Source organism: Pseudorhodobacter sp. MZDSW-24AT, from assembly GCF_002794355.1.
GTDB lineage: Bacteria > Pseudomonadota > Alphaproteobacteria > Rhodobacterales > Rhodobacteraceae > Pseudotabrizicola.
Genome location: NZ_PGOI01000008.1, coordinates 1 through 226,145 on the forward strand (window position 1 = coordinate 1; position 226,145 = coordinate 226,145).

The following is a 226,145-nucleotide window of genomic DNA, read 5'->3' on the forward strand; positions in this document are numbered from 1 at the left end:
GCCGAGGCGGCGGCGATGGCCTCGGACGATTCCAATATGGGGGCTGGCGTCGACTCGGCGGCAGCGGCAGCGCGGCGGGCGCGGACGCCCCCTCCGCCACCTGGGCCTGCGGCAACGGGGCCGGGCTTTGCTCTGGCGCAGGCGCGGCCGGATCGGGCACCACAGGCGCAGGCACCGCCGCGCCGCCCTCCTGCGCATCGCTTACCCCGTCGGGCGCGGCTGTCTGTTCTTCCGGCTGATCCGCGCTTGCCGCCTGCGCAGGCTCACCCTCAACCGCGTCCGCCTCGGCCTCTGCCGGTGCCAGTGCATCTTGCGCTGCCACAGCATCTTGCGGTGCCGGAACCGCCTCGGGGGTCACCGCCGCGTCAGGCCGCACCGGGCCTGCCACCTGCGAGACCACCACCAGCCCGCCTGCGGCAACCAGACTTCCCACCACCAGACCCTGAACAAATCCGCGCACTGCCATGCCCCTTTTTTCTTGTCAGGCATTGTGCCCATCCCGGACAGGTGATCAAGCGGTCTTGACGCCCCTGCCCCGGTCTGACCATCTATAGCCCGACCCGCCGCGCGCTTCATCCCCTATCCGACAGGCCCTCGCAAGATGCTGCTTCTGATCGACAACTACGACAGCTTCACCTACAACCTCGTCCATTACTTTGGCGAATTGGGGGCAGATGTCGTTGTAAAACGCAATGATGCGCTCAATGTGCAGGATGTGCTCGCGCTCAAGCCAGAGGCGATCATCCTCTCGCCCGGGCCTTGCGATCCGGCGGCCGCCGGCATCTGCCTGCCGCTGACCACCGCCGCCTATGAGGCGAAGATCCCCCTGCTTGGCGTCTGCCTCGGCCATCAAACCATTGGCGAGGCTTTTGGCGGCCGCGTGATCCGCTGCCATGAAATCGTTCATGGCAAGATGGGCGCGATGCATCACGCTGGTGCGGGCGTCTTTCGCGGCCTGCCTTCGCCCTTCCTCGCCACCCGCTATCATTCGCTGATCGTGGAACGCGACACCCTGCCCGACTGTCTCGAGGTCACGTCTTGGCTCGAGGATGGCACCATCATGGGCCTGCGCCACAAGACGCACCTGATCGAAGGCGTGCAATTCCACCCGGAATCCATCGCCTCGGAACACGGCCATCAACTCTTGCGCAATTTCCTCGAAGAAGCCCGCGTCAAGGTGACCGCATGAGCGAGGTTCTCCGCCCGCTGATCGGCCTTGCCGCGACCCGCCCTCTGACGAGAGAGGAGGCAGAGGCCGCCTTCGGCGCGCTGTTCGAAGGCCAAGGCACCCCCGCGCAGATGGGTGGCTTTCTCATGGCGCTGCGCACGCGGGGCGAGACGGTGGATGAATATGCCGCCGCCGCAAGCGTGATGCGCGCCAAATGCCACAAGGTCACCGCCCCCGAAGGCGCAATGGACATTGTCGGCACCGGCGGCGATGGCAAGGGCACGCTCAACATCTCAACCGCGACTGCGTTCGTGGCGGCGGGCGCGGGCGTTGTGGTGGCCAAGCATGGCAACCGCAACCTTTCGTCCAAATCCGGCGCAGCGGATGCGCTTACGGAACTGGGTCTCAATGTCATGGTTGGCCCGTCATTGGTGGAAACCTGCCTGATCAAGGCCGGGATCGGCTTCATGATGGCCCCGATGCACCACCCGGCCATCCGCCATGTCATGCCTGTGCGGCAGGAACTAGGCACCCGCACCATTTTCAATATCCTCGGGCCGCTGACCAATCCGGCGGGCGTTCGCCGCCAACTGACGGGGGCCTTCTCGGCAGATCTGATCCGCCCGATGGCCGAAACCCTGCTCGCCCTTGGCAGCATCAAGGCTTGGCTTGTCCATGGGGGCGACGGCACCGATGAAATCTCCATCGCCGCGCCCACCCGCGTGGCGGCAGTGGAACAAGGACAGATCCGCGAATTCACCCTCCATCCCGAAGACGCGGGCCTGCCCTATCACCCGTTCGAGAAAATCATGGGCGGCACCCCGGCTGAAAACGCAGCCGCGCTGCGCGCACTTCTCGATGGTGCGCCGGGGGCTTACCGCGATGCCGTGCTTCTGAATGCGGCAGCGGCCCTCGTGGTCGCCGACAAGGCCACGTCACTCACCGAAGGGGTCGACATGGCCCGCCAATCGATCGATTCCGGCGCGGCCAAAGGCAAAGTTGCCGATCTCGCCCGCCTGACCAACGCCTGACGACGCTCCTGAAGGCCCCACCCTGAACGCCCACAGGGCAAGGAACCCCGCCATGTCCACCATTCTTGACCGCATCAAAACCTACAAGCTGGAAGAGATCGCCGCCCGCAAGGACGCGCGTCCGCTCGCCGATGTCGAAGATGCCGCCCGCGCCGCCCCGGCCCCGCGCGGCTTTGCCCGTGCGCTGTCCACCGCCGCCAGTTCCGGCTATGGCCTGATCGCCGAGATCAAGAAGGCCAGCCCGTCGAAAGGCCTGATCCGCCCCGATTTCGAACCGGCGGCCCTCGCGCGGGCCTATGAAGAAGGCGGCGCCACCTGTCTTTCGGTTCTCACCGACACACCCTCTTTCCAAGGCGCCGATGAATATCTGACCGAAGCCGCGCAAGCCACCGCGCTGCCCTGCCTGCGGAAGGATTTCATGTATGACCCCTATCAGATCGTCGAGGCCCGCGCCTTGCAAGCCGATTGTGTCTTGCTGATCATGGCCTCCCTCTCGGACGAACAGGCGACCGAACTGGAAGACACCGCGCTTGAATGGGGCATGGATGTGCTGGTCGAGGTGCATGACCGGGCCGAACTGGACCGCGCCGCGCGCCTGAAATCCCGGCTTCTGGGCATCAACAACCGCAGCCTGCACAGCTTTGACGTGACGCTCGACACCACCCGCGACCTTGCGCGCCGGGTGCCCGAAGACCGGCTGATCGTCTCGGAATCCGGGCTGCACACGCCCGCCGATCTGGCCGATCTTGCGCAATATGGTGCGCGCTGCTTCCTGATCGGTGAATCGCTGATGCGTCAGGCGGACGTGGCCGCCGCCACCCGCGCCATCCTTGCCCGCCCGCTCACCGCGCAGGGCGGGATATGACCTCGGGCCTGACCCATTTCGATGCCGAAGGCGCGGCCCATATGGTCGATGTCTCGGACAAGCCCGTCACCGCCCGGGTGGCGGTGGCGCGCGGCACGGTGGTGATGACGGCAGAGACGCTGGCGCTCATCACCAGCGGTCAGGCCAAGAAGGGCGATGTCTTGGGCGTCGCGCGGCTTGCGGGGATCATGGCGGCCAAGAAAACCGCCGATCTCATCCCGCTCTGCCATCCGCTCCCCCTCACCAAGGTCGCGCTGACGCTGACCCCCGACAGCGCGCGGCCCGGCATCGTGGTCGAGGCCACGGTGAAAACCGGCGGTCAGACCGGGGTAGAGATGGAGGCGCTGACGGCCGTCTCCGTCGCCTGTCTCACGATCTATGACATGGTGAAGGCGGTCGAAAAATCGATGCGGATCGAAGGGATACAGCTGATCCTGAAAGAAGGCGGCAAGTCGGGGCGCTACAGTCTCGGGGATCAGCCATGATCTCGGTCGACGAGGCACTCGCTCATTGCCTCGCCCTCGTGGCCCCCTTGCCGACCGAAGCCGTGCCGCTGGCGCAGGCCTGTGGCCGCTACATGCCGCAGCCCGCCACCGCCACCCGCGACCAGCCGCCCTTCGCCGCCTCGGCGATGGATGGCTACGCGGTCCAAGGTGACCCTGCCCCCGGGGATCGCTTCACGGTCGTGGGCGAGGCCGGGGCCGGCCATGCGTGGCACGGCACCCTTGGCCCGCTGCAAACCGCACGCATCTTCACCGGTGCGCCGCTGCCCGCCGGCGCCACCCGCGTGCTCCTTCAGGAAGACGTGACCCGGGACGGTGACATCATCACCCTGTCCTCCGGCGCCGATACCGCCACCCATATCCGCCCCGCCGGTCAGGATTTCCGCGCAGGCGACTCGCTGTCGCCCCGGCTCTTGCGCCCCAATGATCTGGCGCTTCTGGCGGCGATGAACATTCCGCGCGTCGCCGTCACCCGTCGCCCGGTCGTGGCGCTCATCGCCACGGGGGATGAGCTGGTGATGCCGGGCGAAGTGCCCGGCCCCGACCAGATCATCGCCTCCAACAGCTTCACCCTCAAGGCGCTGGCCGAAACCGCCGGGGCCGAGGTGCGGCTCCTGCCCATCGCGCGTGACACGGCCGAGTCGCTGCGCTTCGTGCTTGATCTCGCCGCCGATGCCGATGTCATCGTCACCACCGGGGGGGCCTCGGTGGGCGATCACGATCTGGTGGCGCAGGTGGCGCAAGCCATGGGCCTGCAACGCGCCTTCTGGAAAATCGCCATGCGCCCCGGCAAGCCCCTCATGGCGGGGCGCCTTGGCAGCGCCGCCCTGCTCGGCCTGCCCGGCAACCCGGTCTCCTCCATCGTCTGCGCGCATCTTTTCCTTGTGCCGATGATCCGCGCCTTGCTGGGCCAGCCCGCAGAGGCCCTCGCCCCCCGCCCGCGCACCGCCCTTCTGACCGAAGATCTTCCCGCCAACGGCCCCCGCGCGCATTACATGCGCGCTACGCTCACCCCCACCGAAGGCCTGCCCCAGATCACCCCCTTCGCGCGCCAAGACAGCTCGCTCCTGTCCATCCTGTCGCAAGCCGATTCCCTCTTGATCCGCCCGGTGCAAGACGGCCCTCGCGCACAAGGAAGCCTTGTTCCCTACCTGCCGCTTTGACGCGGCCCCCGCTTTCGGCTTGACACAAAACAGGAACACGGGCAGAACAGAACACTAACGAACACAGATCAGGGTGGGGCATGCTGACGCGTAAACAGTTGGAACTTCTCGATTTCATCAAGGCGCGGATGGATGTCGACGGCGTCCCCCCGTCTTTTGATGAGATGAAGGATGCGCTCGACCTGCGCTCCAAATCCGGCATCCATCGTCTGATCACGGCGCTGGAAGAACGCGGCTTCATCCGCCGTCTGGCGCACCGCGCCCGCGCGCTGGAAATCATCAAGCTGCCCGACGCGATGGAAAAGCCCGGCTTCACCCCGCGCGTGATTCAGGGCGACAAACCCGCCGCCCCGCCCCCGCGCGCCGCGCTGGCGATTGAAACCATCCATGCGCTCGAACTGCCCGTCATGGGTCGCATCGCCGCCGGTGTCCCGATTGAGGCGATTTCCGAAGTCTCGCACCATGTCGCGGTCCCCGGCTCCATGCTCGCAGGCAGCGGCACCCATTACGCGCTTGAGGTAAAGGGCGACTCGATGATCGAAGCCGGGATCAACGATGGCGACATCGTGGTGATCCGCGAACAGAACACGGCCGAGAATGGCGACATCGTGGTCGCCCTTGTCGATGATGCCGAAGCCACCCTGAAACGCTTCCGCCGCAAAGGCAGCATGATCGCGCTTGAAGCGGCCAACCCCGCCTATGAAACCCGGATGCTCCCCGACAACCGCGTCAAGGTGCAGGGCCGCCTCGTCGGCCTGATCCGCAGCTACTAGGGCCGCGCGCCCGGCCGGATCACCGCGTCCAGCCCTCCGGGCGGGCGCGGGGCCGACCATGCCCGCCGCGCGCCAAGGCCTGTCTCCACCCGCAACCCGCCGTCCACGGCCTGCAACGCCACAGCGCCCACCGCGTGCAGCCGCGCCGGGTCCAGCACCAGACAGCCGTCCGGCACCGCGTCCACCACCACCGACACCACCACCAGATCGGCCTGCGCACAGGCCTCGGCCACACGGGCGGCCGCGCCCCGGCCTTTCAGAGCCGCCCCGGTCACCCCGCCCGCCTCAAACAGCCGCAACCCCACCGCGCCGCGCATTCCCGGTCGCGCTGCGGCCACCTCTTGCGGCGCCAGATCGCCGTCATTGGCCAGCCAGTTCTCGGCCACGAACCCCGCCCCCGTCGGTGCCGAAAGCGCCCGCCCCTCTGGCCCCAGCACCCCCACCAGCGCGGCATCCGCCGAAATCAGCACCAAGGGCCGCGTCGCCCCCAGCCACAGGGCCCCCGCCAGCAGCGCAGGCCCCAGCCCCAAACCGCGCCAACGCCCCGGCAGCAGGATCACCAGCGCCCCTGCCAAGGTGATCAGCGGCAAGACAAGCGGCCCCGGCGCGGGCACCGCCGCCACCGCGCCCTCCCATCCGGCCACCCAATGCGCCACCCACAAGATCCACGCGGCCCCCCGCTCCATCAACCACAGCGCGGGCGCCGCCAGCCCCAGCGGCGCCAGCAAGGCCGCGACCGCCCCGGCGGGCATCACCACCGCACCCATCACAGGCACGGTCAACAGATTGGCAATCAGCCCATAGGCCGCATAGCGGTTGAAATGCGCCGCCGCATAGGGGGCGGTCGCAAAGCCGCCAATCACGCTCGACAGCACCAGCGGGAACAGCGGCACCACCCATGTCGGCAGGTGCCCGGCCACCACCCGCCGGTCCACCGCGCGGAACCCCGCAATCAGCGCCACCGTGGCCGCGAATGACATCTGGAATCCGGGGTCCAACAGGCTTTCCGGCTTCCACGCCAGCAAGATCACCCCCGCCAGCGCCACCGACCGCAAGGTCAGCGCCTGCCGGTCCAACAGCACGGCCCCCAACATCACCGACACCATGATGAAGGCGCGCTCTGTCGCCACATTCGACCCGGACAGCGCAAGATAAAAGGCGGCCACAGCAAAAGACGCCACCGCCGCCACCTTCTTCGTATTGATCCGCAAGGCGATCCACGGGATCAGCGCCAGACCATAGCGGATCAGCGCAAAGACAAAGGCGATCAGAAAGGCCAGATTCATCCCCGAAATCGCAAGCAGATGCGCAAGGCTGCTGTCGCGCAGCGCCTCTGCCGTCGCCGCCGAGATGCCCGACCGGTCCCCCGTCATGGCGCCTGCGGCAAAGGCGCCCGCCTGTCCCGGCATCTGCGCCTGCATCCCGGACGACAGATGGCTGCGCAAACGGTCCACCGGGCGCGCACCCGGCGCGGCGGCGGCCCAGAGCATCAAGGGCGTGGTGCTGAACCCGGTGGCGCCCAGACCTTCGAAATAGGCCATGCGCCGAAAGTCAAAGCTCCCCGGCTCCACCGGCCCTGCCGGCGGCGACAGCCGCGCCGTCAGCATCACCACCTCGCCCGGAAAGGGCGCGTGGCCGGGGCTCTTGCTGCGCAGCGCCACCCGCACCCGGCGCGGCACCCGTTCGGGCGGCACCCGGTCCAGCTGCACTTGGTCCAGCGTCACCCGCAGCGCGTCGCCCTGACTGCGGTCGATCCAGACCACACGGCCCGTCACCGCGCCGTAATAGTCAGACGTCAGCACCGGCGCGCGCACCATCTCCACCCGCAGCCCGCAGGCCAGCACGCCGCAGGCCAGCGCCGCCACTGCGGCGGCGGGCGGATGCAGCGCCTCTGGCCCCCACAGCCGCAAGGCGGCCACCGCCAGCACCACCGCCAGCGCCGCCGCATAGACCGCGCGCCCCGGCTCTTCGGGCAGCAGGAACCAGCCCCAGACCCCGGTTCCCATGACCAAGGGCACCCAAGGAAAGAGGCGCCCGCGCGCCTCGGCCAGCATCTCCAGCGGTCGGGTCAGCCAGCCAGTCAGGACCGCCACCTTGTTTCCCGCCCTTTCACCGCCTAGAACCGGGCCAAGCCTACCGCCAAGATGGTTTCCGAAAGGTTAATCCCACCATGTCCTCCGCCCCGATCGTCACCCGCTTTGCTCCCTCGCCCACCGGATACCTCCACATCGGCGGCGCCCGCACCGCGCTCTTCAACTGGCTGTTCGCGCGCGGGCGCGGCGGCAAGTTTCTCTTGCGCATCGAAGACACCGACCGCGAACGCTCCACGCCCGAAGCCACCGCCGCCATCCTGCAAGGCCTGACATGGCTGGGCCTCGACTGGGATGGCGAGGCCGTCAGCCAGTTCGAACAGCGCCACCGCCACGCCGAAGTCGCGCATGACATGCTGGCGCGCGGCACCGCCTACAAATGCTTTTCCACCCCTGAAGAGATCGCCGCCTTCCGCGCCGCGCGCGAGGCCGAAGGCGCAAGCTACGCCGTCTTCCAAAGCCCGTGGCGCGATGCCGACCCCGCCACCCACCCCGACGCGCCCTATGCCATCCGCATGAAGGCCCCCCGCAGCGGCGAGACAAAGATCCTCGATCAGGTTCAGGGCACCGTCACCGTGCGCAATGACCAGCTGGACGACATGATCGTCCTGCGCTCCGACGGCACCCCCACCTATATGCTGGCCGTTGTGGTCGATGACCATGACATGGGCGTCACCCATGTGATCCGCGGCGACGACCACCTCAACAACGCCGCCCGCCAGCAGATGGTCTATGACGCCATGGGGTGGCCGGTGCCGGTCTGGGCGCATATCCCCTTGATCCATGGCCCCGATGGCAAGAAACTGTCGAAACGCCATGGCGCCACCGCCGTGGGCGATTATCAGGCCTTGGGCTACCCCGCCGCCGGGATGCGCAATTACCTCACCCGTCTGGGCTGGGCGCAAGGCGATGCCGAGCTTTTCACCACCGAACAGGCGCTTGCGATGTTCGGGCTTGAGGGAATCGGACGCAGCCCGGCGCGGCTTGATTTCAAGAAGCTGGAATCAACCTGCGGCTGGCATCTGGCGCAAGCCGAGGATGCTGCATTGCTGCATGAGATCGAAGGCTACCTCGCCGCCGCCGACCGCCCCGCCTTGACGCAAGGGCAACGCGAACTGCTCTCCCGCGCGCTTTACTGCGTCAAGGACCGCGCCAAAACCTTCCCGGAACTGCTTGATAAGGCGCAGTTTGCCCTCACCTCCCGCCCGGTCGACATCGACGAGGCGGCGGGCAAGGCGCTTGACGCTGTATCCCGTGGTATACTGAAGGAATTGACGCTGCGCCTGCAAAATGTTAGCTGGACGAAGGATGCGCTTGAGTCCATTCTGACGGAAGTTGCCACGGCCCATGGCATCGGTTTCGGAAAACTGGCCGCTCCCCTGCGTGCCGCCCTTGCCGGGCGCAGTGCCACCCCAAGTGTCTATGACATGATGCTGGTCATCGGTCAGGACGAAACGATTGCGCGGTTGCAGGACGCCGCAGCCTGATCCGGCTGCCCCTGCGACCCCACCAGAATGCGCCACCAGCCGGGACGGTCCGGCGGGGCAAGAAACGAGGGATGTGAGAGATGGCCGAGACAAAAAAGAACGCGACCCTAACTTTGGACGGCAAGTCCTATGACCTGCCCGTGTTTTCGCCCACGCTTGGCCCCGATGTCCTCGACATCCGCAAGCTCTATGGCCAAGCCGATGTGTTCACCTTCGACCCGGGCTTCACCTCCACCGCCTCTTGCGAAAGCGCGATCACCTATATCGACGGCGACAAGGGCGAACTGCTGCACCGCGGCTACTCGATCGAGGAACTGGCCGAGCATTCGCATTACCTCGAAGTCTGCTATCTGCTGCTCTACGGCGAACTGCCGACCGCGGCTCAGCTCACCGATTTCGAACAGCGCGTGACCCGTCACACGATGGTGCACGAACAGATGCACAACTTCTTCCGTGGCTTCCGCCGCGATGCGCACCCCATGGCCACCATGGTGGGCGTGGTCGGCGCGATGTCGGCCTTCTACCACGACTCGACCGACATCAACGATCCTTGGCAGCGGGAAGTGGCCGCGATCCGCATGATCGCAAAGCTGCCCACCATTGCCGCCATGGCCTATAAATACTCGATCGGCCAGCCCTTCGTCTATCCGAAGAACAGCCTCGATTACGCGGGCAACTTCCTGCACATGTGCTTTGCCATCCCGGCCGAGGATTATGTGGTCAACCCGATCCTCGCCAAGGCGATGGACCGGATCATGATGCTGCACGCCGATCACGAACAGAACGCCTCCACCTCCACGGTGCGCCTGGCGGGCTCGTCGGGGGCCAACCCCTTTGCCTGCATCGCGGCGGGCATCGCCTGCCTCTGGGGCCCGGCCCATGGCGGCGCCAACCAAGCCTGCCTTGAAATGCTCAAGGAAATCGGCACCGTCGACCGCATCCCGGAATTCGTGGCCAAGGCCAAAGACAAGGACTCGGGCTTCCGCCTCATGGGCTTTGGCCACCGCGTCTACAAGAACTTCGATCCCCGCGCGACGGTGATGAAAGAGTCGGCGGATGAGGTGCTGGGCCTTCTGGGCGTGGAAAACAACCCGCTCCTTCAGGTCGCCAAGGAACTGGAACGCATCGCGCTGTCGGATGAATACTTCATCTCGAAAAAGCTCTATCCCAACGTCGATTTCTATTCGGGCATCATCCTCGAAGCCATGGGCTTCCCCACCTCGATGTTCACCCCGATCTTTGCAATCAGCCGCACCGTGGGCTGGATCTCGCAGTGGAAGGAAATGATCGGCGACAAGGGCCAAAAGATCGGGCGTCCGCGCCAGCTCTATATTGGCGAGCCGCACCGGGCCTATGTGGATGTGCGCAACCGCTGATCGCGCCCCCCTGTAAACCCAAAGGGCTGCCCTCGGGGCAGCCCTTTTTGCACTCAGCGCCAAACGCGCGCCGCCCCTCTCGGGGCAAAGCGCGCCGGGGCCTCTCCCCGCTCGGCGACGCTGGGGTGCAGTTTTTCGCTGCGATCCCGCCCCACCACCCGCCGACGACGCAACAGGAACAGCTTGCCCCAATTGCGCCATGTGCCCACCATCGGCGCACGCGGATCACAGGGGAAACCGTCACGCCACCCCGCAGGCAGCGCCAGCCCACAGGCCTCGGCCCGGCCCATCATCCAGACAAAGGGGATATTGGCCAAAGGCCGCGCCGCCGCCAGCGCCCCCACCTGCCCGCCCACATCGGCATGCGCGCCCGCGAACCAGACCTGCTCCACATTGCCGTCCCAGGCTTCGGGGCAGTCCCACAGCACGGGCTCAAACACGGCCCGCGTCTCATGCAAGGCCAAGGCCTGAAACCCGTGCCGGATCGAGGCCCCCAGGTGGTGGTTGTGAAAGGCGTGGCTGCGGTCGGTCAGCATCCACAGCAGCGGCAAACGCAGACCCAGCGCTTTCACCGTATCCCAGACCCCCACCATCTCGATGGCCGCGCTGGCATGGCAACTGTGCCGCGCAAAGGCCTGCGCCGCCGGACTGTCCGGCCCGGTCATATAGTGGCGATAGGCCAGCTGCACATTGCGCTCTGTCGCCTGATCATGGCGCAGCAGCCCCACCCGGTCGATCACCCCGGCCAAGGACCGCACGGCAAAGGCGCCGCGTGAATAGCCCAAAAGGAAGATACGATCACCGGGGCGGTATTGGCTGGCCAGCCAGCCATAGGCGCGGCGGATCTGTCGGTTGATCCCGCGCCCTTGTGCCACCGCCCCCAGATTGCGCCAGCCTTCCCATTGCAGACCGGGCTCGTAATACAAACGCCGCCGCTGCCCCGGCACCGGACGCCCCAAAAGCTGAAACGCGAGCCCGGCATTGGTTTCCTGTCCGGGGTGCAGGCTCGACATCGTGCCATCCAGCACCACCACATGGTCCACCGCCCCGCGCCCCGCCGACAAGGGCGGCGCGTTGCTCTCGGTCTCGACCCGAGGCGCCGGACGGAACCAGCGCGCGATGCGCTCAAGCATAAACGTGGTCAGCCTCCCCTTTTCGGCCCAGATCACAGCGCAAGGTCACCTGCAAACCCATCTTGCAGGATCAGCAGAGGCGACAGCCCCACCCCGTCCCCCCGGAAATAAAAAGTCTTCGCAAACACTCCCTCACACACCAATTCCCATTCCCGCCCTTCTCACGCGTCCTGCCGAGCCGCCCCGCCCCGCGTCGCATGCCGCGCACGCCCTGCTCGCCCTCCAGCCTGCCACAGAAGGCCCCCCACTGTCCGCGCCGTCTGGCCAATGGCCGCCTGTCGCCCTTGGCCGTCGCCACGGGAGGGGGGCACATCTGTGCTCTGTGCGATCAAGACGAAACGTGTTCGGCCTCCTGCAACCAGTGCCAGATCCGCGCCGGGGTAAAGGGCATGTCCACCCGCTGCACCCCGCGCACGGCCAGCGCATCCCGCACCGCATTGGAAATCGCCCCCAAGGCGCCCACCGTCCCCGCCTCGCCGCAGCCTTTCATGCCCAAGGGGTTCAACACCGAAGGCACGGGTTCGCTCACAAAGGCAAACATCGGCAGGTCGCTGGCGCGGGGCATCGCGTAATCCATGAAGCTGGCCGAGAGCAACTGTCCCTGCGCGTCATACACCGCCGCCTCGCACACCGCCTGCCCATAGCCTTGCGCGATGCCCCCATGCACCTGACCAATCGCCAGCTCCGGCGCGATCAGCGTGCCGAAATCATCCACCACCGTATACCGCTCCAGCCGCAGCGCGCCGGTCTCGGGGTCGATCTCCACTTCGGCGACATGGGCGCCATTGGGAAAGCTGCGCCCTTCCAGCCGGATGGTCTCACTGACATCCAGCAGATCCGCCCGGCCTTGCCCCCGCGCCAGTTCCGCCGCCTCGGCCAGCGTCAGCCGCAGATTGCGCCCCTCTGCCCCAAAGGTGCTGCCGTCAAACGCCACCGCAGGCACGTCCCACTGCGCGGCCAGAAAGGCGCTGAACGCCGCCACCATCCGCTGCACCACCGCCCGCAGCGCCGTGCCCTGCACCGTGACCGAACGCGAGCCCCCGGTGCCGCCGCCCTTGGCAATCGCATCGGAATCGCCCTGCACCACCCGCACGGCAGCGCCGGGCAGCCCCGTCCACTCCGCGATCATCCGGGCGTAAACCGTCTCATGCCCTTGCCCGTTCGACTGCGTGCCCACATAAAGCGCGGCCCCGCCCCCCGGCTCCAGCACCAGCCGCGCGCTTTCTTCGGGATCGCCCAAGATGCTTTCCACATAGCTTGCCAGCCCCAGCCCGCGCAGTTGCCCCCGCGCGGCACTCTCCTGCCGCCGCGCGGCAAAGCCCGCCGCATCCGCCTCGGCCCGGGCGCGCGCCAGCACGCGGGCGAAATCCCCCACATCAATCAGCGCCCCCGTGACGCTGCGATAGGGAAAGGCCCGGATGACATTGCGCAGCCGCAGATCAAACGGGTCCACCCCCAGCGCCCGCGCCGCCGCATCCATTGCGCGTTCGATGGTCAAAATCGCCTCGGGCCGCCCGGCCCCGCGATAAGCGTCAACCGGTGTGGTGTTGCTATACACCCCCACCGCCCGCAGATGCGCGGCCTTGATGTCATAGACGCCCGTCAGCACCTTGGAAAACAACTCCGACTGGATGGGTTGCCCATATTGCGAGTTATAGGCGCCAAGGTTGGACACAAGGTTAACCCGGTAGCCGGTCACCCGCAGCCCCGCGTCAAAGGCCAGCTCTGCCACCGCCACCAGATCGCGCCCCGCATTGTCGCTCAGCATCGATTCCCCGCGCGTCGCCACCCAGCGCACCGGGCGGCCCAAGGCCCGCGCCGCCGCCGCCACACAGACATATTCCGGATAGGTCATCGCCTTCATGCCAAAGCCGCCGCCCACATCCGGGTTGGTCACCCGCACCGCGTCCCGCGAAAGCCCCAGCATCCGCGCAAGCTCGTTGCGCTGGGTCCACACGCCCTGCCCGTTCACGCACAGATGCAGCCGCCCCGCCTCCCATGTGGCGAAACAACCGCGCGGCTCCAGCGCATTCACGATGATCCGGTTGTGCACCACCTCCAGCTGCACCCGATGCGCGGCCGCGTCAAACGCCGCCGTCACCGCCTCTGCGTCGCCAATCTCCCACAGATAGGCCCGGTTTGCCGGCGCCGCGTCATGCAGCAAGGCGCCGCCCTCCGCCACGTCCAGCTTCACCGGCAGCGCCGCCACCGCCAACCCCACCGCCTCGGCCGCCTCCTGCGCCTCGGCCTCACTCTCGGCCACGATCATCACCACCGCCTCGCCGACATGGCGCACCCGCCCGCGCGCCAGCACCGGGCGCTCTGGTCCCGCGCCAAGGCGCCCGTCCGGCTGGCGCAGCCGCGTGGCGCTCATCCCCAGCAACACGCCCAAGGCCTCCAGCCCCGCCGCATCCAGCACCAGCCGCACCCCGGGCAGCGCGCGCGCTGCGGAAAGATCCACCTCCGTGATCTGCCCATGGGCATGATCGGACCGCAGGAACAGCGCCCACAAGGCGCCCTCCGGCACCAGATCCTCGACATACCGGCCCAGCCCGGTCAGGAACCGCAGATCCTCATACCGCCCCGCGCCTTGCGCCTTGCCAAAACCGCCCATGCTCTGCCTCGCCGCCTGCTGCCAGAAACAGTTACGCCCTCGGCCGGGTTTGTCCAGCCAAGGGCGTTGGGATCGCTCGGCGCTCCCTCTGGGTGGCGGTTCGGGCCGGGCGCTCTGCGCGGCCCTTCCCGCAGGATGCGCCCGCGAAAAGAGCCGTCATGCCCGAGGAGCAACCCCCGATATCAGACCTTCAGCGACAGCACCGTGGCAATCCCCAGATCGCCAAAGCCGTTGAAGCGCGAATTGGTCACCGTGGAATAGGCGCCCATGCCATGCACAATCAGGAAATCACCCTCGGCAATATCGCCCGGCAGCGCGATGTCGCCCGGCAGACGGTCCACCGAATCGCAGGTCGGCCCAAAGATGATGCGCGGCACCTCTTCTCCCATCCGCTTTTCGCCTGTGGCCGACAGCACTTCCATGCGGTCGATCACCCCGATCAGCGGCAGCTCGGTCAGCGTGCCATAAACCCCGTCGTTCAAGAACACATGCGTGTCATCGCGCACCGCCTTGACGCGTGCCGCCAGCGTATAGGCATCGCCGCACAGCGCCCGTCCGGGTTCACAGATCAGCAGCGGGCGGTCGGTGCCAAAGGCCTCGGTCGCCACCCGGTCGATCAACGCAAAGGTCTCTTCCAACTGCGGTGCCACCCCGTGCAGACGGTGGTTCGGGAAGCCGCCGCCCACGTTCAGCCGGGCAATCGTCACGCCCGCCTTGCGCGCGATTTCCGCCGCTTCACGGATATAGGCTTCCCAAGCCGCCGGATCGGTGCATTGCGTCCCGGGGTGGAAGGTGATCGACGGGATGAACCCGGCCTCGGCCACCCGCGTCAGCAGTTCCACCGCCACTTCGGCGGTCGCGCCGAACTTGGCCCCGAAGTTATAGGCTGCACCTGCCACCGGCAGCTTGAACCGGACCGAGATTTCGCAGCCTTCCGCCGGCACCATCTCGATCAGCTTGTCCAGTTCCGAACGCGAATCAACGCTATAGCTCTTGACGCCACGCTCCACCGCAAAGGCGATCTCGTGGCGGGCGCGCACCGGGTTGTTGTAGTGAATGGCCGCATCGGGGGCCAGACGGCGGATCAGATCAATCTCAAAGCCGCTGGCGCAGTCATAGCCGCGCACACCCGCCGCCGACAGGTTCTCGATCATCTCGTCGCTGGGGTTGGACTTGACCGCATAGGTCACCATGCCCGGAAAGCCGTCGATAAACCGACGCGCCGCCGCCTGCACCATGGTTGGTGCGAAAAACAGAACCGGATCAACGGGTTGCTCTACCCGCAGAAATTCGGTCGGATTGGTCCAGATTGTTTTTGACAGTCCCATCGGCGGTTCCTTCCTTGCCAACAAGACGCAGAGCCCTTGACCGTTACAAAGAACGGGGCCGGGCACCAGCGTGGTTATCTAAAACCAGGCCAGGTGCGTATGAGCCGCCCTTTTCCTGCAACGTAGGATGCGCCATATGGGGCACAAACGCACCGAACAAAACTATATAAATGCAGCGCGAAGGCGTTAAAATGACGAAAACATCGGTCAAATCTCATGGATGAACTCGATCGCAACATCATCGCCCTCTTGCGTGCCGATGCACGGCTCTCTCTGGCCATGCTCGCGCGCCGGTTAAAGGTTGCCCGCTCGACGATTCAGGCGCGGCTGGAACGGCTCGAAGTGAATGGCACCATCGCGGGCTACACCCTGAAACTGGGTCAAGGGGCCGATCCCAACCGTCTGCGCGCCACCGTGCTCCTGACGATCGAGCCGCGCACCCAAGCCGCCCTGCTCACCCGCCTGAAATCGATCTCTGAAGTCGAGCGTGTCTACACCACCTCGGGCCGGGTCGATCTTCTGCTGCAAATCGCCTGCCCCAACACGCAGGTGCTCGATCAGGTGCTCGACCAGATCGGCGCGATGACAGGGGTGCATTCCTCCGAAAGCCTGATCCACCTCAGCACCAAGATCGACCGCGCGGTGTAAATCCCGGATGGGCGGGAGGCCTAGCCCCCCGGGCGCAGGGCGAACAGGTCCACAAAGGCCTGTCCTTGCGCCAGATCACCCTCAAACCCGATCAGCCCACGCGCTGTCTCGGCCAGCGGCATCGGCCCATAAAGCGCGGCCGCCAAGGCATTGGTGCTGCCCGCAAAGCGCAGCCCCGCCGCCTCTGCCGTGCCGCGCGCCACCCGGAACTGCCCCGGCGCGGTGTGGATCACGAACTCCTCGCCCGCCGCCGCGATGGCTACCACCTGCGCCACGGCCCGGTCGCGCGCGCACATCGCGCGCAGCGACAGCATGAGCGCCGTGGGGCTGATGAACAGGCGCGGGTCATGCCCGGGCTGCCCCGCCCCCCAGCGGCACAGCGCCCGGATCACAGGCCAAAGGTCAAAACCCGCCTCGGTCAGCCGATACATCTGCACCCGCGCCATCCCCGGCGCGGCCTCCCGCGCCAGAATGCCCGCCGCCTCCAGATCCTCCAGCCGCCGCGTCAGGATATTGGCGCTGATCCCCGGCAGCCCGTCGCGCAGCGCGCCAAAGCGGCGCGGCCCCAGCATCAACTCGCGCACCACCAACAGCGCCCAACGGTCCCCGATCAGGTCCAGCGCATGGGCCGCGATGCAGCCTTCCTCATAGCTTCGGCGAATTTCGGTCACGGGGCCCCAAGTTTTAGTTGCTTTTTGTAACTAGCCTTGCCACCCTGCCCCGGCAAGAGTGGAGGCATTGCCCAATGCATTATCTCGATATCTTCGTGATCCCCGTCGAAACCGCCCGCCGCGCCGATTACATCGCGCATGAGGCCAAGTGGTGGCCCGCCTTTCAAAAGCGCGGCGCCCTGTCCTTCGTGGTCGGCTGGGGCGATGACGTGCCCCCCGGCAAGCGCACCGATCTGCTGCGCGCGGTCGACCTGCACCCCGGCGAAACCGTGGTCGCCGCCTGGATGACCTGGCCCGACAAAGCCACCCGCGACGCCGCCTATGCCGCCATGGAAAGCGCGATGAGCCCCGAAGACATGGCGCAGATGCCCTTTGATGGCAAACGCATGATCTACGGCGGCTTTGTCCCCGTTCTGGTGGAAGGCCCCGCGACATGAGCGTGCAAGGCCTCCCCTTCTGGTATGAGCTGAACACCCGCGACACCGCCGCCGCCCAAGCCTTCTACGGCCCGGTCATGGGCTGGGCCTTCCGCGATTCTGGCATGCCCGGCTTCACCTACCTCATCGCCACCCACGGCGCCGATATGGTCGCCGGCCTCATGGCCCCCGAGACGCCGATGCCCGACAGCTGGACGCTCTACTTCGCCGTCGACAATTGCGATGACAGCGCCGCCCGCGTCACCGCCTTGGGCGGCAGCGTCCTCAGCGCGCCCGCCGACATCCCCGGCACCGGCCGCTTCGCCATCGCGGCCGATCCCCAAGGCGCAGTCTTTGGCCTGATGCAGCCCCATGACGGCCAACCCAGCGCCGCCTTCCACCCGATGCACGCAGGCCATGCCAACTGGCACGAACTCGCCACGCCCGACCCCGCCGCCGCCCTCGCCTTTTACACCGCCCTCCTGAACTGGCAGCCCGGCGCCGTGATGGAGATGGACGACACCGGCCCCTACCAATTCGTCACCGCCGCCCCGGGCGACATCGGCGGGATCATGGCGCTCCCCACCCCTGACACCCCGCCCCACTGGATGCCCGTCTTCGGCACCGACAGCGTCAGCGCCGCCCTCGCCCGCGCCACCGCCCAAGGCGCCACCCCCCTCGTCCTCCCGATGGAAGTCCCCGGCGGCGCCGTCGCCTGCACCCTGACCGATCCCCACGGCGCACCCTTCGGCCTCGTCGGCCCGCCCTGACCGCCACGCCTCCCCCCTTGGCCTTTCCCCCCCTTATGCGCTAAGTCCCCTGCAACCGCAGAGGATGACGCCCATGCCCATGGAAAAGACCTTCAACGCCGCCGAAGCCGAGGCCCGGATCTCCGCGCTTTGGCTGTCGGAAAACGCCTTCGCCGCCGGGGCCAATGCCAAACCCGGCCGCCCCGCCTTTTCCGTGATGATCCCGCCGCCCAACGTGACCGGCAGCCTGCACATGGGCCACGCCTTCAACAACACGCTGCAAGACATCCTGACCCGCTGGCACCGGATGATGGGCGATGACACGCTCTGGCAACCCGGCACCGACCATGCCGGCATCGCCACCCAGATGGTGACCGAACGCGAACTCGCCCGCACCGGCCAACCCTCGCGCCGTGACATGGGGCGCGACGCCTTTACGCTGAAAGTCTGGGAGCAAAAGAAGGCCTCCCGCGGCACCATCATCGGCCAGCTGCAGCGCCTCGGCGCCTCCTGCGACTGGTCGCGCGAAGCCTTCACCATGTCCGGCGCCCCCAACGCGCCCGCAGGCGAAGAGGGCAATTTCCACGATGCCGTGATCAAGGTCTTCGTGGATATGTACAACAAGGGCCTGATCTATCGCGGCAAACGCCTCGTGAACTGGGACCCGCATTTTGAAACCGCGATCTCCGATCTCGAAGTCGAGAATATCGAAGTCGCAGGCCATATGTGGCATTTCAAATACCGCCTCGCGGGCGGCGAGACCTACGAATACATTGAAAAAGACGCCGATGGGAACGTGACCTTGCGTGAGGTGCGCGACTACATCTCCATCGCCACCACCCGGCCCGAAACCATGCTGGGCGATGGCGCGGTGGCCGTGCACCCGTCAGACGAACGCTATGCCGCGATCGTGGGCAAGATGGTCCACCTGCCGCTGTGTGACCGCCTAATCCCGATCATCGCCGATGAATACCCCGACCCGACCTTTGGCTCAGGTGCCGTGAAAATCACCGGCGCGCATGACTTCAACGATTACGGCGTCGCCAAGCGCAACACCCTCCCCTGCTACCGCCTGATGGACACGCGCGGCGCCATGCGCGCCGACGGCGCGCCTTATGCGCAGGCCGTCGCCCGCGCCCGTGAAATCGCCGCAGGCTCGCCCACGACGGAAGTGGAAGTGGACAGCCTCAACCTCGTCCCCGAAAAATACCGCGGGCTCGACCGGTTCGAGGCGCGCAAAGCCGTGGTCGCCGACATCAACGCCATCGGCCTCGCCGTCACCACGCTGATCAAGGAAACCGACCCGGAAACCGGATCGGAACACCTGCGCCGCGAACCGGTGGTCGAGGCGAAAAAGATCATGCAGCCTTTTGGCGACCGCTCCAAGGTCGTGATCGAGCCGATGCTGACCGACCAATGGTTCGTCGACACCGCGAAAATCGTCGGCCCCGCGCTCGATGCGGTGCGCAACGGTGACACCAAGATCATGCCAGAGTCGGGCGAGAAAACCTATTTCCACTGGCTGGAGAATATCGAGCCTTGGTGTATCTCGCGCCAACTGTGGTGGGGCCACCAGATTCCGGTCTGGTATGACGAAGAGGGCGCCTATTACTGCGCCCCGACCGAAGCAGAGGCGCAAGCCCTGGCACCAGGCAAGGCGCTGACCCGCGATCCCGACGTGCTCGACACCTGGTTCTCCTCGGGCCTCTGGCCCATCGGCACCCTTGGCTGGCCCGAGCAAACCCCGGAACTCGCGAAATACTTCCCCACCTCCACCCTGATCACGGGTCAGGATATCATCTTCTTCTGGGTCGCCCGGATGATGATGATGCAACTGGCCGTGGTGGATCAGGTGCCGTTCAAGACGGTCTATCTGCATGGCCTCGTGCGCGACGCCAAGGGCAAGAAGATGTCGAAATCCTTGGGCAACGTCATTGATCCCTTGGAGATCATTGACGAATTCGGCGCCGATGCTTTGCGCTTTGCCAATGCGGCCATGGCAAGCCTCGGCGGCGTGCTGAAACTCGATACCGCGCGCATCGCAGGCTATCGCAACTTCGGCACCAAACTCTGGAACGCCTGCCGCTTTGCCGAAATGAATGGCGTGTGGGAAGGCCACAGCACCCAAAGCGCCCCCCCGCAGGCCAGCGCCACCGTGAACCGCTGGATCATCGGCGAAACCACCAAGGCCGCCGCCGAAGTGTCCGAAGCGCTGGAAAACTACCGCTTCGACCAAGCAGCCGATGCGCTCTACAAATTCGTCTGGGGCAAGGTCTGCGACTGGTATGTCGAATTCGCGAAACCCCTGTTCGATGGCGAGCAAGCGGCAGAGACGCGGGCCACCATGGCTTGGGTGCTGGATCAGTCGATGATCCTGCTGCACCCGTTCATGCCCTTCATCACCGAGGAACTCTGGTCCACCACCGGCACCCGCGCCAAGCGGCTGGTGCACAGTGACTGGCCGGAACTGCCTGGCACTCTGATCGACGCGCCCTCGATGGCGGAAATGACCTGGGTCACCACGCTCATCGACGACATCCGCTCGGCCCGCGCGCAGGTGCATGTGCCCGCCGGGCTGAAACTTGACATCGTCGCCACGGCCATGACGCCAGCCGCCGAGGCCGCCTGGGCGAATAACGAGACGCTGATCAAACGCCTCGCCCGGATCGAAAGCCTGACCCGCGCCGAGATCGCGCCCAAAGGTGCGATCACCGTCGCCGCCGAAGGCGCCACCTTCGCCATCCCGCTCGAAGGCGTCATCGACATTGCCGAGGAAAAGGCGCGGCTGCAAAAGACGCTCGACAAACTGGCCAAGGAAATCGGCGGCCTGAACGGGCGGCTGAACAACCCCGCCTTCATCGCCTCCGCCCCGGAAGAGGTGGTGGACGAGGCGCGCGGCAACCTCGAGGCCCGCGAAGACGAGGCCGCCAAACTGCGCGCCGCCATGGCCCGTCTGGCCGAAATCGGCTGACCGGCACGCCCCGGCCCCGCTGGGGAAGCCTCCGGCGGGGATATTTAAGAACAGATGACATCCTTGACGGGGTTCATCTGTTTCCAAATATCCTCAGGGGGTGAGGCGCGCCAGCGCCGAGGGGGGGCGAGCCCCCCCTTGCAACGCAGGCCCCCTGCGCCGCCCCCCCCGCGTGGGAGAAAATGTTAAGTTTTCCTGAATCCCAAAACGTAACCCCTTGATTTCACGCAAGACGTACGCGTGTAACACAGGGGGAAGCCCCCTTGCCCCGCCCCTCATTCCGGGCCACTCTGGCCCCATCATGACCCGCTTTCTCACCCCCCTCGCCGCCGCCCTCCCCGCAACCGTCCCCTTCACCGGCCCCGAGACGCTGGAACGCGCCCAAGGCCGCCCTTTCCGCGCCCGGCTGGGGGCCAATGAAAGCCTTTTCGGCCCCTCCCCCAAGGCCCGCGCCGCGATGGAGGCCGCGGTGGCCGAGGTCTGGATGTATGCCGACCCCGAAAGCCATGCGCTCAAGCAGGCCCTCGCCGCCCACCACGGCGTCCTGCCCGAGCACCTCGTGCTGGGCGGCGGCATCGACGGATTGCTGGGCCTTTTGTGCCGCCTGACGGTGGAGCCGGGCACGCCGGTGGTGACCTCGGCGGGCGCCTACCCTACCTTCGCCTTCCACGTGTCAGGCTACGGCGGCGCCTTGACCCGGGTGCCTTACCGGGGGGATCATGAGGACCCGCAAGCCCTGCTCGATGCCGCCCGCAAGACGGGGGCGCGGCTGATCTACCTTGCCAACCCCGACAACCCCATGGGCAGCCACCACCCTGCCGCTGTGATCGAGGACATGGTCGCCAACCTGCCCGCGCACAGCCTGCTGGTGCTGGATGAGGCCTATGCCGACCTCGCACCCGAAGGCACCATCCCCCGGATCTCCCCCGATCACCCGCAGGTGATCCGCTTGCGCACCTTCTCGAAGGGCTATGGGATGGCAGGCGCCCGGGTCGGCTATGCCATTGCCCCGCCCGATCTTGCGCAGGCCTTTGACAAGGTCCGCGACCATTTCGGGATGAGCCGGGTGGCACAGATCGGTGCTCTGGCCGCGCTGCAGGATCAGGACTGGCTGGTCAGCATTCAGAATCGCGTCATCGCGGCGCGTGCGCGCGTGGCCCAGATTGCCGCCGCCAATGGCCTGAAAGCCCTGCCATCCGCCACCAATTTTGTCACCATCGATTGTGGAGGAGACGGCGATCGCGCCCGCGCCCTTCTGCGCGAGACAGTGGCACGTGGCGTCTTCATCCGCATGCCCGGCGTGGCACCGCTCGACCGCTGCATCCGCGTCAGTCTGGGCGATGACGCGGCGCTCGACGTGTTCGAAGAGGTGCTGCCGAGTGCGCTCGCCGCCGCGGGCTGACCGCCCAGCCTATTCGGCCGCCACGCCCGACTTGGCCGGACCAATCGCCGGCGCCGTTCCCAGAGGGACCTGCGCACCCCCAAGTTTCTGTGGCGCGGCCTCTGCTTCGGGAAGCGCGCGCAAGGTGGCCGCGACGGACGAGGCTCCGCTCTCCGGCAAAAGGGTCGCGGTGGGGCTCTGTGCCAGCGGACGGCGGAAGACCAGCATGTTCTGATAGGTGGTTTTCGTGCCCGTCAACCCGGCCCGCTCGTCACAGGGCAAGGTGTCGGCGCGCACATAATCCCATCCCTCGGCGCCAAGACTGTTCATCAATTGGGTCAGGGTCTGCGCAAAGCGATCTTCGGTGGTCTTGACCCCGCGCAGTTTCTCACCCCGCTTGGGGGCTGGAATGACTTTGAATTCGTAGCGCTGCATGATGGCTCCCGCAGAAGTGTAGACCAAAGGATAGCGGGTTTCGCAGCCGCGAGCCAAGGTTTCAAAGCACATTTCCGGCATCCTTGGCCGCGCGGCAACAACCCTGCGACGTGATTTGCCAACTCCGCTTCGCGGCTCAGGGCTTCTGACGGGCAGCCAGCCCCGGGAAGAGATGGTACAGCTTGCCTTGGAGGACCTTCCCGGTCGCCAGTTCGTCCTTGTCTGGTCCGAAAGAAGAGGCCGCTGAGATGTGCTGAAGGGCGGTCTGCGCCATCGATTGTGGATCATTGCAATGCGGCGATTGGCACAAGGCAAGCGCGATCTCTGCCATGACCAGATGGCCCGATGCCGAAGGCATTACAAGCGCTTCGGTCTGCGCCTCAGAGGCGCGCAGCAATTGGCGATAGCAAAGCTCGGTGTCGGAGACATCATCGCGCAAAGGCAGCCAAGCCTGCGCGAGCGCGGCCCAGAGGGCACTTTTTTCCGCAACAGAAACGCGCGGCGATTCGATCACGGCCCGCAGCTTGGCCACGGACCGGGCCCGAAGGACGCGCGCGGATGCGCCGGGCTCGGCCTCTGCCTTGGCACGCAGCGCCCTCCCCAGCAAAAGCGCCACTTCGGGAGAGTTTGGCAACCGCTCCAGCGCCGCGATCGCACGGTTGAGCGGCGGCAGACAGGCGGGCGGATTGAGGCCCAGCCCCATGCGCACATCGCCCCGCGCCCGCGCCAGAAGCGTGGCTTCGTCACGGCCAAGGGCCGCGCGAAAGCGGCCCAGCAAGGTCACAGCCCGAGTTTCTGCGCCACCATCGCATTCACGACGGCAGGGTTTGCCTTGCCTCCGGTGGCCTTCAGCACCTGACCGGTGAACCAGCCTGCCAGCTTGGCATTGACCTTGGCCTTTTCCACCTGCTCGGGGTTGGCAGCGATCAGAGCATCCAGCGCGCGCTCGATCTCGCCCGTGTCGGTAACCGCCTTCATCCCATGCTTGGCAGCTTGCTCTGCCGGATCGCCGCCTTCCGTCCAAAGGATTTCGAACAGGTCCTTGGCCATCTTGCCGGTGATTTCGCCCTTGGCCAGCAAATCGAGCATGCCGCCCAGTTGTGCGGCCGACAGCGGGCTTTCCGAGATCACACGACCCTCTTTGTTGAGGCGGCCAAAGAGCTCGTTGATGACCCAGTTCGCAGCGATCTTGCCATCCCGGCCTTGCGCAACCGCCTCGAAGAAGGACGAAGACTCAAGGTCAGCGGTCAGAACATTCGCGTCATAGTCGGTCAGGCCAAAATCGCCCATGAACCGCGCCTTTTTCGCATCGGGCAATTCGGGCATGCGGGCGGCGATGTCATCCACCCAAGCCTGCTCGATTTCCAGCGGCAGAAGGTCCGGGCAAGGGAAGTAACGGTAATCAAACGCCTCTTCCTTGGACCGCATGCTGCGGGTTTCGTTCTTGTCCGGATCGTAAAGCCGGGTTTCCTGATCCACCTTGCCGCCGTCTTCCAGAATGGCGATCTGGCGGCGGGCTTCGTAATCGATGGCCAGTTGAATGAAGCGCATCGAGTTCATGTTCTTGATCTCGCAGCGCGTGCCAAGATGGCTAAAATCCTGTGTCGCTTGGTATTTCTCGTATTGGCCGGGACGGCAGACAGACACGTTCACATCGGCCCGCAGGTTTCCGTTCTGCATGTTGCCATCGCAGGTGCCCAGATAGCGCAGGATCTGGCGCAGCTTGCCGACATAGGCCGCAGCCTCCTCCGGGCCGCGAATGTCGGGGCGGCTGACGATTTCCATCAGCGCCACACCGGTGCGGTTCAGATCGACAAAAGACATCGCGGGGTCCATGTCATGGATGGATTTGCCCGCGTCCTGCTCCAGATGGATGCGCTCGATTCTCACAAGGCGCGCCACACCGGGTGCCATCTCGACCAGCACTTCGCCTTCGCCCACGATGGGGTGATACAGCTGCGAGATCTGATACCCCTGCGGCAGATCGGGGTAAAAATAGTTCTTGCGGTCAAAGGCCGAGAACAGATTGATCTGTGCCTTCAGGCCAAGGCCCGTGCGCACGGCCTGTTCCACGCAGAATTCATTAATGACCGGCAGCATGCCGGGCATCGCGGCATCGACGAAGGCCACATTGGAGTTTGGTTCAGCGCCAAAGCTGGTCGAGGCGCCCGAAAACAGCTTGGCATTGGAGGACACCTGCGCATGGATTTCCATCCCGATGACAAGTTCCCAATCGTGCTTTGCCCCGGCAATCACCTTGGGCGTTGGCGCGGTATAGGTCAGGTCCAGCATGGCGCACTCCTTCTTTTGTCCTTGTCTTTAGGCGGCGAAACGCCTTGGGGCAAGGGGTGCAACTGGCGGAATGACGCCGACGCCGGAACGCTGGGGTTGTCCGACTCGGGGCGCGCAGCCTATCGCCAGAGCGCCGCGCACAAAGGTGCGGTGCCACCGATGGTCTGATTGATGCGTTCGTCCCTTTCGCTTGTTGTCCTTTCTGCGTTCATTCTGGCCGGCTGCGTTGCCGGCGCCACGGGGAGAGACACGGGCGAGCCGCCTGCGATGCGGTGGGATCACAGACCCGAGGCAGCAACTTGGACACGCGCCTCGATGAACATGATCGCGGCACAGGATGCGGTGTTGGCGGCGAGAGTGCCGGGGGATATCCAGCGCTGGTGCCCGGGCTATGATGACGCTTCTTTGACAGAGCGCCGCGCTTTCTGGGCGGGTCTTTTGTCGGCGACGGCCAAGCATGAGAGCACATGGAATCCCAAGGCCTCGGGCGGCGGCGGGCGCTATATCGGTTTGATGCAGATCTCACCTCAGACTGCGCGGGCGTATCAATGCGAAGCAACGAGCCCCGAAGCCCTGAAGAACGGCGAAGCCAATCTTGCCTGCGCCATCAAGATCATGTCCGCGCAGGTGGGGCGTGATGGTGTGGTGGCCGGCGGCGGCAACAAAGGCATCGGCCGCGACTGGGGGCCGTTCCGCTCGGCCTCCAAGCGGTCTGACATCGCGGGCTGGACCAAATCGCAGGACTACTGCACCGGCTGAGCACCTTGCCGACCCGGCGAGAGCGGCCTATGTCTAGTTCATGTTTGAACGTCTCCTCTCTGGGCTTCTGGCCCCCTCGCCCGCGCGCCTGCCCGAGCCGGATGCGCGCCTTGCTCTTGCAGCGTTGATGGTGCGCGTGGCGCGGTCAGATGGCACCTATGCCGTCACCGAGATCGCCCAGATTGATCGGGTGCTGGGTTGTTTGCATGGGCTCTCCCCCTTTGCTGCCGCGGGCTTGCGCGCTCAGGCAGAGGTCTTGGAAACCGAAGCCCCCGACACGGTGCGCTTCACCCGGGCGATCAAATCAGCCGTCGCTCAGGAAGATCGTGCCGAATTGCTGCAAGCCTTGTGGTCGGTCGCCCTGTCGGATGGCAATCGCAACGCGGAAGAAGACCGCTTGTTGCGGTTGGTGGCCAATCTCTTGGGGCTTACCGATGTGGAATCGGCCTTGGCCCGGCAGAGGGCTGCCAAAGCGTGATTGCCGCATTCGGCATGTATGATCGGCCAGAAACTGCGGCGGCGCATGATGCGCTTTGGAATTTGATCCGCAACGGCCTGCGCAGTGGCGGATATGATGGCCCCGAGGCGCTGACACGGGGAGATGGCGCCTATTGGCCAGCTTGGGAGTCGCCCAACCTTCTGATCGCGCAAACCTGTGGCCTGCCTTACCGCGCACGGCTGCACGAAAAGGTCACACTGATCGGCACTCCCGATTATGGCGTCGAAGGTTGCGCCCCGGGATACTACCATTCTGTGCTTGTCGCGCGCCGCAGTGATCCGCGTCAGACGGAGGCTGCGTTCAGCAGCGCCGCGCTCGCCTATAACGAGCCGCTGTCGCAGTCGGGCTGGGCTGCCGTCTACCACCATTTTCAAAACCTTGGCCTTCCGCTGCATCCCGCTTTGGCAAGCGGCAGCCACAGGGCAAGTGCCATGGCTGTGGCTGAAGGTGCCGCTGACTTCGCAGCGATTGATGCCGTGACGTGGCGGCTGCTGGAGCGATATGACGGGCTCGGGGACCAGCTGAAGGTGTTTGCACGCACACGCCCGACACCGGGCCTTCCACTTATCACGGCGCGGGCTGCGCAGGCAGAGGCGCTTTTTGACGTCGTGTCACAGGCCATCGCTGCTTTGCACACGGATCACCGGCACAACCTTGGCCTGCACGGCTTGGTGCGCATCCCGCCACGCGCGTATCTGGCCCAGCCGATCCCCCCTGCCCCCGCCCAAAAAACCGGCGCACCTTGAACAAATCGGCGCCAACTGCCGCAGCGTTTGTCACAATGGGCGTTGCAAAGGTTTCGATCTTGCGTCCTATTTGATCAACTGTTCCAACGTCGCGAGGCAAAGTGACCGCTGCCCCTCTTTCCCAGATCTCTCGCCCCCCCCAAGGCGGCACAAGCACGCCAGTGATCGAGATCCACGGGCTTCACAAGGCCTATGGCCAGCTGGAAGTTTTGAAGGGAGTCGACCTCACTGCGCCGCGTGGCCACGTCATCAGCCTGATCGGCTCATCGGGATCTGGAAAATCAACGCTCCTGCGCTGCTGCAATTTGCTGGAAGACAGCCAGCAGGGTGAGATCCGTTTTGAAGGTGAGGCCGTGCGCTGGAAGGGGCAGGGTCAGGGGCGGCATCCCGCAGACCGGGCACAAGTCACCCGGATCCGCACCAACCTTTCGATGGTATTCCAGCAGTTCAACCTGTGGTCACACATGACAATCCTCCAGAACGTGATGGAAGCGCCGGTGACGGTTCTCAAGCGCGATCCAGCCGAGGTGGAGGCAAAGGCGCGCGAATACCTTGCCAAGGTGGGCATTGCCGACAAGGCCGACGCTTGGCCCGCCATGCTGTCCGGCGGCCAGCAACAGAGGGCAGCCATTGCCCGCGCGCTCTGCATGGAACCGCGCGCGCTTTTGTTTGACGAACCGACAAGCGCGCTCGACCCCGAGCTGGAGCAAGAGGTGATCCGCGTGATCAAGGCTTTGGCCGAAGAAGGCCGCACCATGATTCTCGTCACACATGACATGAAGCTTGCTGCCGATTGCTCCGACCACGTTATCTTCCTTCATCAAGGCGTGATTGAAGAAGAAGGGCCACCGGCAGCGGTTTTTGGCACGCCGCAAACCGCGCGACTGAGGGGCTTCCTGTCCGCGTCATCTTAAGTCTACACAAACCAAAACAACAGCTTATCCATGGGGAGACACATATGAAAAAGCTGATGCTGGCGACCGCGCTTATGGCGCTGACGGCTGGGGGCGCCTTTGCCCAACAGACCGTGCGCATGGGCACCGAGGGCGCCTACCCGCCCTACAACTTCATCAATGACAGTGGCGAAGTCGACGGGTTCGAGCGTGAACTGGGCGATGAGCTGTGCAAGCGCGCCGAGTTGACCTGTGAATGGGTGACCACCGATTGGGATTCGATCATCCCGAACCTGCAGTCCGGCAACTATGACACGATCATCGCCGGCATGAACATCAACGAAGAGCGTTCCAAGGTGATCTCTTTCACCCAGAACTACACGCCCCCGGCGCCTTCGGCCTATGTGGCCCTGTCGGAAGACGCTGACATCGAGGGCGGTGTGATTGCTGCGCAGGTCAACACCATCCAGTCGGGCTACATCGCCGCATCGGGTGCCACGCTGCTGGAATTTGCGACGCCGGATGAAACGGTGGCCGCTGTCCGCAACGGTGAGGCCGATGCCGTGTTCGCCGACAAGGATTATCTGGTGCCGATCGTCAACGAGTCGAATGGCGAGCTGGTCATCGTGTCTGACGACGTGACGCTGGGCGCCGGCGTGGGCATGGGTCTGCGCCAATCAGACACCGAGCTGCGCGGCAAGTTCGATGCCGCCATCACATCGATGAAAGAGGACGGTTCGCTGAACGCTCTCATCATCAAGTGGTTCGGCGAAGACGCCGACGTGTTCTGATGACAGCGCCCCCGCGCGCCATCCGCGCGGGGGCATATTCTCATGTTTGAAGTTTGCGCTGATCCGAAATCACTCGAAGGCCTGACATGGCTGTCGTGCTACCTGACCTCGGGCAAGCACCTGAACATGTATTGGGCCTTTGGTACCGTGCTCTTGCTGCTGGCGGTGACCGCCCCCATTGCCATGGCCTTTGGGTTTCTGGGTGCGCTGGCCGCGCGCAGCCAGCGTTTTGTGCTGCGCATGATCGGCAAGGGTTATACCGGCATGGTGCGCGGTGTGCCCGACATTGTGTTCTTCCTGTTCTTCGTGATCGCGCTGGATCAGGGCATCGAATACATCATGCACCTGATCCGTTGCCCGGATTGGACCGATCCGGTGCGCAACGGGCTTGAGTTCCGGGTCTGCCCGCAGGCCAAGGTGCCCTTGGGATCAGCACCTCAGACCGTGCACCAGTTTTACGGCTTTATGCTGGCCGTTCTGACGTTTGCGCTGGTGTTCGGGGCATTCGCGGCCAATGTGCTTTTCGGAGCGATGCAGGCGGTGCCGCGCGCGCAGCTTGAAACGGCTGAGGCCTATGGCCTGAACCCGGGCCAAGTGTTCCGCCGCGTGCTGGTGCCGCAGATGTGGGTCTATGCCCTGCCCGGCCTGTCAAACCTGTGGCTGATCCTGATCAAGGCCACCCCGCTTTTGTTTCTGCTGGGCGTGCAGGATATCGTTTACTGGGCGCGAGAATTGGGCGGCGCCAAGACGCAAGCCTTTGATTACCCGCATCCCGATTGGCGCTTGTATTACTTCTTGGCCCTCCTCGTGTTCTACCTTGCCTTCACCCGCGTGTCGGAAATCGTGCTGAACCGGATCGCCGCGCGGCTGTCCAAGGGGCAGGCAACGGCGGCGGGCGAAGCCATGCGAAAGGCGGGGATATGACCTGTTGGGAAACCATTGGGGCCTATGCCTTCCGCTCGCTCGGCTATGGCGAGCGTTTGTTGCCCCGCACCGATTTCACCTTGTGCCAGCAGTTCACGCTGATCGGCTCGGGATTGATCTGGAACGTCTATTTTGGCGTGGTGGCGCTGCTGTTCGGTTTTGTGCTGGCCAATGCCATCGCCTTTGCCAAAGCATCGCACAGCCCGATTTTTCGCAAACCCGCCGAATGGTTTATCTTCCTTTTCCGCGGCTCGCCGCTCTTCATCCAGTTTTTCCTCGCCTATGAGGCGTTGCAGATGCTGCCCCGTGCCGGGATCGACGTGTTCGGGATCACGGTGCAAACCGCATGGACGACCAAGGCTTGGGCGGGCGCGCTGTTTGTGCTGTTCCTGAACACCGCGGCCTATTCGGCCGAGATCTTTCACGGCGCCTTGCGGTCCATCCCGAAAGGCGACCTAGAGGCTGCGGAGGCCTACGGGCTTACCGGTTTCGCCAAGTTCCGCCGAATTCAGTGGCCGACGATGATGCGTCTTGCTTGGCCCGCCTATACGAACGAAGCGATTTTCCTGTTCCACTCCACCACGCTGGTCTTCTTTTCGGGCTTTCCGGCGTTTCAGCAACGGGGCGACGCGCTCTATTACGCAAGCTATTTCGCAGACAAGACCTTCAACCCTTTCATTCCCTACCCGATAGTCGCGGGGTATTTCATCATCCTCACCCTGCTGCTCATCTGGCTGATGGGAAGGATCAACGCGCGCTTGAACCGCCATCTGCCATCCAACATGAGCGGTAAAATTCGCTTGCGTCCTCAGCTGATCCGATAGTAGCCTCTATTTGATCAAATTATTCGGGCACCCGTCCGAACCCGTGCCCCGCACGGGATAAAAGATCGTAAATCAAGGATGGAACACGGGCGGCAGCGCCCCGACCAGCAATCATGATGAAGGACTATCTGCGTAAACACCCGCAAGTGCGCACCATTCGCGTGGCCGCCGCCGACCTGAACGGTCAGGCCCGCGGCAAGCGCATCCCCTCACGCTATGCCGACAAGGCCGTCAAGGACGGCACCCGCTTTCCGTTTTCGGTGCTCTCGCTCGACATCTGGGGCGAGGACATTGACGACAGCCCAATGGTTTTCGAACAAGGCGACCAAGATGGCGTCCTGAAACCCACCGAACGCGGTTTCATGCCGATGCCTTGGCTTGAAGCGCCAACGGCCCTCTTGCCGATCTGGATGTTCCGAGAAAACGGAGCGCCTTATGAAGGCGACCCACGCCATGCGCTGAATGCGGTGGTGAAGAAATACAAAAAGCGCGGCCTGACCCCTGTGGTCGCGATGGAACTGGAATTCTTCCTGATCGACGATTCCGGCAAGACCCTGCAGGTGCCGCCTTCGCCACGATCGGGCAAACGGCGCAAGGCCGCCGAGACGCTGTCGATCCGCGCGCTTGATGCGTTCGACACCTTCTTCACCGATCTTTACGACGCCTGCGAGGCGATGGATATTCCCGCCGATACAAGCACTTCGGAAACCGGCTTGGGCCAGTTTGAAGTTAACCTCATGCATTGCGACGACGCCCTGCGTGCCGCCGATGATGCTTGGTTGTTCAAGATGCTGGTCAAGGGGTTGGCGCGGCGTCACGGCTTTGCTGCAAGTTTTATGGCCAAACCTTACGCCGAATACTCGGGCTCCGGTCTGCATACGCATTTTTCGGTGCTGGACGAGACGGGCGACAACATTTTTGACTCAGGCGGACCGAAGGGAACCGCGGCGCTCAAGCATGCGGTTGCAGGCTGTTTGGCCGCCATGAACGATTCCACGCTGGTTTTTGCTCCTCATGAGAACAGCTATGAACGGCTGGTCCCCGACAAGCACGCGCCAACGGCCATTTGCTGGGGCTATGAGAACCGCACCGCCGCTGTGCGCATCCCAGCCGGAAGCCCCGCCGCCCGGCGGATCGAGCACCGTGTCGCCGGGGGGGACGTGAACCCGTATCTGATGCTGGCAACCATCCTTGGGGCCGCGCTGATCGGGATGGAGGACGAGATGGAGCCGCCCCCCCCGGTCACGGGAAATGCCTATGCAATGGACCTGCCGCAGATCCCTTCGACATGGGAGGCCGCGATCGAGGCCTTCGAGCACAGCGACATTCTGTCTCGTTTTCTGCCCAAGGAACTGATCCGCAACTTTGTGCAGACCAAGCGGCAAGAGATGCATTACATTGCGGATTTGACCCCGGAGGAACGGATCGAGTTGTATCTCGACACGGTCTGACACCGCATCCGCGCCCCTTGACCCGTCAGGGGGCGCAGGCCAAAGCTGTTTTACCAAGTTTCTCAATTCGGACAGGCCATGCTGATCGGCATTCTGCAAACCGGGCTTGCGCCCGAAGCCCTTGCGCCCACGATGGGCGACTATCCTGATATGTTCGCGCGCCTGCTCGATGGGCACGGCTTCACCTTTCGCACCTTTCAGGTGGTGAACGGTGTCTTCCCCGAGTCGGTCACCGCGTGTGACGGCTGGCTGATCACAGGTTCCAAACATGGGGCCTATGAAGATCATGCATGGATTCCCCCGCTCGAGGATTTTATCCGCAAGGCCTATGCCGCGCATGTGCCAATGGTCGGTATCTGCTTTGGCCACCAGATCATTGCGCAAGCCATGGGGGGCCGGGTCGAGAAATATGCCGGGGGCTGGTCCGTCGGACCAACGGCCTATGATTTCGACGGCGAAACCATCACTCTGAACGCTTGGCATCAGGATCAGGTGGTTGAACGCCCCGCTTCGGCGCAAGTGCTTGCCAGCAGCGGCTTTTGCGAGAATGCTGCCTTGCTTTACGATACACGCACCCTGACCATTCAGGCACATCCGGAATTCAAGACCGAGTTCGTCGATGGCCTGATGAAAACCCGCGCCATCGGGGTGGTGCCTGACCCGCTGTTGCAGGAAGCGGCGACAAAGCTCGAAACCCCCTTGAACGATGGCAAGATTGCCGCGCGCATCGCGGCCTTTTTCAAAGCGCCCCGGAGCTAAGCTCGGGGCCCAGATCACACGGATCAACCCATGTCCAAATGGACCGACAAACTGCCCGAAGCGGCGCGTGACTTCATCGGCGACCGCCGTGTGGACGAGGTGGAATGCATCATCGGCGACATCGCCGGTGTGGCGCGCGGCAAGGCCATGCCCGCCGCCAAATTCGCCACGCAGAAAAGCTACTTTCTGCCCAATTCCATCTTCCTCCAAACCATCACCGGGGAATGGGCGGACAACCCGTTTGACGCCTTCACCGAACCCGACATGATCCTTGAACCCGACTGGTCCACCGCCACCGCAGCGCCTTGGACGGCGGATGTGACCTTGCAGGTGATCCACGACGCCAAGGACCAAAATGGTGCATTGGTGCCTTTTGCCCCGCGCAACGTGTTGCGGCGTATTGTCGAGCTTTATGCCGAACAAGGTTGGAAGCCGGTGGTCGCGCCCGAAATGGAATTCTTCCTCACCGCGCGGAATATCGACCCCAACATGCCGGTGATGCCCCCCATGGGGCGCTCGGGCCGCCGCGCGGCGGGCAAGCAGGCCTATTCGATGTCAGCGGTCGACGAATACGGCAAGGTGATCGATGACATCTATGATTTCGCCGAGGCGCAGGGCCTTGAGATTGACGGCATTTTGCAAGAAGGCGGCGCAGGTCAGATCGAACTCAACCTTGCCCATGGCGATCCGGTCCGGCTGGCCGATGATGTCTTCTTCTTCAAGCGTCTGATCCGCGAGGCGGCGCTGCGTCATGATTGCTTTGCCACCTTCATGGCCAAACCCATCGCGGGCGAGCCGGGAAGTGCCATGCACATCCATACTTCGGTGGTGGACACGAAAACGGGCAAGAACATTTTTGCAGGTCCCAAAGGCGTGGAAACCGAAGCCTTCCTGCATTTCATTGGTGGATTGCAAAGTCATCTGGGCGCCGGGATCGCGTTGCTCGCGCCTTACGTCAACAGCTATCGCCGCTACGTTCCCGACTTTGCCGCCCCGATCAATCTCGAATGGGGCCGCGACAACCGCACCACCGGCCTGCGGGTGCCAATCTCGGGCGCGGCTGCGCGCAGGGTGGAAAATCGTCTGCCGGGGATGGATTGCAACCCCTATCTGGGCATCGCGGCCACCTTGGCCTGCGGATATCTTGGCCTGATGGAAAAGCGCCTGCCCCGCCCCGAATTCGTCGGATCGGCCTATATCGACAGTGATGAAATCCCGGTCAATATGGGCGATGCGCTGGATCTTCTGGATGAGGATACCGCACTCAAAGCCGTGTTGGGCGAAGAGTTCTGCAAAGTCTACGACTCGGTGAAACGTAACGAATACAAAGAGTTCCTTCAGGTCATCAGCCCTTGGGAACGCGAACATCTGCTTTTGAACGTATGAACCTGCTCCACGCCAATGACCGCGCGGGCGAATTTCCGCCATCCTATTACGCGGCAACCGCCACCCCACTGGCCCGCTTTGCCCCCTTGCAGGGCCAGCACAGCGCGCAGGTCTGCATCGTGGGCGGGGGGTATACGGGCCTATCGGCGGCGCTCCATCTTGCACAGGCGGGTCTTAACGTTGTGCTGCTCGAAGCGCATCGCGTGGGATTTGGTGCCTCGGGCCGCAACGGAGGACAGGTTGGCAGCGGCCAAAGGCAAGATCAAGACTGGCTGGAGGCGGCGGTCGGCCGCGAAGACGCCCGCAAACTTTGGGACATGGGGGAAGAGGCCAAGGCTCTGGTGCGCGGCCTGATCGACCGCCACGCCATCCCAGTCACCTTCTACCCCGGTATCGCCCATGCCTGCCGGTCGGCCGCCGAAGCCCGCCATGCGCAGACCTATGCCGAAAAGCTGCATCGCGACTACGGATACACGCAGATCCAGCCGCTGGACCGAAGCGAAATGCGGGCCATCATTGGTTCTGACGTTTACCACGGCGGCGATCTCGATATGGGTGCAGGGCACCTGCATCCTTTGAATTTCGCGCTTGGCATCGCGCGGGCTGCGGCAGAGGCGGGGGCGCATATCTTCGAGGGCTCCGAAGTGCTGGCGATCCAGCAGGGCGCAAAAGCGGTGGTGCAGACCGCCGCAGGGCAAGTTGTCTGTGACCACCTGATCCTTGCAGGAAATGGCTATCTGGGCGGGCTTGAGCCAAAGATTGCTGCCCGCGTCATGCCGATCAACAACTTCATTGTCGCCACAGAGCCTTTGGGCGAGCGTGCGGCGGACGTGCTGTCGCGCCCCATTGCCGTGGCGGATACCAAGTTCGTGGTCAACTACTGGCGCCTGTCCGAAGACAACCGCCTGTTGTTCGGCGGCGGCGAAAGCTACGGCTATCGCTTTCCCGATGTTGTAAAAACAGTGATGAAACCGATGCTGGAAGTCTATCCGCACTTGCGCGACGTGCGGATCGATTACGCTTGGGGTGGGACATTGGCGATCACCATGAACCGGATGCCCTGTTTCGCGCGGATTGGGCCGAACGTGCTGTCAGCCTCGGGCTATTCTGGTCACGGGGTCGCAATGGCCACCTTGGCAGGCAAAATGATGGCCGAGGTGGTTCAAGGCCATGCGAGCGGGTTCGACCTTTTGGAGCGTCTGCCCCAGCCGCGCTTCCCCGGCGGTGCCGCATTGCGTTGGCCACTCTTGGTGGCGGCGATGACGTGGTATTCCTTGCGCGACCGTTTGGGGGTCTAGTCACCCTTGCTTGGGCGAGGCATCGCTCATGCAGACCTCTGTCATGGATTTGTCACTGGCATTGCCAAGGCACACAGATTAAGCATCGCTTAAACTGAGTTTAAGGGAATACCATGGCACCTGACGGCCAAATCCTGCCTCCTGACGTCTACAGCGCCGAGCCCATCCCCGGCTCCGCCCGCGCTGAAATCGAGCGCCTGCTGACCTCGGGCGATCTCTTCCGCTACACGGCAGCCAAGGATGCGCCGGTCAGTCTTCTTGAGCAGGAATTTGCAGAGTTTCTGGGCGCACGTTACGCGCTTGCGGTGTCCAGCTGTTCGGCAGCACTGTTCCTCTCACTCAAAGCCCTTGATCTGCCACGCGGAGCCAAGGTGCTGATCCCCGCCTTTACCTTTGCGGCGGTTCCCTCGGCCGTGGTGCACGCTGATTGCGTGCCGGTTCTGGTGGAGGTGGGCGACAGCTACCGCATCGATATGCAAGATTTTGCTGCCAAATTGCCTTTGGCAGACGCTGTGCTGATCAGCCATATGCGTGGGCACACATCCGATATGGATGCGATCATGGCGCTGTGCGACGCCGCAAACATTCCAGTGATCGAGGATGCGGCACATTCGCTGGGCACGCTCTGGGGCGGACGCAATATTGGCACCATCGGCAAAGTGGGCTGCTTCAGCTTCCAATCCTACAAAATGGTGAATGCGGGCGAAGGCGGCATTCTGGTGACGGACGACCCGGAACTGGCAGCGCGCGCCGTAATCATGTCGGGGGCCTATGAAGAAAACTGGAAAAAGCACCCCGGCTTTCAGAACAGTTACTGCGAATGGCAAAACAAGCTGCCGTTGTATAACCTGCGGATGCAAAATCTCTCGGCGGCGGTGATCAGGCCACAACTGCCAGAAATTGCCCGCCGGGTTCAGGATGGGCGCCGCAATCACGACCATGTGGCCACAGCGTTGAACGCCAGCGGGCTCATGTCTGTTCCCCCTGCCCTGCCGCCCGAACTGCGTGCGCCGGATTCGATCCAGTTTACGTTGGCCGGGTCTTGGACCGATGCGCAAGCTCTGCGCTTTCAAGCAGAGGCCAAGACACGCGGCGTGGCGGTGCAGATCTTTGGCCTCTCGGAAGGCAATGCGCGCGCGTTCTGGAACTGGCAGTTTCTTGGTGAAGCGCCGGACCTGCCGCTGACACGCGCCATGCTGATGCGGGCCTGCGATGTGCGCCTGCCAGCCCGGTTGACAGTGGCAGAGCTGGACTTCATCGCCGAGGCTTTGTGCAGCGCTGCCCGCGTGGCTCAGGCGGCGTAACCGTCCGCCCTGCGGTCCGGCGCTTTCGTCAAGTCAGGCGCAGCGCGGGCGCGAGCCAAGGCCAAAGCTGCACGGCAGGTGCAACCACGCGGCTCCCGATCAGCGCGCGCAGGTCTTGCGCGATGCGCCCGGGCATATCCCCCATGACCCCAGCTCGCGCCGACAGCGAAATGCTGCGCATCAAGGGCGCCCCTCGCAAGGGCGCCACCTCGATCGCGGGAAGGAAGCGGGCCGCATGATGTAAGGCCAGCGGGGTCAGGATGGTCCATCCGGCGCCCTGCGCCACAAGGGCGAGAATGGCATGATAACTGTCAAGCTCGAACCGCACCTGCGGGCGTAGATTTTCACGCGCGAGGTGGCCGGCAATCTGGCGTCCCATCAGATGTCTTGCGGAATAAAGGATCAAGGGCACATCGCCCGCAGCTTTCGGACGGACGGCGACGAAGGGGTCTGTCAGGATCGGGTGCACTTCGCGCCAGCCTGCGTCATGGCCTTCCGATCCAAGTTCGGCCGCGACCGCCACATCCAGCGCCCGCGCTTCGAGCTTGTCGAGCAGACGATGACTGGCGCCGGTTTCCAAGAGGAACCGGCAATCGGCGCGGTCCTGTGCCAGCCCTGACAGCAGCGCGGGCGTGACCTCGGCGTCCAGATCCTCGATCATTCCCAGCCGCAAGGTGCTGAGCCGCGCCAGATCGGCCCGCGCAAGATCGGCGCGGGCTTCGGCTTCCGTGTTGAGGATCACTTGGGCGTGGCGGCGGAACAGAAGGCCGGCAGGGCTGAGCGTGAAGGGGCGGGCTGCGCGGTCGAACAGGATTGCGCCAAGGCTTGCCTCGACCGCGGCCAGCTGTTGGCTGACCGCAGGGGGAGACACGCCCAAGCGGCGCGCGGCAGCAGAGATCGTGCCTTCCTCCGCGACAGCCAGAAAGACCTCGATCCCCCACAGGGTGACGCGGGTCTGGGGGTCAGGCATGGCGGGCTACAGCTTGGAAAGCTTCTTTTGCAGCTCGGCCAGCTGTTTCTTGATCTGGGCCAAGTCCTCGGCGCTGGTGGGCTCGTCCGCTTCGGCTTCCGGACCAGAGCTGCCCCAGCCGGGCACGCCGGTCATCATCGTTTTCATGAAGGCCTCCTGCTGCTTGCGCATCAGATCGAAGCCGGGCATCGCGGCCATGGGATTGGGGAGCACGCCAAGGTTGCCCATCATCTTGGACTGGCCTTCGCGCAGCATCTCGAAGCTGGCGGCGAGGAATTGGGGGACGACGGATTGGACGTTGGTGGTGTAGCTGCGCACGAGATCCGTCAGGACGGCGATGGGCAGCACGTTCTCGCCCTTGGATTCATGCTCGGCCACGATCTGGAGGAGATACTGGCGGGTCAGGTCGTCGCCGGACTTGAGGTCGACGATCTGCACCTCGCGGCCGGCGCGGATCAGGGCGGCGATATCCTCGAGGGTCACGTAATCCGAGGTTTCGGTGTTATACAGGCGGCGGCTGGCGTAGCGTTTGATCAGCAGCGGCTTGTCGGTGTCGGCCATGGCCACGCTCCCCTCAGGTTATTTTGCGTCTGCAGAGAAGCTTACGCAGGCCGGGGGCAAAAGGGAAGCCTGACGGTGGGGTGTGGGCTCCCCCTGTGTTACACCGGGGAGAGTTGTTTTTAATCAAGGGCTTGACCCTGTGATCTTCAGGAAATCTTAACACTTTCGGCGCGGGTTGAGGCGGCGCAGGGGCAAGCCCCCGCCCCGCGGCGCGACTCCCCCCGGGAGATTTGGGGGCCAAAAATGCTGCACGGTGCCCCTCTTTGTCCGGAGACGGCGGCGGCGCAAAGGAAAAGGCGGGCCCTGCGGGGGCCCGCCTTGGGAGCCGCGCCGCCCCGAGGAGGAAGGGGGGGCAAGCGCAGCGGAGATTTGTGTCAGAGCCCGATCACTTGGCCGCGGTGGCGGCAGCTTTCTTGGCGGCGACGGTCACGTCATTGGTGGCTTTCTTGACAGCGGCGGTCGCGTCTTCGGACATGTCCTTGCCTGCGGCCAGCATCAGCTCGACGGTTTCCATCTGGACCTTCTTTGCGACTTCCGCAAAAGCCGCCAGATTTTCAGCCGCCATCTCTGCCGCCGCCGAGGCGAAATCCGTCACCGATTTGGTGTAATCGGTCGGCTCGGTCTTGGCCTTGGAGACATCGGCCATCTTGGCGATGGTGTCCTTGGTCCATTTCGCGGTGATCTCGGTCGACTTTTCAGCCGCTTCCAAAGCCACTTTCGACATTTTTTCCGCCAGAGCAGCCTGAGTCTTGAACGCGTTTTGCATCGCGGACGAGTCAACCGGGAAGGAAGCCATCATGTCCTGCATCACTTTGGTGAAATCCGGGGTCTTGGTCATTGGTCTTCTCCTGCTTGGCCGGAGTGCCCGACCTGTTTGCCATGACGCCAATATAAATGCTGCACTGCAGCATTTCAACCATTTTTCTGCGATGCAGCATTATTTCTGGTTGTGCCAGACTAAGCCCTTGGCGGTTCAGTCACTTCCCGCCACCACCTTGGCGGTGACATAGGTGCCGGGTGCCGCGCAGAGCACCGGATTGGTCGACTCACCGGGCACACGCGCCGCCACAAGCTTGCCCGAGCGGGCCTTGAGCCATGCGCCCCAGCGCGGCCACCAGCTGCCTTGGGTGAAGCTGGCTCCGGCCTTCCACGCCTCGGGCGCGCCCTGCACCGGGGCATCCGAGGTATAATGGCCGTATTTGTCCTTGCTGGGCGGATTGATGATGCCCGCGATATGGCCCGACTCTGACAGGATGAAGGTCTTGTCCTTGGACCCCATTTGCGCGATGCCGTTGAAGCTGCCGCGCCAATGCGCGATGTGATCGGTTTCGCAGGCGATGGCGCAGAGCGGCACCTTGACCCCGGCAAGGCTCACCGGTTCGCCAAACACCGGGAAGGTGCCCTTGGCAAATCCATCTTGCTGACACAGGCCGCGCAGATATTCCACCGCCATGCGGGCGGGCAGGTTGGTGCCATCGCCGTTCCAGTAAAGCAGGTCAAAGGCAGGCGGGGCCTCGCCCATCATGTAGCTTTTGATGGCGGGTTGATAGATCAGGTCATTCGAGCGCAGGAAGCTGAAGGTGCGGCCCATGAAGAACTTGGACAAGATCCCGTCGCGCGCCGACTGCCGTTCGATGCCGTCGACGAAATCATCCTCGAGAAACACCCCCACTTCGCCCGGATCGGAAAAATCGGTGAGCGTGGTAAAGAAGGTGGCGGATTTCACGGATGTATCGCCAGCCCGATCAAGATGCGCGAGCGCAAGGCCCAGCGTGGTGCCCGCGATGCAATACCCCACGGTGTTGATCTGTTTTTCGCCGGTGATGCGCCGCACCTCGGCCATGGCGCGCAAATAGCCATCGCGCAGGTAATCATCCATGCCGATGCTGGCATAGTTGGCATCGGGATTGACCCAAGAGACGACAAACAGCGTATAGCCCTGATCCACGATCCATTTGATCAGCGAATTCTGGGGTTTCAGGTCCATGATGTAGAACTTGTTGATCCACGGCGGGAAGATCAGCAAGGGGGTGGCATGCACCTTTTCGGTGCTGGGCGCGTATTGGATCAGCTCGAGCATCGCATTGCGATAGACCACGGACCCCGGCGTGGTGGCGATGTTCTGCCCGACATGGAAGGCCTGCGGATCGGCGAGCGTGACCAGCACATCGCCGCTGTTCGCCTCGATGTCGCGGACGAGGTTTTCCAGACCCTTGACCAGACTTTCCCCATCGGTGGCGATGGCCTTTTCCAGCGCATCCGGGTTGGTGCCGAGGAAGTTGGTGGGCGAAAACATATCGATGATCTGGCGGGTGAAGTATTCCACCCGGCGGCGGTCGGCGGGTTCCAGCATGTCGAGATCGCCGATGGCATTGGTCATTGCCTCGGCGTTCATCAGATATTGCTGCTTGATGTAATTAAAGGCCGGATGGGTTTGCCACAGCGGGTTGGAGAATCGCCGATCCTTCGGCGTGGGGTCGGCGGGGGCTTTGAGTTCGCCCGACATCAGCGCCTGCTGGGCGTCGACGTAATGCTTGAGGCTTTTGCCCCAGTAGCTGATCTGCTGTTCGAGAATTTTCGAGGGGTTCTGCATCATTTCGGCCACATAAGCGGCCGCAGCCTTCATATAGACCTCATTCGAGGGGCCGGACAGGGCGGCATCGGCCTGTTTGCGATGCGCAAGAGCCGTGAGGAGGCGCTGCGAGAGATCTTCGACCCGTGCCAGATTGGCCTGCAACCTTTCCAACTTTGGTCCAGCGTCCTTGTCGTCAGTTGTCATGTTAACGTTTCCCCCCTAACCTGCCCTTGTGCAAAGCATATCGTTGCTGGACTGGGGGGGAAAGCAACGAATTGCCGGGGCACCGGGCCCGGATTGGAGACGGCGATGAAATACATGACCACCTATGACATGATGGAAACGGCGCGCAACACCAACGCCTGGATGGGGGCGACGGCGCGGGCGATGGCGTCGTATCCGATTTTTGCGCTGTCGATGAACCCGATGCTGCCCTTGATGGCCGCTTGGGGCGAGGTGACAGAGCGCACGTTCGAGCGGATGGTGGCCAAGCCGGATTGGGGCATCCGGTCGATCGTGGGGGCGGATGGCACCGATCATCTGGTCGATGTGAAAACGATCGTCGATCGGCCCTTTGGCAATCTGATCCAGTTTTTCGTGCGCAGGCGGGCGCCGATGAAGCGGCGGGTGCTGCTGGTGGCACCGATGTCGGGGCATTATGCGACGCTTCTGCGGTCCACCGTGCTGTCGCTGCTGCCCGATTGTGATGTGTTCATCACCGATTGGCACAATGCGCGCGACATTCCGGTGAGCGCGGGCAAGTTCGACATCGAGGATTACACGCTGTATCTGGCGGATTTCATGCGCGAACTGGGGTCGGATCTGCATGTGATCGCGGTGTGTCAACCGGTGCCGCTGACGCTTGCCGCGACGGCCTATCTGGCGGCAGAGGACCCGAGCGCGCAGCCGCGCAGCCTGACGCTGATCGGCGGGCCGGTGGACCCGGATGCCGCCGCGACCGAGGTGACGGATTTTGGCCGCCGGGTGACGATGGGGCAGCTGGAGCAGTTCGCGATTCAGCGGGTGGGGTTCAAGTGCAAAGGCGCGGGGCGGCTGGTCTATCCGGGGCTGTTGCAGTTGCAGAGCTTTATTTCGATGAATGCCGAGCGTCACGCCAAGGCCTTCAGCGAGCAGATCCTGCGGGTGGCGCGCGGGGAAGCATCAGACCATGACGCGCACAACCGGTTTTACGATGAATATCTGGCCGTGATGGACATGACGGCGGAGTTTTACCTTTCCACCGTGGAGCGGATCTTCAAGAACCGTGAGATTGCGCGCAATGCTTTTGTCGTGGCGGGGCGCAAGGTGGATTTCGGCGCGATCACCGATGTGGCGGTGAAGATCGTGGAAGGCGCCAATGACGACATCTCGGCCCCCGGGCAATGTCTGGCGGCGCTGGAGTTGCTGACGAACCTGCCGGAGGCGAAGAAGGCGGCGCATCTGGAGCCGGGCGCCGGGCATTACGGGATTTTCGCGGGCAAATCGTGGCGGCTGAACATCCGGCCGCTGGTGCTGGCGTTTATCGACGCGAATGCCGATGCGCCGCGGACGGCGAAGAAACGGCAGAATGTGGTGACGCTGGCCTCAGCGTAGGATCATCGGACCGGCGAGAAAGCCCTCGATCGCTGCGGTGACGGCCTCGGGGGCTTCGAGCATGGGCAGGTGCCCGGCCTGCGGGATCGGCTTCAGCGCCGACGACGGCATCAGATCGCGCGCGAATTCGTGCCGGCGCAAGGGTAGCAAGGTGTCGGCCAGTCCCGCGAGGAAGAGGGCGGGCACGGTGGCGCGGCGCAGGGTGCGCTGCTGATCGGGGCGGCGCTGAAGGGCGCGGCACTGGCGCAGGTAGACGCCCTCGCCCAGACCCAGCGCCATATCCTGCATCAGGGCCAGCACCTCGGGGCGGTCGGGCGTGTCGGCCAAGGCGCTGGCGGGCACATCCTCGGCAATCGCCGCCTTGAGCCGCCCGGCCTGCGCGGCCACCATCCGCGCCTCGCGTTGGGCGGCCTGCTGCGCCGGTTCGGCCAGCGGATCGGTGGCCAGCAAGACGAGCCGCGACACCCGCTCGGGCGCGCGGCGCAGGATATCCAGCGCCACCTCTCCCCCCAGACCGTGACCGATCAGGGCAAAGCGTGGCGGGGCGTGGCGCAGGGCCTCTTCGCTCATCCGCTCGACCGAGTCCTGCACCGGCAGATAGACCTGTGCCGCATGATGGCGCCCCAAGGCCACGATTTGCGGCAGAAAGGCGCGGGCGTCTTGCATCAGACCGGGGATGAACAGCAGCGGCTCGCCCATCACCGACGTCCTGCCAGTTGCGAAGCCCAGATGTTCGAAAAGTGCAACTTTTCGCCACTAATGACACCCGACGCGACAAGAATAATTGCAAGATGACAGGTCATGCCGCCGCCCTGCGAAGCACGTCTTCGACGGACTGCGCGACGAGGGCCAAACAGTCGGGCGTGGAAAAGCGGTGGTCTGCCCCTTTCACCAAGGTCAGCCGCAGATCGGGACTGCTGGCATGATCCATCAGCCGCAGCGCAACCGACGGCGGGACATCCGTATCAGCCGTGCCTTGCAACAGCCTGACCGGGAACGGCAATTCCAGATCCTCCCGCAAGACCAGATGGCTGCGCCCGTCTTCGATCAGGCGGCGGGTGATGATATAGGGTTGCTCGGCATAGTCTGACGGCAGTTCCACCCGCCCTGTCTGCGCCAAGACGTTGCGCTGGTCTTGGGTAAAGCTGGCCCACATGCTGTCTTCGGTAAAATCGGGGGCAGCAGCGATACCGATCAACCCCGCCACCCGATCGGGCCGCGCGCGCGCCACCAGAAGCGCGATCCAGCCCCCCATGGACGAGCCCACCAGAACCTGCGGCCCCGTGGTCAAGGTGGTGATGACGTCCAGCGCATCTGCGAACCAGTCGCCAATGGCACCGTCGAGAAATTCGCCCGATGACTGGCCATGCCCCGAATAATCGAAGCGCAGGAAAGCGCGGCCCTGCTGTGCCGCCCAATCTTGCAAGAACAAGGCCTTGGTGCCGGTCATGTCGGATTTGAACCCGCCCAGAAACACCACGCCCGGCCCCTGCCCCGGCGTCTGGTGATAGGCGATGCGGCGGCCTTGCGCGGTGGTGAGAAGCTGGGGCTGTGTCATGGCATCCTCTGTCGCGGGGCGGTGTCGCCGCCCTTCTACGCGGGCCGTGTTGACTTTGCCAAGCACCCGGCGCAAAACCGCGTCCGATATAACCCGCAACCGGGCGTTTCGTGGGCGCCAAAACGACGAGGAGGCCGATATGGCACAGATCTCACTCACCTTTCCCGATGGCAATGTCCGCCATTATGACGCTGGCGTGACGCCCGCCGAAGTGGCCGCATCGATCGCGCCCAGCCTTGCCAAGGCGGCAATTTCGGCGCAGGTCGATGGCGCGCATTGGGATCTGGCGTGGCCCATCACGGCGGATGCGAAGCTTTCGATCAACACGATGAAGGACGATACCCCGGCGCTGGAGCTGATCCGGCACGATTGCGCGCATATCATGGCGCGCGCGGTGCAAGAGATCTGGCCCGATGTGAAGGTGACCATCGGCCCGGTGCGCGACCACGGCTGGTTCTATGATTTCGACCGCGCCGAGCCCTTTACCCCCGATGATCTGGGCCAGATCGAAGCGAAGATGAAGCAGATCATCAACGCCCGCGACCCTGTTAAAACCGAACTTTGGGATCGGGAACGGGCGCGCAAATACTATGAAGAACGCGGTGAACCTTTCAAAATCGAACTTCTGGACCGGATTCCGGCCGGCGAAGACATTCGCATGTACTGGCATGGCGACTGGCAGGATTTGTGCCGGGGGCCGCATTTGCAGCACACCGGCCAAGTGCCCGCCGATGGCTTCAAGCTGACCCATGTGGCCGGGGCCTATTGGCTTGGGGATTCCACGCGCCCGATGTTGCAGCGCATTTATGGCGTGGCCTTCAAGAACCGCGACGATCTGAAGGCGCATATGACCATGCTGGAGGAGGCCGCGAAGCGCGACCACCGCAAGCTGGGCCGCGAAATGGGCCTGTTCCACATGCAGGAAGAAGCCCCGGGCCAGATTTTCTGGCATCCCAACGGCTGGAGCATCTATGTGGCGCTGCAAGATTACATGCGCCGCCGTCAGCGCGCCGATGGCTATGTCGAGGTGAACACGCCGCAGGTGGTGAACCGCAAGCTGTGGGAAGCCAGCGGGCATTGGGAAAACTATCAGGAAAACATGTTCATCGTGGAGGTGGACGAAGACCACGCCCGCGAGAAAACGGTCAATGCGCTGAAGCCGATGAACTGCCCCTGCCATGTGCAGATTTTCAACGTGGGCCTGAAATCCTACCGCGATTTGCCGATCCGCATGGCGGAATTCGGGTCTTGTGCGCGGTATGAGCCGAGCGGCGCTTTGCATGGCATCATGCGGGTGCGCGGCTTTACGCAAGATGATGCGCATATCTTCTGCACGCTGGCGCAGGTGGAAGAAGAATCGAAGAAATTCATTCAGTTGCTGGCGCGGGTTTATTCGGATCTGGGCTTTGACAAATGGCGGGTGAAGCTTTCCACCCGGCCAGAGAAGCGGGTGGGCAGCGATGAGATCTGGGACAAGATGGAAGCCGCGCTCGCCAATGCCTGCCGCGCTGCGGGCTATGAGTTCGAGCTTTTCCCCGGCGAAGGCGCGTTCTATGCGCCCAAGCTGGAATTCGTGCTGACCGATGCGATTGGCCGTGACTGGCAATGCGGCACCTTGCAGCTGGACCCGAACCTGCCCGAGCGGCTGGATGCGGCCTATGTGGGCGAGGATGGCGCCAAGCACCGGCCCTTTATGCTGCACCGCGCGGTTCTGGGCAGTTTCGAGCGGTTCATCGGCATTCTGATCGAGAACTTTGCCGGCAAGCTGCCCTTGTGGCTGGCCCCGCGTCAGGTGGTGGTGGCGTCGATCGTGTCGGACGCCGACCCGTTCGTTGAAGAAGTGGTCACCGCGCTGACCTTGGCGGGCATCCGGGCAGAGGCCGACATGCGCAACGAAAAGATCAACTACAAGGTGCGTGAGCATTCGGTGGGCAAGGTGCCGGTGATCCTTGCGGTGGGGATGAAGGAAGTCGAAGAGCGCACCGTCTCTGTCCGTCGTCTGGGCGAGACGCAGACGCGCACCGCGAGCCTTGAGGCCATCGTGGCCGAGCTGGTGGCCGAAGCCACGCCGCCCGATCTGCGCTAGGCCCAAGGCGCGGAAGATGCGCAGAAATCAGCCGAAAGGCCGCTGTTTGGCGGCCTTTGCGGTCTGCCGTGCGCGCGCAGACCTGATTTTTCTTGATTTTGCACGAATCTGAGTCATCTTTGGCGCAAGTGATGACAGACTTTCTAACCGCCTCGCAGACCGAAGGCCGGGAAATCTGGCGGCACGGCTTGCGGCAATTCCGCTGCGGGGTGAGTTGAGAGGAGAGACAGGATGCCTACCGGCACTGTAAAATGGTTTAACGCAACCAAGGGTTTCGGCTTTATCGCGCCCGATGGCGGCGGCAAGGATATCTTCGTGCATATCTCGGCGGTGGAGCGTGCGGGCCTGCAAGGGCTGAACGACAATCAAAAGATTTCCTATGAACTGCAGTCGGGCCGTGATGGGCGCGAGTCGGCGGGCGATCTGCGCTTGCTGTAAGCGGATAGAATGGAAGGAAAGCGGCCCGCAATTGCGGGCCGTTTTCTTTTGGGCCTAGCGCAGAAGCGCGTCGGTGGTGGCTTGGTCCCACCCTAGATACCACGTGCCATCCGCGTGGATCACCGGGCGCTTCATCACCGTCGGTTGGCTGCGGATCTGGGCGTCGGCCTCGGAGGCTTTCAGAAAATCGCTGAAACCGCGATAAGTGGTCGAGGATTTGTTGATGATGCGGTCGCCGAATTCGGTGACGAGCGTGTCGATCTCGGCCTCGGTCAGCGGGTCTTTGCGGATGTCGCGGAAGGTGACGGACTGGCCTGCGGCCTCGAGCGCCTTGAGGGCTTTCTTGCAGGTGTCGCAGGTGGAGATGCCGTACAGGATCATGGAAGCCTCATGTGGAGTGGGTGATGGCGCGGGTGTAGCGCGAGGCGGGGCCGGAAGACAGCCCCACCCCTGCCCCGGATCAGCCATAGATCATCCGGGTGATGGTGACCCCGGCCCAAGCGGAGAGCGCGGTGAGCGTGGCGCCCCATGTGGTGTCGGTGACGACCATGGACCAGTGCCAGTCGCGCATGATGGCATAGCTGGTGAATTCATAGGTGCCATAGGCCATGGCGCCGATGAGCGCCGCCGGAAGGATCAGGGGCGCGCCTTCGCGCAAGGCCGGCAGGCTGACCAGATAGACCAGACCCGCGACATAGGCGGCGTAGAACAGGCCCGCGGGCGCATAGCGGATGGGTTCGGCCATCAGCGGGCCGATGTGGCGGGTGAACAGGGGTTTCATCACAAGGCTGAGCATGACCGCATCGACGATCAGGAACACCAGCGCCGTGGAAATATAGAGGGTGAAAATTTGCATCGAAAGCACTCCTTTCCTGTCATGGTAGAGCCCGGCGGCAAAAGGTCACGCGCGAATGCGGATCAGCTGAGCCCGTAGCGGCGCATCTTGTCGTTCAGAGTGCGGCGCGGCAGGCCCAGTTTCTCGGCCACGCGCAGGGTGTTGTCGCGGTGGCGATCCAGGGCGGCGGCGATTTCACGCGCCTCGAAGGCCGCGACGCGTTCGGCCAGCGTGCCTTCGGGCAGACCGGCATCTTCGGCCGGAGACAGCGCGAACAGGCCCAAGGCATGCGCCTCGGCGGCGGCCTTCAACTCGCGCATATTGCCGGGCCATGCGCGGCGTTTGAGGTGCTGGGTGAGCGCGAAGGGCAGCGCTGGATCGGGGCGGCCATAGCGGCGGGCCGCCCGTTGCGCGTAATGGGCGAAGATCAGCGGAATATCTTCCCCCGCTTCGCGCAAGGGCGGCGTGCGCAAGGTGGCCCCGGCAAGGCGATAGTAGAGATCGGCCCGAAAGCCGGGGGCATTGCGCAGGTCGGCCTTGCTGGTGGCGATCACACGCAGATCCACCGGGCGCAGACCGTTTTCGCCCAAGCGCTCGACGCTCCGGTCTTGCAGCGCCCGCAAAAGCTTGGCCTGAACCGGGGGCGGCATCGATTCCACCTCGTCCAGCATCAGCGTGCCGCCCTGCGCCGCTTCCAGCTTGCCCGCGCGCGCCTCGGCCGCCCCGGGAAAGGCCCCGGCGGCATGGCCAAAGAGGATCAGATCGGCCATGGCCTCGGGCAAGGCCGCGCAGTTGATGGCCACAAACGGCCCATGCGCCCTTGCGCCCCCCGCGTGGAGCGCGCGCGCGGCGAGTTCCTTGCCGGTGCCGGTTTCGCCGGTGATGACCACATCAACCTCCAAGGGCGCGAGTGCCGCGATGCGGTCGCGCAAGCCGGACAAGGCCCGGCTTTGGCCCAGAAGCGTTTCCTCGGCCCGTTCGGCCAGCACCTGTTGCAGCCGCCCCACCTCGGCCCGTGTGGCGCGCGCGGCCAATGCGCGGGCGACCACCGCGATCAGATGCGCGGCGTCATAGGGTTTTTCCAGAAAATCATCGGCCCCGGCGCGGATCGCCTGCACCGCATGACCGATGTCGCCGTGGCCGGTGAGCAGGATCACTGGCAGATCCAGCGGCAGCGCGCGGATGGCGCGCAAGAGGCCAAGCCCATCCATGCCGGGCATCCGCAGATCGCTGAGGATCAGGTCGGGGGGATCGGTCAAGGCGGCAAGGGCGGCGGCGGCGCTGGAAAATGCCGTGGCGTCATGCCCCGCCGCCTGCATCAGATCACACAGTGCGCCCGCATGATCGGCGTCATCTTCCACCACAAATAGCCGCGCGGTCATTCGGCAGCCTCGCGCGCGGTGGTGGCCCGGGGGAGCGTGACGGTGACGGTGGTGCCCGCCGCGGGGGTTGAGGCGATGGCCAGATCACCGCCGAATTCCGACAGGATCGCCTTGGAGATGGCGAGGCCGAGGCCAAGGCCTTCGCCACTGGTTTTGGTGGAAAAGAATGGCTCGGTCACGCGGGGCAGCACATCGGGCGCGATGCCGGGGCCCGTGTCCGCGACCGTCAGGATGGCATGGGGGCCGTGCGCGGCAAGGGTGACGGTGACAGCGGCGCCAGCTTGGCCTTCGACCGCATCGAGCGCGTTGAGGATCAGGTTCACCGCCACCTGCTCCATCCGCACCGCACCCGCCAGCACCGGAACCGATGCGGCGGTGAAGGCCGGGATCACCCCCACAGCGCGGGCGCGCGGGGTGACAAGTTCAAGCGCCGAAGCGACGACCGGGGCAAGATCAATCAGGGTGAGATCCCCGGTCTCTTTGCGGCCAAAGCTTTTCAAATGCTTGGTGGTGCGCTGCATCCGGCGGATCAGGCCGCGCGCAGTGGCAAGGCGGGGCGCGGTGCGGGCATCGGAAGGGGGCAGACCGATTTCAGCGGCGGCAAGGGTTGCCTCCATGGCGGCAAGGGGCTGGCTGATTTCATGCACGATGGCGGTGGACATGCGGCCAAGCGCGGCCATTTTCTCGGCATGGATGAGGTGTTCTTGCGCGGCACGCAGATCAGCTTCGGCTTGGGCGCGGGCCTCGACCTCACGCGCGAGGTCGGCGGTGCGGGTGGCCACCATGGTTTCGAGCCGCTCGGATTGCGACAGGCGCAGCGCGACAAGCTGGCGGCGCTGTTCCCAGCTTTTGAGCGCGCTGGCGGCGGCCAGTGCCAGAAGGGCGGCGATCAGCGCCCAGCCAGAGGCGAAGCCGGTGACATCGCCCGAGGGGCTGGCCGCGATCAGCCGCCAGCCGGTGCGGTCCACGCCGGTGAGCCGGGCGATCCAGCCGTCGCCGGTGGCATCCGCGCCCAGCGGCGCGCGCGGCAGCAGCGGGGCGGCGGCGGCGAGATCGACGCCGTCATAGGTGCGGGTGGCGGTCAGGCTTTGCAACGTTTCGGGGGCCAGCGGCGCCAGCGGGCGGTAGAGCCAATCTTCGCGCCCCGACAGGAAGATGACGCCATCGGCATCGGCCAGCGCCATCTGCGCGCCCGCGCTGCGCCATGTCGCCTGCAAGGGCCGCAGGTCGAGTTTCACCACCAAGACCCCGGTCTGATTGCCCGAGGTGACGCGGGTGGACAGGAAATAGCCCGGCACCCCGGTGGTGACGCCGATGGCATAGAATTGCCCGCGCCCGGTTTCCATGGCTTGGGTAAAATAAGGGCGGAAGTTGTAGTATTCCCCCACAAAGCTGCTGGGGCGGTTCCAGTTCGAGGCGGCGATGGCTTGGCCTTGGGCGTTGATGAGGAACAGATCCGCGGCGCCGCCATGGGCCGAGATGGTTTCCAGATAGCGGTTGGCGGCATCGAGTGCGCGCGGGTCGATCAGGGCGGCGCGGATGCGGGCATCTTCGCCCGCCACATCGGGAAGCGCGCGGAAGCGGTCAATCTCGGCCTCGACCGCGCGGGCGGTGAGCAGCAGCGAGCGGTCGAGGGTTTCGTGCAGGCTGGCATTGGCCCACCGCTCGGCCAAGAGCCAGGCAAGCGCGGCGGCGACCAGCGCGGCGAGGACGGGGGCCATCAGGCTGCGGTGCCGCCCGGCCCGTGCGCGCAGGCCCCGGCCCGGCGCCGGGGGCGCAGAAGGCAGAGCATGGGGAGCGCGAGGGGTCATCCGGCGGGCCTTGGGGTTGGGGTGGGAGGAGTGTGCCCCTCGGTGCGGGACAAGGAAAGCAGTTTTGGGGAAAGCAGTTTTGGGGAAAGCGGTTTTGGGGGAAGCGGTTTCAGGGGCTGTCGCAGGGCGCAAGGCGGATGGGGCGGCCCGGCGTGTCGCCAAGCGTGTGGCAGGTGGTGCCGTCGCACAGCCGCCAGCCTGCCCCGGTGCTGCCCGAGGCGGCGAGGGAGAGCTCGGGCACCTCAATGTCTGGCGACCAGACCCAGCCGCCGTTGTCCGCCACCGCGCCCTCGCCCGGCTCCATCCCGGCGCCGTTGCCCGTGATGCGGGCTTGGGCGAGGTACAGGCTGTGGGGGCGGATCTCCCACGTCTCCACCCATTCGGTTTTCTCGACCGAATGGGTCCAGTGCAAAGTGAAGCCGGGGGCCGCGAGCGCGAGCGCCACGGCCCCGGCCATCAGGCAGGTCATGCTGCGGCCCGGCGGCGGAGGATCAGGTGCTGGGCCACGAAGGCCAGCACCAGCGCAAAGCCGATGGCATCGGTCGCGGGCATTGCCACGACCAGCGCGCCTGCGGCGACCATTGCCAATGCGCGCTGCCACAGCGCCAGCGGCGCGCCCAGCCAGCCGATCACCGCGACACCCCAGAGCCCGATGGCCAAGGCAGTCTTGCCCACGATGTAGAGGACCGCCGGGATGAAGCCGATGGCTTCGGACAAGGGACCGCCGGTTTGCAGCATCAGGGCGGGGGTATAGACCGCCATGAAGGGGATCACGAAACCGGCGGCGGCGATTTTCACCGCGTTCAGGCTGATGGTGAGCCCGCGTTCCTTGGCGATGGGGGCGGCGGCAAAGCAGGCAAGCGCCACGGGCGGGGTAAGATCCGCCAGAATGCCGAAGTAGAACACGAACATATGGCTGACGATCAGCGGCACCCCGAGTTCCAGCAGCGCAGGCCCCGCGATGGAGGAGGTGATGATGTAGTTCGGAATGGTGGGAATGCCCATCCCCAGCACGATACAGGTGATCATGGTCAGCACAAGGCTGAGGAACAGGCTGTTTTCCCCCACGCCCACGATGAACTGGCCAAAGGTGTTGGCGGCGCCCGTCAGCGTCATGGTGCCGATGATGATGCCCACCAGCGCGCAGGCGATGCCGACGGGCAGCGCGGTTTTCGCGCCATCGGCCAGCGCGTCGCGGCAGATGATCAGCGTCTCGCGCCCGCCTTTGGAGAGGGCATTCACCGCGATCAGCGCGGCGACCACGCTTGCCACCACCCAGATCCCCCATTGCAGGAAGGCCCCGGCGGCAAGGCCCAGCCCGATCCAGAAGATCACCCGGATCGCGCCTTGCGGCAGGCCGAGCGCCACGCTGGCCCCGAGGATGAGCATGAGCGTGAGGCCAAGGCCCACGGTGCCCGCGAACAGCGGCGTGTAGCCCGAGAACAACAGCCAGACCAGCACCGCCAGCGGCAGGATCAGGTGCCAGCCTGCCTTGAGCGCGGCGAGGGGCGAGGGAAGCTCGGCCTTGGAAAGCCCGCGCAGGTTCATCCGGCCCGCTTCCAGATGCACCATCCAGAAGGCGGCGGCGAAGTAAAGGATGGCGGGGATGATGGCGGCGCGGACGACCTCGATATAGGCGACGCCCAGCGTTTCGGCCATGATGAAGGCCACGGCCCCCATCACGGGCGGCATGATCTGCCCGCCCATGCTCGCCGTGGCCTCGACCCCACCCGCGAAGGCGGGGCGGTAGCCAAAGCGTTTCATCAAGGGAATGGTGAACTGGCCGGTGGTGACGACATTGGCGACACCCGAGCCCGAGATGGTGCCCATCAGCCCCGAAGACAGGACCGACACCTTGGCCGCCCCGCCCATCTTGTGCCCGACAAGGCCAAGCGAGACATCGGTGAAAAGCTTGATCATCCCCGCCTTTTCCAGAAAGGCGCCAAAGAGGATGAAGAGGAAGATGAAGGTCGAGGAGACATAGGTCGGAATGCCGTAGATGCCTTCGGTGCCATAGGCCATATGCTCGACCACTTGCGCGAAATCATAGCCGCGATGGTTCAGCGGGCTGGGCAGATACTGACCCCAGAGGCAATAGGCAAGGAAGGTGCCCGCGATGATCGGCAGCGCCGCCCCCATCATGGCCCAAGCCGCGCCAAAGACAGTGGCCAGCGCAATGACGCCCACGACAATATCCAGCGGCAGCGGATCGCCCGCGCGCATCAGAAGCGGCACATATTCCGCCCATTGGTAATAGGCGACCGCGACCGACAGCGCCGCGAGCCCCCAAGCCAGCGCCCGCACCACGGGCCCTGCCCCGCGCATCAGCGCCAGCAGTGGAAAGCCCAGAAGCAGGAGGAAGCCCACATGGAAAGCGCGGGTGATCTGGCTTGCGAAATCCACCAGATGCGCCGCCGTCAGGATCTGGAACACCGAAAATGCGATGGCGATGTAGAACAGCGCGCGGCCTTCCCAGCCGGGCGGAAAGCCTGCGGCCAAGGGATCATGCGGATTGTGCGCCTCTACCACGGCGTCGGCCTTGTCTTTGGTCATCTTGCCCCTCCCTGAGCGATGCGGGCGGGCCTGAGGTGGCCCGCCCTTTCCCGTTCCTGTGCCCGTCTTGCGCGGGTTACTGGATCAGCCCAGCCTCGCGGTAATAGCGCTCGGCGCCCGGGTGCAGCGGCACCGGCATGCCATCCAGCGCGGTGTCGAGCGAGATGGCGGTGGCGGCCTGATGGGCGGCTGCCAGCGTGGGCAGGTTTTCAAACAGGAGTTTGGTCATCTGATAGGCGGTTTCGTCATCCACGCCTTCATGTGTCAGGAAAAAATTGCCCACGGCGAGGGTGGGAATGTCTTCGGTCTGGCCTTCATAGGTGCCGGCCGGAATGGTGGCGGCTAGGTAGGGCGCGCCGAGCGTTTCCGCCACTTCTGCCGGAACCGAGACGATGGTGGTGGGCACCGAGGTGGCCAGATCCTTGAGCGAGGAGACGCCAAGCCCCGCCGATTGCAGCGTGGCATCCAGCTGGCGATTCTTCATCAGCTCGACCGATTCCGCGAAAGGCAGGTATTCGGTCTTGCTCAGATCGGCATAGCTCATGTCCAGCGCTTCAAGAATAGCGCGGGCATTGAGTTCGGTGCCCGATTTCGCCGCCCCCACCGAGATCGACTTGCCGCGCAGGTCGGCCACCGTGGTGACCCCGCTGTCGGCGCTGGCGGCGATCTGGATGTAGTTCGGATAGGCGGCGGCAATGCCGCGCAGCTTGGTCAGCGGCGCGTTGAAGCCCGCTTCGGCATCGCCTTCCCAAGCCAGTTTCACGGAATCGCCCAAGGCGATGGCGAATTCGCCTTTGCCCTGTTGCAGCAGGTTCAGGTTTTCCACGCTGGCCTTGGTGGCCTGCACTTGGGTGCGCGCGCCTTCGATGCCATCGGCATAGATTTTCGACAGGCCGACGCCGATCGGGTAATACACCCCCGATGTGCCACCGGTCAGGATGTTGATGAATTGTTCGGCCTGTGCCGACATCGGCACCACGGTCAGCGCCGTGCAGGCGACAAGCGCGCGGAATCCGCGCGTCAGGTGAATGGTCATGTGATCCTCCTTAGATGCGATGGCAGACGGTGCCTGCCCCTCCTCACCCCGGCTCCTCAGCGGGATGCGGCAGTCTGACCTGTCAGAGGGCAGGCTGGAAAGGGGGGCAAAGGCCGGGCGGCGCAGGTTCGTGGCAAGGGATCGCCCGGTCGGAGGCGAAAATCCGCCACGCGCGCCGATGGGAACCCGGGCCGGGCTTGCAGGCTTTATCTGGGCAGGTGGCGGCATTTCCCTAAGGTGCTGGCGCGCGCCTGTGCCAAGGTGGCACGGCGGCCCCCAGATCAGGGCGCGCCTGCGACGCAAGAGGAATCGCCTGCGATGACCAAGACCAAATGAGCGACTTCGCTGTGGCAAGCTGGAACATTCGGGCCGGGCTGGGGCGGGATTTCCGTCGCCTGCCCGCGCGCACGGTGGCGGCGATCGTGGGCTTTGATGCGGATGTGGTGCTGTTGCAAGAGGCCGATTTTCGGCTGCATCCGCGCCCGGCCGCCCTGCCCCGCATCCAAGGCCGGATCGGACCGTTCGAGGTGGTGGACCTGACCGAAAACGCGGTGGGTCTGGGCTGGCACGGGATTGCCATGCTCAAGCGGCCGGGGGTTGAGGTCGAGGCGATTGCGCTGCACGACCTGCCCGCGCTGGAGCCGCGCGGGGTGGTGATCGTGGATCTGCGGGTGCGCGGGCTTGCCGTGCGGGTGGTGGGCGTGCATCTGGGGCTGCTGCGGCGCAACCGGCGCCAGCAGATCGGCTTTATCAGCGCAAGGCTGGCGGAGTTGGCGCCCAAGCCCACGGTGATTGCGGGCGATTACAACGAATGGCGTGAGCGCCAAGGGCTGGAGGCCTTGCCCAAGGGGATGTCGGTGCACAGCCCGGGGCCAACCTTTCCGGCGGGGCGGCCGTTTCTGAACCTTGACCGGCTGGCGTTCAGCCGTGATCTTGAACTGGTGGAGAGCCGGGTGATCGCGGGGCCAGAGGCGATCATGGCCTCGGATCATCGGCCGGTGCTGGGGCGGTTTCGCCCGGTCGCCGGAGCGGAGGGGCGGTGATGGCGATTGTGCAGGGCGTGGTGGCGGCACTGGCGCTGGTGGCGGCGCTGCTGCTGCTGGCGCGGCTGATCTTTCGGGTCAGGCTGCCCGAGGACCGTCGGCAGAGCACGGCGCTGCCCGCCGCGCAAGCCGGCGCGCTGGCGGTGGCCTTTGCCGCACCGGCGGGGACAGACCCGGCGCTGACAGGGGTGCGCCCGTTGCCAAGCGGGGTGGATGCCTTTGCGGCGCGGCTGGCGCTGGCCGATGCGGCGGTGTCTTCGCTCGATGTGCAGTATTACATCTGGTATGCTGATCTGACCGGGTATTTGCTGCTGGACGCGTTGCACAGGGCGGCGGACCGCGGCGTGCGGGTGCGGCTTTTGCTGGATGACAATGGCACCGCCGGGCTGGACCGCGAACTGGCGGCGCTGGATGCCCACCCCAATGCCGAGGTGCGGCTTTACAACCCTTTTCCGCTGCGCAAGGCCAAGCCGCTGTGCTATGCCTTTGATTTCTTTCGCCTGAACCGTCGGATGCACAACAAATCCTTCACGGTGGACGGGGTGGTAACGCTGATGGGCGGGCGCAATGTGGGCGACCGCTATTTCGAGACCTGCCCCGAAGCGCTGTTCATCGATATGGATGTGCTGGCCGCAGGCGCGCTGGTGCCGCAGGTCTCGGCGGATTTTGACCGCTACTGGGCCAGCCGCTCTGCCTTTCCGGTGGCATCGGTGGTGGCCAAGGCCGATGGCCGCGATCCGATCGGCACGGCACTGGCGCATCACAAAAGCCTGCCCACTTATGCGGAATTCTGCGCGGTGGTCGCGGCCTCTGCGGTGGCAGAAGAGATTGCAACGGCCACACTGTCGCTGGAATGGACGCAGGTGGTGCTGATAAGTGATGATCCGATCAAGGGGCTGCGCAAGGTCCCGCGTGAAGATCTGCTGGCAACACGGCTGCGCCGCGCGGTGGGGCAGATCGAAGAGCGGCTGGATCTGGTCTCGCCCTATCTGGTGCCCGGGCGCGCGGGTGTGCGCGCCTTTGCCCTGCTGATCGCCAAGGGCGTGCGGGTGCGGGCGCTGACCAATGCGATTGACGCCACCGATGTGGTGGCAGTGCATGCGGGCTATGCGAAGCGGCGGCGCGCGCTGTTGCGCGCCGGGATGCAACTGTTCGAGCTGCATCCCCGCGCCGATTCGCATCCGCAGCGCAAAAAGCGCGGGCGCTTCCGCCGGGCCAAGGCCAGCCTGCATGCCAAGACCTTTGCGGTGGATGGGGCGCGGGTCTTTGTGGGGTCGTTCAACTTTGATCCGCGCTCGACCTCGCTGAACACCGAAATGGGCGTGCTGATCGAAAGCCCGCGCATGGCCCATGCCTTGCACGCCACCTTTGACCATGGCTTGGGAGGGCTGGCTTGGACGGTGGCGTTGAAAGGCCGCCGCAAGATCTGGATCGACACCGGAAGCGGCCATGTTCGCACACGCGAACCGGGACTGACGACGCCACGGCGGATCCTGGTGGCGGTGGTGGGCTGGCTGCCGGTGGAATGGCTGATGTAACCGGCGCTTGAGCGGGAGGCCGGTGAGGGCGCAAGGTCTCGAGTAAGCGCGTCTTTGAACCGCATAGCGTCTCAGCCCGTTGCAGAATCCTCGGATCAGGCCCTTTTGGCTTGTTGCCGCCGGGAGTCTGCATGGCGCAGGCTTTGCAAAGCCGATGATGCGGCAGCGCACGCTCTGCTTGCGGACAGACCACAGGATGACGCGGCAGAAGCCGCCCGACCCACGGACCCCCGCCTCATCCCGAGGCAGTGATCTGAGGTGCAGCCATCCCCGACACCAAGCGCCGCGTCCAGAGCCGCCGCCCGAGGAAGACCACAGTCGGCCGCCGAAGGAACTGTCTGATCTACCGGAAACAATGGAGAAGGCAGTGGCGATCGCAGGCGAACAGCGCGAAACATATGAGAAACAAGCGTTTGCCAGACGGTCTTCCAACCTTCTGCCCTTAACGAAATCTGATGGGTGGGTGGTGGGTTCCAACTCGTTTCAGGCAGGAAGAGGTCGCTCCGAGGCACGGCGCGCGGAGGAATTGTGCCCGCAGGCGCATGGAACGCGGAGGGCGTGCTGGCCATGCATGCAGCACGGATACGGAACGCGCGGCGATGCTGGAAGCGATCAGACCCTCACCACCCTCATGATGGCGTGTTCGGCTGCCCCTCGAAAAATCGGGGGCAGCAACTTGATCAGCCGCGGCCGATGTCATTGAGGACGGTGTGGCCGCGATCTGCCATGCAGCGGTCGATGATCCGGCGAGGACCGCCTTGCGCCAGCTCGGTGTCGGTTGCGGCGGCCCCTGCGCCCGCGCCATAGGCGGCACCGGCAGCGGCCGTGCTGCTGTCACCAACGGCCGCGCCTGCGATCGCGCCGAGAAGGATGCCGGCCATCATTTTCTGCGCCATCTCTTTTTCTTGGCGTTGCTTGTAGGCTGCCTCGGCGCTCAGCCCAACATTCCGGCAGGCGGCAAGGTCACGCTCAAATTTCGCGGGGGACGACTTTGCGGGATCAACAACCGGGCGATATTCCGTCAGTGGCTCTTGAACACAGCCAGCGAGCGCCGAGATGAATACGAATGTGAAAAGGCGTTTCAAAAGGATCTCCTCATTTCCAGAAGATCACCCTTGTTTAACGGTTGTGTCATTCAAAAGGAAAAGTCAGGGCAGAAAGTGACTGACCTATAAGGGCAGAAATGTCTGCCAAACCGTGTCGCGACGATCCCGGCACGGCTGCACAGCCCGGCATCCTCCAGCTTTGCGCCATGCTCGCCACCTTCGCCACCCTGCCCGACGGCCAGAGCAAGCACCACAAGCGGCTGCGCGCGCAGATCAAAGCTTTGGCCGCACCCACCCCATCACCCGGCGCCAAGCCTTGACGCGGCCAGCCACAGCCAAGAGCAGATGGCGCTTCTGAAACTGAAACCGCGCGTCATATGGGGCGAAACGGGGCGCTTGGTGTGGCTCAGTTTCGACAGAACAAGCACGCCTCGATCACCGACAGCAGCGCTGGCCGTCGGATCGGCTTTGCAAGGTGACTGTCAAAACCGCAGTCCAGATAGCGCGCCACTTGGCTTGGAATGGCGTTGGCCGTGACGGCAATCGACGGCACCGGATTCAGACCCTGCGCCCGTTCCATTCGTTTGATTTCGGCCAAGGCTTCCAAGCCGTCCATCCGCGGCATGGTGATGTCGAGCAAAAGCATGTCAAAAGGCTTGCCATTCCGAAGGGACTGCTCGTAAGCCTCAACCGCTTGCTTGCCATCTGCGCAGAGTGTCAATTTCACATTCGTTTCTTTCAGCATCGCTGACAGGACAAGCCGGTTTGTCTCATTGTCATCCGCGATCAGAATGCGACGATCATTCAGGAAGAGCGTGTTGGGCGCAGCCTGAAGAACCGGCGCGGGCTCGATTTCATCCGATGTTTCCGGCATCGGGAGTGTGACCCTGACATGGGTTCCCTGACCGGGGTGGCTGTCGATCGAGATTTGCCCCCCCATCAGCAGCACAAGTTCGCGCACGATTGACAGTCCGAGGCCGGTTCCTCCGAAACGCCGGGTCATCGACCCATCCGCTTGCTCAAAACTGTTGAAGGCCCGCGAAAGTTCTTCTTCGGTCATTCCGACGCCGGTATCCTTGACATCAATCGTCAGGGGATGCCCTCGGGGGCCAGACACGACCACCGTCACCTCGCCCGTCGCCGTGAACTTGATCGCGTTGCTGAGAAGGTTGTTGAGAATCTGCGTCAAGCGGAACGGGTCGCCATGCCGCTTTTGTGGGACGCCGATCTTGGTGAGCACCGACAGATGCAGGCCCTTTTCTTCCGCAGATACGGTGTGAAGGGCTTCGATCGGCGCCAGAACATCCGACAGGGTGAATGGCACATCCTCGATGGTGAGCTTGCCCGCCTCGATCTTTGACATGTCGAGGATCGAGTTCAAGACCGACAGGAGGGTCTCCCCCGACTGTCGGATGATCCCTGCCATACGCTTTTTGGAAGGCTGGTTCAGGGTGTTTTCAAGGATTTCCGCCATACCGAGCACACCGTTGAGCGGCGTGCGGATCTCATGGCTCATGTTCGCAAGGAAGGTAGACTTGGCGCGACTGACGTCATTGGCTTTGTGCAGCGCTTCTTCAAGCTGCAATGTGGCAGCATATTCATCCGTGATGTCCTGCGCCGATAACACGACAGCCGACCCTTGGTAATCCCCGGCGAGGGGAGACGCATTCACCGACAAGACCCGGCGGCTGCCATCCGGCCAATGGATGACGTGGCAGTAATCCCGCACTGGCTTTTGTTCGCGCAACGCCACTGCGAAGGGCAATTCGTCCTCTGGGATTTCTTGCCCGTCTAGGCTTTCCACCCGCCAACGCGCATCATTGAAACGACAATTGACAAGTTCCCGCGCTGACAGTCCCAAAACTTTGCAAGAGGCGTCATTCGCAAGTCGGATCTGACCGGTTCCATCCATCGACAGAACACCGACCGGGACGGTTTGCAGGACCGAAGCGAGCCAATCCCGCTCTAGCCGCATCTGCTCGCGCAGGGTGTTCATTTCCCCAAGCAGCACGCGTGACTTGATCTGTTGGCTGATCGCCTGCGCAAGTCTGGTCAGAGTGTCCAAGTCGCCCTTTGTCCACTCGCGGGGCACACTGTCGATCGCGCAGAAAGATCCAATCGGCGTGCCATCTGCCACATAGATAGGGGTTCCAAGATAGGCGATGACACCGAGCGCAGTGATGGCTGGATTGTTCTTGACCCTGTCATCCGTCCGCGCGTCTGACACGCGCATCGGCGCGTTGCTCTCTGCCACGATGCGGCAAAAGGAATGGCTCAGGGGTGTCTGACGCGTCTCGGACCAAGGAAGGGCAAGCCCGCACTGGCTTTTGAAGAACTGCCGATCCCCATCATAGTCGATGATCGAAATAATCGCGACCGGCACATTCATTAGCCGCGAGACCAGCACAGTGAAGTTGTCAAATTCCGCTTCAGACAGTGTGTCGAGCAGTGCACGCGCGTGCAAGTGTGTTCCGGTGGAAGCGGAAAGCATCTGTGCGCCCCCGTGTTCTATACAGGCTCGCGGCCAAGCACCGCGCTGCTGTCATGGGCAAGGCAATCGCTGGAAGCGCCGTTGTGCTCGGCTGATGTGACGTCACGCTTGAGATTTAAGTACAAGTGCAGCGGGATGATCTCTGCTGCCACTGACGTTTGCGCAGCTTGCCTTTGCAGCTCTGGCGCGATGCGTGCCATGGAGCGGCTCAGTGTGCGGCTCACACTCTCCAGACCCTCTTTTTCCGCATAATCGATGATATCAATCAGGTTGCTTATAATCCAAGCGTGTTTGCTCACGATTTTCCCCAATATGTCAAAGGAATCTTATGAAAATCGCTACGTCAACATATCTGTGTCTAAGCACGATCAATCGAGTCGCCTTGACATAGATCAACAAGGTTGATGAATCACGGATATCGTCAAATTTCGGATAGTCTACAGAAAAAATAAGTCTTAGGACAACTTCTGTTGTGATGAGGTGGTTTTGTTGCGACGGAGTCAAAAGCCGCCACGCCCCGCTCCCGCGCCGTATGGATCAGTTTTTGGGCAAATGCGATCGCGCGCGGGCGGCTTTTGCGCAGGATTGAAACGGGCCGGCCGCTCTGCTCTGTGATCAGGATCACCTGATCTTCTGATCCTCTGATCTGGCCACGCGTACGACCCGGTTTGGCACCGGCGCCCTTGCCCGGTTGTCGGTGTTTTGGCAATCAAGTGAGGTGGTGGCGATCGCGGGAGGACTCGAACCCCCGACCCGCTGCTTAGAAGGCAGCTGCTCTATCCAGCTGAGCTACGCGACCGTTGTGCCCTTTGTGCGCGAATTGTGTGGTTTAGACAAGACAGGACTGCACGCGCCGCCACACGTGCCAAAAGGGGCCGGTTCAGACGAGGCTGCGGGTCATGAAGACCGAGTTGGGGTCTTCGACATAGCCTTCAAACGGCGGGCATTCGGTGAAGCCTGCATTGGAATACAGCGCGCGGGCCGCCACAAAGGTGGGTTGCACGCCGGTTTCCAAGGAGAGCCGCGTGAAGCCCTCGGCCCGGGCCGCATCGACCAGATGTTCCAGCATCCGGCGCGACAGACCCCTGCCCCGCACCTCGGCCAGCACATGCATCGACTTGATCTCGGCATGGGTGGCATCGATCCGCTTGAAGGCGCCCATGCCGATGGGCTCGCCTTCTTCGCGCATCACGAAGAACCAGATGCCGGGCGTGGCCAATTGGCTGGCATCCATCATGTGAATGCTTTCGGGCGGTGTGTCCGCGTGCATATCGGCGGTGTGCCGTTGCATCAGCAGGCCCAGATCGGGGGCAAGGGGCGATTCCAGCGCAATGGTGGGGATCATGTCAGGCACTCGGTTCAGGATCAGCGCCTAGAGAGACCGAATTTTCCAGCACAATCAATATGCCATCTGTGTCATAAAACGCTTTCCGCCTCTATTCAACCAGAGCGCGCAAGATCTTCCAGCAAACGCGCGACCGCTTCGGCCCCCGGATCGTTGTGGCCGGCAAGCTTGTCAGCCGAAAGATAGCTGGAACGCCCCGCCTTGGCCCGCACCATATGCGCGGTGCTGTCGGCCCCCTGCCGCGCCGCCATGGCCGCCGCCGCCACCCCCTGCGGCAACGCCGCCAGCGCCGGGGCCAGCGCGTCGATCATGGTGCGGTGGCCGGGAGCCGCCCCGCCCACTTGCTGCACCCGCTCAAGACCCGCCGTCAGCGCGCCGATCCAGTTGCGCCCGCCCGCCGCCGCATCGCCCGCCGCCGTGAAGAAGATCGCCAGCAGAACCCCGGAAGAGCCACCCATCGTCTGGCTCAGCTCGGTTCCGATGGCGCGGAAAAGCTGCGTGGTATCGGCCAGCGGCATCTGGTCGAGCCCCGCCGCCAAGGCCCGGGCCGCCCCCGCCAGAGTCGATCCGGTGTCCCCGTCGCCGGATTTGGCATCGAGCGCGTTCAGATCGGCCTCTGCCGCTGTCAGCGCGGCGCAGCAGCGCGCAATCAGCGCCGCACGCGCCGGATGCGCCGAAGGCTCGGGGCGGATCGGCGTCAGCCCGTCGGGCAAGGGACGCAACCCTACCGGGCCAAAGCGCTGAAACCCCGGCCAAGCCGCCGGGGCGGCAGGGGCCGCAAGCGCCTGCTCTTGCGCGGGCGTCACAGGCAAAAGCGAGACCGAAAACCCGTGCATGTCGAGCGAGGTCATCATGGGCGCAGGCCCAATGATCCATTTCACCCGCGCGCCCAAGGCCGACCGGCCCAGTTCTTCGGCCAGCACGCTCATCTCCAGCGGGGTGGTGCCGCCAAGGTTGTTCAGCAGGGCGACGTGATCGGTGTTGTCGGTGTGCGGCAAAAGACGCTCGGCCACCATGGCCATCGCGGCGCGCGCCCCCGTGAAATCCACCTGTTCAACCCCGGCTTCGCCGTGAATGCCAAGGCCAAGTTCCGCCTTGCCCGCCCCGATGCGGTCCTCCTTGGGGCTTCCGGGCACGGTGCAGGTGTCCAGCGACATGCCAATCGACACCGCGCCGCGGATCACCGCCTGTGCGGCGCTGGCGATGCTGTCGAGATCGGCCCCGGCCTCGGCCATGGCGCCCGCGATCTTGTGGACAAACAGCGTGCCCGCCACGCCGCGCGCCTGCGGCAGATCGGGCAAGGCGATGTCGTCATCGACAATCACCATGGCAACCTTCAGCCCGAAGGCGCGCGCGCGCTCGGCCGCAAGGCCAAAGTTCAGCCGATCCCCGGTGTAATTCTTGACGATGAGCAGGCAGCCGGCCTTGCCGGTGACAGCGAGAATCCCCGCCAGCACCGCATCGACCGAAGGGCTGGCAAAGACATCGCCACAGACAGCGGCGGTGAGCATGCCGCGCCCGACGAAACCCGCATGGCTTGGCTCATGCCCCGAGCCGCCGCCCGAGACCAGCGCGACCTTGCTCCGGTCCCAATCAGCGCGCAGCACCACCTTGATATGCGGAAAGCCATCCAGCCGCACCAGCGCCCCGCCAGAGGCGCGCAGCACCCCGTCGATGGCTTCGGTGATCAGCCTGTCCTTGCCATTCATGAACTGTTTCATGGGCCTGCTCCTGAAATCCGGTTGCCGTCGGCATCGAACCAGAGGGGGTTTTGCGGACGGATGGCGATGCTGTCCCCGGCGGCGAGCGTGGTATGCGCCTCGGCGAGGGTGACAATCTCATGCGGGCCAAAGCCCAGATGCAGCCGGGTCTGATCGCCCAGACGCTCTACCCGGCGCACCGTGGCGGGCTGGCCTTCGCCTTGCACGATATGCTCGGGGCGCAGGCCCATCTGCACCGCCCGCTCAGGCGCGCCGGGCCCGAAGCTCGCGGCTGGCAACAAGGTGATGCGCGGCTGGCCCAGACGGCTGGCGACATAGGCACTGACCGGGTCTTCGTAAATGTCGCGCGGTGTCCCGAATTGCACCAGCCGCCCGCGGTCCAGCACGCCCACATGGGTGGCCATGGTCATCGCCTCGATCTGGTCATGCGTGACATAAAGGAAGGTCGCGCCAAGCTCGGCATGGATGCGCTTCAACTCCACCCGCAGATCGGCGCGGAGTTTCGCATCCAGACTGCTCAGCGGCTCGTCCATCAGATAGATGCGCGGATTGCGCACCAAGGCACGCCCGATCGACACCCGCTGCATCTCGCCCCCCGAAAGCGCAGTGGCCTTGTTGTCCAGCTTGTGCGCGATGCGCAAGCTGGCCGCCACCGCCTGCACCCGGGCGGCAATCTGCGGCTCGGGCAGGTTGATGACAGGGCTGCGCAAAGGAAAGGCAAGGTTGTCGCGCACCGACAGATGCGGATAAAGCGAGTATTGCTGGAACACCATCGCCACATCGCGCTGCGCCGGCGTGTCATGCCGCACCGAGGCCCCGCCGATGGCGATGTCGCCCGCATCCGGACGCTCCAGCCCCGCAATCAGGCGCAGCAGCGTGGTCTTGCCCGCGCCCGTCGGGCCCAGAAGCACGACAAAGGCGCCGTCCGGAATGGTGAGCGAGACATCCTGCACCGCGCGGGTGGCGCCAAAGGCCTTGCTGACCCCGCGGAGCACCACCTCAGCCATGGTGCACCCCCCGGTTTGCCGCCGTGCGCAAGGCCCGGCCCGACGCGGCATCGAACAAGGCCAGCGTTTCGGCGCGGAACGACAGGCCGACGGTCTCGCCGCTGCGCACCCCCTGCCCCGAGGGCGCGCGGGCCTTCACCCTGCCATGCGGGCAATCGAGCGTGATGATCTGCGTGGTGCCCAGATATTCGCTGGCCAGAATGCGCCCGCGATAGGGCGCGCTGTCCGACAAGGTCACATGCTCGGGCCGCACCCCCAGCACCAGATCGCGCGGGCTGGCGGCTTCTTGCACCTCGGGCAAGGCAAGGCGCACGCCGCCCAGATCCACCTCCGTCTCCCCTGCCTGCACGGCCCCGTGAAAGGCCAGAAAGTTCATCGCCGGACTGCCGATGAAATCGGCGACAAAGAGGCTGGCGGGATGATCGTAGATCTGTTGCGGGGTGCCGAATTGCTCGACCACGCCATGGTTCATCACCACGATCTTGTCACCCATCTGCATCGCCTCCAACTGGTCATGGGTGACATAAACCGTGGTGGCCCGCATCCGGTCGTGCAAGGCGCGCAACTCCTCGGCCATATGTTCGCGGAATTCGGCATCCAGCGCCCCCAAGGGTTCATCCATCATGAAGGCTTTCGGATTGCGCACGATGGCGCGGCCCAAGGCCACCCGCTGGCGGTCCCCCCCTGACAGCCCGCCCACCGACTTGTCCAGAATGTCGCTGATCCCCAAGATCCGCGCGACCTCGGCCACCTTGGCCTGCACCTGCGCCCGCGGCAGGCCTTGGCTGACCAACGGATAGCTGATGTTGCGCCGCACCGTCATATGCGGATAAAGCGCGAACATCTGGAACACCATGGCAATGTCGCGCTGCGACGCGGGGCGCTGCGACACATCCTCTCCATCGATCAGGATCTCGCCGCTGGTCGGCAATTCCAGCCCGGCAATCATTCGCAAGGTGGTGGTCTTGCCACAGCCCGAGGGGCCCAGAAGCATGAAGAACTCGCCATCCGCGATGGTGAAGGACGACCCCTGCACCGCCGTGAAGGCCCCGAACTCCTTGCGCAGATTGCGGATCACGATCTCGGCCACGGGCTCACTCCGGGAAATGGCTGGTGATGATGAACATCACGGTGCCCACCAGCGTCACGAGGAAACTGTAGGTAAAGGCCCAGAGAAAGAACGGCTGCATCAGCATCACCACCCCCAGACCGATCAGCACCGTCGCCAGCGCCTCCCATGGCCCGCGCCGAAAGCGCAGCAATCCGCTCAGAAATGACATGCCACCCCCCTGTCACTTGTTTCCAAATATCCCCGCCGGAGGCTCCTGCCGCTGGCTGCGGGAGCCTCCGGCGGGGATATTTTTGAACAGATGAACCGTGCCGCCGCATCAGGACTTGGGCGGGATTTTTCGCAGAAAAATCGTGTCATTTGCGCACCGCGCCAAAGGTGATGCCGCGCAACAGGTGCTTGCGCAACAGAATGGTGAAGATCATCACCGGCAACAGGAACAGTGTCGCGCCAGCGGCGACCGCGGGCCAATCCTGACCGCCGACGCCGATGATGGTGGGGATGAAGGGCGGTGCGGTCTGGGCATTGCCGCTCGTGAGCAGCACCGCGAAAGCGTATTCGTTCCAGGCGAAGATCAGGCAGAAGATCGCGGTGCTGGCGATGCCGGTGGCCGCCTGCGGCAGCACCACCTTGCGGAAGGCCTGAAAGCGTGTGTAGCCATCGATCAGCGCGGCCTCTTCATATTCGCGCGGGATCTCGTCGATGAAGCCCTTCAGGAGCCAGACCGCGAGGGAAATGTTGACCGCCGTATAAAGCAGGATCATCCCCAGATGCGTGTCCGAGAGACCCAGTTCGCGATACATGAGGTAGATCGGGATCGCCACCGCGATGGGGGGCATCATCCGCGTGGACAGGATGAAGAACAACAGGTCATCCTTCAGCGGCACCCGAAAGCGCGAAAAGGCATAGGCCGCCAGCGTGCCCAGAAAGATCGACAAAAACGTCGAGCCAAAGCCGATGATCACCGAATTCAGGAAGCGCTCGCCAAAGCGGCTTTGTCCGGCGATCACGGTGCCGCTTTGCCGCACGATCCTGTCATACCATGTCTCGGGCGGCGGCAGGGCGGCGAATTGCTCGGCCCCGATGCGGGTGCGGGTGGTGAACAGGTTCACATAGCCTTCAAGGCTTGGCGCGAACACCACCTTGGGCGGGTAGCTGATGCTGTCGGGGCCGGATTTGAAGCCGGTGGAGATGATCCACAACAGCGGCAACAGCGTGATGAGGGCATAGACCGCCACCAGCACAGCCGCGATGGATTTTGAAAGGCGGGTCGGTTCGGTGACGGAGTGAGCGCTCATCTTTCCTTCACCTTGTTCAGGGCTTTGACATAGATGCTCGCCAATCCGAAGACGGTCACGAACAGAATGATGGCATAGGCCGAGGAATAGCCGGTCCGCCATTTCTCGAAGGCCTCGCGCTTGAGGTCGATCGAGGCCAGCAGCGTTTCATTGCCCGGCCCCCCGCCCGTCAGCAGCACCACCATGTCGAACATCTTGAAATTCTCGATGCCGCGGAACAGCACGGCCAGCATCAGGAACGGCAGCACCATCGGCACCGTCAGCGTCCAGAACTGCCGCCATTTGCTGGCGCGGTCCACCTCGGCGGCTTCATAGATGTAATCCGGGATCGAGCGCAGCCCGGCCAGACAGATCAGCATCACGAAAGGTGTCCACATCCAGGTGTCGACGATGATGATCGACCATTTCGCAAGCCCCCCCGGCCCCAGCATGGAAAAGGAACTGGCAGGTGTGCCGGTGAGCAACTCGACCATGTAATTGAACAGGCCGATCTGGGGTTGATAGAGGAAGGTCCAGAAGTTGCCCACCACCGCCGGAGACAACATCATCGGCAGCACGATCAGCGTGGTCAAAAGGTCATTGCCCTTGAACTTTCGGTTGATGAGCCAAGCGAGGGCAAAGCCAAGGATCACCTGCAAGGTGATGGTCCAGAACAGGAAATGCGCCGTGGTCTGCATGTTGGACCAGATCGCCTCGCTGGTCAGGATGCGTTCGTAATTGCGCAGGCCCACCCATTCCACCTCGCGCCCCGGGCGGTTGGCGGCGTAATTGGTGAAAGACAGCCGGACCGTCCAGATCAGCGGAAAGATGTTGATCGCCAGAAGCAGAAAGATGGTGGGCGCCACGAACAGCCAAGCGATGGCCCGGTCGGACAGGCCGCGCAGGCGGCGGGCCAGCGGCGGCGGCGTGGCGCGCGCCACACGGAGGATCGGCGTATCGGTCATGGCAGGCGCCTTGCAAGCGTGACGGGGGTGGGTGCGCCGATGGCCCCGGCGCACCCGGAAGGCAGCTTACAGTTTGCCTTCGTCTTCAAACACTTCCGTCCAGTCGGCGATCAGTCCGTCCAGCGCCTCTTGCGCGGTGCCCTGATCGGCCACCACGTAATTGTGCAGCCGGTCCTGCATCGCGAGCAAAAGCGAGGCATAGGCCGGTTCCTGCCAGAAATCCTGCACGCCGTTCATCGCTTCGAGGAAGTCGCCCGCGAAGGGGGCCGAGGTCACGAAGTTCGGGTCTTCCAGCACCGAGCGGTGGCAGGAATAGCCGCCCATCGACCACCATTTGGCCTGCACATCGGGCTGCGCGAACCATTTGATATAGGACAGCGCGCCCTCGACATTGTCGGAATAGCTGACGACCGAAATCCCCTGCCCGCCCAGCGTGCTGGCGGCCACGTTCTGGCCCGGGTTCACGAAAAAGTCGATCTTGTCGCCGCCCACATTCGGATCGGCGGCAAGGCCGGGGAAGAAGGCGAACCAGTTCATCGCCATCGCCACCTGCCCCGATTTGAACGCATCCAGCGACTGTTCCATATAGGCGTTGTCATAGCCGGGCGGGGTCGCGGTCTTGTAGAGTTCCTTGTAGAATTCCAGCGCCTCGACCGCGGCCGGAGAGTTCACCGCCCCTTCCATGTCATAGCTGCCGGGGGTGTTTTCATATTTGAACCCCCAGGCATAAAGCGCGCCGGTGGCCCCCATGGTGATGCCTTCCGACCCGCGTTCGGTAAAGATGGATGCGCCATAGACGGTTTGCCCGTCGATCTCGCGGCCTTGGAAGAATTGCGCGATCTGCAAAAGCTCTTTCTGGCTTTGCGGCTCACGCAGGTCGGCGCCGGTGGCTTCCTTATAGGCCGCCTTGATGTCATCGCGTTCAAACCAGTCCTTGCGGTAGAACCAGCCATTCGCATCCCCCATGGCGGGCAGCGCATAGTAATTCGGCTCGCCCTTGGGCCAAGTGGAATAGGCGTAGACGGTGGCGGGGGCGAAATCATCCATGCTGATGGATTCCGCGGCGAAGAAATCGTTCAGCTTGATGTAATGGCCATTCTCGGCGCCGCTGCCGATCCACTGGCTGTCGCCGATCAGCAGGTCGCACAGCTGCCCGCCCGAGTTCAGCTCGTTCAGCATCCGGTCGGCGAAATTGGGCCATGGCACGAATTCGAAATTCATCTTGATGCCGGACTGTGCCTCGAAATCCTTGGACAGTTCGACCAGCGCGTTGGCCGGGTCCCATGCGGCCCAGCACAGTGTCAGTTCATTGGATTGGGACGAGGCGACGCTTGCGGACAACACAGCGCCGACCGCGGTTGCGGTCAAAAGTCTTGCCTTCATTGGTGTTTCCTCCCTGAGTGCAAACGCGCAAGGGCGCCCCTCCTCTGGCCGCCGATGTGATTGCTGCGCTTGACGATAGGACTGGAAAAACGGCCTGTCCATCGTTTTTGAGGTACGCACATCATTTGCGGTTTCGCGCCGGGTCAAACCGCTTTGACGCCGCGTAAGGCGAGGTTTCACGACGCGTGAGGCAGGTTTTCGCGCAGGATGATTTCCAGCCGCAACCGTTCTTGCGATTCGTTGATCGGCTGTTGCAGGGCCTTGGCCTGCAACACGCGCAATGTGCTGCGCGCAATGTGGCCCACGTTTTGCGCGATCACCGCATCCATCCAACCGGCTTGCAACGCGGCTTTGGTGTGCGGTGTCAGCTCATGCCCGATGGTCACCACTTGGCCCAAAAGGCCCAGTTCCGAAAGCACCTGCGCCAGCGCGCGGTGGCCGCTGCCCAGAAGATAGATGCCCCCCACCGGGCCGCTGCTGGCCAGCGACAGGCGCATCACCTCTCGCAGGGTTTCGGGGGCACCATGGGTTTCCAGCGTTTGGCCCACCTCGATGCCGGGGAAATCGCGCTGCATCACCGCATCAAATCCACGGCGGCGCTCGATGCTGTCGCGCAACAGCATGGATTGCGCGATCACCATCACCCTTGGGGTTCTTGCGCCCAGAAACCGGCCCATCAGCATGGCGGCGGTGCGCCCGGCGGCATGGCTGTCGATGCCGACGTAATGGGCGGCGGCGGAATGGGGCAGGTCTGACACCATCGCCACCACCGGCACCCCGGCAGCGTGCAGGCCGCGCAGGGCATCCCGCAAGACGGGGGTTTCGGGCGCCATGAGCGCCACGCCCGAAATGCCACCCGCCGCCAGATCGGCCAGCGTCGCGGCCAGCAGGTGCATATCCGATGCCGGGTAACGGCGCAGGTCCACCTGCATCCGGGCCGAGCTGGCAAGGGCCGCGGCCTCTTCCAACGCGTCTTGCAGGGTTTGCACGAACTGGCTTTCGGTATCGGGCAGCAGGATCGCCACCCGCGTGCTGCGGCCACGCGCCAGATTGGCTGCCGCCATGTCGCGCACATAGCCCAGCCGGGCCACCGCCTCTTGCACCGCCGCGACCGTCTTGGCGCGCACCCCGGGGCGCGCGTTCAGCACGCGGTCGACCGTGGCAAGGCTGACCCCGGCTTCGCGCGCAATGTCTGTGACGGTTGGCCTGCCCATGGACCATGGCATAGCGCCATCGTCTGAGGTACGTCAATCAGCTATGGGTCAGGCCGGAGGCAGGATCAGCACGGCGCGGAAATCATTGACATTGGTCAAGGTTGGTCCGGTAACTACCTGCCCGCCAATGCCAGCAAAAAAGCTGTGCGCATCGTTGCGGGCCAGCGCTTGGGCGGCGTCGAGCCCGGCCGCTTGCGCCTGCGCCAAGGTGGACGGAGAGATCAGCGCCCCCGCCACCTCGGCCGCGCCATCCACGCCATCGGTGTCGCAGGCGATGGCATGGATGCTGGGCGCGCCCTGCAAGGCCAAGGCCAGCGCCAGCGCAAATTCGGCATTCGGGCCGCCGATGCCATCGCCCCGACGGGTGACGGTCAGCTCGCCCCCCGACAGAAGCAGCACCGGCGCGTCGCCCGGGCGCAGCGTCTCGCGCAAAGCCAGCGCTTCTTGCGCTTGCGCTTGCGCCACGTCGCGCGCCTCTCCTTCCAGCGCATCGCCCAGCATCTGCACGCGGCAGCCCGCGGCGCGCGCAATCTCGGCGGCGGCGGTCAGCGACTGGATCGGCGCGGCATAGATGTGGTTCGTCACCCGCGCCAGCCGCGCATCCCCGGGAGGCACCACGCCCGACCCAGCCCGCAAGCACGCGCGCACCGAGGCGGGCACGTCGATCTGCCATTGGTCCAGCACGGCCAGCGCATCGGCGGGGGTGCTGGCATCGCCCACCGTGGGGCCCGAGCCGATGAAGGCCGGGTCATCCCCGGGCACGTCCGAGATCAGCAACACCTGCATCCGCGCCGGATGGGCGGCGGCGGCAAGCTGGCCGCCCTTCACCCGGCTGAGGTGTTTGCGCACCGTGTTCATCCGGTCGATCGGCGCGCCAGAGGCCAGAAGCGCCGCGTTCACCGCCTGCTTTTCGGCCAGCGTCACCCCTTCGACCGGGGCCACGAGCAGCGCCGAAGCCCCGCCGGAAATGAGCGCGAGAACGAAATCCCCCTCGCCCAACCCCTCTAGCAAGGCAAGCAGCCGCGCGGTGGCCGCCAGCCCTGCGGCATCGGGCACCGGATGCGCGGCCTCGACAATCTCGATGCCTTGGCAGGGTCGGCCATAGCCATAGCGGGTCAGCACCAGCCCTTCGCAGGGGCCCCACGCCGCCTCTACCGCTTCGGCCATGCGCGCGCTGGCCTTGCCTGCGCCCACCACCACCACCCGGCCTGCGGGGCGGGGCGGCAAGTGCCCGGCCAACGAGCGCATCGGGTCGGCCACCTCGACCGCACGATCGAACAGGGCGCGCAAGAACGGGGCGGGATCGGCAAGCATGGTCGGGCCTCACATCTGGGTGCCCGTCTGTATAGGGCGGGCTTGCGCGCCCGATCAATGGTGCATCGGGCCGGCTTGCACGCCCGATCCTTGCTTTGTGCAGGCTAACACCGCAGCCGAGCGCGCATTTCGCCGCTGTCGCCCTTGAGCGACGACTCGATCACCTGGCAGCCCGTGACCTCGGGGATCAGGGCAAGCATGGTGTCGCGGATGGCCTGATGCTCGCCCCGGCGGGCATAGCCCAGCCGGATCACCTCAACCGCGTTGCCTTTGTGAAACAGGGTGTAACTGCGCCCGTCGCGCTGCACATCGTGGCGGGTGGCGCCAAAGAATTGCGGCGCAGGCTGCGCGCCACAGGCGGCGAGGAAAAAGAGGAGGAGGAGGAGAACTCTACGCATCCACACAGCATGGCAGAGGATCGGTTAACAAAGTGTGAATCGCCAAAGGCGAAACAAGCCATCCGCAGGCCGCAAGGCTGGGCAAGCCGCCTTTTGCCGATGCCACGCGCCACAGGGAACCCGGCACCGCCTTGCGCGTTGACGCGTGACATCACCAAGAGGATATCCAGATGAACATCCGACTGACCCTTCTGCCGCTGCTTGCCGCCATGACCCTGACCGCCTGCGGCACCGTTGCGGGCGCGGGCCGCGACCTGCAGGTTGCGGGTGCCGCAATCACGCAAGAAGCGCGCACGGCCGCAGCCAACTGAGCGGATGCGTTTTGGCGCGACAAGGCGGGGCTGGGCCCCGCCTTTTTGCGTTTCCCCCCGCCCCGCGCGGCTTTGGCCCATGCGGGAACCTCCTGCCCTTGGGCGCGTTGCTCTTGCAGTCAAGAACGGGACCGCGCAGGGGGCGATATGCAGATCAGCTTGAACATCAACGGCGAGGATCACAAGGTCGACGTCGACCTGCGCCGATCGCTTCTGGATGTGCTGCGGCACGATTTGGCGCTGACAGGCACCAAAAAAGGCTGTGACCATGGCCAATGTGGCGCCTGCACCATCTTGCTGGACGGTCGGCGCATCAATTCCTGCCTGTCGCTTGCGGTGATGCATGACGGCGCGACCATCACCACCATCGAAGGCATCGGCACGGCCGAAGATCTGCACCCCCTGCAACGCGCCTTTGTGGCGCAGGATGGCTATCAATGCGGATATTGCACGCCCGGGCAGATCATGAGCGCGCTGGCGATGCTGACCGAAGCCGAAGAAGGCTGGCCGTCCTACATCAGCGAGTCGCTGGAGGCCGAGCCCGACCTCACCGATGACGAAATCGCCGAGCGCATGTCGGGCAACCTGTGCCGCTGCTCGGCCTACCCGCGCATCCGTCAGTCGATTGCCGAGGCACGCGCACAGATGAGGGCGGCAAAATGAAACTGTTCGATTATCACAAGGCCACAGGCCTGTCAGACGCGCAGACCAAGACCGCCGCCGGGGCAACCCTGATCGCAGGCGGCACCAACCTTTTGGACCTGATGAAGCTGGAGATCCAAACCCCCGAGGTTTTGGTCGACATCAACCCGCTGGGAGAGGACGAGATCGCCGAGCAGGATGGCGGCTTGCGGGTGGGGGCCTTGGTGCGCAACGCGGCACTGGCGGCGCATCCGCTGGTGCGGCAACGCTATCCGGTGCTGTCGCGGGCATTGCTGTCGGGCGCCAGCGGCCAGATCCGCAACAAGGCCACCACCGCAGGCAACCTGCTGCAACGCACCCGCTGCGCCTATTTCTATGACACCGCAAGTGCTTGCAACAAACGCGCACCCGGCAGTGGCTGCGACGCGCTGGAAGGGCGCAACCGCATGAACGCCATTCTGGGCGTGTCCGAGCACTGCATCGCGGCGCATCCGTCGGATATGGCGGTGGCCATGGTCGCGCTGGACGCCGAGGTTGCTGTGGAAGGGCCAGAGGGGGCGCGCCGGATCGCGCTGGAAGACCTTTATCGCTTGCCACAGGACCGCCCCGATCAAGAGACCACCCTGCATCCGGGCGAGGTGATCACCGCCGTGATCCTGCCCCCGCCGCCCAAAGGCCGGCAGACCTATCTCAAGGTGCGCGACCGCGCCTCCTATGCCTTTGCGCTGGCGTCGGTGGCGGGGATCGTTTCGGTCGACAACGGGCGCATCACGGCCGCTGCGCTGGCCTTTGGCGGGATCGGTGCAAAGCCTTGGCGCAACCGCGCGGCAGAGGCCGCTTTGCTGGGCCAAGCCGTCGGCCCCCAAGCTGCAGAAGCCGCCGCCGATGTGCTGCTGGCCGATGCGGTCTGCCATGGCGACAATGCCTTCAAATCGGCGCTCACACGGCGCCTGATCCACCGCGCCTTGCGCGAATTGACCGGGGAGACCGCATGATGGCCAAGGATCAGGCGACGATGGATGTAACGCTGACGATGGATACGGCCCAGCCCCGGCGGCTTGACCAGATGGTGCAAGGCGTGCTGGGCGGGGCGATGGCGCGCCCCGAAGGCCCGCTCAAGGTGCGGGGGGCCGCGACCTATGCGGCGGAACATGCCGTGGCGGATCTGGCCGAGGGTGTGCTGGTGCGCGCCACCATCACCAAGGGGAAGGTCAAGGCCATCGACGAAGCCGCCGCCTTGAAGCTACCGGGTGTGATTGCGGTGCTCACAGGCGGCCCCTTGCTGCGCAATCCTGCGCAGGGTCAGGCCAGCGAAGCGCCCGAGCAGGTGCTCCCCGAGGTGCATTATTTCGGCCAGCCCATCGCGGTGGTGGTGGCCGACAGTTTTGAAAACGCCCGCCACGCCGCACAGACCCTTCGGGTCACCTATACCGAGGCCAAGGCCGAGGTGGACCCGGAAACCGCCAGCACGGTGGAACGGCCAAAGAAAAGCCAAATCGAGACCGGCGATTTCGACGCGGGCTTTCAGGCGGGCGCGCATCAGATCGACGCGCTGTACCACACCGAGCCGCATACCTCCGCCGCGATGGAGCCTCATGCCTCGATCGCGCGCTGGGACCAAGGGCGGCTGGAGCTTTGGGGATCGTATCAGATGCTCAAGCACAATGTGGCCGAACTGGCCGATGCCATGGGCCTGCCGGAAAGCAAGGTGCGGATCCATGCGCCCTATGTGGGCGGCGGCTTTGGCGGAAAGCTGGGGATCGCCCCCGAAGCGGTGGCGGCGGCCCATGCCGCGCGCGAGATCGGGCGTCCGGTGCGGGTGGTGATGGCACGCCAGCAGGTGTTCGACATGACCTTGCGGCGGACCGAAACCGCCCAGCGGCTGCGGCTGGCCTGTGACGCGACAGGCAAGATCACGGCGCTGGCGCATGAGGACCGGGTGTCGAACCTGCCGGGGGAGAGCTATTCCGAACCGGTCGCGCAAGGCACGCATTTCCTCTATGGCGGCGCGGATCGCCGCTTTACCCATGAGGTCGCGCGGGTGCATCGGCCCGCCGCAGGTTCTGTCCGCGCCCCGGGCGAAGCGGTGGGCATGATCGCGCTGGAATGCGCGGTGGACGAGCTGGCCGAGGCCGCCGGGATCGATCCGGTGGAACTGCGACTACGCAACCTGCCCAAGACCGCCCCCAAGGGCGACCTGCCGTTTTCCGAAAATGCCTTGGGGCGGTGTTTGAAGGAAGGCGCCGCGCGCTTTGGCTGGGACAAGCGCGGCACGACGGCAAGCCGCCGTGATGGCGACTGGTGGGTGGGTCTGGGCGTGGCCGCCGCCGTGCGCACCAATGTGCTGGAGGAATCCATCGCGCGGGTCACCTTAGAGCCCGATGGCAGCGCCACGGTGGCCACCGACATGACCGATATCGGGACCGGCACCTATGCGATCTTGTCGCAAATCGCGGCGGAAATGCTGGGACTGCGGCCCGATCAGGTGACGGTGAAACTGGGCGACTCGGATCTGCCGAAATCTTCGGGTTCGGGCGGCAGCTTTGGCGCACAATCCTGCGGTTCGGCGGTGTTTCTGGCCTGCCAAGGCTTGCGGGCAGCGCTGGCCAAGCGCCTTGGCACCACCGAAGAAGAGCTGACCCTGAAAGACGGCACCGCCACAAGCGGCAATCGCCGGGTGCCTTTGGCAGATGTGCTGGACTCTGGCCTGAGCGCCACCGGTCACATCAAACCCGGTGACACCGAAGACGACTTTGCCATCGCAGGCTACGGCGCGCATTTCGCCGAAGTGCGCGTGCATGCCTTCACCGGCGAGGTGCGGGTGGCACGGATGCTTGGCATCTTCTCGATCGGGCGGGTGCTGAACCGTCTGACCGCCGAAAGCCAGTGCCATGGCGGCATGATCTGGGGCATCGGTTCGGCCCTGTCGGAAGAGCTTCAGCACGATCGCCGCGATGGGCGCATCGTGAACCACGACTTGGCAGGCTATCATGTGCCCTGCCATCTGGATGTGCCGCAACTGGATGCGGTGCTGCTGGAAGACACCCGCGACGATCAGGCCAACCCGATTCAGGCCAAGGGCATCGGCGAATTGGGCATCTCTGGTGCGGCGGCGGCCATCGGCAACGCGATCTTCAACGCCTGTGGCGTGCGTGTGCGCGACTTCCCGGCCACGCCCGACAAGATCTTCCCGCACCTGCCCTTTGACGATTGGGGCTGAGCCTCTGGCGAGGCTCAACGTCAGGGGCGCCGTGGCCACAGGCCCGGCGCCCTTGGCTCTCAGGCCGCCTCGATCACCCAATCCAACCCGGTGAAACCTTCGCGGAATGCAAAATTCACCAGATGGCTGTCGATGACATAGCGGGCTTGGATCAGGCTCTTGGCATCCTCGGCCACGATCCGCACGCTCAGCCCTTCGGCATCGGCGGTCAAGGTGGCCGGGCCGGGCTGCAAAGCCACGGTGCCCGTGGTTTCATCAAAGGTGACATCCGTCTTGTGCGAGAAGTGCTTGCACAGCTGCTGGAGGTATTTCGAGCCGTGTTCGGTTGGGTAACGCGCGGTTGTGATCAGCATATCCTAATTCCTTACTGTTTTACATGGAATATCCACTGGACCCGGTGGCGGCAAGCCGCTAATCAGCGCGGCACCGCGTGAAGCCAGATCTCCAGCCACACGCAAGCCTGAATGGAGACTGTCATGCTGCATGTGCTTGGCCGCGCGGCCACTGTGCTGTGCCTTGCCACCCTGCCCGCTTGGGCCGATGAGATCACGATTTCCACCGCCACCGGAGAGTCCACCGTTCCCGCCAACCCAGCCACGATCGCCGTGCTGGACATTGCGGCCATCGACACGCTCGCCGCCTTGGGCGTGGTGCCGCAAGGCGTGCCAGACAAGCTCTATGTGCCTTATCTGCAAGATCTTGCCGGACAGGCCACGGTGGTGGGCACCCTGTTCGAGCCGGATCTGGAGGCTTTGGCCACGCTTGCCCCCGATCTGATCATCGCGGGCGGACGGTCCTCGACGCAGGTGGAGCCGCTGTCGCAACTGGCCCCCACGGTGGACATGACGATCTGGGAAGATGTGGTGGGCGAAGGCCGCGCGCGCATCGCCACCTACGGCTCCCTGTTCGACAAGGCTGACACCGCCGCCGAGCTGACCGCCAGCCTTGATGCCAAGCTGGCCGAGACCAAGGCTGCCGCCGCCGGCAAGGGCAAGGCGTTGATCGTGCAGGCCAATGGCCCCAAGATTTCCGCCTATGGCGCAGGCTCGCGCTTTGGCTGGATCCACAGCGCGCTGGGCCTGCCGGAAGCGCATGAAAAGCTGAACCCCGACACGCATGGCGATTCCGTATCGTTCGAGTTCATCGCCGAGGTGAACCCCGACTGGATCATCGTGATCGACCGCGCAGCGGCGATTGGCGAACAGGCCAGCGCCTCGGACACGCTGAACAACCCCTTGGTTGCGGGCACCACGGCGGGGCAAAAGGGGCAGATCGTCTACCTGTCCTCGACGCCCATCTACATTGCGGGCGGCGGCTATACCTCGATGATGACCACGCTGGATGAACTGCTGACCGCTTTCGTCCGGTGAACCGCCCCGCCCTTCTTCTGGCGCTGCTGCTTGTCCCGCTGGCCGGGGCAAGCCTTGGCGTGGGTGTCGCCAGCCTGTCGGGAGACGGGCTGGTGTTCTGGGTGTCGCGCCTGCCGCGCACGCTGGCGGTGATGCTGACCGGGGCGGCGCTGGCAGTGGCGGGGGTGGTGATGCAGCAACTGGTGCGCAACCGCTTTGTCGAGCCGGGCACCACGGGCACGGGCGAGGCGGCGGCGCTGGGGCTGCTGACCGTCACGCTGATTGCGCCGGGGGCGGCGCTGTGGGTGAAGATGCTGGCGGCGACGGCGGCAGGCCTCCTTGGCACCGCCGCCTTTCTGGCCCTCATCCGCCGCCTGCCGCCGCAAGAGGTGCTCTTGGTGCCGATTGCGGGGCTGGTCTGGTCGGGCGTGCTGGGGGCGATGGTGCTGCACATCGGCTGGCAGACCGATCTTTTGCAACTGGTCGGCATCTGGCTGATGACAGGTGAGTTTTCCGGCGTGATCGCGGGCCGCTATGAGCTGTTGTGGCTGGCCGGACTGGCCGCCGCGCTGGCGATCTTTGCCGCCGACCGCTTTGCGATCCTGGGCCTTGGCGACGGGGTGGCGCGCGGGCTGGGGCTGAACCCCAGATCCGTGATGCGTCTGGGAATGGTCGTGGTGGCGCTGGTGACGGCGCTGGTGATGGCCACGGTGGGCATGGTGCCCTTCATCGGCTTGGTGGTGCCCAATATCGTCAGCCGCGTGATGGGCGACAATCTGCGGGCGAGCCTGCCCGTCACCGCCTTGGGCGGGGCGGCGCTGTTGCTGGCTTGCGATATTCTGGGGCGGCTGGTGATCCATCCTTATGAGATCCCGGTCAGTGCGGTGCTGGGGGTGTGCGGGTCTGCGCTGTTCCTGTGGCTGTTGTGGCGGGCGCCGCGCCATGGCTAGATACGTTTTGCTGGGCCTTGCCCTTCTCGCCTCGGCGGCGGTGTATCTGCTGCCCAACCTTGGCGCGAAATGGGAATTCGTGCTGGCCTTGCGCGCCACAAGGCTCGCGGGGCTGGTGCTGGTGGGTATCGCCATCGCGGTGGCCACGGTGCTGTTCCAGACGGTGGCGCGCAACCGCATTCTGACGCCGCAGATCATGGGGCTGGATGCGCTGTTCATCTTTCTGCAAACCGCGCTGGTGGCGGGCTTGGGGCCGATCGGCTTTGCCGCCCTGTCCAGCCAAGCCCGCTTTGGCCTTGAGGTGGCGCTGCTGATCGGGGCGGCGCTGCTGCTTTTCGGCACCCTGCTGGGCCGGGGGGCGCAGGATGTGCCGCGCATGATCCTGACGGGGGTGATCCTGGGCGTGCTCTTCCGCTCGCTTTCGGGGTTTCTCGCGCGGGTGATGGACCCGAACGCCTTTGTCATCGTGCAGGCCGAAGTGGCGGCGAGCTTTTCGCGGGTCAATGCCGGGCTGCTCCCCGTGGCGGCGCTGGCCACGCTGGCGGTGGTGGGCCTTGCGCTGTGGCTGGCACCTCGGCTCGATGTGCTGGCGCTGGGGCGCCCGGCGGCGGTGTCGTTGGGCCTTGCGCATGACCGTCTGGTGCTCATCGTGCTGGCGCTGGTCGCGGTGCTGGTGGCGGTGGCCACCGCGCTGGTGGGGCCGCTGTCTTTCCTTGGGCTGCTGGTGGCAGCCCTGGCGCGGCCCTTTGCGGGCACCGACCGCCATTTGCCGGTGCTGATCAGCGCGATGATGCTGGCGGCCTTGATGCTGGTGGCGGGGCAAACGCTGTTTGAACGCGCGCTCGGCCAGCAATCCACCCTGCCCGCCGTGGTGGAATTCGCGGGCGGGCTGGTCTTCCTGTTCCTTCTGTTGCGAGGCCGCATCCGATGATCAAAGTCACTGACCTGAGCCACCGGATCGGCCCTGCGCCGATCTTATCCGATGTGTCGCTGTCGCTGCCTGCGGGCAAGATCACCGCGCTGATCGGGCCGAATGGCGCGGGAAAGTCTACCCTTTTGTCGCTGATCGCGCGGCTGACGCCGCTGCAACACGGGCAGATCACCGTGGCCGGGCTGGATGTGGCGCGAACCCCCAGCGCGGCTTTGGCCAAGGTCATGGCGATCCTTCCCCAGAATGCCAGCGTTCACAGCCGCCTGCGGGTGCGCGATCTGGTGGCCTTCGGGCGCTGGCCGCATCACCAAGGCCGCCCCGGCCCCGAAGACCGGGCGATGGTCGCTGCCGCCATCACCCGCATGGGGCTGGACGCCTTGGCCGACCGCTTTCTCGATGCGCTGTCGGGCGGTCAGCGCCAGCGCGCGCATCTGGCGATGGCCTTCGCGCAAGGCACCGAATGGCTGCTTTTGGATGAACCGCTGGCCGCGCTTGACATGGCGCATGCCCGGCGCCTGATGCAGGAACTGGCGGCCTTGCGCGACGCGGGCAAAAGCGTGGTTCTGGTGCTGCACGAGGTGAACTATGCCGCCGCTTGGGCCGATCATGTGGTCGCCATGCAAAACGGGCGCATCGTGGCCGAAGGCCCGCCCGCAGAGGTGTTTACCCCCGCGGTGCTGGAGCCACTTTATGACATGCCGCTTCGGGTGGAAACCTATGCGGGCAGGCCGCTGGTTCTGAACCACCTTTAGCCCGCGCGCCCCACGGGGCAATTGCATTCTGGTGGCCGCCCTGCTACTGCCCCCCGCAGCAAGGTGCGCCCCAGCCAAAAACCCCATTCGAAAAGGTTCATCATGGCCGGGCATTTTGCACGGACGCCGCTGCGCGTCATTCTTTCCACTTTGCTTGCGGGAACCGCGCTCCCTTCGGTGGCGCTGGCGCAAGACGAACCCACCTTTCTGGGCCGATTGGTCCTGAACCCGGCTTTCGCGCGTGCCGAAGACCCGGACGGCAATGCCGCCGACCGCGCCAACAGCCAATATGTCGCCGAGGCCGAGCTTGACCGCGCCCGCATGGGCGATCTGAAGGATCTGTTTGCCGGGATCGCGTCTGTTTCGGTTGGCGGGGCGATTCCGGTGGCGCAAAAGATTTTTGTCAACGGCGTCGACATGCTGAACCTTGCGGTCACCGTGGATGGCGTCAGCCAGAACAACCGCCTGTTCCACCACGTCTCGGCCAATGCCTTTGACCCCGGCCTCATGAAATCGGTGCGCGTCGACGCAGGCTCGGCCCCGGCGGATGCCGGGCCGCATGCGATGGCGGGCGCGGTGGTGATGGAAACCGTCGATGCCGCTGACATCTTGGCCGAAGGGCAGACGATCGGTGGCAATGCGCGCCTGTCCTATGGCGACAATGGCCGCACGCTGGGCCGCTCGCTCACCCTTGCCGGGCGTGAGGGCGGCTTTGAATGGCTGGCCTATGGCAAGCGTGCCACGGGCCGGGATTACAAGACCGGCGCGGGCCAGACCGTGCAAGGCAGCGCCGCCGACCTGACCACGAGCCTGCTGAAACTGGCACATGAAGGCGAAGGCGGCCACCGGCTGGAATTCTCGGCCCAGCGCATGGAAGATGACGCGCTGCGCCCCTACCGCGCCAATTTCATCACCGATGGCCGCCCCTTCCCGCTGCGCCGCTATGATACGGTGCGCAGCACCTATGCGCTGTCCTATGAAAACACCGCCGCCGAGGGGCTTTGGGACCCCAAGATCGTCATCGGTTTTTCCGATGTGCAACTGGGGGTCGATCAGCCGCTCGACTCGTCACTGGGCGTCAGCCGGGGCGACAATTCCACCCTGTCGGGCAAGGTGGAAAACCGCTTTGCCGTGGCGATGGGCACCGTTACCGCCGGTGTGGATTTCTACGACCGCGAAAGCATCTACACCGACCTTGCAGAAAGCGGGCTGAGCGAATCCTCCCGCAATGTGGGCATCTATGCCCAAGCGCGGCTGGACCCGACCGACGCGCTGTCGCTGTCCTTTGGTCTGCGCTACGATCATCAGGAGTTCACCGGCACCAATGGCTTTACCGGCAGCTATGCGGGCGCCAGTGGCAACCTGTCGCTGTCTTATGCCGTGAATGACCAGCTCACCTTGCGCGGCGGTCTGTCTTCGGTGTTTGGCGGGCTGACGATCGAAGACAATTTCATCTACAACCGCGCATGGGATTACAGCGGGCTGCGCGCGTCACGGGCCACCAACTACACCTTGGGCGCCGATTACGCCTTGGGCGATCTGGACCTGACGGGCGAGCTGTTCCTGACCCGCATCGATGATGCGCGCCTGTCCAGCTTCCGCGCCAATGCCAATGGCGATGCCGAAAGCCGGGGCTTCAACCTTGGGCTGGGCTATGGCTGGGATCAGGGCTATCTGCGCGCCAGCTATTCGCAAAGCAAGGTCAAGGTGAACGGCGCAAGCGGCAGCAGCTTTGGCGCGCTGGATCTGGGCGCGCCCTTGGGCGGCGTCTTCGCGATCGAGGCGCAGCACACCCCCGATGGCAGCGCCTTTACCTTTGGGGGCAGCATTCAGGCCGCCACCCGCTACCGCGACGTGGCCGCCGATGCCAGCCGCCAGATCCCGGGCTATGCGGTGCTGAACCTGTTCAGCGAATACGCCTCTCCAACGGTCGAAGGGCTGGTGCTGCGGGCCGAGGTGCTGAACGTCTTTGACAAGACCTATGCCGACCGCGCCACCTATGGCGCCGATTTCGCCGAGATCGAGCCCTTCTATGAACCGGGCCGCAGCGTGCAACTGACCGCCGCGGTCAAGTTCTGATGCCACAGCCTTGAGGGCGCGGCCCTGCCCGCGCCCTCAAGGCCATCCAACCTGGCCCCGCGCCCGCGCCTTCGCCAGTGACAACCAAAGGCAGGGGGGATGCACCTTGGCTTTGCGGCACACCGGCCTAGCTCTCGGGCATGTGCCATCCTTGCGCCCCCCATGCCCTTCTCGCGCCGCCTGCGCGCGCTCCCAAGCCCCCGAAAACTGGGCACGGTTCGTGCCTTGCCGTGCAGGCTGACACCGGAGCCTTCGATGCGGCAGGATGACAACCGCCCCGCCGCCGCCGTGCCGACAGGCCGGGTGGGGCGGCTGTTTCAATTCGGCGGCATCGCCGCCGGGGTGGCGGGCAGCGTCGCGCTGGGCGGGATGCGGGCCTTGGCGCAAGGACAGCGCCCCGACCCCGCACAGCTGTTGCTGACCCCGGCGAATATGCAAAGGCTGACCAACCGCCTCTCCCATTTGCGGGGGGCCGCGCTGAAGCTGGGGCAGATGCTGTCGATGGACAGCGGCCTGGTCCTGCCCGATGAGCTGACAGCCATCTTGGCCCGCATGCGCGATGATGCCCGCCACATGCCGCCCAAGCAGTTGCAAAGCGTGCTGGATGCCGAATGGGGGGCTGGCTGGCGCGGGCGGTTTGCCCGCTTCGATGTCCGCCCTTTCGCGGCGGCATCCATCGGACAGGTCCACCGCGCCATCGCCCGGGATGGCCGCGATCTGGCGATCAAGGTGCAATATCCGGGCGTGCGCGCCAGCATCGACAGCGATGTGGACAATATGGCCACGCTGTTGCGCCTCCCCGGGGTCTTGCCGCGCGGCATGGACCTTGCGCCGCTTCTGACCGAGGCCAAGCGCCAATTGCATGCCGAGGCGGATTACACCGCCGAGGCCGCCCATCTGCGCCACTTCGGGGCGCTGCTGGCCGGGTCTGCGTGCTTTGTGCTGCCCGCACTCCACGAAGACCTGAGCACATCGCAGGTTCTGGCGATGGACTATCTGGACAGCGCGCCGCTCGACAGTCTGGTTTCGGCCCCGCAAGACAGGCGCGACCGGGTGGCGGCGGCGCTGATCGAATTGGTCCTGCAAGAGCTTTTCGTTTTCGGCAGGATGCAGACAGACCCAAATCTGGCCAATTACCGCGTCGACCCGGTGAGCGGCCGCATCGTGCTGCTGGATTTCGGCGCGGTGCAACCCATCGCCCCAACGCTTGCGGCTGATTTCCGCGCCCTCGCCCGGGTCGCGCTGGACGGCGGCGCCGAGCAGACCCGCGCCGCGATGCTGCGCATCGGCTACTTCGGGCTTGAGACAGCCCCGCATCATCAGGCCCTGATCCAGTCGATGTTCGAAATGGCGATGACGCCGATCCGGCAGCACAGCGCCTTTGATTTCGGCCAAAGCGATCTTCTGGAACGGTTGCGCGCTATGGGGATGGCCATCGGCAGCGACCGCGAGCTTGCGCATGTGCCACCGGCGGCCACCCTGTTTTTGCACCGCAAGATCGGCGGCATGTATCTGATGGCGGCCAAACTGCGCGCGCGCGTCGCCCTGCGCCCGATGGTGGAACGCCACTGCACCGTAAAGGACGGTGGAAAGGCGGACGCAAACCCCGTCGCCCACCCGCCTCCGGCGCAAGCCCAGCCCATACGTGCGTCAGACGGTGCCTGACACGACTGCCGCGACAAAGCCGCCCGTGACCATCAGCAAAAGGCCCACCGCGAACGACCCAAGGTCCTTGGCATCCCGCGCCATCGTCGACCATTCGGGCGAAATGCGGTCGGTCAAGACTTCGATGGCGGTGTTCAGCGCCTCGACAGACAGCACCAGCGCGAACAGCGCCGCCGTCACCAGCCAGTGCCAAGGCGCTGCGCCGCTGAGCAGAAACAGCCCCCCGGTGAGCGCGAGCCCCAGCACCTCCAGCCGCGCCGCCGTCTCCTGCCAAAGCCTGCGCGCGCCTGCCATCGAATAGCCCGCCGCATCCACGATGTGCAAGAGGCCTTTCCGTGGCGCGATCACCTTTGCCCGGGGCTGATTTTTGCGCGGCATCATCCCAGCCTCCCCGCGCGGCACGGCCCCGCCAGATCCAGCGCGGGGTCGCGGACTTCGGTGACGATGTCCAAGATCCCAAGCACGCTGTGAAACAGATTGTCATGGCTGACAGGATGGCGTCGCGCCGCGCGCAGACAGGCGGCATCCAAGCCAAGGCTCCGGGCAAAACCGGGCGCAAGCCACCAAAGCATGGGCACCTTGGTCTGCACCTCGGGCGCCATGAACTTTGGCGCCGCATGCAGATACAGCCCGTCCTCTCCCAAGGATTCGCCATGATCCGACAGGTAGACCAGTCCCGAGAGCACCCTGTCCGAGGCCGCCAAAAGATCGATCGCCTGCGACAGCACATGATCCGTCTCCAGAATTGTGTTGTCATAGGTGTTGACGATCTGCTCGGTCGTGCAGGCGGCAAAGTCGGCCGTCTGGCAGTCGGGCAAAAAGCCCGCGCGCGTGGCGGGATACCGCAGGTGATAGGCCGGGCCATGACTGCCGATCATGTGCAGCACCAGCACCGTGTTTTGGGTGATTGTGGCCAGCCTGTCGCGGATCAGCGGCAAAAACACCTCATCCGTGCATTCATCCCGGCAGGCCTCGGGCGCCCGTGTGGCCTCCACCTGTGCCCAGCCCAGCCGCTGCGCGATCTTCTGATCGCCCGTGTTGTTGTCATGCCATTCCACCGCCAGACCGGCATGGCCAAGCACATCCAGCAGGTTCTCTTGGCCCAAGGCTCTCGCGCGGGAATAATCGGCGGCGGTCAGACGCGAGAACATGCACGGCAGCGACACGGCGGTTGACGTGCCGCAGGCGGTGACATCGGTGAAGTTGATCACATCGCGCCGCGCAAGACCGGGCGTGGTGTTGCGCCCATAGCCATTGAGCCCCCAATTCTGCGCCCGCGCGGTTTCTCCGGCAAAGATGACCAGCAACACCGGCTTTTGCGCCGCCCCAAGAAAGGCGCCGGGCTTGGCATCGGTGCCCAGCGGGGCGGCAACAGGGTCCGCGCTTTTCCACTGCTCGCGCCCATAGCGCACCACCGCTGCCAGCGTCGCCCCCGGCTGATAGGCGGCCATCAGATCATGGCGTTCGCGCAAGGCCGCAGAGAAGGCCTTGTAATCGGAAAACAGCGCCCCGGCCATCAGCGCAAAGCACAGCGTGACACCCACAGGCCAGCGCCAGAGGGGATGCCATCCCCCCACCCGCCGCAGCTTGGGCCAAAACACCAGCGCCGCCGGAACAAGGCCCGTCCCCCCGATCCAAAGCACCGCCGGGCGCGTGATCAGATGCTGCGATTCCGCGACGGTGGTTTCCACCACATTGCGCACCATGTCGCGGTCAATCAGCACGCCATAGCTTTGCTCGAAATACTGCGCGCTGGCCGCAATCAGGATCAGCACCGCCGCCACCGGGCGCTGCAGACGCCACGGCCCCAAAAGCTCCAGCAGCAACAGCGTCAGCCCGAAGACCGCCACGGCAAACAGCACCCGGTCCAGCCATGATGCCGCAAAGACCTCGGCCATGCGCTGCCAGAACCCTGTGTTCAGCACCGCCAACAGATAGGCGGCCACGGTCAGGTTCAACAGCGTGGGGGTAAGGGTGGGGCGCGGCACCGCCACAGGTGGCAAGCCGCGACGGGAGGGCAGGTTCAGATCAGACATGACGCACTTTCTGGGCTGGGGTCAGGCAGGGTTCCGCATCAACCGGGCCTGTCGGAACTGGCCCTCACGGGCGCCTCCGGCATGGTCTTGGGTCAGGGCGTTGCCTGCGTCATCCGCCCTGAACCTTGCGCCAGCCTTGCACTTCGCCCTCGCCAGAGCGGCAAAGGCCGCATAGAACGAAAAGATGCGCCTCCTGCTTGTCGAAGACACCGCCGACCTCGCCCAGACGGTCCTGCGTTTTCTCAGGGCCGAGGGCCATACGGTGGACCATGCCCCCGATGCCACCACCGCCGAAGAGGCGATGGCCACCACCGCTTATGCCTGCGTCATCCTTGATCTTGGCCTGCCGGATCGCTCGGGGCTCGAGGTGCTGCGGGCGCGCAGGTGGGCGGCAGACCGGACGCCGGTTCTGATCGCCACCGCGCGCGACCAGATCAGCGACAGGATCGCGGGGCTGGATGCAAGGGCGGATGACTATGTTGTCAAACCCTTTGATCTGCGCGAATTGTCCGCCCGCATCCGCGCCCATGCGCGGCGTGGGCAAGGCCTGCCGGAAACACGGCTCGCCCTTGCAGGGCTGGAAGTCGACCGCGCGGCGGCCCGCCTGTGGCAGGCGGGACAAGAGATCCGCCTGACGGCGCGGGAATGGGCGGTGTTCGACGCGCTTTTGGGCGCGCGCGGGCGCGTGGTGCCAAAGGCAAGGCTGGAAGAGGTTCTCAGCGGCTTCGACGCCCTGATCGAAGGCAATGCGGTCGAGGTTTATGTCTCGCGCCTGCGCTCCAAGCTGGGGCATGGCGTGATCGAAACCCGCCGCGGCCTTGGCTATGTCCTGCCATGAGCCGCCCTTGGTCCTTGCGGCGGCGGCTGACGGTGCGTGTGATGGCGCTGGTCTTGGGCGGCTGGCTTGCCACCGTGGCGCTCGCCGCCGTGGTTCTGCGGCACGAAATGAACGAGATGTTCGACACAGAGCTCAGCGCCCTTGTCGAAACCACCGTCCTGCTGCTGGACAGCGCGCCATCAGGCACCATCCCGCGCGCGCTGGGGATTGAGACGACAGATGGCGAGCGGGTCTTGCGCCTGCTTGCCCCCGACCGGGTCGCGGCGGCGGCGCCTTGGCCCGCGCTGACCCGCGACGGGCTGCACGATGCGCCGGGCTGGCGCATCCTGCGCCAGACCACCGAGGGCACGGTGATCGAGGCCGCCCATGCCACCACATGGCGGCGCGAAGAAATGCTGGAGGTCGCTGCAGCCTTTCTGTTCCTTGCCCTGCCGCTGATCGCCCTTTTGCTCTGGGGCCTGCGCGGGATCGTGGCGGGCGCCACCGCCCCGGTCGCACGGCTTGCGCAAGCGGTGGCCGCGCGCGCGCCCGATGATGGCGCGCCCTCGGGTGTCACCGACACGCCGCAAGAGATGCAGCCTCTGGTGCAGGCCCTTGATGCCTATCTCGCGCGCATTTCCGATCTGCGCCAGTCCGAGCGCGCCTTCATCGCCAATGCCGCGCATGAGCTTCGCACGCCGCTGGCCACGATGCGCAACCGCTTGACGCTGTCGTCAGATGCACAGGCGCAGGCCGCGATCTCAACGCTCGATGCCCTGACCCGGCGGGTGGAGCGGCTTTTGCAACTGTCGCGGCTGGAGGCCGGTCTTGGCCTTGGTCGGGGGCCTGCCGATCTGCTCCAGATCCTGCGCCTGTTGCGCGATGACCTCGGCCCCGGCGCGCGTGATCTGATCTGGCTGGATGATGGCGATCTTGACGCGCTTCCGGTGGCCGCCGATCCGGATGCGCTGGCCATCCTCTTGCGCAATCTGATCGAGAATGCGCTGGACCATGGCAGCGGCACCGTGCGGATCACGCTTGGCCACGCTGGCGATCTTGTCCTTGAAAACCCGGCTGATCACCCGCGCCTGCCCGCAAACCGCCACAGCCCCGGCACCGTGTCGCGCAGCGCCCTGTCGCGCGGTGCGGGGCTGGGCCTGACGATCATCCGCGATCTGGCGGCCGCGATGCAGGTGCCTCTGGTCGAGACGGTGGCACCAGACCGCGTGGTTTTCACCTTGAAATTCAAGCCCGTGCCGGGCGGATAAGGTCAGCCCCTGCGCCATCCTCTCCGTTTCCCCGCGACAGCCCAGCCCCCCCATCAGGAGCACCGCCCATGAGCCTTCCCTACACCTCCGCACATGAGGAATTGCATTACGTCGACCGCGCGGGATGGCTTCGTGCGGCGGTGCTGGGCGCCAATGACGGGATTGTCTCGGTCTCGTCGCTGATTGTCGGCGTCGCCGCCGCCGACCCAAGCCCTTCGGCGGTTCTGGTCGCCGGAGCGGCCGGGCTGGCCGCTGGCGCCATGTCCATGGCCGCAGGGGAATATGTCTCGGTCAGTTCGCAATCCGATGTCGAACGTGCCGACATCGCGCGCGAACGGCAGGCGCTGCTCGACACCCCCGAAGCCGAAGAGGCAGAGCTTGCCTCCATCTACGAAGCGCGCGGCTTGTCGCCTGCGACAGCGGCGCTTGTGGCGCGGGAACTCACGTCAAAAGACGCGCTGGCCGCCCATACGCGCGATGAATTGGGCCTGTCCGAGGTGCACAGCGCCAACCCGCTGCAAGCGGCCTTGGCCTCGGGGCTGACCTTCACATTGGCCGCCGCCGTGCCACTGGCCGCCGCTGTTCTGGCGCCCACCGCCCACATCATCCCTGTCGTCGTCGGCACCACTCTGCTGAGCCTTGCCGCGCTTGGCGCGATCGGTGCCATGGCGGGCGGCGCGCCGAAACTCCCCGCCACGGCCCGCGTGCTTTTCTGGGGCGCCGCCGCCATGGCCATCACCGCCGGTGTCGGCTGGATCTTCGGCGTCAGCGTCTGATCCGCAGGCGGCACCAAGCCGAACACACAGCGCAGCGCGTGGCCTTCACCAAGACGCGTCCGACCTGCGCCAAGGCCCTTCCCGTCCTGCGCCCCCCAACCTTTTGACAGCTGTGGCCCCATCAAAGGGCCACCCGCTGCCCCCGGATCAGAAGCGCAGCAAAGCTGTGAAAGATCGGGCCGGTGCGCACAGCCCCCACCCAGCCTCTCTGCGCGAACCCGCCTGTGTCAGGCGAAACGAATGTAAGTCGGGGCATAGTTACTGCCAACGTCGCAATATTATTCAATAAAATCAATGCGACATTTGTCTTGGGTGCAAAGGTTTTTGCTACTCGGGGCAAAGGTTTGACAGGCGCCAAAGGAATGCAAAAAGGGTCCGCAATTGCGGACCCTGTGCGATGGTCGAATCTTTGAGTGCGAGCAGTGGGCTACGGACTGTCCCTGTCGCCGGTTGCCTTTTGCCGATATCCTAGGACGTCCGTCACCAGAACCCGAATTGCATCCAGCCGGGGATCCGGACGCGCACGCAATCCTGTAATCTTTCCTGACAGCACCGCTGCGATCAATTCGTCCGTTGTCCCACCATGGCGTTGGCACGCTTCACCGACCGAGAGAGACAGCTTGCGCTGTTCATCATTCACCATTGGCAGGGCGTCGATCTTGGCAAGAAGATCATCCAGAACGCGCCTTGCGAAAATCACTCCGCGGACCGCACCGGGAGCATCTGCCGGGATGATGGCAGGCAAGATGCCGGCGCCATAAAGGGCCTGGGTTTGGTTCTGGGTGCCGCCGATGTATTCTGGAACCTTGGCCAAGGGGATCGCATCCTCGTAATCCGTCACCAATTGCTCGACATCCTTGACCGGAAAAACAAGGCGTCCACTTTCGGCGTCTGTTGCTCCTTCTGGCACTAGGCCCAGCTTCTGCATCAGCCGCGACATGCGGCGTCGATCAACCTTCAGGGTAAGAGCCAAACTTTTCACGGAATGCAGGCGCCGTTCTGTCACCACCTCGCCAAGCAGCCTTTCACCTTGCATATATGCATCGTGGTCCAGGATGTGTTCACGAAGAATCGTGCGGATCTGCCCCGGAGCAATGAGCTGCGAACGGCGGTCGATCCAGTCATAGAGCATTCCATACATCGCGAAAGGACCTGCCTGAACTGCCGAAGCGAGAGCTTTTCGCCTGATGTCACTCAATGCCGCATAAACCGCATCATGGCCTTGTTCATAGATGCGAAAACCAGTTTCAAGGGCAGCACTTCGTTCAAGTCGTGTCAGTTTCCCCGGGCGGATATCCTGACCATGATCAAGAACCATGCCGAGATGCTCTGAGGCGTTCAGCACCTGTTCGATGCTTTGGCCCTCGAGCCAACCGGCGGCTTGCGCCATGCCCAGGCGAGCATGTAACCATGTGACATGTCGGCCAACATTGACACTGACCGCCGACATTTCGGCGAGTTCGCGGCCTCCGGCCTGATCTACGGCATCCTGGATATTCTCTGTCCCCTCTTGGGAAACTTCCACCAGGGTAGATGCATGCTTCAGGCAGATCACAATTGACCCAAAGCACCAGCCAAGTCGGTGACGCCATTCTTCGGGCGGGCCATCTTCTTGCAAGCAGTGCGGGCAGAACTGTCGAACACGCGATGCCAGACCAGTGCGGGAGTAGTCTTCCCCGCGAAATACATTGTGACGGGATAGCGCTCGCACCGTGCCTGCCAGAAGAGCTTTCGGATCCTCCCCCACCGCCGCCGCGAATGTCGCAATATCCTCGGTGTGACCCGCCGCGAAGCGTGAAGGCTTCAACCCGCAATCTGCAAGCAGGCGACCGGCAGGCTGTCCGGTGTGCAGCATGGAGAGGCGAGTTGCATAAGACTGCACCGTTTCCGTCGGATCGTAAGGCACATGGGGAGTAAGCATCTTGACCATCACCCGCGGTGTTCGAGAAGTTTGCGAAGATCCGGCCAGGCGCCAGAGTCAAACGGGGTTGGCTCGCCATCCATACCGCCCTGCAAAAGCCAGGTTCGCCGTGCGTCATCAAGCGTCACCGCAGATCTGCCATTGACCAAGGCCCGGCGGATCGTTGCCTTCGCGAAGGCGATGGATCGGCCCAAACCTGCCTTCTGCGAAAAAACAATGCGTTCGGCAAAGAACGGATCGTCGGGAGGCAAAAGGTCAAGCTTGTTGCAACAAACCTCGATGAACCGCCTCAGGCGTTGCATGTCGGCCCCACCGACCAGAACACGCTGCAGGCGCTGACGCAAACGGTAGCGCCTAAACGTCTCCGGATCAGACGCAATGCGGTCTTCCAGCTGCGGCACGCCGGACAGAATGACAGCGACTGCCCCCTCCCCCTGCAGCAAGTTCTTAAGCGCCTGTAGAGCACCCGCACTGTCGCGGCCGGTCCCGCCCCGCAAAAGGTGGTGGCCTTCATCGATCCAGAGGAGTGCCACACCGAGTAGCTTGAGGCGATGACGGACGATCCACCAAGCTTCATGCGCCTTGGTGCGCTCGGACAGCCGCGTGTAACCAGTTTTGACCAGGATGTCAGACGCAAGGCTCTTGATAGTTGCCTCTGGTGCAACGGTGATATGGATGTAATTTCCCGAGGTCCCATCCGTCATCAATGCCAAGGACGGCACCGCCGATAGATTGCGCTCAATCATTACCGACTTCCCATCTCCAGAGTCGCCGATCACCTGCATACCGAGCGTTTCGCCGTTCAGAGGATCTCTCACGGCAAGCGGCAAAAGGCTGCCATCGGCGCCGACTTGCAGGATTTCAGTAAGGAATTCCTGAAAATCGTCATCGCGGGCGTTCTTGAGATAGCGCGCGATCAACCAATCAGTGCGCCCCTTCAAGTCTTGGGCCGCGGGTGGATCGGCAACGGCGGTGAGTGTATTGAGTTCGGTCATTGGCATCATTCCATGAGGTCCTCGTCATTTTCGGCGGACGCCGCACTGGCTGATCGCGCATTTGGCGCGGAGAGCATCAAAGGGGAAGAAGAAGAGGCGGCGATGTCGTCGGCACTAGGCAGCTCCACGATGTCTTCCAAAAGACCGAGAGGCTCGGATGCGTCAAAGGAACGCTCAGCAGTCGACATGAACCGCAGAAAATCTGCCTCATAGCGGTCGTAGGTCGCGTCATTGACGATGATGGGAAGTAGGCCACGAAGCGCCTTGTTCCGATAGGCTGCGACATCAAGCTCTGACACGGCGCGAGCCATGACCCTTTCAGAGCGGTCCCGTTCTCCCGCCAAATTGAAGCGAACCATCATAAGATCGTCGAAAGACTTCCCGACCCACTCTGGGTCTGATGCGGTGACATTCATCCACCGGTCCGGTGCGACCTTGACCGAAATTGTGCCAATATCGTGCGGCCACCAAGCCACCTCCAACACCTTTGGTTGCAATGGAGGAGCAAGGAAGATGCGTGCCAACTCGTCCGTCTGATACCGAATGTTCATCATTGTGATACCGCCGGGTCCAAGAGTGCGATGACGACGAATACCAAACACCCGCCGCATTTCTTCACGCGACACGCCCTGCAATTGCGAGACCACCTGTGATTGCGCCCAAGCTTCGGCAGGCGTCCGGTTCAATAGTCCGGGATGCTTTTTGTTGTGGTAGAAGTCGACAATCCAACGGACGAGCCACTGCAGAAACTCATCGAGATCCAATGAAGCGCGAGCAGCTGGATCATTCTCACCCCTCTGAACCACGTTACTGAAAGTGCGACCCGAAAACCGCTGCGCAAAGCCAGAATGGATGGTCCTAAAAAGGCGTTCGATGAAAGGCCTGAGCCAAGGCATCTTCGCGGGAGCGCCAAGATTGGTGATGCCAAGGTCCGCGAGAAGTGCATAGGTTTCTTCGGTTAAATAGTTAGGCCCCCGATCCATCACGATCATTTCGGGCCGGCCATGCATGTTCCAACGTTCATGTGCGCCGACCGCATCTGAGATCGGCGCTTTATCTAAGAAAATCATTTCCACTGTATCGCGGAGTAAAGCCCTAGTATCGCCGGCAGAAATCTTCATTCCGACAATGCAGCGCGTGTGGACATCGATAGCCGCAGACATCGTGACGCGCCTTGGCGTGCCATCGAGGCCAAGCATCGCGCGTTCCTCAGGACGGAGCCAGTCCCACACGCCGACGGCGTTCAGCAAGACCATCAGATCGAATGTGTAGTCGTCGATCTCTACCCGGGCGAGCGCACGCTCTGCTTGGACTCCCACGCCGAGGGCGTGCATGTCACGATATGCCACCTTTAGCCCGCGCGTCCGAATGGCGTGATCGAGAGGTGCCATCGCCTTGATGGTTGCGTTTATGTAGTCATATCTGGGGGTGTTCAAAAAAGGTCCAGGTGGGTTTGATCGCGATGCATTTTCGTTGTGAACATTGAAAACTGCTCGCACGCTCGAGACGATCGACGCAATGGAGCAGCGTTCCTGGTCCAGACGCTGGTTGATAACCGACTGAGCAAGTTCGCGCTCGGCATCGCTATAACGGCGGTCACGGTTGCCTGAGGTATGGTAGCGGTCAAAAAGTGCGTTTTGTCCACCATTCTGATACTGGGAATACCAAGTATAGATGTTGGCTGCCGATTTCGGCGGGCTGGACTGTGTGCCGATGTTTATCACCGCACCGCCACGCTTGCCGGCAGCCCCAGCCTTTTGCACAAGAAATCGGTTATAGTATATCGTTCCGAGAGCCAGGATGCGGTCAACGTTCGCACGGAAACCAGCGCGACTTTCTGCGACCACACCTTCTGAAATCAGCTGTTGGGCCGCTTCGACATAAGCGAGGCGGAACCTCATACGCCCTACCTCAGCTTCGGTGCGATGGCTTCGATCTCGCGAACCATCGCAGGCTGCTGCAGATGGACGCCGGACTATGGTCAAGCGCCCGTGCATATCGTAGCGACAGAAATCGTCATTCGAAATCGTGTCGGATATAGCGTGCAGGATTTCGCCAGTTTCAGGGTCAACCTGCTCCTCCCACAACACCAGACAGGAAGTGCTGCGCAACTGCACCACCTTGCCACGGCGATTATTCAGCTCGAAAGTCGTGCCCTCCTCGACCGGGACCTGAGCCAATACTGAAAAGCTTCGGGTGTCCCGTTTCATTGGCAAACGACCATATCGTTGGCCGCGACCAACGCGGACAGCGCGATCCGTTCCTTACGCAACAGCTTCAACCCTTGGCCATGAATGGCGCGTGCGACACCGAAAAGCGTCACACCGGCACTACGGCCTTCGGTCAGAAGATGTTCTACCGTAACCGGTCCAGGAAGCTTCTTTCGAATCTCGCGAATGGCTTCGTCCTCGCAGAAGACAGGGCGCCGCGCTGCATGGAACAGCTTCGCATTGAACAGATCCACCGGGTTGATATTTTGCTCCGTAACGATGGCCAACTTGTCGATCACGGCAGGGACAGCTGCTTGTGCAACTGCCTGCATTTCAGCGCGAAACTCTGGCTTCTTGGCGATGTGAGAAGGCTTGACGGCAATCCCGATGCGCAAGCCATTTCGAAACGTGGCGCGGTAGTCGAGATAATGGTGACCGATGTCACCATTCGCCTTACGAAACGCAACCGGTGCCAACTGCTCCTGTAGGTCTACGAAACCCGGGAGATAAACCGTGCAGATTGCCGTTGTGAACTCGAGGAAGCTCGCAAAACCAACCCGCTGTGGCTTTTCGATGCCAAATACGAATTCACCTACGAAGTGGCCCTGCGAAGACTTTGGAATTGGAAGCACGGCTCGGCTCTTGGCCGGCTCAGGCAGGTAATAGGTGGCAGCCACTGGCTTCATCAGAAGTCTCCGTTCGACAATAGGGCGCCAGCCCTGCCCCGGACACCGGTGCAGGCTGAAGCTGTGGAAAGTCGAGAAAACCGCTTGCACTCTTCTGACGAGAGCTCACCTTAAAGGCAGATCATACGGGTTCGCCCGACACCTTTTGCCCGGCCTTGCGCCGGGCTTTTCTTTGGTGATCGTGGTTTGTGTGGAAGTTTCCTTCTGATGCTTTCCGATGCCCTAAGGATTCCGAGTCACCGCGAAAATCGAAACCCCAAAAATTCCTCTATCCACAGGTAAGATGCCGACTGCCCGATCTCTCAAGTGCATGTTTACGAAAAACTATTTCGCATACTCAGGCGCGTCTGGGGGCCCTATCAAAGCAAATACCTTGCCAAAGGCAGCATTGCGGTAGCGAAGATGCACCATTGATTTCAATGCCAGCGCGGAAGTGATTCCAGCACCAACGCATGATCGAGACGCCGTGTCACTGTGCGTAAATTCGGGACCACCCCCCGCGAGATCGCGGATGCCAGCGCGTGGTTCACCGCATCGATCGACATCTCTTGAAGCCCGCGCCGCCGTCCCTCCCGGTCGGCGAACGCCTGCAACTGCGCCAACGTTAGATTTTGGAGACGCACCACTGTGCATCTATTGATCAGTGGGTCAGGGAGGACGTTCATGTCGTTTGACGTCAACACCCAGCCGATCCAGCTCATGTCGAACGGCAAGCGCAAAGTAGGGCAGTTCCAAGACGCTGCGCTAGATTTTTCCAGAAACGGCAAAAGCGCCTCGGCAAGCCCAAATGACGCATCCTTTGACGATCTGGCGGTGCCCGCTTTGTCAATCTCGTCGATGACGAAGATCGGATTTGCGCCCTTGGTTCTCAGGATCAGATCAAGCGGTCGGCCGATTATGCTGCCACTCCAGCCTATCTGTAGTCCCGTGATTCCGAAAGATGCCTGCTCGCCCGTCGCATCAAAGACTATACCTTCCACGCCTAGGAGCCGCGCAAGAGCGCGGGCCCAACTCGATTTCCCGATTCCTGGCGGTCCATCAAGCAGCAAGGGCTCAAGGCGGAAGCCGATCTCCCCCGAGACAACCGACCGACGCATTGCATTCCAAACGGCGGTCGTGGCTTCCGCCATCCAGGGGAAATCGGCATGCAGAGACGCCGCAAGTTCGTCAGCCTTGTCTGGCGTGGCTATGCCAGCGACGGTTGCCCCGCGACTAAGCTGCTCAACCCGGGCCAAATCCTCCTTTGATAGATGCGCGAGACGGCTGTTTCGCGCATGATACGCCGCGATACGCTCGGCCCAAGTCCGGATGCGCCGTCGAACGCTCGCTGGCACGTCGCTGCTTACAGCGGGAGAGTCCCAGCCCGACAATGGATCTGTGCCCGTGCATGCCTGACGCGGCGCCAAAGTGTCGGTGACCGACCGAGATCGGAGCTTCTGCCAGTGCGCGATCAGCCGATCAAAGATGGCTGCTTCCTTCATGGCGGGATCAGGAAATGGGACAAGGACGAACGGGATACGTGATGCTTTGGTCATACCGGATGCAAGAAGCTGACGCCCGAAGCGCATGCCTCGGACGGGGTTATGGATAACGTGGTCGCGTTAAGAATCGAGCGCGGGTTCGGCGCGGTAACAATCACGCGGAACCAATAAGATCAAGAAAAATTACCTGTGAGACGACGGATTCCCTTATTTTACGAAAATCGATATAAATATACTGCCCTTCACCCTGTGCGAAAAACCATAGATCCAACATTATTCGCAATGCTCATATTTTATGAGATATGTAAACTTCAGACATTGAATTGGGTCGAGATAGAGCGTTGCACCCGATTACTAAGGTGGTGTCGTTCCCATATTGCTCTGATTCCACCGCTGAAAATACCAGTTGGCTATCCGTGCTTGTCAGGCCTCTGCGGGTCTTTGGCCTATTCTATGGCAAGGGTCTGAAGTCAGAAAATCGCACACAGCATCAGTATTCAATTCTCACAGGTCTACAGCGGATGAACATTTTTTCGCATCGCTCCCCTGATACCGCAAATTCTCTTTAAAGGCAGGCCTGCGAATCCCTGTTTTGAGGCGGAGAAGAGCGACGGAATGCCGCCGCCAGCCTCGGCTTCATCACCCGATGCAAGTCAGTAAGAAAAACCAGTGGAAGCATTGCAGATAAGATCGTAGCGGATGGCCTCATGGATCAAATTAACAAGTCCTAGACCGTTGGGCGGAGGCGATAGACAAGCTTTCGATGTGCGCCTCAAGCCTGGGAAGGCGCCTGCAAAACGGACAAGCAATTGCATCAACACCTAGGATCAACCATGCGAAAAAACTTTGCGAAATATTTTTTTCGCATTTTCAAGCAATAACAATATGTTAAATTACGATATGTTTGCATTCCGCGCAGACCTAGGCTATCATTCTTGCGCGCAAAAGCCAGACCCAAACCAGCTACGTGCCCGAGCTCTCGGTGTATGCCGTTTGCACATCTTGTATAGCCTACCAATAACCGAGTGATTGCTTCACGCGCAAATACCTGTATGCCGCATTATAGGATCGTCATGTCTACGTTCTTTGCTACACATTGCCCTTGCGTATCGCATGACGCAACTGCTTATCCAGTTGACCACCGCGTCTTGTTTCGTCAGCCTTTGTCCTTTGCCTGTGCCCTTTGTCTGGATGTATGGAAAAGTCACTTTGATGCGCAAGCTTGTTGGAAGTCAAAATGACCGATCTAAAGATCCTGATATCGTCCGCTGAAGAAAATGAGTGGGTTTGACATGCTTTTACGGCAGCAATCCCTGGTCCTGATAGAGTCGAGCTTGCGTCAGCCCCATTTTTCAAGGCTTGGTAGATCTGCCATTACAGTCAGACTTTATTCTTATTTGGCGTGGTGGAATCATATCCGAAGTTTGATAGTGCTGTTATTTCCTCCTCACCGCTTATTACACTTTCTGAGGATTTGACTTGGGCACGCACGGTCTCTCGCTTTTATGAGCTCGGCTCATATTTGAAGGCTAATAGAGAGGTGGAGCGCCTGGAGAGCCCCATCTCGAAACACTATGGTTGGCCCACACTTGAGATAGGGGATGCGCGCGATCTGCTATCTATTATGGCGTCGCGTTTTCGACGAACCATCAATTAATTTGAGTGAATGCAAAATATGCTTTTAAATCCTTACCAAAACCAAAAGGTCTGATCATGCATGTTCTGGTTACCGCTGACCTCCATCTTGACACTTGGCAACACGCTGCGCGGGACCCCTTTTCGTCGGCCTTGCCGGCCTTGGGCGCGATTGACGTTTTGATCGTGGCGGGAGACCTTGCCGACAATCCGATCCGAAACTGGCCAATGGCGCTCTCTCGACTGTCCATGCTCATGGATCCAAGCAAAATCTACATCTTGCCCGGAAACCACGACTACTATCACTTCAACGTCTCTGGAGATGAACGGCTCCAAGGGATGGTCGAGTCAGCAGGTATGAACTGGGCCCAAAAGGCTGTAGTAGAGATCGACGGCGTGCGTTTCTTATGCGCGACACTCTGGACTGATTTCCGCCTCTCAGGCGATGAGGCTGCCGCAAAGCATGCTGCAGGGCGTGCGATGAATGATTACCAACTCATCACGCAAACCGCAGCAGGTGACCGGCTTTTGCCACAGCACACCGCTGCCATCCATGTCGATCATCTGGTTTGGCTGACCGCAGAGATTGCTCGGCCGTCTAGCGGTCGCACGATTATCATCACCCATCACGGGCCGAGCCCTTCTGCCAGCGGACCTATTGATCAGATTACACCAGCGTTTGTTTCAAACCTCGATGACTGGATCCTACATCACAAGCCCGATTGTTGGCTGTTCGGCCACACCCATCGACGCCTGACTGGTAAGGTTGGCTCGACCCCGATCATCAATGTCAGCCTCGGCTATCCAAGCGAAGTTCCCGACGGTGATGTCGCTGACATCTTATTGCGAGGACGGCTCGACACCCGGGCAACGCAGCTGTTGAACAATGCGCCATAACCAAAAATGAGGTCTGCCTGCCATTGCCAGCCATCCTCATTCTCAAGGAACCCATTGCAATGCCCATTCTGGTCATCGCCGATCTTCATCTCGACATGTGGCTTCACGCCGGGCGTGATCCCCTCATTGCCCTATCGCCGAACCTGCTGAGCGCACTGGACGGGTTGATCATCGCCGGTGACCTTGCCAACAAGCCTAAAGTCCGTTGGCCGCACATGATCCGACACCTTGTGCAGCATGTTCCAGCGGAGCGGATCCATGTGCTCCCAGGCAATCATGACTTTTATGATTTCATCTTGGACGGCGAAGATCGGCTGGCGGAGATCTGCGCCGCTGAAGGTGCAAACTTTGCTCAAAAATCATCGATAATCATCGGCGATACCCGCGTGTTGTCCTGCACTCTCTGGACCGACTTTGCGCTGCACGGCGACCCCGTCCGCGCGATGATGGTCGCGCAGCGCGACATGAACGACTATCGATACATCCGATCCGACGGTGCAGGGTTCAAGCGGATCAGGCCGTCAGATACCTCTTTTCTACACGCAGACCACCAGACTTGGTTGGAGGGGCAGCTTTCTACGCCCTTTCCCGGCAGAACCGTCGTGGTAACTCACCATTGCCCCCACCCTGACCTCATCGGTGAGCGCCGCGGCGACTTGGATGCCGCCTATGGCTCCAACCTCTTGCCTATGATCGAAAGATTTCAGCCCGATTTGTGGCTGTTCGGACATACGCACTGGCGCGTTGAAGCGATAGTTGGTCGGACACTGGTGAAGAACGTTTCATTGGCCTATCCAGGCCAAGTCCCGGTTGAAGAAGAGGAAGGCATCCTCCTGCGTGGCCTGTTAACCGAGGTCACGGCGTGAAACGGCTCTTCGTTGATCAAAACTTTTGAGCAGGACCTTCTTTGTCGGCTGGGTGAGGCTGCTCAAGTTGTCTGCGCCACACCGAAGGTTTGGTCATCTTCCCAGACAACCACAACAGCCGTGACAACCGTGATCGCAACGACGCTCGCGGCCCAAAGTAGACCTTCACCTTCAAGATCGGACACCGCATGCAGCTTCGCCGAAGCGGACATCTGGGCGCAAACGCAGCATTCGCGACCCATACAGCTTGCACTGCATGGACCTTCTTCACGGAAATGATAAGAAAGACTCGAGACCAGTTCGAGTAGAGCTATTCAGGGCAACGACTTGTCGAATGTGAAGCGCCAACACTACGTTCCACAGTTCTTGCTAAGAGGATTTGCGGACGACGACGAAAAGTTAAGTGTTTTTACGCGCGGCGAGGGGCTGTCGTTTCGGGCCTCCCCGAAGGATGTCGCATGTCAGCGCTACTATAATGCAGCCAAGCTCGAATCTGGCGAAATTGATACTCAGACCATTGAGAGGGAATTAAGTCAAATTGAAGATTCAGGATCATCTGCGATTCGTGCGTTGCTATCTGGAGCTAAACCCACGGCCGAACAACGTGAAGCTTTTGCATTATTCCTGACGTCGCAGGATTTTCGTTCACCGCGGCGAAGGCAAGAATATGCTGATATGCTGCTTGGCATCGAACATCATAAGTTCGGCAGAGATACGGTAAAATCTGTAGAAAGCTTCGTTCTTGCAGTTACTCAAGCATCAGAACGAAGTGACGAGCTTGATGTCACAAAGCTATCGGACAAGAGCGAACTGAGAGTAGAGGCAGACGGGACAATCTCGATGAGCATCGAGGCTACCATTTGGTCTTTATCAGCCGCCAAGCATTTTGCTCCTGTAGTATCGGAAATGAACTGGCACCTCTTCCGCGCGCCGCGAGGTAAAAGCTTTATTACCTCCGATAGCCCTGTGCAGTTATATGAGAGTCCGGAGACACTCGAAAAATTCAACGGGCCGGCATACTGGCGGCAGGGTAGCTACATTTCTTTCCCTTTGACCTCTGACGCATGTTTCCTGGCAAGTCATCGGAGCAGGTCCAACGGAGTAACACTGCCTCCACATTTTTCAGTTAGGGAGGCAAAAAGTTCCGATGTTCACTTCTTTAATCAACTGCAACTGGCCGGGTGCTTGAACCAGATATACGCCACCTCGGATTATTCTTGGCTACACAAGAAATGCGCTGACCTTCCGAAGCGCAAAAGCAACCTAAGCTTTATGCCCGTGAACGCAGATGGGAGCCGTATTTCTGTCGTTGCCAAGCGCTGAAACAGCAACATACTCCCATCTCGCGCCTGAGGGCAGGCGAACGCCCGTGAAGAGACCTGAGCATGTTTTACTCAATCGGCGAAAAGGGTTCCGGCCGCCGAATGTGCCGGATTCGCCTGGAGCTTCGCGCGTTATGGGATTGCTCAATCAGCTGGGCTCTGTTGCAACAGAGCCATGGCGAGCAGGTCGTCGCGGCCGAGGGCCTCTTTGGTGGCGATTGCCATCGGGCTTGGCTGATCGCGGTCAAAGCCATGGTTGGTGATCGATTTGGGCTGGTCGAGGACGAGACTGGGGACTATGCGCCGCGGGTCTGCGTGGTCTAAGAAGGCGCGAGATTTTGACGGAGGCTATTGATGTTTGAGGGTTTCATCGCGTGGTTAACCGAGGCGAATGGAAGGCTGTCGTTCTTCGTCGTCCCAGTAGAAAAGGCGGATGAGGGCTTCCCCTGGACTGAAGCGATCGCCGCGGGTTTGGCCACTATCGGCTCGGCAGTTGTGGCGCTTCTTGTCTTATACCTGACAATCAGGGTGGAGAATAAGAGACGCCACGATGATGAACTCAAGGCGGAGGCCGCTGGAGCGATGAATGCCTACAGTAAGATTTCTCGGTATGCCAATAATATACTGGCAGTAAAGAATGCCATTGATCAGCAATACGCCGATATAAGGCGAGAGGGCGATGAGCTGGAGAACCCCTCGCAAGTCGTGGGGCCGATCCCGGGAAGGTTTGTTGAGCCCGAACGTCTAAAACCCGATGAGTTCAGGTTCCTGTTGACCAAAGAGAATTTCCTCATTGTCGGGGAAATCGAAGACCTCGAGGCGTCATGCGTCCTCATGATGAGCCTGGTGGAAGAGTATTCGAAGATGCATCTGGATACGCAGAAATGGCTGGATGATATGCCGCATGCAGACCGGAAAATTGAAGGTATGATCGCCTCTGACATGATCCCGACTGCAATGAAGGGTCGCCTGGATCGCCGTGTTGCTCAGATGAACATTCTGATCGTAAATGTTATCCGCATTGCCGAGCAGCAGGATCCGTCACCGAAGCAGGTAATGGAGCACTTTATTGCGGCCGCTGTTGCGTCACCTTTCGGTAAGTATTTCCCAAAAATGGAGCTGGCTTAATCTGGGTGTGGAGATTGGTGTCTTCGCCACCCGACACCGCACCATTACCCGACCGTCATCCTCAGGATCGACGATGTCGAAGTTACGGCCGTCGATAACGACTTGCGCGCTATGCAGGTCATTTTCAGGGTCCGTTAGACCGGCAGCAACAAGCTGAGCTCGGCGGAAAGTCGAGATGCGCAAAGGGCATCCAGGCCACGTTGCACGGTCCTATCCGAGGGTGAAGAGGCGGCCGTTGTGGCGTCCGGACGCCAGACACTCCTCCCATTATCCGCCTGTCTTAAAGCGCATTAGCTCTCGATGCGTCTCGATACGCGCGGCGCGAATGGTGGCTTCCTTGTTTTATGCGTTCACCACGCTGCATTGCCGCATGACCGGATTCCGCCCTTCGCGAAGATGGAGACGCGTTCGGCCCACACCGAACCTTCAAGGGCAGCGGGCTGGACGACCGCTCTAGACACATAGTGGTCCCTCGCCGTGTCGGTCGTGGCCGACAAGTTCATGCATCCAGCCAGTCGAGCCGTGCGCACAGTGCGCTGTGGGCCGACCCTCAGTTGCCTACCGCTTTTCGGAATGGCATTGTCGAGGAAAGGCACCACAGCAGCCAGCTGGAACAGCCTTGATAGTTTGGCGCACAAAGGTTGAAGAATTTTGGATCTATTTATTCCACAGCTATCCGAAAAAAGGCTCCATCCAAGCTTTTGCATCATCTGTTCAGATCCTGCCTACGCAAAGGTCAAACCTATCATACAAAATTGGGGAGCTGGCCTCCTGGAGCGCCGGGGGGAGGGTAAAAAGTTTCTGAAAGAGTTTCAATCCACATTCAATTCGTCGATGTGGGAGCTTTACCTCAATAGAGCGTTCCTCGACATGGGATGCGTCGTCGATTTCGACAAGCCTTCACCGGATTTCTTCGTGCAAGGGCCCGGAAACTATGAATTCAACGTGGAAGCTGTAGTATCTGACGATCCGAAGCAAGAGAAGCAGGAGGAACCATTCAATCACGCGGCGTTCAGAAAGCGTGGCGCGCTCAAGCTAGCTGGAAAAATCAGGGACAAGTTGCAAATTTTTCGAGGATCGAATGGAAAGAAATACCCATATTCCTCGATGAGCCATGTGCGCGATCGCCCGTTCGTAATTGCGATTGCTCCCTTCGACAACGAGCTTTCACTAACACAGAATAATGAGATCATCAACATGGTCCTTTTTGGCTTGACACCTCCGATGTTAGAAGGACCTGAACGAGGAAGGCAAGGTAAGATAAGGTCGATCCTAAAGCCTTCTGGGGCGAAAGTTGAAATGGGAATATTCACGAACGATTCGCACAAAGAAATAAGTGCGGTATTCTTTTCCACGACCGGAACCTTCGGAAAGGCCGTCGTTGAAAGCCAGATTGACAGGATTGTCCGTTCGACCCGCTATCGAGTGATTGAAAAAAGTAGAATTGGACCCGAATCGCAAGAATCGAGTATCGGGACAGAACGGATTAAATCCGCTGGGCTGGACTACTTACTCAGGCAGCGCGAAGAGGGAGCAGATCAGATCGGGGGCGCAGATATTCATATCCAGCATTCGTCGCTTCATCGTGAAACTCATCTGGACGGGCTTCAGGTCTACTTCAATCCATACGCAGAAGTGCCTTTTAATAAAAATTTTCCATGGCCCACAGAGGTCGCTCTCAATTACTTCGACACCGAAACAGCGGCTCACATTCAAGCGCATCCTGACGGTGCGCTCGTTTCAAGACAGATTTATGCCCCAGATCCCGCGCACCTCATCTCTTTACTCAGAAACTACGGGTTTGTTTGATCGTTCTTTGCTTTCTCAGGTTTCCAGACAGATGCCGTGTCCTGACATTGGATTCCGCGCCAGGGTAGATCGGTTGAACACGGCCCAGAACGGACATGTTTGGCCGCTGCAATGAGTGACGGCTTCCGATCGTTGTTTACCGGATGCAGCGGTTGGCATGAATGGCCCTTTTTGATAATTTTCCTCGGGTCCGCAGGATGTCGATCTCTAGAACTTGGTCGGGCATCCCTTGGTGCGAGCGGACCGACCGTCGATAACGGCCGCGCGTCATAAACCAGCCCGGCAATTTTTCACGACGGCAAAATCGTGAAGTCGTCGGGTGAAATGCCATAAACGCTTGCGAAAATTCTATCCGCCCATCCCTTGATCTCTTCCGTCGCGCCATCAGGACGCAGCCAACGGAAGTCATAGGAGAATGGGCCGGGGCGCGTGATCCATTGATATGTAAAGTCATAGAGCGCGTGCCCATTGTAGAACTTTTGGAACCGGTCCATGACTGCCGCCTCATTAAGGCTTGTGCGCAGCACCGGAACGATGGTCGCGTCATCCGCGCGATCGATGAACATCGGCGATTGTCGGGAGAAAAGCCCTGTAAAGTCTTCGCTTGTGCGGAGACCGGCCATGTGCGCTCCCGGCCAACACAACATGTGCGGGAAGAGTGCCTTGTCTCTTGCGAATGAAGCAAATTGCCCGAAAAGAACCTGAAGGGGCTGGTTTGTCGCTTCGGCTCGCCCTGCATCATGATCGGCAAGACATGCGGCGAAGGCGGGGCCGTTCTCTACCCACCGGTTAATTTCCCGCACAATGGCTAACGGCGTGCGCGTCTTGAGAGCCTCGCAGAGCTTCGTGCTCACATCTACATATTCGCTTGCGCTGTATTGTGTGATTGCGGTCCGCATCTCGGGGAACTGAAGTCTCAGAATTGTAGACAGGTAGATGAACCGCATGCCTGGATCGACATCGGTTATAAAGAACCGCGGGTCATGAATTGGAAAAGGAAAAGTCTCGGCCGGATTGATAGCTATGTCGCAAACGAGCAAAAAAAGAGCAACTGTCGGGTGGTCGATGGTGTCAGGGCGCGCGAACTCAGTTCGCTTGAGAAAGTCCTCAAACGCGGCAATGTAGACCGGCGCCATCATCCCAAGGCGCTCGGCATCGTCCCATTCGAATGCCCCGCCCGTGGCGAAGTGCAGATACTGCAATTGTGCGAACCGTGCCTGACCCTCGAAGATATGGTAAGCGCCGATCGGTGACAGCTCAATTGGTGAGCCGCAGTAGAAGCCGGGTTCTTTTTCTTCCCGGAGCTTTGTTAATTCCGACTGCCAAGCGCGCGGATCGGGCATGAACTCATGGTTCCTGTCAAACAGGCTGGAGAGGGCCACTACGCCGTTGCTAAGCGCGATGCTGTAGCAATGCGCCAGGCTTTCGAACATTGGATTATGAACAATTCCAGTAGCGCGCTCCGGATTGTGGCGAGATACCTGTAGGCATTTATATCGAACTGATTATTAATAATGATGTTCGCCGTTGCGCTTGGGGAAGCCATATCACGGGATCCAGGATTTTCCTCCACCCAGCGGCGAATGGACTTAACTGGCCCCACCTGCTCCAGAAATCGCCGAAGATGTGTGAGATTTGCGTGGGTCTGCGTCGGATAGCTCAAGCTCAACATAAAGCCGCAGGTGCTGCCGATATGCTGCCACCAGTGGATGGTTTCGTGCAGATAGGTTGAGAATGCTTGGATCTGATCGCGCGTCGATTCTGAGGTAATTGCAATGCCTTGGGGTAGGCTTGCGATCAGGTCATGGACCTGAGGTGAGAGCCGAATTACAAATCGCTGACCATCATATAGGCCGTGCGCGTCCAGCACCGCGTTGAATCGGGTTTGAGGTATAAGATCTCCGAGGCTCGTATCGAGGAGTAGGGGATTGAAATCTCGCATTTAAATGTTCCACGCTTGTTACGTATGTTCAATAATAGACCGAGGGTGGTCGGACAGTCTTGGATGCGAAGTTTAGCGAACCTCTGCTTTCTCCCCTTCTTCTCGGGCCGCTCGCGACAGCCGCAGAAGTCGAGTTCCCGCTGAGATCTGCAACGAAGTTCGGATATCAGACCTTGCTGCAAATCGCAGCGAATGTCCGCATCCCGCCCCTTGCGACGATCCAGGCCATAATCGACGTGTTCGGCCCTTAGCCGCCGATCAGGATGACTACTGCACCGCGTTGCGGCCTCCCAAAACAGGTCATTCAAGAATACTGTGGTTTTTTTGGGCTTAGATTTTCAATTATGCGAGCTAAGCAGTAAGCGGTGTTTTGACGCCACGGGGCGTTAGCTTTTGCGGAATGGGATGACGTTGTCACCGCGCATGAATGCGATTGCGCCTTCAGCCTCGATGGCTTGGATCGCCGTATTGCGAGCATCTTTGTCGGACGTGAACTGGTCATCCCAGACGTGGCTGGTTCCTTCGTGGTCGACCACTTCGAGCGTCCAGGTCTTGTCCTGTTCGAGGCGATAGATTTCGATGGAGAAGGGGAAGACATCGATGATGACGTGCTGGCTCTTTCCGAACGTGACCAGATTTGGTTCGTCTTCGATCATCGGCGGCGCTCCGGGGATACCCGCTCTTGCCAAGCATATTCAGTCGCTTCGCGATCAGTTTAACAACAGGATCGCGACAAACCACAGCAAGTTCAGCATGCAAAGGCTTGAAACAACCCGCGAAACAAGCCTCTTTGGCTGGCTTTCCGTTGCCACCAACGGCTATAGCTTGGCAATACCGCAAGAATGTAGGGGGCGCTCTGTGGAGCAGATCAACAACATCGAAAAACGCCTCTGGGGTTCGGCTGATACCCTCCGCGCCAACTCGAACTTCGCCAGCAACGAATACTTCATGCCCGTCATGGGTCTGATCTTCCTGCGCCACGCTTATTCCCGATTCCTGAAAGTGCGGGACGAGATCATTCCCACGCTGCCCAGCCGGGGCGGTGTGGTCCGAGACCTAACCAAGGAAGACTTCTCCCGCCGCGGCTCCATCTATCTGCGCCCCGAAGCCCAGTTCGACATGCTGGTCAGCCTGCCCGAAGGGCAGAGCGCAGCGACCGCCCTGATCGCCGCGATGGAAAGCATCGAAGGCGACTACGAGACACTCAAGGGCCTGCTGCCCAAGCAGGAATACGCGGAACTGGACGACGAGGTCCTGCGCCAGGTCCTGCGCATCTTCAATGACCCGGCGCTGCAACGGGCTGATGGCGACGTCTTCGGTCGCATCTACGAATACTTCTTGACCCAATTTGCCGACCAGAAGGCGCACGACAACGGCGAGTTCTTCACCCCCGTCAGCATCGTCGAAACCATCGTCAACGTCATCGAACCCACCCGCGGCAAGGTGATCGACCCCGCTTGCGGATCGGGCGGCATGTTCGTTCAATCGGCGCATTTCGTGGAAATGCAGAAGGCCAACCCGAACGAACGCCTGACCTTCTACGGGATGGAAAAGAACCCCACGACCATCCGGCTGGCCAAAATGAACCTCGCCGTCCACGGGCTGGAGGGCGATATTCAGAAGGCGATCAGCTACTACGAGGACCCCCACAAGGACCACGGCCCCTTCGACTACGTCATGGCCAACCCGCCCTTCAACGTCGACGAGATCGACGCCGAAAAGATGAAGGATGACAAGCGCCTGTCCTTCGGCCTGCCGGGTGTCAACAAGGGCGGCAAGGTGTCGAACGGCAACTACATCTGGATGTCGTTCTTCCATTCCTACCTGTCGCCGCGCGGGCGGGCGGGGATCGTGATGTCCTCGCAGGCATCATCCGCGGGCGGGAAAGAGGCGGATGTCCGTCAGGCGCTGGTCAAGACCGGCGATGTCGACATCATGATCGCGATCCGGGGCAACTTCTTCTACACCCGCACCGTGCCGTGCGAGCTGTGGTTCTTCGACAAGGCTAAGCCCGACCATATGCGCGACAAGGTGCTGATGCTGGATGCGCGGCATGTGTTCCGGAAGGTCACGCGCAAGGTCTATGACTTCTCGCCCGAACAGATGCGCAACCTGACGGCCATCACCTGGCTTTATCGCGGGCAGACCGACCGCTTCACCGCCCTTGTGCAGGACTATCTGGAAACGGCGCGGGCTGAGGCTGAGGGGGCGGATTTCACCGACCTTCTGGCGGCTGTTGATGCTTGCGCGGCCTTCTTCGCGACGCATCTGGACGATGCCACCGTGACCGAGGCCGCCCAGCGACTGCGCGCGGATTGTGACGCCTTCGCGATGGCGGCGGCAGACCTGATCGCGGCCCCGGCCGAAATCGGCGCGCTGAATGCGCGGCTGTCGGTGATGCAGCCGGTGGGCGACAAGGCCAAGGCGCTGATCAAGGAAATCGACGCGGCCGCAAAGCTGCTGCAAAAGGCGCAAGAGGCGCTGGTGGCCAAGAGCGAGCGGCAGATCGAGGCGCAGACGAGCGACGCCGCCGCCAAGCGCGTGACGGCAGACGTGCGGAAAGTGGCGGCTGAGGGGAAAAAGCTGCTGGCGGCGGTGGCGGATGCGCGGGTAGCGTTGACGGGCGATCCTGCGGTGCAACTGGTGGTGACGGGCAGCCTGAAACGGTTCCGCTATTTTGAAGGTCAGGCGCATTGGCTGCTGTCGCGCTTCCCCGATGGCGTGCTGCGCGATGTGCAGGGGCTGGTCAAGCTGGTGGATCACGCGGAACTGGCCGCCAATGATTATAGCCTGACGCCAGGGCGCTATGTGGGTGTCGCGCCGGAGGTCGACGATGACGAGTTCGATTTCAAAGAGGCGTTGCGCGAGATTCATCTGGAACTGGACGGGCTGAACCTTGAGGCGGCAGAACTGGCCGATGTGATCGCGAAGAACTTTGAAGAGTTGCTCGGATGAGTTGGCCAACCTATGCGCTTGACGAATTGGGTGTTGTCTCAAGAGGACGGTCGCGCCACCGCCCACGCGATGCGCAACACCTTTACGGTGGTCCGTTTCCCTTCGTGCAGACCGGTGACGTAAAGGCCGCGCCCCTCTACCTCACCAGCTATTCGCAAACCTACAGCGAGGCTGGACTGGCGCAAAGCAAACTGTGGCCAGCCGGAACTCTCTGCATAACCATTGCTGCGAACATCGCGGAAACTTGCATCTTGGGTATAGATGCCTGTTTTCCTGACAGTATTATCGGTTTCGTCGCTGATCCCGGTAAGGCGGATACGACCTTCATCAAGTATCAATTTGACGCCGTGATGCGGGAAAAGATGAAGCGGGTTAGCCAAGGTGTCGCGCAGGACAACCTGTCTCAAGAAAAGCTTCTATCGTTTCGTTTCCCTGTCCCCGACCTCCTCACCCAACAGCGCATCGCGGGGATACTCTCGGCCTATGACGACCTGATCGAGAACAACCGGCGGCGGATCGGGTTGTTGGAGCAGGCGGCGCGGCTGCTTTCCCGCGAATGGTTCGTCCACCTCCGCTTTCCTGGCCACGAGACGGCAAAGATCGTCGACGGCCTGCCGGAGGGGTGGGAGCGCATGCCCGCATCCGAAGCGATGCATATCAACCCTCGGACGACTTGGAAGGCTTCGGAATCGAAGCTGATCACAATGGTGCCGATGGGGGCCCTCTCGACTTCAGGTATGAACTGCGACCCTTCCCTGTTTGAGCGGCGCGAACAACCGGCGGGCGTCAAGTTCATGAATGGTGACACGCTGTTCGCTCGGATTACACCGTGTCTTGAGAATGGAAAGACCAGCTATGTGAATTTCCTGCAGGAGGGCGAAGTCGCCTGCGGCTCGACGGAGTTTGTCGTTTTCAGGGAACGTCGCATCAGTCGCTTCATGGCATATCTGCTCGCGAGAGAAGAAGGTTTCCGAAAGAACGCAATTTCAAGCATGGTCGGTTCATCCGGTCGTCAGCGCGTTCAACCAAGCTGTTTCGACAAATATCTTGTCCCGGTCCCGCCAAAGCCAGTCGTCGAGGATTTTGATCGGGTAGTTGAGCCGATGTTTCGAGAGATCGAACACATCGACAAATCCATTGGCAAACTCACCCGCGCCCGCGACCTGCTCCTCCCACGCCTGATGGATGGACGCATTCCCGTTTAAGTGTAGTCTTTGCCCATGAACGATTTCACCGAAGATCAGCTTGTCCAGAAAACCATGGCCGACTACCTCGCCACCCAGCACGGCTGGCGCGTGGTCATGGCCTGGAACAAGGAGGTCTTCGGAGCCGAAGGCACGCTGGGCCGCAAGTCCGACAAGGACGTGGTGCTGACGCGGTATCTGTCCGAGGCGCTGTTGCGGCTGAACCCCGGCCTGCCCGACATGGCCTATGAGGCGGCTTTGCGCGAGATCACCGACATCTTCGGCTCTCAATCCCTGCTGCACATCAATCAGGACAAATACGGCCTGATCCGCGACGGCGTGCGGGTGAAGTTCCGGGCGAGCGGCGAACAGCGCAGCGAACGGCTGCGGGTGTTCGATTTCGACGTGCCGGAAAACAACGACTTCCTCGCCGTGCGCGAGCTGTGGGTGCGCGGCTATGCCCATCGCCGCCGCGCCGATATCGTGGGGTTCGTCAACGGCCTGCCGCTGATGTTCTGCGAGCTGAAGCGCCCTGACAAGGATCTGAAACGCGCCTATGCCGAGAACCTGTCGGACTACAAGGACACGGTCCCGCACCTGTTCCACTTCAACGCCTTTGTCATCCTGGGCAATGGCGAGCTGGCCAAGATGGGGTCGATCAGCGCGGATTACGACCATTTCTCCGACTGGCTGAAGCTGGACGAGCGTGACCGCCGCGACGAGCTGCTGCCGATGGAGGCGCTGCTGCGCGTCGTCTTCGACAAGCGGCGGTTCATGGACCTGTTCGAAAATTTCATCCTGTTCGCCGACACCGCGAACGGCCCGGTGAAGATCCTCGCCAAGAACCACCAGTTCCTAGGCGTGAACCGCGCGGTCGATGCCGTGGCGAACCGCCGTGCGCTGGACGGCAAGCTGGGCGTGTTCTGGCATACGCAGGGGTCGGGCAAGTCCTTTTCCATGGCGCTGTTCACGCAAAAGGTGCATCGGCGGCTGGGTGGCGATTTCACCTTTCTGGTGCTGACCGACCGGACCGATCTGGACAACCAGATCTACAAGACCTTCGCCAGCGTGGGCCTTGCCAACAACGACAGGGACCCCTGCCGCGCCGGATCGGCGCAGGAGTTGCGCGATCTGCTGGGCCAGCAGAAGAAGGTGATCTTCGGGATGATCCAGAAGTTCACCGATGATCAGGCGAAGGCGGGCATCTATTCCGACCGCGACAACATCATCGTGGTGACCGACGAAGCGCACCGGTCGCAATACGGCACGCTGGCGCTGAACATGCGCAAGGCGCTGCCCAACGCCGCATTTATCGGTTTCACGGGCACGCCGCTGTTTTCAAATGATGAGGTCACGAAGAAGGTATTTGGCGCCTACCTTTCGACCTATGATTTCCAGGACGCCATCGAGGACGGGGCGACCCTGCCGCTCTACTACGACGCACGCGGCGACAAGCTGCGTCTGTCAGGCGACGGACTGAACGAAAAGCTGGCCGCTGCCATCGCCGATGCCGAAATCGACGACCCGGATGTGGCCGCCAAGCTGTCGGATGACCTGAAGCGCGAATACCACATCGTCACGGCCGAGCCACGCCTGCGCCATATCGCGAAGGATTTCGCGTGGCATTTTGCGGCGAACTGGGAGAGCGGCAAAGCGATGTTCGTCGCCATCGACAAGGTCACGGCCGTCCGTATGTATGATTTCATCTCGGAAGCCTGGACCGCCCGGATCGCGGAACTGGAGAAGGATCTGGTTCATGTGTCCGACGACCAGGAACGCGTGATCCGCACCCAGCAGATCGAATGGATGCGGAAGACCGAGATGGCCGTCGTCGTGAGCGACGAGCAGGGCGAGGTTCAGAAGTTCAGGAACTGGGGCCTCGATATCATCCCGCACCGCAAGCGGATGAAGGATGGCTTCACGGTCAAGGAAGTGGTCGGCGGTCGGGAGGTCGAAAAGCGGCTCGATGTGGAAACCGCGTTCAAGCGCGATGACCACCCGTTCCGGATCGTGATCGTCTGCGCGATGTGGCTGACCGGCTTCGACGTGCCGTCGCTTTCGACGCTCTATCTCGACAAGCCGCTACAAGCCCACACGCTGATGCAGGCCATCGCCCGCGCCAACCGGGTCAAAGAAGGTAAGAATAATGGCCTGATCGTCGACTATTGCGGGATCCTGAAGAACCTGCGCAAGGCGCTGGCAACGTTCGCGGGCCACACCGGAGGCAGTGGTCCGATGGGCGGTGACGAGGGTGAGCCAACCGTTGATCCTTTGAACCCGGAAGAGGCGCTTCTTGCTGAGCTCGCAGAGGCCATCCAGATCGTGCGCGAAGGCCTGCGGGCGGATGGCTTCGGCCTCGAACGACTGCACGTGGAAGATGGCTTCAAGAAGCTGACGGCGCTTAGGGATGCCAAGGAACTCATCAACGCGAATGACGAGTCCCGGAAGCGGTTCGAAATCGCGGCACGGGCGGTGTTTCGCAAATACAAGTCCTGCCTGACCTTTGCGAAGGTCGAGATTTTCAAATCCGACTATCAGGCAATCAACTACGTCTACAGTTCGCTCCAAGACGACAAGGCGGCCGCTGATACATCAGCCATCATCCAGAAGCTGAACGCACTCGTGGCGGAGGCCATCGACATCCGGCCTGACAGCGAGGGCGACCGAGTCTTTGACATCTCAAAGGTTAATTTCGAACTCCTGCGAAAGGAGTTTGCCAAAAACGAACGCCCGGCCAGTGACGTGCAAGATCTCCGGACCGTTCTTCAGGAACGGCTGGCAAAGATGCTGGCGGCCAACCCAACTTTGACTGACTTCCAGGACCGTTTCGACAAGATCGTGGCGGAATACAACAAGGAAAAGGACAAGAACACGATCGAAGCCACCTTCGAAGCGCTGATGAGGATCGCCGCCGATTTGGAAGATGAGGCGCAAAGCCATGTGGCACTTGGCCTGACATTAGAACAAAAGCCCGTTTTCGACCTTCTGATGCAGGATGACCTATCAAAAGAAGAGATCCGGCAGATCAAGTCAGTATCGGTCGAAATTTTGAAGGCGATACAAAGGCGCATGGAGGACGTGCAAGACCTCTTTGAAAAGCAGAGCACCCGCGACGGGCTTCGCCAAGAGATCTACGACCTGCTTTACGATGACCGCACAGGTCTGCCCGCATCAAAGTATGGCGAAGATACGCTTTTCGAAAAGACGGACGCCATCTTCCAACACTTCATGCACCAATTTGATTATCGCACAGACGCTGGTTCACATCCCCGCCCTTGATGAGAGCGGCAGATTTCCTTGCCTTTAACTTATGAAGCACCCGAGTGGCAGGTCTTGACCGATCTGGGTTTTGTGATCTCGCTCTGGAGGCTTTCAGCAGCCATCAACTGATAAACGTCCGCATGGCGACCGAAGTGTCGGCCAGCTACTTTCGTTGCCCACAGACCCTCTCCTACAAATTGCGGAACAAGGGCGCACATCAAAAATTCAACCACTTACAAAACCTTTGCCCCGAACCGGAAAAACCTTGCCCCAAACGGCAGCAACTATGCCCCGATTTATAAAGCTTAATGTGTCCAGACGCCCCGGCGGTCGGTGGCGAAGTTTTCGCCGTAGCCACGGGCACGGATCAACGGCTTGCGCGCCTTGGGAAGCTGCACGTCGTAAGGAATGCCCTTGGCCTGCGCATAGGCCTCTGCCGCTTCCAAGGTGTCAAAGCGCAGGCGCACCTGTGCTTGCGTGTCAGCCGAAGAGGTCCAGCCCATCAACGGGTCCACTTCCCGCGCCGAGGCGGGCGCGAAATCCAGCACCCAGCCCTTGGTCTTGGCGGTGCCCGATTGCATTGCGGTTTTGGCGGGCTGATAGATGCGGGCGCGCATGGGAAACCTCCTGAACAGACAGGGACCATATGCCGGAAAACCGGGGGGGGACGCAAGCGCGAAGGCGCACCCCGCCCCGCTCTGCTGTAAAGCACACGTCGCTGCCGGCTGACCACGGGGTGTGGGTGGGGTGTGGTGCGATCAACCGACAGCTTCGTTTGCTGCTTGCCCCTCCACAGTGCCAAAGCGCCGCGCGCATTTCAACTCAAAGCGACAAGTTTTCAGCGTGTTTTCGCTAAAATTGAGTTTCAGATCTTAACCCTGTCGCAAGGAGGGTGAATGTTCTGGGCCGCCCCCTTTAACGGGAACAAAAACGGAATACATTAACGCACGCCGCGACTCGACGGGATCGAAAGGACGCCATGCCCCATAACAACGTGAACGCCCTGACCGAACGCCCTGATGTGCTGACCCGGCCCAAGCTGGAAGGCGGACGGCGCTTTGTGATGTCGACCCCGTTTCAAGCGGCAGGGGACCAGCCGACGGCGATTGCCGAACTCTCGGCCGGTGTGCTGGCAGGGGAGCACAATCAGGTGCTCTTGGGGGCCACCGGCACCGGCAAGACCTTTACCATGGCCAAGGTCATCGAAGAAACGCAACGCCCGGCCATCATTCTCGCTCCCAACAAAACGCTGGCCGCGCAATTGTATGGCGAATTCAAAGGATTCTTTCCGGACAACGCGGTGGAATACTTCGTGTCCTATTACGATTACTACCAGCCCGAAGCCTATGTCGCCCGCTCGGACACCTATATCGAGAAGGAAAGCCAGATCAACGAACAGATCGACCGCATGCGCCACTCGGCCACGCGGGCGCTGCTGGAGCGGGACGATGTGATCATCGTCGCTTCGGTGTCGTGCATCTACGGCATCGGCTCGGTCGAGACCTATTCTGCGATGACGCAAGATCTGGTGGTCGGGCAAAGCTATGACCAGCGCAAGGTGATGGCCGAACTGGTCGCGCAGCAATATCGGCGCAATGATCAGGCCTTTCAGCGCGGCAGTTTCCGCGTGCGCGGCGATTCGCTCGAAGTCTGGCCCGCCCACCTCGACGACCGCGCTTGGCGCTTCAGCTTTTTCGGCGAAGAGTTGGAAGGGATTGTGGAATTCGATCCGCTGTCAGGCGCCAAGACCGACACGTTCAAACAGATCCGCATCTATGCCAACAGCCATTATGTGACGCCGCGGCCCACGATGCAGCAGGCGATCTTGGGCATCAAGAAAGAGCTGCGCCAGCGGCTGGACCAGCTGGTGAACGAAGGCAAGCTGCTGGAGGCGCAGCGGCTGGAACAGCGCACCAATTTCGATCTGGAAATGCTGGAGGCGACCGGGGTTTGCAACGGGATCGAGAACTATTCGCGCTATCTCACGGGGCGCGCGCCCGGCGAGCCGCCGCCGACGCTGTTTGAGTTCATCCCTGACAATGCCATTGTTTTTGCAGATGAATCTCACGTTTCGGTGCCGCAGATCGGCGGCATGTACAAAGGCGACTATCGGCGCAAATTCACGCTGGCCGAACACGGGTTCCGCCTGCCTTCCTGCATGGACAACCGGCCTCTGAAGTTTGAAGAATGGGATGCGATGCGCCCGCAATCGGTGTTCGTCTCCGCCACCCCCGCCGCTTGGGAGATGGATCAGGCGGGGGGCGTCTTCACCGAACAGGTCATTCGTCCCACCGGGCTGATCGACCCGGTGGTGGAAATCCGCCCCGTCGAGATGCAGGTGGATGACCTGCTGGACGAGATCCGCAAGGTGGCCGCCCAAGGCCTGCGGGTCTTGGTCACCACGCTGACCAAGCGCATGGCCGAGGATCTGACCGAGTATTTCCACGAACAAGGAATCCGTATCCGCTATATGCATTCGGACATCGACACCATCGAACGCATTGAAATCCTTCGGGATTTGCGGCTTGGTGCTTTTGATGTTCTGGTGGGCATCAACCTGTTGCGCGAAGGCCTGGACATTCCCGAATGCGGGCTGGTGGCGATTCTGGACGCGGATAAGGAAGGGTTCTTGCGCTCGGAAACCTCGCTCATCCAAACCATCGGGCGCGCCGCGCGCAATGCCGAAGGCCGGGTCATCATGTATGCCGACCGGGTGACCGGCAGTATGGAGCGGGCCTTGCGGGAAACCAACCGCCGCCGTGAAAAGCAGATCGCCTATAACCTCGAGCATGGCATCACCCCGCAGACGGTGAAGAAAAACGTCGAGGATGTGCTGCAAGGGCTGTGGCAGGGCGATACCGACATGTCGCGCGTGACCGCCAAGGTCGACAAGCCGATGATCGGCCAGAACCTTGCCGCCCATCTGGATGCGCTGCGCCTGCAGATGCGCAAGGCCGCCGAGAACCTTGAGTTCGAGGAGGCCGCGCGCCTGCGCGATGAGGTGAAGCGGCTGGAGGCGGTGGAGTTGACCGTGGCCGATGACCCGCTGGCGCGCCAGTCCGCAGTGGAAGAGGCGGTGGACGAGGCGCAGAAGATGGCTGGCCGCAGCACCGCCGGCCGCCCCGGTCAGCGTGGCGGGGTGAAACGCCGCAAGCGTTAACCCGTGTCCAGCCACAACTGCCCGTTGCGATAGCCGCCCCGCCGCACATGGCCGGGCTGCCCCACTTCGGGAAAATCGGCCTGCAAGTCACGAAAGCGGTCGTTGCTGAGCACGGTGGCGCCCAGATGGCGCGCCGTGCGCAGGATCACTGGATCGGCGGGCTCGCCCTTGGGCACCACCAGCACCTGATCATCGGGCAACCCCAGCGCGCGGGCCAAGGGACCATCATCCAGATAGCGGCCCGCCAGTTTGTAACCCGCATTGGCATCGAAAATCACGCCGGGCTGATAGCCCTGATCGCGCAAGCGGCGCACCACCGCTTGCACCGTCTCCAACCGGGGCGTGTCGCCGTTCCAATGCATGATGTTGGACCCATCCACCACGATGGGCCGCAGCCCCCCACGTGGCGCCTGGCGTGTTTCCCGCCGGGGCAGCAGCAGCGCAACCAGCGCCGCCACGGCCGCGAGCAAGGCAAGCAACACCGGCGCCGACTCATGGCGCCCCGTCAGGCCATAGCCCACCAAGGCCGCCAACACCGACATTCCGAACAGGACAAAAGGCATTCTCATGACAGCAGCCTAACCCCGCGCGCCCCGCGGCACCAAGGCGGAAATGCAGCGGATTTTAGGCATCGGCTCTTGGAACAGCGGGCAATATTCATTACCCCTTAAAACAGATGCCCTTTCATGGCCCCAAGGCAGGACCACGCGTGCTCAAGAAATTCATCGACCCGAACCACCCGTTCTTTGCCAATGCGCTGGTGCGCTGGCTTTCCGCCGCGCTGCCGGTGCTTTGGGCGGGGTTCGAATTCATCAATGGCAGCCCCGGCTGGGGGCTGGCCTTCGCCGCGCTCGGCGCGCTTGCGTTCTGGGTGCTGATCGTCCGTGGGCCGGACAAACCCGCCGACCGTCAGGATTAGGCGCCGCCGGGACCACAACGCCCGAAGGGCCGTCAGCCCTCCAGCCGCGTCAGAACCTCGCGCGCCAATGCGGCGATCTCTGTGGCGGCCGGGCTGCGGCCGGCTTCGGCCACGCCAAGCCCCTGCCCCATCGTCTCGGCATAGGCGACCCGCTGGCCCAGACGCGCGGCCGCCACCTCGGCCAAATCGCCCGCCGCCGTGGCGACCTCTTCGCCCAGCCGCGTGCCCGCCTTGCAGCGGTTCAGCACGATCAGCGTGGGCCGGCGTTCCCGCGCGGCCAGATCCAGCACCCCATCGGTGGCCCACAAATCCACATGGCTCGCCGCGACCGGGATCAGCACCAGTGCGGCCTCACGCAAGGCAGGCCGCAGATCGGCGTCGATCTTGGGCGGCGTGTCGATGATCACGATGTCATGGGTTTTGCGCAGCTTTTCACATTCATAGCCCACGCCCCAAGCACTGGCGGTTGACAGATCCATCCCCGGGTCACCCAACCGATCCCGCCGCGCCATGAACCAGCGGCCCAAGGAACCCTGCGGATCGGTGTCGAGCAAAGCGACGCTCACCCCCTGCCGCACGAGTTCGACCGCCAGATTGACCGAAAGCGTGGTCTTGCCCGACCCACCCTTCTGCTGCGCGACCGTGATGACCTGCCCCATGACGCCCTCCCGTTGCTGCGCTGCAGCATAGGGTGATTCGCGGGGGAGGGATAGGGGGCTAAAGGTCATGCCAACTCTAGTGGCGCGCATCTTTCTTGATGATTAGGTCCAATTCAGAATAGCTATAATTAATTAGGTCTAGTGTATAGGCAGCCATATAAACTGGGACTTTGTTTATTTCAACAAATCTTGGAGTAACAGGAATCTTTACAATTGAACCGCTGCGATCAGGAACGTCCCCAAGTCTCAAGTATGGCTCGACCTCTTCCGCATGTGAGAAATATCCAGTTGCCTGAACAATATCACCCTTATTCACCTCGAATATCCCCGAAGCGGGGATAGCTTTCCCTACTTCAAAAATATGACAATTTTCCAAAGATATGTGCGAATCAAGATGAACTTCTCCAAAAAAAGTCCGCAAGAGGACCTTTCATCAAAGTGTAATTTGGAAGGCTCTGGTATCCGGGCCTAGCATGAGTATCTCTATTTCGTGAGTGCATCAGGTAATTTATAATGCCACCACACCGCGAGCTTCTCCAATATTTAACTCGACAAAATGTTCCTACCGCAGGCCCTTTCACGTTTTTCGCAAAACCCTCGAATTTTCCAAAGTATCGATCTTGCGCGACCAAAAAATCTCGCCAAAACCTACGAAATTTCTCCGTACCAAAAGCTCCAGTAAGGTCATTGAATATATCGCCACAGTCCTCGGCATCGACTCGCAAAATCTCGGCGAAATCAGCTAAAGATGTGGCGGTTGAATATTCACTCACCCCCAAATGCCCTCAAACTCCCGCCATTCCCCCTTGCTCATCCCGCTGTCTTCCTGCGTCACCACCTCTCCGGCCAGACGCCGTTTCAGAACGGCGATGGCCTTCGCGCTCAGCGTCACCCCTCCCATCCGGTAATCCTCGAAAGCGGCAAAGGCCAAAGGCACCCAGTCCTTCACGCAGGCCGCGATGGCCTCGGCATAGACGCGGATTTCGTATTGCGCATGGGCGTCGGCGCGCAGGCGCAGGAAGTGAAACAGGTTGTGCAGGTCGGTTTTCCAGTACCACTGGGTATAGGTGTTCATCGGCAGGTTCATCCGCGCGAGTTCCCGCGCAAGTCCCTGCTGGCCCTCTTGGCTCAGCATCTGCTCATAGCTGTCAAAGGCCTGGCCCGCGTCGCGCTTGAGCACTTCGAGCACCCGGGCGGCCTCGGCCCCTTGCAGCACCGCGCCGCGCCCCTGATTGTTGACCGTGCTTTGCGCGGCCAGCTGCTCGGGCGCGGGGATGTAGAATTCGCGGTCCAGAATGGAGTAGCGGGCCGAGTATTCGTTCACATTGGCGGTGCGGTGGCGAATCCACTGGCGGGCGACAAAGACCGGCAGCTTCACATGCAGCTTGATCTCGCACATCTCGAAGGGGGTGGAATGCCAGTGCCGCATCAGATAGCGGATCAGCCCTTCGTCATTCGAGACATGTTTGGTGCCCGCGCCGTAACTCACCCGCGCGGCCTGCACGATGGCGGCATCGTCGCCCATATAGTCGATCACCCGGATGAAGCCGTGATCCAGCACCTCCTGCGCGCGGTAGAGATGCGCCTCCATCCCCTCGGACACGGCGCGCAAGGTGGGGCGCGGGGTGCTGCGGGCAGCCTCGATTTCGGCGATCTGGTCAGGGGAAAGCGGCATGAGAGGGGGCCTTTCGAATCCGGTCACGTCCGGCAGGTAAACACCATTTGCGGGCATAATCCTAGATGCGCAGGACTTTGCCGCATGACCCAGAGCATTTCTGCCCCGCACCCTCGCCTTTCCCGCCCAGCACGCTAAGATGCCCGTCCAACCGATAGGAGACTGACAGATGGCATTGAAATATCTGCACACCATGGTCCGCGTTCTGGACCTTGAGGCCTCGATGGCCTTCTACCGCCTCTTGGGGCTGGAAGAAACCAAGCGGCATGACAGCGAAAAGGGCCGCTTCTCGCTGATTTTCATGGCCCCTCCCGGTCAGCCGGAGTGCCCGGTCGAGCTGACCTACAACTGGGATGGCGATGACGGCCTGCCCTCGGACAGCCGCCATTTTGGCCATCTGGCCTATGAGGTCGACAACATCTACGACACCTGCGCTCATCTGCAGGCCAATGGCGTGGTGATCAACCGCCCGCCGCGCGATGGCCGCATGGCCTTTGTCCGCAGCCCCGACAATGTCTCGATCGAGCTGTTGCAAAAGGGCGAAGCCCTTGCCCCGGCCGAACCTTGGGCCAGCATGGAAAACACCGGTCACTGGTAACAGCCGCGCGCCAAGCCTTACACCGGGGCGCCCTGCCCCGGTGTAAGAAAGATGAGTATTTGGAAAAGGTGCAAATCCAACAGCCGCTGGATTTGCACCTTTCTTAAATACTCCCGCCGGAGGCGCCTGTCGGGTCCGCCGCGCTGCGTTTAGAAGCTGCGCGCCGCCACCTTCACCATCGCCTCCTCGATCTCATGCCACGCCGTGCGCGCCATGGACCGAAAGGTCATCAGCGTGAAGCTGTCCGCGCCTTCCGCGATCAGGACCAAAGGCATATGGCCGAGGCCCGTGCGAAACACCTGCCCGCGCGCCGTGCCGCGCAGATCCAGCGGCACCAGACGCGCCAGCACCTCGACTGTCGGGGGGCCGGTCAGCGTCAGCGTGACCCAGGCATCAGACTGATCGGTCACCGCGGCCAAGCCGTTCAGAGCCGCGAGCCGCTCGGGCGCGGCGCCGCCGATCAGGAAAGCCAGATCGCGTCCGGCCCAGACCAGACGCGCCGCGCCACCCTCGCTCACAGTGTTGGGCGCGGGAAAGGCCAGTCCCAGCTCTGCGCCCACCGCCGCCGCCTGTCCCGGAAAGGGCGCAAGCGCGGTGATGGTCAGGGCCGCCGCTTCGGCCAGCGTGCATCCGGCATGGGTCACAGCCACCGCCCCCAGCGCGGGCTTTGCAATCAGGTCAGGCACGCAGCTTCTCCCCTTTCGGATCGTGGAACACCGGGCTGGTCACCGTGCACAGCACATCCACCCCGCGCAAGCGGTCCACCAGCCGCACCGTCTCGCCATGCCGCGCGCGGCCATTCGCAAGAAAGCCAAGGGCCAGATGGCTGTGCAGCGTTGGCGAATAGCCCACCGAGGTCACATAGCCTGCCGAGGTTTCCCGCCCCAGATCCACGCCTTGCGCAAAAAGATGCGCGCCCGCCGTGATCACGTCATCGCTCAGCGGCTTCAGCCCCACCATCTGCGCCCGCGCGGCCCCCTGCATCCCCGGCCGCATCGCCGCCGCCTTGCCGATACAGTCCTTTTTGCCGCTGACCATCTTTTCCATGCCGATGTCAAAGGCCGTCACGCGGCCATGAATCTCGGCATGGGTGATGAACCCTTTCTCGATCCTGAGCACGTTCAGCGCTTCCATCCCATAGGGTCCGCCGCCCATCGTCTCGGCCCGCGCCACAAGATCGCGGAACAGGGCCTCGCCAAAGCGGGTGGGCACCGCCAGCTCATAGCCTTCCTCGCCCGAGAAGGAGATGCGGAAGAGCCGCCCCGCCACCCCCTGCACCGTCACCGGCGCACAGCCCATGAAGCCAAGCTCTGGCGCCCGGCCCAAGGCGCTGGCCACCAGCGCCCGCGCCTGTGGCCCTGCAATCGCGAATTGCGCCCAAGCCTCGGTGACCGAGACAAAGCGCAGCTGCCACCCGGCGCAAAACGCCTGGTGCACGAAGTCCAGATGCCGCATCACCAGCCCCGCCGCGGCGGTGGTGGTGGTGATCAGCCAGTGCTGCGCGCCCAGTCGCGCACAGGTGCCATCGTCCAGCACATGGCCATCTTCACGCAGCATCAGCCCATAGCGCACCTTGCCCACCGGCAGGGTCGACATCGTGTTGCTGTAGACGAAATCCAGAAAGCGCGCCGCATCCGGGCCTTGCACGTCGATCTTGCCAAGGGTGGAGACATCGCTCACCCCCACCGTCTCGCGCACCATGCGCACCTCGCGGTCGCAAGCCTCGCGCCAGGTGGTCTCCTGCGGCTTGGGGAAATAGCTCGGCCGATACCACAGCCCCGCCTCGACCATCGGCGCCGCGCGGTCGCGGCTGGCCTGATCACTGGTCAGGAACCGTTGCGGCGCAAAGCCTGCCCCGCGCCCGCCTGCCCCCATCGCGGCAATCGACACCGGCGTATAGGGCGGGCGGAAGGTGGTGGTCCCGGTTTCGGGAATGCCGCGCCCGGTGGCATCGGCCAGCACTGCCAGCGCCGCCACATTCGAGCTTTTGCCCTGATCGGGGGCCATGCCTTGGGTGGTGTAGCGCTTCATATGCTCGACGCTGCGAAAGCCTTCCTGCGCCGCCAGCGTCACATCCTTGACCGTCACATCATTGGCGAAATCAAGCCAAGCGCGGCCCTTGCCCGGCACCGTCCACAAGGGCGCGATGCGATAGGGCGCGTCTTCCGCCCGTGGCAGATCGAGCGCGCCCCCGTCGCGGCCCAGCGCGGCCAGGCTCTCGCGCGCGGCTTCGGCGCCCGAGGCGAGGCAGGCATGGGTGGAAAAGCTCCCCGCCGCGGCCCCCGCCACCCGCATCCCGGGCACCGCGCCTTCCATCGGCACGAAAGCCGCAAGCTCGTCGGACCAGCGCGGGCGGCCATTGCGATGGCAGGTCAGATGCACCGCCGGGTTCCAGCCGCCCGAAACGCCAAGGCAGTCCACCTCCAGCGCATGCACGCGGCCCTCATGGGCAAAGCTGAGGCTGTGCAGTCCCATGCGGCCGCGCGCGCGCAGCACGGTCGCGCCCTTGTGGACGGGGATGCCCGGCTCATCGGGGGCGTCGGGCCGCGAGTCGAGGATCGCCACCACCTCGACCCCGGCGGCCTTCAGGCTGCGGGCGGTGGCGCGCACGGACCCGTTGTTGGCAAACAGCGCCACCCGCTTGCCGGGGCTCACGCCATAGCGGTTCAGATAGGTGGCAAGGCTCCCGGCCAGCATCACCCCGGGGCGGTCATTGTCCTGAAAGGCGATGCCGCGCTCCAGCGCACCCGCCGCCAGAATGCTGCGCTTGGCCACGATGCGCCAGAAGCATTCGCGCGGCAGGTTCGGGCGCGGGCTGCGGTGCAGGCCCACGCGCTCCAGCGCGCCATAGGTGCCGTCGTCATAGGCACCGGTCACGGTGGTTCGCGGCATCAGGCGCAGGTTGGGCAGGCTCGCAAGCTCGGCCAGCACCGCCGCCGTCCAATCGGCGGCGGGCATGCCGTCGATCTGGCCCTCATCCGACAACAGCCGCCCGCCCATCTCGGCGGACTCGTCGCACAGGATCACATCCGCGCCCGCCCGCGCCGCCACCAGCGCCGCCATGAGTCCGGCGGGCCCGGCGCCGATCACCAAAAGGTCGCAATGCGCCCAGGCCTTTTCATAGACGCCTTCGTCATGCTTGCCCGACAGGCGGCCAAGCCCTGCGGCGCGGCGGATCAAGGGCTCATAAATGCCTTCCCAGAACCGGCGCGGCCACATGAAGGTCTTGTAATAGAACCCGGCGGACAAGAACGGCGCGGCAAGGTCGTTCACCTCCAGAAGATCGAGGCTCAGGCTGGGCCAGCGGTTCTGGCTGCGCGCGACCAGGCCTTCAAACAGCTCCTGCACCGTCGCTCGGGTGTTGGGGGTCTGGTTGGCAGGCCCCACAACCTCGACCAGCGCATTGGGCTCTTCCGACCCTGCCGTCAGGATTCCGCGCGGGCGGTGATACTTGAAACTGCGCCCCACCACCCGCACGTCATTGGCGATCAAGGCCGAGGCCAGCGTATCGCCGCGATAGCCGGCGTAAGGACGGCCATCAAAGGTGAATGTCACCGGCCGCGTGCGGTCGATGCGCCCCTTGCCGTCAATCCTCATCGTGCCTCCTCCGCCGCATCCGCAGCGGACACCGCGTCAACCGCCAAGATCTCATGCGTCACCGTATTGCGTGTCACCTTGAGCCAAGACCCACAGCCCTGTTCGTGATACCACAGGTCCTGCGTGACCCCGGCAGGGTTGTCGCGCAGATGCAGATACTCATCCCATGCCTCGGGGGGCGCGTCTGCCGCCGGGCGGTCCAGATAGACCGCGGCCCCGTAGTAATAGAACTCGCGCCGGTCGCGCGGGCCGCAGAGCGGGCAGGTCAGGCGCATCTTGAAAAGCCTTTCGCTGTGTCAAAGGGCGCAAGGGGCGCTGCCCCTCGGCCTGCGGCCTCACCCCGGGATATTTGGACCAAGATAAAGGCATGACGTGCTTTTATCTTGGCAAAAATATCCCCGCCGGAGGCTCCCGCAGGTGGCGCAAATCTGAGAGGGGACAAGACCATCGCGCCCTCAATGCAGGTTGTGTTGGCTGCCGGTGCCTTCTTCGTCCAGAAGATGCCCCGTCGCAAAGCGGTCGAGCCGGAACCGCGCGGCGACCGGATGGCTTTCGCCCGTCGCCATCAGATGCGCCATGCACCAGCCGCTGGCGGGCACCGCCTTGAAGCCGCCATAGTTCCAGCCCGCGTCGACAAACAGCCCGGCCACCGGCGTGCGGTCAATGATGGGTGAGCCGTCTGGCGTCATGTCCATGATCCCGCCCCAAGAGCGCAGCACCCGGGCGCGGCCGATCATTGGCATCAAGGTCATGCCGGCTTCCATCACATGTTCCACCATCGGCAGGTTGCCGCGCGCGGCGTAGCTTGCGTAGAAATCGAGATCCCCCCCGAACACCAGCCCGCCCTTGTCGGACTGGCTGATGTAGAAATGCCCCATGCCAAAGCTGATCACATGGTCGATCACCGGTTTCAGCCCTTCGGTCACGAAGGCCTGCAGCACATGCGACTCGATCGGGAGCCGCAGCCCGGCCATCGCCGCCACCTGACTGGAACGGCCCGCCACCACCATCCCCACCTTGCGCGCGCGGATCGCCCCGCGCGTGGTCTGCACGCCGGTCACCCGCCCGTCGACCACATCTATTCCCGTCACCTCGCAATTCTGGATCAGGTCCACCCCGCGCCGGTCCGCCGCCCGCGCATAGCCCCAAGCCACCGCATCATGCCGCGCCGTGCCCCCGCGCGGGTGCAACAGCCCGCCATAGATCGGGAACCGCGTGTTGTCATAATCCAGATAGGGCAGCAGCTCGCGCACCCCCTCGCGGTCCAGCAGCACCGCATCATCGCCTTGATTGATCATCGCATTGCCGCGCCGGGCAAAGGCATCGCGCTGGCCATCGGAATGGAACAGGTTGATCAGACCGCGCTGGCTGTGCATCACGTTGTAGTTCAGCTCGGCCTCCAGCCCTTCCCACAGTTTCAGACTGTGTGAATAGAACTCGGAATTGCCCGGCAAGAAGTAATTCGCCCGCACGATCGTGGTGTTGCGCCCGATATTGCCCGAGCCCAGATAGCCTTTTTCCAGCACCGCGATATTGGTCAGCCCGTGGTTCTTCGCCAGATAATAGGCCGTCGCCAGCCCATGCCCGCCGCCGCCGATGATGACGGCGTCATAAGCGGCCTTGGGCGCCGGATCGCGCCACGCAGGCGCCCACCCGGTGTTGCCCCGCAGCCCCTGAGCCAAGACCTTCCAGCCGGAATAGCGCATCGCAGACCTTCCCCACCCCCGTGCCTCTGACGGCACTTAAACCGGGTCCGCGGCAGATAATCAAGGATCAAGCGCCCGACCTTGGCCATCCGCGACACGCGCATGTCGCAGATGGCCAAAGCGCTTCACAACCCCTTGGAGCGGTAAGATTGCGCCACCCGCCCGATCGACACGATATAGGCCGCCGTGCGCAGATCATCGACCTCGTCACGCGTGTGCCAGACCGCCCGCATCGCCTGATAGGCCGTGCGCATCGTGTCATCCAGACCCGAACGCACCAAGGCCAGCTCATCCGACCCGGTCAGGAACTTTTCCTTGAAATCAGGCGACAGCGTCCAGCCAAGGCCCTGATCCGCCGACAGCCGCTCCAGCTCTTCCACCAACAGGCGCGAGCGCGCTTCTTCGGCCCGGCGCTGCATGCGGCCAAAGCGGATATGCGACAGGTTCTTCACCCATTCAAAGTAAGACACCGTCACCCCGCCCGCATTGGCATACATGTCGGGAATGATCACCACGCCCTTCTCGCGCAGGATCTCATCGGCGCCAAAGGTCACCGGCCCGTTTGCCGCCTCCACGATCAGCGGCGCCTTGATCCGGGCCGCATTGCCCATATGGATCACCCCTTCCAGCGCCGCCGGGATCAGGATGTCGCACTCGGCCTCCAGAAGCGGCGTGCCATCCTCGACAAAGGCGGCAGAAGGATAGCCCTTGATGCTGCCTTGCTTGAGCATCCATTGCCGGATGTCCTCGATGTTCAGCCCGGCATCATTGTGCAAGGCACCATCGCGCTCGATCACCGCCGTGATCCGGCAGCCATCTTCTTCACTCAGGAACTTGGCGGCGTGATAGCCGACATTGCCCAAGCCCTGCACGATCACCCGCTTGCCATCCAGCCCGCCGCTCAGGCCTGCCTTGGCCTTGTCCTCGGGGTGGCGGAAGAACTCTTGCAGCGCATATTGCACGCCGCGCCCGGTGGCCTCGACCCGGCCTTGAATGCCCCCTGCATGCGGCGGCTTGCCTGTCACGCAGGCATTGCCATTGATGTCGGTGGTGTTCATGCGCTTGTATTGATCGGCGATCCACGCCATCTCGCGCTCGCCCGTGCCCATATCGGGGGCGGGCACGTTTTGCGCCGGATGGATCAGGTCGCGCTTGATCAGCTCATAGGCAAAGCGCCGGGTGATCAGCTCCAGCTCATGCTCGTCCCACGCGCGCGGGTCGATGCACAAGCCCCCCTTGGATCCGCCAAAGGGCGTTTCCACCAAAGCACATTTATAGGTCATCAGCGCCGCCAGCGCCTCGACCTCGTTCTGGTTCACCGAAAGCGCATAGCGGATGCCGCCCTTGACCGGCTCCATATGCTCGGAATGCACCGAGCGATAGCCGGTGAAGGTTTCGATCTTGCCGCGCAGCCGCACGCCAAAGCGCACGGTATAGGTGGAATTGCACACACGGATCTTCTGTTCCAAGCCGGGGCTCAGATCCATCAGCCGCACAGCGCGGTTGAACATCAGATCCACCGACTCGCGGAAACTCGGCTCTCCATCCCTGATCATCGGGTCCTCCTGACAGGCCGGGCGCAACAGGTGTCGCCCATGCCGCAGCCTAGCCGCAGTTGGCCGCGCTGGCATCGGCCATTCTGCCGATCAGACCGGTTTTGCGCGAATCGAATCGCCGCGCCCATCCGTCGGAATCGCAGGTCATCTGGGCAGCGCGCCCAAGGCCGCCCGGCTCTGTTGCGCCCGCCGCAACAATGGTCAGGGGTGGCGCCGATTGTCCTTGCCGCCCCCGCCCCGCCCGGCGCGCCCCGGCCTTTGCCATAATTTTGCCGCGCGCGCCGCGTTTGGTGAATGCAGGTTAACAGGTCAGAAACCGTGGGGGCGGGGTTTCTGGCTCAGGGCGACATTGGATTGGACCGCATGATGAAGAGTGCTGCCTCGGGGCTATCGCGGCTGAACGTCCGCCGTTTCGCGCGGGATGAAGACGGCCACATCGTCATTTTCACCACCGTCATGCTGACGCTCATGCTCATGCTGGCCGGGGTTGGCGTTGACATCATCAACTTCGAAACGATGCGGACCAAGCAGCAGCAAACGCTGGACCGCGCCACCTTGGCGGCCGCCTCTCTCACGCAGGAACTGGATGCCGAAGAGGTCGTGCGCGACTATTTCGCCAAGGCCGATATGGCCGACCATCTGCGCTCGGTGTCCTTCGAGCGGAGCTTCAACGCCTCGACCGTGCGGGCCGAGGCCGAGAAAGAGGTCACGCCGATCTTCATGAACCTCTACGATCTGCACAACAGCACCAAGCTGGTGGCGCGCGGCCGCTCGACGGCGGAACAGCGCATCAACAACATCGAAATCATGCTGGTGCTGGACGTGTCAGGGTCGATGCAGGGCACCAAGCTGACCAACCTCAAATCCGCCGCGAGCGAATTTGTGGACACCGTGCTGGATCAGGACGTGGAAAACCGCGTCTCCATCGGCATCGTGCCCTACAATGGTCAGGTCAACCTGCCGCAATACATGCAGAACCTGTTCACGTCGGTCGATGACCATGGCGTCAGCAATGTGAACTGCTTCGATCTGCCCAGCACCACCTATTCCAGCCTGACGCTGTCGCGCACGACGGGCATGCCTGTCACTGCGCATGCCGATACCTTCTCCAGCACCAACACCGGCGGCTATATCGCGCCCACCCATGCCAATGCCGTGGTGAACGAGGGCAACCGCTGGTGCCCGCCTTCCACCGTGAACGTGATCCGGGCGCCCACCAACAACCGCACCCAGCTCAAGGCGCATATCAACAACCTCACCGCCATCGGGGCCACCTCGATCAACGCGGGGATGAAATGGGGCATGGCGCTGCTCGATCCGGCGGCCAACAGCCTGTATACCGGCTTCGTCTCGGCCGGGCAGACGCCCGCCTTCTTCGGCAACCGCCCCTTCGCCTATGGCGATCGCGAAGCGATGAAGATCATCGTGCTGATGACCGATGGCGAGCATTTCGCCGAAGAGCGCGTCAACGCGGGCTTCCGCGCCGGCAACGCCCCGATCTGGCGCGGCAACAGCGACACGCTGTTTTCCGTCTTCCACGCCTCGCGCGTGAACAACTCCTCCTCCAGCAACCTGTGCAACAGCCGCCCCTTCTACGTCCCCCATCTGAACGCGTGGCATTCGCGCCCGTGGAACGGCACCGCGCCCAACTCCAGCACCTGCTACAGCCCCAGCGCCAGCCACTCCGGCGTCACCCAGCAAACCTGGCCGCAGATCTGGTCCAGCGTCCGCATGTCCTGGGTCGCGCAGCAGCTCTATGTCCGCGCCATCGGCGGCAGCCAGTCCGCCACCATGAACAGCCTGCGCACCCAGACCGCGATCACCACCATGGACAACCAGCTGCAACAGATCTGCAGCCAAAGCCGCACCCGCAACGTGCTCGTCTACGGCATCGCCTTCGAGGCCCCCAGCAACGGCCGCACCCAGATCGAGCGCTGCGCCAGCTCGCCCGCGCATTACTTCAACGCCCAAGGGCTCGAAATCCGCACCGCCTTTCGCGCCATCGCCACCAACATCACCCAGTTGAAGCTGACCCAATGATGCCCCGCTTCCGCTCTCTCTTCCGTCCCTTCCGCAAGGACGAGCGCGGCCTCGCCTCGGTGGAATTCGCGCTGTTCTTTCCGCTCTACCTCAGCATGTTCTTCTGGGCCGCCGAACTGGGCATCCTCACCATCAAATCGGTGATGCTCGACCACGCGCTCGATGTCTCCATGCGCGAGCTGCGCCTTGGCCTGATGGAAGACCCAAGCCAGGACAGCCTGAAAGAAGCCATCTGCGCCCGCGCCCGCATCATCGGCAATTGCGAGGACCAGATGATGATCGAGCTTCAGGCCGTCTCCACCGTCACCTTCGCCTTGCCGCAAACCCCCGTCACCTGTGTCAACAATGACGAAGAAATCCAGCCCGTCGTCACCTTCGCCCCCGGCCGCCAGCAAGAGCTGATGCTGGTGCGCGCCTGCATCGTGCTGCCGGTGCTGTTTCCCAACCTGATCTTCGGGCGGCAGTTCTTCCGCGACAGCAGCGGCGGCATCGGCATCGCCTCGATCTCGTCTTTCGTGAACGAACCGTCCTGAGCCTCGGAAAGCCCCGCCATGCCCCCGATCCTGCGCCTGATCCGAACCGCCCTGCGCCGCTTCCGCCACAATGAAGACGGGCTGGCCTCGGCCGAAATGATCATCGTCCTGCCGCTCTATCTGTTCTGCATCATGGGCACCTTCACCTTCTGGGATGCCTTCGATGTGGGCAACCGCTCGCAAAAGGCGGCCTATGCGGTGTCCGATCTGGTCACGCGCAAGCAAGACAATGTGACCGAAGTCTACATCAACGGCATGTTCGACACGATGCAATACATGATGGGCCCTTCGCTGCCCACGCGCACCCGCATCACCTCGATCTTCTACAGCGAAGCGCGCGCCCGCTATGAGGTGCTGTGGTCCCGCTCCAGCCTTCCCACCGTGCCCGCGCTCACCACGGCCACCCTCTCCACCATCCAAAGCCACCTGCCGGTGATGGCGGATGGCGATTCACTGGTGGTGGTCGAAGCGCGGGTCGAGTTCAAGCCGATCATCGCCGCCGTCGACCGTCTGCTCAACAGCCAGATCGAAGAAGGCACCATGCACCATGTCATCGTGTCGCGGCCGCGCTTCCTGCCCAAGATCTGCATGCAAGGCGTTGCCTGCGGCTAGGCCACGCTGTCAGTTGCGCTCTTTGATCAGCGTCTCCAGCACCTCGGCCATATAGCGCGCCTCATGGCGGTGGGTCACGCCGCCCACCCCGACCGAGCGGCCCAAGCGCCACCACAGCCCCGGCGCCCAAGCCCGCGCGGCAGGCGCCCGCAGCGACAGGGTAAAGCCCCCCGCTGGCTTGAAGGCGAACACCCCCCGGTTGACCGCGCGGATCTCCTCCACCCGCGCCAGCACGGTGCCGGCCTCATCGCGCAGCACCTCGCGCGTCAACACCAAGCCTTGCGTGCTGGCCTGCCACATCCGCACCGCCAGCCACAGCGCGGCCACCCCCGCCGCCAGCAGCGCCAAAAGCCAGCCCAGCGCCCCCGGCGGAATCGCCAGCGCCAGCCAGATCAGCACCGCGCCCAGACTGGCCAGCAAGGCGACACCCAATAAACGGCGCGGCGGCGAAGGCCGCAAGGCGGCCAGAACCGGCACAGCCTCTCCCACCGGGCTTTCCACACGCCCCGTCAAGGGCGGCTCCGTCGCATCAGGCATCACGCACTCCAGATCAAGGCTCTCGCCCCAGCCATAAACCAGCCGCCGCCGCAGCGATAGAGACAAGGCATCCCGCAGGGGCCGCCCCTCTTGCTCACGGCCGCGAACCTGCCTAGGGTCGGCGCATCGCGGCAGCGCCTGCCGCCCGCCATGGATGCCCAATGACGCGCGACCCCCGCTCTTCCTTCCGCGCCGCTCTGGCCCGCACCTGCCTTGGCCTGTGCGGCTTGGGTCTTGTCGCCTGCGCGCCCTTGCCCGACATCGCCAAGGCAACCGCCGCGCGCACATCACCCGACAGCTTCACCGGCCCGGCCCCGGTTCTGGTGCCCATCGACGGCATTCTCGCGCAGGCCGATGCGCTGGGCACGGGCGCAGGCAGCGTGGCCCCGGTCACCGCCCGGGCCGACCGTCTGCGCGCCCGCGCCGATCGCCTGCGCCGCGACTGACCCGGCCCTCGCGCCGCGTTGCCTTGCCGCGACAGGCGCGCTAAGACCGCCGACAACCACCACGCCACAGCCAGACGGAGTTCCCCCATGCCAGCCCCCTTGCGAATTGGTCTAGCCGGTCTGGGCACGGTCGGCATCGGCGTGGTCAAGATCGTGCAAAGCCATGCCGCGCTGATCGCGGCCCGCGCAGGGCGCGCGGTCGAAATCACCGCCGTCTCGGCGCGGGACCCGCAGAAGAACCGCGATGCCGATCTGTCCGGCTACGCATGGGAAACCGATCCGGTGGCGCTGGCCCAGCGTGCCGATGTCGATGTCTTTGTCGAGGTGATGGGCGGCCACGAAGGCCCCGCGCGCCTTGCCACCGAAGCCGCCATCGCGGCCGGAAAGGATGTGGTCACCGCCAACAAGGCGCTTTTGGCGCATCACGGCCACGCGCTGGCGCTCGCCGCCGAAGCCCAAGGCCGGGTGATCCGGTTCGAGGCCGCCGTCGCCGGGGGCATCCCGGTCATCAAGGCGCTGACCGAAGGCCTCGCTGGCAATCAGATGCGCCGGGTGATGGGGGTGATGAACGGCACCTGCAACTATATCCTCACCCGGATGCAGGCCGCAGGTCTGCCGTATGAAACCGTGTTCGAAGAGGCGCGCGCGCTGGGCTATCTCGAAGCCGATCCCAACCTCGATGTCGGGGGCATCGACGCGGGCCACAAACTCAGCCTGCTGGCCGCCATCGCCTTCGGCACCAAGGTCAGTTTCGACGCGGTGGAACTCGAAGGCATCGGCAATGTCTCGATCGACGATATTCATCTGGCCGATGACATGGGCTATCACATCAAGCTTCTGGGTGTGGCGCAGATGACAGGGCGCGGGCTGGAACAGCGCATGACCCCTTGCCTCGTCCCGGCCGAAAGCCCGCTGGGCCAATTGCAGGGCGGCACCAATATGGTCGTGCTCGAAGGCGACTCGGTGGGTCAAATCGTGATGCGCGGCGCGGGCGCCGGAATGGGGCCGACCGCCAGCGCCGTGATGGCCGATGTTATCGACATCGCGCGCGGCACCCGGCTTTCCACCTTCGGCCGCCCGGCCAGCACGCTGGCCGAACCGATCGCCGCCCGCTCGGCCACGCCTGCCCCTTATTACCTGCGGATGACCTTGCTCGACAAACCGGGGGCTCTGGCCAAGATCGCCACCGCGCTCGGCACGGCGGGCATCTCCATCGATCAGATGCGCCAACTCAACCAGCCGAACGAGGCCGATAACAAGGCCACCGTGCTCATCGTCACCCACAAGGCCTCTCCGGCCGATGTGGCCTATGCGCTCGATCAATTCGCCACCACCGGTGTGCTGATCGGTGCGCCGGTGGCGATCCGCATCGAAGAGGTCTGACCGCCCGCGCGCCCCCATGGCCTTGCGTTTTCTGTCCCCACGCCCCCCGGCGTCCGGGGGGCTGGCCTTGCAGTCCTGCAAGCCGCAGCGCGAATATGTTAAAAATCCCTAAAGGCGCAATTCCAAGCTGTTGATTCCAAAGAAAAGCCCATTTTGTAACACAGTGGACACACAGCCCCTGCCCCCCATGCCGCGTTAGCGCCATCACGCTTGCCCCAAGGGGACCGGGCAGGCTACACCGGGGCGCAGCTCATTTCCCAGCAAGGACCGATCATGCCCGTCGCCCCGCCCAAAATCGCCGAATTCCAGGACCGCCTGCTCTCGCTCGGCCTCGCCCGCGTCTCCGAGGCCGCCGCCCTTGCCAGCGCCACCCTGATCGGCCGCGGCGATGAAAAGGCCGCCGATCAGGCCGCCGTGAACGCCATGCGCGACCAGCTGAACCTGCTCGACATCAAGGGCGTGGTCGTGATCGGCGAAGGCGAGCGCGACGAGGCCCCGATGCTCTACATCGGCGAAGAGGTCGGCACCGGCCAAGGCCCCGCCGTCGACATCGCCCTCGACCCGCTCGAAGGCACCACCCTCACCGCCAAGGACATGCCCAACGCCCTCACCGTGATCGCGATGGCCCCGCGCGGCACCCTGCTGCACGCCCCCGACGTCTACATGGACAAGCTCGCCATCGGCCCCGGCCACCGCCCCGGCACCGTCACCCTTGCGATGACCCCGTCCGAGCGCGTCTCCGCCCTCGCAGCGGCCAAGGGCTGCTCCACCAATGACATCACCGTCTGCGTCCTCGAACGCCCCCGCCACGAAGAGATGATCGCCGAGATCCGCTCCACCGGCGCCGCCATCCGCCTGATCACCGACGGCGACGTCGCGGGCGTGATGCACTGCGCCGAGCCCGACCTCACCGGCATCGACATGTATATGGGCTCGGGCGGCGCCCCCGAAGGCGTGCTCGCCGCCGCCGCGCTGAAATGCATGGGCGGCCAGTTCTTCGGCAAGCTGCTCTTTCGCAACGAAGACGAGCGCGCCCGCGCCCGCAAGGCCGGGATCGAGAACTTCGACCGCGTCTACACCCGCGACGATCTGGTGCGCGGCGACGTGATCTTCGCCGCCACCGGCGTCACCGATGGCAGCCTGCTCGCCGGCATCAAGCGCGAACCCACACATCTGACCACCGAAACCATCCTGATGCGCTCAAAAACCGGCTCCGTCCGCCGCATGACCTATCGCAACCCGATCCGCCGCTGATCGCCTTTGCCATTGCACCTTTCTGAAATACTCCCGCCGGAGGCATCCCCACGATGCCCCCGGCGTTACATTTGCAGTTGAAGCGCCGCCCCCGCTGGTGCAGACCGCTGCCATGAGCACACGCGCATTCCTCAACGTCGAAGCCTCCGCACTCGGTCGTCGCTGGACCGGCCCCGAGATCGAGGAAGAGCGTCTGGCCGAAGCGATGGCTCAGCAAACCCGGCTGCCGATGGCGCTGTGCCACACGCTGGTGCGGCGCGGCGTATCCCCTGCGGAAGCTCCGGCCTTTCTCGCCCCGGTCCTGCGCGACCTGCTGCCCGATCCGCTCACCTTGCGCGACATGGCGGCCGCCTCCGACCGCTTTCTTCTGGCCGTCAAACACCGCCAACGCATCGCGATTTTTGCCGATTATGACGTCGACGGTGGCGCCTCGGCAGCTCTCCTCATCATCTGGCTGCGGGCGATGGGGCGTGAGGCGACGCTCTATATTCCCGACCGCATCGATGAAGGCTATGGCCCCAATGTGCCCGCGATGCAGGCCTTGGGGGCCGCGCATGATCTCATCATTTGCGTCGATTGCGGGACGCTCAGCCACGACCCCATCGCGGCGGCAGGCTGCGATGTTGTGGTGCTTGATCACCACCTTGGCGCCGAAACCCTGCCTGCCGCGGTCGCGGTGGTGAACCCCAACCGTCAGGACGAAACCGGCGCGTTGGCGCATCTTTGCGCGGCCTCGGTGGTCTTCCTGATGCTCGTCGAGGCCAACCGCCGACTGCGGGCCGAAGGCGTGCAAGGGCCCGACCTGATGGCGATGCTGGATCTGGTCGCCTTGGCAACCGTCGCCGACGTGGCCCCGCTCATCGGTGTCAACCGGGCCTTGGTGCGACAAGGCTTGCGGGTCATGGCGCGGCGCGAGCGGACCGGGCTGGTTGCGCTGGCCGATGTGGCGCGGATGGATCAGGCGCCCACGCCCTATGCGCTGGGTTTTGTACTGGGCCCGCGCGTCAATGCGGGGGGGCGGATCGGTCAGGCGGATCTGGGCGCTCGGCTGCTGGCCAGCGATGACCCGCGGGCCGCAGCCGCCATGGCCACGCGTCTGGACCAGCTGAACACCGAGCGCCGCGAAATCACCGAGCGTGTGCGGGAAGAGGCCATGGCGCAGGCCGAAGCGCGCGGTCTAGACGCGCCTCTGGTCTGGGCCGCCGCCGAAGGCTGGCACCCGGGTGTGGTGGGGATCGTCGCCGCGCGCCTGAAAGAGGCCTTCAACCGCCCGGCCATTGTGATCGGCCTTGAAGATGGCATCGGCAAGGGCTCGGGCCGGTCCGTCGCGGGGGTTGATCTGGGGGCTGCCGTTCAGCGCACGGCCAGCGAAGGGCTGTTGCTCAAGGGCGGCGGTCACAAGATGGCAGCCGGGTTGACCGTGGAACAGCACCAACTGGAGCCTGCGATGGCGCGTCTGGCCGAGCTTCTGGGCCGGCAGGGCGCGGGCGCAGAAGGACCGCGCGATCTGCGCATCGACAGCCTGCTGATGCCCTCGGCCTGCACGCCCGGCTTTGTCGAGCAGATCGAGGCCGCCGGTCCCTTCGGCCAAGGCGCCCCTGCCCCCCGCTTCGCCTTGGCCGACGTGGCGGTGGTGGCCCGCCGGATCGGCGACAGGCACCTCAAACTTGCCGTCTCGGATGGCATGGGGACCCAGATCGAGGCGATGGCCTTTGGGGCTTTCGACTCTCCTTTGGGCCCCGCATTGGAAAACCCCGGACACCGGCGCTTTCACCTCGCGGGACGGTTGGAACTGAACCACTGGGGCGGGCGCACCAAGGTTCAGCTCCGGCTGGAAGACGCCGCGCCTGCTTCAGGCTGATCGTTGCGTTTTTCCTCTTGCGAGTCAGCGGGAAGCACACTAGACACCCCTCACCGACAGCGTGGCCCGTTCGTCTATCGGTTAGGACACCAGGTTTTCAACCTGGGAAGAGGGGTTCGACTCCCCTACGGGCTGCCACTTCTCCTTATTTTATCTCTTTATAACAATAGCTTGTAAACAGGTTAGTCATTTGCGGGAGTCGCATAGGCTCAAATCCAACCAGCGTAGGGTGGCGACAAGGACAGACCTGACGAGCTAAGTCGCATGACGTTGCCGGCGATCTCATAGTCGTCGATCTCGGCCATATCAAAATCACGAGCTGCCTGCGCCACCGCAACGCCCCGCTCTGGCACCACCTTCACAGCCCCTAACTTGAACTCCTTCGTGAATTTCCGTTTTACCATGCCCGATCTCCGTTTCCTTGGTTACGATCTTATCTTCGTGTCCACGAAACCGGAGCAGCACACCGCAGCCCAGATGGCATCAAGCAGATCGAAGAGTCATAGCTATGGCTCTGTAGCAGTCACAGACAGTGATTTTGTTCGAGTCAGTTCAGGCACACCCCACTTAATCTGAACCGCACCCGCGTGATCCTCCGACTCCGAGCATCATCTCAATGCAGCGCTAAGTGCGGCGCCAACCCGCTCCCTGACCGCTTCAGATTCGTTGGCCAAGGCCATTGCAAGTGATTGAAGGACAAATCTTGCGCCGTGCAATTGGTCGATCAGCGACATTACGATGGCAATTGCGGGGTCGTCCAAATCGAAATCGTTGGAAAGGTCACACAGCAGGCGAAGGCGAGCAAGGTCGATCTGGCAAAAAAGGGGGCCATCGTCGCTTTGAACGGGAACCACGGCCCTAGACGCTAGGAAAGTGGTCCGACGGGCTTGGGTCAAGCCTGCAATCGCGGCAAGAGCATCGTCTTCGGTTAGATAGCGCGTCATCACGTTGCCCCTGACAGAGTGGTGGTGCGCGGATCATGGGAATGGGTCCGGCGCCAGTTGGTCATGAAGTCGCTTAGAGCAGCATCGATTTTGGGCGGGGCAACGATCCGCAGTTCAACCCGCTGATCGCCCTTTTCAGAACCAATCGCCTTAGCCATGCCGCGCCCGCGCAAGCGGAGGACTCTGCCAGAACTGGTGCCTGCCGGGATCGTCAGGCTGACCGGACCCGAGATCGTCGGGGCCCGCACCTTGGCCCCGAGGATTGCTTCATCGATCGAAATTGGTAACGTGATCAGGATGTCGGCACCATCACGGCGAAACACAGGATTTGCCTGAAGGGATAGCGTGATCAGCGCATCCCCGGATACCCCGCCGCGCTGGCTCGCTCTGCCCATACCGCGCAAGCGCAGCACCTGGCCATCTTCGGCTCCCGGCGGGATCCGGACTGCGACATCGCCCCCGTCACCCAAGGTCACGCGCATCTCTGCCCCCCGCGCTGCATCAAGAAACGGCACGTTGAGCGTAAATCGAAGGTCGCGCCCGGGGGCGGCAAAGCCTTGGCCGTCTTCGCCGCGTTGCCGCAACATTTCGGCAAAGATATCACCCGGGTCCCCACTGGCAAAGCCCGCGCGGTAACCCGGTTGGGGACGATAAGCGTTGCCGGTTGCGTCGGAAAAGTCGCGGTAATACTGCCGGGGCGGCTTTTCCGCGCCCAAGGAATCAATCTCGCCTGCATCAAATCGCGCTCGGGTGGCAGCGTCTTTTAAAAGATCATAGGCTGCACTTATGTCTTTGAACGTGGTCTCGGCCTTAGCGTCATTGGGGTGCAGATCGGGATGATGAGCGCGAGCCAGCTTGCGGTAAGCCTGCTTTATCTCGGCAGCCGTTGCGGCACTTGACAGTCCAAGAACATCATAGGGTTCAAGCCTCATATCTCTGTCTACTCATTCATGGACGATTTGCAGAACCGCGACCGCGACGCGGCAGAATTGCGCAGGTGTCCCATGAAAGATCATGCTTTTTACTGATGCAGATCATCGCCCATGGCCCTGCCGCGGACTACAGTAGTGCAACAGCCTAAGCCGCACCGAAATCGCGCCGACGAACTCTCGATTTGCGAGCGCAGGCCTATCCCAGACCACCAAGCCATTTCAGTCAAATGAGGTTCTTCATTTCGGATCGTCCCACACCCTCCTGTGATGCCCCACGAAGCGTCAGGCGCGCCGCTGCTTCCGGTTGTGATGCCAAAAGCAACCGGACCCGGCGCAGTGGTGCCGAAAGCTAATCGACGCGCATGGCCTTGGGCCGCAGGTGCCGTCTTGCTGGTGGGGATTTGCGCGCTGGTCTGGCTTCAGCCTTGGGCGCCAGCTGTGATGGAAGTAGCGGTGGAGACTGTCGCCCCAGAGCAGGTATCGCGTGTTCTGGCCGTCAACGGCCGGGTGGCAAGCGAAGTTTCGATTGAGGTGCGCCCGTTGGTCAGCGGCCCAGTGCTCGAGGTGCGCGTCTCCGAAGGGGATATCGTCGAGGTCGGCCATGTTCTTGCCCTGATCGACCCTGCGACGCAGGACGCGATTGTGCGGCAAGCCGTAGCAGGCCTTGATGCAGCGCTGGTTGGGCAGACCAACGCAAAGTCAACGTATGCCCGGACAGAAGCGCTTGGCACGAACGCAGCAAGGGTGGTGCTGGAAGATGCCGCCCGTGCCGTGCAAACGGCGGCACAAGAGGTGTCAAGGTTGACTGCACTTCTCGATCAGGCGCAGATCGCGCTGACCCGCTTCACCATCCGCGCATAAGTGGCAGGATCGGTGCTGATGCTGTTCGCTGATCCGGGCCAGACGGTAGACCCCTCTACGATTTTGATGACGATTGCGGATTTGCGCGGGCTCGTGATCGAAACAAACGTGGACGAGACCTATGCCACACAGGTCAGACAGGGCCAACCCGCCGGCTTGCAATTGGCGGGTGAGGGTGAGGTGCGTCCCGGCCACGTCAGCTTTGTGTCGCAACGGGTGGACCCGGCGACCGGGGGGCTCGCGATAGAGCTGAAATCAGAAGCCCCCCTGACCGCTCCCATCGGCCTGACGATCACTGCCAACATAACCGTTGATGATCGCACAGCAGCTATGACGGTTCCTCGCGCGGCCATTGTCCGGGATGACCGCGGCAACTGCGCTTTTGTGGTCAAAAATGGCCTCGCCCGGCGCCAATCGGTCACAGTGATCGACTGGCCCGCCGCTCGGTTGATCGTGACCGAAGGCTTGGCGGCAGGTGATCAGGTCATAACCGATGCGACCGGTATCACTGATGGCCAAGCCGTCACGGTCGTGCCCTGATGCTTTATGCGCTAAAGATTGCAACGCGCTACCTGACCGCAAGCAAGGCCCAGACCGCCCTTTTGGTGTTTGGCGTGGCGATCGGCGTTTTTATCTTCATCTTCATGTCCGCGCTGATCGGTGGTCTGGCAGAATTCATTATGATGCGCACGGCGGGCGATATGGCGCATATCACCATTCAGGCCGAAGCCGTGGACCCCGCCTTGTTGCAACCAAATACCGGACGGACAGTTCTTTTGGTGCAAGAACCGACCACACAAACCACGGCCATCCTGAAGGACACCGCCGCATTCCTGCCGCTGATCGAGGCTTTGCCCGGCGTGACCGGCACCTCGCAGCAGATCAACGGATCGGGGTTTCTGACGCGCGGAGTCCAAGTCACGCAGGTGTCAATCAACGGGCTGGAGCCGGGGCACGAATCCGTCATCGTCAACCTCGCCAGCTACATCACCGAAGGCACGGCGAACCTTGGGGCGGGCGGGGTTCTGGTGGGCAAGACTTTGGCCGAGGATATGGATCTGTCGCTGGGCCAAACTGTGCGCCTGCAAAGCGCGCAGGCGATTGACGCGGCGCTGACAATCACCGGCATCTATGAAATCGGGTCAGGCGGACCAGATCGACGGCAGGCCTATGTCAGCCTTGCCACCGCGCGCACCCTCTTTGCCCTGCCGCAAGGCGTGACGCGGATCGAGATCAAGCTGGCCGATCTCTACACCGCCGACGCACTCGCCCCCCGGATCATGGCGCTGACCGGGCTTGATGCAAAGTCATGGACCGAACAGGCCGCGCAGCTACTCGAGGCCCTTCAGGCACAGGCGCAGACCGGCTTTATCCTAAAGGCCTTTGCGCTTTTGACCATCATCATCGGAGTCGCCTCGGCGCTCCTTTTGTCCACCTACCGCCGCCGACCAGAGATCGGAATTATGCGGGCGATGGGTGCCGGGCGATGGTTTGTGATGGTGGTCTTTGTATCCCAAGGCGCGCTGATCGGGTTGATGGGCGGCCTGTTTGGGGCGGCGGCAGGCTACGGCGTGCTGCTGGCCTTCCCCTCGCGCGTCAGTTTTGGCCCGGGGCAAAGTGGTCTGCCCATCGACATTCGCCAAGGCGCCTATGGGCTGGCGATTTGGCTGACCACGCTGGGGGCAATCCTTGCCTCAATCCTGCCCGCGCGGGCGGCGGCGCGGCTCGATCCAGTGACGGCGATCGGGCAATGACCGCATTGCTGGAGGTCCGAGATCTGGTGAAAACCTTTGGCATGGGCGAGGCAGCAACGCGGGTTCTGCACGGGCTGACCCTGACGATGGAAGCAGGGGAACTGGCGGCCCTTCTTGGCCCATCGGGATCGGGTAAAAGCACGCTCCTGACTATCTTGGGCACGTTGATGCATCCCACATCGGGCAGCCACACCATGCTGGGCTTGGACCTGACCACGGCGAGCGACAGCGCATTGACCGAGTTTCGCAACCTGCACATCGGGTTCGTGTTTCAGTTCCACAACCTGTTGCCCGACTTCACAGCGTTGGAAAACGTGTGTTTCCCCACCGCCGTCCGCGAAGGGCGCGAAACCACCGCCGCGCGGACCCGAGGCCAAGAACTTCTTGTCCGCATGGGTCTTGCCGATCGTGTGCATTTTCCCACTGCCAACCTGTCGGGTGGCCAAAAACAACGCGTCGCCGTCGCACGGGCGCTGATGAACCGGCCGGAACTGGTGCTTGCAGATGAACCAACTGGCAACCTCGACCGCGCCTCGGCCAGCCAAGTCATGGACTTGATCGCCGAGATAAACCATGACGAAGGCACGACTTTCCTCATCTCCACCCATGATGAAAAAATTGCGGCACTGTGTCGGCGGCAGATCGTGGTGGGCGATGGCATTGTGACGGGCTAACTCCACGCCTCAGGCCAAACTGCGTGATCTTGCCTTGGACGCGGCAACACTCCCCTGCCCATGCCGAACTCCCCAACACAAGCGATCAGAGACGGCCAAGCAGCACAAGCACAACGACAATAATCAGGATGGCCCCGATCGCCACCACGCCGCCATGTCCGTAGCCATAGCCATACCCCCCAAACCGGCCACTAAAGCGACCCAAAAGGGCGATGATCAGGATGACGGCAAGTATGGTGCCAAGTGGCATAAGGGGTCTCCGCAGTTTTGGGGTCAGGAAGGAAAGGAATGGAGGACGGAAATGTCCATCTGGCCACATCAAGGGGATGTGTGAACATCCTCGCGCCGCAGCAGCCAACCGCCGGGCAGCGCAAAGGCTGCCAACGTGCCGATCCCAAGCATCGTCAGGCCTAGAACAAAGAACCAACCCGCAATCGGCACCAGCCACGCAAGACCCGCAACGAAGGCACCAAGACAAGCCAGCGCAAATTTGCCCGGCAGGCCAAGCGGCATCAGGCGACCAAAGCCGAGCCACAGGCTAACCCCCAGCACATAAGATCCAAGCGCATAGCCAGCAAAGATCGCGACCACCGTAAGGATCAGCATCACCGGAAGAAGAAAGACCCCGACCAGAGTCAGCATCAGCACAAACCCTGATCCCGCCAGTGCCGACGTCACCAGAAACCCCGACCAGATTGCCCGCCCCGGATGGGCAAGCGCTAGTGTCCGCCAACGTTGCACCGCCTGTGGCGCAATTGCGATCACCAGCGCGGCTATCAAGCCAGACATGAGAACCCCCACCAGAAATCCCGTGACGATCCGCCAGACCGGAACCTGCATTTGCATTCTGTCTGACCATTCGTCGTTATCATACTGCGCGGCCTGCTCAATTTTGACCCGGGCCGCCGGCGCCACGCTTTCTGGCACAGTCACAAGGGCCGGGTCTTCGGCATAAATCGTCAGTTGGCCTGCCACCTTGGCACCGGGGCCAAAGGCGATGTCCTCTGCCACCAAGACGGCATCGCCAGCGATGACACCCTGCAGCGAGACCTCGGCCCCGGTGATCAGCGCATAGCCGCCAACTGCCGCAACCGCCACCTCTGCCCCTGCCACCCTTAGATTGCCGGTAACGTCCCCCGGCACCACCTCGTAGCCTGTAACCGATGCATCGCCACTCACCACTGCCTCAAGCATCACGCTGTAACCTGCGGCATAAAGATCGCCCGCCACTGCGGCCTCAACCCTGATCCGCCGCCCAGCCAGATGTGCCGACCCGCCCACGGGCGATGCTACAACGACCCGGTTTCCAGCCATGAAAAGATCGGTCACTGCAGGCCCGTCATAGGTGACAGACGCCCCTGCCAGATAGCGGTCGTCTGAAATGGCCAGGCTGGTGATATCGGCAAATGCAGGCATGGCCAGGAGGCCACAGGCAAGGGTCAGTGTGCGCAGCATCACGTTTATCCTTAGATCAAAGGGAGAGAGCCGCTATTCGCTTGCAACACCGTCAAAGACTTCGCGTGAGGTCTCGGCCTCGGCCTTCGTGTCTTCGAGCAGCTTGTCGATGTGGTTCGGTGGGCCATAGATCGTGTAAAGTCGCAGGCGGTTGTCACCGGTGTTGACCAGATTGTGCTTGGCCCCCGCTGGAACGATAAGGCCATCGCCACTCTTGATCTTTTGGCGCACCCCGTCGATCACGACCTCGCCATGACCCTTTTCGATCCGGAAGAACTGATCATGTGTGGCGTGGGTTTCCATGCCGATGTCCTGACCGGGCGTCAGTGTCATAAGCACCAATTGCAGGTTGTGACCCGTGTAAAGCACCTTGCGAAAAGCGGTGTTTTCTTCGGTCAGCGTTTCGATGTCGGCAAGATAGCCCTTCATGGTATCCTCCAAAGGGGTGAGTGGTGAGATCAGCGATTGCGGCAGCCCGGAACGTTCAGATCGCGGCAGAAATATCCAGCAGCACCGCCGACAACGGCGCCGGACAAAGGACTGCCTCCAGTGGCGCCGCTGATCACCGCACCACCCGCCGCACCGGCAAGGCCACGCTCGGTATCGCTGGCAAGGCAACCTGACAGGCCAAGTGACAAGGCGCTCAAAAGCAGGAAGGATTTGGTCGGCATATGAGCCTCATTTCTGGAATGGGTTTGGCAGACCGCAAAGGAAGGGCGTGGATCAAACCCTTCCCATTGTCGGTTTGGCGAACTCGCAACAGGATGCGCCGATGCCGCGCGCACCGCGCTGCTTCAGATCAGTGGTTCACAGGTTTCCCGGATCGCAAAGCCAAGGCCACCCGGTTGCGCTGCACCGCCCGAGCCCAGATCGGTTTGAGCACCTCCAGCGCCACCAGAACCGCAAGCCCGGCCAAAAGGGGCACTGCCAGATGCGCAGGATCAAGCGCGCCAAAACCAAAAAGATCGCGGGCCACAGGCCAGAACAATATGACACCCAAGAGCCCCCCCACGATGGGCAGCACTACGGCCAAGGCGCGGTTTGGCCGGGTGATCGCCGTTAAAATCGACGACGACCGCGACCTATCCACCAAAATCAGCGCCACAATGCCAAACACAAGCGCAGCAAAGGTCATCCCGCGCACCTGATCGGTGGACAGACCATATCGCGGGGCAAGCGCAAAGATCGCCGCTGTCACGCCCAGCACCAACACGCCCTGCACCAGACTCCAAAGGATCGTAGGGCCAGAAAACAGCGGCTCCGTGGGCGGGCGGGGTCTGCGGGTCATCACATCGTCCTCTTCCGTCTCAGCCTCGAAGACGAGCGCACAAACGGGGTCAATCACCATTTCGAGGAACGCGATATGCACAGGCCCGAACAGAATTGGCAAACCGAACAAAAGCGGCATCAGCGCAAGGCCGGCGATGGGGACGTGAACGGCAAGGATAAAGCTCATGGCCTTGCGCAGGTTGTCATAGATGCGGCGGCCAAAGCGAATTGTGGTGACTATTGACCCGAAATCATCATCCAAAAGCACGATAGAGGCTGCTTCCCGGGCCACATCCGTCCCCCGCCCGCCCATCGCGATTCCGATATGGGCGGCCTTGAGCGACGGCGCGTCATTCACCCCGTCGCCTGTCATCGCCACAACAGCCCCCGCAGCCTTGAGCGCGGTCACAATACGCAGCTTTTGTTCGCGCATGATGCGGGCGAAAATCGTCACATCTCGCACCGCCACTGCCAGATCCTCATCACTCAGGTTTTCGAGTTCTGGTCCGCTAATGACCCGATCTCCCTCCAGCCCCGCCTGCGTGGCAATGGCCTGCGCTGTGGTCGGGTAATCGCCGGTGATCATGATGACCCTGATCCCCGCACTCCGGCATTGGGCCACGGCGGCGGGCACTGATGCGCGCAGCGGATCTGCCAGCCCAACCAGACCAAGGAACCGAAAGCAGAAATCGCGCTGATCTTCGGGCAGGCTGCCTTCTTGTGCAGCCTCGGCAACACCCAACACGCGCAGGCCAGCGCCTGCCATCTGATCGACCTGTGCCGTCAGCCTGGCCAGCGCCACAGCGTCCATCCGGCAAAGTTCGGCGACGGCCTCGGGCGCGCCCTTGGCAGCGATCTGCCAGCCCTTGCCTGCCTCCCACGCCTGCGACATGGCCAACAATTGCGGCGAGAGGGCATAGCTGCGCACCAAAAGCCGCGCCGGGCAGGGTTTCACCTTTGCGCAGGTCGGTTTTGGCCAAAGTATGGAACGCCTTTTCCATCGGGTCAAAGGGTTCGGGGGCTGAAGCCATCACCCCGGCAGCCGCCAGTTCCCGGAACCGCTCGGGCACGGGCTCGCCTAAACTGGCCCTCTTGCCATCCGGCAGACGCATTTCGGCGATGGTCATGCGGTTTTCTGTCAGCGTGCCGGTTTTGTCAGTGCACAGCACGCTTGCAGCGCCCAGCGTCTCAATCGCTGACGCCCGCCGTGTGAGCACCCGCACCTTGGAAATCCGCCACGCGCCCATCGCCATGAAAACGGCCAGCACCATGGGGAATTCCTCAGGCAACATCGACATGCCCACTGCGATCCCCGCCAGCACCCCGTCCGGCCAGCCCCCGCGCAACATCCCATACAGCACCACGACCGTCCCACTGACCGCCGCGCCAACGGCGGCAAATACGATCACCAGCTTGCGCATCTGGCGTTGCAGATGGGGAGTCTCTGTCTCCAGCTGACCGAGCGATGTGCCAATCCGTCCCATCTCACTCGCCGTCCCGGTGGCAGTGACCAAAGCCATCCCCGTGCCTCTGACGATCAAGCTGCCAGAAAAGACCATCGTTTGATCCTCACCCCCCGGGCGAGCGTCGGTTGCAGCGCCAGCACTCTTGCGCACCGGCACGGCTTCTCCCGTCAGCAAGGATTCGTCCGCCGATAAGGACTGTGCCTCGATCAGAGCCGCATCTGCAGGCACCCGGTCGCCTTCGGCCAGCACGATCACATCGCCCCGCGCCACATCGCGACCCGCGATCCGCTGCCGCTGGCCGTCGCGGATCACCAAGGCGCGCGGGCTGGTCAAATCGCGCAACGCATCCAGCACACGTTCAGTGCGGGCCTCTTGCACGACTGTGATGCCAACAGACAGGCAGGCAAAGGCCAAAAGGATCAACGCCTCTTCCTTGCCACCAAGAAAAAGATAGACCACCCCTCCGGCCACCAGCAGCGCCAGCATTGGCTCGCGCAGCACTTCAAAGATGATCCGCAGTGGTGATCGCCGCTGCGCCTTTGGCAGTTCGTTGAACCCCTCAGCGGCAAGCCGAGCGGTCGCTTCGGTCTGTGTCAGGCCTACCAAAAGGGAGGTGTCAGAGTGTGTCATGCGCGCTTTCTCGTGAGTGGTGCGCTTTGGCGCGCGGGTCACACTGACACGGCCCCGGTGTGATCGCCTTGACCTGTATCAGCGGCCAACAACGACGTGTTCTTCCGCACTGCCTGACCTCAGGTGACGTTTGAGCGTGTCGCTAACCTGCATCAACACGGTCCCGCCCTTCCGGACCTACCATCATGCAATCAAGCCTGATCGAAGGACCGTGCCATTGCCCTCCATAGAAAAGCCAAGATTCCGTTTCCCTTCGGCCTTCACCATCCTTTTCGGCCTGATAATCTTGGTGGCCGTGCTGACTTGGGTTATCCCCGCCGGACAGTATGCGCGCGCGCCTTCGGAGGCGCTGGGCAAGGATGTTCCGGTTCCGGGCAGCTACGCGCTGACCGAAGCCAATCCTCAAGGCGTTTTCGACGTCCTTCTGGCGCCCATCGCCGGGTTCTACGACCCCGTGGCCTATACGGCGAATGCGATTGATGTCTCGCTGTTCGTGCTGATCATCGGCGGCTTCATCGGGGTGGTGACCGCGACGGGTGCGATTGATGCAGGGATCAAACGGGCGATGGTGCGGGCCAAGGGGCGCGAGGTCTGGATGATCCCGTTCCTGATGGCACTCTTCGCTCTTGGCGGCACCACCTATTGAATGGCCGAGGAAACGTTGGCATTTTATCTGATCCTGACACCGGTCCTGATCGCCGCGGGCTGTGATGCGATGGTGGCCGTCGCGGTGATCCTGCTGGGTGCCGGGATCGGGGTCTTGGGCTCAACCATCAACGCCTTTTCCACCGTCATCGCCTCGGATGCCGCCGGGGTAACTTTTGCCGACGGACTGTTGCTGCGGATCGCTATTCTGGGCATCTGCTGGGTTGTCACTGTGGCTTTCGTTATGCGCTACGCCGCACGGGTCAAGATGGATCCGTCCACGTCGCTGGTCTTTGATCGTAAGGCAACGAACGAGGCGCATTTCCTTAAGGACACTGACGCTGATGTAGAATTCAGTGGGCTACAAAAGGTGGTGCTGATCTTATTCGCGCTGACCTTTGCGGTTATGATCTGGGGCGTCTCCGGCGCCGGCTGGTGGATGGCTGAGTTGAGCGCGCTGTTTCTTGCCGCTGCCATCATCATTGGGGTGATCGCCCGGCTTGGCGAAGGCAAGCTGGTCGAGGCGTTCGTGAACGGCGCGCGGGACCTTTTGGGCGTGGCGCTGATCATCGGCCTTGCACGCGGGATTGTTGTGGTGATGGACGCTGGCCACATCACAGACACCATCTTGCACGGCGCCGAAGTCTTGGTCGCTGATCTGCCAAAAACCGCATTCATCTTGGTCATCTACTGGATCGAGGTCGGCCTATCGTTCTTCGTCCCGTCCACGTCAGGCCTTGCAGTCCTGTCTATGCCCATACTAGCCCCTGTGGCCGATTTTGCCGGGGTTAAGCGGGAACTGGTGGTTACCGCTTTCGCCACCGCCAGCGGGATGGTCAATCTGATCACCCCAACCTCTGCTGTCGTCATGGGCGGCCTCGCCATCGGACGCGTGCCCTACGAACGCTGGCTGCGCTTTGTCTGGCCATTGCTGGTCGTCCTAAGCCTGATCATCATGGCAGCCCTTGTGATGACCGTCATATTTGGAGCCACCCTATGATCCTCACCTACGGCGTTCACTCCGAAGCGGGTAAACTGCGCCGCGTCCTGGTCCACCGCCCAGGGTCTGAGATGGCGCGGCTGACGCCCGCAAATGCCGAAAGCTTGTTGTTCGACGATGTGCTATGGGTAAAGCAGGCCCGCATCGACCATATGGCGTTCGTCGATATCCTGCGCGAGCGCGGGGTCGAAGTGGTTCTTTTGCGCGAAATGCTCGAAGAGGTGCTCGCCATCCCCGTGGCGCGGCGCTGGCTGCTGCAGGCGCGGATCAGTGACAATTCGGTGGGGGTGGGCCTGTCGGCGGATCTATTGGCCTGCCTTGCCGAGATGCCCGCAAAGCCCCTCTCCCATATCCTGATCGGAGGCATGAGCCGCGCCGAACTGCCGATCCCTGAGTCTGGCGTTGTCGTGCCGATGCTGCGGCCCGAGGATTTTCTCCTTCCACCAATGCCGAACACCATCTTCACCCGCGACAGCTCATGTTGGATCTACGGCGGCGTCACAATGAACCCGATGTTCTGGACTGCCCGGCGACTTGAAACGCTGAACCTGGCCGCGATCTACCGCTTTCACCCTGACTTTGCCGATGCCAGTTTCCCGATCTGGTTCGGCGATCCGCTCATTGATCATGGGATGGCAACGCTCGAAGGTGGCGACGTCATGCCCATCGGCAACGCGACGGTCCTGATCGGCATGGGCGAGCGCACAACACCGCAGGCGGTTGGGCAAGTGGCACGGGCGCTGTTTGCAGGCGGCGGTGCAGAGCGTGTCATCGCCTGCCAGTTCCCCCGAGCCCGATCCTCAATGCATCTCGATACCGTCTTCACCTTCTGCGACCGCGATCTCGTGACGGTCTTTGCCGAAGTCACGGACGCGATCCAGGCCTATTCCTTACGCCCCAGCGACAAGGGCGGAGTCACGGTAACGGCTGAAAAGCACCCTTTCTTGACGTGGTCGCCGAAGCGCTTGGCGTCAAGAAACTCCGCACTGTGCCCACTGGTGGCAACGCCTACGAGTCGCAGCGCGAACAATGGGATGACGCAAACAACTTGCTCTGCATCAGCCCCGGCGTCGTGGTGGGATACGAACGGAACGAACATTCCAACACTCTGCTGCGCAAGGCGGGCGTCGAAGTCATCACCATTTCGGGCGCGGAACTCGGGCGCGGGCGCGGTGGGTCGCATTGCATGACCTGCCCGCTGATCCGAGACGCGCTGTGATCCTATCTTTGAAAGGACGACCCTATGCCACAAAATCTGCACGGCCGCAGCTTTTTGAAACTGCTGGATTTCTCTGGCGACGAGTTACGCTTTCTCTTGCAACTGGGCGTCAGTCTGAAAGAGGCAAAGGCAGCCGGGACCGAACGCCCTTTGTTGGCGGGAAAGACAATCGCCCTGATCTTTGAAAAGGATAGCACCCGCACCCGCAGCGCGTTTGAGGTAGCGGCTTTCGATCAAGGGGCACATGTCACTTACCTTGGACCGTCCGGCAGCCACATCGGCATCAAAGAATCCATGAAGGATACCGCCCGTGTGCTGGGACGGTTTTATGACGCCATCGAATATCGCGGCTTCGGACAGGCGGAAGCAGAAACCCTTGCCGAATTTTCTGGTGTTCCAGTCTACAATGGACTGACAGCCGAATTTCACCCTACGCAAGTGCTGGCCGACCTGATGACCATGCAGGAAAACACGCACAAGCACCTGTCTGACATTGCATTTTGCTTTGTCGGCGACACTGGTGGCAACATGGGTGCGTCACTTCTGGTGGGTGCGGCACTGATCGGGATGGATATCCGCCTGTGCGGGCCAACCGCACTTTGGCCGCATAAGGCGCTGCTCGACCAGTGTCGCGCCCTTGCCGAAACCTCTGGTGCTCGTATCACTCTGACCGAAAAGCTCGCCGAGGGGGTGGAGGGCTGTGACTTCGTCTACACCGACGTCTGGGTCTCGATGGGCGAGCCAGACACCGTCTGGGCCGACCAAATCGCGGTCTTGTCGCCCTTCACCGTCACACAAAACGTGATGGACCTAACCGGCAACCCCTATGCCAAGTTCCTGCACTGCCTGCCTGCCTTCCATAACCGCGACACAACAACGGGCGAAAAGATTTTCCAGACCTACGGACTTGAGTGCTTGGAGGTAACCGACGAGGTTTTTGAATCCCCTGCGTCCAAGGTCTTTGATCAGGCAGAGAACCGGCTTCATTCGATCAAGGCCATCCTTGTCGCAACGTTAGGGGCCGCGTAATGCGCATCGTCGTGGCCTTGGGCGGCAATGCCCTTCTAAAGCGTGGTGAGCCAATGACGGCTGAAGCGCAGCACACCAACGTCCGCATCGCAGCGGCTGCACTGGCAGATCTGGCCCGCGACCATCAGATCATCGTGGCACATGGCAACGGCCCTCAGGTCGGGTTGATGGCGCTGCATGCAGCAACATTCGCGCCGGAAAATCCTTGGCCGCTGGATGTGCTGGGCGCCGAGACAGAAGGCATGATCGGGTATCTGATCGAGCAGGAGCTGATGAACGCCCTGCCCCCCGGCACCGACTGCGCCACACTGGTGACAAGGGTCGAGGTTGACCGCCAAGACGCCGCCTTCGACCAACCCACCAAACCCATCGGCCCGGTCTACACCGCGGAAGAAGGCAAGATTATTCGCGCTGAACATCAATGGTCCATGGTATCCGAAGCAACCGGCGGCTTGCGCCGTGTTGTTCCTTCACCCTTGCCCTTGGCCGTCCTGAACATCGCGCCGATCCGGCTGCTCGTTCAGGCGGGGGTCTGCGTGATCTGTGCGGGCGGTGGCGGCATTCCGGTCATCCGCAGGACAGATGGAAAAATGGAGGGAGTCGAGGCGGTGATCGACAAGGACCGCACGGCAGTCCTGCTGGCAAAGGCACTTCAGGCCGACATTCTTTTGATGCTGACCGATGTAGATGCAGTGTTTCGCGACTGGGGCGACCCTGATCAATCTGCCATTGATCACATCACACCCGATGCGTTGGACAAATTGGAATTTGCCACAGGATCCATGGGGCCCAAGGTTTCGGCGGAGTGCGATTTTGTGCGGGCGGGTGGGGCATTGGCAGGCGTTCGTTGCCTGCAGGACGCGCGGGCCATCGTCGAAGGACGCAAAGGAACCCGGATCCAGATGCACGCGCCGAGGGGTAAATGCATAAAGGCCAAAGATGGCAGCGCAATTTTGGCACGACACCAACCTGAAACAGTGCGGGTCGCCGTGTAACGGGCGATATCAAAGATCTTGCCAGCGCTCTCGTCCCCTGCGTCAGGCAAGCGCCCACCCGATGCTCCGGTCCCTCGCGCATCGGGTGGGCTGATTTGCTGCACACGCCGCCTGTTTTTAATCCGAAGCACTAAAGACTCTTGGCGCCAAGGTCACTTCATTAGCGGGCCATCATGATCCAGATAGTTCCGGTCGAATTCGCAAAACGCCACCAAGCCATCGAAATCGTCGAAGATCACGCGGCCAAGCTGAAAGGTGACGAACCCATCCTCACGCAATTCGCGCAGCACGCGGTTGACATGCACGGCGCTGAGGCCAAGGGCATCGGCCAAGAGGTATTGGGTCAACGGGCAGCTGTAGCCATCGTTTGAGGCGAGCCCCACAAGCTTCAGCCGCGCGCCGAGTTCCAGCAGAAAATGCGCCATACGCTGCTTAGCGTCGCGCCGCCCGATGTCGACGAGGTGTTCCACCACCATCGCCTCGTCACGGGATGCGGCCCACAGCACCGCAGCAGCCAGTCGGGGCGCGCTGTTAAAGGTCTCCAGCAAATCTTGCACATGGACTTCAGAGGCCTTAACCCGGGTGATCGGTTCGATATTATGATCCGCAGTGCGAAACAGCACCGAGCGCAGGCCAAGAAAATCCCCAGGAATTTGAAAGTCGACGATCTGGCGCGTACCGCCCGGCAAAAGCTTATAGGAACATACCCAGCCCGAGGCGAGGATATAGGCAGATCGTTCCACCTGCCCCTCATAGATCATGTCCCGCCGCGCGGGAAAGGTCCGGCGTCGGTTGTGCAACTGATTAAGCAAATTCAGTTCCATGTCTGAAAGGGCAACAAATGCGCCCAGTTTGAGGGCAAAGGGTGTATGCAGGGCAGTCACCCGAGGCCAATCCTTTCGTGACGCGCGACGCAGCGCTGAAAGCGGACGATGCCGCCCATCAGTTCTAAATCAGCGGGACGTCGAAGACGCTGATCTGTGTCAGTCAATCCTACCACAGGTCTGCGACACTCTCCTGAATATTGATTGCGCAGGCGTCGGGCGCATGTGCCTGATGCCGCAAGGGAAAGGTCTGTAGATGAAAAACGTCCCCGACGTAGCTGGCACCGCTGCTCTCGCGATCTGCGAGTCACTGCTTCTGGCGCTGAACGACCGCAACATCCTGCCCGAGCGCGAAATTGTGGGGATACTGCGGGATGCGGCGGCTGCCCATGCCCATGATCCGGGGGATGATGGCATGACCGACCTTCACAAAGCGGTTGCCGAACTGATCGGGGGAATTATTGCAGGGGGCAATTCCGTCCGGCGGCGATAATTTGCTGGCAGGACAGGTGTAATTCCGCCGACCCACGGCCGAAAGTTTGGAAGGACCAACATGCATCAGTCCGCCGCGAAATCCGCCCGAGTAAGGTTACCAAGACAGCAAACCAACCCGCTGTCGATGTCTGTAGCGAGTATCGGCGAAGCTTTCTGGATCCCCGGAATGCTTCGCCCTGTCGCGCAGACCAACAAAGGAATGATCTCATGGACGCGAAAGCACCGATGCCAAGCACAGATGAAAAGATGAAATCTGTCAAAGCAGTGTGGGACAAGGCCTCTGCCGGACCCAAGAAAGACGCGGCTTTGAAGCACTATCAAGCTGCCGAGAAGGCCCACACCGCCAAGAACGATGCCGAGTGCAACCGCGAACTTGACGCGGCAAAACACGCTCTGGCCTGATTGGTCACAAGCTCTTTGGAGGCCCGCTTGGTGCATCGCACCGGGCGGGCTTTTTCTTGGCTGCGGTCTATAGCAACTTGTGACCAACTGTCGTTTCGCAAACAATCGCGAGTAACGGGTGGAAAACCACTGTGCCAAGTTTGCGACTCTGATAGCCCGCCGCCGTTGAGAATTTGCAAGTCGGACATGGCGCGGCGATGGGGCTGGTCTCACGCATATGACGGCTATGCCCGTAAAGATGCCATTCGTGATCAGGCGGCAGCGGGTAAAGACCGCGTAAAGATTTCAGGTGTTGTGGATCACTCTTCGACCGCGCTCTGGGGACCCCAACACGCGTTTCTGGACTGAGGGATCATGGAAAGTGAGAGCGCTTGGCAGTGCCAATGACTGCTCTTGATGTCGATCGAATAGCTGCGCATGTCCCACCCAAAGACCGCTTTCCACGCCTTTCGGCTTTGACAACTCCGCATCTTGGGCAGCGGGCCACCGCGAATGGCCAGAAAAAGGTTAGTCAAATCTGGAATATCTCCAACGAATTAAATGACGAGAAATGCACAGGTTAGTCAATCCAACCTATTGAAAAAGTTAGAACATCACACTCCCCTACGGGCTGCCACTTTATCCTATCTTCAAATAACCCGTTAAAATCGTGTAATTTTTTCTAAGGTTTTGACGACAGGTGCTCTGTCGCGGTCGAACGCCTTAAAAGTCACGACTGTCTTCCCTCATTTATCGCCAAGCGCCGCGGGTCCGCCGTTCGGGTGTATTGTAAGGCCATCCTGCCGCTGTCCCAGCCAAACACCGCCTTCATCTCGCTGACCGTCGCGCCCGCGTCGGTCGCCCCCTGAGCCGCGATCTTCCGCAGCCCGCGCGCCGATGTCTTCACCCCCGCGGCCCGGCACGCGTCCGCGAATATGTTTGCGAAGCTTTCCTTCGTCAGCGGCTTCCCGTTTGCACCGAGGATGAAGGGCATGTCGCCGGTTGGCCCAGCATCGAACGTGGCTCACAACGCCCGGTGAATCTTGACCTCCGTCCCGGTCTTTCCAATCTTCACGACGGCGCTCCCCTTCCTTGACGTGCTGGCGGCCCAGCATCGCCGCTGCGCCGCAGGCCCGGGCAGAGCACAACGTCCACCCAGACCACCTCGTTCGTCCCCAGCGGCCAGCCCTCGTGTTCCTTTGCCACACCGGTGTCGTTCCACGCCGGAGAGACAGCGCACGGAAGCAGCCTCACCGTCCGGACTCTGTCTTCTGCCAGACCAACAGCCGTATCGGAAGCGGATCATGCTTGCGCGGTATCTCGCAACCTTCAACGCAGGCTCAAGCGCATTCGACCGTAATTACTGGCGACTGGAGTTGCGCGACAACTGTGTCCGCTGCACGATCTCCCGAACGGACAGCTACTCAGACAATGCCGAACGCTTGATTTCAGTCAAAAATGCCTGCCCGATCTCTTGAATGTTCTCTGCCGCAAGCAGCAAGGAAAAGGGGGGCACATGGGTCAGTCTTAGTGTCAATTATGCGTCTGTCTGGGTAAGGGTAGAAATCGGCAGCCAAGCACAAACCCGGAAGAACCTTGCGCGGCGGACTAGTCCCTTTCGCATTCTGGACCAGAGGCGGTATGTCTTTCTTGTGCAAAGCTGATCCAAGCCTCGACGTTCAAAATCTGCCCCACGATGCCCAAGCGCGCGCTCAGAACTTTGGCATCGGCGCGCGAAAGATCATCAAGCGTTTTAATGCCGACTTGGCCCAGCATCCAGACCAGCCCAGGCCCGGCGCCGGGCAACAGGAACAGGCTGCGCGCCGGATCGTGCGACACCTCTGTCGACGAGATTGTGTCATCGCTTGTCTCTGGGCCTGCGCTCGGCGCAGAAGACTTGTCCGGCCAGGCCGTCTCCAGTCGCGTTGATCGGGAGCCGAGAGCGGCTTGGCCCTCTTCATCACCAAGATGTCCTGCGCTGGGGCCCTGCGCGGCCGCCGCCGAAGCCGCGCGAGCCAAACTCTTCCCACCACAGCCCTCTGTCATCTCCGCCATCGCGGCTGCCAAAATTGCTGCATCTTGCCCGCAAGCTGACTCCACAGGGTGAACCGTCTGACCACCTGCGTTTGCTTGATGCACCCTGTCGGGCGTGGGGACCGCTTCGCGGGTTTCCATGGTTGGCGGTGGCATGTCAGCATCGGCAAACGGTTGCGCGTCGTTTTGCGAAAGCGCCGCCGCCTCCTTTTGGGTAAGCGGCGCGTCCGGACAGAGTTCCGGCACGCTGAGGTGCCCATCCGCACCATCACTCAACTGACACGAGGCACTCCTCTCTGCGTCCTTAACAAATCTTGGCGCGACAGAACGCGCCATGCGCACTTGGGCGCCCTCCTCATCCGCATGCGAGCCCTCAAGTTGAAATGCCGAAACGGCGGGGACCAGATCCGCAGCATTTCCTGTGCGGCGCGAGAGGCGGAGACGCCGTATTTCGCGTAGATGCGCTCGGGCCGCATGCCGAACCGCCTTTGTCCGCGCCTGGTAGCCGTCCTCCCATCTCATGAACCCGCCCCCTGCAAGGAAAGTCCTATCTCTGCGTCCTCATCGACCTCCGACCAATGCGCCAAGGCTTCCCCGACCAAAGAGGAGAAGGCATGATGAAACTGTGCCCACTGCTGCAACTGCAACAGCTTTTCCACCGGCGTCTTGGGCGGGCAAGGCGTCTGAAGCGGAAGAAATGCGCAAAGATCTTCAAGATAGCGCATTGCCTCATCAAGCGAATCAACAAGAACAGCGTCACTCGCAATCTCAGCACCTGTGCTGATCGGGTAGGCAATCACCCACCCTGTCAGGCGCCGCCGCCAGAGAGACACTTCCAGATCGATTTGCGCAGAGAAGCGGTGACGGTGATGCGAGAGCCGCAGACCATTGAACCTTAATGGAGATTGGTCCGGCCTCGGCAGGGAAACATCAGACCAATCAATTAAAGCAAGGCCTTTGCCGTATACTGCACCTCCGCTTGCGGCCTGCCTTTCACTTCCCAACATCGCTTGCTCCGAAATCCTTCCGCGCTTGACCCTAGCAAAGCATGACAAAGGTTGCGGTCCGGTTAACGCGGAAGCGTGCAAAATCAGGACCGCGGCCCGAGGAGCACGCAAGGCGCGAATAGCCCTCGTCTTCAGACAAGATGCCGGGACCGCGCGATCATGGGCTGGACCGCCGACGAGCACGGCCCCCACGGCCTTCGATTCCAACGTCCTGTTGCCAGGCTCTGTCCGCGCACAGCGCTTGGCACAGACTTTACGCTTTCAATTTTATGCTTTGGCCCAGTCACGCTGGGCTGGCCTTGAGAGATTTTTCACCTCTTGAGTCGACCTTGTCTTCATATCCGCAAACAACCGCGGTCCGCCGTTTCATGCCGTGCCGGAAGGAGTACTTTTCTGATGACCGAAATTGGACGACTCAGCCAAGCCGATGGGCAATACGAATTCCGCGATCCAAGTCGAAACCTGATCGTCAGGGGTGGCCACCCGGAATGGGTGCTCATGGCAGCCGCAGAAGTGATCGCTAACACGGCGCGCCTTGAGGCGGAAAGCCTGCTCGAAGAGTTGTCTGCCCTGATGGAATTTGAGGCGGCCGAACCGATCGACGTGGATTCAGCACGTTTTTCCTTGAAAGAACGTTTCGAGCTGATCCCGCAATGCATCGTTTCCTTGGGAACGATGGACTATAAATGGGCTGCTGCGGAAGGTCGCGCGAAAAAAGCTGCAGAATTCGGCGATCAGCCGCTGAAACGTGTCCATGACATGTCTCTGACGCGCTCAGACTCGTTTCTGACCAACGATCCAGGCATTTCTATGCCCGGTCTCGACGTCTCTGAATAATTCCCTTCCAGCCTCGAGGACAAGCAATGGAAATTATCCCTTTCGGCAGCCAAGATCTCGACAACATCTTGAACCGTGAACCGCAGCGTGCCGAGTATCTTCCCTTTGGTGCCGTGCTGCTCGACCGGTCGGGCAAAATCACGAAGTACAATAAGGCCGAAGGTCTGATCGCAAGCCGGACACCCGAAGACATGATTGGAAAGGATTTCTTCAACGACGTCGCCCCTTGCGCAAAAGGAAAGCGCTTCCATGGCGAGTTCTTGAAGTTCCACCGCACAGGACAGGTCAACGTCATGTTTGATTACACATTCGCCTACAAGGGCGCCGATGTCGGTGTGAAGATCCACCTCAAATCACAACCCGATGGTCAGTACTGCTGGATGTTCGTCAAGCGCACGTAGCAAATCCGGAGCTGTGGCATGGCACCGGAGCGCGAAATCAATGTGGACGTCCACATCTCGGACACCTTGAAAAAGATGTACGACGGCGCGCCAAGAGCGCCCCACCCAAGCGCACAAACTGCCTTGCCGCTCTCCACCTTGCCCCCGCGTGATTGGCAACAGCTCTCGTTGCGACGCGATGGCAAACCCCCGATCCGGTTTGTGGGAACCCTCCTCTTCGCGCGAAGCTGTATAATGCAGTCACTCAAGGGGCACGCCAAGCAGTCGCTGAGCATATACCTCGCGATTGAGGGGACGGTTTACGCTGGCTTGGCATTTGAGCCGAGTGAGGCGTGTCCTGCTTGGTCTTCTTACCGTTGTGCCCCGCTTCACGCGCCCACTGACCTGGCCGAGTTGTTTCGCGACTGGTGTCCGGAGGCGAATTTTTTCCCGGCACCTTTGTCGGCTCACTGTGGAACAGGGCCACCGGCCGCCCGCTCCGCTTTCAACGCGATGGCCGCAGACTGGCTGACCCTCTCTGTCCTGCAAGGATAAGGATTCCAATATGTCTTCTATGACCGACCAACTGATGGCCGAACAACTCGCCCAGCACGGTACAATGCAGTTTGCGATAACAGCGCCGACATTTCGTATCAAACGCCCCGGCGCGCGCCCCCTGATTTTCGAAGGCGTTGAACTTGCTATGGCGATGAGTTTTACGCCGTCGCTGCCCAACTGGTATGAGGTAAATCTGTACAGAACAAGCGACCAGCGCTTTGTGGTGGCAGTTCGGCTGTTCTTTCAATCAGAGGCAGAACAAGATCAGATCCGCGCGTGGGATTTCGAGACACTGGACCAAGCTCTTGAAAAGCTTTCGCAATACGACGCGGGACAAGACGTCAGGGTTTCGCTAGATCAGGCCGATCTCTCTCTCCCGCCTGCGGAGTTGGCCGCGATGGCGCTCGAGTTGCGCGCGCGTGTGGATTCGGCACGGCGCCATTTCGCAAGCCTGCTGGGAGAGTTCTTCTTTGAGCTCGACACCATAAAAGTGCCGGTGCCGCGCGGCCGCGCCTGAAAAGATGCTGCGGAGAAGATGTAGAATGCTGCAGCCAAAGGCGCCCTCGAACTCGTGGTTAACGCGGACCATGCTGCGACGACTTGCGGCCAGTCTAATACTCGCGGAACAGGAGGACCTGGTTGCCAAAGGTCAATTGGAAAGGGGGGCGCTCGCAGTGCTGAAACGCCCTGCGGCACTCCACAATTCCTTCGACGCTGTGCGGATCGATGAAAGTGGATTGGGCTTTGATAGCCTGTCACGCCTGTCGCTCATCCTCAGATTTAACCGTTTTTTTCACCTGAATGATACCGGGATCGAGGACTACCTTTTGACGGCAACCTCGCTTGGGAAATGGGTAACACTTCTCGACCAGCACTTACGCGCGATGGGGGATGGCGCGCGCTTCAGCTTCGCCACGTCCGGTTCAGCAGGTCCTGTAAAACACATCTGCCACAGTGTAAGCGACCTTGTCGAAGAAGTGCACTCGCTTCAGCGGCGTTTGCAAGACTGGATGCGCCCAAATGGACGCTTTTTGGCACTGGTGCCTCCGCACCATATTTACGGGTTCTTGTTTACCTGCCTTCTCCCCAAGTTTGCAGGCATGCCGGTTGTCGACCTCCATCATGCTGGTCCCTGCGCCGCTTTCCGGCATGCCCGCAGCGGCGATGTCTTGATCGGCACTCCATTTGTCTGGCGAACTCTTTGCGCCAGTGGTCTTACCTTCGCGCATGATGTGTTGGGCGTTACCTCTGCAGGAGCGGCCTGCTCCCAGACTTGGTCGACACGTGATATCAACGGTCTCGGCAAACTGATCGAAATTTACGGCTCGACTGAAACCGGTGGGATTGGCACCCGCAGCGAACCTGGCGCAGCGTTTGAGCTCTTGGATCACCTTTGCCGTGCAAATGGAAATGACGAGGTGATTGCAGATGGCAAGCCATCCAAGCCGCTGCAAGATAAGTTGGAATGGCTTGGTCCACGACAGTTTCGGTTGCAGGGTCGGCGCGATGATGTCGTCAAGGTGGGTGGCGTGAATGTCTCGCCCTCCCATGTGGAAGCGGTATTGCGTGCCTGCGAGGGTGTCTCTGCCGCATCTGTGCGGCTGGCAGGCGACAGAATGAAGGCCTTCGTGGTGCCGCGACCCGGCATTGTCCTGTCGAAACTTGAAGCCTTGCTGAACGCGCACATGCGGCGCCACCTGCAGGCACCCGCGCGCCCCGTGCAACTGACCTTTGGCGCTGAATTGCCTGTTAATGCAATGGGCAAAATCTGTGATTGGGACGCGGCACCCTCGGGATAGGTAACCAAACCTTAACTTCGATCAAAGAAGATCATCAGAGGACAGAATGGCCTTAGAAACTGAGATCACCCCGTGACAAAAAGCGACCCTCATCCGACCAGATCTTCAAGGCCACATCAGGCGTATCCGCTTGAGGCGGCCTACAACCCGTGGCGGGGCCTCTCAGACGCGCATCCGTTTTTCGAAAATGCAGAGATCTCCGCCATCATTACGCGCGCCGCCTTCTATGCGATCGGTGGAATCCCCGTGCACTTCCAAGGAAGTGCGGGCCTCGGAAAGACGTCGCTTGCCTTGGCCATCGCACAAAGACTGGGACGTCCTGTCTCCTTTATGGCGGGCAATGATTGGCTTGGCGCGGAAGACATGATTGGAAAGGAAGTCGGCGTTACGACAAGCGCCGTCGTCGACAGATACATTCAGCGTGTGCGTCGCAGCGAGTCCCATACGCGGCAAGATTGGGCACCTTCAATTCTTGCCGAAGCGATGGAACAGGGGCGCACACTGATTTATGACGAATTCACCCGCTCCAGTGCAAAAGCCAACGGAATCCTTTTGTCTGTGTTGGAAGAGGGCATTTTGGTTACGACCAACCAGTCAAGCGCGCGCCGCATCCTGCAAGCTCACCCCGAATTCCGCATCATTCTGACGTCCAACCCGCATGACTATGCCGGGGTGAATTCTACACCTGACGCGCTGTTGGATCGCATGGTGACATTCAGCCTCGACAGCTATTCGGTCGAGACGCGTATTGGGCTCGTGGCCGCACGCACTGGCCTGCCCCTGTCAGTGTCTGCCCGCATCGTCCGTCTGACAGATGCTTTGCAAAAGCAAACGCAAGATGCCAACCGTTCTTCTTTGCGCTTAGCGATCCTCGTCGCGCGGATCGCCGCCATGCGGTTGCACAACGGCAACTTGTCCGACGCGCTTCTCGCCCAAATCACCGCCGATGTTTTCACCGGTCGCGGCTTTGGTGTGACCGCGGCGCAGATTGCCCGCCTTCTTTCCAGTGAACCAGAGCCACAGGAGGACGCCGCGTGAAGCGCCCCGTTTCCCAAACGCCCCGACGCCCACGTATGGCAGCGCCACGTGTCACCAGAACACGCAAGGAGGCAGCAATAGACCTCGTGCGCCTAGAATTCGACGCTGAGCGTTTGGACTCAGGCGTTCGTCAGGCACTCGGCCGCGCCTGTGTGTTTCAGGATGAGCTTGCCCGGAATCGTGCCCAGCGCGCGCGCTTGCTCGACCTGATTTCGCGATGACGAACAAAAGAGTACTGAGATGATGCATGAAGAAAGCGCCATCCCAGGGCAAAGCAAAGAATCACCCTCTCATCTGACGATGCGGGCTGCAATCGGCATCGCCCGCGACACAGTGGCGAGCTTGACGGTCTTGTCCTTCGATTCCGTCGGGCAGTGCGAGCGTTGCGCTGATGGACGCTGGATGGTGCAGATTGACGTCATCGAAAGCCCGGCCCGGATGGGGGATAACGATCTTCTCGCCACTTATGAGGTTGAAATTGGCGATGAAGGAGAACCGCTGAAGGTCAGTCGCCTGCGGCGGTATCATCGCGAGGATGAGGAGCAAGCATGACCCACGATGTTCGAAGTGCAGCCCGCAGCGATGGTTTGGCCGATGTGCTCGAACGTATCCTCGACAAGGGCATCGTCATCGCGGGGGATGTCAGTGTGTCCCTTGTGGGGATCGAGCTTCTGACCATTCGCCTGCGCCTTCTGATCGCCACCGTGGGCCGCGCTAAAGAAATGGGGATCGATTGGTGGGAGCGCGACCCACGCCTTTACGCGCGGTCAGACCGTGACTTCGGCAGCGAAACAGAGGCCGAAAGGCTTCAACACGAAAACACCGCCCTGCGTGAGCGCATTGAAGCTTTGGAACGTTTGCTCCCCCCGGCTGAAGGCGTCTCACTCCGGCGCAACTCTGTGGTGCCAGCATGAAACTCGGCACCAATAAGACATTTAACCGAAGCGAACCATGGGTGCCGTTCCGCGCTGCAGCTTTGTATGACGGTTTTGACACAAGCGCTTCGGCAAACGCCGCGCCCTCCTCGCGAGCATTGGACCGAACAAGATCTTGGCTTGATCGGGCCCTTCGCTCCCTCTTCAGCGTTGTGCTTTTTCCGATTGCGTGGCCTGAGCGCCGTCTCTTTGTTGTTCAAAACACCGAAATGCCTCTGCCTGGCGGCGCACTCAGCGACGTGACAGGAGAAAAAAGTTTATATGTGGCATATGCCTTCGGCCTTTTGCCGACTGACTGTCCCTCATTCCATGCCGCTGACAAAAAGTCCGCCACGGCTTCGGGCCACAATCTGCCCAAACTGGGGTCGGACGCCGAAGGCCTCGTCAGGGTTCGTCTTCGTAACCCGCTCCATTCCTGCCCGACTACCACGCTACCGCGCGGCACTGCAGCGAAAGAGGTAAGATGATTTACCTTTACGCCCTTATCGAAGATCCCTTGCCTGGCTTTAAGGCGACCCTTCAATCTCTTACGGGGTTGCAAGGCCGCGTGCAGCTGCATCCCATCGGGCCGTGGCAACTGGTCTTTTCCGAACATGGTAAGGATGCAATCTTGCCCAAGCGCCCAGATCTGCTTACCCACACCCGCGTTCTTGAACAGTTAATGCCTTTCGGCACGCAGTTGCCCGCCCGTTTCGGTATGGCAGTCGAAGACATCGGTGCGGTTGAGCGGATGATCCGGGCAAAATCCGCGCTGCTTGCAGAGCAGTTCACGCGGGTGCGCGGCTGTATCGAACTTGGCATCCGCATCCGATTTGCGCGGCCTCTGGCTCTCGGCGCAACACTTGCCGACGATGCGCGGCTCATCCGTGAGCGCGATCGGTTGGCCCGCCTCGGACCGGACGCACAACTGGCATGGGCCGAGTTCGGCGGAAAGCTCGCTGACCGTCTTGATCGGCGCCGCGGCGCCGCGCAACAGGCGCTGTGCCGCAAGTTGTTACCCTTGTGCCGGGCGCATGTGCTTCGGGTACCGGAAGAAGATGTTGAGGTGCTGCGTGCCGAATTCCTGCTACCCGCCGAGGGTCAGTCAGCCTTTCTTACGGCGGTAGAGGAAGCCGCGGCCCAGCTAGACTTCGCTCCAGGCGCTGCGCCAGAAATCAAGGCCGTGGGACCCGTGCCAGTCTACAACTTTGTGCGGCTCAATCTGATGCAAGACGACAGTGAGGAGGTCACATAATGGGCTTGTTGCGCAGATTGCTCACATTTCCGATAAGTGCTCCCGTCAACAGTGTTTTTTGGATCGCAGGTCAGCTCCACAACGCTGCCTTGGCTGAAGTCAATGATCCTGCCACGTTGCGCCGCGCCTTGGTCGATCTCGAACAGGACCTTTTGGAAGGTCGGATCGACGAAGAGACCTATGATGCGGCCGAAACCCGCATCCTCTCCCGCTTGCAGGGGATGACATGATGCGCATTTCTTTGACGACTGAAACCCTTGCAAACAATAGCCCGATCGTCAGCTTTGCGCACTTGTCGCGTGCTGCGATCGTTTGGTCTGGTTCAGATCAAAAGGGCGCGACATTGGCCCCACTGCCCTCGCGGGCTGATGCACAATCAATGCCTTTTCCCCCTGCGGCGCTCAATCATTGCAAGCGAGATGCACCTTTGCAGCTTTCTTCGCGCGCGCAGAGCAAGCGTTGGCATCAACCGTCGCCAGCAACGATGTTACCACAGTTGCTTCACGGCCTCGCCGCACTGTGTACGCAAGACTTCGAATTTATCTCCACCGACGGAGACGCGCATGCACATCTATGATCTGATCGGCGTTCTGGACGGAACCCATACAACACCGCCCCACCCAGAAATTCGATTGCTGCCCGAGGCAGGCATGACCGCAGTACTGTCACCTCGGTCCTCGTGCGATGCTACGCTCCCAACGGACCAAACCAGCTGCTTGTCCGAGGCCGCGCGCCGCTTGGCGTTGCAAGAATCCTGCCTACCGCTTTCGACGCTTTTGCCAGTTCAGCGCACATACGGACTCACGCAGTTGCAGGCGCGACGTTTCCTTTCGGCAAATCAACCTTTTCTGGCAAACCTCCTTCGTCGTCATGCCGGTCTTGTCCAAGTTCAGGTCACGGTGCGTTGGCAAGAGGAGGTCGCGCTCGACCATTTCCGGAACCACCCCGCCATAAGGCCGCTCTTCGCTCTTGCGCGACTCAATTCAAAAAATGTCATCGATGCGGTCACCGAGCTGTCTGCCGATCTTTGCCGGCAGATCGAAGGTTATCTTCTGCCAGAAGCAACGGAGCGGATCGCACTGCCCGTGACCAGGTCGATCCTTTGGAATGGGGTACTGCTGTTGCCCTTGGGCAGGCTTTCCGACCTCGACGACGCCATTGAGCAGATCGACGCCATCTGGAGCGACGGGTTTGCGATCAGCCAAATCGGCCCCGCACCGATCGCCTCCTTTGCCCTTGTCACTCTCGAAACAGTGACGCCGGCGCAAGTGGCACAGGCGAATGCGACCTTTCGCACAGCGCCGTCAATTCAGTGGGGCCTGCGTGCTGGCCTAAAGGCGGCAGGCCAAAACGCAGAAAAGCGAGACTCTATACGTCTGCTCGCCCGCATTGCCGAAGCGGCAGCACGCTTGCCGACTCCGGAAGAAGGGCTTTCATTGGCTGGCCTGCGCACTGAAGGTCACTCCATCGCCAACAATGCGCAGCAAGCGGTGGCCTAGGAATGCCTGAAATCCTCCTGCATGGGTTCGTGCTGCCCGAATGCCCCTGCCCAACGGACGCCCCCCCACACGAGCGCGTGAGCAGTCGCGCGATCACCGCGCTAAGCACCGTCGCGCCTGCGGACTTTGCCACATATGGCGCGGATGACATGGCAGTGGCGGTTCTCGCGCATCACGCACTGCTTCAAGCCTATTGTCTGAAAGGGCCAGTCTTGCCTGCGCGCTTTGGCAGCTTGTTTTCCTCTCGCACCGCCTTGGCCACCCATTTGGAAGACCTTGCGACCGGCATCACCCAAGCACTGCACGCGTTAAGCTGTGTTGAAGAGTTTACCCTTAGATTGAGCGTCGCTGCAGAGGTGGATCAGCCTCGCCCTCAGATCGAGTCGGGCCGGGAATATCTGGCACGTGGTCGAGAGCACCGTGCTGGGCGCGCAGCGCTGACGGTTCGGCGTGCAGCCTTACAGCGCGAGATCTCTGCAGCCTTGCTGCCGCGCGCCCTACAGGTCGAAACCAGCCCCACATCTCGGCCAGACCGACTGCTTGATGTGGCTATTCTGCTTCGAAAGGCCGATGTGCCAGACCTTCACTCCATGGTCCAGCGCTTTGGACCCGCTGCTGAGGAGCTTCATCTAGAGCTTTCCTTCAGCGGACCATGGCCCGCCTACAGCTACCGCCCATCGATTGCAGAGCTGTGCGATGGCCCTTGATCTTCAATATGCCACACCGGGCGAAGTGCTCGGGTCCACGCAGACAACGCTTGTCGAGTTGGTTGATGGTCTGCTCACGCATGGTGTCGTCTTGCGCGCCGAACTTTGGCTCACCGTCGCAGATGTCGACCTCGTGTTTATCGGGGCCGACCTGTTGTTGACGTCTCCCCAGAAGATGCGCAAAGATCGGAGTTGCATATGATCGCTCTTGGCTGGTGCCGCCCGACCTGTCACCCCCCGCTTCCGATGACACTACGTCCATGCGGAAAAGTGGCGGTACTTTGCACAGATTTTGTCGGCGCAGCACGAGACCGTCTGTCATGGCAGCAGCAAGCCTTTGACGACGGGATAGACCTTTTGCCTTTGGCTCCGGGCCCCATCTGGCAGGCGGAAGAAGTCTGCAAGTTCACGCAGTCAGCGGCGGATGATCTCGACACAAAGCTTGCGGATCTTGCTGGGCAGTGTCAGGCGACGCTCACTCTCCACTGGTCTGCTTCCGTCATGCTCTGTCCCCCCGATGGTTCGGGGCGCGACTGGTTGCGGAAGGTCACGCGGCAACACCGTGACACACAGATGCAAAAAGACCGCGCGGCTGAATTGTTTGCCAAGCTGATCACCTTCCAGCCCGCACAGCAAGGTAAGCTGCGCTATGGGCCGAGCAGCCTAAGCCAAAGCCTGCTTCTGGCCCGTGCCGACTTTGCGGATTTCCGGCATTACCTGCAGGAGACGGCCTCAGCGGATAGCGGCATTTCCATATGTCTGACAGGCCCTTGGCCCGCATTCGAGTTTGTTGGTGCACCGCTGTCTCACAGTGAGGTGCTGGCATGACCGATGCGCTTTCGCTCAACCCGGATCATGTGCGATCGCTGCTGTCAAAAGTGGTCCCGCCCGATGGACGCCTGCGGCTCAATCCCAATTCGGCAGAGCAAGACCTGGCAAAGCTGGTGCTAGGCGTTGTTGCATTTTTACGACAGCTGATGGAGTTGCAAGCGATCCGCCAGATGGAAGCTGGCCTTCTCACCCCCGAGCAAGAGGAAGCCGTTGGAACCACACTGATGCGCAGCGAAGCGGCCCTGCATCAAATCGCTGCGGCATTCGGCCTAGCCCCGGGTGATCTGGCGCTTGATCTCGGCCCTCTCGGACGCACGATTTAACACATGGAGCGCCTTGATGTGCAGATCCGCTCGATGACGATTGGTGCACCTGACACGGTCCCGACGACAGAGCTCCCCGAGCACGATGATCTGGACCTTGGCTTTGATGCCCTGATCCGCCGCTATGCCACCCACAGACTTGCTGACCCCGCAGCATTAAGTCGCCTGCGGCCAGATCTGACTCCTCTGATCGCACCGCCCGAAGTGGTTTTTGCCGCTTATCTCGCGGATGGCTCGATCGTGCTTTGCTGTCCTGAAGGTGTCCCGCTTGAACTGTCCGGCGTGGTGCATGTGCTCTCTCCACTGCGTGAGCCTCCCCTCCCTGTGCGCCAGATCGAAATTCCGCACGTTCTCACCAAGCTGGACGAGATAAGCCTGCGGCTTGACCAATTTCAACGCGCTCAGGGAGACGGTGCCGATATCGTCGCGCGGCTAGAAGACGTCAAAACTGCGCTGATCAGCGGGTTGCGCCGCGCTGAGGCCGCGGCCACGTCCGGTCCGCCGGCTTCGAGTCTTCTGGAGCAGGTGCGGCATCACTTTACAGACTTCGAAGAACGCCTGCTGGTTCATTTAAACCAGACGCAAACGGTACAGTCTCTTGGTCTGCAAATTGCGCAAATCGACCATGGCGTGCACCGTTTGCTGGCGCAGGCACCCGATCAGGCGAAAATCCTTGAAAAGATGGTGCAGCTGAACCAGGACATCGCGGACATCGGATCCGGCCGCATCAGCCAGATCGAACTTCTGCAGGCGAGGCAAGAGCTTGCGCAGTTTTTTGAAGCCCTGAACACGGGGTTGCGTCGCCTTGACAACACAGTGGACCGCTTGGAAACTCCGTCTGCGGACCCAAGACTAGACGAAATTCATGCTCAGTTGGCCACATTTGGTGCGCAGATCGATGGCTCACGCAAGGCTGCGATCGCCATCGAAGCGCTCTCACGCACAGTTGGCGCGCTGCAAAGCAGCATGGACACCGCCTGCCGACTCATCGCGTCGACACCGGAGGCCCTGGTCAGGGTGTCAGACCAGTTGCAGGCATTGGCCCAGCGGCCCGACCCGGTTCTGGACCTCACCGCGCAACGCCAAAGTTTTGCGCAATTCGCGACTGTGCTGCACCACATCGTCGAGCGGATCGAAAGCGCCGTCCAGACTGTCGAGAACGATCAGGGCGGCGTTCAATTCCTGGAAGCACTGCATGGCTTGCGCAAAGATCTTGAGGCACCGCTTTCGCGACTCCCCGAGGCGCTTGACGCAATCTCCGATCTCAGCTGGCAGCTCAAAGAGGCCGTTGATCGTCCCCCTCCCGTGCCGGACCTGACGCTTCACCGTCAAAGTGTTGCTCAAATTGCAATCGCCCTCCGCGCGGGTCTTCAGCGCTTGGAAGACCGGACCGAAGGCATTCACGACGCAGCCCGCAATGTGCAGGATATGACGGTGCAGGCGATCTTTGCTTTGCTCGCCAGCCAACTCAAAACGGGCGCCGCTCCGGAAACACAGCGGCTCGCGTTGGCTGAAGCGCTGGCCAGTGCCCTAGCTGGCGTTGGCTGGACACCGGCATCGGTAAAGTAGGCCAGATGCTTCACATTTTTTGTATTCTGCTGGGCTCGGCCAGAAGTCTGATAAGAGTCTTTTAGAGGTGCAGAAGTAGCCTGTTGACCGAGCCCATCCGAGGGGGCTTGAACTTCAACCGTGCACGGAGAGTACATCATGGCCATCGAAAAAAACATTGCATCTGCCTCCATCGCCGAAGTCGTGGACCGCATTCTGGACAAGGGTGTCGTGATTGATGCCTTTGTCCGCATCTCGCTGGTGGGGATCGAATTGGTCGCAATTGAAATCCGGGCGGTTGTCGCCTCGGTTGAGACCTGGCTGAAATATGCTGAAGCGGTCGGCCTCACCTTGGACCCGACAACGGCCTGAGGTGCGCCCCTAGGGGTCGGGCGGGTCAGTCCGGGTGAGTGCGTGTGACAACAACTCGATCTCCCGCCCCAAAGGTCGATCGGTTTGCAGCGCCGGGCTAAGCGCACGCACCATCCGCCGCAGTCCTTGTGCAGAACGGCTAAAGCCAAGATCAGGATCAAAAAGATCGAGAATATCCATCGCTTGCACGACGGCTAACGCCAGAATGGCCTGTATTTGCGAAAGTGTTGTGAGCTTATCAGAAAGGTGACGCGCAGCAATGGTGCCCATCGACACCACATCCTGATTGGCACCATTGGTCGAGATGGAATGCACCGATGCGGGGCCAATGCTGCGCGCTTCCGCCAAAAGGGCTGTCGCGGTAACCTGCGCGCCCATCAAGCCGGAATTAAGCCCGCCCGCCCCGCGATGCAGAAATGCCGGAAGACCTTGGTTCAGCGCTTCGTCGGTCACGCGTGCCACTTGCCGTTCGGCCAGTCCCGCAAGGACCACGACCGCATTCGCAAGCGCGTCCGATGCGAGGCCGACATGCTGGCCCATGAAATTGCCACCGTGAAGCGCGAACGCTTCAGGTGCATCAGGAAAAATGGGATTATCTGTTGCGGAGAGCAGTTCAACCACCACAATTTCATCATGCCAGTGGGCCGTGTCCCGGACCGCACCAATGATTTGCGGTGCACAGCGCAGCGTATAGGCATCTTGCCCGGCAAGGCTTTCGGTGGCGGGCACAAGCCCCAGAAGGCGCCGATCGCAAAGGCGGCCGGCCTTTAGCCGTTTGCTGCCCTGCACTCTGGCGCGCAGGTCTTCCGCGATCGATTGCTGACCGGGATGCGGACGCACTTCGGAAAACACCGCATCCCATGCTTCAACCCGCGCAGACTGCACCTCGGCCAAAGCGGCTGTCAGCGTCACCGCCCAATCAATCGCGCGGTGCATGGCCAAAGCGTTGAGCACCGCAATGCCAGTCATCGCCGAGGTTCCGTTGACCAGTGCCAAACCGTCTCTCTGCGACAGATCAAGCGCTGGCAAGGCCATCTCGGCAAGCGCCGCTGTGGCTGGAACACGACGCTCATCCGGCAGCAGGAATTCCCCCTGGCCTTGGAAGCACAAAACCATATGTGCCAAAGGCGTCAGATCGCCCGATGCCCCTACTGTCCCCTTGCTGGGGATGACCGGAGCAAAACGCGCATTGAGCAAGGCAACCAGCGCGTTCACGGTTGGCAGGGATGCGCCGGAAACACCCTGCAAGATTGACATCAAACGCGCGAGCACGATGGCGCGCGCTTGGCGCCAGCTGAAATGTGGGCCGATCCCCGTCGCGAGGTGATTCACAAGATTTTGCTGCAGCATTGCGCCTTCGGCAGGATCCACCAACCGATTGGCCAACGGTCCGAAACCCGTCGTGATGCCATAGATATGCCGCTGCTCGGCAATGAGCCGAGCAAGACGCGCGTGCGCTGCGCCACACCTTTCTATTGCCGACGGAGTCAGTGCAATTTTGCTGACACCGTCAGCCACGTGCACCGCATCCGCAAGAGAAAGGTGGCGATCGACAAGAATGGTTTGGGCGATTAACTGACGAAGATGCATAGGCAGGTCCCTCATGAACGTCTGCGCAGGCTACCTCAGTCTTGGTTAACCAGGGTTTAAGCCTCAAAAGGGCGTTCGCTCCCCTGTTGCACTTTATGGGACCGGGCAAAGGGGCGGCTGCTGGACAAGCCGGACAAGGTCGAGCACCGGAGTGGCAAGGCTGAGGGAACCTTGTTTCAATTGAACCAGCGGCTCTTCTTGACCACCGGCAAGCGGAAGTGCTTCCAGACGCCACTCCGCAGTTTCGATGCTGAACACTTTTTCAACCAAAAAACCGACCTGTTCGCGTGTCTCACCGGTCAGCAGAACACGCGCCATGTCGGTTTCGCCGGGGGGGCGACCCAGCAAAGACACAAGATCGACCAGAGGGACAGACCAAGGCGCGCGTGCAAAATATCCCAGCACCCCAGTCTCCGGACGATGGCAAGGCACAAGATGGGAGGGAATGGGGATGATGCCCGTCACTTGTTCAAGAGGAATAGCGAAGGTGCGCCCGGCTTGCACCAACAAGTAACGGCTGCCCCCTTGTCGGCGGACGGCTTCGCGACCTTCGACGGCAACGGGATCGGAAGTCAGGCCCGCAATGGCTCTGATGCCCGGATCGTTGGTCAAATTTTCGACGGACAAGACAAACACTTGCCCTGCATCCTCACGCAAGATGACTTGGGTCAAGAACCCCGTTTTACGCGCGATCATCTTTGGCACCTCGGCATGGCGCCGCAAATCGATGCGCTGAATGTCAAGAATGCCGTCAACCGCGAGTCCGATCAGTCGCGCGTCGGGACAGCGCAGGATCACCACCTCGGAGGCAGCCCATCGGTCTCGCTGACCAAGGCCGAGCACATCGACCGTGTTCAGCACCGGCACCCTGCGCTGGTGATAGCTGATGGACCCCAGACAATAGCCCGAAGTCAGGGCGCCGGTATCAATGTTTTGGCGAGGCACGGTGCCGTAGACATCGCTCGCTTCAACGCAAAAGCGCGCCCCGCCAACCGTAAAGGTCAGCATCGGTGTCCGGCCATCCTCGACAGAACTGGGCTGGCTTTTCGGCGGCAGCGCGGCAGAGTAGACGCCCGGCAGGGCGAAGAGTTGGTCCACATCAAGGATCGAGACAGTCTTGCCATCTTCGATAAAGACCTGACGCACGCAAAGCGGCTGGTCCGAACGCATTCCTTCCGAAAGAATTTGTACCTTTTCGGGCGCCACCCGACTGATGCCCTGCACCTGATCGACGAGAAAGGCCATGTGCCGATCACCGAGACGCAAGACCACGGCAAAACTGGCGGGGTGTGATGGCGCAGGTAGGCCGCACAGAGCGCGCATGTCGATCACCGGGATCAACTGACCCCGCAGGTCAATCCCGCCACACAAAAACGAGGCTTGCAAAAGCAATGGCGATAAACCGTTGATCTGGCACACTTCTGATAGAGCGCCGATCGGCACGCCCACCCACACATCCTTTAATCGGCAAATACCAAGGCACAATTCGCCCGAAGGCGCGGGCTTGGCCTCCGTTCCCGGGATAAGCGGGACAGACTCAGGCATGAATGGCCTTTTGAATTTCGGTTACCAGATCGGCGACCTGTTCATGATGCTGTGTCTGGGTGTTGGAATGGGCCATCAACTGCTCCAGCCCACCCCCACTTTCCGCGAAGAGCAACTCTTGATCGCGCAAGAGGTGAACAACCGCCTCCGCCCCGGCCGTTCCTGCCTGAATCCGATCCATGGCCGCATCGATGTGTCGGCTGATACCGCGCGCGGCTTCGACGTTGCGCTCTGCAAGTTTGCGCACCTCATCGGCGACGATCGAGAAGCCGATGCCGTATTCCTTGGCGCGCGCGGCCTCGATCGCTGCGTTGAAGGCCAAGAGGTTGGTCTGCACGGCGATTTCGCTGATGACGGTGGCAATTTCAGACACCGAAGCGACCGAGGTCGTGGCGTTCTTGAACACATCGAGCGACTCCGACAAGGTCTTCACGCCGTCGTGGGTGAAGCCCAAGGCGCGGGTGGCAACGCCCCGCAGTTCTGATGCCTGTGCCTTGATAGAGTCGCTGATCCCGTTCGCGTCAGAAACATTCTGCAAGATGCGCTCGGCATTGGCATTGGCCAGAGTTTCAAGGCCCACCTGATCAGAGATGTCCACTGCGGTCTCCACCACTTTGATCACCTTGCCGTCAAGATCGACGACCGGCGCGTAACTGGCCTGCAGGTAGACATCGCGATCAAACCGACCGATGCGATGCACGCGCTCAATGAAAGGCTCGCCCTGCGCGCGGTTGATCCAGAATTCGCGATACTCACGCGACCGCACATAATCCGGCGGACAGAAAATGCTGTGATGCTGGCCGACAACCTCGCGCAGCGAATAGCCAAAGCACTTCAGAAAGGCGTCATTCGCAGTGAGCACATACCCTTGCGGGTCGAATTCCGCGACGGCCTGCACACTCAGCACTGCGGTCAGACGGGACTGCGCATCGAGTGCAGCGCGCCTTTGCGCTGTCACATCTTGGGCAAACTGCAGGATGAGCGGGGTCGACCCCTTTGACGAGGGGAGGAGCGTGTAACTCCCCGCGAGCCAGATGTCTTCGCCCGAGGCCGTGCGGCGCCGGAAGCCGCCGCGCTGCGGTTTGCCGCTGCGCACCTGATCAAGGACCTTGCGCGCTTCCTCTGTCTCGCTTGCTGAACTGTGGCACAGCATTTGATGAGACAGGCCGATCACCGCCTCTTCACTGTGGCCGAAGGCGTCCAGAAAGGCGCGGTTGGCGCGGAGGATCGTGCCATCAAGATCATATTCCACCATGATCTGGCACTGGTCGATCGCCCGGAGGCGGCCTTGCACTTCGGCCTGCTCCTGAACCTTGGCCGTGCTGTCCAGGAAAAATTGCACCACCTTCCAAAAGTTGCCATTTGGCGTGAAAAGCGGGCAGAAAATCGCGGTCAGCCAGATCGGCTGACCATCCATACGGCGCATCTCGTAGGTGTCTTCCAACGTGTCGCCGGCCTGCAACCTGTCCCAGAAATCGCGATACTTGGTCGATGTCTTGACATCATCCGTGCAGAAATCACGGTGTTCCTTGCCCACCGCATCGGCCATCGGGATCTTGAAGCACCGCTCAAACATCTTGTTGGCCTTCAGGATCTTGCCATTCTGATCATACTCGCAGCGTCCGATCAGCCGATCGGACGCGGTCAACAACGCGGTCGCATCGCGCAGACCTTCGTGCGTTTCGGTGACGTCTTCGCCAGTCTTCAACACCCGCACCACTTTTCCCGATGCATCGAAAATCGGCACGAACAACGCTTGAAACCAGATTGCGCGCTGCGCTTTGGTTTTTTGTGGCACAAGCAACTTGCGGGTCTGACCTGCGCGCAGATCTTGCCAAAGCGCGGCATAGGCACCGCTGCGGGCAAATTCACGATCACAAAAATTGCTGTCGTGCTGACCAACGCAGCTTTCGGCAGACAGGCCAAGCAATTCGGCCATCGGATCATTCACCGAAGCGATGTGACCCTCAAGATCATATTCGCAGGCTGGCAATCCCGCCCAAAATGCGGTGCTGCGCTCCATCGCCTGACGGGCCGAGAAATGGAACTGTGTGACATCCATCAAGGATTGGACGACGCAATTCACAAAGCCATCGTCATTCTTGATCGGCGTATAGGTGCACTGAAACCAAACCTCATTCTGGACGGCGGTGATGTGCTGGTGGCGCCCATCCAAGATCCGGCCCTGACGCAGCTTTTCCCAGAAATCAAAATAGGAATCCGCCTTTGTCATCGACTCGGGCCACAGCGTGTCATGGTTGCGGCCAATCAGCTCTTCGCCATAATCTTCCATCGCCGTCTGGGCGCGTTCGTTCATCGACAGGATGTTGCCGTCGATGTCATAGACGATCACCCCGACCGAAGCGCTTACAACCGCATCGAAATTGCCGGTGGCGGCAAGAGGCTGGGCGGGTGCGGCGCCCCCTTCCCGCAGCGTCAGGATAACGTGGCGCGCATCCTTGCTCGCGACGGCAACGATCACCCCCGCCATCGACAAGCCAAGCGCGCCCGAAATCTCCCCCGTCCAGCGTGCCACCTCTCCGGCAAGGATCATTTGCCAGCGGTCAGCCGCACCGATCCCGACACAGTCGGCAAAGCTGGGCTGCAAGGCCGTTGACAGATCGACCCCCAGCCTGACAAGCGAGGTTTCGTTAGCACTGACAAGGCAGGTGCTGGTGGCGTCGAACACCAGAATGACATCCTGCTCAAGAACACGTGCAGCGACCGGCCCCATCAATCGCGCCAGAAGATCGTGGGGCGTTTCGAAGTCTGCGCTTTTGGAGGGTGTTGTCATGGTCACGCTCGATTTGGGGTCTGTCGCGAGAATAGGCGCGGGCCGTTAACATCGCGTCACCAAACGCAAGGCGGCGCGCTCCCCTTTGCCGCAGCGGGCCTGTGTGATGACGGGCGGCTTCTGAAGCGTCAGACCTGCCTTTGCCTGTCCTGCGCCACAATCAAGGCACAGGGGCAGCACGGTCTGGGGCACGCCATCTTGGCGAAGCGCACTCCAAACGGCACGGTAATCGCCGCACAGTTCAGGCTGCACGCCACGCGCGGCGGCAAAGCTGTCGCCACAACCGGCCAACCTCGCTCCATTCGGCGCAGACGCCGCATCGGAGCCACCCAACCACGCCAGCCAAGGGCATTGACTTGGCCCTTGTTGGGATCATTCCAGCATTTCGGTGGCCAGCTTGAACTCGGTCAGCTCTTCTTCCAGCAAGATGTAGATGCTCGCCGGCGGGGTCTGCATCGCGCGGGCCGACAGGCGCAGATCGATCTCCATCTCGCTCAGGTAATCCAGCACCTCGCCCTGCCCGTGCTGAATGCTTTCCACCGCCACAAAGGCCGGGAGCAACGTGCTTTCGCCAAAGTAATGCTGATGCACCCCGACAAGCGCGTCGCGGCTGACCCGGCGCTCGGTGCCGGCGGCAAGGATATAGGGACAGGCCGAGAAACAGGCCGCGCCCGATTGCATCAACGTGGGCAGGCCCGCGCTGCGGATCGCGCGCCCAATCTCAAGCGCATCGGTGACCGAGCCGCCCGGACTGTGCAGGGCAATCTGCTCGGGCAAACTGGCGCGCTGGTCAAGATACTCGGCAAAACGCTGGCTGTCGCCGGGTTCAATCGCGCCCTCCAGCAGCAGGGTCTTGCGGCCCAAGGCTTCGGTCTCGGTGAATTGCAAACGCGCGGGCACCGAATCGCTGCGCGGAAAATCAGGGCCTGCCGGCACTTCGCTGGGCAGATCGCGCGGCGCATAACGCCGCGTCTGATCGCCCGGACGCACCGGGACGGCGGCCGGCGGCGCGGTCCCCGACCGGAACAGGCCGGGCAAGACCCGCTGAAAATCTCCCGCAACAATCAGCCCTGCCAAAAGGATCTGCACCCCCAGCATCGCCTGCAACACCCGCCCCGAGCGGGGCACCCGCCAGCCCGCCATTCAGCGTGCGCCGTGGATCAGCTGCGGCGGCGGCGCGCTTGGCAACTCTGTCGTGGCCTGTGACGCACCACCCGCTTCGGCGCTCGGCTCCGGTGCCTGTGGCCCATCCAGCGCGCGCAAGGCGGTGACAGCGGCACGGATCTCGGCCAGTGTCATGGTTTCTTCGGGCGCCGTGGTGCCGCGTTCCGACCGGATCGCGCCTTGCGCAACCATCATGATCAGCACCAGAACCGCCGGCAGCAGATCAATCGCGATGGCCCCTGCCCAAGAGGGCACGAAATCGCCCGCATAGCGCAGCACGGCATCGGCCGTCGAGATGGGGGCATAGGTGGTGTCATCCGGTGTGGGCATTGCCAGCACCTCATCCGCCGCCGCCTTCAGGGTGGTCGACCGCTGCGCCAGCAAAGTCAGCACCGCGTCAATCGTGCTGCGCTGGTCGCTGCGGATGCTGTCGGTCGATCCGTCCAGTTCCGGCACCACCACCGAGGCCGATAAATCCTGTGCCGCCCGTGCCACCAAAGGGGCCACCGAAAGCTGGCGCAGTTGCGCGATCAGCCCGGCAAGCCGCACCGACTCCTCGGCAAATTCAACCGAACGCTGCTCCACATCCCCGACCGAGGCGGTCAACGCGCGCATCCGGCTCAGGATCTGGTTGCCTTCCGCAAAGGCCGCATCCACCAACGGGCCTTGGGCGGCAATCTGCGCTTCCAGCCCCGCCAGCTCATCCGCTTTCTGCACCAGCACGCGGAACACCGCACCCCGCCCGGCGGTGCCTGACAGATTGCCGGTCGCCTCTTGGGCCGACAGGTCCTGAAAGCTCTGGCGGGTGCGCGCCACATCAAGGCCCAAGCCTTGAGCGGCCACCGTCACCCTGTGGGCCTGTTCCAACCCGACCTGATATTGCTGCACCGTCTTGGCCAAGTGCTGCTCTACCGCCGCCGATCCGGCCAAGGCTGCCGCGTTCAGCCAGCTCGACATCGCAATGATCGCCAAAGACCCCAAGGCCATCGACAGGAACAGCCCAAGACGCGATGCCGCCGAACGCATCGCGGGCAAAAGGCGGATCAAATAGCTCCAGAACACGAAGATCGCGACCGAAACCGCCAACGAATAGGCCACGGCGGCGAAAAAGCTCAAAGCGCCGCTGGTGTTCAAAAGCGATGACACGCCCAGATAGGTGTAAATCCCTGACGCCACCGACAAAACCCCCAAGGCCATCGGCGTGAAGGTTTCCAGTGCTTTCAGATGGCCTTCGATTTCACGCGCGGCATGCAGGCCGCGCGCTTCGGAACTGGTGGGGGGTGGCGTCATGCGACCGCGGCTCCTTGATACATGGCCGGAACCCGGCTGGCGGATGTCCGCAAGATAGGCGCGCTTGGCGCGCGCACCAAATGCCAACAGCGTGAACGGCTTGTCCGCCCCGGAACCGCGCCACGGCCTTGGCGTTGACATGTGAAACGCGGGCACAGGCCATTCCGGCCAGACGCCCGCCCCTGCTGAATGAAGGTATCCTATGTTGATCGATCGCTTCTGGAAAGAGATGGAGAGCGTCCACTCCGCCATGCTGGGCATAGGCGAGGCCCGCCACGTGCCGATGTCGCCTTACGCGCGGCAGAATGACGGCGCGATCTGGTTCATCACCGCACAAGGCACCGAGCTGGTCGAAGCGATCACGCGCGGCGCCTCCGAGGGCTCCCTCATCGTCACCGGAGAAAGCAATATCCATGCCCGCATCGAAGGGACCGCCAGCATCGTGCAAGACCGCGCCAAGCTGGAAGAGCTTTGGAACCCCGTTGCCAGCAGCTGGTTCGACGGCATCGACGACCCCGACATCCGCCTGATCCGGCTGGTGCCCGCCGAGGCCGAAATCTGGCTGACCTCGGGCGGTCTGGGCTTTGCCTTCGAATTGGTGAAATCCAAACTCACCGGCAAGCAACCGGATGTGGGCGAACATTTCAGCCTGACGTTCTAAGGCAAAAGGCCACGCGGGCATTTAAACCGCTCCCCCAAGCTGCAAACACCCCCGAACCTGTCGGTTCGGGGGTGTTTTGCGTTTTATGGCGGGGGCTGCGCTGCCAAGCCATGCCTCATGCCGCGATCTCGCGCGGCTCTTCCTCCACGCGTGGCTCGCGCCCGGCGCGCACCTCAACACAGATCGCGCCGCCTTCGGTCAGCCGACGCACGGTGTAGCCGCGCCCTGCCCGCTCCACCCGGGTCTCGCCCGCGCCCCTCAGATCTGCGATGCGACCTTGGCGCAGGGCAAGCAAGGCGCGCGTCAGGCGGTATTTGCGGCCCGCGAAATCTTCTGCCGCCTCCAGTGCCATCAGCCCCGTCGGATCAACGGCGGCACGGTTGTCTGGATCGGTCAGGCAGAACGACGCGCCCTCACAGCCACGGTAAAAGTCGGGCACACCGCGCGACAGGGTCTTGAGCGCCACTTGCACCAAAGCCAGCACCTCGCCCCGGTCGATCAAGGCGGCCGCCGCTTCGGGCAGATCTGCCTGCCACGCCGCCGCCAGATCATGGGCCAGTGCCAGCGCGGGCGCTTCCGCGCGCTCATCGGGGTATCCGGGCACCGAAATCTCCTTGGCCTCGCGGATCGCCTTTTGCAGATAGGCCGCCACCCTGTCCGGCAAATCCGGCGCCTCTGTCGCAGGGTGCCACGCCGCAAGCAGGCTGTGCATCAGCGCCCATACCTCATCGCGCCGCACCCCTGCGGCCAAGGCCTCCTGCACACGCGGCAAAGCACATGTCTCGCGCCACAAAACCTGCACCGCATCCGGGAGGTGCGCGCAAGCCACAAGCCGCATCCGCGCATCTTCGCTGCGCTTCGTGTCATGCGTCGAGGTCAGCACCATGGCGCCGGGAGCCAAGCGGGCCGAAGCGGCGGCAAAAGCATCCCCCGAAAGCGTGGCGGCATCGGGCGACGCTCCCACCTCGCAAGCAGCGGGATAGGGCAAAAAGCGATAAAGCGCCGTGTCTTCGGCAGATTTCGCCAAGACCGCGCCGCTCGTCTGCTGGAACAGATCGCGGAACGCCGCTTCCTCGGGCGTCTGTGCCTTGGCCACCGCCTCGATCAGGCGCAACGCCGTCAACGGCGGGCGCAGCGTGGCTGTCACATGGGCACGCATCTCCGCCAGCGCCTCTTCGGCGAAGGCGGCCGATTGATGCGGCTCTCCAAAATAGGTCCGATAGACCGGCATCCCTTCCAGCATTCCAATCACCGATTGCCGCAAGGTCTCGGGACCCGGATCATATTCCGGGTCCTGCGCCAGCGCGCGGCGGCCCAGATCGACCAGCCGCAGCACCTCGGCCGCCAGATCATGGCGCAAGATCTCGCGCTTCGCCGCCGTCAGCGTCGAGGCATAGTCCGGGCTGCGCTCGACCGCCTCGCACCAAAGCTTGGTCACCTCGCTCAGACCGTCCGGCGGTGTCAGCACCCGGGCGATGTCGCGCCCGTGCTCATAGCCGGTGGTGCCTTCCACCGGCCACTGCGGCAAAGGCTCCTCCCCAACAAGGATCTTCTCCACCCAGATCGGCACCTCTGGCCCCACCTTGTCGCGCAACCGCGCCAGATAGGCGCCGGGCGCGCGCAGCCCGTCGACATGGTCGATGCGCAGCCCCTGCACATCGCCACTGGCCACCAGATCCAGAATCAGACGGTGCATGTCATCAAACACCTCGGGCTGATCCACCCGCATGCTGATCAATTCGGTGATGTTGAAAAAGCGCCGATGCGTGATGCTGTCGGTGCCTGCCTGCCAATCGGCCAACTGCCAGCTTTGCCGCGCCAGCACCTCCTCCAGCGGGCCCTCCGTCTCACCCTGCAACGGCAGCCGCAAATCGCCCACCTCCAGCACCTTGCCCAAAACGGCGTCTTGCGCCACCTGCAGCGCGCCTTCCGCCAGCAGCGCCTGCACGGGGCGCGGCAACCACGGCAACACCAAGGGACCTGCCGACCAGTCAATATCGAAATGTGACGCGTAGCGGCTGGCCTGCCCATGGCGCAGCACATCCAGCAGCCACGGATTTTCCAGCGAGAACGCCGTATGGTTCGGCACAATATCCAGAATCAGGCCCAAACCCCGCGCCCGTGCCTCCGATGCCAGCGCGCGCAAGCCTTCGATGCCCCCCAACGCCGGATCAACCTCGTCCGGGTTGGTCACGTCATACCCATGGGTAGAGCCCGTGGTCGCGGTGAACACCGGCGACAAATACACATGGCTCACCCCCAGCCGCGCGATCGCGTCCAGATCCGCAATCACCCGGGGGAAATCCACGCCGTTGCGCAGTTGCAGGCGATAGGTGGCAATCGGCAACATCAGAAACATTCCTTGAGTTCGGGGGGCAAGCGCATGGGTTTGGGCGGGGCGGGCCCGGATCACGCCAAGCCCTTGCAAAGTCATCCCGAACAAAACCCGTCAGCGCCCAACAGGTTCCCCCCTTTGCGCGCGCGCGCGGCACCGCTAGACTGCCTGCATGACCACCCGTCCCGCCAAACATTCGCTCACCCTCCACGGCCACCGCACCAGCGTCTCGCTGGAGCCCAGCTTCTGGGAGGCCTTCCGCGCCATCGCCGCCGAGCAAGGGGAAACGGTCAACGCCCTTGCCGCCCGCATCGACGCGGGCCGGACGGGCGATGAAGGGCTCGCCTCGGCCATCCGGGTCTTTGTCTTGCGGCATTATCGCGGCAAATAGCCCATTCACACACTGGAAGCGCGCCGCCGCTTGGGGTATGGGCAAGGCAGAGTGCACCATCAGGGAGAGCCCCATGAAAGCCGCTGTCATCACCTTCCCCGGATCGAACTGCGACCGGGATCTGGCATCGGCCTTCGCACAGGCGGGCTTTCAGGTCACCCGGGTCTGGCACAAAGACACCGAACTGCCGCCCGGCGTGGATGTGGTCGGTGTGCCGGGGGGCTTTTCCTTTGGCGATTACCTGCGCTGCGGCGCAATTGCCGCGCAATCCCCCATCGCCGCGGCCGTCAAATCCCATGCCACACGCGGCGGGTTTGTCCTTGGCATCTGCAACGGCTTTCAGGTGCTCACCGAAATGGGCCTGCTGCCGGGGGTGCTGATGCGCAATGCCGGGCTGAAATTCGCCTGCAAGCGGGTGGCTTTGCGCGTGGCCACCACGGAAAGCGCCTATACCGCCACCTACGGACGCGGGCAGGAAATCCTGATTCCGATCGCGCATCATGATGGCAATTACACGATCGATGCCGAAGGCTTGGCCCGGCTGCAAGGCGAAGACCGCATCGCGTTCACCTATGAACAGAACCCCAACGGCTCGATGGCCGACATCGCGGGGGTGCTGTCCGACAACCGCCGCGTGCTGGGCATGATGCCCCACCCCGAGCGCGCCTGTGAGCCGGTTCACGGCGGCACCGATGGCGCGGGAATGTTCAAGTCGCTGATGGGCGGGATGGCGCTTGCCTGACCGCCCCCGGCTTGAGGCAGGCCCGACCTGCGCCTAGAGTCGCGCGCATGACGGACACTCGGCTTCCCACAGACCAGACCGATGATGCGCAGGGCGTTTCCTGGCGCGTCAAACTGGTCGTGACCTTGATGATCGTGCTGGCGATCGGGGTCGTGCTTGTCACCAACCGCTGGCTGACAGAGCGTTTCTCGGAAACCACCCGCAACCGGGCCGATCTGCGTCTGGCCCTGTATTCCGGGAATATGATCTCGGAACTGCAACGCACCTCTGTGGTGCCGCTGTTGCTGGCCACCGACCCCGCCTTTGGCGAGGCGCTGCGGCAAGGCAATTTCTCGCAAACCTCGCAGCGGCTGATCAAGGTGCAGTCCGAAATCGGCGTCGCCTCGATCATGATCATGGACCGCGATGGCCGCGTGGTGGGGGCAACCAATCGCAATCTTTTGGGCACGCTCTATCGCACCGAAAGTTTTTACGTCGATGCGCTGCGCGCCAAGGACACCATCTTCACCGCCGCCCGGCGCGGCACGGCGGGCTTTGATTTCACCTATTCGCGCGCCATCGTGATGGATGGCCGCCCGGTGGGGGTGATCGCCGTTGCCGTCGATCTGATGAAATACGAACGCGCTTGGGCCGGGTTTCAGGACGCCGTTCTGGTCACCGACAGCGAAGGCACCGTGATTCTGGCCACCGAACCGCGCTGGCGCGGCTTGCCCTTGGCCGAGGCACTGGCTGTGCGCGAAGAGCGCTCGGCCTTGGGCCGCGCGCTGCAAGCCACCGCCGACTGGGCGCAGAACCCGCCCGATGCCTATCTTTCCGGTCAGGCCGTCATGAAAACCGAGGCGCGGGTGCCTTTCCGGGGGTGGCGCATGGTCACCTTCACCGCCTACGATTCCGTGCGGGAACGGGTGAACGGCGTGCTTGCGCTGGAAATCATGGGCTTTGCCATCCTTCTGGCGCTCACCTTCTACGCCCTGTCGCGCAAGGCATGGTCCCAAAGCATGAGCTTCCGGCGCGAGTCGGCGGAACTGCGGCTGCTGAACGCCCGCCTGCAACGCGAGATTGCCGAGCGCGAAAAGGTGCAAAAAGACCTCGCCGTGGCCGAGCTGACGCTGGCGCAATCGTCCAAACTCGCCGCCTTGGGCGAGATGTCGGCCGCCGTCAGCCATGAGTTGAACCAGCCGCTGGCCGCGATGAAGACCTATCTGGCGGGCGCGCGCCTCTTGCTGCAACGCCGCCGCCCCGAAGAGGCCTTGTCCTCGTTCCAGCGCATCGACGATTTGATCGAGCGGATGGGCGCGATCACCCGGCAGCTGAAATCCTATGCCCGCAAGGGCGGTGAAGCCTTTGAACCGGTCGACATGCGCCAAGCGCTCAGCTCTGCGCTGTCGATGATGGAACCCCAGCTCAAGGCACGGGTGGTCAAGATCACCCGCACCCTGCCCCGCCAACCGGTGATGGTGCTGGCCGACCGCATCCGGCTGGAACAGGTCATCATCAACCTTCTGCGCAACGCGCTGGATGCCACCAAGGACCGGCAAGGTCCGCAGATCGACCTGATCCTCAGCCAAGGCGACACTGCCTTGCTGATGGTGCGGGACAATGGCCACGGGATCGCCGATCTCGAAAATCTTTTCGAGCCCTTCTACACCACCAAGAAACCCGGCGAAGGGGTGGGGCTTGGCCTCGCCATTTCCTCGGGCATCGTGGGGGATCTGGGGGGCCGTCTGACCGCGCGCAATGCCGAAGGCGGTGGCGCGGTGTTTGAAATGCAATTGCCCTTGATCGGGCCCATGAAAGAGCAGGAAGCTGCGGAATGAGGTTTTCATGTCGCGCACAATGAAAGTGGCCATCGTCGATGACGAAGCCGATATGCGTCAATCGATCAGCCAATGGCTCGCGCTGTCTGGCTTTGACACCGAAACCTATGCCAGCGCCGAAGACGCGCTCAAGGGCATCAGCGCCGATTTTGCAGGCGTCGTCGTCAGCGACATCAAGATGCCCGGCATGGATGGCATGGCCTTCCTCAAACGTCTGATGAGCATGGATTCCGGTCTGCCCGTCATCATGATCACTGGCCACGGCGATGTGCCGATGGCGGTCGAGGCGATGCGCGTCGGGGCCTATGATTTTCTGGAAAAGCCGTTCAACCCCGACCGGATGACCGAACTGGCCAAGCGCGCCACCCAAGCGCGCCGCCTCACGCTCGACAACCGCGCGCTGCGCCGCGAATTGTCGGACGGGTCCGTGCTGATGAAAAAGCTGATCGGTGCCAGCCCGGTGATGGAGCGCCTGCGCGAGGATATCCTTGATCTTGGTCAAGCCGACAGCCATGTGCTGATCGACGGCGAAACCGGCACCGGCAAAACGCTGGTCGCCCACGCGCTTCATGCCGTGGGTCCGCGCGCCACCAAGAAATTCGTCACCATCTCTTGCGCCGCATGGTCGGAAGACCAGCTTTCCGCCAAACTTTTCGGACCGGCCGAGGATGGCACGATCCCGCTGGTGGAAGAGGCGCGCGGTGGCACGCTTTGCCTTGAGGATGTCGAGGCGCTCAGCCAGTCGCTGCAAGCCCGGCTTCTGACGCTGATCAACGATCAGGGCACCCCGCCGGAAACCCGGATCATCGCCATCTGCAACGAACACGCGCCCGACAAGACGCTGGAAGATGCCCTGCGCGCCGATCTTTATTACCGCCTTGGCGCCATGACGATCCTTTGCCCACCCCTGCGCTCGCGCGGGGAAGACATCCTGACGCTGTTCACCCGGATGTCGGAACAATTCGCCGAAGAATATGGCTGCGAGGCCCCGCAAGTCACCGCGCAAGAGGCAGCGCAGCTTCTGCAAGCCCCTTGGCCCGGCAACGTGCGCCAGCTGGTCAACATCGCCGAACGGGCGGTCTTGCAAAACCGGCGCGGCTCGGGCTCCATCGCCAGCCTGCTGATGGCCGATAACGAAGCCTCGGGCCCCGCGATGACGACCGAAGGCAAGCCGCTTAAGGAATATGTCGAAAGCTTTGAAAAAATGCTGATCGACAACACCATGCGCCGCCACAAGGGCAGCATCGTCGCCGTGATGGACGAACTTTGCCTGCCGCGCCGCACCCTGAACGAAAAGATGGCGAAATACGGTCTCCAGCGGCAGGATTACACCTGACCCTGTCGCATGCCTGTTACAGGCGCGGGGGTAATCACGACGGGCATTCATCGAAAGGTCCCGCCCGTGACGACCCCCGTGCAAACCCTTGTGCCAGACTGGCTTCAGGCCGAACTCGCCGACAGCTTCGACGAAGATTTCGAGCTAGAACTGGAAGATGCCCAGCTTTCGCTGGAAATCGCGCGGATCTACAAGCAAAAGCACCCCGACACGATCGACCGCCACCGTTATTTCCACGCGCTGATCCGCCTGCAATCCGAGCTGATCAAGCTGCAGGATTGGGTGCAGTATCACAAGAAAAAGGTGGTGGTGCTCTTCGAAGGCCGCGACAGCGCGGGCAAGGGCGGCGTGATCAAGCGCATCAGCCAGCGGCTCAACCCGCGCGTGGTGCGCACCGTGGCCCTGCCCGCGCCTTCTGACCGCGAAAAATCGCAGTGGTATTTCCAACGCTACGTGCCCCACTTGCCTGCGGGCGGCGAAATCGTGCTGTTCGACCGCAGCTGGTACAACCGCGCCGGGGTCGAGCGGGTCATGGGCTTTGCCACCGAGGATCAGGTCGAGCAATTCTTCCGCGACGTGCCTGAATTTGAACGCATGCTGGTCCGTTCCGGCATCACCGTGATCAAATACTGGTTTTCCATCACCGATGAAGAACAGCAGATGCGCTTTTTGATGCGCATTCACGACCCGATGAAGCAATGGAAACTCTCTCCCATGGATCTGCAAAGCCGGGTGCGCTGGGAGCAATATACCAAGGCCAAGGAAGAGATGATGGCCCGCACCAACATCCCCGAAGCGCCGTGGTATATCGTTGAAGGCAACGATAAAAAGCGCGCGCGGCTGAACTGCATCGATCATCTTTTGGGCCTGATCCCCTATGAACCCGTCCCGCATGAAGAGGTTCATCTGCCCCAGCGCGTCTTCAATCCCGATTACGAGCGCGCCGCCCTGCCGCCCGAGCTTTACGTCCCCTCCCGCTACTGACGCCCGAACACTGCCCTTTTGACAGGCAGCGCAAGGACGCGCGCCGCGCGCCAATGGCACAAATTGCCCATTGCTCTTGCGCGCGCTTTGCCGCTAGGGTTAGCAGGCATAAGCAGACTTATGCACAGAATTCTCTGCAAGCCATGGCCGATGCGATGAAACGCGACGTGCGGGCAAGCAGCCGGATCGGCCGCAAGGCTGTTGTCATTGCCCGCAAGTCCTTGGATGAACGGGCTTTTTTAAGGTGGGGGGCCTAGCCGCCCCTCAGACGTGAACCGCGATGATGCGCGCGACGAAAAGGATGAACGGCGTGGGGTGCCCAATGGGCATTCCGCCGTCATGCCTGACGCGCGCCCCCGCCCGAACAAGCCGCCTCTCTCCGTATCAATGCCCCTCTGGTCCGCCAGAGCCATTGATGCGTCGCAGGCGCAATGGAATGATATGGCTAAGAAAATGCTTATTGATGCCACCCACGCCGAGGAAACTCGGGTCGTGGTGGTCGACGGAAACAAGGTCGAGGAGTTTGACTTTGAAACCGTCAACAAGCGCCAGCTTGCTGGCAACATCTATCTTGCAAAGATAACGCGGGTCGAACCGTCGCTTCAGGCGGCCTTTGTCGATTACGGCGGCAACCGGCACGGATTTCTGGCTTTCGCCGAGATCCATCCCGATTATTACCAGATCCCGGTCGCCGATCGCAAAGCGCTGATCGAGGAAGAGCGCGCGTTCGCCCGCGCCGAGGAAGAAGAAGAAAACCGCCGCTCGCGCCGCCGCGCCCCGCGCCCGAAACCCGCCGCCGAAGAGACCAAGGCCGATGACGCCGTGACCTCGGGCCCGGCGGGCATGGATGTGGTCGACCTCGACGAAGATCACGAGGGTGACGACACGCCAGCCCCCGCGGCCGTGCCTGAGCAAGACGACACCAGCACCCACGACGCCGCGGCCGACGCAAACGGCGATGCGGGCGCCGACGGTGGCACGGGCGAGACGCCCTACCGCGCGATGGACCATGCCTCCGACACCGACGACGAAATCGAGTCGATCGCCGAAGAAGACGTGGCCGAGGAAATCAGCGCCCCGCGCAAGCCCCGCGCCCGTCGCTACAAGATTCAGGAAGTGATCAAAGTCCGCCAGATCATGCTGGTGCAGGTGGTCAAGGAAGAACGTGGCAACAAGGGCGCCGCACTCACCACCTATCTTTCCCTCGCAGGCCGCTACTGTGTCTTGATGCCCAACACCGCGCGTGGCGGTGGCATCAGCCGCAAGATCACCAATGCCGCCGACCGCAAGAAGCTCAAGGAAATCGCGGGCGAAATCGAAGTGCCGGAAGGTGCTGGCCTGATCATCCGCACCGCAGGCGCCAAGCGCACCAAGGCGGAAATCAAGCGCGATTACGAATACCTGATGCGGCTGTGGGAACAGATCCGCGAGCTTACGCTCAAATCCATCGCTCCTGCCCCCATCTACGAAGAGGGCAACCTGATCAAACGCTCGATCCGCGACCTTTACAACCGCGAGATTGACGAGGTTCTGGTCGAAGGCGAAGAAGGCTTCCGCACCGCCAAAGACTTCATGCGCATGATCATGCCGAACCATGCCAAGGCCGTGCAGCGCTACACCGACCCCACGCCGCTCTTCGCGCGCTATCAGGTCGAAGGCTACTTGGGCGGCATGTTCAACCCAACCGTGCAGCTCAAATCCGGCGGTTACATCGTCATCGGCATCACCGAGGCGCTGGTCGCCATCGACGTGAACTCGGGCCGCGCCACCAAGGAAGGCTCGATCGAGGAAACCGCGCTGAAAACCAACCTCGAGGCCGCCGAGGAGGTGGCCCGTCAGTTGCGTCTGCGCGACCTTGCCGGTCTGATCGTGATCGACTTCATCGACATGGAAGAGCGTCGCAACAACGCCGCCGTCGAAAAGCGCCTGAAAGACAAGCTGAAAACCGACCGCGCCCGCATTCAGGTGGGCCGCATCTCGGGCTTTGGCCTGATGGAGATGAGCCGCCAGCGCCTGCGCCCCGGCATGCTCGAATCCACCACCCAGCCTTGCCCACATTGCCACGGCACCGGCCTCATCCGCTCGGATGATTCGATGGCCTTGCAGGTTCTGCGCGCGCTGGAAGAAGAAGGCACCCGCAAACGCTCGAAAGAGGTGCTGCTCAAGGCGCCGGTCGGCATCATCAACTACCTGATCAACCAAAAGCGCGAACATATCGCGCTGATCGAAGCCCGCTATGGCATGTCCGTGCGGCTTGAAGCCGATCCCACGATGATCAGCCCGGATTACACCATCGAGAAGTTCAAAACCGCGCTGCGCGTGGTGCCGGAACCGGGTGCGGTGATCTCGGGCAATTCCAGCCTCATGGGCGCGCCAGTGGCCGAAGAGGATGACGAGGATCTGCCAATCGAGGAGGATGTCGAAGACGAGGCCGAGCCTGAGTCGGAGTCCGAGGCCGAAGCCAAGGCAGAGCCCGCCGCCGATGCGCGTCAGGGCGACGGCAATGGCAAGAAAAAGCGCCGTCGCCGCCGCCGCCGCAAGGGTCCGGGCGCGAATGGCGCGGAGGCCGAAGGCAATGGCGCGACCGATGAGGGCGACGCCGAAGGCGATGACGGCGACGAGGCCGAGGCCAGCGAAGCCGCCGCCCCTGTTGCCGCACCCGAGGCCGACGTGGCCCCGGCAGAGGCAACGGTCGACGCCCCCGCCCCCGAGGCCGAAGCGCCGAAAAAGCGCAGCCGCAGCCGCAAACCCAAGGCCGCTCCGGCCGAGGCTGCCGCAGCGGATGCGACAGCCCTCGCCGCCGAGCCTGTCGCTGAACCCACTGCTGAGGCGGAACCCGCCCCGGAAGCGCCCAAAAAGCGCAGCCGCAGCCGCAAGCCTAAAGTGACCGAAGCCGCAGCGGCCCCGGTCGAGGCCGCGGCAGACGCCGTGTCAGCGCCCGCACCGGCACCGGAGCCGACCGCCGAGGCGCCTCAGGTGGAAGCCCCCGCCCCGCAGGTGGCCGCACCCGCACCGCAGGTGGACGCCCCGGCACCGGTGGAAACGGCCGATGCCAGCGCAGCCACCCCAGAGGCCGCTCCAGAGGCCCCCACCGCGGAACCGGAGGCCGCGGCGCCTGCAACGGAACCCGCCGCCGAAGACACCGCCGCCAAGCCCAAGCGCAAAGGCTGGTGGTCGCTCAATCGCTAAGGCGCCATGACCAGATCGGGGCGGCAGATCACTCTGCCGCCCCTTTTTCTATCCGCTGCGCATGCGATGTTTCACCAAGGCCACGCCGATGTGACACCCCGCCCCCGTGACGCGCGCAGCACAGCAAGCTATCACAGGGCGAAAGGGGACCATGATCCATGTTCGGAATCGACCTGATCGACGCAGGCCTGCTGCCCGCCATGCTGATTGCACTGGCCGCAGGTGTGCTGTCCTTCCTCTCCCCTTGCGTGCTGCCCATTGTGCCGCCTTATCTCGCCTATATGGGCGGCATCTCGATGGGCGACATGCGCGACAATGCCAGCGCCCGCCGCCGCGTGATCCTGCCCGCCTTGTTCTTCGTGCTGGGTCTCTCGACCGTCTTTCTTCTGCTGGGCTTCACCGCCTCGGTGTTCGGGGCGTTCTTCCTGCAAAATCAGGTGCTGTTCTCGCGCATTTCCGGTGTGGTGGTCATCGTCTTCGGCCTGCACTTCCTTGGCGTCTTCCGCATCCCCTTGCTCGACCGCGAAGCCCGGCTCGATGCAGGCGACCGAGGCGGCACCGCGCTTGGCGCCTATGTTCTGGGTCTCGCCTTCGCCTTCGGCTGGACACCCTGCATCGGCCCGCAGCTGGGCGCCATCCTGTCGCTGGCCGCACAGGAAGGCTCGGTCCAGCGCGGCACGGCCCTGTTGGCCCTTTATGCGCTCGGCCTCGGCCTGCCGTTCCTGCTGGCCGCGGTGTTCGTGGAACGCTCGCTTGGCCTGATGCAGCGGCTCAAGCCCCATATGAAGACGATTGAACGGGTGATGGGCAGCCTTCTGCTGATCGTCGGTCTTGCGCTGGTCACCGGGGCCTTCACCGATTTCAGCTGGTGGCTCTTGGAAACCTTCGACCGTCTGGGAATCCCGCTTCTGGGCTGACCGCTTTTCCCTTAATTCTGCCCGAAATGCCGCCTAAACTGCGCTGGCAACGGGAGACACAGGCAGTGCAGGAACCGATCACGCCCGACACAGCGGTGCAAGGGCCAAGGCCCTTTCGCCGCCGCGTCTTCTATATCCCGGGCTATGATCCCATCCACCCGCGCCGCTACCGCGAACTCTACCGCCGCGAAGGTGCCGATCAGGCCGCCGTCTCCGGCTACAGGCTTTGCGTGCAGCCGCATCATGGCGAAGGCCTCTATGGCTGGCAGGTGCAAAGCCAGATCGGCGGCCGCCGGGCCGAAGCCGAGATCTCGGTGCTGGTCTGGTCCGATATCGTGCGCGACAGCATGTCGAACAGCATCCCTGCCACCTATGCGCAGCTTTTGCGCACCGCTTGGGCCTATATCGGCTCAGGCGCGCTGTTCCGGCTCATGCGTCTGCGCAAGGGGCCGGTGATCGCGGCGCTTTACCCGATCGTCCTTCTGCTCGCACAGCTGGCCTTGGCCTGCGCGATCGGCTGGGCGCTTGGCCACGTGCTGGCGGCCACGCTCCACCCCGCCCTGATCCTCGCCGGACTGATCCCGGTGCCGCTGGTCCTGCGCTGGTTCAAGGCGCATGACAACAAGATCTTCGCCTATTACCTGATGCACGACTTCGCCTTCTCGGCGCGCTGGAACGGCGCCCATCCCCCCTTGCTCGAGGCGCGGATGGCTGCATTCGCCGCCACCATCCGGGCGGCACTGGCGCAAGATCACGATGAGGTGCTGGTGGTCGGCCATTCCTCGGGCGCCCATCTGGCCATTTCCATCCTGTCCGATCTGCTGCGCGCGGGCCTGTCGCAAGGCCACCCGCCGCTGGCCTTCCTCTCCTTGGGCCAAGTGGTGCCCATGGTCAGCTTCCTGCCCGGCGCCACCCGCCTGCGCGCCGATCTGGCCTTTCTCGCGGCCCGCGACGACATCACTTGGGTCGATGTCACCGCGCCCGGAGATGGCTGCGCCTTCGCCCTGTGCGATCCGGTGGCGGTCAGCGGCGTGGCGCCGCCCCGCCCCCGCGGGCCACTGGTGCTTTCGGCGGCCTTTTCGCAAACCCTGTCGCCCGCCCGCTGGAAAGCCCTGCGCTGGCGCTTCTTTCGCCTGCACTTCCAATACCTCTGCGCCTTCGACCGCCCGCGCGATTACGACTATTTCCAGATCACCGCCGGGCCTGTGCCGCTGGCCCAGCGCTATGCCACCCGCGCCCCGTCCAAAAGCCGCATCACGCGCGCGGTCAACCGCTATACACACACGGCATGATCCCGCCCAAGCCCCCTTCCCGTCCCGACCGTGTCTCGCTTTGGCGTCACCTGCGGCTGTTCCGGCAAGACATCCTCTCGGCCCAGCCTGCCCGACTCTACCGCGCCTGGATGGCGGAATTTCGCACGCCCTTTTTCCGAAGCTATCTGTGCAACGATCCAGCCCTGATCGATCTGGTGCTGAAGGCCCGGCCCGATGATTTCCCCAAATCCAACCGCATCCGCGAAGGCCTGAACCCGCTCCTCGGCAATTCGGTCTTTGTCACCAACGGTGCCGAGTGGAAACGTCAGCGCCGCATCATCGACCCCGCCTTCGAAGGCGGACGCCTGCGCGACACCTTCCCCGCTATCTGGGCCGCGGCCACCGCCGCCACCGCCCGCCTCTCCCCCGGCACGGTCGAGGTGGAAGAGGCGATGAGCCATGCCGCCGCCGATGTGATCTTCCGCACCCTGTTCTCGATCCCGATCGAGCATCAGACCGCGCAGGCTGTTTTCCACGAGTTTCGTGCCTATCAGCGCAGCCAGCCGATCCTCAATCTTGCGGCCTTCCTGCCCTTGCCGCGCTGGATGCCCCGCCTGCACCGCAGACAAACCCTGCGCGCCGCGGCCCGCATCCGCGCCCTGATCACCGCGATGACCGACTCCCGCGCCGCCGAGATCGCCGCCGGGACCGCCCCCGACGATCTGGCCACCAAAATCATGCAAACGCCCGACCCGGAAACCGGGCATCGGTTCGACACCGGCGAAATGGTCGATCAGGTCGCCATCTTCTTCCTTGCGGGCCATGAAACCAGCGCCTCGGCCCTCGCGTGGGCGCTCTATCTTCTGGCCACCCACCCCGAGGCACAGGCCCGCGTCGCGGCCGAGGCGGCCACCTTACCCGATCAACCCGATTTCGCCGCATTGTCCCGGCTGAAATTTACCCGTGACGTCTTTCGGGAAACCCTGAGGCTCTATCCCCCGGTGCCGATGATGGTGCGCGAAACCACCTGCCCCGAAACCTTCCGCAGCCGCCCCGTGCCCCGTGGCGCGCAGATTGTCCTGTCGCCTTGGCACCTGCACCGGCACGAAAGGCTCTGGTCAGATCCCGACCACTTCGACCCCGACCGCTGGACGCGCAAGGACACAAAGCTCTGCGCCCGCGCCGCCTATATGCCCTTTTCCGCAGGCCCGCGCGTCTGCACCGGCGCAAGCTTTGCGATGGTCGAAGGCACGCTGCTGCTTGCGCATCTGCTCCGCGCCTATCAGGTCGCGCCGATTGCGGGCGATGTCCCGGTGCCGGTTGCCCATCTGACCGTCCGCGCGGCCCATGGCATTCGGCTGACGTTCACCCGACGGGCGCAGGCATCTGCATGTTCTGTTTAAAAATATCCTCGGGAGGGCGGAGGGCAAACAGCCCCCCGTCACCGCCAGCCGCTCATCGCGTCCTTACGACGCTCTGCGCGAGACGCGCCTAAAGGCCGCGCCGGGCGCGCGGATGCGCGTTCAGAGAATTTCGACGCGATAGGATTCGATCACCGTATTGGCCAAGAGCTTCTCGCACATGGCCTTCACGTCCGCCTCGGCCTGAGCGGCATCCGAAGCCGCCAGATCCAGCTCGATCACCTTGCCTTGACGCACACCGTTCACGCCCGCAAATCCCAATGTCCCCAGCGCATGGCGCACGGCCTCACCCTGCACATCCAGAACGCCGGCCTTCAACATCACGGTGACACGGGCTTTCATGGCAATTCCCCACATGGCTGTCCAAATTTCGCCCCACCCTTAGCGCCCCCTCCCCTTCGGAGCAAGAGGGCGCGCGGGGCTCACAAGGCGCAATGCGCCCCGCCCCGGCCGCGAGTCCAGCTAATTGATCAGCGTGGGCTTCGGGCTGTGGGTCACATTGGTGGGCAACACGCCCAGCCGCCGCGCAAGTTCAGTGTAAACATCGGCCATCGGACCGGGCTCGGCCACCGGCTGACCATCGCCCCGGTCGATCACCGGACGCATGTCCCAAAGGCGGCAATTGTCGGGGCTGATCTCATCGGCGACGATCAGGCGCATGTAATCGCCCTCCCAGACCCGGCCGAATTCGATGCGGAAATCGGCCAGACGCACGCCCACCCCCATCATCACCCCCGACAGAAAATCATTCACCCGCAGCGCAAGCAGCACCACATCATCCAGATCCTGCTGGCTGGCCCAGCCAAAGGCCACGATATGCTCTTCCGCCACCATCGGAGAGCTGAGCCGGTCGTCCTTGTAGTAATACTCCACAATCGGGCGCGGCAGGGCGGTCCCCTCGGGAATCCCCAGCTTGGTCGACAGCTCACCCGCCGCGAAATTGCGCACCACCACTTCCAGCGGCAGGATCTCGGCCATCCGCACCAGCTGCTCGCGCATGTTCAGCCGCTTGATGAAATGCGTGGGCACCCCCACACTGTTCAACCCGGTCATGAAGAATTCCGAAAGGCGGTTGTTCAGCACGCCCTTGCCCTCGGTCCCCTTGGCCTCGCTGGTGACCGGAGCCTCGGACGAGATGCCCTCATCCTTGAAATACTGAATCAGGGTGCCGGGTTCCGGACCGTCATAGAGGATCTTCGTCTTGCCCTCATAGACCTTCTTGCGCCGTGCCATGAACTCTCCGAAACAAATGCAGCAAGGGGCGGTGAAGCACCGCCCCGGCTGACTTTGTCTGGCCTATAAGCGAAGCCAGCCGGCACTGCAAGCCGCCGCACCGCGCAGGCAACACAGCGTCTCGCCTCCCCGTCTCCGCTTCCGTCGCTGCCCCCGTCGCAGCCCTCGTCTGCGCGCCTGTCGCAAACGTCATCGCCGCGCCACCGGGTGCTCTGCGCAAAGCCGCCCGCCGCCCCTTGCGGCACGGCGACCGGAAGGGCATATCTGACTCCAAGACTGTCCAACCAAGGGGCTCCCCAATGACCAGCTTCGACGATCGCGAAAATGCCTTCGAAACCAAATTCGCCCATGACGCCGAAATGCAGTTCCGCGCCGAAGCGCGTCGCAACAAGCTGGTGGGTCTCTGGGCCGCAGGGCTGATGGGGAAGTCCGGCGATGACGCCGCGGCCTATGCCATGTCGGTGGTGGAAGCCGATTTCGAAGAAGCCGGGATCGAAGATGTGGTGCGCAAGGTTGCCGCCGATCTGAACGGCAAGGCCAGCGCGGACGAGATCCGCGCCAAGATGTCGGAACTGCTCGTGACCGCCAAAGCCCAGCTGATGACCGAAATCTAAGCCCGCGTGCCGCGGCCCGGTCCTGCGCAGGCCCGGGCCGCGCGCGCCGTCTCTCGCGCCAAGGGCCTTGCCCTGCGGCGCCCGTCCCTTTCCATGCTCCGAGGCCCCGATGTCCCAAGACGCCCTGTCCAAGCTGCTTTCCACCCGCGACTGGCTGATGGCCGACGGCGCCACCGGGACCAACCTGTTCAACATGGGCCTCTCCTCGGGCGAACCGCCCGAGCTGTGGAACGTCGATCAGCCCGACAACATCCGCGCGCTCTATCGCGGCGCGGTGGAGGCAGGCTCCGACATCTTCCTCACCAACACCTTTGGCGGCAATGCCAGCCGGCTGAAGCTGCATCAGGCACAAGGCCGGGTGCACGAACTCAACCGCCTCGGGGCGGCCTTGGGGCGCGAGATTGCAGATGCGTCCGGCCGGACGGTCGTGGTCGCGGGCTCTGTCGGCCCCACGGGTGAGATCTTTGAACCCATGGGCACCCTGACCCATGCGCTCGCGGTCGAGATGTTCCACGAACAGGCGGAAGGGCTCAAGGCCGGGGGCGCCGATGTGCTCTGGATCGAAACCATCAGCGCGCCCGAAGAATACCGCGCCGCCGCCGAAGCCGCCGCCCTTGCCGGGATGCCATGGTGTGGCACCATGAGCTTTGACACCGCCGGGCGCACCATGATGGGCACCACCTCGGCGGCCATGGCCGAACTGGTGGAAAAACTCGCCAACCCGCCCTTGGCTTTCGGCGCCAATTGCGGGGTCGGCGCCTCTGACCTGATGCGCACCGTGCTGGGCTTTGTCTCCACCGGCACCGAACGCCCGCTCATCGCCAAAGGCAATGCCGGCATCCCGAAATATCACGATGGCCACATCCACTATGATGGCACGCCCGAGCTGATGGCCGAATATGCCGTGCTTGCGCGGGACGCCGGGGTGCGCATCATTGGCGGCTGCTGCGGCACCATGCCCGAGCATCTGAAAGCGATGCGGGCCGCGCTGGAGGCAAGGCCGCAAGGCCCGCGCCCCACGCTGGAAGACATCTCCGCGAAACTGGGCGGCTTCTCCTCGGCCTCGGATGGCACCGGCGACACGTCGAACGAGCCTCGCCGCGAACGGCGCAACCGCCGCGGCTGACCACGATTTTTCTGCGAAAAATCAACCGCGCCCCCTTCGACAAAAGGGCAGCGAAAGGTTTTTTCGCAGAAAAAACCCCTTCGAATTTTCGCAGAAAATTCGTCCGCCTCAGAACAGGCTCAACTGATCTCCCGCACGCGGTGGCGGCGCAAACAGATCGCAGCGCAACGGTGGCATCGCTTTGGCCAGCCCCAGCCGCGCCACCGCCTTGTCAAAGCGCTGTGCAATCAGCCCGGCCCAGACGCCCGTGCCGCGCATCCGCCGCCCCCAATCCGCATCATAATCCCGCCCCCCATGCATCTCGCGCACCCGCGCCATCACCTTGGCCGCCCGCTCGGGCACATGCCGGGCCAGCCAGTCCTGAAACAAGGGGGACACCTCTCGCGGCAGGCGCAACGCAATCCAGCTTGCCCCTTGCGCCCCTGCCTCCCGGCAGGCCGCCAGAATCTGGTCCAGCTCCGGATCGGTGAGTCCCGGAATCACCGGTGCCACCATCACCCGCACCGGCACCCCCGCCTCGGTCAAGCGCCGGATCATCTGCAACCGCCGTGCCGGGCTGGGCGCGCGGGGCTCTAGTCGCCGCGACAGGCCCGCATCCAGCGTGGTGACCGAAATCCCCACCCGCAGCAGGCCCTGCGCCGCCATCGGCGCCAGAATGTCCAGATCGCGCTCGATCAGCGCGCCCTTGGTGGTGATCGCGGTCGGATGGCGGAACGCCGCCAGCACCTCCAGCACCTGCCGCATCAGCCGATGCTCCGCCTCACACGGCTGATACGGGTCGGTGTTGGTGCCCAAGGCCACCGTCGCCACGCGATAGGCCCGCGCGCGCAGCTCCTCCGCCAGAACCGCCGCGATCCCCGGTCGTGCGATCAGCTTGGTCTCGAAATCCAGCCCCGGTGACAGGTTCAGATAGGCATGGCTCGGCCGCGCGAAGCAATAGATGCAGCCATGTTCGCAGCCACGATAGGGGTTCACCGAACGGTCAAACGGCAGATCGGGCGAGCGGTTGTAGGACAGCGCAGAACGGGGCCGCTCCAGCCGCACATCGGTGGCCAGAAGCCGCTCCTCCTCGGGCAGGTCCCAGCCATCCTCCAGCCGCGCGCGGGCTTGCGTCTCGAACCGCCCCGCCGCGTTGGAGGCAGCCCCCCGCGCCCGCAGGCGCTGGCCAGGCATCAGGCTGGCATCTGGCAACAAAGAGTCAGGCTTGCGCATAAAACAAACCATGAACAAAAGGATGGCAAAGTTCAACCCCTCACGGCAGCCCCCCTTGCTGTCGGCTTTCAGTCGGGGCATGTCGCAATTCGCAAAGTCGCAAATGCGATTTGGCCCCATGCAGAGTCCAAGACCCCCCGCCGCAGGAGCGCGCCCCATGGCTGACGATGACATCATCCTTTCCGAACTGTCGGATGACGAACTTGTGCTGCAAATGCACGACGACCTTTACGACGGTCTGAAGGAAGAGATCGAGGAAGGCGTCAATATCCTAATCGAACGCGGCTGGACACCCTATGACGTGCTCACCAAGGCGCTCGTCGCGGGAATGACCATCGTCGGCAATGATTTCCGTGACGGCATCCTCTTCGTGCCCGAAGTGCTGCTGTCGGCCAATGCGATGAAGGCCGGCATGTTCATCCTGAAGCCCCTTCTGGTGGAAACCGGCGCGCCGCGCATGGGGAAAATGGTGATCGGCACCGTCAAGGGGGACATCCACGACATCGGCAAGAACCTTGTCGCGATGATGATGGAAGGCGCAGGCTTCGAGGTGCTGGATTTGGGCATCAACAATTCGGTCGAAAAGTATCTCGAGGCCTTGGAAGCCGAAAAGCCCGATATCCTCGGCATGTCGGCGCTCTTGACCACCACCATGCCCTATATGAAGGTCGTGATCGACACGATGAAGGAAAAGGGTCTGCGCGACGATTACATCGTGCTGGTGGGCGGCGCGCCGCTGAATGAGGAATTCGGCCGCGCCATCGGGGCCGATGCCTATTGCCGCGATGCCGCCGTGGCCGTGGAAACCGCCAAGGCTTGGGTCGCGCGCAAGCACAACCAACTCAGCGCCTGACCGCGCCCGCAAAGAACGAACCGCCCCGGCGTCAGCGACGACCGGGGCTTTTTTATGCATTTCGGGCTTCACATTCCTGACACAAGCGACCACATTCCCCTTAAGGAAAAGGAGTATCGGATGCCCCTCCCCCTGTTTCTGGCGATGCTGGCCTTTGTGATCACCGCAGCCGGCGCCACCTTGGCCCTTGCGCTTTGGGCGCAGGTGCCGCTTCTGGCGCTTGCCCTCGCGGCCCTTGCGGGCAGCTTCATGCTCGGCCTGCGGCAGTGGCGCTAACGCCCCTTGATGATGACACGCTGACCACGCGCGGGCTTGCCCTCTCGCCACCGGCAACGGCGGCCGCGCAGCGGGTTCTGCTCATCGCCTGCGGCGCGCTTGCGCATGAAATCCTCGCGCTCAAGGCAGCCAATGCTTGGGCGCATCTCGATGTGCAATGCCTGCCCGCCAATCTCCACCTCTGGCCTGACCGCATCCCCGCCGCAGTCGAACAAGCCGTCCTGTCCCACCGTGCCGCCTATGCCCAGATCTTTGTGGTCTATGCCGATTGCGGCACGGGCGGGCTCTTGCAGGCCAAATGCGCCGCATTGGGTGTGCAAATGGTGGAAGGCCCGCATTGCTACAGCTTTTTCGAAGGCAATGCCGCCTTTGCCGCCAAGGCCGAAGACGAATTCACGGCCTTCTACCTCACCGATTTTCTGGTGCGCCAGTTCGATGCCTTTGTCTGGCGCCCCATGGGGCTCGACCGCCACCCCGAATTGCGTGACATCTACTTTGCCCATTACACCAAGCTGATCTATCAGGCCCAAACCAACGACCCCGCGCTCGATGCCAAGGCCGCCGCCTGCGCTGCCCGGCTGAACCTTGCCTATGAACGGCGGTTTACCGGCTATGGCGACCTTGCCATCACCTTGGCAAAGGTTGCAGCCCCCGGCGCCGCCCCCTAATCTGCACGCTCAGACCCGCGCGCAGCCTGCGCCGGAGGCTTCGCCCGAGGTGCCATGCGTTCCAGCCCCGTTCCGCTCCCTGCCGCGCTCTCGGAGCTTGCCTTCCTTGGCGATCGGCTCAGCACCCATCGCGCCGTGCGCGACCATCACAGCCAGTCCGAAAGCCATATCCGCAGCCGCAGCCCCGATGCGGTGGCCTTCCCCGAAACCACCGCCGAAGTGGCGCAGATCGCGCGCATCTGCAGCCGCCATGCCCTGCCGATGATCGGCTGGGGGGCAGGCACCTCGCTCGAAGGCCATGCCCTCGCCGTGCAAGGCGGGCTCACCCTCAATTTCAGCCGCATGAACAAGCTGCTGGCCGTCCATCCCGAAGATCGCATCGCCATCGTGCAACCCGGCATCACGCGTGAGGCGCTCAATACCGAACTGCGCGCCACCGGGCTGTTCTTTCCGGTCGATCCCGGCGCCAATGCCAGCTTGGGCGGCATGGCCATGACTCGCGCCTCGGGCACCACCGCCGTGCGCTATGGCACGATGCGCCACAATGTGCTGGGGTTCGAGGTTGTGCTGGCAGACGGTCAGATCCTGCGCACCGGCTCCACCGCGCCCAAATCCGCCTCCGGCTATGATCTCACCGCCCTTCTGGTCGGCTCCGAAGGCACGCTGGGGCTGGTGACCGAGCTCACCTTGCGCCTACAAGGCCAGCCCGAAGCGGTCTCTGCCGCCCTCTGCGCCTTCCCCACCATCGCCGCGGCGGTGGATTGCGTCACCCTGACCATCCAGATGGGTCTGCCCATGGCGCGGATCGAGTTTCTGGACACCGAGGCCGTTGCCGCCTGCGCCGCCTGGTCGGGGCAAGCCCTCACGCCGGCGCCACACCTGCTCGTCGAATTCCACGGCAGTCCCGAAAGCGTCGCCGAACAGGCCACCCGCTTTGGCGAGATGGCGCGCGACCATGGCTGCGCGGGCTTTCACTGGGCCAAGGCACAGGAAGACCGCACCCGGTTGTGGAAGATGCGCCATCAGGCCTATCCCGCCATCCTCGCACGGCGCCCCGGCGCCACCGCGCTCGTCACCGATGTCTGTGTCCCGATCTCCGCGCTTGCGCAAGCGGTCGAGGAAACCCGCGCCGACATTGCTGCCAGCGGCATCCCCGGGCCCATCCTCGGCCATGTCGGTGATGGCAATTTCCACGCGATCCTGCTGGTCCAGCCCGAGGATGCCGCCGAACAGGCGATTGCCAAGCAGCTTTCTGACCGCATGGCGGCGCGCGCCTTGCGTCTGGGCGGCACCATCACCGGCGAACATGGGATCGGCCTTGGCAAGCTTGGCCATATGGCCGCCGAACATGGCGCCGCTTGGGCGGTGATGGGTGCCATCAAACGCGCCCTCGATCCGCAAGGCCTGCTCAACCCCGGCAAACTGGTGCCCCAATGACTCAACCCACCGATTTTCCCCGCGCTTTTGCCGCCGCCTTCGGCAGCCAGAACGCCGAGGCTCTGGCCGCGCTGTTTGGCGAGGACGGCAGCTTCCACAGCCTGACAGGCCATTGGGCCGAAGGCCGCCGCGACATCACCCGCGGGCTTCAGCAGGAATTCGCGGGCCTGTCACGCATGGCGCGGCTCGTCACCGGCAAAGTCACCCTGCGCCCCATCGGCCCGGGGGCCACCATCCTGCACCAGCGCTTTGTCGTCACGGGCCTGCGCGATGCCAGCGGCGCCGAATTACCGCGCATCGGCGCCTTGCTCACCGCTGTCCTCGTCGCCAAAGGCACCGGCTGGCTTGCGCTCACCGCCACTTTCGCGGTGGTGGAAGGCTGACCCGGCGCCCCCGCGCTGCATTGCACCTTTCACAAATACTCCCGCGCGGAGCGCCCTTCTTTCCCATACGCTCGATACGCGCGGCGCCCTCACCCCACCGGCGCCCGCGCCGCCTCGCGCAAGGCTGAGCCGTCCCACCGGCTTGCACCTTTCTCAAATACTCCCGCGCGGAGCGCCCTTCTCGCCCGCAGGGTCGATCCGCGCGCCGCCGTTACCCCAGAAGCGCCCGCGCCGCCTCACGCAAGGCTGAGCCGCCCCACCGGCTTGCACCTTTCTCAAATACTCCCGCGCGGAGCGCCCTTCTCTCCCGCAGGGTCGATCCGCACGCCGTCGTTACCCCAGAAGCGCCCGCGCCGCCTCGCGTGCGGCGTCGCTCACCGTGTCGCCCGACAGCATCCGCGCGATCTCTTCCACCCGCTCGCCCGGAGACAGCGGCACCACGGTCGACAGGGTCTGCCCGGCCTCCACCCGCTTTTCCACGCGCCAATGATGCGCCCCCAGCGCCGCCACCTGCGGGCTGTGGGTCACCACCAACACCTGCGCCGTGTCCGACAACAGCTTCAACCGCCGCCCCACCGCATCGGCGGTCGCCCCGCCGACGCCGCGGTCGATCTCGTCAAAGATCATGGTCAGCCCTTCGGCCTGCCCGGTCAGACACACTTTCAGCGCCAAGAGGAAACGGCTCAACTCCCCGCCTGACGCGATCTTGTTCAGCGCCCCCGAAGGCGCGCCGGGGTTGGTGGCGACGGTAAAGGTCACCTCATCCGCGCCCTCCGGCCCATCCTCGCCGCGCGTGACCGCCGTCACGAACACCGCCCGTTCCATCTTCAAGGGTGCAAGCTCGGCCGCCATCGCCCGGTCCAGACGCGCCGCAGCCTCTTGCCGCGCCGCCGTCAGCCGCGCGGCCTCGGCCTTCCACGCGGCCTCGGCCTCGGCCACCGTCCGTTGCAAGGCCCCGATCCCCGCCGCGCCATTGTCCAAGGCCAGCAAGCGCGCGCGCAGATCCCCGGCAAAGCCGCCCAAGTCATCGGGCAACACCCCATGCTTGCGGGCCAGCGCGCGAATCGCGAACAAGCGCTCTTCCACCGCCTCCAGGTCGCCCGGATTCACATCCAGACCGGCCAGACAGGCCTCTACCCCGGCCTGCGCCTCGGACAGCTCGATCAGCGCCCGCCCGATCGCCGCCAAGGGCGCCTCAAGCGCCCCCTCGGCCCGGTCCGCCGCCCCTTCGAGCCAGCGCGTCGCATCGCGCAACGCCGCTTCGGCGCCATCCTCCGACAGCATCTGCAAGGCCCGCGCCACATCCGCCCGGATGCGCTCGGCCCCTTGCATCGCGCGGCGGCGCAGGTCCAGCACCGCCTCCTCCCCCGGCTCGGGGTTCAGCTTGTCCAACTCCGCCACCGCATGGCGCAGGAACTCTTCCTCCGCCCGCGCCGCCGCCAGCGCGACCTCCGCCTCGGCCAAGGCCGCCCGCGCCACCCGCGCCGCCGCCCAGGCCCGGCGCGAGGCGCCCAGATCCAGCCCGGCGAATGTGTCCAACAGCGCCCGATGCCCGCGCGGGTTCAGCAAGCCCCGGTCATCATGCTGCCCATGCAGTTCCACCAAGCCTTCCGACAGCGCGCGCAGCACCTCTCCCGACACCCGGCGGTCGTTCACATAGGCGGTCTTGCGGCCATCGGCCGTGTTCACCCGGCGCAGGATCAGCTCATCCTCGGCCTCGATCCCGGCATCGGCCAGCACCGCATGCGCCGCATGGCCGGGCGCCAGATCAAACACCGCCGTCACCTCGCCTTGCGCCGCGCCTGCGCGCACCAGCTCGGCCCGCCCGCGCCAGCCCAGCACAAAGCCCAAGGCATCCAGCAGAATGGATTTCCCCGCCCCGGTCTCCCCGGTCAGCACATTCAGGCCTGCCCCCAATTCAAGGGACAGCCGATCAATGATCAACACATCGCGGATATCAAGCGAACGGAGCATAGGTTTTCCCGTAGGGCGGGGCTTACCCCGCCATCCTCACAGCCATTCGCCGCGCACCATCTGCCGATAGACCTGCGACAGCCAGCTGTCACCCCGCGCTTCTGGCGCCAGCCCCCGGCCTTTCAGCAAGCGGAAACTGTCGTCGTAGAAAGGCGAAGACTGATAGTTAAAGCCCAGAATCGCCGCCGACGTCTGCGCCTCGGCCGTAAGCCCCAGCCCCAGATAGGCCTCTGTCAGCCGGTGCAAGGCTTCGGCAGTGTGAGTCGTGGTCTGGAAATCCTGCACCACGGTGCGGAACCGGTTGATCGCCGCCGTATATTGCCGCCGCTTCAGGTAATAGCGGCCGATCTCCATTTCCTTGCCCGCCAGATGGTCAAAGGCCAGCTCGAATTTCAACATCGCCGACCGCGCGTAATCGCTGTCCGGATATTGCTCAATCACCGTCCGCATGCCTTGCAGCGCCTGAAAGGTCAGGCCCTGATCGCGGCCCACTTCATCGATCTGGTCATAATAGGACAGCGCCATCAGATAGGCGGCATAGGGCGCATCCTCATCGCCGGGATAAGTGTCAAGGAAACGCTGCGCGGTGGACCGCGCCTCTTCATATTCCTTGGCCTTGTGCTGGCTGAAAGCCTGCATGATCAGCGACCGCTTGGCCCATTCCGAATAGGGATAAAGCCGTTCCACTTCCTGAAAATAGCGGATCGCATCCTTGGGGCGTGACCCGGTTTCCAGCTCCAGCTCGCCCTGCTTGTAAATCTCTTCCGCCGTATAGCTGTCCAGCGCGCGTTCCTGCGTGCCACCGCCACAAGCCGAAAGAAACGACAGAACGAGCGCGATGCTCAGCCATTTCGCGCCCGATTTTCCGACTGCCATCGTCTGCCTATCCATCAAACCACCCGGACCCTGCGCTCAGAATGGCGCCCTGTCCGCCCTGTTGCAGTCGTCCTAGCACAGAAAAATCGGCGGCGCAAAACGCCTTTGCACTGCCGATCACAAGCCTGTCAGGCCGTTGCGGGAAGATCGCTGCGATGCACGCCCATCCCGGGCAACTTGCCAACGGTCATTGCGCCGCATTCCACCATGCGCCACGCGGTCGGATCGGCGAACAAGGCCACCAGCAACCGGTTCGTCATCGCATGACCGGCGCGGATTCCGGTGTAGCGGCCCAGAATCGGCCCGCCCGCCAGATACAGGTCGCCCATCGCGTCCAGCATCTTGTGGCGCACGGGCTCGTCGCGGTGGCGCAAGCCGCCCGGCGACAGCACACGGTCGCCCTCGAACACCACCGCATTGTCCAGCGTGCCCCCCAGCGCAAGCCCGCGCGCGCGCATCGCATCCACATCCGACTGGCGGCAGAACGTGCGGCTGTCCGCCAGTTCGCGCACGAAAGCGCCGTTCGACAGGTTCAGATGCTTGGCCTGCGAGCCAATCGCCGCTTCCTCGAAATGAATCGAGAAATCGATCTCCAGCATATCTGCCGGGTCCAGCCGCGCCACTGCCGCGCCGTCGCGCACTTCCACCGGCTTCAACACCCGGATCGCCCGCACCGGTGCCGATTGCTCGATCAGCCCCTTCGCCAGAAACGCATCCACAAAGGCCAGCGCCGAGCCGTCCAGAATCGGCACTTCCGGCCCGTCAATCTCGATCACCGCATTGTGGATCGCACAGCCCGCCAGCGCCGCCATGATGTGCTCGATGGTGGACACCTCCACCCCCGCCGCATTGCGGATCAGCGTGCACAGTTGCGACGGCACCACCTGATCCCAACGCGCCGCGATCATCGTATCGCCGCTGGCAATATCCGTGCGCTTGAACCAGATGCCGTAATCTGCCGAAGCAGGCCGCACCACCATGCGCACGGGCGCGCCAGAGTGCAAACCCCGGCCTTCAAACACCACAGCGGATTTCAGCGTATTCTGCACAGTCAGACCCCTGGCCTATCGAAACATATCACGGAAAGACAACAGCCCCATTGGCCGCGCCGTTCCCTGATAGTGAATTAAGGATTCATGAAGCCAAAGCCAACTCACGCTTTATGTCGAAGGATGACACCAGAAAACTCAGGTAAGGCGATGATATAAAACAAAAAAGCCCGCACAAGCTGCGGGCTTTCCTGCAAATGTTACAGATCTGTCTCAGTTCGCCTGACGGCGAAGAAACGCTGGAATCTCAATGCGCTCCTGATCGGCGCTCAATTCCGGCTCGTCATCATAGGACGTGACCGGAGGCTGCTGGCGCGACGGCGCCGGGCGCTCGGCCGCCTGCGGCTCATGGCCGCCACCCGCCATACGGTTGATCAGCGACCCGATGCCAAAGCGGGGACGCGCCTGCTCGGCCGCCGGTTGTGCCGGTGCAGCCTGACGCGGCGCTGCGGGCTGACGCGGAGCGGGCGCGGCCTGTGCCGGACCGCGAGACACGGCAGCCTGCAACCGCGCCAGCGCCTCGGGCGACGGGGTGCCAGCGGCGCGCGGACGCGGTGCCACGAAGGCGGCGGCATCGTCATGCATCGGCACACCACGGGCGGCGGCAGGCTGCGGGCGATAGGCCGGTTCGGGCAAATCGTCATGCGCCTCGGCCGCCGGGGCCTGATACGGCGCGCGGGCAGGCACGGCATCAAACAGTTGCGGCTGCTGCGGTTGCTGCGGCGCAGGCTGATGCTGCATCGGCTGCGGAGCCGGTGCCATGTGCTGCACAGGGGCCGGTTGCGGCGCAGGCGCCTCGACCGGGGCGGTCAGGTGCGACGGCAGCGGCGCCGCCATCGACCGGCGCGCCACCGGGGTTTCCGCCTTGGCCACGGCCACATCGATCCCGGTCGCCACCACCGAAACGCGCAGCATGCCTTCCATGCTGGTGTCCAGAGTCGAGCCCACGATGATATTCGCGTCCGGGTCGACCTTCTCACGGATGATATTCGCGGCCTCGTCCAGTTCGAACAAAGTCAGATCATATCCACCGGTGATGTTGATCAGCACGCCCTTGGCGCCGTTCAGGCTGATTTCGTCCAGCAGCGGGTTGGCAATCGCCTTCTCGGCGGCCTGCACGGCGCGATCCTCGCCCGAGGCTTCCCCGGTGCCCATCATCGCCTTGCCCATTTCGTCCATCACGGCGCGCACGTCCGCGAAGTCAAGGTTGATCAGACCCGGACGAACCATGAGATCCGTCACACCCTTGACGCCCTGATACAGCACGTCATCCGCCATGGCGAAGGCTTCGGTAAAGGTGGTGCGCTCATTCGCCAACCGGAACAGGTTCTGGTTCGGAATGATGATCAGCGTATCCACCACCTTTTGCAGCGCCTCGATCCCGTCCTCGGCCTGCTTCATGCGCTTGTTGCCTTCAAACTGGAACGGCTTGGTGACAACGCCCACCGTCAGCACGCCCAGTTCGCGCGCGGCCTGCGCAATGATCGGGGCCGCCCCTGTGCCGGTGCCACCGCCCATGCCAGCGGTGATAAAGCACATATGCGCCCCCGCCAGATGATCGACGATCTCCTCGATGGTCTCCTCGGCAGCGGCAGCCCCCACCGTCGGGCGCGCGCCTGCCCCAAGCCCTTCCGTCGCCTTGATCCCCATCTGGATCTTCGACGTGGCTTTCGACTGTTGCAACGCCTGCGCATCGGTATTGGCCACGACGAACTCAACCCCTTCCAGGTTCTGCTCGATCATGTTGTTGACTGCGTTGCCCCCTGCACCACCGACACCAAACACGGTGATCCGGGGCTTCAGCTCTTCGCGCTGCGCGTTCACGATGAAGTTGAGTGCCATTGCCTATCCGCCTGTCTTTTGTTGTGCCGCCAGAGGTCTTCTTGCCGCCGCGTTTGATATCCTGATCGGGGTCCGCACGCCTGTCCCGGGCGTTTTAACCTCGAATTAGCGCCTAGAATATCCACAAGGCCGCCAGTCGTCACTTAAAAAAGCGCTAGAACCCCACAAAATATGGGGCTCATCGCTCATTTTTCAGCGGGATTTCGCCAGTCACGCAAGGTTTTGCGGTTACCAGTTGTCCTTGAACCATTTCACCACCCGCTTGAGCGACCGCGCCGGGTAACGCTCGGCGGGGATTTCAAAGTCCCACCATTCGTCCTGCGGATGCGCCGCAAAGAGGCACAGCCCAACGGTCGAGGCAAAGGCAGCGCCCGTCGCCGCCTGTGGCAGGCCTTGCACCCGCAAAGGACGCCCCAACCGCACCCGCTGGCCCAGAATGCGGCTCGCCAGCCCGTCCAGACCCGGAATCTGGCTGGCGCCTCCGGTCAGCACGATCTGCTGGCTGGGCAGGCTGTCAAACCCGGCCGCATCCAGACGCGCCCGCACCTCTTCCAGAATTTCTTCCACCCGAGGCCGCATGATGCCGATCAGCTCGGCCCGGCTCACCTGACGGCGGTCCTTTTCCCAATCGCCGCTGTCGCCGCCCACCTCGATCATCTCGCGGTCGTCCATGCCGGTGGCCTGCACGCCGCCATGCTTGGTCTTGATCCGCTCGGCCACCGCCATCGGCACCATCAGACCTTTCGAGATATCGCTCGACACATGATCCCCGCCCATGCGCACCGCATCGGCGTAAATCATGTGCTTCTTGATGAACACCGAAATCCCGGTCGACCCACCGCCCATATCGATACAGGCCGCGCCCAGCTCTTGCTCATCCTCGACCAAGGCCGAAATGCCCGAGACATAGGCCGAAGACGCCATCCCCGCCAATTCCAGATCGCAGCGCTGGATGCAGTGCAGAATGTTCTGCACCACCGTGCCATCAATCGACAACAGGTGCATGTCGGTGGCCAGACGGTTGCCGATCTGCCCGCGCGGATCGCCAAGACCCGACCGGTGATCCAGCGCAAAGTTCACCGGCTGCGCATGCAGCACCTCGCGGTTGTGCCCGATGTCGGGCAGCTCGCATGACGCCAGCACCCGCGCCACGTCCTGCTCGGTCACCACGCTGTCTTCCAGATCAATCTCGCCCGCCAGACCATAGCTGCGCGGCTCCGCGCCCGAGAAACAGGCGATCACATGATCCACCCGCACATTGGCCATCTTCTGCGCCGCTTGCACCGCCGTGCGCACCGCGCGCTCGGTCTCGGCCATCACCGCAATCTCGCCAAACCGCACCCCGCGTGACCGGGTGGTGGCCGCGCCGATCACCCGAAAGGACGATTGCCCTGCCATCGGCCCGACCGTGTCATCCCCGAAACTGTCGGTGCCGTCAAAGCGCAGGATCAGACAGGCGATCTTCGAGGTGCCAATGTCCAGAATGGCGATGACGCCGCGTTGCATGGCCGCACGGCGCATGTTCCGCATGGCGCGCTGCGCCTGATAAAGATCGGTCATAGCTGGCTCCCGCTGATGTCAATGCCCTGTGACTGGCGCAGCTGGCTCAGCGCATAAGGCGCCAGACGCAGCACGGGGCGGTGTTCGGTTCTCAGGTCCACGGTCAGAATATCGCGTCCCAAAAGATCGCCCGCCTGATGCAGGGCGATCAGCCGCTCGATGGCGGCAATCGGTTTCTCTTCGGGCAGCAGGATGCGCTGGTTGCGGTCCAGCACCACGTCCCAGCGCCGCTCGCCCACCCGCACCAGCCCGCGCACGCGGTCGGCAATCGGCGCCGCCGCCGCCAGCAAGGCCAAAGCCTCAGGCGTCGCGCTGTCGGCTGCCTCCCCCGCGATCAGCGGCAGATCCGGGCGGTCGCTGCGCGCGGCAAGGCTCGCCACCCGGTGCCCGCTGGCATCCAGCATCTCGATCCCGTCTTCGGTGCGCCACAGCAACGCCGGTTCCCGCTCGGTGATCGCCACCTCCAGCACGCCGCCCGACCGCACGATCAGATCGGCGCGGGCAATCGCGTCCAGCTCCTGAATCCGCGCCCGCGCCGCCACCAGATCAATGTCGAAAGACGATTGCGGCAGCTTCAGGTCCAGCCGCGCCCGCACCACATCGGCCAGCTCGGGCGAGGCCCCCACCACCGACACCAGCCCCACCATGAACTCAGGTCGGTTCTGGAACTGCGTGCGGATCTCGGTGATCCCGCCCGCAATCGCGGTGCGCCGGTCTTCATCGGCCAGCACCAGCCCCACCACCAGCGCCAGCACAAAGGTCGGCACGCCCACCCGGAACATCACCCGGAACAACGGCGTCAGCCACAGCCGCTGCATCCGATAGGCCCAACGCGACGGCGCCGGATCGCGGCGCAGCGGGTGCACGGTCAGCGTCGGCGTGCGGCGCGGCGCGCTCAGCGGTTGCATGACGCATCCTCCACGATCCATGCGCACAGCGCGGGAAAAGAAATTCCCATATGCGCCGCCTGCTCTGGCGACAACGACGTCGGCGTCATCCCCGGCTGGGTGTTCGTCTCAAGCAGGATCAATCCGTCCACACCCTTCGCCTCATCCCAGCGAATGTCGGTCCGGCTCAGACCCCGGCACCCCAACGCCCGATGCGCGCGCAAGGCATAGTCCAGACAGGCCGCCTCGACCTCGGCCGGAATCCGGGCAGGCACCTCGTGGCGGCTGCCCCCGGGCTTGTATTTGGCATCGTAATCATACCAGCCATCGGTCAGAATATCGGTCACGCACAGCGCCCGATCTCCCATCACGCTGATCGAAAGCTCGCGCCCCGGCGCATAGGCCTCCACCATCACCTTAGCAGGCATCTCGGCGCTCAGCCGCGGCGCATTGCTGCCCGGGCGCACGATATAGACCCCCACGGACGAGCCTTCGTTGTTGGGCTTCACCACATAGGGCGGCGGCAGCACATGCCCGGCCTCCACCACCTCACGCGCCACGATCACCGATTCCGCCACCGGCAAGCCCGCCGCGCGGTAGACATCCTTGGTGCGCTGCTTGTCCATCGCCAGCGACGACGCCAGCACCCCGGAATGCGTGTAAGGAATGCGCAACCATTCCAGCAGACCCTGCACGCAGCCATCCTCGCCCCAGCGGCCATGCAAGGCGTTGAACACCACATCTGGCTTGATCTCGGTCAGGCGCGCGGGCAGGTCCGGGCCCGCATCGACCTCGACCACCTCATATCCCGCCTCGCGCAGCGCTTTTGCACAGGCATTGCCTGTCGACAAGGAAACTTCCCGCTCCGCAGAGGGGCCGCCCTTGATCACCGCCACGCGGGACACCCTGCCAGATGCACCCGCCATTTACTGCCTCTCGGGCCTGTTTTTGGCCCATATTCTTGTTATTTTGCGCGCGCTTGGCCGTTACGCTTCGCCGACACGCATGATTTCCCATTCTAACGTGATCCCGCTGGTTTGGAAAACCTTTTTTCGCACCGCCTCGCCCAGATTTTCCAGATCGGCGGCGGTCGCCCCTCCGGCGTTGATCAGGAAATTGGAATGCATCTGGCTCATTTGCGCCCCGCCCAGCGTGGCGCCGCGCATTCCGGCGTCATCGATCACTTTCCACGCCTTCAACTCATGCGTGTCGTCCGCCCGCCCCGTCGAGGAATGGCCGACCGGATTACGAAAAGTTGATCCGGCGCTCCGTTCCTTGGTGGGCTGGCTGGCATCGCGCTTGGCCAACTGCTCCTCCATCCGCTGCGCCAAAACAGTTGGGTCGCCTTCCGGGGCGCGGAAGGTGGCGCTCACCACCACCGCGCCTTCGGGCAGGTCCGATTGCCGATAGCGCAGGTTCAATGCCGCCACGGGCAGATCCACGATCGATCCGTCCCGCAGCACCACGCGCACGCTTTCCAACACATCCGCCACATAAGATCCGTAGCAGCCCGCATTCATCCGCACTGCGCCGCCGATGCTGCCCGGAATCGTGCGCAGAAAGGTCAGGTCCAGCCCCGCCTCCGCTGCCCGCCGCGCCACATGCGCATCCAGTGCCGCCGCCCCCGCCGTGATCCGGCGGTCTTCCTCGATCCCGATGGCGTTGAACCCGCGCCCCAGCCGGATCACCACCGCGCGCAATCCGCCATCGCGCACGATCAGGTTCGACCCCACGCCCATCGGAAACACCGCCACATCCCCGGGCAAAGCCGCCAGAAACGTCGCCAGATCCTCCACATCCGCAGGCTGGAACAGCCAATCCGCAGGTCCGCCCACGCGCAGCCATGTTAGATCGGCCAAAGGCCGGTTGGGGGTCAGGGTGCCGCGGGGGGTGGGAAGGCTCTGTGTCATGCGCCCTTGCTACCCGCGCCCCGCCGCCAAAGACAAGACCCCGAAATGCCAAACGGGCGCAGCCTTGCTGCGCCCGTCGGTTTCTCATCGCCTTGGCTTACAGCCAATACGGCGCCACACCGTAATATTCATGGCTGCGCTTTTGCCACTCGCGGTTGTCGCGCCATGTCTCGTCTTGTTTCGGCGCCTGCTCCAGCTGTTCCTTGGTCAGATCGGTGACATAGCCTTCGCGGGCGGTGTCATACTTCAGCTTGCCAAAAGGAATGGCGTGGTGATCGCTGCCGATCCCCAGAAAGCCACCGAATTCCAGCACGCCATAGACGATCTTCCCCGACGACGTATCGACCATCACATCATCGATATGCCCCAGCTCATCGCCCGCCGGGCTATAGACGCGGGTGCCCTGCACCGTCTTGCCGGAAATCAGGCTGCTGCCGGTCGGCATGGTGGATGTCGCATTCGCAAAAGATTGGGTCTGCATCTCAAGTCCTCCGTTAAGGGCAAAGGCGACCAAGAAACGGCCACGCTGCTTGCCATACCCAGACTCAACCGGCAGGCGCCGCGAAGGTTCCCCCGTTTCCGTCAGGGAAGCCAAGGCGGAACCCTGCTGCGCCGCCGCGCGTTGGCAAATCACACCGCCACACGCAAAAAGCAGGAGAACGCCATGGCCTTCCCATATCTGCGATCCACCATCGTGCCGATTGCTGTCGGTTGCTTTGCCGGCGCCGCGATCATCGCGGGCCTGACAGCCGGTCTTTACGGCTGGCAACTCTTCGCGGCCGCCGCCATCATCGGCCTTGCCGCAGGCATCCCCGCCGGGCTGTGGAGCGCGCGCCGGATGCGCGAGACCGATCCCCTCCCCCGTCCAGAAAGCCCCACCATGGACCCAAGCGCCGCCGCGCGGGAGGTCGATCCCCGCCGCGCCGAACCCTATCCTCCGGCGCCCGATCAGGGCAAAGCCTGACCCTTACTCGGCGGGCGTTCCGGCGCGCGCCTTGATCCAGCGCCAGAAATGGATCAGCGGCCAGCGCAGCACACTCGCCCCCGCCGCCATGATGACCATTCCCCACAGCGGCCCGCTCTCCGCCGTGACCCAGCCCACCAGCGGGATGCCCACGGCGATCAGCGCATAGGCGGCGCGCCAGTGGTGGTCACGGCTGGGGAGCATGGCGATCACATTGGCCACCACAAGCCAGATCAGCGCTGCGGTCAGCGCGGGGCTCATGCGGCTTTCTCCACCAGCTTCGCGGGCAGCGCATTGGCCCAAGCGCTGATCGTGCCAGCCCCCAGACAGACAAAGATATCCCCCGGCCGCGCTTGCTCACGGAACAGCCGCGCCAGATCCGGCTCATCCATCACCGCCCGCGCATGGCGGTGGCCATGGGCGATCAGCCCCGCCACCAGATCGTCGCGACCAAAGCCCGGCATCGGGTCTTCGCCCGCCGCGTAAACCTCGGAAATCGCAACCACATCCGCTTCGTTGAAACAGGTGCAGAAATCCTCGAACAGGCTCGACAACCGGCTGTAGCGGTGCGGCTGATGCACCGCGATCACCCGGCCCTTGGTCGATTGCCGCGCCGCGCGCAGCACCGCCGCGATCTCCACCGGATGGTGGCCGTAATCGTCGATGATGGTCACCCCATTCACCTCGGCCACCTTGGTGAACCGCCGGTTCACCCCGGCAAACCCGGCCAAGGCTTCGCGGATCTCGCTTTTCTTCATGCCCAGATGGCGCGCCACCGCAATCGCCGACAGCGCGTTCGAAACGTTGTGATCGCCCGGCATCGGGAGCACACAGCCTTCAATTTTAGAACCTTCATCCTCGTTGTTCAGCAGCACATCGAACAAAGCGCTGCCATTTTCGAACCTCAGGTTCACCGCCCGCACATCTGCCTGCGCGTTGAAGCCAAAGGTGACGATCCGCCGATCCGCCACGCGCCCCACCAGCGCCTGCACCTCGGCATGGTCGGTGCAGCACACCGCCAGACCGTAGAAGGGAATGTTGGACACAAAGTCGAGAAACCCTTTGCGCAACGCGTCAAAGCTGCCCCAATGCTCCATATGCTCGGGGTCGATGTTCGTCACAATCGCAATCGTGGCGGGCAAGCGGTTGAAGCTCCCGTCGCTTTCATCCGCCTCCACCACCATCCATTCGCCCGCGCCCGCGCGCGCGTTCGACCCATAGGAATGGATCACGCCCCCGTTGATCACCGTCGGATCAAACCCGCCCTTGTCCAAAAGCGTCGCCACCATCGTCGTCGTGGTCGTCTTGCCATGCGTGCCCGCCACCGCAATATTCGACCGCATCCGCATCAGCTCGGCCAGCATCTCGGCCCGGCGCACCACCGGCAGCTTGCGCCGCCGCGCCTCTTCCAGCTCGGGATTGCCCTTCTTGATGGCCGAGGAAATCACGATCACCGCCGCATTGCCAATGTTCTCGGCCGCCTGCCCTTCAAAGAACGTGGCCCCCAAGGCCACCAGCCGATCGGTGATCTTGCTGGCCTTCGCGTCCGACCCCTGCACCGTATAGCCCAGCGTCATCAGCACTTCGGCAATGCCCGACATGCCGATTCCGCCGATCCCCACAAAGTGGATCGGGCCAAGTTCCAGCGGCAATTTGGTTGCTGCATTCATTGCGGGGCTCCTTCTGCGAGGGCTTCAACAAGCGCCACCAAGCGTTCGGTGGCATCGGGGCGGCCTTGCGACAAGGCATTGCGCGCCATCCGGCTGGCCGCATCGGGTTGCGACAGCACCGCCGCCATGTGGCCGCTGAGCGTGGGCGCGTCAAGCACCTTTTCCGGGATCACGATGGCCGCCTCGGCCGCCGCAAGCCCGCGCGCATTGGCAGTTTGATGGTCGCCCGTCGCCGCCGCAAAGGGAATAAAGATCGCCGGACGCCCGATTACCGAGATATCGGCAATCGACGATGCTCCCGACCGCGAGATCACCAGTTGCGCCTCGCTCAGCCGCGCCGGAATATCGGTGAAAAAGGTCTGCACCTCGGCCCGCACGCCCGCCTGCGCATAGGCCTCGACCACCCGCTCCAGATCTTCGGCCCGCGCCTGATGCGCGACCCGCAGATTGCGCCGGATCGCATCGGGCAGCCTCGCCACCGCCTCGGGCACCACATCCGAAAGGATGCGCGCGCCTTGACTGCCCCCCATCACCACCAAGGACATCGGGTAATCTCCCGGCGCGATATATCCCGCCGCCGCCCGGTCCAGCACCGCCAGCCGCACCGGGTTGCCGGTGTGCACAGCCTCCACGCCATCGGGCAGGTCGGTCGGCCATGTCCCACAGGCCACCCGGTCCACCCGCGTGGCGAACATCTGGTTCACCCGCCCCAGCACACCGTTCTGCTCGTGAATCATCCGAGGCCGTCGCAGCACCCAAGCGGCGACCAGCGCGGGGATCGTCGGATAGCCGCCGAACCCCACCACCACCGCTGGCCGGTCGCGCATCTGCGCCAGCACCGCGCCCAACACGCCCCCCGCAATGCGAAACGGCACCATCGCCCGCGCCAGCACACCCCCGCGCGCAAACGTGGCCGAGGCCACCTGCTCCACCTTCACCACATGCGGAAAGCCACCCGTATAGCGCGCGCCGCGCGCATCGGTCGACAGCTTCACCCGCCAGCCTTTGCGCACCATCGCCTCGGCCAGCGCCTGCGCGGGGAACATATGCCCCCCGGTGCCGCCCGCCGCGATCAAAAGCAGCTTTTCCTTGGCCATCAGCGCCCCCTGCGGAGGATATCGCCAATCTCACCCTGCGGGCGGCTGCGCGTCAAGGCCAGCAGCATCCCCACCGTGATCCCGGCGGCAATCACCGAAGACCCGCCATAGCTGACAAAGGGCAGCGTCATCCCCTTGGCGGGCAACAGCCGCACCGCCACCCCCATGTTGATCATCGCCTGCACCCCAAAGATACAGGCAAGCCCGGTGCCCGCCAGCCGGATGAACGGGTCGCGCTCGCGCATCAGCCGGAACAGGCTGCGCACCACGATGGTGCCATACAGCGCCAGAATGATCAGCACGAGGATCAGCCCATATTCTTCCGCCGCCACCGCGATGATGAAGTCGGTATGCGCGTCGGGCAGCGTCCATTTCACCTGGCCTTCGCCCACGCCCACGCCAAAGAAGCCGCCTTCCTGAATGGCGTTGGTGGCATAGCCGATCTGGCTGCGCGGGTCGATCTCGGGGTTCAGGAACCCGTCGATCCGGCGGGCAAAGTGCTCGGAACTTTCATAGGCAATCGTCGCGCCAAAGCCGACAATGCCCAGAATGATCCCGATCAGGGTGATCGGCGCTCCGGCCACGAAATAGATCACCCCCCAGCCAAACAGGATCAGCGCCGCCTGCCCGAAATCGGGCTGGATCGCCAGCAGCATCACCACCACAAAGGTCAGCCCGAACGACACCGATTTTCCCGGCGGCCCGTTCAGATCTTGGCTCGCCGCCATCAGCCAAGCCACGATCACCATGAAGCCGGGCTTCAGAAACTCCGAAGGCTGCACCGAGGCAAAGCCAAAGCTGAACCAGCGCACCGCGCCCTTGCCGAAATCGGTGCCAAAGAACGGCAGCAGCATCAGCGCCAGAAAGGCCCCGGCAAAGCCGATGACGCCCAGACGGCGGATCATCGCGGGCGGCATCATCGACACCCCCGCCATCACCACCAGCGCCACCACGCCAAAGACGGCTTGGCGCTGCACATAATAGAAATCGTTCAACCCGTTGCGGCTCGCCAAAGGCACACTCGCCGCCAACCCCAGCAAAAGGCCGATGCCGAACAGCACCATGATCGCGGTCAAGGACCATTTGTCGATGGTGCGCCACCAACGGGGAATGACAGGCTCTGTCACCCGAACGGGATTAGAGCCATAGACCATTTCAGTCATGGGAAAACCGCCTGTATTCTCTGCACTGCCGATTGCCCGTTTGCCGGGTCTGATGCGAAGTCTAGCCAACAACCGCGCACATGGCCAGAGGAAAGGCAGGCCTGCGCGCATCGCCTTGCCGAGGGTTTGGCGCCCCCCCGCGGCGTCGGACTACGGCCCCTCGGCCACAAGCGCGCGCCGCCGCTCGCGCGCCTCGGCCCAGGTGATATAGCTCACCGATCCCACGATCACCGCGCCGCCGATCAGCACGAACAGATCCACCCGCTCGCCAAAGATGAACCAGCCCAAAAGCGCCGCCCAGATCAGCTGCAAGAACACCACCGGCTGCGACACCGCGATCGGCGCCGCCGCAAAGGCCCGGCTCATGCAGTAATGCCCCGAGGTCGCGCAGGCCGCGACCACGGCAAGCCACGCCAACTGCTCCAGACTCATCGGCACCCAAACCCAAGCCGCCAGCGGTGCCAGCGCCAGCGTCACGATCAAGGACAGCATCGCCACGATCTGCCCTGCCGTGGCCACCGCCGAAAGCCGCTTGGCAAACAGGTAAGATCCGGCGAAAAACACCGCCGCGCCAATCTGCGCGATATGGCCATCCGTCACCTCGCGCAGGCCGGGGCGCAGCACGATCAGCGCGCCCCCCATCGCCACCGCAATCGCCATCACCCGCCGCAGCGACAGGCGCTCACCAAAGAACACCACCGTCCCCAGCGTCAGCAGCACCGGGTTCAGATACCCAATCGCCGTCACCTCGGCCACCGGGATGCGCGCCATCGCATAGAACCAGCAGATCACCGCCGCCACATGCACCGCCCCCCGCCCCAGATGCAGCCGCAGATGCAACCCGGCAAAGCCTTGCCGCCACAGCCCCATCAACGCAGGCGCCAGAAACAGCGCCCCCCAGGCAAAGCGCACAAAGGCCGATTGCGCCGCCGGAAGATCGGTGCCCAGATAGCGCACGATCCCCGTCACCCCCACAAAGCTCAGACCAGAGGCCAGCATCCAAAGGATCGCATGCACGGGGTTGGTATCGGTCTTGACCATCATGCGCGTTTTCTGGTCCTCGGCGCCGACAGAGACAAGCGCCTTATTGTATCCGTAACATCTGCGCCGCCGCCGCGCGCAGCGCCCGCGTCAAGGGCGCAATCGCCTCGGCCGTCAGCCGCGCAAACTGCCAGTGCAGCGCCACATCCAGCGGCGTGCCCGGCACCAGCTCCACCAAACGCCCCGCCGCCAGATGCCCTGCCACCAGCGGCAGCGGGTTCAACCCCCAGCCAAGGCCCAAAAGGCAGGCATCCACAAAGCCGTGGGTCGAGGCGATGCGGTGGCTGGGAAACTCCGCCCGCGCGCCCAGCCCCCGCGCCGCCACCCATTGCGCCTGCAATCGATCCTTGTCGGAATAGGTGAGCGCCGGAGCCCGCGCCACCGCCGCCGCCGTCACCCCGCCCGGAAACCAGCGCGCCATATAGGCCGGGCTCGCGGTCGCCACATAGCGCAGCGCACCCAAAGGCTGGGTGTCACAGCCTTGCAACGGCCCCGCATGGGACGTCACCGCCGCCAGCACCTCGCCCCGCCGCAGCCAGTCCTGACTGAAGTCTTGGTCATCGATCACCAGATCGAAGAGCACCCCCGGCACCTGCGCCAGCGCCGGCATCACCCATGTCGCCAGAGAATCCGCGTTCACCGCGATGCGCAGGCTCACCGCCCCGCCCTGCACGCCGGGCAATTCTTCGGCGACCTGCCGTTCCAGCAGAACCACCGCATCATGATGCCGGATCAGACGCAGCCCCGCTTCGGTCGCCGCACTCGGACTGCCGCGCCGGATCAGCAAGGTGCCCGCCCGCTCTTCCAGCGCCCGCACCCGCTGCGACACCGCCGATTGCGTGATGTTCAGGTCAGCCGCCGCAAGGTCAAACGACCCGCGCCGATGCACAGCGGCAAGGGCGGCCAGTTGCAAAGGGTCAAAGATCAGCACAGCTTATCCATCATCAGAAAGATGATCTGGATTGATGCCGCAGCCTCGGCCTAAGTCAAGCCAGCCCAAAGAAAAGCCCCACGGAAAATCCCTATGACCGCCCTTCTCGCCGGATTCTTCACCGCCTTGTCGCTCATCGCCGCCATTGGTGCTCAAAACGCCTTTGTCCTGCGCCAAGGCCTGCGGCGCGAGCATGTGGGGCCCGTGGTGCTCACCTGCGCGCTGTCCGATGCCGTGCTGATCGCCGCCGGAGTGGCAGGCTTTGGCACTCTCGCTGCCCTCGCGCCATGGATCACCAGCGCGATGCTCTACGCCGGGGCCGCCTTCCTCATCGCTTACGGCGCCTTGCGCTTCAAAGCCGCCTTCAAGGGCGGTGAGGCGCTGCGTCCGGCCTCCGGCGCCTCGGCCAGCCTTGGCCGCACCTTGGGCACTGTTCTGGTGCTCACTTGGGCCAATCCGCATGTCTATCTCGATACGGTGGTGCTCTTGGGGGCGCTCTCGGCGCAATACACGCCACAGCACTGGATCTTTGGCCTTGGCGCCATGGCAGGCAGCTTTGCCTTCTTCACCGCGCTTGGCTTTGGCGCCCGTCTGCTGGCCCCGCTTTTTGCCAATCCGCGCGCTTGGGTCTGGCTCGAAGCCATCATCGGCGTCACCATGTGGCTGATCGCCGCCGCGCTGATCGCCGGGGCCTAAGGCGCAATGCAAACCGGGGGCGCAACGCAAAACGGGGGCGGCTTGCGCCACCCCCGTTTCAAATGCCTAACCCAAGGGTCAGACGTGAATGATCACGCCAGAGCCAGGTTGGTCGCCGATTCGCGACCGTTGCGGTCACGCTCCAGATCAAAGGTCACAGCCTGACCGTCGTTCAGCGCACGGATACCAGCGCGCTCCAGCGCGGTGATGTGCACGAACACGTCCTTGGTGCCGCCTTCCGGAGCGATGAAACCGAAGCCTTTGGTGGCGTTGAACCATTTCACGGTGCCGTTGGCCATCGTGAGATCTCCTGTAATGTGTGCCACCCACAACATGCGATGGCCCGGCCGAGAGTCGTCTAGATCGCGAAACTGTGGGCCGAAGCAGACAGAAGACCGAAAGAGAAGAAGCTTTGCCCCCCCTATATGGGCGACTTCCCCCTCAAACACAAGGGGCTTGCCAAGAAACCCCTCTCCCCGCGCCGCACCCCGCTGCAAACCCCTTGAACGGCTGCCGAAAAGCGGCGATCACAACGCAGAGCGGCGCCCCGGAAAGCGGCCGCGCGCAGGCGGAGCGGCCATGCTGATCAGCAAAAGACACAAGTTTCTCTTTGTCGCCAATACCAAGGCCGCCTCCACCTCCATCGAAGCCATCCTCGCCCCGCATGCCGAAATTCAAGGCCCCCCCGGCCCCAAGGGCAAGCATCTGCCGCTGGCGCGCATCCGCCAGCAGTTCGCCCCGGTCTTCGATGCACCCGGCCAGTCGTTCGACAGCTTTTTCCGCTTTGGCGTCATGCGCGATCCGATGGATTGGATCTTGTCTTGGTTCCGCTACCGCAAGGGCAATCTGGTCGAAGCGCCTTTGCCCCCCGACATGAGCTTTGAGGCCTTCTGGCACGCCGCCGACTGGAACATCCGCGATGACAAAGGCGCGCCCTATTCACAGGGCCGCATCTTTCTGGACGAAAGCGGCTCCCCGCTGGCCGATGTGATCCTGCCCTATCACCTGCTCGACAGCCTGCTGCCGCCCGTGCTGGCGGCCCTTGGCCTGCCCACGACAGTGCCGCGTCTGAACACAAGCGCCATCCCGCGCGAGGCCGCGCGCATCCCCAGGCATCTGCGCGCCGCCGTCTGCACGCATTTCGCCGCCGATTACGCGCTTTACGATCAGCTGACCGCGCTCAACGCGGCGGGCATGGCCCGCCTGCGTCAGCGTCAGGCCTGACAGGCGCCGCCTTACAGCTGCGCCGCCACATCCTCGGGGATGTCAAAGTTATGAGTGACGGTCTGCACGTCGTCATCTTCTTCCAGCAGGTCGATCAACCGCATCAGCTTTTGCGCCGTGTCCAGATCCACCTCGGTGCGCGATTGCGGCTTCCAGATCAGCTTCGATTCCGTCGACTCGCCCAAGGATTTCTCCAGCGCGTCCGACACCTCGTTCAGCGTCTCGACCGAGCAATAGATCCAGTGGCCTTCCTCATCGGACTCCACGTCATCCGCCCCGGCCTCCAGCGCGGCCATCATCACCGTATCGGCATCGCCCACCGAGGCCGGATAGGAAATCTCGCCCACCCGGTCAAAGCTGTGCGCCACCGATCCGGTGGTGCCCAGATTGCCGCCCGCCTTGCTGAAATAGCTGCGCACATTGCTCGCGGTGCGGTTCAGGTTGTCGGTCATCGCCTCGACGATGATCGCAATCCCGTTCACGCCATAGCCTTCATAGCGGATTTCGGTGTAATCCTCGCCATCGCCCATCTGGCTTTTCTTGATGGCGCGGTCGATCACATCCTTGGGCATCGACACCGCCTTGGCGGCCTTCACCGCAAGACGCAGACGCGGGTTCATGTCCGGGTCGGGCATCCCCATCTTGGCGGCGACGGTGATCTCCTTCGCCAGCTTCGAAAACATCTTCGAGCGCAGCTTGTCCTGCTTGCCCTTGCGATGCTGGATGTTTGCCCATTTTGAATGGCCAGCCATGACCCGTACTCCTACCCGTCTTTTGCGTGCTGGCTTCCCTTACACCAGCGGCAAGCCCGCCTGCAAGGCTCAGGCCAGCTTGGCCCGCACCTGCGCAAAGGCCTGCACCATCAGTGCCTGCGCCGCCTCACGGCTGTCAGCCTCGGCGTAAACCCGGAACTCCGGCGCATTGCCCGACGGGCGCAAATGCACGATCCGCCCATCCGCCAGCGTGAGCCGCAGCCCATCGGTGCGCTCCACCGACGCCACCGTGCCAAAGGGCGCCACAAAGGCCTCCAGCCCCCCGGCCTCCAGCGCGGCCAAAAGCGCCTGCGACGCCGTCACCGGCACCTGCTCCAGCCGGTCGGTCACGGTAAAGCGCGCAGGCTCTTGCCCCACCCGCGCCGCCAGCGATCCGGCCCGCTTGGCCTCGATCAGCGCCGCCACGATCGGCAACAGGCTGTCGCGCGTCATCAGCCGCGGCAAGACGCCCTCCGGCCCTTGCGCGTCAAAGCCCAGCAGGAACCCGCCATTGGGCTCATATCCCACCACGCGCCCGCCTGCCGCTTCCATCGCCGCAATCACAAAGGGCGAGCCGATGCGCGTGCGCAGCACCCGGCCAAAGCGGCCCGACAGATCCACCCCCGAATTGGCCGAAACCGTGGTCACCACCTCCTCGGCCCCCACCAAGGCTGCCGTGATCTGGCCCAGCACATCCCCCGGCACGATCTGCCCGGTCGCATCCGCCACCAAAGGCCGGTCGCCATCGCCATCGGTCGAGACGATGGCATCCAGCCCCTCGGCCCACGTCTTGAACTGCGCGCGCACCTCGGCGGGCACCGCCTCGGTGTCCACCGGCACAAAGCTGTCCGAACGCCCCAGCACCGCCACCCGCGCGCCCATCGCCTCCAGACAGGCCACCAGCCCGTCGCGGCTCACGGCGGAATGCGCCCAGACGCCCACCTTCAGGCCGTCCAGCGCGCGGCCAAAGGCCCCGCGATAGCGCGCCGCCCAATCCCCCGTCGCCTGAAACGTGCCGCGCCGCGACGCCTCCAGCCCGGCCGCCGCCCGGCCCAAGCCGCCCAGAATCGCCTCTTCATCGCGCTTGGTGATCTCGCCTTCGGGCACATAGAACTTCAGCCCGTTGCGATCCGCCGGAATATGGCTGCCCGTCACCATGATCGCCGCGGCCCCCGCCGCCATTGCGGCCATCGCCAGCGCGGGCGTCGGCACAGCCCCGCAGTCGGTGACCGCAACCCCTTCGCCACGCGCCGCCGCGATCACCACCTCGGCCAGATCGGGCGAGCTGTCGCGCAGATCCCGCCCCACCCACAGCCCCGTCCCCACCGGACAAACCGCCAGAAAGCTCCGCGTGTAATCCGCGACCAGCGCAGGCGTCAGCTCGCTGACCAGACCGCGCAGTCCGCTCGTTCCAAATTTCGGCGCCATGTCCTCAATCCTCGAAAATATCTTCCACCGCGGGGGGCGAAACGAAAACCCGCGCTTGGCCGATGGCATCGGTGATCACCACCTCTGCCATCGGCGGCACCGCCCCTTCGGCGCCCAGCGCCGCTGTCAGCCCGGCAAAGGCCTGCCGCAGCAGATTGGGCCGCTCCACCACCTGCACCGCATAGCGATGCCCCGGCAGACAGGCGTCAAACGCGCCTTCGGGCACCGCGCGCCAATTCGTCACCCGGCACACCCGGCCATCCGACACCACCACTGTCAGCACCTGGTCCGAAAGGCGCGCCTCCTGCGCCACCGGCGCCCCGCCCAAAGGCCCCGAACAGCCCGCCAGCACCAGACAGATCAACAGCTTACGCATCCTAATTCCCTTCAAAACGGAAAGAACAACGGGATCAACGCCGAGATCGCCGCCATCATCACAAGGTTCAGCGGCACGCCGATCCGCAGAAAATCACTGAATCGATACCCCCCCGGACCATAGACCAGCGTATTGGTCTGATAGCCGATCGGTGTCGCAAACGAGGCCGAGGCCCCAAACATCACTGCCACCACAAAGGGCCGCGGATCAACCCCGATCTGCACGGCAAGCCCGATGACGATGGGCGTCAGGATCACCGCCACCGCATTGTTCGACACGATTTCCGTCAGCACCGAGGTCAGCGCATAGATCACGAAGATCAGCGCAAAAGGCGGCAGGCCTTGCATGAACGGCGCCACCCAGCCCACGATCATCTCCACCGCGCCCGAATGTTCCAACCCCGCGCCCACCGCCAGCATGGCAAAGATCAGCGCCATCAGGCGCCCATCCACAAAGCCAAAGGCCTCATCCGCATCAATGCAGCGCGTGATCAGCACCACACCCACACCAATCATCGCCAGCACCAGAATCGGCGCCACATTCAGCGCCGACAGGCCCACCACCGCCGCCAGCACCAGCACCACAATCGGTGCCTTTGTCCGCCGATAGGCCCGGTCCGACGGTTCCGAGATGTTGACCACATCCATATCCGCCGCCAGCCGCTGAATATCGGCCGGTGCGCCTTCCAAAAGCAGCGTGTCGCCCACCTGCACCACCAGATCATCCAGCTGCCGCCCGATGTTCTGATTCTTGCGATGCACGGCCAGCGGATACACCCCATAGCGCCGCCGCAAGCGCATGCTGCCCAGACTGCGCCCCACCATCGCGCAGCCCGGCGTGATCAACACTTCCACCGTCGTCGTCTGCACCGAAGACAGCTTGTCCACCATCCGCAGGTCCCGGCTTTCCTGCAAGGCCAGCACCTCCGACATCGGGGTGCGCAGCACCACCCGGTCGCCGGTTTCCAGCACCACCTCCGACAATTGCCGCCGCAAACTGGCGTCGCCGCGCAGCACATCGACCACCCGCATGTTGTCGCGCTTGAACAGCGCCACCTCTGTCACCTTCTGGCCCGCAATCGGGCTGTCCTCGGGCACCGCCACTTCAGTGAAAAACTTCATGCGGCTGCGGTCGGTCAGCATCATCGCCATGCTGTCCCGGTCCGGCAACAGCCGCTTGGTGAACAGCGCCAGATAGGTCATCCCCACCAGACAGACGGCAATGCCCAAGGGCGTGATCTCGAATATCCCGAACGGCTCCAGCCCCCGCTCGCGCGCCACCCCGTCCACCACGATATTGGTCGAGGTGCCGATCAACGTCACCGTCCCGCCAAAGATCGCCAGATAAGACAGCGGGATCATCAGCTTGGATGGCGAAAGCGAAAGCTGCCGCGCGATCTGCATGAAGACCGGGATCATCACCACCACGATCGGCGTGTTGTTCATAAAGGCCGACATCGCCGCCACCGACGCCGAGATCACCCCCAATGACGCCATAGGATGCGTTTTCACATAGCGCAGCGCCGCTTGCGTGGCCGAATCCAGCGCGCCCGTCCGCACCAACCCGCCCGCGATGATGAACATGGCGGCAATCGTCCAAGGGGCCGCGTTGGACAGCGCCTTCACGGCATCCGCCTGTGGCAGGATGCCCAGCAGCAGCATCAGACAGGCCCCGCCAATCGCCGTCACCTCCACCGGATAGGTCTCGCGCACGAACAGCACTAGCATGCCCGCCAGAATGGCCAGCGCCAGATAGGCCTGCACCGTCTGATCCAAATCCAAGCCGAACATCATTCCCCCTGCAGGCCTTGCGCTGCTTGTCTTGGCTGCACCAATGCCACGCCCGCCAGCATCACCACAAGCGCGGCCCACACCAAAGGCTGCAAGCGCTCGCCCAAAAGCAGCATCGCCCAGACCACACCCGCGCCCGTGACCAGATAAGAGCATTGTGCCGCAAAAACCGCCCCCGCGCGGGCGGCAAGCCAGACATAGCCCGCATAGCACAGCGCATGCACCACGCTCGATGCGATCAGCGCCGCCTCTGGCAGGCCCCAAGGCGCGCGCGGATCAATCCACTGCCCGCTGGCCACGGCCACCGGAAGGCACAGGATCATCCCCACCAGACTGGCCATGAACATCGCCTGCACGGCATCCATGCCGCCGGTGCCGTGGCGCGCCACGTAATTGGCCTCCATCGCATAGAACAATGGCCCCACCAGCGCCAGCGGCAGAAAGGCCAGCAGATGCCCCGGCAACCCCGCGCCCGGGGCCGCGATAAGCGCCACCCCCATCAGCCCAAGGCCCAAGCCAAGGATGCGGCGCTTTGAAAACCGGTCCATCCCCAAAGCCAGCGCCATCGGAAACGACAGCAGCGGCACCGCCGAAATCAGGATCGACATGATCCCCGAAGGCAGATGCTGAATGCTGGTGTAAAAGGTGGCATTGGGCACCAGCGTGCCCAGCACCGCCACCACCAGCGCAAAGCCCAGCGCGCGCCGGGTGAACACCAGCCCCTTGCCGCGCAGCAGTGACAGCGCCCCCAGCACGCCGGTGCAGATCACCAATTGCCAGAAGATCAGACCAAAGGGCTGGTGCCCCGTGCTGGTCGCCAGCTTACCCAAAGGCTGTGTCATGCCCCAGCCAAGGCCCAACGCCATCAGCACAAGGGCAAACAGCCGGTGTTCGCTCAAGGGCGCGCCTCTTCCAGCCGCCCGCCCACCCGGATCATCCGCACGCGCAGCGCCTTGCCAGTGCGGTCATCGGTCTCCACGAACACCCCCGACAGCGTCGCCGGCCCGGCGGCAGGCTCGAACCGCGCCTTCGGCATCCCGGTGATGAACCGCCGCAAAGGCTCCATCCGCTCCATCCCGATCACCGAATTATAGTCACCGCACATGCCCGCATCCGTCAGATAGGCGGTGCCTCCGCTCAGGATCTGCGCGTCGCCGGTGGGCACATGGGTATGGGTGCCCACCACAAGGCTCGCCTGCCCGTCGCACCAATGCCCCATCGCCATCTTCTCTGATGTCGCCTCGGCATGCACATCCACAATCGCCGCCTGCACCGCGCCGCCCAAGGCATGCGTCTTAAGCACCTGCTCGATCGCGGAAAACGGATCGTCAAAGGGGCGCTTCATGAACACCTGCCCCAGCACCTGCGCCACCAGCACCTTGCGCCCTTGCGTGGCGCTGAACACCCGCCACCCCTTGCCCGGCGCCACCTTGCTGAAATTGATCGGCCGGAGGATGCGCGGCTCCTGCTCGATGAAACTCAGCATGTCCTTCTGGTCAAAGGCATGATCCCCCAGCGTCAGGCAATCCGCCCCCGCCCCCAGCAGGATCTTGGCATGATCCGGCGTCAGCCCCGCCCCGGAAGAGGCGTTTTCGCCATTCACCACCACGAAATCGAGGTTCCATTCCGTGCGCAACCCCGGCAGCCGCTCGGCAATCGCCGCGCGCCCGGTCCGCCCCATCACATCGCCAAGGAAAAGCATTCGCATGGCCCCCGGGTTAAGCCGCGCCGCGCGCCCCTTCAAGCAAAATCGCAGCCGCCTCCGCGCCCGGTTGACGCGGCACCGCACACGGCTACCTTGCGGGGATGGAACGCCTTCCCCCCGCGCTGTCTGACTGGTTCGCCGCCAAAGGCTGGACCCTGCACCCACATCAGACCGAGATGCTGGCCCGCGCCGCCGATCCCGCCACCTTGCTCATCGCGCCCACGGGGGGCGGCAAGACGCTTGCAGGCTTCCTGCCCACGCTGGCCGAACTGGCCAAGGCGCCGCCAAAGGGCCTGCACACCCTTTACATCTCGCCGCTCAAGGCGCTGGCCGCCGACATCCGCCGCAACCTGCGCACCCCGATCGAAGGCGCCAACCTGCCGATCCGGGTCGAGGACCGCACCGGTGACACCACCTATACCCAGCGCCGCCGCCAACGCGCCGACCCGCCGCATGTCCTGCTCACCACGCCCGAGTCACTGGCGCTGCTGCTGTCTTATGAGGACGCGCCCCGCATCTTCGCCGGGCTGCAACGGGTGGTCTTGGATGAAATCCACGCGCTGGCGGAATCAAAACGCGGCGATCAGATGACCCTGCTCCTCGCGCGTCTGCAAAGCCTCTCGCCCGGCCTGCGCCGCGTCGGCCTTTCGGCCACGGTCGAAGATCCGCCCGCGCTGGCCCGCTTCCTTGCGCCCAACACCGGCATCCTGCTGGCCGACCCCGGCCCCGCCCCGGACATTCAGATGCTGGAAACCGAAGCTCCCCCGCCTTGGGCGGGCGGCGGCGGGCGCTATGCGATTCCCGCCATCCTCGAACAGGTGAAACAGCACCGCACCACGCTGATCTTCCACAACACCCGCGCGCAGGCCGAGCTGTTCTTTCACGACCTCTGGCTGAACAATACCGAAGACCTGCCCATCGGCATCCACCACGGCAGCCTCTCGCGCGAACAGCGCGAACGGGTCGAGGCCGCGATGGTCGCAGGCCAGTTGCGCGCCATCGTCTGCACCGGCAGCCTCGACCTTGGCATCGACTGGGGCGATGTGGATCTGGTGATTCAGGTCGGCGCGCCCAAGAACGTCAAACGCCTCGTCCAGCGCATCGGCCGCGCCAACCACCGCTACAACGCGCCATCGAAAGCGCTGCTCCTGCCCGCCAACCGCTTTGAAGTGGTGGAATGCAAGGCCGCGCTCGATGCCGTGCGCGAGGGCACGCTCGATGGCGAACCGCGCGGCCCCGGGCCGCGCGATGTGCTGTGCCAGCACATCCTGCTCACCGCCTGCGCCGGTCCCTTCACCGCCGACGCGCTTTATGCCGAAGTCATCACCGCCGGCCCCTATGCCGCCCTCACCCGCGCGCAATTCGACGCCACCCTCGATTTCGTCGCCACCGGGGGCTACGCCTTGCGCGCCTATGACCGCTGGCAACGCCTGAAACAAACGGGCGAGACATGGCACCTGCGCGATCCGCGCGCCGCCGCCGTGATCCGCCAGAACCTTGGCACCATCATCGATGTCGAAACGCTCAAGGTCCGCCTCAAGAACCGCTTCGGCGGCACCCCCTTGGGCGAGGTCGAGGAAAGCTTTGCCGCCACCCTCACCCCGGGCGATACCTTCCTGATGGGTGGTCAGGTCGTGCGCTACGAAGGTTTGCGCGAAATGACCGTCGAAGTCACCAATCAACCCGGCCGCGACCCCAAGGTCGCTGTGTTTAATGGAACAAAATTCGCCACATCCACTGTGCTGACCCAGCGGATTCTTGACATATTCCAACAACCCCGCTGGCCAGACCTGCCCGCCCACACCGCCCAGTGGCTCGCCCTCCAGCGCGAGGTGTCGCGCCTGCCCGATGCCGAGACGCTGCTCTGCGAAAGCTTTCCGCATGACGGGCGCGCGCATCTGGTGGTCTATGGCTTTGCCGGACGCAACGCCCAGCAAACCCTTGGCCTTTTGCTCACCAAGGCGATGGAAGAGGCGGGCCTTGCCCCCTTGGGCTTTGTCGCCACCGATTATGCCACGCTGATCTGGGGCATCGACGCGGTCGAGGATGCCGCCCCCCTGTTCGATCTGCACGCCTTGCAAGACGGGCTGGAAACCTGGCTTGCGGGCAATGCGGTGATGAAACGCACCTTCCGCGCCAGCGCCATCATCGCGGGCCTGATCGAGCGCAGCCACCAAGGCCGCCGCAAATCCGGGCGGCAGGCGACGTTTTCGTCGGACATTCTTTACGACACCTTGCGCAAATATGACCCCGACCATCTGCTCTTGCAGATCACCCGCGAAGAGGCGATGCGCGGCCTGATCGACTTTTCCCGCATCGAAGACATGCTCGCCCGCGTCGCAGGCCGGATCGAGACGCGCCGCCTGCCCCGGCTCTCGCCGCTCTCGGCCCCGCTGTTTCTGGAACCCGGCCGCATCCCGGTGCAGGGCATGGGCCGCGAACGGCTGGCCGAAGACGCGGCGCGCAAGCTGATGGAAGCGGCGGGTCTGGCCTGAAGCGCGCGGCTGACAAGGATTTGCACCTTTCTGAAATACTCCCGCCGGAGGCGACCGTCGGATGCCTCCGGCGGGAGTATTTCAGAAAGGTGCAAGCGGCAGGGGATTGCATTTCGGGGACGGTCCGGCCAGATCAGGCGGCATGAGCCTGACCTTCCGCCTTGCCGACACCACCCTGATCGCCCGCCCTTCCGGGGCGCTGTTCTGGCCAGAGGCGGGGCTGCTCTGTGTGTCGGACCTGCACCTTG

208 protein-coding genes, 2 tRNA genes and 6 pseudogenes (1 of these 216 running past the window's edge) are annotated in these 226,145 nt (G+C 63.0%); 116 read left to right on the forward strand and 100 right to left on the reverse strand.

All coding sequences use genetic code 11. The features are described 5' to 3' along the window. Positions 1-466: pseudogene (locus CUR21_RS09650) on the reverse strand (hypothetical protein); the annotation flags it as partial. 135 nt (positions 467-601) lie between these two features. Between CUR21_RS09650 and CUR21_RS09655 the strand changes: the two are divergent. The 6 genes from CUR21_RS09655 (at position 602) to lexA (ending at position 5,503) form a co-directional block, all read left to right on the forward strand. Further along, on the forward strand, positions 602-1,189 hold the full coding sequence (locus tag CUR21_RS09655) for an aminodeoxychorismate/anthranilate synthase component II (RefSeq protein WP_100196842.1): 588 nt from the start codon (positions 602-604) through the stop codon (positions 1,187-1,189). Further along, positions 1,186-2,199, forward strand: a complete 1,014-nt coding sequence (trpD, locus tag CUR21_RS09660) for an anthranilate phosphoribosyltransferase (RefSeq protein ID WP_100196843.1) — start codon at positions 1,186-1,188, stop codon at positions 2,197-2,199. Before CUR21_RS09655 ends, trpD begins: the two co-directional genes overlap by 4 nt. A 52-nt stretch (positions 2,200-2,251) precedes the next feature. Continuing rightward, positions 2,252-3,064, forward strand: a complete 813-nt coding sequence (gene trpC, locus CUR21_RS09665; protein ID WP_100196844.1) for an indole-3-glycerol phosphate synthase TrpC — start codon at positions 2,252-2,254, stop codon at positions 3,062-3,064. Continuing rightward, positions 3,061-3,549, forward strand: coding sequence for a cyclic pyranopterin monophosphate synthase MoaC (moaC, locus tag CUR21_RS09670; protein WP_100196845.1), 489 nt, complete (start codon positions 3,061-3,063; stop codon positions 3,547-3,549). Before trpC ends, moaC begins: the two co-directional genes overlap by 4 nt. Beyond that, positions 3,546-4,730 carry a molybdopterin molybdotransferase MoeA gene (locus CUR21_RS09675; RefSeq protein ID WP_100196846.1) on the forward strand — a complete coding sequence of 395 codons (1,185 nt, stop codon included), beginning with the start codon at positions 3,546-3,548 and terminating at the stop codon, positions 4,728-4,730. The genes moaC and CUR21_RS09675 overlap by 4 nt, the downstream gene beginning before the upstream one ends. A gap of 80 nt (positions 4,731-4,810) precedes the next feature. After that, positions 4,811-5,503 carry a transcriptional repressor LexA gene (gene lexA, locus CUR21_RS09680; protein WP_100196847.1) on the forward strand — a complete coding sequence of 231 codons (693 nt, stop codon included), beginning with the start codon at positions 4,811-4,813 and terminating at the stop codon, positions 5,501-5,503. Here the strand turns inward: lexA and CUR21_RS09685 are convergent. Further along, entirely contained in the window at positions 5,500-7,596 is a 2,097-nt protein-coding gene (locus CUR21_RS09685) for a ComEC/Rec2 family competence protein (protein WP_232622745.1), read from the reverse strand. The genes lexA and CUR21_RS09685 overlap by 4 nt on opposite strands. A gap of 77 nt (positions 7,597-7,673) precedes the next feature. On the opposite strand from CUR21_RS09685, the gene gltX reads away from it, so the two are divergent. After that, positions 7,674-9,080: a glutamate--tRNA ligase gene (gltX, locus tag CUR21_RS09690; protein ID WP_100196848.1), complete on the forward strand. Its 1,407-nt coding sequence runs from the start codon at positions 7,674-7,676 to the stop codon at positions 9,078-9,080. Positions 9,081-9,160: 80 nt separating this feature from the next. Continuing rightward, a complete protein-coding gene (locus CUR21_RS09695; protein ID WP_100196849.1) occupies positions 9,161-10,456 on the forward strand; it encodes a citrate synthase in 1,296 nt (431 codons plus the stop codon). 53 nt (positions 10,457-10,509) lie between these two features. Here the strand turns inward: CUR21_RS09695 and CUR21_RS09700 are convergent, their stop codons facing one another. From CUR21_RS09700 to CUR21_RS09710, 3 genes are all read right to left on the reverse strand, one after another. Further along, the gene (locus tag CUR21_RS09700; protein ID WP_100197481.1) at positions 10,510-11,589 is read right to left on the reverse strand and encodes a DUF2235 domain-containing protein; all 1,080 of its coding nucleotides are present in this window, start codon (positions 11,587-11,589) and stop codon (positions 10,510-10,512) included. Positions 11,590-11,917: 328 nt separating this feature from the next. Then, the gene (locus CUR21_RS09705; RefSeq protein WP_100196850.1) at positions 11,918-14,203 is read right to left on the reverse strand and encodes a xanthine dehydrogenase family protein molybdopterin-binding subunit; all 2,286 of its coding nucleotides are present in this window, start codon (positions 14,201-14,203) and stop codon (positions 11,918-11,920) included. A 182-nt stretch (positions 14,204-14,385) separates the two neighbouring features. After that, complete coding sequence (locus CUR21_RS09710) at positions 14,386-15,531, reverse strand: type III PLP-dependent enzyme (protein WP_100196851.1); 1,146 nt, start codon at positions 15,529-15,531, stop codon at positions 14,386-14,388. Between the two features lie 216 nt (positions 15,532-15,747). Here CUR21_RS09710 and CUR21_RS09715 point away from each other — a divergent pair, with 216 nt between their 5' ends. After that, the gene (locus CUR21_RS09715; RefSeq protein WP_100196852.1) at positions 15,748-16,179 is read left to right on the forward strand and encodes an Lrp/AsnC family transcriptional regulator; all 432 of its coding nucleotides are present in this window, start codon (positions 15,748-15,750) and stop codon (positions 16,177-16,179) included. Positions 16,180-16,199: 20 nt separating this feature from the next. Here CUR21_RS09715 and CUR21_RS09720 read toward each other — a convergent pair whose 3' ends face one another. Next, positions 16,200-16,850, reverse strand: coding sequence for a helix-turn-helix domain-containing protein (locus CUR21_RS09720; RefSeq protein ID WP_198431667.1), 651 nt, complete (start codon positions 16,848-16,850; stop codon positions 16,200-16,202). A gap of 74 nt (positions 16,851-16,924) precedes the next feature. Between CUR21_RS09720 and CUR21_RS09725 the strand changes: the two genes are divergently transcribed. The 4 genes from CUR21_RS09725 to CUR21_RS09740 all read left to right on the forward strand — a co-directional run bounded on the left by CUR21_RS09725 (position 16,925) and on the right by CUR21_RS09740 (position 22,388). Further along, entirely contained in the window at positions 16,925-17,287 is a 363-nt protein-coding gene (locus CUR21_RS09725) for a DUF1428 domain-containing protein (RefSeq protein WP_100196853.1), read from the forward strand. Beyond that, positions 17,284-18,036: a VOC family protein gene (locus CUR21_RS09730; RefSeq protein WP_100196854.1), complete on the forward strand. Its 753-nt coding sequence runs from the start codon at positions 17,284-17,286 to the stop codon at positions 18,034-18,036. The genes CUR21_RS09725 and CUR21_RS09730 overlap by 4 nt, the downstream gene beginning before the upstream one ends. A 73-nt stretch (positions 18,037-18,109) precedes the next feature. Next, positions 18,110-20,986: a valine--tRNA ligase gene (locus CUR21_RS09735; RefSeq protein WP_100196855.1), complete on the forward strand. Its 2,877-nt coding sequence runs from the start codon at positions 18,110-18,112 to the stop codon at positions 20,984-20,986. 301 nt (positions 20,987-21,287) lie between these two features. Then, entirely contained in the window at positions 21,288-22,388 is a 1,101-nt protein-coding gene (locus CUR21_RS09740; RefSeq protein WP_100196856.1) for a pyridoxal phosphate-dependent aminotransferase, read from the forward strand. 9 nt (positions 22,389-22,397) lie between these two features. Here CUR21_RS09740 and CUR21_RS09745 read toward each other — a convergent pair whose 3' ends face one another. The 3 genes from CUR21_RS09745 to gatB form a co-directional block, all read right to left on the reverse strand. Beyond that, positions 22,398-22,874, reverse strand: a complete 477-nt coding sequence (locus CUR21_RS09745) for a DUF4177 domain-containing protein (RefSeq protein ID WP_232622746.1) — start codon at positions 22,872-22,874, stop codon at positions 22,398-22,400. A 64-nt stretch (positions 22,875-22,938) separates the two neighbouring features. Further along, positions 22,939-23,586 carry a hypothetical protein gene (locus CUR21_RS09750; protein ID WP_100196857.1) on the reverse strand — a complete coding sequence of 216 codons (648 nt, stop codon included), beginning with the start codon at positions 23,584-23,586 and terminating at the stop codon, positions 22,939-22,941. Next, entirely contained in the window at positions 23,583-25,094 is a 1,512-nt protein-coding gene (gatB, locus tag CUR21_RS09755; RefSeq protein ID WP_100196858.1) for an Asp-tRNA(Asn)/Glu-tRNA(Gln) amidotransferase subunit GatB, read from the reverse strand. The genes CUR21_RS09750 and gatB overlap by 4 nt, the downstream gene beginning before the upstream one ends. Before the next feature lie 315 nt (positions 25,095-25,409). Between gatB and CUR21_RS09760 the strand changes: the two genes are divergently transcribed. The 12 genes from CUR21_RS09760 to CUR21_RS09815 all read left to right on the forward strand — a co-directional run bounded on the left by CUR21_RS09760 (position 25,410) and on the right by CUR21_RS09815 (position 36,728). Further along, positions 25,410-25,853, forward strand: coding sequence for a transglycosylase SLT domain-containing protein (locus CUR21_RS09760; protein ID WP_232622747.1), 444 nt, complete (start codon positions 25,410-25,412; stop codon positions 25,851-25,853). A gap of 40 nt (positions 25,854-25,893) precedes the next feature. Beyond that, complete coding sequence (locus CUR21_RS09765) at positions 25,894-26,331, forward strand: TerB family tellurite resistance protein (protein WP_100196860.1); 438 nt, start codon at positions 25,894-25,896, stop codon at positions 26,329-26,331. Beyond that, positions 26,328-27,098: a phosphate/phosphite/phosphonate ABC transporter substrate-binding protein gene (locus CUR21_RS09770; RefSeq protein ID WP_100196861.1), complete on the forward strand. Its 771-nt coding sequence runs from the start codon at positions 26,328-26,330 to the stop codon at positions 27,096-27,098. The genes CUR21_RS09765 and CUR21_RS09770 overlap by 4 nt, the downstream gene beginning before the upstream one ends. Positions 27,099-27,259: 161 nt before the next feature. Further along, entirely contained in the window at positions 27,260-28,012 is a 753-nt protein-coding gene (locus tag CUR21_RS09775; RefSeq protein ID WP_232622748.1) for an ABC transporter ATP-binding protein, read from the forward strand. Positions 28,013-28,056: 44 nt separating this feature from the next. Continuing rightward, positions 28,057-28,782 carry a transporter substrate-binding domain-containing protein gene (locus tag CUR21_RS09780; protein WP_100196862.1) on the forward strand — a complete coding sequence of 242 codons (726 nt, stop codon included), beginning with the start codon at positions 28,057-28,059 and terminating at the stop codon, positions 28,780-28,782. A gap of 42 nt (positions 28,783-28,824) precedes the next feature. Further along, complete coding sequence (locus tag CUR21_RS09785) at positions 28,825-29,706, forward strand: ABC transporter permease (RefSeq protein WP_100196863.1); 882 nt, start codon at positions 28,825-28,827, stop codon at positions 29,704-29,706. Beyond that, positions 29,703-30,530 (forward strand): ABC transporter permease, encoded by an 828-nt coding sequence (locus tag CUR21_RS09790; RefSeq protein WP_100196864.1) that lies wholly within the window; start codon positions 29,703-29,705, stop codon positions 30,528-30,530. Before CUR21_RS09785 ends, CUR21_RS09790 begins: the two co-directional genes overlap by 4 nt. A gap of 116 nt (positions 30,531-30,646) precedes the next feature. Beyond that, positions 30,647-31,981, forward strand: coding sequence for a glutamine synthetase family protein (locus tag CUR21_RS09795; RefSeq protein WP_100197485.1), 1,335 nt, complete (start codon positions 30,647-30,649; stop codon positions 31,979-31,981). A gap of 78 nt (positions 31,982-32,059) precedes the next feature. Further along, positions 32,060-32,740 (forward strand): type 1 glutamine amidotransferase, encoded by a 681-nt coding sequence (locus CUR21_RS09800; RefSeq protein ID WP_100196865.1) that lies wholly within the window; start codon positions 32,060-32,062, stop codon positions 32,738-32,740. A gap of 30 nt (positions 32,741-32,770) precedes the next feature. Continuing rightward, the gene (locus tag CUR21_RS09805; protein ID WP_100196866.1) at positions 32,771-34,126 is read left to right on the forward strand and encodes a glutamine synthetase family protein; all 1,356 of its coding nucleotides are present in this window, start codon (positions 32,771-32,773) and stop codon (positions 34,124-34,126) included. Further along, on the forward strand, positions 34,123-35,424 hold the full coding sequence (locus tag CUR21_RS09810) for an FAD-binding oxidoreductase (protein ID WP_100196867.1): 1,302 nt from the start codon (positions 34,123-34,125) through the stop codon (positions 35,422-35,424). Before CUR21_RS09805 ends, CUR21_RS09810 begins: the two co-directional genes overlap by 4 nt. 113 nt (positions 35,425-35,537) lie before the next feature. Next, entirely contained in the window at positions 35,538-36,728 is a 1,191-nt protein-coding gene (locus CUR21_RS09815) for a DegT/DnrJ/EryC1/StrS aminotransferase family protein (RefSeq protein WP_100196868.1), read from the forward strand. A 28-nt stretch (positions 36,729-36,756) separates the two neighbouring features. Here CUR21_RS09815 and CUR21_RS09820 read toward each other — a convergent pair whose 3' ends face one another. From CUR21_RS09820 to phaC, 4 genes are all read right to left on the reverse strand, one after another. Continuing rightward, positions 36,757-37,698, reverse strand: coding sequence for a LysR family transcriptional regulator (locus tag CUR21_RS09820; RefSeq protein ID WP_100196869.1), 942 nt, complete (start codon positions 37,696-37,698; stop codon positions 36,757-36,759). Positions 37,699-37,704: 6 nt separating this feature from the next. Further along, a complete protein-coding gene (gene phaR, locus CUR21_RS09825) occupies positions 37,705-38,259 on the reverse strand; it encodes a polyhydroxyalkanoate synthesis repressor PhaR (protein ID WP_100196870.1) in 555 nt (184 codons plus the stop codon). Positions 38,260-38,644: 385 nt separating this feature from the next. After that, positions 38,645-39,097, reverse strand: a complete 453-nt coding sequence (locus CUR21_RS09830; RefSeq protein WP_100196871.1) for a Phasin — start codon at positions 39,095-39,097, stop codon at positions 38,645-38,647. A gap of 135 nt (positions 39,098-39,232) precedes the next feature. After that, on the reverse strand, positions 39,233-41,038 hold the full coding sequence (gene phaC, locus CUR21_RS09835) for a class I poly(R)-hydroxyalkanoic acid synthase (protein WP_100196872.1): 1,806 nt from the start codon (positions 41,036-41,038) through the stop codon (positions 39,233-39,235). 105 nt (positions 41,039-41,143) lie between these two features. Here phaC and phaZ point away from each other — a divergent pair, with 105 nt between their 5' ends. Further along, a complete protein-coding gene (gene phaZ / locus CUR21_RS09840) occupies positions 41,144-42,427 on the forward strand; it encodes a polyhydroxyalkanoate depolymerase (RefSeq protein WP_100196873.1) in 1,284 nt (427 codons plus the stop codon). On the opposite strand, the gene CUR21_RS09845 is transcribed toward phaZ, so the two are convergent. Together CUR21_RS09845 and CUR21_RS09850 are read right to left on the reverse strand one after the other, a co-directional pair. Further along, positions 42,419-43,126, reverse strand: a complete 708-nt coding sequence (locus CUR21_RS09845; RefSeq protein ID WP_100196874.1) for an alpha/beta fold hydrolase — start codon at positions 43,124-43,126, stop codon at positions 42,419-42,421. The two genes, phaZ and CUR21_RS09845, sit on opposite strands and share 9 nt — an antisense overlap. Positions 43,127-43,226: 100 nt before the next feature. Then, entirely contained in the window at positions 43,227-43,985 is a 759-nt protein-coding gene (locus CUR21_RS09850) for a carboxylesterase (protein WP_100196875.1), read from the reverse strand. 139 nt (positions 43,986-44,124) lie between these two features. On the opposite strand from CUR21_RS09850, the gene thrS reads away from it, so the two are divergent. Both thrS and CUR21_RS09860 read left to right on the forward strand, forming a co-directional pair. Then, positions 44,125-46,071, forward strand: coding sequence for a threonine--tRNA ligase (gene thrS / locus CUR21_RS09855; protein ID WP_100196876.1), 1,947 nt, complete (start codon positions 44,125-44,127; stop codon positions 46,069-46,071). Between the two features lie 231 nt (positions 46,072-46,302). Next, the gene (locus CUR21_RS09860; protein ID WP_100196877.1) at positions 46,303-46,509 is read left to right on the forward strand and encodes a cold-shock protein; all 207 of its coding nucleotides are present in this window, start codon (positions 46,303-46,305) and stop codon (positions 46,507-46,509) included. A 54-nt stretch (positions 46,510-46,563) separates the two neighbouring features. On the opposite strand, the gene CUR21_RS09865 is transcribed toward CUR21_RS09860, so the two are convergent. The 7 genes from CUR21_RS09865 to CUR21_RS09895 all read right to left on the reverse strand — a co-directional run bounded on the left by CUR21_RS09865 (position 46,564) and on the right by CUR21_RS09895 (position 54,126). Continuing rightward, a complete protein-coding gene (locus CUR21_RS09865; protein ID WP_100196878.1) occupies positions 46,564-46,890 on the reverse strand; it encodes an arsenate reductase family protein in 327 nt (108 codons plus the stop codon). Positions 46,891-46,969: 79 nt separating this feature from the next. Next, on the reverse strand, positions 46,970-47,365 hold the full coding sequence (locus CUR21_RS09870) for a DUF2177 family protein (protein WP_100196879.1): 396 nt from the start codon (positions 47,363-47,365) through the stop codon (positions 46,970-46,972). 62 nt (positions 47,366-47,427) lie between these two features. Further along, a complete protein-coding gene (locus CUR21_RS09875) occupies positions 47,428-48,726 on the reverse strand; it encodes a sigma-54 dependent transcriptional regulator (protein WP_100196880.1) in 1,299 nt (432 codons plus the stop codon). After that, a complete protein-coding gene (locus CUR21_RS09880) occupies positions 48,723-50,537 on the reverse strand; it encodes an ATP-binding protein (RefSeq protein ID WP_100196881.1) in 1,815 nt (604 codons plus the stop codon). The genes CUR21_RS09875 and CUR21_RS09880 overlap by 4 nt, the downstream gene beginning before the upstream one ends. A gap of 109 nt (positions 50,538-50,646) precedes the next feature. Continuing rightward, the gene (locus tag CUR21_RS09885; protein ID WP_100196882.1) at positions 50,647-51,006 is read right to left on the reverse strand and encodes a DUF1850 domain-containing protein; all 360 of its coding nucleotides are present in this window, start codon (positions 51,004-51,006) and stop codon (positions 50,647-50,649) included. Then, positions 51,003-53,090, reverse strand: a complete 2,088-nt coding sequence (locus CUR21_RS09890; protein ID WP_100196883.1) for a TRAP transporter permease — start codon at positions 53,088-53,090, stop codon at positions 51,003-51,005. The genes CUR21_RS09885 and CUR21_RS09890 overlap by 4 nt, the downstream gene beginning before the upstream one ends. Positions 53,091-53,166: 76 nt before the next feature. Then, complete coding sequence (locus tag CUR21_RS09895; protein ID WP_100196884.1) at positions 53,167-54,126, reverse strand: TAXI family TRAP transporter solute-binding subunit; 960 nt, start codon at positions 54,124-54,126, stop codon at positions 53,167-53,169. 332 nt (positions 54,127-54,458) lie between these two features. Here CUR21_RS09895 and CUR21_RS09900 point away from each other — a divergent pair, with 332 nt between their 5' ends. The 4 genes from CUR21_RS09900 to CUR21_RS09915 all read left to right on the forward strand — a co-directional run bounded on the left by CUR21_RS09900 (position 54,459) and on the right by CUR21_RS09915 (position 58,073). Further along, complete coding sequence (locus tag CUR21_RS09900) at positions 54,459-55,169, forward strand: endonuclease/exonuclease/phosphatase family protein (RefSeq protein WP_100196885.1); 711 nt, start codon at positions 54,459-54,461, stop codon at positions 55,167-55,169. Continuing rightward, the gene (locus CUR21_RS09905) at positions 55,169-56,707 is read left to right on the forward strand and encodes a phospholipase D family protein (protein ID WP_100196886.1); all 1,539 of its coding nucleotides are present in this window, start codon (positions 55,169-55,171) and stop codon (positions 56,705-56,707) included. Before CUR21_RS09900 ends, CUR21_RS09905 begins: the two co-directional genes overlap by 1 nt. A gap of 710 nt (positions 56,708-57,417) precedes the next feature. Continuing rightward, positions 57,418-57,882 (forward strand): hypothetical protein, encoded by a 465-nt coding sequence (locus CUR21_RS18600; RefSeq protein WP_157791975.1) that lies wholly within the window; start codon positions 57,418-57,420, stop codon positions 57,880-57,882. An 8-nt stretch (positions 57,883-57,890) separates the two neighbouring features. Continuing rightward, positions 57,891-58,073, forward strand: a complete 183-nt coding sequence (locus tag CUR21_RS09915) for a hypothetical protein (protein WP_100196888.1) — start codon at positions 57,891-57,893, stop codon at positions 58,071-58,073. A gap of 86 nt (positions 58,074-58,159) precedes the next feature. Here CUR21_RS09915 and CUR21_RS09920 read toward each other — a convergent pair whose 3' ends face one another. The 14 genes from CUR21_RS09920 to CUR21_RS09985 form a co-directional block, all read right to left on the reverse strand. After that, entirely contained in the window at positions 58,160-60,244 is a 2,085-nt protein-coding gene (locus tag CUR21_RS09920; RefSeq protein ID WP_100196889.1) for a GAF domain-containing hybrid sensor histidine kinase/response regulator, read from the reverse strand. A gap of 17 nt (positions 60,245-60,261) precedes the next feature. Next, complete coding sequence (locus CUR21_RS09925) at positions 60,262-60,543, reverse strand: hypothetical protein (RefSeq protein WP_157791976.1); 282 nt, start codon at positions 60,541-60,543, stop codon at positions 60,262-60,264. A 423-nt stretch (positions 60,544-60,966) separates the two neighbouring features. After that, positions 60,967-61,043: transfer RNA gene (locus tag CUR21_RS09930), tRNA-Arg, on the reverse strand. 81 nt (positions 61,044-61,124) lie between these two features. Next, on the reverse strand, positions 61,125-61,589 hold the full coding sequence (locus CUR21_RS09935) for a GNAT family N-acetyltransferase (RefSeq protein ID WP_100196891.1): 465 nt from the start codon (positions 61,587-61,589) through the stop codon (positions 61,125-61,127). A 95-nt stretch (positions 61,590-61,684) separates the two neighbouring features. Continuing rightward, positions 61,685-63,310: a dihydroxyacetone kinase subunit DhaK gene (locus CUR21_RS09940; RefSeq protein WP_100196892.1), complete on the reverse strand. Its 1,626-nt coding sequence runs from the start codon at positions 63,308-63,310 to the stop codon at positions 61,685-61,687. Further along, positions 63,307-64,317: an ABC transporter ATP-binding protein gene (locus CUR21_RS09945; RefSeq protein ID WP_100196893.1), complete on the reverse strand. Its 1,011-nt coding sequence runs from the start codon at positions 64,315-64,317 to the stop codon at positions 63,307-63,309. The genes CUR21_RS09940 and CUR21_RS09945 overlap by 4 nt, the downstream gene beginning before the upstream one ends. Then, complete coding sequence (locus CUR21_RS09950; protein ID WP_100196894.1) at positions 64,310-65,407, reverse strand: ABC transporter ATP-binding protein; 1,098 nt, start codon at positions 65,405-65,407, stop codon at positions 64,310-64,312. Before CUR21_RS09950 ends, CUR21_RS09945 begins: the two co-directional genes overlap by 8 nt. A gap of 4 nt (positions 65,408-65,411) precedes the next feature. Then, positions 65,412-65,597: a hypothetical protein gene (locus tag CUR21_RS09955; protein ID WP_100196895.1), complete on the reverse strand. Its 186-nt coding sequence runs from the start codon at positions 65,595-65,597 to the stop codon at positions 65,412-65,414. Positions 65,598-65,742: 145 nt separating this feature from the next. After that, complete coding sequence (locus tag CUR21_RS09960) at positions 65,743-66,684, reverse strand: carbohydrate ABC transporter permease (RefSeq protein ID WP_100196896.1); 942 nt, start codon at positions 66,682-66,684, stop codon at positions 65,743-65,745. Further along, complete coding sequence (locus CUR21_RS09965; protein ID WP_100196897.1) at positions 66,681-67,628, reverse strand: carbohydrate ABC transporter permease; 948 nt, start codon at positions 67,626-67,628, stop codon at positions 66,681-66,683. Before CUR21_RS09965 ends, CUR21_RS09960 begins: the two co-directional genes overlap by 4 nt. A 66-nt stretch (positions 67,629-67,694) precedes the next feature. Further along, entirely contained in the window at positions 67,695-69,011 is a 1,317-nt protein-coding gene (locus CUR21_RS09970; RefSeq protein ID WP_100196898.1) for an ABC transporter substrate-binding protein, read from the reverse strand. Positions 69,012-69,187: 176 nt separating this feature from the next. Next, a complete protein-coding gene (locus CUR21_RS09975) occupies positions 69,188-70,225 on the reverse strand; it encodes a LacI family DNA-binding transcriptional regulator (RefSeq protein WP_198431668.1) in 1,038 nt (345 codons plus the stop codon). Positions 70,226-70,273: 48 nt separating this feature from the next. Beyond that, complete coding sequence (locus CUR21_RS09980) at positions 70,274-71,539, reverse strand: glycerate kinase (RefSeq protein WP_100196900.1); 1,266 nt, start codon at positions 71,537-71,539, stop codon at positions 70,274-70,276. A gap of 104 nt (positions 71,540-71,643) precedes the next feature. Further along, positions 71,644-71,937, reverse strand: a complete 294-nt coding sequence (locus tag CUR21_RS09985) for a hypothetical protein (RefSeq protein WP_100196901.1) — start codon at positions 71,935-71,937, stop codon at positions 71,644-71,646. A 170-nt stretch (positions 71,938-72,107) separates the two neighbouring features. Between CUR21_RS09985 and CUR21_RS09990 the strand changes: the two genes are divergently transcribed. The 4 genes from CUR21_RS09990 (at position 72,108) to CUR21_RS10005 (ending at position 76,110) form a co-directional block, all read left to right on the forward strand. After that, positions 72,108-72,248 carry an entericidin A/B family lipoprotein gene (locus CUR21_RS09990; protein WP_100196902.1) on the forward strand — a complete coding sequence of 47 codons (141 nt, stop codon included), beginning with the start codon at positions 72,108-72,110 and terminating at the stop codon, positions 72,246-72,248. A 147-nt stretch (positions 72,249-72,395) separates the two neighbouring features. Then, complete coding sequence (locus tag CUR21_RS09995) at positions 72,396-72,911, forward strand: (2Fe-2S)-binding protein (RefSeq protein ID WP_100196903.1); 516 nt, start codon at positions 72,396-72,398, stop codon at positions 72,909-72,911. Continuing rightward, positions 72,908-73,885, forward strand: a complete 978-nt coding sequence (locus CUR21_RS10000) for a xanthine dehydrogenase family protein subunit M (protein ID WP_100196904.1) — start codon at positions 72,908-72,910, stop codon at positions 73,883-73,885. Before CUR21_RS09995 ends, CUR21_RS10000 begins: the two co-directional genes overlap by 4 nt. A gap of 20 nt (positions 73,886-73,905) precedes the next feature. After that, entirely contained in the window at positions 73,906-76,110 is a 2,205-nt protein-coding gene (locus tag CUR21_RS10005; protein ID WP_100197486.1) for a xanthine dehydrogenase family protein molybdopterin-binding subunit, read from the forward strand. 59 nt (positions 76,111-76,169) lie between these two features. Here CUR21_RS10005 and CUR21_RS10010 read toward each other — a convergent pair whose 3' ends face one another. Beyond that, complete coding sequence (locus CUR21_RS10010; protein WP_100197487.1) at positions 76,170-76,460, reverse strand: DUF2218 domain-containing protein; 291 nt, start codon at positions 76,458-76,460, stop codon at positions 76,170-76,172. Positions 76,461-76,586: 126 nt separating this feature from the next. On the opposite strand from CUR21_RS10010, the gene CUR21_RS10015 reads away from it, so the two are divergent. From CUR21_RS10015 to CUR21_RS10040, 6 genes are all read left to right on the forward strand, one after another. Beyond that, the gene (locus CUR21_RS10015; RefSeq protein ID WP_100196905.1) at positions 76,587-77,480 is read left to right on the forward strand and encodes a siderophore ABC transporter substrate-binding protein; all 894 of its coding nucleotides are present in this window, start codon (positions 76,587-76,589) and stop codon (positions 77,478-77,480) included. After that, the gene (locus CUR21_RS10020; RefSeq protein ID WP_100196906.1) at positions 77,477-78,409 is read left to right on the forward strand and encodes an ABC transporter permease; all 933 of its coding nucleotides are present in this window, start codon (positions 77,477-77,479) and stop codon (positions 78,407-78,409) included. Before CUR21_RS10015 ends, CUR21_RS10020 begins: the two co-directional genes overlap by 4 nt. Continuing rightward, a complete protein-coding gene (locus CUR21_RS10025) occupies positions 78,402-79,340 on the forward strand; it encodes an iron chelate uptake ABC transporter family permease subunit (protein WP_100196907.1) in 939 nt (312 codons plus the stop codon). The genes CUR21_RS10020 and CUR21_RS10025 overlap by 8 nt, the downstream gene beginning before the upstream one ends. After that, positions 79,337-80,092, forward strand: a complete 756-nt coding sequence (locus CUR21_RS10030) for an ABC transporter ATP-binding protein (RefSeq protein ID WP_100196908.1) — start codon at positions 79,337-79,339, stop codon at positions 80,090-80,092. Before CUR21_RS10025 ends, CUR21_RS10030 begins: the two co-directional genes overlap by 4 nt. Before the next feature lie 102 nt (positions 80,093-80,194). Further along, positions 80,195-82,171, forward strand: coding sequence for a TonB-dependent siderophore receptor (locus tag CUR21_RS10035; RefSeq protein ID WP_100196909.1), 1,977 nt, complete (start codon positions 80,195-80,197; stop codon positions 82,169-82,171). Positions 82,172-82,426: 255 nt separating this feature from the next. Then, entirely contained in the window at positions 82,427-83,836 is a 1,410-nt protein-coding gene (locus CUR21_RS10040; protein WP_100196910.1) for an AarF/ABC1/UbiB kinase family protein, read from the forward strand. Here CUR21_RS10040 and CUR21_RS10045 read toward each other — a convergent pair. Further along, positions 83,822-84,217, reverse strand: a complete 396-nt coding sequence (locus CUR21_RS10045; RefSeq protein ID WP_232622750.1) for a diacylglycerol kinase — start codon at positions 84,215-84,217, stop codon at positions 83,822-83,824. The genes CUR21_RS10040 and CUR21_RS10045 overlap by 15 nt on opposite strands. Then, complete coding sequence (locus CUR21_RS10050) at positions 84,214-85,872, reverse strand: phosphoethanolamine transferase (protein ID WP_100196912.1); 1,659 nt, start codon at positions 85,870-85,872, stop codon at positions 84,214-84,216. Before CUR21_RS10050 ends, CUR21_RS10045 begins: the two co-directional genes overlap by 4 nt. A 184-nt stretch (positions 85,873-86,056) precedes the next feature. On the opposite strand from CUR21_RS10050, the gene CUR21_RS10055 reads away from it, so the two are divergent. The 3 genes from CUR21_RS10055 (at position 86,057) to CUR21_RS10065 (ending at position 88,733) form a co-directional block, all read left to right on the forward strand. Continuing rightward, complete coding sequence (locus CUR21_RS10055) at positions 86,057-86,710, forward strand: response regulator transcription factor (protein ID WP_100196913.1); 654 nt, start codon at positions 86,057-86,059, stop codon at positions 86,708-86,710. Beyond that, entirely contained in the window at positions 86,707-87,957 is a 1,251-nt protein-coding gene (locus tag CUR21_RS10060) for a histidine kinase dimerization/phospho-acceptor domain-containing protein (RefSeq protein ID WP_100196914.1), read from the forward strand. The genes CUR21_RS10055 and CUR21_RS10060 overlap by 4 nt, the downstream gene beginning before the upstream one ends. A gap of 68 nt (positions 87,958-88,025) precedes the next feature. Next, the gene (locus tag CUR21_RS10065) at positions 88,026-88,733 is read left to right on the forward strand and encodes a VIT family protein (protein WP_100196915.1); all 708 of its coding nucleotides are present in this window, start codon (positions 88,026-88,028) and stop codon (positions 88,731-88,733) included. A 427-nt stretch (positions 88,734-89,160) separates the two neighbouring features. Here the strand turns inward: CUR21_RS10065 and CUR21_RS10070 are convergent, their stop codons facing one another. The 5 genes from CUR21_RS10070 to CUR21_RS10090 all read right to left on the reverse strand — a co-directional run bounded on the left by CUR21_RS10070 (position 89,161) and on the right by CUR21_RS10090 (position 96,026). Beyond that, positions 89,161-90,663 (reverse strand): TniQ family protein, encoded by a 1,503-nt coding sequence (locus CUR21_RS10070; protein WP_100196916.1) that lies wholly within the window; start codon positions 90,661-90,663, stop codon positions 89,161-89,163. Next, positions 90,663-91,649 carry a TniB family NTP-binding protein gene (locus CUR21_RS10075; protein ID WP_157791977.1) on the reverse strand — a complete coding sequence of 329 codons (987 nt, stop codon included), beginning with the start codon at positions 91,647-91,649 and terminating at the stop codon, positions 90,663-90,665. The genes CUR21_RS10070 and CUR21_RS10075 overlap by 1 nt, the downstream gene beginning before the upstream one ends. Before the next feature lie 5 nt (positions 91,650-91,654). Continuing rightward, the gene (locus CUR21_RS10080) at positions 91,655-93,859 is read right to left on the reverse strand and encodes a DDE-type integrase/transposase/recombinase (protein WP_100196918.1); all 2,205 of its coding nucleotides are present in this window, start codon (positions 93,857-93,859) and stop codon (positions 91,655-91,657) included. Continuing rightward, complete coding sequence (locus CUR21_RS10085; protein WP_100196919.1) at positions 93,856-94,545, reverse strand: hypothetical protein; 690 nt, start codon at positions 94,543-94,545, stop codon at positions 93,856-93,858. The genes CUR21_RS10080 and CUR21_RS10085 overlap by 4 nt, the downstream gene beginning before the upstream one ends. A gap of 416 nt (positions 94,546-94,961) precedes the next feature. Then, positions 94,962-96,026 (reverse strand): AAA family ATPase, encoded by a 1,065-nt coding sequence (locus CUR21_RS10090; RefSeq protein WP_157791978.1) that lies wholly within the window; start codon positions 96,024-96,026, stop codon positions 94,962-94,964. A gap of 1,366 nt (positions 96,027-97,392) precedes the next feature. On the opposite strand from CUR21_RS10090, the gene CUR21_RS19065 reads away from it, so the two are divergent. The 7 genes from CUR21_RS19065 (at position 97,393) to CUR21_RS10115 (ending at position 103,683) form a co-directional block, all read left to right on the forward strand. Further along, the gene (locus tag CUR21_RS19065) at positions 97,393-97,683 is read left to right on the forward strand and encodes a DUF6634 family protein (RefSeq protein ID WP_369802531.1); all 291 of its coding nucleotides are present in this window, start codon (positions 97,393-97,395) and stop codon (positions 97,681-97,683) included. Positions 97,684-97,739: 56 nt separating this feature from the next. Continuing rightward, positions 97,740-98,558 carry a metallophosphoesterase gene (locus tag CUR21_RS10095; RefSeq protein ID WP_100196921.1) on the forward strand — a complete coding sequence of 273 codons (819 nt, stop codon included), beginning with the start codon at positions 97,740-97,742 and terminating at the stop codon, positions 98,556-98,558. 59 nt (positions 98,559-98,617) lie between these two features. Next, positions 98,618-99,424, forward strand: a complete 807-nt coding sequence (locus tag CUR21_RS10100) for a metallophosphoesterase (RefSeq protein WP_100196922.1) — start codon at positions 98,618-98,620, stop codon at positions 99,422-99,424. Between the two features lie 336 nt (positions 99,425-99,760). Further along, positions 99,761-100,747, forward strand: a complete 987-nt coding sequence (locus CUR21_RS10105; RefSeq protein WP_232622790.1) for a DUF4238 domain-containing protein — start codon at positions 99,761-99,763, stop codon at positions 100,745-100,747. A 62-nt stretch (positions 100,748-100,809) separates the two neighbouring features. Then, positions 100,810-101,070 carry a hypothetical protein gene (locus CUR21_RS18605; RefSeq protein WP_157791980.1) on the forward strand — a complete coding sequence of 87 codons (261 nt, stop codon included), beginning with the start codon at positions 100,810-100,812 and terminating at the stop codon, positions 101,068-101,070. Positions 101,071-101,100: 30 nt separating this feature from the next. Beyond that, entirely contained in the window at positions 101,101-101,874 is a 774-nt protein-coding gene (locus tag CUR21_RS10110) for a hypothetical protein (protein WP_100196924.1), read from the forward strand. Positions 101,875-102,525: 651 nt separating this feature from the next. Further along, positions 102,526-103,683, forward strand: coding sequence for a hypothetical protein (locus CUR21_RS10115; RefSeq protein WP_198431669.1), 1,158 nt, complete (start codon positions 102,526-102,528; stop codon positions 103,681-103,683). A gap of 290 nt (positions 103,684-103,973) precedes the next feature. Here the strand turns inward: CUR21_RS10115 and CUR21_RS10120 are convergent, their stop codons facing one another. The 3 genes from CUR21_RS10120 to CUR21_RS10125 form a co-directional block, all read right to left on the reverse strand. Then, a complete protein-coding gene (locus tag CUR21_RS10120) occupies positions 103,974-105,116 on the reverse strand; it encodes a hypothetical protein (protein WP_100196926.1) in 1,143 nt (380 codons plus the stop codon). Next, complete coding sequence (locus CUR21_RS18610) at positions 105,065-105,625, reverse strand: hypothetical protein (protein ID WP_157791982.1); 561 nt, start codon at positions 105,623-105,625, stop codon at positions 105,065-105,067. The genes CUR21_RS10120 and CUR21_RS18610 overlap by 52 nt, the downstream gene beginning before the upstream one ends. A 386-nt stretch (positions 105,626-106,011) precedes the next feature. Next, positions 106,012-106,281, reverse strand: coding sequence for a hypothetical protein (locus CUR21_RS10125; RefSeq protein WP_100196927.1), 270 nt, complete (start codon positions 106,279-106,281; stop codon positions 106,012-106,014). Between the two features lie 97 nt (positions 106,282-106,378). Between CUR21_RS10125 and CUR21_RS10130 the strand changes: the two genes are divergently transcribed. Genes CUR21_RS10130 through CUR21_RS10140 form a run of 3 tightly spaced genes read left to right on the forward strand, consistent with a single transcriptional unit; the run spans position 106,379 to position 113,043 of the window. Beyond that, the gene (locus CUR21_RS10130; protein ID WP_100196928.1) at positions 106,379-108,580 is read left to right on the forward strand and encodes an N-6 DNA methylase; all 2,202 of its coding nucleotides are present in this window, start codon (positions 106,379-106,381) and stop codon (positions 108,578-108,580) included. Then, positions 108,577-109,785 carry a restriction endonuclease subunit S gene (locus CUR21_RS10135; RefSeq protein ID WP_100196929.1) on the forward strand — a complete coding sequence of 403 codons (1,209 nt, stop codon included), beginning with the start codon at positions 108,577-108,579 and terminating at the stop codon, positions 109,783-109,785. The genes CUR21_RS10130 and CUR21_RS10135 overlap by 4 nt, the downstream gene beginning before the upstream one ends. Before the next feature lie 15 nt (positions 109,786-109,800). After that, positions 109,801-113,043, forward strand: coding sequence for a type I restriction endonuclease subunit R (locus CUR21_RS10140; RefSeq protein WP_100196930.1), 3,243 nt, complete (start codon positions 109,801-109,803; stop codon positions 113,041-113,043). A 287-nt stretch (positions 113,044-113,330) separates the two neighbouring features. Here CUR21_RS10140 and CUR21_RS10145 read toward each other — a convergent pair whose 3' ends face one another. Next, positions 113,331-113,642, reverse strand: coding sequence for an ETC complex I subunit (locus tag CUR21_RS10145; protein ID WP_100196931.1), 312 nt, complete (start codon positions 113,640-113,642; stop codon positions 113,331-113,333). 362 nt (positions 113,643-114,004) lie between these two features. Here CUR21_RS10145 and uvrB point away from each other — a divergent pair, with 362 nt between their 5' ends. Next, a complete protein-coding gene (uvrB, locus tag CUR21_RS10150) occupies positions 114,005-116,185 on the forward strand; it encodes an excinuclease ABC subunit UvrB (protein WP_100196932.1) in 2,181 nt (726 codons plus the stop codon). On the opposite strand, the gene CUR21_RS10155 is transcribed toward uvrB, so the two are convergent. Beyond that, positions 116,182-116,754 (reverse strand): hypothetical protein, encoded by a 573-nt coding sequence (locus CUR21_RS10155; RefSeq protein WP_232622751.1) that lies wholly within the window; start codon positions 116,752-116,754, stop codon positions 116,182-116,184. The two genes, uvrB and CUR21_RS10155, sit on opposite strands and share 4 nt — an antisense overlap. A gap of 140 nt (positions 116,755-116,894) precedes the next feature. Here CUR21_RS10155 and CUR21_RS10160 point away from each other — a divergent pair, with 140 nt between their 5' ends. Further along, positions 116,895-117,104, forward strand: coding sequence for a hypothetical protein (locus CUR21_RS10160; protein WP_232622752.1), 210 nt, complete (start codon positions 116,895-116,897; stop codon positions 117,102-117,104). Between the two features lie 32 nt (positions 117,105-117,136). Here the strand turns inward: CUR21_RS10160 and parA are convergent, their stop codons facing one another. Next, entirely contained in the window at positions 117,137-117,763 is a 627-nt protein-coding gene (gene parA, locus CUR21_RS10165; protein ID WP_100196935.1) for a ParA family partition ATPase, read from the reverse strand. A gap of 769 nt (positions 117,764-118,532) precedes the next feature. Beyond that, entirely contained in the window at positions 118,533-119,438 is a 906-nt protein-coding gene (gene thyX / locus CUR21_RS10170) for an FAD-dependent thymidylate synthase (protein ID WP_100196936.1), read from the reverse strand. Between the two features lie 169 nt (positions 119,439-119,607). Here thyX and CUR21_RS10175 point away from each other — a divergent pair, with 169 nt between their 5' ends. Beyond that, on the forward strand, positions 119,608-120,036 hold the full coding sequence (locus CUR21_RS10175; RefSeq protein ID WP_100196937.1) for a VOC family protein: 429 nt from the start codon (positions 119,608-119,610) through the stop codon (positions 120,034-120,036). Positions 120,037-120,185: 149 nt separating this feature from the next. On the opposite strand, the gene CUR21_RS10180 is transcribed toward CUR21_RS10175, so the two are convergent. The 5 genes from CUR21_RS10180 to CUR21_RS10200 all read right to left on the reverse strand — a co-directional run bounded on the left by CUR21_RS10180 (position 120,186) and on the right by CUR21_RS10200 (position 126,895). After that, positions 120,186-120,722 (reverse strand): sarcosine oxidase subunit gamma, encoded by a 537-nt coding sequence (locus tag CUR21_RS10180; RefSeq protein WP_157791983.1) that lies wholly within the window; start codon positions 120,720-120,722, stop codon positions 120,186-120,188. Continuing rightward, positions 120,715-123,633 carry a sarcosine oxidase subunit alpha family protein gene (locus CUR21_RS10185; protein WP_100196939.1) on the reverse strand — a complete coding sequence of 973 codons (2,919 nt, stop codon included), beginning with the start codon at positions 123,631-123,633 and terminating at the stop codon, positions 120,715-120,717. The genes CUR21_RS10180 and CUR21_RS10185 overlap by 8 nt, the downstream gene beginning before the upstream one ends. Next, positions 123,630-123,908 carry a sarcosine oxidase subunit delta gene (locus CUR21_RS10190; RefSeq protein ID WP_100196940.1) on the reverse strand — a complete coding sequence of 93 codons (279 nt, stop codon included), beginning with the start codon at positions 123,906-123,908 and terminating at the stop codon, positions 123,630-123,632. Before CUR21_RS10190 ends, CUR21_RS10185 begins: the two co-directional genes overlap by 4 nt. A gap of 180 nt (positions 123,909-124,088) precedes the next feature. Further along, complete coding sequence (locus tag CUR21_RS10195) at positions 124,089-125,339, reverse strand: sarcosine oxidase subunit beta family protein (protein ID WP_100196941.1); 1,251 nt, start codon at positions 125,337-125,339, stop codon at positions 124,089-124,091. Between the two features lie 125 nt (positions 125,340-125,464). Continuing rightward, positions 125,465-126,895: a Glu/Leu/Phe/Val dehydrogenase gene (locus CUR21_RS10200; protein WP_198431670.1), complete on the reverse strand. Its 1,431-nt coding sequence runs from the start codon at positions 126,893-126,895 to the stop codon at positions 125,465-125,467. A 363-nt stretch (positions 126,896-127,258) separates the two neighbouring features. Here CUR21_RS10200 and CUR21_RS10210 point away from each other — a divergent pair, with 363 nt between their 5' ends. The 3 genes from CUR21_RS10210 to CUR21_RS10220 are packed head-to-tail and all read left to right on the forward strand — an operon-like array spanning position 127,259 to position 130,080. Beyond that, positions 127,259-128,935, forward strand: coding sequence for a vWA domain-containing protein (locus tag CUR21_RS10210; protein WP_198431671.1), 1,677 nt, complete (start codon positions 127,259-127,261; stop codon positions 128,933-128,935). Then, entirely contained in the window at positions 128,932-129,468 is a 537-nt protein-coding gene (locus tag CUR21_RS10215; RefSeq protein ID WP_100196944.1) for a TadE/TadG family type IV pilus assembly protein, read from the forward strand. Before CUR21_RS10210 ends, CUR21_RS10215 begins: the two co-directional genes overlap by 4 nt. Positions 129,469-129,486: 18 nt before the next feature. Further along, complete coding sequence (locus CUR21_RS10220; RefSeq protein WP_100196945.1) at positions 129,487-130,080, forward strand: TadE/TadG family type IV pilus assembly protein; 594 nt, start codon at positions 129,487-129,489, stop codon at positions 130,078-130,080. Between the two features lie 9 nt (positions 130,081-130,089). On the opposite strand, the gene CUR21_RS10225 is transcribed toward CUR21_RS10220, so the two are convergent. Next, positions 130,090-130,617, reverse strand: a complete 528-nt coding sequence (locus tag CUR21_RS10225; protein WP_232622753.1) for a hypothetical protein — start codon at positions 130,615-130,617, stop codon at positions 130,090-130,092. A gap of 161 nt (positions 130,618-130,778) precedes the next feature. On the opposite strand from CUR21_RS10225, the gene CUR21_RS10230 reads away from it, so the two are divergent. The 5 genes from CUR21_RS10230 to CUR21_RS10250 all read left to right on the forward strand — a co-directional run bounded on the left by CUR21_RS10230 (position 130,779) and on the right by CUR21_RS10250 (position 135,699). Continuing rightward, positions 130,779-131,063: a hypothetical protein gene (locus tag CUR21_RS10230; protein WP_100196946.1), complete on the forward strand. Its 285-nt coding sequence runs from the start codon at positions 130,779-130,781 to the stop codon at positions 131,061-131,063. An 87-nt stretch (positions 131,064-131,150) separates the two neighbouring features. Beyond that, complete coding sequence (locus CUR21_RS10235) at positions 131,151-132,446, forward strand: homoserine dehydrogenase (RefSeq protein WP_100196947.1); 1,296 nt, start codon at positions 131,151-131,153, stop codon at positions 132,444-132,446. 273 nt (positions 132,447-132,719) lie between these two features. Then, on the forward strand, positions 132,720-133,700 hold the full coding sequence (glpX, locus tag CUR21_RS10240; RefSeq protein ID WP_100196948.1) for a class II fructose-bisphosphatase: 981 nt from the start codon (positions 132,720-132,722) through the stop codon (positions 133,698-133,700). Between the two features lie 112 nt (positions 133,701-133,812). After that, a complete protein-coding gene (recJ, locus tag CUR21_RS10245; protein ID WP_100196949.1) occupies positions 133,813-135,561 on the forward strand; it encodes a single-stranded-DNA-specific exonuclease RecJ in 1,749 nt (582 codons plus the stop codon). A gap of 63 nt (positions 135,562-135,624) precedes the next feature. Beyond that, a tRNA-Glu gene (locus tag CUR21_RS10250) sits at positions 135,625-135,699 on the forward strand. A 158-nt stretch (positions 135,700-135,857) separates the two neighbouring features. On the opposite strand, the pseudogene CUR21_RS18880 reads toward CUR21_RS10250, so the two are convergent. The 3 genes and pseudogenes from CUR21_RS18880 to CUR21_RS10265 all read right to left on the reverse strand — a co-directional run. Further along, positions 135,858-135,965: pseudogene (locus tag CUR21_RS18880) on the reverse strand (transposase); the annotation flags it as partial. A 204-nt stretch (positions 135,966-136,169) separates the two neighbouring features. Further along, positions 136,170-136,505 (reverse strand): hypothetical protein, encoded by a 336-nt coding sequence (locus CUR21_RS10260; RefSeq protein ID WP_100196951.1) that lies wholly within the window; start codon positions 136,503-136,505, stop codon positions 136,170-136,172. After that, positions 136,505-137,437 carry a DnaJ C-terminal domain-containing protein gene (locus CUR21_RS10265; RefSeq protein ID WP_100196952.1) on the reverse strand — a complete coding sequence of 311 codons (933 nt, stop codon included), beginning with the start codon at positions 137,435-137,437 and terminating at the stop codon, positions 136,505-136,507. Before CUR21_RS10265 ends, CUR21_RS10260 begins: the two co-directional genes overlap by 1 nt. A 309-nt stretch (positions 137,438-137,746) precedes the next feature. Between CUR21_RS10265 and CUR21_RS10270 the strand changes: the two genes are divergently transcribed. Genes CUR21_RS10270 through CUR21_RS10285 form a run of 4 tightly spaced genes read left to right on the forward strand, consistent with a single transcriptional unit; the run spans position 137,747 to position 140,726 of the window. Then, positions 137,747-138,298: an efflux RND transporter periplasmic adaptor subunit gene (locus tag CUR21_RS10270; RefSeq protein WP_157791984.1), complete on the forward strand. Its 552-nt coding sequence runs from the start codon at positions 137,747-137,749 to the stop codon at positions 138,296-138,298. Between the two features lie 12 nt (positions 138,299-138,310). Further along, a complete protein-coding gene (locus CUR21_RS10275) occupies positions 138,311-138,838 on the forward strand; it encodes an efflux RND transporter periplasmic adaptor subunit (RefSeq protein ID WP_304528566.1) in 528 nt (175 codons plus the stop codon). Continuing rightward, on the forward strand, positions 138,838-140,052 hold the full coding sequence (locus CUR21_RS10280) for an ABC transporter permease (protein WP_100196955.1): 1,215 nt from the start codon (positions 138,838-138,840) through the stop codon (positions 140,050-140,052). The genes CUR21_RS10275 and CUR21_RS10280 overlap by 1 nt, the downstream gene beginning before the upstream one ends. Continuing rightward, the gene (locus CUR21_RS10285) at positions 140,049-140,726 is read left to right on the forward strand and encodes an ABC transporter ATP-binding protein (protein ID WP_100196956.1); all 678 of its coding nucleotides are present in this window, start codon (positions 140,049-140,051) and stop codon (positions 140,724-140,726) included. The genes CUR21_RS10280 and CUR21_RS10285 overlap by 4 nt, the downstream gene beginning before the upstream one ends. Before the next feature lie 85 nt (positions 140,727-140,811). On the opposite strand, the gene CUR21_RS10290 is transcribed toward CUR21_RS10285, so the two are convergent. From CUR21_RS10290 to CUR21_RS18885, 6 genes and pseudogenes are all read right to left on the reverse strand, one after another. Continuing rightward, complete coding sequence (locus CUR21_RS10290; protein ID WP_100196957.1) at positions 140,812-140,976, reverse strand: DUF3309 family protein; 165 nt, start codon at positions 140,974-140,976, stop codon at positions 140,812-140,814. 68 nt (positions 140,977-141,044) lie between these two features. Then, positions 141,045-142,181 (reverse strand): hypothetical protein, encoded by a 1,137-nt coding sequence (locus CUR21_RS10295; protein WP_100196958.1) that lies wholly within the window; start codon positions 142,179-142,181, stop codon positions 141,045-141,047. Positions 142,182-142,214: 33 nt separating this feature from the next. Beyond that, positions 142,215-142,610, reverse strand: coding sequence for a cupin domain-containing protein (locus CUR21_RS10300; RefSeq protein WP_100196959.1), 396 nt, complete (start codon positions 142,608-142,610; stop codon positions 142,215-142,217). Positions 142,611-142,639: 29 nt separating this feature from the next. Continuing rightward, positions 142,640-142,852 carry a hypothetical protein gene (locus CUR21_RS10305; RefSeq protein ID WP_100196960.1) on the reverse strand — a complete coding sequence of 71 codons (213 nt, stop codon included), beginning with the start codon at positions 142,850-142,852 and terminating at the stop codon, positions 142,640-142,642. Between the two features lie 128 nt (positions 142,853-142,980). Then, positions 142,981-144,342: a cation-translocating P-type ATPase gene (locus CUR21_RS18775; RefSeq protein ID WP_369802517.1), complete on the reverse strand. Its 1,362-nt coding sequence runs from the start codon at positions 144,340-144,342 to the stop codon at positions 142,981-142,983. A 271-nt stretch (positions 144,343-144,613) separates the two neighbouring features. Next, positions 144,614-145,546: pseudogene (locus CUR21_RS18885) on the reverse strand (HAD-IC family P-type ATPase); the annotation flags it as partial. Between the two features lie 211 nt (positions 145,547-145,757). Here CUR21_RS18885 and CUR21_RS10315 point away from each other — a divergent pair. From CUR21_RS10315 to CUR21_RS10330, 5 genes and pseudogenes are all read left to right on the forward strand, one after another. Then, positions 145,758-147,191, forward strand: a pseudogene (locus CUR21_RS10315) (YfcC family protein). A 152-nt stretch (positions 147,192-147,343) separates the two neighbouring features. Beyond that, positions 147,344-148,063, forward strand: a pseudogene (locus CUR21_RS10320) (arginine deiminase family protein); the annotation flags it as partial. A 116-nt stretch (positions 148,064-148,179) separates the two neighbouring features. Next, a complete protein-coding gene (locus CUR21_RS19010; protein WP_255413781.1) occupies positions 148,180-148,410 on the forward strand; it encodes an arginine deiminase family protein in 231 nt (76 codons plus the stop codon). 24 nt (positions 148,411-148,434) lie between these two features. Then, positions 148,435-149,439, forward strand: a complete 1,005-nt coding sequence (argF, locus tag CUR21_RS10325) for an ornithine carbamoyltransferase (protein ID WP_100196961.1) — start codon at positions 148,435-148,437, stop codon at positions 149,437-149,439. Continuing rightward, positions 149,439-150,434, forward strand: a complete 996-nt coding sequence (locus CUR21_RS10330) for a carbamate kinase (protein WP_100196962.1) — start codon at positions 149,439-149,441, stop codon at positions 150,432-150,434. Before argF ends, CUR21_RS10330 begins: the two co-directional genes overlap by 1 nt. A gap of 152 nt (positions 150,435-150,586) precedes the next feature. Here CUR21_RS10330 and CUR21_RS10335 read toward each other — a convergent pair whose 3' ends face one another. Beyond that, complete coding sequence (locus CUR21_RS10335; RefSeq protein ID WP_100197490.1) at positions 150,587-151,258, reverse strand: Crp/Fnr family transcriptional regulator; 672 nt, start codon at positions 151,256-151,258, stop codon at positions 150,587-150,589. A gap of 256 nt (positions 151,259-151,514) precedes the next feature. Between CUR21_RS10335 and CUR21_RS10340 the strand changes: the two genes are divergently transcribed. Together CUR21_RS10340 and CUR21_RS10345 are read left to right on the forward strand one after the other, a co-directional pair. Then, the gene (locus CUR21_RS10340) at positions 151,515-151,751 is read left to right on the forward strand and encodes a hypothetical protein (RefSeq protein ID WP_100196963.1); all 237 of its coding nucleotides are present in this window, start codon (positions 151,515-151,517) and stop codon (positions 151,749-151,751) included. Between the two features lie 209 nt (positions 151,752-151,960). Further along, entirely contained in the window at positions 151,961-152,155 is a 195-nt protein-coding gene (locus CUR21_RS10345) for a hypothetical protein (RefSeq protein WP_100196964.1), read from the forward strand. Positions 152,156-153,742: 1,587 nt separating this feature from the next. Here the strand turns inward: CUR21_RS10345 and CUR21_RS10355 are convergent. Together CUR21_RS10355 and CUR21_RS18615 are read right to left on the reverse strand one after the other, a co-directional pair. After that, complete coding sequence (locus tag CUR21_RS10355) at positions 153,743-154,504, reverse strand: hypothetical protein (protein ID WP_157791985.1); 762 nt, start codon at positions 154,502-154,504, stop codon at positions 153,743-153,745. A 182-nt stretch (positions 154,505-154,686) separates the two neighbouring features. Then, complete coding sequence (locus CUR21_RS18615) at positions 154,687-155,175, reverse strand: hypothetical protein (RefSeq protein WP_157791986.1); 489 nt, start codon at positions 155,173-155,175, stop codon at positions 154,687-154,689. 396 nt (positions 155,176-155,571) lie between these two features. On the opposite strand from CUR21_RS18615, the gene CUR21_RS10365 reads away from it, so the two are divergent. The 17 genes and pseudogenes from CUR21_RS10365 to gvpA all read left to right on the forward strand — a co-directional run bounded on the left by CUR21_RS10365 (position 155,572) and on the right by gvpA (position 167,236). Continuing rightward, a complete protein-coding gene (locus tag CUR21_RS10365; RefSeq protein ID WP_100196968.1) occupies positions 155,572-156,012 on the forward strand; it encodes a hypothetical protein in 441 nt (146 codons plus the stop codon). 26 nt (positions 156,013-156,038) lie between these two features. After that, positions 156,039-156,413 carry a photoactive yellow protein gene (gene pyp, locus CUR21_RS10370; RefSeq protein ID WP_100196969.1) on the forward strand — a complete coding sequence of 125 codons (375 nt, stop codon included), beginning with the start codon at positions 156,039-156,041 and terminating at the stop codon, positions 156,411-156,413. A gap of 544 nt (positions 156,414-156,957) precedes the next feature. Further along, positions 156,958-157,467 (forward strand): hypothetical protein, encoded by a 510-nt coding sequence (locus CUR21_RS10380; RefSeq protein ID WP_157791987.1) that lies wholly within the window; start codon positions 156,958-156,960, stop codon positions 157,465-157,467. Positions 157,468-157,537: 70 nt separating this feature from the next. Then, a complete protein-coding gene (pcl, locus tag CUR21_RS10385; protein ID WP_157791988.1) occupies positions 157,538-158,749 on the forward strand; it encodes a 4-coumarate--CoA ligase in 1,212 nt (403 codons plus the stop codon). A 72-nt stretch (positions 158,750-158,821) separates the two neighbouring features. Then, a complete protein-coding gene (locus tag CUR21_RS10390; protein ID WP_100196973.1) occupies positions 158,822-159,787 on the forward strand; it encodes an AAA family ATPase in 966 nt (321 codons plus the stop codon). Between the two features lie 240 nt (positions 159,788-160,027). Continuing rightward, a complete protein-coding gene (gene gvpO / locus CUR21_RS10395; protein WP_100196974.1) occupies positions 160,028-160,339 on the forward strand; it encodes a gas vesicle protein GvpO in 312 nt (103 codons plus the stop codon). Next, positions 160,336-160,494: pseudogene (gene gvpJ / locus CUR21_RS19070) on the forward strand (gas vesicle protein GvpJ); the annotation flags it as partial. The gene gvpO and the pseudogene gvpJ, both read left to right, overlap by 4 nt. A 691-nt stretch (positions 160,495-161,185) precedes the next feature. Next, the gene (locus CUR21_RS10405) at positions 161,186-161,956 is read left to right on the forward strand and encodes a GvpL/GvpF family gas vesicle protein (RefSeq protein ID WP_100196976.1); all 771 of its coding nucleotides are present in this window, start codon (positions 161,186-161,188) and stop codon (positions 161,954-161,956) included. Beyond that, positions 161,956-162,186, forward strand: a complete 231-nt coding sequence (locus CUR21_RS10410; RefSeq protein WP_100196977.1) for a gas vesicle protein GvpG — start codon at positions 161,956-161,958, stop codon at positions 162,184-162,186. Before CUR21_RS10405 ends, CUR21_RS10410 begins: the two co-directional genes overlap by 1 nt. Then, positions 162,183-162,533, forward strand: coding sequence for a hypothetical protein (locus CUR21_RS18620; RefSeq protein WP_157791989.1), 351 nt, complete (start codon positions 162,183-162,185; stop codon positions 162,531-162,533). The genes CUR21_RS10410 and CUR21_RS18620 overlap by 4 nt, the downstream gene beginning before the upstream one ends. Further along, entirely contained in the window at positions 162,520-163,455 is a 936-nt protein-coding gene (locus CUR21_RS10415) for a GvpL/GvpF family gas vesicle protein (protein WP_157791990.1), read from the forward strand. The genes CUR21_RS18620 and CUR21_RS10415 overlap by 14 nt, the downstream gene beginning before the upstream one ends. Positions 163,456-163,457: 2 nt before the next feature. Continuing rightward, positions 163,458-164,162, forward strand: coding sequence for a GvpL/GvpF family gas vesicle protein (locus CUR21_RS10420; RefSeq protein WP_100196979.1), 705 nt, complete (start codon positions 163,458-163,460; stop codon positions 164,160-164,162). Further along, the gene (locus CUR21_RS10425; RefSeq protein ID WP_100196980.1) at positions 164,152-164,364 is read left to right on the forward strand and encodes a gas vesicle protein; all 213 of its coding nucleotides are present in this window, start codon (positions 164,152-164,154) and stop codon (positions 164,362-164,364) included. Before CUR21_RS10420 ends, CUR21_RS10425 begins: the two co-directional genes overlap by 11 nt. Further along, entirely contained in the window at positions 164,361-164,990 is a 630-nt protein-coding gene (locus CUR21_RS18625; protein ID WP_198431674.1) for a GvpL/GvpF family gas vesicle protein, read from the forward strand. The genes CUR21_RS10425 and CUR21_RS18625 overlap by 4 nt, the downstream gene beginning before the upstream one ends. Then, positions 164,987-165,316 (forward strand): gas vesicle protein K, encoded by a 330-nt coding sequence (locus CUR21_RS10435; protein ID WP_100196982.1) that lies wholly within the window; start codon positions 164,987-164,989, stop codon positions 165,314-165,316. Before CUR21_RS18625 ends, CUR21_RS10435 begins: the two co-directional genes overlap by 4 nt. A 3-nt stretch (positions 165,317-165,319) precedes the next feature. Continuing rightward, the gene (locus CUR21_RS10440; protein WP_100196983.1) at positions 165,320-166,885 is read left to right on the forward strand and encodes a hypothetical protein; all 1,566 of its coding nucleotides are present in this window, start codon (positions 165,320-165,322) and stop codon (positions 166,883-166,885) included. Between the two features lie 138 nt (positions 166,886-167,023). Continuing rightward, entirely contained in the window at positions 167,024-167,236 is a 213-nt protein-coding gene (gene gvpA, locus CUR21_RS10445; protein WP_100196984.1) for a gas vesicle structural protein GvpA, read from the forward strand. 9 nt (positions 167,237-167,245) lie between these two features. Here the strand turns inward: gvpA and hutH are convergent, their stop codons facing one another. The 5 genes from hutH to CUR21_RS10475 form a co-directional block, all read right to left on the reverse strand. Continuing rightward, on the reverse strand, positions 167,246-168,826 hold the full coding sequence (gene hutH / locus CUR21_RS10450) for a histidine ammonia-lyase (RefSeq protein ID WP_100196985.1): 1,581 nt from the start codon (positions 168,824-168,826) through the stop codon (positions 167,246-167,248). A 93-nt stretch (positions 168,827-168,919) separates the two neighbouring features. Then, a complete protein-coding gene (locus CUR21_RS10455) occupies positions 168,920-170,371 on the reverse strand; it encodes a chemotaxis protein CheW (RefSeq protein ID WP_100196986.1) in 1,452 nt (483 codons plus the stop codon). Beyond that, positions 170,364-173,165: a PAS domain-containing methyl-accepting chemotaxis protein gene (locus CUR21_RS18895; RefSeq protein WP_100196987.1), complete on the reverse strand. Its 2,802-nt coding sequence runs from the start codon at positions 173,163-173,165 to the stop codon at positions 170,364-170,366. The genes CUR21_RS10455 and CUR21_RS18895 overlap by 8 nt, the downstream gene beginning before the upstream one ends. A 372-nt stretch (positions 173,166-173,537) precedes the next feature. Next, complete coding sequence (locus CUR21_RS10470; RefSeq protein ID WP_100196989.1) at positions 173,538-174,308, reverse strand: hypothetical protein; 771 nt, start codon at positions 174,306-174,308, stop codon at positions 173,538-173,540. Next, on the reverse strand, positions 174,309-175,619 hold the full coding sequence (locus CUR21_RS10475; RefSeq protein WP_232622756.1) for a hypothetical protein: 1,311 nt from the start codon (positions 175,617-175,619) through the stop codon (positions 174,309-174,311). Positions 175,620-175,821: 202 nt separating this feature from the next. Here CUR21_RS10475 and CUR21_RS10480 point away from each other — a divergent pair, with 202 nt between their 5' ends. Beyond that, positions 175,822-176,280, forward strand: coding sequence for a pyridoxamine 5'-phosphate oxidase family protein (locus tag CUR21_RS10480; protein ID WP_100196990.1), 459 nt, complete (start codon positions 175,822-175,824; stop codon positions 176,278-176,280). Between the two features lie 115 nt (positions 176,281-176,395). Here CUR21_RS10480 and treY read toward each other — a convergent pair whose 3' ends face one another. Beyond that, entirely contained in the window at positions 176,396-178,630 is a 2,235-nt protein-coding gene (gene treY / locus CUR21_RS10485; RefSeq protein ID WP_157791993.1) for a malto-oligosyltrehalose synthase, read from the reverse strand. Between the two features lie 157 nt (positions 178,631-178,787). On the opposite strand from treY, the gene CUR21_RS10490 reads away from it, so the two are divergent. The 9 genes from CUR21_RS10490 to CUR21_RS10530 all read left to right on the forward strand — a co-directional run bounded on the left by CUR21_RS10490 (position 178,788) and on the right by CUR21_RS10530 (position 190,647). Further along, positions 178,788-179,006, forward strand: a complete 219-nt coding sequence (locus CUR21_RS10490; protein WP_100196992.1) for a ribbon-helix-helix domain-containing protein — start codon at positions 178,788-178,790, stop codon at positions 179,004-179,006. A gap of 73 nt (positions 179,007-179,079) precedes the next feature. After that, a complete protein-coding gene (gene purQ, locus CUR21_RS10495) occupies positions 179,080-179,748 on the forward strand; it encodes a phosphoribosylformylglycinamidine synthase subunit PurQ (RefSeq protein WP_100196993.1) in 669 nt (222 codons plus the stop codon). A 47-nt stretch (positions 179,749-179,795) separates the two neighbouring features. After that, complete coding sequence (locus tag CUR21_RS10500; protein ID WP_100196994.1) at positions 179,796-181,565, forward strand: ATP-binding protein; 1,770 nt, start codon at positions 179,796-179,798, stop codon at positions 181,563-181,565. Between the two features lie 7 nt (positions 181,566-181,572). Next, the gene (locus tag CUR21_RS10505; protein ID WP_100196995.1) at positions 181,573-182,901 is read left to right on the forward strand and encodes a sigma-54 dependent transcriptional regulator; all 1,329 of its coding nucleotides are present in this window, start codon (positions 181,573-181,575) and stop codon (positions 182,899-182,901) included. Positions 182,902-182,967: 66 nt separating this feature from the next. After that, a complete protein-coding gene (gene ppk2 / locus CUR21_RS10510) occupies positions 182,968-183,885 on the forward strand; it encodes a polyphosphate kinase 2 (RefSeq protein ID WP_369802518.1) in 918 nt (305 codons plus the stop codon). A gap of 441 nt (positions 183,886-184,326) precedes the next feature. Beyond that, the gene (locus CUR21_RS10515) at positions 184,327-187,074 is read left to right on the forward strand and encodes a ribonuclease E/G (protein ID WP_100196997.1); all 2,748 of its coding nucleotides are present in this window, start codon (positions 184,327-184,329) and stop codon (positions 187,072-187,074) included. A 158-nt stretch (positions 187,075-187,232) separates the two neighbouring features. Continuing rightward, a complete protein-coding gene (locus tag CUR21_RS10520) occupies positions 187,233-187,991 on the forward strand; it encodes a cytochrome c biogenesis CcdA family protein (RefSeq protein ID WP_100196998.1) in 759 nt (252 codons plus the stop codon). Positions 187,992-188,056: 65 nt separating this feature from the next. Beyond that, positions 188,057-189,283 (forward strand): hypothetical protein, encoded by a 1,227-nt coding sequence (locus CUR21_RS10525; RefSeq protein WP_232622757.1) that lies wholly within the window; start codon positions 188,057-188,059, stop codon positions 189,281-189,283. After that, positions 189,280-190,647, forward strand: coding sequence for a cytochrome P450 (locus CUR21_RS10530; RefSeq protein ID WP_100196999.1), 1,368 nt, complete (start codon positions 189,280-189,282; stop codon positions 190,645-190,647). Before CUR21_RS10525 ends, CUR21_RS10530 begins: the two co-directional genes overlap by 4 nt. Before the next feature lie 120 nt (positions 190,648-190,767). Here CUR21_RS10530 and purS read toward each other — a convergent pair whose 3' ends face one another. Further along, on the reverse strand, positions 190,768-191,007 hold the full coding sequence (purS, locus tag CUR21_RS10535) for a phosphoribosylformylglycinamidine synthase subunit PurS (RefSeq protein WP_100197492.1): 240 nt from the start codon (positions 191,005-191,007) through the stop codon (positions 190,768-190,770). A 120-nt stretch (positions 191,008-191,127) separates the two neighbouring features. Next, a complete protein-coding gene (locus CUR21_RS10540; RefSeq protein WP_100197000.1) occupies positions 191,128-191,898 on the reverse strand; it encodes a phosphoribosylaminoimidazolesuccinocarboxamide synthase in 771 nt (256 codons plus the stop codon). A gap of 299 nt (positions 191,899-192,197) precedes the next feature. On the opposite strand from CUR21_RS10540, the gene CUR21_RS10545 reads away from it, so the two are divergent. Then, positions 192,198-192,512 (forward strand): DUF1476 domain-containing protein, encoded by a 315-nt coding sequence (locus tag CUR21_RS10545; protein WP_100197001.1) that lies wholly within the window; start codon positions 192,198-192,200, stop codon positions 192,510-192,512. Positions 192,513-192,621: 109 nt separating this feature from the next. Continuing rightward, positions 192,622-193,638: a betaine--homocysteine S-methyltransferase gene (bmt, locus tag CUR21_RS10550; protein ID WP_100197002.1), complete on the forward strand. Its 1,017-nt coding sequence runs from the start codon at positions 192,622-192,624 to the stop codon at positions 193,636-193,638. A gap of 108 nt (positions 193,639-193,746) precedes the next feature. Here the strand turns inward: bmt and CUR21_RS10555 are convergent, their stop codons facing one another. Continuing rightward, positions 193,747-194,850 carry a PA0069 family radical SAM protein gene (locus CUR21_RS10555; RefSeq protein ID WP_100197493.1) on the reverse strand — a complete coding sequence of 368 codons (1,104 nt, stop codon included), beginning with the start codon at positions 194,848-194,850 and terminating at the stop codon, positions 193,747-193,749. A gap of 157 nt (positions 194,851-195,007) precedes the next feature. On the opposite strand from CUR21_RS10555, the gene CUR21_RS10560 reads away from it, so the two are divergent. The 5 genes from CUR21_RS10560 (at position 195,008) to CUR21_RS10575 (ending at position 198,467) form a co-directional block, all read left to right on the forward strand. Beyond that, positions 195,008-195,703, forward strand: a complete 696-nt coding sequence (locus CUR21_RS10560) for a B12-binding domain-containing protein (RefSeq protein WP_100197003.1) — start codon at positions 195,008-195,010, stop codon at positions 195,701-195,703. 120 nt (positions 195,704-195,823) lie between these two features. Continuing rightward, complete coding sequence (locus CUR21_RS18785; RefSeq protein ID WP_198431675.1) at positions 195,824-195,979, forward strand: hypothetical protein; 156 nt, start codon at positions 195,824-195,826, stop codon at positions 195,977-195,979. Then, on the forward strand, positions 195,970-196,647 hold the full coding sequence (locus CUR21_RS10565) for a DUF1638 domain-containing protein (RefSeq protein WP_100197004.1): 678 nt from the start codon (positions 195,970-195,972) through the stop codon (positions 196,645-196,647). The genes CUR21_RS18785 and CUR21_RS10565 overlap by 10 nt, the downstream gene beginning before the upstream one ends. A gap of 54 nt (positions 196,648-196,701) precedes the next feature. Next, complete coding sequence (locus CUR21_RS10570; RefSeq protein WP_100197005.1) at positions 196,702-198,084, forward strand: FAD-binding oxidoreductase; 1,383 nt, start codon at positions 196,702-196,704, stop codon at positions 198,082-198,084. Further along, positions 198,081-198,467, forward strand: a complete 387-nt coding sequence (locus CUR21_RS10575) for a nuclear transport factor 2 family protein (protein ID WP_100197006.1) — start codon at positions 198,081-198,083, stop codon at positions 198,465-198,467. The genes CUR21_RS10570 and CUR21_RS10575 overlap by 4 nt, the downstream gene beginning before the upstream one ends. A gap of 333 nt (positions 198,468-198,800) precedes the next feature. On the opposite strand, the gene recN is transcribed toward CUR21_RS10575, so the two are convergent. The 9 genes from recN to CUR21_RS10620 form a co-directional block, all read right to left on the reverse strand. Then, positions 198,801-200,441 carry a DNA repair protein RecN gene (gene recN / locus CUR21_RS10580; protein ID WP_100197007.1) on the reverse strand — a complete coding sequence of 547 codons (1,641 nt, stop codon included), beginning with the start codon at positions 200,439-200,441 and terminating at the stop codon, positions 198,801-198,803. Positions 200,442-200,477: 36 nt separating this feature from the next. Continuing rightward, entirely contained in the window at positions 200,478-201,317 is an 840-nt protein-coding gene (locus CUR21_RS10585) for an outer membrane protein assembly factor BamD (RefSeq protein WP_100197008.1), read from the reverse strand. A 128-nt stretch (positions 201,318-201,445) separates the two neighbouring features. After that, positions 201,446-202,366, reverse strand: a complete 921-nt coding sequence (gene lpxC, locus CUR21_RS10590; protein ID WP_100197009.1) for a UDP-3-O-acyl-N-acetylglucosamine deacetylase — start codon at positions 202,364-202,366, stop codon at positions 201,446-201,448. A 213-nt stretch (positions 202,367-202,579) separates the two neighbouring features. Continuing rightward, positions 202,580-204,208, reverse strand: coding sequence for a cell division protein FtsZ (gene ftsZ, locus CUR21_RS10595; RefSeq protein ID WP_100197010.1), 1,629 nt, complete (start codon positions 204,206-204,208; stop codon positions 202,580-202,582). A gap of 228 nt (positions 204,209-204,436) precedes the next feature. Continuing rightward, the gene (gene ftsA, locus CUR21_RS10600) at positions 204,437-205,768 is read right to left on the reverse strand and encodes a cell division protein FtsA (protein WP_100197011.1); all 1,332 of its coding nucleotides are present in this window, start codon (positions 205,766-205,768) and stop codon (positions 204,437-204,439) included. Beyond that, positions 205,765-206,676, reverse strand: a complete 912-nt coding sequence (locus CUR21_RS10605) for a cell division protein FtsQ/DivIB (protein ID WP_100197012.1) — start codon at positions 206,674-206,676, stop codon at positions 205,765-205,767. Before CUR21_RS10605 ends, ftsA begins: the two co-directional genes overlap by 4 nt. After that, the gene (locus CUR21_RS10610; RefSeq protein WP_100197013.1) at positions 206,664-207,581 is read right to left on the reverse strand and encodes a D-alanine--D-alanine ligase; all 918 of its coding nucleotides are present in this window, start codon (positions 207,579-207,581) and stop codon (positions 206,664-206,666) included. Before CUR21_RS10610 ends, CUR21_RS10605 begins: the two co-directional genes overlap by 13 nt. A gap of 60 nt (positions 207,582-207,641) precedes the next feature. Continuing rightward, a complete protein-coding gene (murB, locus tag CUR21_RS10615; RefSeq protein ID WP_100197014.1) occupies positions 207,642-208,565 on the reverse strand; it encodes a UDP-N-acetylmuramate dehydrogenase in 924 nt (307 codons plus the stop codon). Between the two features lie 97 nt (positions 208,566-208,662). Then, a complete protein-coding gene (locus tag CUR21_RS10620; protein ID WP_198431676.1) occupies positions 208,663-209,046 on the reverse strand; it encodes a PRC-barrel domain-containing protein in 384 nt (127 codons plus the stop codon). A 183-nt stretch (positions 209,047-209,229) separates the two neighbouring features. Here CUR21_RS10620 and CUR21_RS10625 point away from each other — a divergent pair, with 183 nt between their 5' ends. Then, complete coding sequence (locus CUR21_RS10625) at positions 209,230-209,529, forward strand: hypothetical protein (RefSeq protein WP_100197015.1); 300 nt, start codon at positions 209,230-209,232, stop codon at positions 209,527-209,529. 3 nt (positions 209,530-209,532) lie between these two features. On the opposite strand, the gene CUR21_RS10630 is transcribed toward CUR21_RS10625, so the two are convergent. The 6 genes from CUR21_RS10630 to CUR21_RS10655 all read right to left on the reverse strand — a co-directional run bounded on the left by CUR21_RS10630 (position 209,533) and on the right by CUR21_RS10655 (position 215,425). Continuing rightward, positions 209,533-209,790: a DUF2484 family protein gene (locus CUR21_RS10630; protein WP_100197016.1), complete on the reverse strand. Its 258-nt coding sequence runs from the start codon at positions 209,788-209,790 to the stop codon at positions 209,533-209,535. Continuing rightward, on the reverse strand, positions 209,787-211,199 hold the full coding sequence (gene murC, locus CUR21_RS10635; RefSeq protein WP_100197017.1) for a UDP-N-acetylmuramate--L-alanine ligase: 1,413 nt from the start codon (positions 211,197-211,199) through the stop codon (positions 209,787-209,789). Before murC ends, CUR21_RS10630 begins: the two co-directional genes overlap by 4 nt. Next, positions 211,196-212,296, reverse strand: coding sequence for a UDP-N-acetylglucosamine--N-acetylmuramyl-(pentapeptide) pyrophosphoryl-undecaprenol N-acetylglucosamine transferase (locus CUR21_RS10640; RefSeq protein WP_100197018.1), 1,101 nt, complete (start codon positions 212,294-212,296; stop codon positions 211,196-211,198). Before CUR21_RS10640 ends, murC begins: the two co-directional genes overlap by 4 nt. Beyond that, a complete protein-coding gene (ftsW, locus tag CUR21_RS10645; RefSeq protein WP_100197019.1) occupies positions 212,296-213,459 on the reverse strand; it encodes a putative lipid II flippase FtsW in 1,164 nt (387 codons plus the stop codon). Before ftsW ends, CUR21_RS10640 begins: the two co-directional genes overlap by 1 nt. 150 nt (positions 213,460-213,609) lie before the next feature. After that, entirely contained in the window at positions 213,610-214,500 is an 891-nt protein-coding gene (locus CUR21_RS10650; protein WP_232622794.1) for a DMT family transporter, read from the reverse strand. A gap of 43 nt (positions 214,501-214,543) precedes the next feature. Then, a complete protein-coding gene (locus CUR21_RS10655) occupies positions 214,544-215,425 on the reverse strand; it encodes a LysR family transcriptional regulator ArgP (protein ID WP_369802532.1) in 882 nt (293 codons plus the stop codon). Between the two features lie 99 nt (positions 215,426-215,524). Between CUR21_RS10655 and CUR21_RS10660 the strand changes: the two genes are divergently transcribed. Then, the gene (locus CUR21_RS10660; RefSeq protein ID WP_198431677.1) at positions 215,525-216,127 is read left to right on the forward strand and encodes a LysE/ArgO family amino acid transporter; all 603 of its coding nucleotides are present in this window, start codon (positions 215,525-215,527) and stop codon (positions 216,125-216,127) included. A gap of 92 nt (positions 216,128-216,219) precedes the next feature. Here the strand turns inward: CUR21_RS10660 and CUR21_RS10665 are convergent, their stop codons facing one another. Further along, positions 216,220-216,426, reverse strand: coding sequence for a cold-shock protein (locus CUR21_RS10665; protein WP_100197021.1), 207 nt, complete (start codon positions 216,424-216,426; stop codon positions 216,220-216,222). A gap of 280 nt (positions 216,427-216,706) precedes the next feature. Between CUR21_RS10665 and CUR21_RS10670 the strand changes: the two genes are divergently transcribed. Then, the gene (locus CUR21_RS10670) at positions 216,707-217,351 is read left to right on the forward strand and encodes a sulfotransferase family 2 domain-containing protein (protein ID WP_100197022.1); all 645 of its coding nucleotides are present in this window, start codon (positions 216,707-216,709) and stop codon (positions 217,349-217,351) included. A gap of 11 nt (positions 217,352-217,362) precedes the next feature. On the opposite strand, the gene CUR21_RS10675 is transcribed toward CUR21_RS10670, so the two are convergent. The 6 genes from CUR21_RS10675 to CUR21_RS10700 form a co-directional block, all read right to left on the reverse strand. Beyond that, entirely contained in the window at positions 217,363-218,103 is a 741-nt protein-coding gene (locus CUR21_RS10675; RefSeq protein ID WP_100197023.1) for a YebC/PmpR family DNA-binding transcriptional regulator, read from the reverse strand. A 69-nt stretch (positions 218,104-218,172) separates the two neighbouring features. Then, a complete protein-coding gene (locus CUR21_RS10680; RefSeq protein WP_100197024.1) occupies positions 218,173-219,531 on the reverse strand; it encodes a phosphomannomutase in 1,359 nt (452 codons plus the stop codon). Positions 219,532-219,535: 4 nt separating this feature from the next. After that, a complete protein-coding gene (locus CUR21_RS10685) occupies positions 219,536-219,907 on the reverse strand; it encodes a hypothetical protein (RefSeq protein WP_100197025.1) in 372 nt (123 codons plus the stop codon). A gap of 11 nt (positions 219,908-219,918) precedes the next feature. Continuing rightward, positions 219,919-221,697, reverse strand: coding sequence for an SLC13 family permease (locus CUR21_RS10690; protein ID WP_198431678.1), 1,779 nt, complete (start codon positions 221,695-221,697; stop codon positions 219,919-219,921). After that, complete coding sequence (locus tag CUR21_RS10695) at positions 221,697-222,596, reverse strand: DMT family transporter (protein WP_232622758.1); 900 nt, start codon at positions 222,594-222,596, stop codon at positions 221,697-221,699. The genes CUR21_RS10690 and CUR21_RS10695 overlap by 1 nt, the downstream gene beginning before the upstream one ends. Beyond that, positions 222,593-223,405 (reverse strand): TIGR00282 family metallophosphoesterase, encoded by an 813-nt coding sequence (locus tag CUR21_RS10700; protein WP_100197027.1) that lies wholly within the window; start codon positions 223,403-223,405, stop codon positions 222,593-222,595. Before CUR21_RS10700 ends, CUR21_RS10695 begins: the two co-directional genes overlap by 4 nt. 98 nt (positions 223,406-223,503) lie before the next feature. On the opposite strand from CUR21_RS10700, the gene CUR21_RS10705 reads away from it, so the two are divergent. Then, positions 223,504-225,897: a ligase-associated DNA damage response DEXH box helicase gene (locus CUR21_RS10705; RefSeq protein WP_100197028.1), complete on the forward strand. Its 2,394-nt coding sequence runs from the start codon at positions 223,504-223,506 to the stop codon at positions 225,895-225,897. 142 nt (positions 225,898-226,039) lie between these two features. After that, a protein-coding gene (gene pdeM / locus CUR21_RS10710) for a ligase-associated DNA damage response endonuclease PdeM (protein ID WP_100197029.1) crosses the window boundary here: on the forward strand, positions 226,040-226,145 show its 5' end (the start). 545 nt of this gene lie beyond the right edge of the window; only the first 106 of its 651 coding nucleotides appear in the window; the start codon lies at positions 226,040-226,042; the stop codon falls past the right edge of the window.

What these genes read in the sequence shown, in the direction of transcription:
- CUR21_RS09655 (WP_100196842.1), top strand. Translation starts at nt 602, where the DNA reads ATGCTGCTTCTGATCGACAACTACGACAGCTTCACCTACAACCTCGTC.
- trpD (WP_100196843.1), top strand. Translation starts at nt 1,186, where the DNA reads ATGAGCGAGGTTCTCCGCCCGCTGATCGGCCTTGCCGCGACCCGCCCT.
- trpC (WP_100196844.1), top strand. Translation starts at nt 2,252, where the DNA reads ATGTCCACCATTCTTGACCGCATCAAAACCTACAAGCTGGAAGAGATC.
- moaC (WP_100196845.1), top strand. Translation starts at nt 3,061, where the DNA reads ATGACCTCGGGCCTGACCCATTTCGATGCCGAAGGCGCGGCCCATATG.
- CUR21_RS09675 (WP_100196846.1), top strand. Translation starts at nt 3,546, where the DNA reads ATGATCTCGGTCGACGAGGCACTCGCTCATTGCCTCGCCCTCGTGGCC.
- lexA (WP_100196847.1), top strand. Translation starts at nt 4,811, where the DNA reads ATGCTGACGCGTAAACAGTTGGAACTTCTCGATTTCATCAAGGCGCGG.
- gltX (WP_100196848.1), top strand. Translation starts at nt 7,674, where the DNA reads ATGTCCTCCGCCCCGATCGTCACCCGCTTTGCTCCCTCGCCCACCGGA.
- CUR21_RS09695 (WP_100196849.1), top strand. Translation starts at nt 9,161, where the DNA reads ATGGCCGAGACAAAAAAGAACGCGACCCTAACTTTGGACGGCAAGTCC.
- CUR21_RS09700 (WP_100197481.1), bottom strand. Translation starts at nt 11,589, where the DNA reads ATGCTTGAGCGCATCGCGCGCTGGTTCCGTCCGGCGCCTCGGGTCGAG.
- CUR21_RS09705 (WP_100196850.1), bottom strand. Translation starts at nt 14,203, where the DNA reads ATGGGCGGTTTTGGCAAGGCGCAAGGCGCGGGGCGGTATGAGGATCTG.
- CUR21_RS09710 (WP_100196851.1), bottom strand. Translation starts at nt 15,531, where the DNA reads ATGGGACTGTCAAAAACAATCTGGACCAATCCGACCGAATTTCTGCGG.
- CUR21_RS09715 (WP_100196852.1), top strand. Translation starts at nt 15,748, where the DNA reads ATGGATGAACTCGATCGCAACATCATCGCCCTCTTGCGTGCCGATGCA.
- CUR21_RS09725 (WP_100196853.1), top strand. Translation starts at nt 16,925, where the DNA reads ATGCATTATCTCGATATCTTCGTGATCCCCGTCGAAACCGCCCGCCGC.
- CUR21_RS09730 (WP_100196854.1), top strand. Translation starts at nt 17,284, where the DNA reads ATGAGCGTGCAAGGCCTCCCCTTCTGGTATGAGCTGAACACCCGCGAC.
- CUR21_RS09735 (WP_100196855.1), top strand. Translation starts at nt 18,110, where the DNA reads ATGCCCATGGAAAAGACCTTCAACGCCGCCGAAGCCGAGGCCCGGATC.
- CUR21_RS09740 (WP_100196856.1), top strand. Translation starts at nt 21,288, where the DNA reads ATGACCCGCTTTCTCACCCCCCTCGCCGCCGCCCTCCCCGCAACCGTC.
- CUR21_RS09745 (WP_232622746.1), bottom strand. Translation starts at nt 22,874, where the DNA reads ATGTGCTTTGAAACCTTGGCTCGCGGCTGCGAAACCCGCTATCCTTTG.
- gatB (WP_100196858.1), bottom strand. Translation starts at nt 25,094, where the DNA reads ATGCTGGACCTGACCTATACCGCGCCAACGCCCAAGGTGATTGCCGGG.
- CUR21_RS09760 (WP_232622747.1), top strand. Translation starts at nt 25,410, where the DNA reads ATGAACATGATCGCGGCACAGGATGCGGTGTTGGCGGCGAGAGTGCCG.
- CUR21_RS09765 (WP_100196860.1), top strand. Translation starts at nt 25,894, where the DNA reads ATGTTTGAACGTCTCCTCTCTGGGCTTCTGGCCCCCTCGCCCGCGCGC.
- CUR21_RS09780 (WP_100196862.1), top strand. Translation starts at nt 28,057, where the DNA reads ATGAAAAAGCTGATGCTGGCGACCGCGCTTATGGCGCTGACGGCTGGG.
- CUR21_RS09785 (WP_100196863.1), top strand. Translation starts at nt 28,825, where the DNA reads ATGTTTGAAGTTTGCGCTGATCCGAAATCACTCGAAGGCCTGACATGG.
- CUR21_RS09790 (WP_100196864.1), top strand. Translation starts at nt 29,703, where the DNA reads ATGACCTGTTGGGAAACCATTGGGGCCTATGCCTTCCGCTCGCTCGGC.
- CUR21_RS09795 (WP_100197485.1), top strand. Translation starts at nt 30,647, where the DNA reads ATGAAGGACTATCTGCGTAAACACCCGCAAGTGCGCACCATTCGCGTG.
- CUR21_RS09800 (WP_100196865.1), top strand. Translation starts at nt 32,060, where the DNA reads ATGCTGATCGGCATTCTGCAAACCGGGCTTGCGCCCGAAGCCCTTGCG.
- CUR21_RS09805 (WP_100196866.1), top strand. Translation starts at nt 32,771, where the DNA reads ATGTCCAAATGGACCGACAAACTGCCCGAAGCGGCGCGTGACTTCATC.
- CUR21_RS09810 (WP_100196867.1), top strand. Translation starts at nt 34,123, where the DNA reads ATGAACCTGCTCCACGCCAATGACCGCGCGGGCGAATTTCCGCCATCC.
- CUR21_RS09815 (WP_100196868.1), top strand. Translation starts at nt 35,538, where the DNA reads ATGGCACCTGACGGCCAAATCCTGCCTCCTGACGTCTACAGCGCCGAG.
- CUR21_RS09820 (WP_100196869.1), bottom strand. Translation starts at nt 37,698, where the DNA reads ATGCCTGACCCCCAGACCCGCGTCACCCTGTGGGGGATCGAGGTCTTT.
- phaR (WP_100196870.1), bottom strand. Translation starts at nt 38,259, where the DNA reads ATGGCCGACACCGACAAGCCGCTGCTGATCAAACGCTACGCCAGCCGC.
- CUR21_RS09830 (WP_100196871.1), bottom strand. Translation starts at nt 39,097, where the DNA reads ATGACCAAGACCCCGGATTTCACCAAAGTGATGCAGGACATGATGGCT.
- phaC (WP_100196872.1), bottom strand. Translation starts at nt 41,038, where the DNA reads ATGACAACTGACGACAAGGACGCTGGACCAAAGTTGGAAAGGTTGCAG.
- phaZ (WP_100196873.1), top strand. Translation starts at nt 41,144, where the DNA reads ATGAAATACATGACCACCTATGACATGATGGAAACGGCGCGCAACACC.
- CUR21_RS09845 (WP_100196874.1), bottom strand. Translation starts at nt 43,126, where the DNA reads ATGGGCGAGCCGCTGCTGTTCATCCCCGGTCTGATGCAAGACGCCCGC.
- CUR21_RS09850 (WP_100196875.1), bottom strand. Translation starts at nt 43,985, where the DNA reads ATGACACAGCCCCAGCTTCTCACCACCGCGCAAGGCCGCCGCATCGCC.
- thrS (WP_100196876.1), top strand. Translation starts at nt 44,125, where the DNA reads ATGGCACAGATCTCACTCACCTTTCCCGATGGCAATGTCCGCCATTAT.
- CUR21_RS09860 (WP_100196877.1), top strand. Translation starts at nt 46,303, where the DNA reads ATGCCTACCGGCACTGTAAAATGGTTTAACGCAACCAAGGGTTTCGGC.
- CUR21_RS09865 (WP_100196878.1), bottom strand. Translation starts at nt 46,890, where the DNA reads ATGATCCTGTACGGCATCTCCACCTGCGACACCTGCAAGAAAGCCCTC.
- CUR21_RS09870 (WP_100196879.1), bottom strand. Translation starts at nt 47,365, where the DNA reads ATGCAAATTTTCACCCTCTATATTTCCACGGCGCTGGTGTTCCTGATC.
- CUR21_RS09875 (WP_100196880.1), bottom strand. Translation starts at nt 48,726, where the DNA reads ATGACCGCGCGGCTATTTGTGGTGGAAGATGACGCCGATCATGCGGGC.
- CUR21_RS09880 (WP_100196881.1), bottom strand. Translation starts at nt 50,537, where the DNA reads ATGACCCCTCGCGCTCCCCATGCTCTGCCTTCTGCGCCCCCGGCGCCG.
- CUR21_RS09885 (WP_100196882.1), bottom strand. Translation starts at nt 51,006, where the DNA reads ATGACCTGCCTGATGGCCGGGGCCGTGGCGCTCGCGCTCGCGGCCCCC.
- CUR21_RS09890 (WP_100196883.1), bottom strand. Translation starts at nt 53,090, where the DNA reads ATGACCAAAGACAAGGCCGACGCCGTGGTAGAGGCGCACAATCCGCAT.
- CUR21_RS09895 (WP_100196884.1), bottom strand. Translation starts at nt 54,126, where the DNA reads ATGACCATTCACCTGACGCGCGGATTCCGCGCGCTTGTCGCCTGCACG.
- CUR21_RS09900 (WP_100196885.1), top strand. Translation starts at nt 54,459, where the DNA reads ATGAGCGACTTCGCTGTGGCAAGCTGGAACATTCGGGCCGGGCTGGGG.
- CUR21_RS09905 (WP_100196886.1), top strand. Translation starts at nt 55,169, where the DNA reads ATGGCGATTGTGCAGGGCGTGGTGGCGGCACTGGCGCTGGTGGCGGCG.
- CUR21_RS09915 (WP_100196888.1), top strand. Translation starts at nt 57,891, where the DNA reads ATGTCTGCCAAACCGTGTCGCGACGATCCCGGCACGGCTGCACAGCCC.
- CUR21_RS09920 (WP_100196889.1), bottom strand. Translation starts at nt 60,244, where the DNA reads ATGCTTTCCGCTTCCACCGGAACACACTTGCACGCGCGTGCACTGCTC.
- CUR21_RS09935 (WP_100196891.1), bottom strand. Translation starts at nt 61,589, where the DNA reads ATGATCCCCACCATTGCGCTGGAATCGCCCCTTGCCCCCGATCTGGGC.
- CUR21_RS09940 (WP_100196892.1), bottom strand. Translation starts at nt 63,310, where the DNA reads ATGAAACAGTTCATGAATGGCAAGGACAGGCTGATCACCGAAGCCATC.
- CUR21_RS09945 (WP_100196893.1), bottom strand. Translation starts at nt 64,317, where the DNA reads ATGGCTGAGGTGGTGCTCCGCGGGGTCAGCAAGGCCTTTGGCGCCACC.
- CUR21_RS09955 (WP_100196895.1), bottom strand. Translation starts at nt 65,597, where the DNA reads ATGTCATTTCTGAGCGGATTGCTGCGCTTTCGGCGCGGGCCATGGGAG.
- CUR21_RS09960 (WP_100196896.1), bottom strand. Translation starts at nt 66,684, where the DNA reads ATGAGCGCTCACTCCGTCACCGAACCGACCCGCCTTTCAAAATCCATC.
- CUR21_RS09965 (WP_100196897.1), bottom strand. Translation starts at nt 67,628, where the DNA reads ATGACCGATACGCCGATCCTCCGTGTGGCGCGCGCCACGCCGCCGCCG.
- CUR21_RS09970 (WP_100196898.1), bottom strand. Translation starts at nt 69,011, where the DNA reads ATGAAGGCAAGACTTTTGACCGCAACCGCGGTCGGCGCTGTGTTGTCC.
- CUR21_RS09975 (WP_198431668.1), bottom strand. Translation starts at nt 70,225, where the DNA reads ATGGGCAGGCCAACCGTCACAGACATTGCGCGCGAAGCCGGGGTCAGC.
- CUR21_RS09980 (WP_100196900.1), bottom strand. Translation starts at nt 71,539, where the DNA reads ATGCTTGCCGATCCCGCCCCGTTCTTGCGCGCCCTGTTCGATCGTGCG.
- CUR21_RS09985 (WP_100196901.1), bottom strand. Translation starts at nt 71,937, where the DNA reads ATGCGTAGAGTTCTCCTCCTCCTCCTCTTTTTCCTCGCCGCCTGTGGC.
- CUR21_RS09990 (WP_100196902.1), top strand. Translation starts at nt 72,108, where the DNA reads ATGAACATCCGACTGACCCTTCTGCCGCTGCTTGCCGCCATGACCCTG.
- CUR21_RS09995 (WP_100196903.1), top strand. Translation starts at nt 72,396, where the DNA reads ATGCAGATCAGCTTGAACATCAACGGCGAGGATCACAAGGTCGACGTC.
- CUR21_RS10000 (WP_100196904.1), top strand. Translation starts at nt 72,908, where the DNA reads ATGAAACTGTTCGATTATCACAAGGCCACAGGCCTGTCAGACGCGCAG.
- CUR21_RS10005 (WP_100197486.1), top strand. Translation starts at nt 73,906, where the DNA reads ATGGATGTAACGCTGACGATGGATACGGCCCAGCCCCGGCGGCTTGAC.
- CUR21_RS10015 (WP_100196905.1), top strand. Translation starts at nt 76,587, where the DNA reads ATGCTGCATGTGCTTGGCCGCGCGGCCACTGTGCTGTGCCTTGCCACC.
- CUR21_RS10025 (WP_100196907.1), top strand. Translation starts at nt 78,402, where the DNA reads ATGGCTAGATACGTTTTGCTGGGCCTTGCCCTTCTCGCCTCGGCGGCG.
- CUR21_RS10030 (WP_100196908.1), top strand. Translation starts at nt 79,337, where the DNA reads ATGATCAAAGTCACTGACCTGAGCCACCGGATCGGCCCTGCGCCGATC.
- CUR21_RS10035 (WP_100196909.1), top strand. Translation starts at nt 80,195, where the DNA reads ATGGCCGGGCATTTTGCACGGACGCCGCTGCGCGTCATTCTTTCCACT.
- CUR21_RS10040 (WP_100196910.1), top strand. Translation starts at nt 82,427, where the DNA reads ATGCGGCAGGATGACAACCGCCCCGCCGCCGCCGTGCCGACAGGCCGG.
- CUR21_RS10045 (WP_232622750.1), bottom strand. Translation starts at nt 84,217, where the DNA reads ATGATGCCGCGCAAAAATCAGCCCCGGGCAAAGGTGATCGCGCCACGG.
- CUR21_RS10050 (WP_100196912.1), bottom strand. Translation starts at nt 85,872, where the DNA reads ATGTCTGATCTGAACCTGCCCTCCCGTCGCGGCTTGCCACCTGTGGCG.
- CUR21_RS10055 (WP_100196913.1), top strand. Translation starts at nt 86,057, where the DNA reads ATGCGCCTCCTGCTTGTCGAAGACACCGCCGACCTCGCCCAGACGGTC.
- CUR21_RS10060 (WP_100196914.1), top strand. Translation starts at nt 86,707, where the DNA reads ATGAGCCGCCCTTGGTCCTTGCGGCGGCGGCTGACGGTGCGTGTGATG.
- CUR21_RS10065 (WP_100196915.1), top strand. Translation starts at nt 88,026, where the DNA reads ATGAGCCTTCCCTACACCTCCGCACATGAGGAATTGCATTACGTCGAC.
- CUR21_RS10070 (WP_100196916.1), bottom strand. Translation starts at nt 90,663, where the DNA reads ATGGTCAAGATGCTTACTCCCCATGTGCCTTACGATCCGACGGAAACG.
- CUR21_RS10075 (WP_157791977.1), bottom strand. Translation starts at nt 91,649, where the DNA reads ATGACCGAACTCAATACACTCACCGCCGTTGCCGATCCACCCGCGGCC.
- CUR21_RS10080 (WP_100196918.1), bottom strand. Translation starts at nt 93,859, where the DNA reads ATGAAACGGGACACCCGAAGCTTTTCAGTATTGGCTCAGGTCCCGGTC.
- CUR21_RS10085 (WP_100196919.1), bottom strand. Translation starts at nt 94,545, where the DNA reads ATGAAGCCAGTGGCTGCCACCTATTACCTGCCTGAGCCGGCCAAGAGC.
- CUR21_RS10090 (WP_157791978.1), bottom strand. Translation starts at nt 96,026, where the DNA reads ATGAAGGAAGCAGCCATCTTTGATCGGCTGATCGCGCACTGGCAGAAG.
- CUR21_RS10095 (WP_100196921.1), top strand. Translation starts at nt 97,740, where the DNA reads ATGCATGTTCTGGTTACCGCTGACCTCCATCTTGACACTTGGCAACAC.
- CUR21_RS10100 (WP_100196922.1), top strand. Translation starts at nt 98,618, where the DNA reads ATGCCCATTCTGGTCATCGCCGATCTTCATCTCGACATGTGGCTTCAC.
- CUR21_RS18605 (WP_157791980.1), top strand. Translation starts at nt 100,810, where the DNA reads ATGTTTTACTCAATCGGCGAAAAGGGTTCCGGCCGCCGAATGTGCCGG.
- CUR21_RS10110 (WP_100196924.1), top strand. Translation starts at nt 101,101, where the DNA reads ATGTTTGAGGGTTTCATCGCGTGGTTAACCGAGGCGAATGGAAGGCTG.
- CUR21_RS10120 (WP_100196926.1), bottom strand. Translation starts at nt 105,116, where the DNA reads ATGTTCGAAAGCCTGGCGCATTGCTACAGCATCGCGCTTAGCAACGGC.
- CUR21_RS18610 (WP_157791982.1), bottom strand. Translation starts at nt 105,625, where the DNA reads ATGCGAGATTTCAATCCCCTACTCCTCGATACGAGCCTCGGAGATCTT.
- CUR21_RS10125 (WP_100196927.1), bottom strand. Translation starts at nt 106,281, where the DNA reads ATGATCGAAGACGAACCAAATCTGGTCACGTTCGGAAAGAGCCAGCAC.
- CUR21_RS10130 (WP_100196928.1), top strand. Translation starts at nt 106,379, where the DNA reads ATGCAAAGGCTTGAAACAACCCGCGAAACAAGCCTCTTTGGCTGGCTT.
- CUR21_RS10135 (WP_100196929.1), top strand. Translation starts at nt 108,577, where the DNA reads ATGAGTTGGCCAACCTATGCGCTTGACGAATTGGGTGTTGTCTCAAGA.
- CUR21_RS10140 (WP_100196930.1), top strand. Translation starts at nt 109,801, where the DNA reads ATGAACGATTTCACCGAAGATCAGCTTGTCCAGAAAACCATGGCCGAC.
- CUR21_RS10145 (WP_100196931.1), bottom strand. Translation starts at nt 113,642, where the DNA reads ATGCGCGCCCGCATCTATCAGCCCGCCAAAACCGCAATGCAATCGGGC.
- uvrB (WP_100196932.1), top strand. Translation starts at nt 114,005, where the DNA reads ATGCCCCATAACAACGTGAACGCCCTGACCGAACGCCCTGATGTGCTG.
- CUR21_RS10155 (WP_232622751.1), bottom strand. Translation starts at nt 116,754, where the DNA reads ATGAGAATGCCTTTTGTCCTGTTCGGAATGTCGGTGTTGGCGGCCTTG.
- parA (WP_100196935.1), bottom strand. Translation starts at nt 117,763, where the DNA reads ATGGGGCAGGTCATCACGGTCGCGCAGCAGAAGGGTGGGTCGGGCAAG.
- thyX (WP_100196936.1), bottom strand. Translation starts at nt 119,438, where the DNA reads ATGCCGCTTTCCCCTGACCAGATCGCCGAAATCGAGGCTGCCCGCAGC.
- CUR21_RS10175 (WP_100196937.1), top strand. Translation starts at nt 119,608, where the DNA reads ATGGCATTGAAATATCTGCACACCATGGTCCGCGTTCTGGACCTTGAG.
- CUR21_RS10185 (WP_100196939.1), bottom strand. Translation starts at nt 123,633, where the DNA reads ATGAGGATTGACGGCAAGGGGCGCATCGACCGCACGCGGCCGGTGACA.
- CUR21_RS10190 (WP_100196940.1), bottom strand. Translation starts at nt 123,908, where the DNA reads ATGCGCCTGACCTGCCCGCTCTGCGGCCCGCGCGACCGGCGCGAGTTC.
- CUR21_RS10195 (WP_100196941.1), bottom strand. Translation starts at nt 125,339, where the DNA reads ATGCGCTATTCCGGCTGGAAGGTCTTGGCTCAGGGGCTGCGGGGCAAC.
- CUR21_RS10200 (WP_198431670.1), bottom strand. Translation starts at nt 126,895, where the DNA reads ATGATCAGGGATGGAGAGCCGAGTTTCCGCGAGTCGGTGGATCTGATG.
- CUR21_RS10210 (WP_198431671.1), top strand. Translation starts at nt 127,259, where the DNA reads ATGATGAAGAGTGCTGCCTCGGGGCTATCGCGGCTGAACGTCCGCCGT.
- CUR21_RS10215 (WP_100196944.1), top strand. Translation starts at nt 128,932, where the DNA reads ATGATGCCCCGCTTCCGCTCTCTCTTCCGTCCCTTCCGCAAGGACGAG.
- CUR21_RS10220 (WP_100196945.1), top strand. Translation starts at nt 129,487, where the DNA reads ATGCCCCCGATCCTGCGCCTGATCCGAACCGCCCTGCGCCGCTTCCGC.
- CUR21_RS10225 (WP_232622753.1), bottom strand. Translation starts at nt 130,617, where the DNA reads ATGCCTGATGCGACGGAGCCGCCCTTGACGGGGCGTGTGGAAAGCCCG.
- CUR21_RS10230 (WP_100196946.1), top strand. Translation starts at nt 130,779, where the DNA reads ATGACGCGCGACCCCCGCTCTTCCTTCCGCGCCGCTCTGGCCCGCACC.
- CUR21_RS10235 (WP_100196947.1), top strand. Translation starts at nt 131,151, where the DNA reads ATGCCAGCCCCCTTGCGAATTGGTCTAGCCGGTCTGGGCACGGTCGGC.
- glpX (WP_100196948.1), top strand. Translation starts at nt 132,720, where the DNA reads ATGCCCGTCGCCCCGCCCAAAATCGCCGAATTCCAGGACCGCCTGCTC.
- recJ (WP_100196949.1), top strand. Translation starts at nt 133,813, where the DNA reads ATGAGCACACGCGCATTCCTCAACGTCGAAGCCTCCGCACTCGGTCGT.
- CUR21_RS10260 (WP_100196951.1), bottom strand. Translation starts at nt 136,505, where the DNA reads ATGACGCGCTATCTAACCGAAGACGATGCTCTTGCCGCGATTGCAGGC.
- CUR21_RS10265 (WP_100196952.1), bottom strand. Translation starts at nt 137,437, where the DNA reads ATGAGGCTTGAACCCTATGATGTTCTTGGACTGTCAAGTGCCGCAACG.
- CUR21_RS10270 (WP_157791984.1), top strand. Translation starts at nt 137,747, where the DNA reads ATGCCAAAAGCAACCGGACCCGGCGCAGTGGTGCCGAAAGCTAATCGA.
- CUR21_RS10280 (WP_100196955.1), top strand. Translation starts at nt 138,838, where the DNA reads ATGCTTTATGCGCTAAAGATTGCAACGCGCTACCTGACCGCAAGCAAG.
- CUR21_RS10285 (WP_100196956.1), top strand. Translation starts at nt 140,049, where the DNA reads ATGACCGCATTGCTGGAGGTCCGAGATCTGGTGAAAACCTTTGGCATG.
- CUR21_RS10290 (WP_100196957.1), bottom strand. Translation starts at nt 140,976, where the DNA reads ATGCCACTTGGCACCATACTTGCCGTCATCCTGATCATCGCCCTTTTG.
- CUR21_RS10295 (WP_100196958.1), bottom strand. Translation starts at nt 142,181, where the DNA reads ATGCTGCGCACACTGACCCTTGCCTGTGGCCTCCTGGCCATGCCTGCA.
- CUR21_RS10300 (WP_100196959.1), bottom strand. Translation starts at nt 142,610, where the DNA reads ATGAAGGGCTATCTTGCCGACATCGAAACGCTGACCGAAGAAAACACC.
- CUR21_RS10305 (WP_100196960.1), bottom strand. Translation starts at nt 142,852, where the DNA reads ATGCCGACCAAATCCTTCCTGCTTTTGAGCGCCTTGTCACTTGGCCTG.
- CUR21_RS18775 (WP_369802517.1), bottom strand. Translation starts at nt 144,342, where the DNA reads ATGTCGCAGGCGTGGGAGGCAGGCAAGGGCTGGCAGATCGCTGCCAAG.
- argF (WP_100196961.1), top strand. Translation starts at nt 148,435, where the DNA reads ATGCCACAAAATCTGCACGGCCGCAGCTTTTTGAAACTGCTGGATTTC.
- CUR21_RS10330 (WP_100196962.1), top strand. Translation starts at nt 149,439, where the DNA reads ATGCGCATCGTCGTGGCCTTGGGCGGCAATGCCCTTCTAAAGCGTGGT.
- CUR21_RS10335 (WP_100197490.1), bottom strand. Translation starts at nt 151,258, where the DNA reads ATGGAACTGAATTTGCTTAATCAGTTGCACAACCGACGCCGGACCTTT.
- CUR21_RS10340 (WP_100196963.1), top strand. Translation starts at nt 151,515, where the DNA reads ATGAAAAACGTCCCCGACGTAGCTGGCACCGCTGCTCTCGCGATCTGC.
- CUR21_RS10345 (WP_100196964.1), top strand. Translation starts at nt 151,961, where the DNA reads ATGGACGCGAAAGCACCGATGCCAAGCACAGATGAAAAGATGAAATCT.
- CUR21_RS10355 (WP_157791985.1), bottom strand. Translation starts at nt 154,504, where the DNA reads ATGGCGCGTTCTGTCGCGCCAAGATTTGTTAAGGACGCAGAGAGGAGT.
- CUR21_RS18615 (WP_157791986.1), bottom strand. Translation starts at nt 155,175, where the DNA reads ATGTTGGGAAGTGAAAGGCAGGCCGCAAGCGGAGGTGCAGTATACGGC.
- CUR21_RS10365 (WP_100196968.1), top strand. Translation starts at nt 155,572, where the DNA reads ATGACCGAAATTGGACGACTCAGCCAAGCCGATGGGCAATACGAATTC.
- pyp (WP_100196969.1), top strand. Translation starts at nt 156,039, where the DNA reads ATGGAAATTATCCCTTTCGGCAGCCAAGATCTCGACAACATCTTGAAC.
- CUR21_RS10380 (WP_157791987.1), top strand. Translation starts at nt 156,958, where the DNA reads ATGTCTTCTATGACCGACCAACTGATGGCCGAACAACTCGCCCAGCAC.
- pcl (WP_157791988.1), top strand. Translation starts at nt 157,538, where the DNA reads ATGCTGCGACGACTTGCGGCCAGTCTAATACTCGCGGAACAGGAGGAC.
- gvpO (WP_100196974.1), top strand. Translation starts at nt 160,028, where the DNA reads ATGATGCATGAAGAAAGCGCCATCCCAGGGCAAAGCAAAGAATCACCC.
- CUR21_RS10405 (WP_100196976.1), top strand. Translation starts at nt 161,186, where the DNA reads ATGATTTACCTTTACGCCCTTATCGAAGATCCCTTGCCTGGCTTTAAG.
- CUR21_RS10410 (WP_100196977.1), top strand. Translation starts at nt 161,956, where the DNA reads ATGGGCTTGTTGCGCAGATTGCTCACATTTCCGATAAGTGCTCCCGTC.
- CUR21_RS18620 (WP_157791989.1), top strand. Translation starts at nt 162,183, where the DNA reads ATGATGCGCATTTCTTTGACGACTGAAACCCTTGCAAACAATAGCCCG.
- CUR21_RS10415 (WP_157791990.1), top strand. Translation starts at nt 162,520, where the DNA reads ATGCACATCTATGATCTGATCGGCGTTCTGGACGGAACCCATACAACA.
- CUR21_RS10420 (WP_100196979.1), top strand. Translation starts at nt 163,458, where the DNA reads ATGCCTGAAATCCTCCTGCATGGGTTCGTGCTGCCCGAATGCCCCTGC.
- CUR21_RS10425 (WP_100196980.1), top strand. Translation starts at nt 164,152, where the DNA reads ATGGCCCTTGATCTTCAATATGCCACACCGGGCGAAGTGCTCGGGTCC.
- CUR21_RS18625 (WP_198431674.1), top strand. Translation starts at nt 164,361, where the DNA reads ATGATCGCTCTTGGCTGGTGCCGCCCGACCTGTCACCCCCCGCTTCCG.
- CUR21_RS10435 (WP_100196982.1), top strand. Translation starts at nt 164,987, where the DNA reads ATGACCGATGCGCTTTCGCTCAACCCGGATCATGTGCGATCGCTGCTG.
- CUR21_RS10440 (WP_100196983.1), top strand. Translation starts at nt 165,320, where the DNA reads ATGGAGCGCCTTGATGTGCAGATCCGCTCGATGACGATTGGTGCACCT.
- gvpA (WP_100196984.1), top strand. Translation starts at nt 167,024, where the DNA reads ATGGCCATCGAAAAAAACATTGCATCTGCCTCCATCGCCGAAGTCGTG.
- hutH (WP_100196985.1), bottom strand. Translation starts at nt 168,826, where the DNA reads ATGCATCTTCGTCAGTTAATCGCCCAAACCATTCTTGTCGATCGCCAC.
- CUR21_RS10455 (WP_100196986.1), bottom strand. Translation starts at nt 170,371, where the DNA reads ATGCCTGAGTCTGTCCCGCTTATCCCGGGAACGGAGGCCAAGCCCGCG.
- CUR21_RS18895 (WP_100196987.1), bottom strand. Translation starts at nt 173,165, where the DNA reads ATGACAACACCCTCCAAAAGCGCAGACTTCGAAACGCCCCACGATCTT.
- CUR21_RS10470 (WP_100196989.1), bottom strand. Translation starts at nt 174,308, where the DNA reads ATGGCGGGCTGGCGGGTGCCCCGCTCGGGGCGGGTGTTGCAGGCGATG.
- CUR21_RS10475 (WP_232622756.1), bottom strand. Translation starts at nt 175,619, where the DNA reads ATGACGCCACCCCCCACCAGTTCCGAAGCGCGCGGCCTGCATGCCGCG.
- CUR21_RS10480 (WP_100196990.1), top strand. Translation starts at nt 175,822, where the DNA reads ATGTTGATCGATCGCTTCTGGAAAGAGATGGAGAGCGTCCACTCCGCC.
- treY (WP_157791993.1), bottom strand. Translation starts at nt 178,630, where the DNA reads ATGTTGCCGATTGCCACCTATCGCCTGCAACTGCGCAACGGCGTGGAT.
- CUR21_RS10490 (WP_100196992.1), top strand. Translation starts at nt 178,788, where the DNA reads ATGACCACCCGTCCCGCCAAACATTCGCTCACCCTCCACGGCCACCGC.
- purQ (WP_100196993.1), top strand. Translation starts at nt 179,080, where the DNA reads ATGAAAGCCGCTGTCATCACCTTCCCCGGATCGAACTGCGACCGGGAT.
- CUR21_RS10500 (WP_100196994.1), top strand. Translation starts at nt 179,796, where the DNA reads ATGACGGACACTCGGCTTCCCACAGACCAGACCGATGATGCGCAGGGC.
- CUR21_RS10505 (WP_100196995.1), top strand. Translation starts at nt 181,573, where the DNA reads ATGTCGCGCACAATGAAAGTGGCCATCGTCGATGACGAAGCCGATATG.
- CUR21_RS10515 (WP_100196997.1), top strand. Translation starts at nt 184,327, where the DNA reads ATGGCTAAGAAAATGCTTATTGATGCCACCCACGCCGAGGAAACTCGG.
- CUR21_RS10520 (WP_100196998.1), top strand. Translation starts at nt 187,233, where the DNA reads ATGTTCGGAATCGACCTGATCGACGCAGGCCTGCTGCCCGCCATGCTG.
- CUR21_RS10530 (WP_100196999.1), top strand. Translation starts at nt 189,280, where the DNA reads ATGATCCCGCCCAAGCCCCCTTCCCGTCCCGACCGTGTCTCGCTTTGG.
- purS (WP_100197492.1), bottom strand. Translation starts at nt 191,007, where the DNA reads ATGAAAGCCCGTGTCACCGTGATGTTGAAGGCCGGCGTTCTGGATGTG.
- CUR21_RS10540 (WP_100197000.1), bottom strand. Translation starts at nt 191,898, where the DNA reads ATGGCACGGCGCAAGAAGGTCTATGAGGGCAAGACGAAGATCCTCTAT.
- CUR21_RS10545 (WP_100197001.1), top strand. Translation starts at nt 192,198, where the DNA reads ATGACCAGCTTCGACGATCGCGAAAATGCCTTCGAAACCAAATTCGCC.
- bmt (WP_100197002.1), top strand. Translation starts at nt 192,622, where the DNA reads ATGTCCCAAGACGCCCTGTCCAAGCTGCTTTCCACCCGCGACTGGCTG.
- CUR21_RS10555 (WP_100197493.1), bottom strand. Translation starts at nt 194,850, where the DNA reads ATGCGCAAGCCTGACTCTTTGTTGCCAGATGCCAGCCTGATGCCTGGC.
- CUR21_RS10560 (WP_100197003.1), top strand. Translation starts at nt 195,008, where the DNA reads ATGGCTGACGATGACATCATCCTTTCCGAACTGTCGGATGACGAACTT.
- CUR21_RS18785 (WP_198431675.1), top strand. Translation starts at nt 195,824, where the DNA reads ATGCCCCTCCCCCTGTTTCTGGCGATGCTGGCCTTTGTGATCACCGCA.
- CUR21_RS10570 (WP_100197005.1), top strand. Translation starts at nt 196,702, where the DNA reads ATGCGTTCCAGCCCCGTTCCGCTCCCTGCCGCGCTCTCGGAGCTTGCC.
- CUR21_RS10575 (WP_100197006.1), top strand. Translation starts at nt 198,081, where the DNA reads ATGACTCAACCCACCGATTTTCCCCGCGCTTTTGCCGCCGCCTTCGGC.
- recN (WP_100197007.1), bottom strand. Translation starts at nt 200,441, where the DNA reads ATGCTCCGTTCGCTTGATATCCGCGATGTGTTGATCATTGATCGGCTG.
- CUR21_RS10585 (WP_100197008.1), bottom strand. Translation starts at nt 201,317, where the DNA reads ATGGCAGTCGGAAAATCGGGCGCGAAATGGCTGAGCATCGCGCTCGTT.
- ftsZ (WP_100197010.1), bottom strand. Translation starts at nt 204,208, where the DNA reads ATGGCACTCAACTTCATCGTGAACGCGCAGCGCGAAGAGCTGAAGCCC.
- ftsA (WP_100197011.1), bottom strand. Translation starts at nt 205,768, where the DNA reads ATGACCGATCTTTATCAGGCGCAGCGCGCCATGCGGAACATGCGCCGT.
- CUR21_RS10605 (WP_100197012.1), bottom strand. Translation starts at nt 206,676, where the DNA reads ATGCAACCGCTGAGCGCGCCGCGCCGCACGCCGACGCTGACCGTGCAC.
- CUR21_RS10610 (WP_100197013.1), bottom strand. Translation starts at nt 207,581, where the DNA reads ATGGCGGGTGCATCTGGCAGGGTGTCCCGCGTGGCGGTGATCAAGGGC.
- murB (WP_100197014.1), bottom strand. Translation starts at nt 208,565, where the DNA reads ATGACACAGAGCCTTCCCACCCCCCGCGGCACCCTGACCCCCAACCGG.
- CUR21_RS10620 (WP_198431676.1), bottom strand. Translation starts at nt 209,046, where the DNA reads ATGCAGACCCAATCTTTTGCGAATGCGACATCCACCATGCCGACCGGC.
- CUR21_RS10625 (WP_100197015.1), top strand. Translation starts at nt 209,230, where the DNA reads ATGGCCTTCCCATATCTGCGATCCACCATCGTGCCGATTGCTGTCGGT.
- CUR21_RS10630 (WP_100197016.1), bottom strand. Translation starts at nt 209,790, where the DNA reads ATGAGCCCCGCGCTGACCGCAGCGCTGATCTGGCTTGTGGTGGCCAAT.
- murC (WP_100197017.1), bottom strand. Translation starts at nt 211,199, where the DNA reads ATGAATGCAGCAACCAAATTGCCGCTGGAACTTGGCCCGATCCACTTT.
- CUR21_RS10640 (WP_100197018.1), bottom strand. Translation starts at nt 212,296, where the DNA reads ATGGCCAAGGAAAAGCTGCTTTTGATCGCGGCGGGCGGCACCGGGGGG.
- ftsW (WP_100197019.1), bottom strand. Translation starts at nt 213,459, where the DNA reads ATGACTGAAATGGTCTATGGCTCTAATCCCGTTCGGGTGACAGAGCCT.
- CUR21_RS10650 (WP_232622794.1), bottom strand. Translation starts at nt 214,500, where the DNA reads ATGGTCAAGACCGATACCAACCCCGTGCATGCGATCCTTTGGATGCTG.
- CUR21_RS10660 (WP_198431677.1), top strand. Translation starts at nt 215,525, where the DNA reads ATGACCGCCCTTCTCGCCGGATTCTTCACCGCCTTGTCGCTCATCGCC.
- CUR21_RS10665 (WP_100197021.1), bottom strand. Translation starts at nt 216,426, where the DNA reads ATGGCCAACGGCACCGTGAAATGGTTCAACGCCACCAAAGGCTTCGGT.
- CUR21_RS10670 (WP_100197022.1), top strand. Translation starts at nt 216,707, where the DNA reads ATGCTGATCAGCAAAAGACACAAGTTTCTCTTTGTCGCCAATACCAAG.
- CUR21_RS10675 (WP_100197023.1), bottom strand. Translation starts at nt 218,103, where the DNA reads ATGGCTGGCCATTCAAAATGGGCAAACATCCAGCATCGCAAGGGCAAG.
- CUR21_RS10680 (WP_100197024.1), bottom strand. Translation starts at nt 219,531, where the DNA reads ATGGCGCCGAAATTTGGAACGAGCGGACTGCGCGGTCTGGTCAGCGAG.
- CUR21_RS10685 (WP_100197025.1), bottom strand. Translation starts at nt 219,907, where the DNA reads ATGCGTAAGCTGTTGATCTGTCTGGTGCTGGCGGGCTGTTCGGGGCCT.
- CUR21_RS10690 (WP_198431678.1), bottom strand. Translation starts at nt 221,697, where the DNA reads ATGTTCGGCTTGGATTTGGATCAGACGGTGCAGGCCTATCTGGCGCTG.
- CUR21_RS10700 (WP_100197027.1), bottom strand. Translation starts at nt 223,405, where the DNA reads ATGCGAATGCTTTTCCTTGGCGATGTGATGGGGCGGACCGGGCGCGCG.
- CUR21_RS10705 (WP_100197028.1), top strand. Translation starts at nt 223,504, where the DNA reads ATGGAACGCCTTCCCCCCGCGCTGTCTGACTGGTTCGCCGCCAAAGGC.